We start from the raw sequence: 230,686 nt of genomic DNA on the forward strand, positions 1-230,686 counted from the left end.
CGGCATCTGGCACAACTGGGCCACGGGCGTCACCAGCAAACGATCACTGACCGCCTACGACCACTAACACCGACCTCACGGAATTAACCATCTAGGTGGCACTGCGCCCACCTCCGTCCCCCCGTCGTCGGCACAGTGGAGTGAATTCTTGTGGGACTGCCTCGACCGCCATCCGCTCGCCGCGATCGCCGCCTGGAACGTCTCGGAAACCTCTGCCACTGGCAGCCTTGAACCAACCTTCCTAGCTGGCGAACAGCATGGGTTCGACGAAGTCGTCCGGGTGCACCGCAAGATCGAGGTCGACGAGAAGTTCCACGTTGGTCTCGGCAGGCAGGTCCTCGCCAGGTACGCGGCCACAGACGATGATCGAAACGAGATCCTGCGCGCGATGCGGGGAATGCACAGCATCGCTTCGGAGATGTTCACCCCGAGCAAGAAAGCCCCGTCCTGACGGAATCTTTGTGCGACCGGTTCTGCGAGGTGAATCATGAGCTCAGCACCAGAATCGTCTACGCGAGAGTCCTCGAATCTCCGCCTCCGAGTAACAGCGGTTCACCAAGAGGCTGAGGGGGTCATATCCCTCCGGCTTTGCTCCGCGTCCGACCAATCGCTTCCCGAATGGCAACCAGGAGCGCACATCGACCTGGAGCTAAGCCCCGGGTTGGTTCGCCAGTACTCCTTGTGCGGCGACCCTGCCGTTGCCCGGGAGTGGCGGATCGCGGTGCTGCTCGAATCAGACGGGCGCGGGGGTTCCAAGCGCATACACGAATCCGTCTACCCCGGGGATGTACTCCGAGCGAATGGGCCCAGAAACAACTTCGCACTTGTCGACTCAGAGCGGTACCTGTTCATCGCAGGCGGAATCGGCATCACGCCGATCCTGGCGATGGTTCGCGAGGTCGCAGCCCGAACCAACGCCTGGACGTTGCTCTACGGCGGGCGAACCCGCCAATCGATGGCGTTTGTGGAGGAGCTCCGAGAGTACGGTGGCGGCGAACGGTACATCCGGCCCGAGGACCAGTTCGGGTTGCTCGATCTCGATCATTTCCTCGACGCTCTGGACCCTCGCACCACGGTCTACTGCTGCGGCCCGGGCCCGCTGCTCGACGCGGTGGCCCAGCGGTGCCCGAGCGAATCGCTGCATCTCGAGCGATTCACTGCCGGCCCCGCGGCCAGTAGTGGCGGATTCGAAGTACGGCTTGCCCGGTCGCTCGACCGCCTACATGTCCCGGACGGTACGAGTCTTCTGGAAGCGCTCGAAGACGCGGGTTACGAGATAACGAACTCATGCCGAGCCGGGATCTGCGGCACGTGTCTATTGACTGTGAGCAAAGGAATCCCGGACCACCACGATGATGTACTGACCGACGATGAATATGAATCCAACGCTATGATCCTGCCCTGCGTTTCCAGGTCAAAAACCGATGTCCTGGTGCTGGATCTCTGATCGTGGAGCACCGGTCGGATCGCTAGTTCGGAGACGCGCGGCCGGCGACGCGAGGTTGACTTCCTCGCCACGCTTCGGCCAGCAACATCGCGTACGAGCCGTGATCACGAGTGGAATCGCTTCCGCCGCATAATGATACAGTCGTATCATACGATACATGCGTATCAGAAAGGCGGCGGCGACCTCGTTGCAACGGCTGGGACTGTGGACTTCATGCGTGGCTCAGCTGGTCGTCGTGCTGGACATCTCCGTGGTGAACGTGGCGCTGCCATCGATCCAGGCCGACCTCGACCTCGGGCGCGTTTCGACATCGTGGGTGGCAATGGCGTACAGCCTCGGCTTCGCCGGAGTGCTGCTGGTGGGCGCCCGGCTCGCCGATGTCGTAGGCACCGCACGGCTGCTCGCCTGGAGCATCGGCGCGTTCACGCTGGCGAGCGCCGTCGGCGGGCTGGCACCCGAAGGCTGGGTACTGATCGCCGCACGTGCCGCACAGGGCATCTCCGCCGCGGCGGTCTCGCCCGCGACCTTCACCCTGCTCACCACCACCCACGCTGAGGGTCCACATCGGACACGAGCCATCGCCGTCTGGACCGCGGTAAGCCTGGCCGGCGGCGGGATCGGCAATATCGCCAGCGGATTACTCACCGACCTGATCTCCTGGCGGGCCACCCTACTGATCAACCTACCCATCGGGGTCGGCGTCGTCATCGCGGCGCTCGCGCTCCATCGACGGGCTGTCGACGAGCGCCGCCGCGTACGCATCGACCTGGTCGGCGCGATATTCGCCACCGGCGCGTTCGGCTGCGCCACCTACGCGCTGTCCACGATCGGCGAGCAGGCGACCGGCCAGCTTTCGGCGGTAACGGGTCTTGCCGCTGTCGCGCTGTTCGCCCTACTCGCCGTCCAACAACGGCGCAGCCCCCACAAGCTGGTACCCGGCCTCCTTGCACGGAGCCGACCGGTGGTTCTCGGCAACATCGCGATCGCGCTGACCGGAGCCTGCTTCCAAGTCGGCCTGTGGTACTTCCTCACCTACCGCATGCAGACGCAACTGGGATACTCGCCGATCCAGGCCGGCCTGGCCTTTCTGCCGCTCACCGCCAGCATGCTGGCGGTGAACCTCGTGGTCACACCTCGCCTGATGAAGCGATACGCGTGCAGCTCGCTTATCGCGCTCGGTGTCGTGATCGCGGTGCCCGGACTGCTCTTGTTGACCGTCCTCGGCCATGGTTCGTTCGCACTCGCGATCCTGGTGCCCAGTGTCGTGCTCGGAATCGGTGGTGGACTGCTGAACACACCGCTGGCCACGCTCGTCACCACCGGCGTCCGCGCCGAGCACGCTGGCGCGGCCTCCGGCCTGATGAACACCGCGAAGCAATTTGGTGGCGCGATCGGTCTCGCCGCCGCGACCACCGTCGCGGGCGCCGCGGGTACCGACCGCGCGGCCTTTGCCCTGATGGCGGTTGCACTGCTGGCGGTTATCGCCGTGACCACAGGAGTCCCCAAGTGCTCCGACGTCCGTAATCCGGTAGCCGGGGGCCGCTGAACCGCGTTCGTTAGGGATCTTGCGGTCGCGGCGGGGTTATCCGCCGCGCAGCGGGCGTCCGGGGAACGCGTCGGTGTCCAGTTCCCCCTCGCGTACCACGAAGGTGCCGTTCACGAGCAGGTGCCGCACTCCCTGCGCGGTCCTCGTCGGATCGGCGAAGGTGGCCCGGTCGGTGACGTTGTCTGGGTCGAGCACCACGATGTCGGCATCCGCGCCAATGCCCAAATGCCCCTTCCCGTTCATCGCGGTACAGACCCCATCCAGCACTCGCGCGGGCAGGTAGGAACACCGACGGAATGCCTCGAGCCACGTCCATACGCCGTGCTCGCGCACCATCAGCCGCAGCGACTTGGTGAACGTACCGGCGGTGCGCGGGTGGGTGCGCCCACCGGCCGGCAGGGGCCATTCGGTGCTTTCCGTGCTGCCGTCCGGTAGGTGGACCCACATCGCATCGCTGGCCACGATGCCGTCTTCGAAGGCCAGCGAGTGGCGCAGCAGTGCCCTGTCGTCCTCGGCGCGTTCGTCGAGATAGTGCACGATGCACGGCGCGCCGGGATCGTTCGCGCGCACCTCGGCCAATCGCGCCACGTCAGCGATCCGCTCACCAGTGTCCACAAGTACCAGATCCGAAGGAGCCATCCCCCAGGCTGGCAACCGTTCCGGAGAAAGGAAGAACGCGCCGATCGCGGTCGACCCAGCACCGTAAGGGTACGCCTCGACGGTAACGCGGGAACCCCCAACCCGCGACTCGTCCAAAGTGGAGAGAACGCGGTCGATGTGCCGCCGCGAGGTGCTGTTCACGTGGCAGTGGTGCATGGCCGCCCCGGTTTCCGCCGCGGCCATGGCGATCTCACTCGAGCCGTCCACCGGGGTGGTTGGGTCGGCCTCGACCAGCTCGCGCACATGGGTGAAGGTCGGCGCCCCCACTCGCGCGGCAAGCCTTGCCACGTCAAGGAATTCCGCCGGATCGGTGCGTGGCGCGTAACCAAGCAGGATGCCGATGCCGAGCCCACCGGCCCCGAGCTCGGTTTCCAGCGTGCCGAGCCATGCGGCGCGTTCCTTCGACGTCGAGGAGCGCTGCCATTCCGGTACGCCTAGCACGGCGAGCGTGTGCTCCGGTTCGGTACCGGTATGCGCCATGTATCGTGCGCTTGCCCAGGATGCGGCGTAACCATAGTGCAGCGGGCGCCCTGCCCGCGCGGCGTCGTCGTAGGCGGTATCCACCCGCAACGCGCCAGCCTCCAGTTCCAGCGTGGCGCACACGCCGTCCATAGCCTGCAACCGCTGCCCGGCGATCGAATCCACATGGCTGTGCAGGTCGATGAATCCCGGCCCGACAACGAGGCCGGTCACATCGAGCACCTGCGCGCCGTCCGGCGCCGACAGGTCAGCGCCGATCGCGGCCACCCTGCCATCGCTGACCAACAGATCCGCGGTACGTGTGCTCGCCGTGCCCGGATCGCACACCTGGCCACCGCGCAGTAGTACGTGCTCGCTCATCCCTGCCTCCGCAATTCCTCGACCGCCCGTGCGGCGGCGAATCCGATAAACCCATCCCGCTCCGGCGCCTGGGCGCGAGCGTCGATCGCCTCGGTGAACACCGCTACCGCGAACCGCTCGCCGTTCGCATACTCCACGACCCCAACCTCATTGCGGATCGTGGGCAGGGTGCCGGTCTTCCCGCTGATCCGTACCTCGTCGGTGTGGAAGCCGGACCGCAGCCGGTGTGGCCATACCTGCAGCCCGAGCCAGCGGCGCACATTCGCACAGGCGGCTGGCCCCGCCGCCTCGTCTCGCCAGATCATGCTGAGCAGCGCGGTCATGTCCAACGCCGTGCTGCGACAGGTCTGCTCCGGTCGCAGCGCGCGCAGGCTACGCAACTGTGTCGGAGAAAGCTCGGTGAGCGCGCGTTCGTCGTCCGCGTAATCGAAACCGAGGTCCGCGCCGATCGTGCCGAGCAGTTCGGCGCAGTCCTGTTCGATCGCGGTGTCCGCCAGGCCCAATCGATCACACAGCTCCCGGACGGCGCGTTTGCCGATCCTGGCGAACACCACGTCGGTGGCGACGTTGTCGCTGATCCCGATCATCAGCGTGGCCAGCGCGTCGAGCGAGAGCGTGGCCGGATGCTGGAAAGTGGCCAGCCCGTACGGTGAAGCGACCTTTGGCCCGGCGGGCACGGTGACCTGTTCGGCGAGGTCGCACCGGCCCCGCTCGGCCTGGTTGGCGAGCTCGACGGCAAGCGGCACCTTGAATACCGATGCGAGCACCACGGGCGTGGTCGCATCAATACCGAGGCTGGCGGTCCCGTCGATGGCGCGGGCATGCATCCACACACTGACACCGACTTCCTCGGCACGGGCGATGATCTCGTCAGTCATCAAGCTCCCTTCGCGCGGCTCAGCGGGTCGGATCCAGCCAGTCGAGTTCGGGGCCGATGCTTCCAGTAGCCATGCGCTCGGCAAGCAGCCGGCCGGTCAGCGGGCCGAGCGTGACCCCCCACATGCCGTGCCCGCCCGCGATATAGACGCCCTCGGTCGTAGAGGGGCCAACCAGCGGGATCCCGTCCGCGCTCAGCGGCCGGGCACCAACCCACTGATCCTCGATGCGCGACCAGTCGGCGCCGGCAAGCAGCGGCCGCAGTGCTCGCACGGTGGCCGCGATCCGGGCCGGGTCCAGCGGTGCGTCCGGGCGCTGGAACTCCATAACGCCCGCGACCCGCACGCGATCCCCACGCGGCGCGAGCGCCGCCCTGGCCGCGGGGAAATACAGCGGGGAGCGCAGCGGCTGGCGCAGTGGCACGGTGAAGCTGTACCCGCGTCCGCCGAACTGGGGCATGCGTACCCCGTGTGGGGTAGCCAGCTGGGGTAACCACGCGCCACTGGCGAGCACCACCGCGTCCGCTTCGCGGCCGCCGTCGGCACTGGACACCCGGATTCGTCCGGCGGTGCGCTGGATGCCCGAAACCGCCAGGTGCTCGGTGATCGTGCCGCCCCGCGCGCGCACGCTCGCGGCGAGCGCGCTCGCGTACGCGACCGGATCGATATACCGCTGCCCGCGCACGACCATCGCGAGCCGAATCTGCTCGGAGAGGTTGGGCTCGGCATGTCTTGCCTGGTCCCCGGTGAGGAGTTCCACGTCCACCTGCTGGCCACTGGCGACCACGCCGTCCAGTTCGTGCTGCAGACCGGTCGCCTCCGCCGCGCCTGTGAAGGCAGCGAGCAGGTCGGCGGCGCGCACCTCGGCGCGCACTCCGTCCGTTAGTTGCGCGTCGAACGACTCGAAGATCCGTTCATTGAGCATCCGGTAACCGGCCATGGCCTTGCTCCAGCGCGCTGTGGTGCAGTTTCTGCTCAGCCGCAGCAGGAACCGGGCTAGCTCCGGGTCCGCACGTGGCGGCAGCCGGACTGGAGAGTGCCGATCCATCACGGCGCGAATCCCGTAGCGCAGGATCGACGGTTCCGGAAGCGGGACCGTGAGGGCTGGCGCGAGAAAACCCGCGTTGCCCCAGGATGCCCCGGACCCGACCGCGGCCCTGTCCAGCACTTCGACGTCGATGCCGTACTCCTGTAGGGACCATGCGCAGGACAGGCCGACCATGCCCGCACCGACGACAACGACCTTGCGCGGCCCCATTCCCCAGCTCCCTTCGCCGGTACAGCGATGGGAACCAAGCTAAGGCGACCGGCGGGCACTGGCTTAGGTGTCCACGACCAATTCAGTGCTGGTCTTTTGTGCGATCCAACGAAGCGCGGCAGCCGGTCACGGAACGTACTCACCACTGCCGCGGCCCCGCTAACCTTAAAGAACACGAACACGGAGCGTCACTCATCGCAAGATCCCTAAAGAATGCGGTTTCTGGGACTGGTCCGCAACCACGAGGACGCTTGCGCGGCAAGGCCGCGACAAGCTGACCGGACCGAGAGCCGCGCAGACGGGTAACCTACGGGCGTATCGCGATCTTGACCGCGCCACGGCGCGGTGCAACGAAACGACCCCGAGCAGTGAGGATGTCTGGTGCACGAACCAACCACGTCGGTACGCCTGCACGTAGCGGACAGCGGTGACACGCTCACGATCACCCCGAAACAACTCGTCGTCGCCGGTTACACCGCGCGCGACGCGGACGCGGTCGCCGAGCACATCGCCGAACTCGCGGCGATCGGCGTCCCCGCCCCGGATACCGTCCCCACCTTCTACGATCTCGACCCAGCACTGATCACCACCGAATCGGCGCTCAGCGTGACTGGGCCATCGACCTCCGGAGAAGCGGAACCGGTAGTAATCCGCCATAACGGCCACTTCTATCTCGCGATCGGCTCCGACCACACCGATCGCGCACTCGAACGCGCGGATATCGCCAAAGCGAAGGCGGCCTGCCCGAAGCCACTCGGCGAGTCGGTCATTGACCTCGGCACCGATCTGTCCATTCCAGACTGGGATTCGGTGGAAATGGATTCCAGTGTGGACGGTCAGCCGTACCAGCGGGGTTCACTGTCCGCGCTGCGGCATCCCTCGGAAATAGTCGACCTGATGCCAGCCGCGCTTCGCGACGGCACCGGCGACCTTGTGCTGTTCTGCGGCACACTGCCGCTGATCGGCGGCGCATTCATCCACGGCAGCGCTTGGCAAGTGCGCCTCGGGCTGCCGGACGGCAGGACACTGCGGCACACCTACGAAACCAGCTGAGATCCACCGCACTGGTCAGAGATCCTCGTTGTCCGCGCCGGTCGCCAGATCCGACCAGAACGGGACGTACTCCCGCGCCGTACCGGTGTCACGCTGCCCACCGCCGAATTCCCGGTGCACGTAGTCGAGTAGGTGCGTGCCGTAGTAAATGACGTCGGTCTGGTACACGGAGAACACCGGAACACCCCGACGATCGGTGTTACCAGGCAGGTAGCGGTGCGAGAACACCGGCACCAGCTTGGGCACCTCGGCGAACCGCTCAGTGGCGATCCGGAGTGCCGCATCGAGACCCGCTGGCCGCGGCCCCCAGGACTCCGGCCAGAAACCGGCGTGCTCCACATCGAACAGTACGCCTTCGGCTGGCCAGGCCAACCGGCGACGAAGCTCCTCTTCCGGGTCCTCCCGCCAGTCAACCCAGCTGTCACCGAGCGGGAGGATCGCGGACAGCAACGCACGATGATCCGGCGCGAACCGGAAACCGAACCGCCCCTCGACCGAGTCCAACTCGTCTTCGCTCAGACCGGGGCTGATCCGCACCCCGCCCCGCTTCAGCGCGTCGACCGCACGATCAACCATCGTCTCGTCGTCTCGGTCCATCAGCCCAGCATGACTCAGCGAGGCAAGCTGTCTTAGCCGAGCCGCCACCCTCCCTCGGCCGCGGTGGCGGAGGCGAACTCCGCGAAGCTTCGCGGTGGGCGCCCGAGCGCACGCCAGACGCCGTCGGAGACGTACTCGTCGGTCCCAGCCCGAAGCGGCTCGAGGACATCCGCGAAGACTTCGGCTTCTGCTCGCGCCACGCCCTGCTGAACGAGTTCCGCCACATATTCGTCGACTGTGAGCGGGACGTACTCGATATCCCTGCCGGCCGCCGCGGAAATGGTGGCTACCGCCTCGTCCAGGGACACCGCCTTGGGGCCGGACAGCTCATAGACCGCGCCCGCATGCCGATCATCGGTCAGCGCGGCGACCACAACCTCGGCGATATCCTCGGCGTCGATGAAACTGGCCGCACCATCGCCGCCGGGCAGCCGCAACTGCCCGCTTGCGATGGCCTCGACAAAGAACCCCTCGCTGAAGTTCTGCGCGAACCACCCCGGCCTGCTAATCGTCCACTTCAGACCACTTTCCCGCACGGCTGCCTCGCTGTCCTGGATGGCCTCGAGCACACCGTCTTCGTCGCGCACATAGTCCGGGTTGTCGATACCCCGCCCCGAGGCCAGTACGAGCCGTCGCACACCATGATGTATCGCCCGCTCCACGAACGGACGAACCAGCTTCGTGCCGTCTATCTGTACAATGTAGACGGATTGCGTGCCTTCCAGAGCAGCGTCCCAGGTACCGCTGTCCGTCCAGTCGAAGACCTGCTCGCCATTGCGTGCCGCCGCGCGAACCGGCAAACCCGACGCCCGCAGTTGACGGACGACACGACGGCCAGACTTACCGGTAGCCCCGGTTACCAGAATCGGTTGTTCAGTCATAGCCACAGTCAATCCCGAAGAACCGAGACGATCCATGGCTGATGAGCTACATCTGATGTCTAATCGTCTACGATTGTCGTATGGATGCCGTTTCCGAGGTGCTGGCCGATGTGCGCGCACGTGGCGCCGTGTTCCGGCGCGCGATCATCCAGCCGCCATGGGCGCTACGGATGGCCAGCGGTGTCCCGTTGACGCTGGCCACCATGCTGCACGGCAGCGCCTGGATCCTGCCCGAACATCAGGAACCCGTGCGAATCCAGGTTGGCGATATCGCCATCGTCCGCGGCGACACGCCCTACGTAGTGGCCGACAGCCCCACAACCGCCCCCACGCAGGTTGTGACCAGCGCAGATTTCTGCACCACGAACGAGGACACCGGAGTCTGCGGCGAGCCAGCCGAGGAGCCGTCCGTGCTGGTCAGTGGTGCTTTCGAGAACTGGGGCGAGCTGAGCGAACGGCTGCTGCACACCCTGCCCGCCGTGCTGGTTGTACCGGCGGACGACCTTCCCGCCGCCTCCGTGCGGATGCTCGACGAGGAGGTCAGCCGTGCTCGACCCGGGCAGCAGCTGGTGCTCGATCGACTGCTGGACCTGCTGCTGGTGTCCGCGCTGCGCAGCTGGTTCGAGACCGCCAGCGCCGCGGTACCCGCCTGGTGCCAGGCGCTGGACGACCCGATCGCGGGTGCCGGGCTGCGCCTGCTGCATGACAACCCAACCCACCCATGGACGGTCGCGGAACTGGCGACCAAGGTCGGCGTCTCGCGTGCCGCCTTCGCCCGGCGGTTCACCGCGTTGATCGGCGAACCGCCAATGTCCTACCTCACTGGCTGGCGAGTCGCCCTGGCCGCTGATCTACTCAGGAAAACCGACCATACGGTGGACTCGATCGCCAGAAAAGTAGGCTACGCCAACGCATTCGCACTGAGCGTGGCCTTCAAACGACTCCGCGGCACCCGACCGAGCGAGTACCGCAACGCGAACCACGATTCCCCGAGCCTGTGACATTCACGCGCCTTGGCCGCCAGTAGACCACCGGCGCGCGCCGAGTGCGCTACGTTGCCGGCTATGGACACCCGGGACTCGACGGTAGCGGCGGCGCAACCCGCCGCGATCGACCAGAACGAACCCGACTGGACCAGCTGGCGGCGGCCAGGGCCAACCGGGGCACAGCAGCACCAGGACATCTGGATCGGCCTGTGCACCACGGCGGCAGCCGTCCTGGTGCTGATCCTGGTGAACAGCATCGGCGCGTTCGTCTTCGGGGAAGTGCCGTCCTTCCCGGAACAGCTGCTCTGGTGCGTCGCGGTCACGCTGCCGCTCACCGTACGTCGTCGGTTCCCGCTCGCCGTCCTGCTCATCATCGGTGCACTGTTCATCGCCGCACAGGCCAGGCAGACCGGCGACAACTTCGTGCCGTCCGTCGCGCTGTTCCTCGCCATCTACACCAGCGGCGCATGGGAACGGAACCGGACCGTCGCCCGCTGGTCCCGAGTCGGAGTGATCGCGGCGATGTTCGCCTGGCTCGGCATCGGCCTGCTGCGCTACATCGTCGCGCCACCCACCTTCGAGCGGGCCGCCGGTCCACTCGACCCCGTACTGGCAGCCGTGCTCTACGACATCGTGTTCAATCTGCTGTTCTTCCTTTCCGCCTATTTCTTCGGGAACATGGCGTGGACGTCTGCCCGCCGGCTGGCCGAGCTGGAACACCGGGCGAGCCAGCTGCGTGAGTCGCAGGAACAGAACGTGCGCGGCGCGATCGTCGCCGAACGCATCCGGATCGCCCGTGACCTACACGATGTCGTGGCGCATCACGTGTCGGTGATGGGCGTACAGGCCGGTGCCGCGCGCCGCGTGCTGGACAGCGACCGCGAACTCGCGCGGACCGCGCTGCGGACGGTCGAGCAGACCGCGCGCACCGCGATCAGCGAGCTCCGCGGCCTGCTGAGCGTGTTACGCGCCGAATCAACCAAAACGCCGGATGTCGACGAACCCGAGCAGTCCGAACACGGCTCGTCTCCCGGCCTTGACCAGCTGCCCGAACTGGTCGAGCGCACCCGGTCGGCCGGCCTCGAGGTCAGCTACGGCACGTACGGCGAGCAGCGCCCGATCTCCGAAGCAATGGCGCTCTCCGCGTACCGGATCGTCCAAGAAGCACTGACCAATGTGGTCAAACATGCGGGCGCGAGCCAGGCCGATGTACGGGTGCGGTTCCTCGCCAGCGCGCTCGAGGTCGAGGTCACTGACGACGGCCGGCGCGGAAAGACCGCCATGCGCGCGACGACCCGCGGTTTCGGCCTTGCCGGCATGCGCGAACGGGTCGCGGTACACGGTGGCGAGCTCGAAGCCGGCAACCGGGACGGCTCCGGGTACCGGGTCCGCGCCAGCCTGCCCATCCCCGCCACCGACAACCAGGAGTACGTCCAGTGACCGTCAACCCGGAAATGTCAGAACCACTTCGCGTGGTGCTCGTTGACGACCAGGAGCTGGTTCGCGCCGGCTTTCGGGTCATCCTCGGAGCGGAACCCGATATCGAGGTCGTCGGCGAGGCCAGCAACGGCGTCACCGCGATCAGCGAGGTCGCCAGGCTTCGGCCGGACGTCGTGCTGATGGACGTGCAGATGCCGGAAATGGACGGGCTGGCCGCGACAGGTCAGATCCTTGGCGATACCGATGCCGGATACCTGCCGAAGATCGTCATCCTCACCACCTTTGACGACGAGAACTACCTGTTCGAAGCGTTGCGCGCCGGCGCGAGCGGGTTCCTGCTGAAGAACTCGGCGCCAGAGGACCTCGTCGAATCGGTGCGCATCGTCGCGCGCGGCGATGCGCTGCTCTCACCCGAGGTCACCCGCAGGGTCATCACCCGATTCGCCGGCCTGGCGCCCGCCGACAACCAGCCGGCCGCGGACTACCGGCCGCCAGAGCTGACCGAGCGCGAGTACGAAGTACTGATACTGCTCGCGCGCGGATCAAGCAACGCGGAGATCGCCGCGCAGCTGTACCTCGGCGAGACGACGGTGAAGACACACGTTTCCAGGGTGCTGACCAAACTGGATCTACGGGACCGCACGCACGCGGTGGTCTTCGCCTACGAGAAGGGCATCGTCACCCCGGGCAGTGCCTAGTATCCATCGCGCGGAGGACCCCAAGATCGCTCGCTGGCCGGACGCCAGCCGGCCGGCGCGAAAGCTAGCGTTTACGCCATGCTGCAAGTGAAATCGGTCAGCCGCAGCTTCGGCGACCACCGTGTTCTGCAGGACATCTCCTTCGATGTCCGCCCTGGCCGGATGACCGGCTTCGTTGGCGCCAACGGTTCCGGCAAGACCACGACGATGCGGATCATTCTTGGGGTACTCGCCGCCCATGGCGGCGCCGTGACCTGGCGTGATACTCCGGTTACCCAGCCAGTCCGGCAACGGTTCGGCTATATGCCGGAAGAGCGGGGCCTGTACCCTAAGATGAAGATCGCCGAGCAGATCACCTGGTTCGCGCGGCTGCATGGGCTGGATCAGGCGACGGCACGCCGGAACACCGATCGGCTGCTCGCCCAGCTCGATCTGACCGAGCGGGCGAACGAAGCCCTGGAGAATCTCTCGCTCGGCAACCAGCAGCGCGTACAGATCGCCGCCGCGCTGGTCCACGAACCGGAGATGCTGATCTTGGATGAGCCGTTCTCCGGGCTCGATCCGATCGCCGTGGAGGTCGTACTCGCGGTACTCAGGGAGCACGCGGCGGCTGGCGTTCCAGTACTGTTCTCCAGCCACCAGCTCGAACTGGTCGAGCGGTTGTGCGACGACCTGGTGATCCTTTCCGGCGGCAACATCGCGGCCGCCGGTGGCCGCGATGAGCTACGCGGCCGGTTCGGCACCGAGCGATTTGAACTCGTGGTGGACACCGATGCCGGTTGGCTGCGCGACCAGCCTGACGTGCGGATCGTGGATATCGACGGACCGCGGGCGGTTTTCGAGCTGAGTTCCACCGCAGGGCCACAGGCTGATCAGGAAGTGCTGCGCGCCGCCATGCAGCGTGGCCAGGTCCGCACCTTCGCTCCCGTCATCCCCTCGCTCAGCGAGATCTTCAAGGAGGCCGTCTGATGACCACGACCGCGGCACCTGCGCGGCAGGCTCCGGAAACCGGCCAGCCGAAAGGCACCTCGTTCGCCAGCGCCACCTGGTTGGTCGCCGAGCGGGAGGTCAAATCCTTCCTGCGCACCAAGGGTTTCTGGATCGGCATCGGTGTCATCGTGGCCGCCCTGTTCGCGTTGTCCATTCTGCCCGGGCTGTTCGGGGGCGGGCAGACGTCCATCGCGGCGGTCGGCACCGACGCGAGCAGAACGTTGCAGGGATCCGATCTCGAGGTGCGCCAGGTCGCGGATCGCCAAGAGGCCGAACAGCTGGTCCGCGCGGAGCAGGTCGATGCGGCGGTGTTACCGGACCTGACCGGGCAGTCCGCTACCGGCGTACGCGTCCTCGCGCTGTCCAGTCCACCAACCGATGTCATCGCCGCGTTGAATACCGCGCCGCCTGTCGATCTACTTGAAACATCCGAAGTGGACGGGGCGCAGAGCACGATCGTCGTGATGGCGTTCAGTGTCGTGTTCATGATGTTCGCGATGGGTGGTATCGCGATCGCGCAGAGCACGGTAACCGAGAAGCAGACGCGAATCGTGGAGATCCTGGTTGCCACCATTCCGGTTCGCGCATTGCTGGCCGGCAAGATCCTGGGGCAGTTCCTGTTGACCCTGGGGCAACTCGTCATCGTCGCGGTAGCCGCGCCGATCGCACTACAGCTCGGTGGCCATACCGACCTGTTGCGCCTGATCGCTCCCGCACTCGGCTGGTTCATCCCGTTCCTGCTGGTCGCGTTCGTGTTGCTGGCCTCGCTCTGGGCCGTAGCCGGCTCGCTGGTCAGCCGGCAGGAAGACCTCGGGTCGAGCATGTCCCTGGTGATGATCCTGGTGCTGGGGCCGTACTTCGGCGTGACGTTCTTCTCGGAAAACGAGACCGTGCTGACCGTACTGTCCTATGTGCCGTTTTCCGCCGGTCTGGCGATGCCGGTGCGGATGTTCAACGAACAGGCTCAGGTCTGGGAAGCGCTGCTGTCGCTCGGCATACTCGCCGCCTCCGTCGTACTGGTTGCCGCGCTGGCCACCCGGCTGTACTCCGGGTCGCTGCTGCAAACCGGCGGCAAGGTGGCGCTCAGCAAAGCCTGGCGCCGCGCCGACTGATCTCCTGGTGCCCCACTCGCTGCGGGTTATGGGCGGGTGGGGCACCTTACGTCGCGATCAGCGGCAAACTCCTCCGGCGGACAAGGCGACCTGGTAACTTCTGTGACACGAAGATCACGTTCAGCGACGGTCTCGGTGCGCGGTACTTCCGGGGGAGGAACACGGTAGGTGAAAGCGGTAATTGGCGGTACGTTCGAACTGCCTCTTTGGGCACTTTCCGCCAGCATGCGCTGGGACAGCCTTGGTGAAAGCCATCCCGTCCTTGCCGGGCAGCCCGATTGGCAAGGCCCCGGGCAGACCACCGAGATCGATGCCAGAGCACGCGAAGTACTCGCCGCGGTCGGGCTGTACCAAGGCGATCGGCTGGATCCCCGGTTCCGCGACGCGCTGGTCGTACTGACCAGACCATCGGTGGAGTTTTCCTGCTGGGCAACCGATGCGCAGGGGCCCTACCGCATCCTGGTCGCCGCGATTGGCTCCGACGCCGTAGCACTGAGCAGGGCAGGCGATCTGGTCCGGCTGCAACCGGCACGGCCGGACGCGCTCGCCGAGGACCTTGTCGCGATGTTGCCGGACACCCAGCCGGCAAAGGCGCATGCGCTGAACGTGCCCAGATCGACCTTCGACAACCTGCTCAACCCGGCGCCGGGCGGAACTACGGGCCGAAGGGCTGACGAACATGCGGCCAAACAGTTGCGCGCGGCACTCGAACTACCCCGAACGCATACCGCCGAACTGCATGCCGCGACCCGTGATCGCTCGGGGGCCCGTAACCCCGCCGGCCGAGCAACCGTATTGGACACCGCCAAGGGCAGGTGGCTGATCCGGTCGAAGCAGAACGGCGCCAAGGGGGACGACTGGATCGTCGCCACACCAGCGACACCCCGCCTGTTGATCGACACCTTGTACGAGCTGCGCACCTCGGCCCGGTAACCGCAAGATCCTTAAAGAACGCGGTCACGGAGCGTCGTGTCGTGGCCTCACCGACCGGGGCGCTGGTCACCCACGCGAGCCGGGCCGTACACCGCCCGCGCATATGTTGTACTCGAACACATGAGCGAATTATCGAACCTTTCGGTAGGCACCACGCAACGACGGATCGCCGAACTGGCCGATGAATGGCGAGCAATCGCCAGGGCATGCCCCCGCTGGATGTTGGAAGACCGGCAAGGCGAGGTGGTGCTCATCGACTCCTGGTTCGGCGACCCACTGGTCACCCTGCACGGCCCACAGCGCGCGGCCCTCGGTCGCTACTTCCGTGCGCTGCACTGCGACGCGGGCAGCGCGCTCGCCGAAGTGCTCTGGCTGATCGGGCAGGGCGGCGGCGACCAGCGGGTGCGCCGACAAGCGCTGGAACTCTTCCGCGCGATGGGCCTGGCCGAACCCGCCCCACCCGCGAAGTAGCTTCGCGTATCACCGGACTGCCGCAACCGGAGTGTCGCGGCCAGCGCGCGCCCTCGGGACATACGCTGAGGCAACAATGGCCACCCGATACGAACAGCACGATGGCTCCCGGATTCGCCGTATGGCACGCAAGCTGCTGCCATCCGGCGGCCATCCGGCGCGCGCGGTGATGGCCGGCTTCGCCACCGCGATCGCGATCGGCACCGTGCTGCTGATGCTGCCCATCTCGTCGAATGACGGCACGGCGACGGATCTGGTGGGCGCACTGTTCACCGCGACCTCCGCGGTATGCCTTACTGGGCTCACTATTTATGACACCGGTGATCACTGGTCGGAATTCGGCCACGTCGTGATCGCTTGTCTGGTGCAGCTCGGCGGCCTCGGCATTATGACGGTTGCCTCGCTGCTCGGCCTGCTCGTCGCGCGGCGATTCGGACTGCGCATGCAGCTGAGCGCGCAGCGGGAAACCAAAGCGCTCCGCCTCGGCGAGCTACGTGCGGTAGTGGCCGGAGTCATCAAGTTCAGCCTGATCTTCGAGTTCATCATCGCCTGCATCCTTACCGGGCGGTTCTTCTTCGGCTACGAGCATTCACTCGGCAAAGCCCTGTATGAAGGCGTGTTCCACGCGATATCGGCGTTCAACAACGCGGGTTTCGCGCTGTATTCGGACAGCATGACGCGGTTCGTGGACGACCCGTGGATCGCGATACCGATCCCCGTCGCGGTGATCGTCGGCGGGCTCGGGTTCCCGGTGTGGTTCGAGATCGGACGCCGGCTACGCGGCCGGGTCCTGTGGTCGATGCACACCAAGATCACCGTGCTGACCAGCGCGGTGCTGCTGGTCTTCGCGTTCAGCTTCATCACGATCGCGGAATGGAGCAATGAGCAGACCATGGGTCCGCTCAGCGTGCCTGGCAAACTTCTCGCGGGCTTCTTCGCCGGCACGATGCCGCGCTCGGCAGGATTCAACAGCATCGAGATCGGCGAGATGCACTCATCCAGCCTGCTCCTGCAGGACGTGCTGATGTTCATCGGCGGCGGCAGCGCGAGCACCGCGGGCGGGATCAAGGTGACCACCTTCGCGCTACTCGCCTTCGTGATCTACGCCGAGCTCCGCGGCCGTTCCTCGGTGCACGTCTTCGGCCGCAAGCTCGCCGCGAGCGTGCAACGCCAGGCACTGACCATCGCGCTACTCACCGTGGGTCTTGTCATGATCACCACGCTGACTCTGCTGACCATGACCGATTTCGAGTTCGAGAAGGTCCTGTTCGAGGCCATCTCGGCAACCTGCACGGTGGGACTTTCCACCGGTATCACCCCGGATCTGCCGCCCGCGGCGCATGTCGTGATGTCGCTGCTGATGTTCGCCGGCCGGATCGGGCCGATCACCCTCGGCGCAGCGCTCGCATTACGTGATCGACCGCGCCGCTACGAGCTGCCCGAGGAGCGCGCGCTGCTCGGCTGAAGCCGGGCCTCAGGCCAGCGGCGGCAGTTCGGTCTGGTCCAGCCAACTGGTGAACAGCCCGGCCAGCGATTCGCCGGCAAGCCCCTCGGCGAGCGCGATGAAATCCGCGGTGCGTACCGTGGCGTGCCGGTACTTCGTGGCCCACGCGCGCAACAGTTCGAAGAACCGTTCATCGCCGAGCCGGCCACGTAGCGCGTGCAGGGTGAGCGCACCGCGCTTGTAGACCCGCTCATCGAACATTCTGTGCACCCCGGGATCCCCGATCCGGATATCCGCGGGGTCGCCGGCGAGCTTGCCGTGCCAGGACCGTGCATGCGCCTGCGCGGGCAAGCCGCCAGAATGCTCCGACCAGAGCCACTCGGCGTAGGTCGCGAACCCTTCGTTCAGCCAGATGTCCCGCCAGTCGCCCACCGTCAGACTGTTGCCGAACCACTGATGCGCGAGCTCGTGCGCGACGAGCCGTTCATGGGTACGCAGTCCGTCCACATGGTTGGCGCCGAAAACCGACATGCCTTGCGCCTCAACCGGATCGTCCAGATCGTCGTCGGTGACCACGATGGCGTACTCGGCAAACGGATACGGCCCGAAAAGCTCGATGAACGCGGACATGATCTCGGCCTGCCGGCCAAAATCGACCGCGAAGTTCTCCCGCAACCGAGGCGGGATCGCCGCGCGCTGGCGCACCGGATGCTCGGCGAGCACGCTTTCCGCATACAGTCCAATCTGGACGCTCATCAGGTAGCTCGCCGTTGGCTCCGGACGATCGAACGACCAGGTCGTGGTGCTCGCGGAACGCCTGCACTCGCCGGGATTTCCGGTGACCTGAACCGAGAACGGCGATGCGGTCGTCAGCGAAACCCGGTAGCTCGCCTTGTTCGACGGATGATCGTTGCACGGGAACCACGAGGGCGCGCCAATCGGCTGGCTGGCCACCAGCGCGCCCTCGGTCAGTTCCTCCCAGCCAAGCTCTCCCCACGGCCCGGGGACTGGTTGCGGATTGCCCGCGTAACTGACCTCGACCGTGAACCGCGCGCCGGGCGCGAGCGCGCGTGCCGGTCGAATACGCAGCTTCTGCTCGCTGTGCGTGTACTTCGCCAGCCGGCCGTCCACCTGCACCCGTTTAACCCGCAGTGGCCCAAAATCGAGGCTGAACCTGGACAGCGCCACCGTGGCCACCGCGGTGATCACCGCGGTTCCGGCAAGCCGGTTCGGCCCCACCCGGTAGTCCAGCGTCAGTTCGTAATGCTCGGCCAGATAGCCGCCGTTGCCGTGCGCGGGCAGATAGGAATCGGTCGAGTGATCGGCACCCGGGGCCGGCGCGCTCATTGGCCGCGTCCTGGCCGACGTTTCGTCCTCGACCAGGTCGCGATGGGATTGCCCAGCCAGCAGCTGTCCGCGGGCACCGCATCCCCCCTGGTGACCAGCGAGCCGGGACCCACCGTGGTGCGCGCGCCGATACTCGCCCCGGGAAGCACGATCCCGTGCGGCCCCAGCGTGGCACCCGCGTCAAGCTCGACCGTATCCATGCGCATCACCCGATCATGGAACAGATGGGTCTGCACCACGCAACCGCGGTTGACCACGGCACCATCGGCAAGGCGCACCAGATCCGACTCCGGCAGCCAGTAGGTCTCCAGCCATACGCCGCGGCCAATCCGCGCGCCCATGGTGCGCAGCCAAGCGGGTAGCAGCGGTGTCCCGCCAATCGCGCCCACCAACCAGGGTACGGCCAGCACCTCGACGAAGGTATCGGCCAACTCGGTACGCCAGATGAACGAGCACCACAGTGGCCGCGCACCGGAGCGGAACCGGCCAACCAGCAACCACTTCGCCACCGCGGTGAGCAGACCGGCACACACTCCGGCGCAGCTGAGCATCAGCGGCGAAAGCAGCACCGTTGCCCAGAAACCAACGGCATCGGCCATGCCGATCAGCACGCCGACCGCCAGCACCGCAAGGGCGGCCGCGCACATCACTGGAACCACCCGGCACAGCTCGACCACGCCGCGCGCGATCTTCAGCCGCCGTGGCGGCCGGAAGGTCAGCTCCTCATCGGCCTCGGTTGCCGCGCGGCGCAGTGGCATCGGTGGCATGCCCAGCCAGGAGGAGCCCTTCTTCGCCTTGTCCGGCGCGGCGGAGAGCACTCCGACCAAACCCCGTTTGGGCACCGACCGCCCTGGCGCGGTCATTCCGGAGTTGCCGAGGAATGCCTGTTTACCCACCCGAGCTGGCGCGATATGCAGCCAACCGCCGCCAAGCTCGTACGTCGCGACCATGGTGTCGTCGGCGAGGAACGCGCCGTCGGTCACCTTGGTCATCTTCGGCACGGCGAGCACCGTGGATGCCTCCACGTCCCGCCCGATCCGCGCCCCGAGCAGCCGCAGCCACACCGGGGTAAACGCGCTGGCATACAACGGGAACAGCCCAATCCTGGCCATATCCATCAGCCGCACGGTCGCCCACACCTGCCACGCGTGCCGGCTGTGCACGGGGTGATAGCCCTCGGCCATACCGATGCTCAACGCCCGCACCAGCAACAACACCAGCAGCGCGAAGGTCACCAGATAGACCACCGTGGCAAGCGGTACGGCAAGCAGCGCCGCGCCGGTCATCGTGACCACTCCGCCGCCGCTCGGCAGTCCGAGCAGCAACAGCACCAGCGCCGGAATACCCGCGATCGCCGGCAGCGCGCCGAGCAGCGTCGCGGATACGGCGTAGCCGACCAGCCAGGCGCGCGAACGACGCGGCCGGCTCTGCGGCCAGCCCGGCCCCGCCTTGCCAGCATCGCCGGCCACCCGCACCGCGGGAGCACCCGCCCAACGCTGTCCTGCCGGCACCGAACGGGTGACCACCGAACCCGCTACAACCTCGGCGCCCTTCCCGATACGCGCGCCGGGCAGCAGCGTCGCGCGGGCGCCGACGCGCGCCCCGGCGCCAATGCGCACCTTGCCGATATGCACCACGTTGCCGTCCACCCAGTGCCCGGCGAGATCGACCTCCGGTTCAACGGCCGCGCCCTTGCCGACCCGCAGCATGCCGGTAACCGGCGGTGGCGAATGCAGGTCCACGTCCTTGGCTACCTTGGCGCCAAGCGCTTTCGCGTAGTACGTCAGCCAGCAGGCGTTGCCGAGCGAACCCACCCCGCTGCGATCCGCGAGTTGCTCGGCTGCCCAGAGCCGGCGGTGCACTCGCCCGCCACGTGGGTAGCTGCCCGGCCGAATGCCGCGCAACAGCAGCCGCGCGCCGCCCGCCGCGATCCCGACCCGTCCCGGCGGGCTGCACAGCACCAGCCAGCTACCGGCGAGCAACCACCACGGGGTCGTCGGCGCCCAGGCGAAACCACCGATCCCGTGCAACAGGTTCGAAAGCGCGGCGGCGAACAGGGTGAGCCGCATGCCAGGCAGCAGCAACATGGGCAACAGGGCGAACAGCTGCCATACCCCGGTCGAGCGGGGCGTCGGGGCCACCTCATCACGGGCGGCCGGCGCGCATTCCAGCGAGTCGAGCAGCGCGGCCAGCGCACCGAGCCGAGGATGCTGGTAAACATCACTGACCGAAACCTGTGGATACCGCTCACGGATCCGCGAGATGAGTTGCGCGGCGGTGAGACTGCCGCCACCGTGCGCGAAGAAATCGGCCTTCGCGTCGGTCACCCGTACCCCGAGGGTTTCCGCCCAGCCGTTGGCCAGCCATGCCTCGGTCGCGGAGAGGTCGCCAACCGGCTCCTCGGTATCCACTGTCGACAGTGGCCAGGGCAGCGCGGCACGGTCCACTTTGCCCGATGTCTTGGTTGGCAGGTCGTCGACGATGGCGAGCAGCGGTACCAGCGCGGCCGGCAATCGTTCGCGCAGCAGCTCGGCCGCCGTTGTCTGGTCGAACTCCGCGCCATCCGCCGGGACCACGTAACCGACGAGAATCTGGTTTCCTGCCGCCGTTTCCCGCACCGCGGCCGCGCCGCCGGCGATATCCGGCAACGCCTGCAACGCGGCATCCACCTCGCCGAGCTCGATCCGCCGGCCGCCGAGTTTGATCTGCTCGTCCGCCCTGCCAACAAAGACGAGCCCTTCGGGGTCGGCCCGGACGACGTCTCCGCTGCGGTACGCCCTGGACCAGCCGAGCGAGGGCAGTGCCGCGAACTTCTCCGAGTCCTTGGCGGGATCCAGATACCTGGCCAGTCCAGCCCCGCCGATGACCAGCTCCCCGGTCCCGCCCATGGATACCGGTTCGCCCTGCTCGTCAACCACGGCAAGCTGCCAGCCGGCCAGCGGCAGGCCGATCCGTACCGGTTCGTCCCCGGTCAACCTTGCCGCGCAGGACACCACGGTTGCTTCGGTAGGTCCGTAGGTGTTCCACACCTCGCGGTCCTCGACGGCAAGCCGCTCACCAAGTTCCGGTGGGCAGGCCTCACCGCCGAAGATCAGCAGGCGAACGTCGTCCAGCGCGTCCACCGGCCACAGCGCGGCGAGTGTGGGCACCGTGGACACCACGCTGATCCGCTTGTCCAACAACCATGGACCGAGGTCCACGCCGGTGCGCACCAGCGAACGCGGCGCGGGCACCAGGCAGGCTCCGTTGCGCCAAGCGAGCCACATCTCCTCACAGGAGGCGTCGAAGGCGACCGAAAGGCCGGCGAGTACCCGGTCACCGGGCCCCAGTGGCTCGGCGGCAAGGAAGAGTTCTGCCTCCGCGTCCACGAACGCAGCGGCGGCGGCATGGCTGACCGCGACACCTTTGGGCTTTCCCGTCGACCCCGAGGTGAAGATGATCCAGGCGTCGTCCTCGGCGCTCGGCGTCCCCGGCTGGCCCTCGGGCGTGGCATAGCTCACCAGCCGGTAGCCGTCCCGGAAAACCGCGGCCACTTCGGCTTCGGCGAAAACCACACTGGCCCGTTCATCCGGGTCATCCGCGTCGACCGGCACATAGGCCGCGCCAGCGGACAAGGTGGCAAGGATCGCGATATACAGCTCGGCGGTGCCGGAGGACATCCGGATGCCAACCCGATCACCGCGACCGATACCAGCAGCGACCAGCTGGCTACGCAGTGCCGCGACCTCGTCGGCCAGCTTGCGATAGCTGAGCTCGCGGGTGCCGTCGTCGATCGCTGGGGCTCCCGGGTGCAACCGGGCCGTCTCGTTGAGTATGTGCACCAGGGTTCGCGTGCGGTCCGGCCGACCTTGCCTGGCTGGCTCGGTGCGATAGACGGCGGCGGCTTCGGCCGCCTGCCGGATCCGCGATGGACGATCCGCGGTCAGCGTCACTGGCGGCACCTCGTCGGCGTACTGGCCATATCCCACCTTCCGCGTTGTCCGATCGCCATCGGAGCCCGGCTGGCTTGTCCGCCAGGCTGGGACGGCACCCCGGAATGGTGTCCGGAATGGATCCGACCCAACGACAGCCGAACATCGTATCTCGATCGAATAACTCGGCGTTCCAGATAACCCCCACCCCTGTGTGTCGCGTCACAGCGAACGATCGATTTCGGCGCCCTTTCGTCCAACTCGCCCGATACGGTGGTGGCCATGCCGCTGTTCAGCTTCGAAGGAGCCAGCCCGAAGGTGCATCCGGACGCCTGGATCGCGCCCACGGCGACGTTGATCGGCAATGTCATCGTCGAGGCGCGCGCCTCTGTCTGGTACGGCGCGGTGCTACGCGCCGATTTCGGCCCGATCGTTCTACGCGAAGGGGCGAACGTGCAGGACAACAGCGTGATCCATGTCGGCGAGCAAGGCTGCGAGCTCGGCAAGGGCGCGACGGTTGGTCACTCCTGCGTGTTGCACGACTGTTCGGTTGGCACGAACGCGGTGATCGGCAATGGCGCGATCGTGCAGGACCGCGCCTCGGTCGGCAGCCGCACGCTGGTCGGGGCTGGTGCGTTGATACCGCCGAACGCGGTGGTCCCCGACGAGTCACTGGCGCTCGGCGCGCCCGCGAAGAAGTTCCAACCGCTGACCGAGTCCGCGCGCGCCTGGGTGGAACACAACGAGGCGATCTACACCCAACTGGCGGATCGACACCGTTCGGGCATCTCCCCGGTCACCGAATAAGCCAGCTACCCAATAACCCATCTACCTAGTAATCGAGTAGCGACGTAACCGGCTCCGATATGGGAAGGTCCGAGGATGCGCGGCAGATTCGGCGGGCCGGAAGCCCGGGTGCCCGACCGGCACACCAATCCGTGGAGCGCGTGGAGCCGGCTGGTCACCGCACCGCTGGTACTGGTCCCGATCTGGACCCGCCGCTGGCGGCACGCCATTCCGGTCGCCGCCTGGCTGGTGGCCAACCCGGTGATCTTCCCGCCGCCTGCCGATGATCGAGCCTGGTCCACCCGCGCCATGCTCGGGGAACGCGAGTGGATCGCCGAACGCCCTACCGATACCGCGCTGGCCATCAATCTCGCGGCCAGCGCGGCCGGGCTGGCCGGGGTGCTCGCGGCCCGCAAGCGCCGTGCGGCACCGACCGCGCTCGCCGTGGCCGCACAGCTCGGTTTGCAGCTCGGTTACTGGCGGCTGATGGCCCAGTACTACGCCCGCAATGAACGCGACCACGCACAGTTACCGCAAGATCCCTAAAGAACGCGGTTTGCGGGCTAACTGGCCATGGTCTCCGGTAGCCACAGCACGATGCCCGGCACCAGCGTGAACAGCACGACCAGCAGCAGAATCGCGATGACAAACGGCAGCACACCAAGGAAGATCTGCCCGGTCGGTCGGCCGATGGACCTCGCCACCACGAACACGTTGAGCCCAAGCGGTGGGCTGACCAACCCGATCTCGGCGAGTAGCACGATAACCACGCCGAACCAGATCGGATCGAAGCCAAGCTCCTCGATCACCGGCAGTACCACCGGCACGGTCAGCGCCAGGATCGCCATCTGGTCCATGAAGAAGCCAAGCACCAGGTAGATCAGCGCGATCACCGCGAAGATCGCCAGCGGCGCGATCGGCAGGCCGGCGATCCGCTCAACCAGATTCTGCGTCACCCGCGTCGCGGTGAGGAAGTAGCCGAACATATACGCGCTGACGATGATCATCAGGATCATCACGCTGGTGGAGATGGCCTCGCGGATCGCCGTCTTGATCTTCGGCAGATCCAGTCGACGTTGCACCAGGCCGATCAGCAGCGCGCCGACCGCGCCGAGCGCACTGGCCTCGGTCGGCGTGGCGAATCCAAAATAGATGGTCCCGGTCACGAGCAGGAACAGCAGCAGCACCGGCGTGGATGCCGGCAGGCTGGCGAACTTCTCCCGGAACGAGTACCGCTCGCCTGCCGGGGCAAGCTCTGGCTTACGCCAGATCAGCAGCAGCGTGGTCACGATGATCGCCAGCGTGACCAGGATCCCTGGCAGGAAGCCGGCAATCAGCACCTTGCCGACGCTCTGCTCGGCAAGTACCGCATAGAACACCAGGATGATGCTCGGCGGGATCATCGCGGCCAGCGTGCCGACCACCGCGACCAGCCCGCCGGCCAACCTGGGGTCGTAGCGTTGCTTGGTCATCTCCGGAATCGCGGTAGCCGCTAGTGTGCCAGCCGCTGCCGTACTGGAACCGGAGATCGCGGCAAACAGCGAACCCGCGGTCGTGGTGGCCACCCCGAGCCCACCGGGTGCCCGCCCCACCCAGGTTCGCGCGGTGCGAAACAACGCGTCCGCCACGCCGCTACGCAGAATGAACTGAGCCATCAGCAGGAAGAGCGGGATCGCGGTCAGCGAGTGCGAGGCGACCGCGGTGTACGGCGTCGTCTGGAAGACCCCGAGCAGTAGCGGCGCTCCGCCGTGCAGGTAGAGGCCGAGCGCGCCGGCGATACCGATCGCGAACCCGACCGGAACCCTGATCAGCAACAGGACGAACAGCAGCAGGAGCACTCCGGTAACCAGCATCAGTCCTGTGCCTCCCGCTCATCGACCCGCGCCGGCACGAAGATCGTGTGCACGATCCGCAGGATGAGTACGGCGGCCCCGAGCGGCACGAACACATGCGACGTCCACGTCGGCCAGGACAGCTCGGAGCCACCCGGTGGCGGAACATCGCCATCGCCGAAGGCGTCCGAGGTCACCAGCACGCCCGCGTAACAGATCACCGCGAAAAACACCGTGGACAGCACGTTTCCCACGATGTCCAGCACCCGGCGCACCGGTGCGGGGAAACGGCGAAACACCGCGTCGATCTGGATATGCCCGCCAACCCGGAAGGTGTAGGACAGTCCACAGAAGAACATTCCGATCATCAGGTACTCGGTGATAAACCCGAGCGACCAGGAAAGCGGCGCGCCAAATACATAGCGCAGCAACACTTCCACGACCATGAAGGCCGCCATCAACGCCAAAGCTAGTCCACTCAGGACTATTCCCGCGCGCTCGACCGAGCGAAGCGCACGGTCCGCGCGGGTGGCCACCGATCCCATCCGGTCCTACCTCTCCGCCCGCGCCAGCGCGGCCGCGTAATCCCGCAGGGCACGCTCCCCGGAGCGGCCGATCTCGGCCATATCCCGCGCCCACTGCTCCGGAACTTCTTCGATCGCGGCGGCCCAGGAACGCTGTTGTGCCCCGGAAACCTCGTGGAACCGCAACCCGCCCTCGGTCATCTCCGCCTTGGCCACCCGGTTGCGCTCGTCGATCGCCGAGCACAGATTGCGGGTGGTTTCCTGCCCGGCCCTGCCCAGCACGTCCCGGATCTCGGCGGGAAGCTGCCGCCAGATCCGTTCGCTGATCGAATAGGTCGCGGTCCAGCTGCCCAGCCCCGCACCGTCGGTAGCGCCCCGGGAAACCTCGTCGAGGCGGTATGGCTGCGCACTCATCAGGGCAAGCGCGGTGCCGTCCACGGTTCCCCTGGAGATCGCCTCGTACATATCCGTGGCCGGCATCGCCACCGGGGCCGCGCCGAGCGCCCGGACGGTCCGGTCGATCGCGCCGCCAGAGGAACGCAGTTGCAGGCCACGCATCTCCTCCGGAGTGCGAACCACCCGGTCACCGCTGAACACCTCGTAGCCAGGAATCACGCCCACCGCGAGCGGCCGCACCTGTTTCGGCGCGAAGTCCTCCGCGAACAGCACCCCGTCCTCGGCCATCATGCTGGCCACGGCAGGCGAGCTGGTACAGGACTGATCCGTCCACCCCGGCAGATCCGCCACCCCGGAAAGCGGGAGTTCGGCGGGAACATAAGCAGGGGCGACCATCGCGATATCGGCTACCCCGGAGCGAGTCAGCGAGAGCAGATCAGCGGCTTTGCCAAGCTGCTCAGCGGGGAAGTAGTCGAACTGGACTGCTCCGCCGCTGAGTTCCGTGGCGCGCGCCATGAAGAACTCGGCGCCGGCTTCGGCGAACGGATGCCCCGCGGGGAACGACTCGGCGAGTTTGAGGGTCACCACGCCGTCCGCGACATCCGGTGAAGGCGTGGCCGCGCACCCGGTCGCGAGCAACGCCGCGCTGACGGCCGCCGCACCGAGCATCTTCGCTCGCACTTCTCAGCCACCATTCATTGTTCGTATTTACGTACACGGTTCGTGTCCCGCGTCACGGTAGATCGACCACTCTGTATGGTCAAGGGTGTCTTGACCGTGCACCGGCCATTACCTAGCTTGTTCGTATTACGGAACAAGCTAGGAGCGTGCCGCGGTGAAACCCTTGGACGGTATCCGGGTGCTCGATCTGTCTCGGGTGCTCGCTGGTCCCTACTGCACGCAGTTCCTTGGCGAACTGGGCGCCGAGGTGATCAAAGTGGAACCGCCCGGCGAGGGAGACCAGACGCGTAGCTGGGGTCCGCCGTTCCTGGACGGCGGTGAGGCCGTCTATTTCATGGCGACCAACCGGAACAAGCGCGGCGTCGTCGTGGACCTGAAGACCGACCGCGGGCGCCAGATCATCGCCGAACTCGCCGAGCGCGCGGATGTGCTCGTGGAGAACTTCCGACCGGGCACGCTGGAGCGCTGGGGGCTGGACTACGCAACGCTCAGCACCCGCAACCCGCGACTGATCCACCTGGCCATCAGTGGTTTCGGGCAGACCGGCCGGTACCGCGACCGCGCCGGCTACGACCTGATCGCGCAGGGCATGGGTGGCGTGATGGCACTGACCGGCGAGCCGGACGGTCGACCGGTCAAGGTCGGCTTCCCCGTAGCCGATCTGAACGGCGGCACCTGGGGCATTATCGCGGTACTGATGGCGTTGCAGAGCAGGCATCGCACCGGCCGAGGCCAGTACCTTGACGTATCCCTACTCGAAGCGCAACTCTCCTGGCACATCTACGCGGCCGGCATGCATTTGCAAGGCGTCGCGGGAGATTCGCTACGCCGGTTCGGCTCGGCGCATCCGATGATCGCGCCGTACCAGGCATACCCGACCGCGGACGGTTGGCTGAATCTCGCGGTAGGCAGCCAGAAACTCTGGCACGCCTGCTGCGCGGCGACCGGTTTGGACATCGCCGATGACGAGCGCTTCCACGACAACCCCGCGCGGGTCGCGCACCGCGAGGAGCTGAACGCGTTACTCGAACCGGTGCTGCGCGGCAAAACCACCGCCCAGTGGCTCGAGGTGTTCGAACAAGCGGGAATCCCGGCCGGCCCGATCAACGAGATCGCCGATATCTACGCCGATGACTGGGTGACCGAACGTGAGCAGGTAGTGGAACTGCCGCATCCAGTCGCCGGCACCTACCGGGGAACCGGATTTCCCATCAAGGCAAGCGATACGCCGGCGGGTCCCAGTGCCGCGCCGCCGGTGCTCGGCCAGGACACCCGCGCGGTACTTGCCGAACTCGGATATCCGACCGCGGCCATCGACGAGTTACTCGCCGACCAGATCGTCGCGCAAGCACCAACCGAGCAGCCCTGAGGACTTCGGACAATGGACTTCGAACTTACTGACGACCAGCGCACGATCCAGCGCGCGGTAGCCGAACTCGCGGCGAACTACCATGACGATTACTGGTCCACATGCGACGCTGAGTGCCGGTTCCCTTGGGACTTCTACCAAACATTCGCCGATGCCGGCTGGCTCGGCATCGCGATCCCCGAGCGCTACGGCGGTGGCGGATTCGGCCTCACCGAAGCCGCCATCATGATGGAGGAAATCGCGGCATCCGGCGCGGCGATGAATGGCTGCAGTGCCATGCATCTGACCATCTTCGGCATCAACGTACTCGTCAAACACGGCAGCGAGCGGCTGCGCGAGGCGATCCTGCCCGGCGTGGTGGACGGCAGTCTGCATGTCTGCTTCGCGGTAACCGAGCCAGACGCGGGCACCGACACCACCCGGATCAGCACGTTCGCCAGGCGTGACGGTGATTCCTATGTGCTCAATGGGCGCAAGATCTGGATCACCAAAGCCGGTGACGCGCAGAAGATGGTGTTACTCGCGCGGACCACACCCCGCGATGAGGTCGACAAACCGACCGATGGCATGAGCGTGTTCTGTGTGGACATCGATCCGGATCACGTTGATATCAAACCGATTCCCAAGATGGGGCGCAACGCGGTCGCCTCGAACGAGGTCGTCTTCGACGATTTCCGAGTGCCCGCGCAAACCCGGATCGGCGAAGAGGGCCGAGGCTTTTCCTACCTGCTCGACGGGCTTAACCCGGAGCGGGTGCTACTCGCGCACGAAGCACTCGGCATCGGCAGGGCCGCGCTACGGCGGGCGACCGAGTACGCCAACCAGCGCGAGGTTTTCGGCCGCCCGATCGGGCAGAACCAGGGCCTCGCCTTCCCACTTGCCGAGGCACGCGCGCGGTTGGACGCGGCCAGGCTGATGGCGCGCAACGCGGCCTGGCGTTATGACCGCGAGCTTTCCTGTGGCGCGGAGGCCAATATGGCCAAGTTCCTCTGTGCTGACGCGGGTTTTCAGGCCGCCGATGCCGCCGTGCAGACACACGGCGGGATGGGCTACGCGCGGGAGTATCACGTGGAGCGGTACTTCCGGGAAGCGCGGCTGATGCGGCTGGCGCCGATCAGCCAGGAGATGGTGTTGAACTACCTCGCCCAGCACGTGCTCGGTCTCCCCCGCTCGTACTAGCACACCTGCGCCAGCACGCACGCTCCGTGGCCGCGTTCTTGAGGGTTAGCGCGGTCAGTGGAGCTGGTTGCTGATCTCGCCGACCGCTTCCCGAACGGTCGCCGCGATCGGGTCGAGTTTGCCGGTCATCCTGGTGATCGGCCCGGCTACCGCGATGCACCCCGCTGGCTGCTCGCCCGCGCTCACCAGGCTGGCGACCGCGAGGACATCCGGCACGGTCTCCCCCTGGTTGTACGCGACACCCTCGGCAGCCACCCTGCGCAGCTCCTCGCCGACCCGAGCGCGCTCGGCCGGTTCGGCGAAGTGCTCCCGCAGATAGGCCTCCTGCCGGCGCGTATCGGCGTGCGCGAGCAGGCATTTGCCGGAACTCGTCGGATACAGCGGGCGCCGCCGGCGCAGCGGCGCGGAATAGCGCACCAGCTGGGTGGATTCGATGGTGTCCAGGTACACCACGGAGTCACCAACCTGGATCGCGAGCATCACCGTCTCGTCGAACTCCGCGCGGATGCGTTCCAGCACCGGATGCGCGGCTTCCAGCAACCAGGGCCGCGGCGGCGCGAGCACCGCGCCCACCGCTGGGCCGAGTAGGTAGACGCCGTCCTGCTCACGCAGGTACCCGGTGGCGACCAGCCCCTTGACCAGACCGTGCACCGAGGTCTTCGGCGCGTCCAGTACGCCGGCGAGCACGCCGAGGCGCACCCCGTGCTGGTCTCCCGCGACGGTCTCCAGGATCGTCGTCACCCTGCTGACCGTGCGGTGTTCCTTCGCCTGACCACCACCCGTCGCGGCCACCGCCAGCCTCCTTCCCGCGCACCTGCAAGCAGGATAGAGCCCGGTGAGTTCAGATGCGCGCGGCGAGCAGCTGCGCCAGGTGCACGCTGTCCCGATCGGCAAGATCGTCCAGCTGGGTGCGGCAGGAGAACCCGTCCGCGAGCACCGTCGCCGACTCGTCCGCCTCGCGAACCGCGGGCAGCAACGCGGTTTCGGCCACCGCTACCGAGACGTCGTAGTGCCCCCGCTCGAACCCGAAGTTCCCGGCAAGCCCGCAGCAGCCACCCACCGCGTTGAGCTTCGCGCCGGCATCCCGCAGCAACCGCTGGTCGGTCTGCCAACCGAGCACCGCGTGATGGTGGCAGTGTGGCTGCGCGACGATCTCCAGATCACTCAGATCCGGCGCCTGCCAACCTTCCCTGCCGGCAAGTAGCTCGGCAAGCGTATACGTGCGCTCGGCGACCGCGTTCGCGCTCGCATCGGTTGGCCCGAGCAGCTCATGCGCGTCCTTGCGGAGCACCGCCGTGCAGGACGGCTCCAGGCCGACGATCGGCACCTCGGTGCCACCCTGCTCGACCAGGCTGTCCACGGACTTGCGCAGGATGCGCTTGGCCGCGTCCAACTGCCCGGTGGAAATCCAGGTGAGCCCGCAACACAGCCGCTTACGCGGGATACGCACCTGATACCCGGCGTGTTCCAGCACCCGCACCGCGGCCACGCCGACCTCCGGCGAGAAATGGTTGGTGAACGTGTCCACCCACAGCAGCACCGGATCGCCATCGGGCACCGCGGGCTGATGGTTGGCGAACCACTGCCGGAAAGTGCGCTGCGCGAAGGTGGGCAACGAACGGCGATCGTCCACCCCACCCATCCGCATCGCCAGCTTGGCGAGCGGTTTCGCGCCGAGCACCGCATTGGTCAGCTTGGGCGCGACCGAAGCCGCCCTGGCGAGCCTCGGCAGCCACCCAAGGCTGTAGTGGTTCATCGGCCGCGGCCGGTTGCGATACGTCTGGTACAGCGCTTCGGCCTTGTAGGTGGCCATATCCACCCCGGTCGGGCAGTCCGAGGAACAGCCCTTGCAGGAAAGGCACAGGTCGAGCGCCTCGTGCACTTCGCGGGAACGCCAGCCGTCCTTGACCAGCGAGCCGTTCACCATCTCCTGCAACACCCGCGACCGGCCCCTGGTGGAGTCCTTCTCGTTGCGCGTCGCGAGGTAGGAGGGGCACATCACGCCACCGGCCGCTGTGGTGTTCGCCCGGCATTTGCCGACCCCGGTACACCGGTGCACCGCCATGGACAGATCGCCACGATCGTCCGGGTAGTGAAAACCCAGCCCGGAGATCATCTTGGGCGCGGCGGCCACCCGGATATCCGCATCCGCCGGGCGCGGCCGCACGATGATGCCCGGATTCAACACGTCGTCCGGGTCGAAGATCTCCTTGAAGGAAGCGAAGGCGTTCATCGCCTCCGTCGAGTACATCAGCGGTAGCAGTTCCCCGCGCGCCCGGCCGTCTCCGTGCTCGCCGGACATCGAGCCGCCGTAGGAAGCGGCCAGCTCGCCAGCCTTGAGCAGGAACTCGCGGAACCGCTGCCGGCCGTCGGCCGAGCCGAGCTGGAAATCGATCCGGATGTGCACGCAGCCGTCGCCGAAGTGTCCATACGGCACACCGGTGTATCCGTAGGAACTGAGCAGTGCCTCGAACTCGCGCAGGTAGCCGCCCAACTTCTCCGGCGGTACCGCCGCGTCCTCCCAGCCCGCGTGCGCGGGTTCACCGGCGGGCGAGCGTGCGGACAGCCCAGCGCCGTCCTCCCTGATCCGCCACAGCACCGCGGCCCGCGCCGGATCGGTGACCACCGCGCTGTCCAGCGCGCCGGAGTCACGGACGACGGCCTCGGCGATGCTCGCCAGTTCCGCTTGATCGGTTCCGCCGAGCTCGACGAACAGCCAACCCTGGCCCTCCGGCAAGTCGGGTACCGCCGAGGGACCGCGCCGCGCGCGAACCACGTCGGTGATCCGCGCGTCCAGGCCCTCCACCGCGACCGGTGAATGCCGGAGCAGCGCCGGCACGTTATCCGCCGCGGCGGCCATATCCGGGTAACCGAGCACCACGAGGGTGGTCTTTTCCGGGGCACGAACCAACCGCACGGTGGCGCTGAGCAACACGACGCAGCCACCCTCGGTGCCAACCAAGGCCTTCGGCAGGTCGAACCCGTTCTCCGGCAGCAGATGCTCCAGCGAGTACCCGGATACCTGCCGGTCGAACCGGCCGAGTTCGGTGCGGATCATCGCCAGCGAGGAATCCACCAGCCCGCGTACCTTCGCCACGGTCGGCGAATCATCCGTGGACATACCGCGTTCGATGCGTAGCCGCTCGCCGGTACCGGTGAGTACGTCCAGCGCCACCACGTTGTCCGCGGTGCGTCCATAACCGAGTGCCCGGGAACCGCAGGCGTTGTTGCCGATCATCCCGCCGAGCGTGGCGCGATTGTGGGTGGACGGGTCCGGACCGAAGCGCAGCCCATGCGGCGCCGCGGCGCGCTGTAGCGAGGCCAGCACCACGCCCGGCTCTACCTGTGCGGTGTTCGTTTCCGGGTCGACGCCAAGCACGCGGTTCATATGTTGCGCGAAATCGAGTACGACACCGGGGCCGACCGCGTTGCCCGCGATCGAAGTCCCCGCGCCGCGCGCGGTCAGCGGTACGCCGAGTTCCCGGCAAACCCGCAGTGCGGCAGCGACATCGTCTTCCGACCGGGGGAAAACCACCGCTTGCGGCGGAACCCGGTACAGCGAAGCGTCGCCGGAGTACTCGGCACGCCGCCGGGTCGAGACGTCGACCTCCGGGATGCCCGCGTTCTCCAGTGCCTCCCGCAACTGTTCGATGGAAACGGAGCTAACGTTCGTTACCAATTACGCCTCGGATCTCGCTCGGCAGTGGCTCAGGCTTGGCGGGCGCCCACGACGCCCTGGCAGACCATACCTCCGCGAGTCGACCGACGTCGTGGCCTCCCAGCTTGCCCTGGATCACACGCCCCCGACCGCGATATCGGTCAAGATCGCGATTGACGCGTGATCATCGCTGGTACCACCGCCGAGCGAGTCCGAAACGACTAACTGGCTGAGGTGCGTATCACTGCTCCGTGAGTCTGCCGCTGACCCACTCGTGGAACTCGCCGATGTGGTGCTCGCTGGGCACGAACACCCCGCCGGAGGCGTAGCCACGCGAGTCCATCGCCAGCTGGCAACGTTCGCAGGCATCGAAGTCCTGCTGGTTGACCCGGTGGAACAACTCCACCGACTTCGTCAGGTCCACACCGGATTCGACGACCTCCGGCAGGTAGAGCCAGTCGCATTCGATCAGCGTGCGGTCCGGGGCCACCGGGAACATCCGGTGCAGGATCACATGATCCGGCACCAGGTTGATGAACACCTGCGGTCGCACGGTAATCGCGTAGTACCTGCGGTCCTGATCTTCCCGCACGCCGGGCAGCTTGGGCAGTCCAGCGCTGCCGTCCACGGTGAACCCACCGACGTCCTCGCCGAACTCGGCGCCGTGGCCGACGTAGTACTGCGCGGCGAAGCCGTCCTCGAACTCGGGCAGCACTTCGGTCAGCTCCGGATGGATCGTCGCGCAGTGGTAGCACTCCATGAAGTTCTCGATGATCTGCTTCCAGTTGGCCCGCACGTCGTAGTTGATGCGCCTGCCGAGTTCCAGCGTGTCGATCTGGTATGCCTCGATCGACTCCCCATCGCCGAGCCTGGCGATCACGTCCGCGATCACCGTGTCCTCGAAGGATGGCGGCTCATCGGCCAGGCATACCCACGCGTAACCAAGCCATTCCCGAAGCGCGACCTTGTGCAGACCGAACTCGCTACGGTCCACATCGGGCATTCCGTTCAGGTTGGGCGCGGCGACCAGCTTGCCGTCCAGTCCATAGGTCCACGCGTGATACGGGCACTGGAAGCTGCGCCGTACCTCGCCGGTTTCCTCCACGCACAACCGGGCACCTCGGTGCCGGCAGATGTTCAGGAAGGCGTTCAGCGAACCACGCCGATCCCGCGCGATGAGCACGCTTTCCCTGCCAACCTGCACGGTGCGGAACTGTCCTGGATTGGCCAGGTCGGCGCTGCGCACCGCGCAGAACCATTCCTGCTCAAAGATGCGCGACTGCTCGAGCGCGAAGATCGTCTGGTCGGTGTAGTACTGACCGGACAATGTAGCCATCAGACTCTCGGGCAGTTCCCGCCGCGCGGATTCATCGCTCGCGGGCAGTCCGGCCGTGGTCAAGTCGATGTCAGTCAACGAGGGCCACCTTCATACGAGTTCGGGTACGGATGAAACGGGTGGAATAGCTGAAGGCTCAGCGGCGAATTCTGGTCATCTCGGGGTCGAAGAGCGGTTCTTCGGCCACGGTCGCCGGGTAGCGCTTGGCGAAGTACTCGATCTCCACCTCGGTTCCCGGCTGGGCCACCTGCTCGGGCAGCCATGCGTAGGCGATCGGCCGGTCCAATGTGTAGCCGTAGGCGGCGCTGGTGACATAGCCGGAAACGATGCCGTCCACATAGACCGGCTCGTGCCCCATCATGACCTGCTCGCGCGGCGCGAGTAGCAAGGGAACCAGTTTGCGTCGCGGTTCCCGCTCAGCGCGTTCGACTAGCGCCTGCTTGCCGAGAAAGTCCTCTTTGTCCAGCCGAACCGCGAAGCCGACCCCCGCCTCGTACGGGTCGTGCTCGCTGGACATATCCGAACCCCATGCCCGGTAGCCCTTCTCCAGCCGCAGGCTGTTGAACGCGCTACGCCCGGCGGCGATCACCCCGAGCGGTGCGCCTGCTTCCCACAGCGCGTCCCACAGCCGCAGGCCGAGGTCGGCCGTGGTGTACAGCTCCCAGCCAAGCTCACCCACATAGGAGAGTCGCATCGCGGTCACCGGGATACCGGCGAGGTAGATGTCCTTGGCACGGAAGTAACCCATCGCCTTGTGCCCGAGGTCGGTTGTGGTCAGCGGCTGCACCAGATCCCGTGCCAGCGGCCCCCACACCCCGATGCAGCAGGTGCCCGCGGTGATATCGGTGACCTGTACCGAGCCATCCTTCGGCTGGTGTACGCGAATCCAGTCCAGGTCGAGATTGCTGTTCACGCCGATCTGGAACCGCTCGGGGCCGAGCCGCGCCACGGTGACATCGCTACGCACGCCGCCAGCCTCATCCAGCATCAGCGTGTAGCTCACCGCGCCGGGTTTGCGGTTGAGGTTGTTGGTGGTCAGCCACTGCAGGAAGTCCAGCGCGCCGGGACCGGTGACCTCGAGCCGCTTCAGCGCGGTCATATCGTAGAGCGCCACCTTCTCCCTGGTGACCGCCGCCTCGGCGGCGGCGATCGGTGACCAGTAGCGCGCCGACCAGGCGTCCCGCTCCGGCACGTCCACCGAATCGACCAGCCCGGCGTTGGCCTCGTACCAGTGCGGCCGCTCCCAGCCACTCGCCTCGAGGAAGTAGGCGCCCTGCTCCTGCTGACGCACGTAGAACGGACTGGTGCGCAGGCCGCGTGGCTCCTCCATCGGCTGCAGCGGGTGCACCACGTCGTAGACCTCCACGAAGTTCTGCACGCTGCGCCGCTGCACGTAGTTCGGCGCGAGTTGCACCTTCTCGAACCGGTGCGCGTCGCAGGAGTGCAGATCGACGCTCGGTACGCCGTCGATGAGGCTTTCCGCGACCACCTTGCCCACTCCGGCGGAGTGCGTCACCCAGACGGCCTCGGCCAACCAGAAGCCAGCGACATCCCGGGACTCACCGATCAGCGGCATCCCGTCCGGGGTAAAGGACATCACCCCGTTGAAGCCTTCCTCCACCTTGGTCTCGCCGAGCGCGGGAAGCAGTGCGCGTGCCTCGTCCCAGGAGGCCGCGAAGTCCTCCTCGGTGAACGCGAGCATGGACGGCATATTCGGCGATTCGTCGTACGAGGCGATCTCGTCGAGCGATACCGGCATTGGCCGGTGCGCGTAGCTGCCGATGCCGATCCGGTCCACATGCTCACGGAAGTACAGGTCCGCGTCCTGGTGCCGCAGGATCGGCCGGTGCGCCTCGCTCACCTCGTCATTGCGCCCGGCGAGTTCGGCCAACTGGGTGGTTTTCGCGTACTGGTGCGCCACGGGCAGCAGCGGCACGTCCATGCCGACCAGTGCGCCGATCCGCGGGCCCCAGAAGCCGGCCGCGGAGACCACGATGTCCGCGGGCACGCTGCCCTGATCGGTGCGCACGCCGCTCACTCGCCCGCCGGTGGTCTCGATGTCCAGAACCTTGTGCCGGGCAAGGAAGGTCGCGCCACGGGAGATGGCTCGCTCGCCCTGTGCCGCACAGGCGCGCAGCGCCTTGGCCAGCCCGTCGTCCGGTGTGTGCAGTCCGCCGAGCACTCGGTCGAGATCAAGACCGGGCCACAGCCGCGCGCATTCGGCCGGCTCGATCAGCCGGGACCGAACACCCCATGCGTTCGCCAGGCCGTGTTTACGGGCCAGGTCCCCCAGCCGCTCCGGCGTGGTCGCGAGTTCGAGCCCCCCTACCGGCCGGAAGCACCAGTTGCCCTCGTACTCGAGTTCGCGGAACTTGCCTACCGTGTAGCTGGCCAGATTGGTCATGGTCTTCGACGCGTTGGTCTGGAAGACCAGTCCTGGCGCGTGCGAGCTGGAACCACCGGTGGCGAACAGTGGGCCCTGTTCGAGCACCGTCACGTTGGTCCAGCCACGTTCGGTCAATTCGTCGGCAAGCGAGCATCCGACGATGCCCGCTCCAATGATGACCACGCGAGGGCCTGCGGTGGCTCCGCTGTTGTGTGGTGGGGTCACCATCGTCTACGTCCTCTCCAAGGCTCTGGTGGGCTGCAATGGGGTGGGGTGCACTGGCGAGCAAACCTCAGTGTTGTTGCGTATTACAGGACGTGTTGCTCTATAGGAAACACGGTGCGGGTGCGAGGCGATACCTGTCAAGAGGGAAATGCCGACGATCGACAGGGCGCCAATCGTTTCCGACAAAGCAGGCGTTACCTGCGCTAACTCGAGAAAATTCGGTCCAGGTAACCCCTTGACGCGAGGCCTGATCATCAGCAAAGTGTTGCGTATAGCGCGAACTGTTTAGTAATCCGCAACACCAACCCAGCCACTGGAGGTGACATGATCGCCGTCTGCCGTACCGACGAGATCGCTACCGGGGAATCGGTCAAGTTCGACGCTGATGTGCCCATCGCGGTGTTCAACGCCGACGGTGAGTTCTACGCGGTAGACGACACCTGCAGCCACCAGGACGCCTCGCTCTCGGACGGGTTCCTGGAAGGCTGCTATGTCGAGTGCCCGCTGCACGCCGCGCTGTTCGATCTGCGCACTGGTATGCCGAGCTGCCTGCCGGCAAAGCGTCCGATTCGGACGCACATGGTCAGCGTGGAAGACGGCTGGATCTACGTCAATGTCGCCGGCCAGTCCGAAGAGGTCGCGTAACCGAGCAAGTTGGGGTGCGGGACCGACCGCACCCACGAACGCCAGGCACCACCCCCGAATGGTTCCCCGCTCATAGCTCCGTGTGGAGGCGAAATGGACACCATCGCCGTCGTCGGCGCCTCGCTCGCCGGGTTCTCCACGGCCCAGCAGCTACGCGCTATCGGGTTCGACGGTCGACTCGTGCTGATCGGGAGCGAAGCTCAGCTCCCCTATGACCGGCCACCACTTTCCAAAGGCTTTCTCACCGGCGAGCTGACCGCCGATGACCTTCCACTTGCCGAGCAAACCGACTTCGACGAACTGGCGGCCGAATGGGAACTTGGTCGGACCGCCGTCGCGCTTCGCCCCGAACAGGCGGCCGTTGAGCTGGACGACGGCCGGACGATCGAAGCGGATGGGGTGGTCGTGGCGACCGGGGCGAGCCCCCGCTCGTTGCCGGGAACCGAAGGGATCGCCGGCATTCACCTGCTGCGCTCGCTTGCCGACGCCGAGCGCCTGCGCGCGGACCTGAGCACCGGCAGCCCGCGGGTAGCGATCATCGGGGCTGGGTTCATCGGTGCCGAGGTAGCCGCGTCCTGCCGCACGCTTGGCTTGGACACGACGCTGATCGACACCACCGAGCTGCCGCTGGCCGGCTTGCTCGGTGACGAGTTCGCCGGAGTATGCGCGCGGATGCACACCGAGCACGGCGTCCAGCTGCGCTATGGCGCGAAAGTCAGCGAGCTGCGTACCGACGGCTCGCGGGTGACCGGGGTGGCACTGTCCACAGGCGAGCTCATCGATGCCGATGTGGTGCTCGTGGGCATTGGCGTGGCGCCGAACATCGACTGGTTGGCCGGCAGCGGACTGGCGCTCGGGGACGGGGTGCTCTGCGATTCCGGCTGTGTGACGAGCAATCCCGCCGTGGTCGCGGTTGGCGATGTGGCGAACGTGTACCGCCCGGACCGCGGCACGCGGGCGCGCACCGAGCACTGGACGAGCGCGACGCAGCAGGCCGCGACGGCCGCGGGCAATCTGCTGCTCAGCAATACCACGCAGGAAGTCCAGTCGGTGCCCTACTTCTGGTCCGACCAGCACGGCGTGCGGATCCAGTTCGCCGGCACACCGCAACCGGCCGACGAGATCACCGTGGTGGACGGCGCGGTGGACGATCGCCGGTTCGTGGCGAACTACGTGCGAGACGGCCAGCTCGTCGCGGTACTCGCGCTGAACAACCCGCGCGCCTTCGCCCGCGCCCGGCGCGCCATCGGCCGCCCCGCCGTCGCGGCCTAGAGCCGCAATTATCCCCCTAGGAAATGCGATTCGCGGCGTCCGAGCGGGTGTCGCCGAGGTAGCCGAGCTGCGCGGACAACTCGTCCACGGCTTCCAGCATCGTGTCCACCACCTCGGGCACCCGCTTACGGGAGAACCGGTATGACGGCCCGGACGAGCTCATCGCGGCGATCACCGTGCCGTCCTCGGCCCGCACCGGTACCGCCGCGGCATTCAACCCGACTTCCAGTTCCTCGAAGCAGGCCGCGAAACCATGCGCCACGATCGTGTCCAGATCCTTGCGCAACCGCCCCGGCTCGATCACGGTACGCGGCGTGTACTTGGTGAGCGTGCCGGTCAGCAGCGATTCCTGGTCAGCTGGCTCGGCGTAGGCGAGCAACACTTTCCCGCTCGAGGTGGCGTGTAGCGGCGTACGCTGCCCCACCCAGTTGTGCGCGGTCACCGAGGCGGTACCGCGCACCTGGTTGATGTTGATCGCTACGTCGTCGTCGCGGATCGCCAGGTTCACGGTCTCCCCCAGCTGCCTCGCCAGCGCCTCACAGAACGGCCGGCCCAGCTGGGTGAGGTCCAACCGGTTGGTCGCCGCACCAGCGAGGCGGACCACCCCGAACCCGATCGCGTACTTGCCACGCTCGCTCAGCTGCTCCACCAGCCCACGCGTTTCCAGCACGCTGACCAGGCGCGATGCGGTCGACTTGTGTACCCCCAGCTCGGCCGCGATCTCGGTGATCCCCGCTTCGCCGTGCAGCGCGAGCAGTTCGAGGATCGTGACGGCACGATCCACCGACTGAACCAGGCTCGCGCGGCCTTCTTGCGGGTTCCCCATGGCGCAACCGTAACCGGTCGCGATGTACGTTCGAGCACAACCCGGTCAGGATCGGGCTCCTGACCGCACCCTCGGCCGGCTAGCTGAACACCACGGTTCGATCGTCGTCCAGGAAAACCCGCTGTTCACAGTGCCAGCGGACGGCGCGCGACAGGGCAAGACATTCGGCGTCCCTGCCGACCTTGGCCAGCTGTTCGGGTGAGTACGTGTGGTCGATCCGGATCAGCTCCTGTTCGATGATCGGCCCTTCGTCCAGTTGCGGGGTCACGTAGTGCGCGGTCGCCCCGACGAACTTCACTCCTCGGTCGTAGGCCTGGTGGTACGGCTTCGCTCCCTTGAAGCTCGGCAGGAACGAATGGTGAATGTTGATCGCCCGACCGCGTAGCCGCTCGCAGAGCTCGTCGGAAAGGATCTGCATGTACCTGGCGAGCACCACCAGCGAGATGTCGTGTTCGTCGACAAGTTCGAGCAACCGAGCTTCGGCAGCGGGTTTGCTGTCCTGGCGCACCGGTAGATGTTCGAACGGCACACCGTGGAACCGGGCAAGCTGACCGGCGTCCGGATGGTTGGACACCACCAGCGCGATATCCGCCGAGAGGGTGTCGGTCTGCCAGCGATAGAGCAGATCGTTCAAGCAGTGGCTGGCCTTGGATGCCATCACCAGCAGCCGCGGCCGATCACTTCCCGGCCGCAGGGTCCAGTCCATCCCGCACCGGTCGGCCACCGCGCCGAACCGTTCCGCCAGCTCATCGGTGGGCAGTTCGGGATGCGCGAGGAATTCCACGCGCATGCTGAACCTGCCCGTGCCACGGTCGCCGAACTGCCGGTTGTCCAGGATGTCGCAACCGTGGTCCACCAGGAACCTGCTGACCTCGTGGACCAGCCCGGCACGCTCCGGGCAGCTCAGCGCGAGGACCAAACGCTGCTCGCTCATCGCGACTTCCCCTCGGTTCGAATCGTCGCCGACAGCCAGTCGGCCAGATAGTCGGCGAACGAGCCACGCACCAGGATCCGGTAGCTCGGCCGGTCGTCCAGCTGCCACAGCACGACCTGCGCGCGGGCGAGCATCGTCTGCACGCAGTCGCCGCTACCGAACGCCCGTGGGTGCAGGTCCACGGCACAACCGCTTTCCAGCACCGCCCGCGCGCTCGCGCCAGCGAGGAGCAAGGTAGTCCGGTTGGCCGAGACATCCACCGCCGAACCGAGCGAACCGTCCAGCGCGGCGGCCAGTCGCTCGGTGAGTTCGGCGGCCAAGCCGTCCGGGGCGACGATCAACCATTCGTCCGGCCCCAGCCACAGAGCTGTCAATGAACCCAGAGCCGTCAACGAACCCAGCGCCGTCGACGAACCGTCCGCGACCCTGGCCACGGTGTTCGGCCGGCCGGGCAGCGTAAGACCAAGTTCCCGCTCGATCCGCGCGAGCGCCGGACTACCTGGATGTACCCGCAGGTTCACCTGGGTCAGGAACGGTTCCTCCCGCAGGCTCACCCTCGGCACCAGCTGGCCAAGCTCGGCGAACTCGGCTTCCCGGTGTGCCAGCGGGCTACGCCGCAGGGCGGCGGTTTCAGCGACCATCACGGCGGTTTCCCTCCTCGTCGTAGAACACCGGCTTGGTCACCCGCGCCGGTACCGTGCGCTCACCAAGCGGCGCGTGCACCACCTCACCGATCCGTGCCCTGCCAGACTCGATCAGCGCCAGCGCGAAGCCCCGATCCAGCACCGCGCTGCGGTAACTGGAGGTCACGTGGCCGAGCATCGGTACCGGCGGATTCAGTTGCACCGGGGGCTCCACCAGCGCGGCACCCTCCGGCAGTACCTCGTCCGGATCCAACGGCAGCAGTCCGACCAGCTGTTTGCGGTTGGTTCGCGCGGTATCCGGCCGGGCGAACGAGCGCTTGCCGATGAAGTCCTTGTGCTTGGCGATCGCCCAGCCCATACCGAGATCGTCCGGGGTCACCGTGCCGTCGGTGTCCTGCCCGACGATCGGGAAGCCCTTCTCCGCGCGCAGCACGTGCATCGTCTCGGTGCCGTACGGCGTGATGCCGTAGTCCGCACCCGCGGCATACACCTGCTCCCACAGCGCGAGACCGAACCAGCTGGCCACATTGACTTCGAAGGCGAGCTCACCGGAGAACGAGATCCGGCAGATCCGGGCGGGGATACCGCTGGCCAGGGTGGTCTCCCGATGCGCCATGAACGGGAACGCGGCCGCCGACACGTCCAGGTCCGGCGCGAGCCGCGCAATGACGTCCCGGGAGTCCGGCCCAACCACCGCAACGGTCGACCACTGTTCGGTGACCGAGGTGCAGTGCACGGCCAGATCCGGCCACTCGGTCTGCAGCCACTCTTCCAGCCAGTCGAGCACCGCGGCCGCGTTGCCGGTCGTGGTGGTCATCAGGTAGCGGTCCTCGGCAAGCCGCAGGCTCACGCCGTCGTCGAACACCATGCCGTCCGCCTTGCACTGCAAGCCGTACCGCGCGGAGCCGACCGCCAACTTGGCGAAACCGTTGGTATAGATCCGGTTCAGGAACTCCGGCGCATCAGGGCCAACGATCTCGATCTTGCCGAGAGTGGAGGCGTCCTGCATCGCCACCCCGGTGCGCGCCGCGCGGCATTCGCGCAGCACCGCCTGCTCCATGTCTTCGCCGTGCAGCGGGTAGTACCAGGGCCGCTTCCACTGCCCGACGTTCTCGAACAGCGCGCCGTGCTCGACGTGCCAGGAATGGATCGGAGTGGTCCGCACCGGATCGCTCAGCTCAGCGCGGTCCCTGCCGGCGAGCAGGCTGAAGGTCACCGGCGTGTAGGGCGGGCGGAACGTGGTGGTGCCAACATCGCCAATGGAGGCTTGCCCGAGCGCTTCGGCCAGCACGCCGATCGCGTTCACTCCGCTGGTCTTGCCCTGGTCGGCGCCGGTGCTGATGGTGGTGTAGCGCTTCACGTGCTCCACCGAGACCATCCCCGTGCCGACCGCGCGCCACACGTCGCGGACGGTGGCATCCCGTTGCAAGTCAACGAAATGCGTGGTCCAGTCGGCCGGATCGGCGGTTTCGCCTGGCACCAACCAGAGCTGGCGTGGCCGGCTTGGCCGCGGCGCGCCGCGTACCTCGGGGGCAGCGGGGGCGGCTACCCGGTAACCCGCCTCGGTGGCCGCCTTGGCTCCGGCGCACTGGCCCTGCGCCACGCAGCCGGCGAGGTCGAAGGTGCCACGCGCGGCACCGATCACCTGCCTGCTCGCGGTCACCGGTTCGGCAGGCACGAAGGCGGCCGCGCAGTCGTCCCAGCGCAGCTGACCGCCGGCCTGGCCATACAGATGCACCACGGGGCTCCAGCCACCGCCGACCGCGAGCAGGTCGCAGTCCAGCTCGCGCACCGCGCCGGTGATCGCGCCGTCCGCGTCGATCGGCGCCACCCGGACCCCGGTGATCCGCTGCGCACCATGGGTACCGACCACGGCTGAGCCGGTGATCACCTCGGCGCCGGCATCGCGCACCGAGTCCACGAGCACCTGCGGTGGTTCGGGCCGCGCGTCGACGAGCGCGCTGACCTCGCCGCCCGCCGCGAGCAGATCGAGCGCGGTGTCGTAGGCACTGTCCGATGAGGTGAACACGACCGCCCTGCGGCCGGGGAGTACCGCGAACCGGTTCAGGTACCGGCGAACGGCCCCGGCGAGCATGATGCCCGGCCGGTCGTTGTCCGCGAACACGATCGGGCGCTCGTGCGCCCCGGTCGCGATGATCACCTGCTTCGCCCTGACGTGCCACAACCGTTGTGCGATGCCAGACGCATCCGGGTTCCGCTGGGCGATCAGCAGGTAGTTGTGGTCGTAGTAGCCGACCACCGTGGACGAGGTGAGCACCCGGGTTTCCGGTGCCTCGAGCAGTTGCCGGCCTTGCTGCTTGATCCAGTCCGCCGCGGCCGCCCCGTCGATCTGCTCCGCGCGGGCATCGAGTAGCGCACCGCCGAGTTCCCTGCGCTCCTCGGCCACGAGCACCCTTGCGCCACTGCGGGCCGCCACCGCCGCGGCGGCGAGGCCGGCGGGGCCCGCGCCGATCACGACCACGTCGGCATGCACGTACTTCTTGTCGCACAAGGTATCCGCGCCGGGTACGCGTTCGCTGGCGTCGAGCCGGCCGATCCCGGAGAGGCTGTCCGCGACCAGTCCGTCGACCAGCTCGACGGTGGTCGCCGGCAACATCGTGGCCTGCTGCGGCGCGCGCAGCCGGACCAGCGCGTTCGGTTCCTCGGTGCCCGCGCTGACCACACCCCTCGGCCGGTCGGCGTAGATCGAGGGGCCGTAGCCGAGCACGCCGTTCGCGAGCAGCGCGGAGGCGAGCGTGTCCCCTGGGTGGCCGGTGTACTCCGTGCCGTCGAAGGTGAATCGCAGGATCCGAGTCCGGTCGATCCGGTCGCCCGAAGCGCCAGACAGTCGATTCGTGTTGATCATGAGGTCACCGGCTTCCGTGCTCCGATGGGGTAAGTCGCCTTGACGTCATTGGTCCCGGTATCCCGGACCGCGTTGAACCAGCGCCGGCAACCGGCCGAGTGCACCCAGCGCTCCGCGTACGGGCCGCGCGGGTTGTCTCGGATGAACACGTACTCCGCCCACTGCGCGTCGGTCAGCGCATGCGGATCTTCGGGGTAGGGCACATGGGCCTGGCCGCCGTAGCCGAACTCGGTCTCATCCCTGCCACCGCACCACGGGCATTCGATCAACAACATGACAAGCTCCCAGAAGACGTGCTCAGTGCGCGACCGCGGCCGCGCCGTGCTCATCGATCAGTGCACCGGTGACAAACCGGTCGAGGGCGTACGGCGCGTTGAGCGAGTGCGCGGCGCCGGTCGCCAGGGTGTGCGCGAAGGTCCAGCCGGCGGCCGGGGTGGCCTTGAACCCGCCGGTACCCCAACCACAGTTGACGAACAGGTTCTCGATGGGCGTCGGACTGATCACCGGGGAAGCATCCGGCGTGACGTCCACAATGCCCGCCCAGGTCCGCAACACCTGGGCACGGGCGAACATCGGGAACAGTTCGATGGCGGCGGCCATCTGGTGTTCGATCACCGGAATCGAGCCGCGCTGGGTGTACGAGTTGTACGCGTCCACGCCGGCGCCGAGGACCAGTTCGCCCTTATGCGCCTGACTCACGTAAACGTGCACATGGTTGGACATCACCACGGTGGGATGAATCGGTTCCAGTAGCTCGGAAACCAGGGCCTGCAAGGGATGGCTCTGAATCGGCAGGCGTAGCCCGAGCTGCTCGGTGAGCACGCTGGTACGCCCGGCGGCGGCAAGGCCGATCCTGCCGGCGTTGATGGTGCCCTTGCTGGTGTGGACGCCGGTGACCCGATCACCGTCCGGCGAGGTGACGAACCCGGTTACCTCGCAACCCTGGATCAGGTCGATGCCCATCGCGTCGCACTGCCTGGCAAGCGCCCAGGCCACGTGGTCATGTTTGGCGATCCCCGCGCGCGGCTGGAAGGTGGCGCCAAGTACCGGATAGCGCGTATCGCTCGAGGTGTTGATGATCGGGCAGATCTTCGCCACCTCGTCCGGGGTCAGCCATTCCGCGTCCACCCCGCCAAGCTGGTTGCTGAACACCCTGCGCCGGGAATCCCGCACGTCTTGCAGGGTGTGCGCCAAGTTCAGCACGCCGCGCTGGCTGAACAGGAAGTCGTAGTCCAGGTCATCCGGCCAGGTTTCCCAGAGCCGCAGCGCGTGCTCGTAAAGGGCGGCGCTTTCCTCGAGCAGGTAGTTGGACCTGATGATGGTCGTATTGCGGGCCATGTTGCCGCCGGCGAGCCAGCCCCGTTCCAGCACCGCGACATTGGTGATGCCGTGTTGCCTGGCCAGGTAGAACGCCGTAGCCAGGCCATGCCCACCGGCACCGACGATCACGATGTCGTAGCTGCTCTTCGGTTCCGGCGTACGCCACAGCCATTCGGGGTGTTCGGGCAGGGCACGCGGATCGTGAGACATTCCCGTCTCCTCGCCGTCGACTGGTTGGAGGCTGCTTGCTGGTTCGCCTGCCCAGATCGCTTCGGACCTGTCACAATCTGACCAGCGAACTGTTCGGTTACTAGAATACGACTGATATATCAGTTAGTACGTTAGGCTAAGCCCCGTGGCAGTAGACGTCAATCCCTTTGGGGAGAACCATCAACCTGGCACCACTCGGCCCGGCAACCAGTACCAGGCGACGCCGCAGGGCGTGCCGTCCCAGGCCGAGCACGCATACCTGGCCTTACGCGATTTGATCTTGAGCTTGCAGCTGGCGCCGGGCGCGCCGGTACAGGAAGAGCCGCTGACAAAGGAGTTGGGGTTGGGCCGCACGCCGTTCCGGGAGGCGATCAAGAGACTCGAGGCGGAATCGCTTGTCGCGATCTATCCGCGCAGAGGCACCTTCGTGACGGAGGTGAACATCACCGACCATGCGCTGATCGCCGATGTACGGCGGCGGCTGGAGGGACACGCGGCGCGCAGGGCCGCGGAACGGCTCACCGAGATCGAGCGGGACGAATTGCGTGCGCTGGCAACGGAGATCGGCACGATGCCGGCGGGGCAGACCGCGATCATGGGGTTGGACACGCGAATCCACCGGACGGTGTATCGCTGTACGCATAACCGGTATCTGGAGAGCACGCTGGGCCACTACTACAACCTGGCGCTGCGTATCTGGTGCCTGTTTTTCGACCAGCTCACCGATGTGGCCCAGCATGTCGCCGAGCACACCACGCTGCTGGAAGCGATCATCGATGGCGACGCGGAAGCGGCCGATTCGATGGCGGTCGAGCACGTGGATCACTTCGAACACGCGATCCGCCAAGTGATCTAACGCCGCGCGACCGCGTTCTTCAAGGTTAGCGAGCTTGTAGGCGGCGGGCGCGACCCCAGGTCTTGGGGTAGGCCCGCCGCCTTGTTGTGGAGCCCGTGTTGGGGCTCCCGCACTTCGGCTGCGGCCGAAGCGAAACTTCTCCGCCGAGACGCCGGGGCTATGCGCCCTGCAGTGGCGGCGGGAGGGTGTCGTTCCACGGGCGGATCGACTCGAGCAGCCGGCACACCGCGAGCACCAGATCATCCGAGTGCCGCGGACCGACGACCTGTAGCCCAACCGGAAGCCCGCTCTTGGTGAACCCGACCGGCACGCTCGCGGCCGGCTGCTGGGTCATGTTGAACGGGTAGCTGAACTGCGTCCAGGACGGCCAGTTCGGGTAGTCGCTGCCCGGCGGGACGTCGTGGCCAGCTTCGAACGGCTGGATCGGCATGGTCGGCGTGATCAGCACGTCGTAGCTGGTGTGGAACTGTCCCATGTGGATGCCCAGCTCGGCGCGGTTCCCGTTCGCGGTGAGGTAATCGCTCGCGGAGAACTTCTTGCCGTGCTCCCACACCACCTGCAAACCAGGATCCACCTCGCCGGCCAGCTCGGCAGGGAAGGTGTCCAGCCACTTCGCCGCGCCGGTGGACCACAACACGTCGAAGGACTCGGCTGGATCGCTGAAACCCGGATCGGTCTGCTCCACGTGCAACCCAGCGTCGTGCAGCGCCTCGACCGCTTCGCGGACCAGCGCGGCTACTTCCGGGTCGACGTTGACATAGCCGAGGTCCGGACTGAACGCGGCGATCAAACCACGCACATCCCGGCGAACCGCGTCCCGGTAGGAGGCCACCGGCGGCGGCAGCGCACTCGGGTCACGCGAATCCGGCAGGGCCAGCACGTCCATCATCAGCGCGATGTCGTCGATCGAGCGCGCCATCGGACCGGCGTGCCCGAGCGCGCCGAACGGGCTCGCCGGGTACATCGGGATCCGGCCGTGCGTCGGCTTGAACCCGGCGATCCCGGAAAACGATGCGGGAATCCGCACCGAACCACCGCCATCGGTGCCCACCGAAAGCTGTCCCATGCCGAGCGCGACGGCGGCCGAACTCCCACCGCTCGAACCGCCCGGGGTCAGTTCCGGGTTCCACGGGTTGCGGGTCACCCCACACAGTGGACTGTCGGTGACGCCCTTCCAGCCAAGCTCAGGGGTGGTCGTCTTACCGACGAACACCGAGCCGTGCTCGCGCAGCCGCGCGGTCACCGGGGCATCGACCTCCCATTTCTGGTCGGCGCTGATGCACTTGGAGCCGCGCACGGTCGGCCACCCCGCGGTCAGGAACATGTCCTTGATCGACGTGGGCACGCCGTCAAGCAAACCAAGCGGGTTGCCCTGCTGCCACCGTTCCTCGGACTCCTGCGCCTGCTTGGTGGCACTGTCCTCGTCTACCAGGCAGTAGGCGTTGTAGGTGCCGTCATGCTCGGCGATGCTGTCCAGCGCCGCCCTCGTCGCCTCCACCGGCGAGAGCTCCCCCGCGGCGTACGCGGCGATCAACTCGCTCGCGGTCAGCAGGTTCGGCGTTGTAGTGGAAGCCCCGGACACCCCGGAAGCCCCAGAAGACACGGGCATTCGTCCTCCTCAGCCGGCAGGCCGCGCGGCCGCACCGGTCGGTACATAACCAAGCTGCTTGTCCACCACGTTGCGCAGTGGACGTTCCTGCAGCCATAGCTGCACATTGTCTGCGAACAACTCAACCAAGGCATTACGCCAGCCTTTGACGTCGGCTGACATATGCGGGGATATCAGTACGTTCGGCAGCGACCATAGCGGACTGTCCGCCGGCAGCGGTTCGGTGTCGAACACGTCCAGCGCCGCACCCGCGATGGTCTTTGCCTGCAGCGCCGCAAGCAGGTCAGGGGTCACCACCAGATCACCCCTGCCGACGTTGATGAACCGAGCGGTGGGCTTCATCGCGGCGAATGAAGCCGCGTTGAACATGCCCTCGGTCGCCGGGGTCAATGGCGCTACGGCGACTACGTAATCAGCATCAGGCAAATGCGTGCGCAGCTCGTCCGACGGGTACACCGAACCGAAATCCGGATCATCATCGACGGCCCTGCGACCAATACCCGCCACTCGCATGCCAACGGCACGCAGCAGCTGCGCGATCGCCCTTCCGATCGGGCCAGTTCCGACCACAAGCGCGCGGGTCCCCGCGATCCGCTCGCTTTCCCGATGCCGCCAGATCCGCTGCTGCTGCAGTTCGAGACTGGTCGCGAAGTCCTTGGCGAAGGCAAGCACCACACCAAGCACGTACTCGGCGAGCGAGCTCTCGAACACCCCGCGCGAGTTGGTCAGGGGGATTTCGCTGTCAACCATCGCGGGGAACAGCACCGGATCCACGCCCGCACTGGCGATATGCACCCACCGCAACCGGTCCGCGGCATGCCAGGCTCGTTCCAGCGCGGAAGACTGAAAATCCCAGACGAACAAAGCATCCGCGCCAACGAGCGCTTCCGCGAGCTCGTCGCCGGAGGTATAACGGACGTGCGCGAGGCGCTCGATCTGCTCCATATCAGGCGGGCGGGTTTCCCCGCACAACACGGCAACTACCGGTGTGTCACCAGACGCCGAACCGTCGGCGGCAGCGCCGCCAGAACTTGGATTCGACCGGCCAAAACTTGGGTCAACCACGTTGACACGCTAAAAGTTCGTCGTATGATTGTCAACAATCCGAGGACCTCGGAGTCGCCCCTTGGCGCCCGCTTGGGGGTAACGGAATTCGATCCGGGGGTGAGCCTTGGATTTTGCGGCATTCGAGGGCCCGCTAGCCCAACGAGGCGTGGGCATTATCGCGCCGTTTGACCTCGCGCTCGAACGCGAGCTGTGGCGCTGGGTGCCGATGGAAGTCTCACTGCATCTTGCCCGCACGCCGTACGAACCCGTGCCGGTGAGCATGGATATGGCCGAACTGGTCAGCAACAACGCCCATGTTGCCGCCGCGACCCGCGACGTGCTGCCAGTGGAACCCGAAGTGGTTGCCTACCTGTGCACCTCGGGCAGTTTCGTGAACGGCGTCGCGGCCGAGGAGCAGCTGCGCAAGGTGATCTGCGAAGCCGGCGCGCCGGATGCGGTCACCACGTCCGGAGCGCTGGCCGAAGTACTCGAGCAGAAGAAGATCTCCCGGATCTCCGTGCTCACTCCCTACTACGCCGACCTCACCGCGAAGCTGCACGACTTCCTCGCCGAGCTGAACGTGGAGACGGTCTCCAGTGACCACCTCGGACTCGGCGGCGGTATCTGGAAGGTCAGCTACCGCACGATCGCCGAACACATCATGCGCGCCGATCGGCCGGATGCCGAGGCGATCTTCATCAGCTGTACCAATCTGCCGACCTACGACGTGATCGACCCGCTCGAGGAAGCCCTTGGCAAGCCCGTGTTCACCGCGAATCAGGTGACGATGTGGGCTTCGCTGAAACGCATGGGGCTGCCCGTCGTCGGCCCCGGCAAGTGGCTGACCGAGCTGGACTGACCTGGTCAACCGACCACTTGATCACTTAGGATTGTCAACAATCTAGCGAAACGCGGAGGGATTGATGACCACCATCGGGTTCATCTACCCGGACCACGCCGCGGAAGACGACTACCCACGCATGGAGCAAGTACTCGGCGGGGATGTTCGCCTTGCGGTGGAACACATTTATGGCACCGACCTGCACGCGATCGCCGAGCTGCTTGATCTGGGCAGCCCGGAAAAGCTCGCCGAGGGCTCCCGCAAACTCGGCCCGCACGAGCCCGCTTCGGTGGTGTGGGCATGCACCAGCGGCAGCTTCGTCTATGGCTGGCTCGGTGCCACACACCAGGTCGAGGGCGTCGCCGAGGCCTCCGGGGTACCGGCTTCGAGTACCTCGTTCGCCTTCGTGCACGCCGCGCGGGCACTCGGCTGCTCGCGGGTGTCGGTGGCCGCGAGCTACCCGGACGAGGTCGCCACGCTGTTCAAGCAGTTCCTCGCGGACGGCGGGATCGAGGTCGTGCGGTTCTCCAGCGCGGGGATCGATACGGCCGCCGAGGTTGGCCAGCTCAGCCCGGACGCGGTGGTGGAACTGGCTACCGCGAACGACCACCCGGATGCCGATGCGGTGCTCATCCCAGACACCGCGATGCGCACGATCGAACTGGTCGACCGGATGGAACAGGAGCTGGGTAAGCCGGTCCTCACCGCCAACCAGGTGACGGTCTGGGAAGGGCTGCGGATCGCCGGGATCCAGCGCTCGGTTTCGGGCTGCGGCGCGCTTTTCGCGCCGGCCAGGTGATCGATAGGGGGTAGCCGGATATGGCCCTGGCGGAAATTGAGCCGGTGGATCGCGAGTCCACGGCAGGAATCATCGCTCGACAGCTACGGCAAGCGATCATGCACGGCTCACTTCCGCCGGGAACCCAGCTGGGCGAGGCCGAGCTGGCCGCCCGATTCGAGGTGTCCCGGGGGCCGCTGCGCGAAGCGATGCAGCGGCTGCTGCAAGAAGGGCTGCTGCGCAGCGAACGGCATCGCGGCCTGTTCGTGATCGAGTTGGAGCCCGGTGATGTCTACGACATCTACGCGACGCGGGCGGCGATCGAGCGGGCGGCGGCGATCCGCATCATGCGGGATGATCCTGAACCGGCGGCCGCGTTGCTCGATGAGGCGATGGTAGCGATGGCGGAGGCAGCCGAGGCGGGCGATGCCGATGCGCTCTCGGCCGCCGATCTGGAGTTCCACAAGGTTTTCGTGGAAGCCTCCGGCAGCAGGCGACTGGCCAGGATGTCGCAGACGCTGCTCATCGAGACGCGGATGTGCCTTTCGGCGCTACAGCGGACCTATCAAGATGTCGGCCATCGAGTCGCCGAACACCAGCGCATCGTCGACGCACTGCGCGGTTGCGCGGAGGAGACGGTGCTGGCGTTGATCGAGGCACATATGGAAGACGCCGTGCAACGGCTCGCGCCAGGACTCAGCCTGCTCGCCGGCCGACCCAACTAGCGCCCATGAACCGCAATCTTTAGGGATCTTGCGGTGGAGCCGGGCCCCCGAGACCGCGTTCTTGTGGAATCTTGCGGTCTCGGGGGCGCTGGCTCGGGGGCTCTGGCTAGTTACCGCCTCAGGCCTGCAGGCCGATGGCGACGTACTTGGTCTCCAGGAACTCCTCGATACCGACCGTGCCGCCTTCGCGGCCAAGCCCGGACTGCTTCACGCCACCGAACGGCGCGGCCGGGTTGGACACCAGACCCTGGTTCAGTCCGATCATCCCGGTGTCCAGCCGCTCGCTGACCCGCAGCGCCCGGTTCAGGTCACTGGTGTAGATGTAGCTGACCAGGCCGTACTCGGTGTCGTTGGCGCTGGCGATCACCTCGTCCTCGGTGTCGAACGGGGTGATCGGGGCGACCGGGCCGAAGATCTCCTCACGCGCGATGCGCGAGTCCTGCGGCACGTCGGTGAGCACGGTCGCCTGGTAGAAGTTGCCCGGACCATCCACCGCGGAACCACCGGTGAGCACCGTGGCGCCGCGCTGCTTGGCGTCATCCACCAGCCCGGTCACCTTGGTCACCGCCGCCTCATCGATCAGCGGACCGACCACCACACCATCCTCGGTGCCCCGCCCCATCGGCAGCGCGGCCATCCGCTCGACCAACCGGCGGGAGAACTCGTCCACGATCCCGCGCTGCACGTAGATCCGGTTGGCCGCGGTGCAGGCCTCCCCGATGTTGCGCATCTTCGCGGTCATGCAGCCCTCGACCGCCGCGTCGAGATCCGCGTCGTCGAAGACCATGAACGGCGCGTTGCCGCCGAGCTCCATGGACGTGCGCATCACGTTGTCCGCGCACTGTTCGAGCAGTTTGCGACCGACTCCGGTGGACCCGGTGAAGGACAGCTTGCGAGCCCGCCCATCGCGGATCATCGGCTCCATCACTTCGCCGGTCTTGTTGGTGGTGATCACGTTCAGCACACCATCCGGGAGGCCGGCCTCGCTCAGAATGCCGGCCAGCGCCAGCATGGAAAGCGGGGTCTGCGAGGCGGGCTTCATCACCATCGTGCAGCCGGCGGCGATCGCCGGGCCGATCTTGCGCCCACCCATCGCCATCGGGAAGTTCCACGGGGTGATCAGGATCGAGGGCCCCACCGGCTGCTTCATAACCAGGAACCGGCCCGAGCCGTTCGGCGCGACTGCGTAGCCACCGTCGATCCGCACGGCCTCCTCGGCGAACCACCGGAAGAACTCGGCGGCGTACTGAATCTCACCAGTGGCCTCGGCCAGCGGCTTGCCCATCTCCATGGTCATCAGCAGGCCGAGCTCGTCCTTGCGATCAACCAACAGCTGGTAAGCCCTGCGCAGGATCTCACCTCGCTCGCGGGGCGCGACCTGCGCCCAGTCGTGCTGCGCCGCGACCGCGGCGTCCAGTGCTGCCTTGCCATCCGCCACGGAAGCGTCGGCGACCTCGCAGAGCACCTTCCCGGTGGCCGGGTCGTACACCGGCAGCGTTTTGCCTCCTTCGGCCTGCTGCCATTTACCCCCGATGAACAGCTCCTTGTTCACCGAGTCGACGACGGCTGTTTCGCGGTTCACCGGGGACACAGTGGACATTCATCTACTCCTCATCGAACCTGGACACGTAGCTACAGGTTTGCACTCTAGTCGGCGTCATGTTACGAATATTGTTGACAATCTACAAGAGGAGCGTTCCGGGTTATGTCCAAGCTGTCTCCCCTGCTCAAGCAGGCCACACCGGTTCTCGCCGACCACGGTGAAGGCGCATACCTTTACGACACCAGCGGCGGTCGACACCTCGATTTCACTGCCGGCATCGGGGTGACCAGCACCGGCCACTGCCACCCTAAGGTCGTGGCCGCGGCCCAGGAACAGGTTGGCAAGCTGGTACACGGCCAGTACACCACCGTGATGCACAAGCCCCTGCTCGACCTCACCGAGCGGCTCGGCGACGTATTGCCAAGCGCACTCGACTCGGTGTTCTTCGCGAACTCCGGCAGTGAAGCGATCGAATCCGCCCTGCGCCTGAGCAGGCACGCGACCGGTCGCCCCAACATCGTTGTCTTCCAGGGATCCTTCCACGGACGCACGGTCGCCGCAGCATCCCTGACCACCTCGGGTACCCGATTCAGCGCTGGGTTCTCCCCGCTGATGGGCGGCGTGCACATGTCCCCGTTCCCGTTCGCCTATCACTACGGCTGGAGCGAGGAAGAAGCCACCAAGTTCGCCCTGCGTGAGCTGGACTACCTGTTCGCCACCGCCTGCGCACCCGAGGACACCGCCGCGTTCTTCATCGAGCCGGTGCTCGGCGAAGGCGGCTACGTACCGGCGAACAGCGAGTTCCTTGCCGGGCTGCGCGAGCGCGCGGACAAGTACGGCATCCTGATCGTCGGCGACGAGGTCCAGACCGGGTTCGGCCGTACCGGCAAGTTCTGGGGCCACCAGCACTTCGGCGTCGAGCCGGACATCCTGGTCACCGCGAAGGGGCTGGCGAGCGGCTTCCCGCTGTCCGCGATGGCCGCCCCCGCCGAGCTGATGGCCAAGGCCTGGCCTGGTTCGCAGGGTGGCACCTACGGCGGTAACGCCGTCGCCTGCGCCGCCGCGCTGGCCACTATGGACGTGATCGAGGAAGAAAAGCTCGTCGACAACGCCGCGACGATGGGCCAGCGGCTCAAGGACGGGGTCAAGCAGATCGCCGCCGCGCCGAACTCGGGTATCGGCGATGTGCGCGGGCTCGGCCTGATGGTCGGCGCGGAGTTCACCACGGCCGATGGCCAGCCGGACACCGCGAAGGCCAAGGCGGCGCACCAGTTGGCCGCCGAGAAGGGCCTGCTGCTGCTGACCTGTGGCGCCTGGATGAACACGGTGCGGATGATCCCGCCGCTGGTGATCACGGCCGAGCAGATCGACGCTGGCCTCGAGATCTGGTCGGACGTCGTGACCACGGTGAACAAGGGCTGAGGGCAATGGCGCGCTACATCAAGATCAGCCTGGACAAGCGCGGGGTCTCCTGCCTTGCCCGGCTACTCGACGACGAGGCGCCGCGTACCTGCGCGGCGGTGTGGAACGCGTTGCCGCAGAGCGGTGCGGCGTATCACGCGAAGTACGCGCGGAACGAGATCTACGCGCTGGTGCCTCCGTTCGCTGATCCGGAGCCGGGCCAGGAAAACCTGACGGTGACCCCGATCCCCGGTGATGTCGTGTACTTCGCCTTCGAGGCGTACAAGATTGGCAACCCGGCGTACGGGTACAACGACGACAGCGCGGCGCATGGCGCGCAGGGCGCGACCGACCTCGCGTTGTTCTATGGGCGGAACAACCTGCTGATCAACGGCGACGCGGGCTGGGTCCCCGGAAACGTGTTCGCCACGATCGAGCAGGGCCTCGACGAGATCGCCGCCGCCGCCCAAGACATGTGGCTCCGCGGCGTCGAAGGAGAAACGCTCAGTTATGCGAGGCATGGCTGAGCGTTTCTCCTTCGCAACGAACACCGCCGCCCGTCAGGGCGACCTTGAGGGGCGGCGGTCGGGCGACGGGCGGGCGAAACTCTGAGCTACGCAAGGCACGAGCAGTAGTTCGACTCGCGACCGCGTTCCTTAAGAATATTGCGTTGTGCACGCTGGATACCACGATCAGCGTGCACAACGCGATTCAGCCTTCCGGCGCGCACGCCGCCCAGAAATCCTTGCCGAGCGGGGAAAGCTGAACACTGCCGCGGATCAACCGTGGCGCGCGGTTACCCAGTTCACGGGCCCGCTCCTCCGCGGCGCGCACCACCGGATCGGCGCGCAACACCTCGTACTCCGTCTCCAACGAATCCCGCGCTGGACCGCGTTCGGCCAAGCCGAGCTCGAGCAACCGGCCCAGGTACACGTGCGCGTCCTCGACAAGCGCCACACCCGCCGCCCTGCCCACGGTAGAGGCGTTGCGCAGCACCAGCTCCTTCTGCTGGCCGAAGGCAGCCCGGACGGCCACGTCGAGCACCGGGTACACCGTGCCATCGGAAAGCGCGGCGAGGATGCGGGCCTCATCCGGCACGAGCCGACGCAGCATTCCCTGGTACAAGTACTGCTTGCTCTCCGCCGCGTCGCTTTCCAGCGCGCGCCCAAGCAGTTCCGCCATACCCGCGCGCAAGCCGCCTGGCCGGCCATTGGCCGCCGGCCCACCGCGCGCGGCCAGCTCCCGGTTGATCGCGGCAACACCCCGAGCCAACTCGTCCATCGCCCCCTTGCCGAGGCGCCGCACCTGGCGCCGGACCCTGCGCAGCTCGCGGTCAACCAACCCGGCGCCGGGAAGTCGCTGGCCGAGCCCCCAGCCGGTACGCCCCACCCACCGAACGGCGCGTTGCGCGTTGTCCACCAGGTCACCCACCCGCAGCACCACTACACCGCGCGAGGTGTCCTCATCCGGTGTCACGCGCGCACCTCCGTTCGACGATCGGCCGCCCACCAGCATCGCACAACGACACATGCCGGTAGTTCGTAGTCGCCGGCGCGCGATGGCAATACTGTGGCGCATACACGAACCAGGCGGCGAGCAAAGGGGCGGCATGGCAAATCTGGACGGGTTCAGCGACACCCTCAGCGGGATCGTCGGCACTGGTCAGCTGCTGGTCGGCACGGACATCCCGGTCGAGTACGCCCGTGACGAGGCACTCGAGGTCCAGGCGCAGCAGCCCGGCTGGCTGGTCCGTCCGGACGACACCGAACAGGTGGCCGCGGTCATCAGGGCGGCGAACGAACACGGCGTGCCGGTCACCGCGCGCGGCTCGGGCAGCGGGCTCTCCGCTGGTGCTCGCCCGGAGCCTGGCGGCCTCGTACTCAGCTTCGAACGGATGAACGCGATCCTGGAGTTGGACACCGAGAACCACGTGGCCGTGGTGCAACCCGGCGTGACGCTCGGCGAGCTGGAGGAGCGCACGGCCGAGGTCGGCCTGGTGTACCCGGTCTATCCGGGTGAGCTCGGTGGCAGCCTCGGCGGGAACGTGAACACGAACGCGGGCGGGATGCGCGCGGTGCGTTACGGGGTGACCAGGCAGCACGTCCTTGGCCTCCAGGCGGTACTCGGCACTGGCGAGGTCATCCGCAGCGGCGGCAAACCGGTGAAGGTGTCCTCCGGCTATGACCTCACCCAGCTGATCATCGGCTCGGAGGGCACCCTGGCCGTGGTCACCGAGGCGACCGTGAAACTGCAACCCCGGCTGACCCGCAACGCGACGGTGCTCGCCCCGTTCGCGGATCTGGACCAGGTAATGCACGCGGTGCCACGGCTGCTCAGCAGCGGGGTCGCCCCGCACATCCTGGAGTACATCGACGCGCTGACCATGGGCGCGATCACCTACACGGCCGAACTCACCCTCGGGATACCGGACACCGTCCGCGATGCGGCACAGGCATACCTGGTCGTCGGACTGGAAAACCGCGAGGAAGACCGGCTACAGGGCGATATCGAGCTGGTCGGCGAGCTACTCGGAACGCTGGGCGCCATCGAGGTCTACGTCCCGGATGGCACCAACGCGCACAAGCTCATCGAGGCCAGGGAGAAGGCGTTCTGGTCGGCGAAGGCAGCCGGCGCGCACGACATCGTGGATATCGTGGTGCCGCGCGCGGCACTTCCCGAATTCCTCGCCAAGGCGCGCGAGTTGGCCGCGGCCGGTGGTTCCGGGGTGGTCGGCTGTGGCCACGCCGGCGACGGCAACGTGCATCTCGCCGTGTTCCAACAGGATCCGCGGCTCCGCTCGGCGCTGTTGCGCGATATGTTCGCCGTGGCGATGACGCTCGGCGGCGCGATTTCCGGCGAACACGGTCTCGGCACCACGAAAACACCATATTTTCTCGAGCTGGAGGATCCCACGAAGATCGCGTTGATGAGCCGGATCAAGCAGGCATTCGATCCGCGGAACATTCTCAACCCTTCGGTGATCCTCGGTTCGCCAGAATCGGATCCACGCTAAAAGCCCGGCAGAAAGGTCATGATGAACGGCGCACAAGCCATGCTTCGCACGCTGGTTGATTCCGGTGTGGACGTCTGCTTCGCGAACCCCGGCACTTCGGAGATGCACTTCGTCGCCGCGCTCGACTCGGTGCCTCGGATGCGCGGGGTGCTCGGCCTTTTCGAGGGCGTGGTGACGGGCGCGGCGGACGGTTACGGGCGGATGCTCGACCGGCCAGCCGCCACCCTGCTACACCTTGGTCCAGGTATGGCGAACGGCCTGGCGAACCTGCACAACGCGCGGAAGGCGCATACGCCGATGGTGAATGTGATCGGCGACCACGCCACCTACCACAAGGCGCTGGACGCGCCGCTCGAATCGGATATCGACGCGCTCACCGGCTGGTGCTCCGACTGGTCACACATCTCCACGCGCCCCGAGGAAATCGGCGCGGACACCGCGCGGGCGATCGCCGCCGCGCGGACCTCGCCTGGCCAGGTGACCTCACTGGTGCTGCCCGCGGACACGTCCTGGTCGGCGGGTGGCACGGCCGCCGAGCCGATCCCGGTGCCTGCCGCGCCGAAGGTGGCCGAGGATGCGGTCGCCGAGGTAGCCAAGGTGCTCGGTCTTGGCGAATCCACCGTGTTGCTGCTTGGCGGCAACGCCGTCCGTGAGCCGCAGTTGCGCGCGGCGAGCCGGATCGCGGCGGCGACCGGCGCACGGTTGTTCACCGAAACCTTCCCGGCGCGGATGGAACGCGGCGCGGGGCTACCAGCCGTGGAGAAGCTCGGTTACCTGTCCGAGCAGGTCACCTACCAGCTGACTGACGTACGGCATCTGGTGCTCATCGGTTCCCGGCCACCGGTGTCCTTCTTCGCCTATCCGGACAAGCCGAGCGAGCTGACCCCTGCCGACTGCACCGTGCACCAGCTCGCGGAGTTCACCGAGGACACGGTGGACGCGCTGGAACGGCTCGCGGACCGGGTCGCCCCGGACACCGCGCCGGTGTTGGCCGAAGCGAGCCGACCGGCGGTGCCGACCGGCGAGCTGACCGCGCAGACCGTCGCGGAGGCGATCGGAGCGCTGTTGCCAGAAGACGCGATCGTCTCGGATGAGGCGAACACCTCGGGTCTGCTGCTGCCGATGAGCACGGCGGGCGCGCCGAGGCACGACTGGTTGTCGCTGACTGGTGGCGCGATCGGCCAGGGTATGCCGCTGGCCACCGGAGCGGCGATCGCCTGCCCGGACCGGCCGGTGATCAGTCTGGAAGCCGATGGCAGCGCGATGTACACGATCTCGGCGCTGTGGACCCAGGCGCGGGAGCAGAGCAACGTGACGACCGTGGTGTTCAGCAACCGGTCCTACGCGATCCTGCGCATGGAGCTACAGCGGGTTGGTGCGGAAACCACCGGTACCGCCGCGGCCGAACTGCTGGATATCGGCCGGCCGGATCTGGATTTCGTGGCGCTCGCCGGCGGTATGGGCGTACCTGCCAGCAGGGCGACGACCGCGGAGGAGTTCTGCGGTCAGTTCAGCAAGGCGCTCGCCGAGCCGGGACCACACCTGATCGAGGCCGTGATCCCGTCGCTGCTCTAGCCCCAACCTCGCTAACCTTAAAGAACGCGATCACACGCAGTCACCGCAAGATCCCTAAACATTGCGGTTCGGTGGGTACCGGGGTGGCATCCGCTCCGCCACCGCGCTACCTTACTCGTGAGTAGCTAAGCGTGGCGCGGAAGGATCGCGGGATGACCGACAACGGTGGGCCAAACGGCAATCCGGTCAAACGAGATGCCATGGGCCTGGGCATGGCCGTGGTCAAACGGATGGCCGGCAGCAGCCTGTTGGACAAGGTCGGTTTGCGCAAACCGGTGGAACGCGCGCTTGTCGGCTCCACTAGGGCCGGTTTCCAGGCGGCGGGCGCGGCCAGCCGCGCGTTCACGAAGGTCAGCAAGCTGCGCGCGCCGGCAAGGCCGGCAACGCCGAACGCCTCGGCCACCTTCGATCTCACCCCCACGGAGGACGAGCAGCTGATCGCCTCGACCGTGCGGGAGTTCGCGTCCGAACAACTACGTCCGGCCGCTGCCCAAGCGAACGAGGACTGCGCGCCGCCGGATGGTCTGCTCGCCAAGACGGCCGAACTCGGCCTGCACACGGTTGCCGTGCCGGAGGAACTTGGCGGCCTTGCCACCGAACGCTCCGCGATCGCCGGCGTGCTGATCGCCGAGGAACTCGCGCGCGGCGATATGGGGCTCGCGCTTGCCTGTCTGGCGCCGTCCGCGGTCAGCACCGCGCTTTCCCTGTGGGGCGACGCGGATCAGCAGGCGACCTACCTGCCGGCGTTCCTCGGCGAGCGGCCGCCGGCCGCCGCGCTCGCGCTGCAGGAACCGCGTGCCCTGTTCGATCCGCGCCAGCCGCGCACCCGCGCGCGGCGCACCCCGGACGGCTACCGGCTGGATGGCACGAAATCGTTGGTGCCGCTTGCCGGCTCGGCGGAACTGTTCGTCGTCTCCGCCGAGCTGGAGGGCCGTGGCCCTGGGTTGTTCCTGATCGAGGCGAACACCCGTGGCGTGCGCACCGAGCCGGAGCCGGCGATGGGATTGCGGGCGGCGGCCACCGGGCAACTACACCTGGACGGCGTGCGGTTGGCTGGATCGTCGTTGCTCGGTATGGCGGCCGGAACGGAAGTACTGACCGAATGCGTCCGGCTGTCCAGGCTCGCCTGGTGCGCGCTCGCGGTCGGCACCGCACAGTCCGTATTGGACTATGTGGTGCCGTACGTCAACGAACGCGAGGCGTTCGGCGAGCCAGTGAGCCACCGGCAGGGCGTGGCCTTCCGGGTCGCCGATATCGGCACCGAGCTGGAAGGCATGCGGCTGGCCACCTATCGCGCGGCGAGCAGGGCACAGCAGGGACTGTCCTACGCGCGAGAGACCGCGCTCGCCCGAACGCTGTGCGCGGAGAAAGGCATGACGATCGGCAGCGATGGCGTGCAGTTGCTCGGCGGGCACGGTTTCACCAAAGAACACCCGGTGGAGCGGTGGTACCGCGACCTGCGCGCGATTGGCTTGATGGAAGGCGCTGTCCTCGTCTGACGCACCGTCGGCGGCATTACACCTGGAGCATGGGCGATGATTAATCTTGAAGTGCCGAAGAAGTTTGGCGCGTTGGTCAATCAGGCACGGCAGGCGGCGAACGAGATCTTTCGGCCGATCTCCCGCAAGTACGACAACGCGGAGCACAGCTATCCGAGCGAGCTGGACATGCTGGCCGCGCTGATCGACGGGTTGAACTCCTCCGGCGAAGGCGGAGCTGGCGCCGCGGGCGATCGCTCGAACGGCTCAGCGAAGGCAAAGAAGCCGACCGAGTCCACTGTAGATAATGGAAACCGGAATGGCGCGAACCTGGCCACCGTGCTCGGCACCATCGAGATGTGCTGGGGCGATGCCGCGCTGCTGCTTTCCATGCCACGCCAGGGCCTCGGCAACGCGGCAATCGCGGCCGTGGCCGACGATGAGCAGCAGGCCCGCTTTGGTCACAAATGGGCCGCGATGGCGATCACCGAGCCAGAATTCGGTTCGGACTCAGCCGCGGTGAGCACCACGGCGGCACTGGACGGCGACGAGTACGTACTCAACGGCGAGAAGATCTTCGTGACCGCTGGCGAGCGCGCCGAGGCGGTCGTCGTCTGGGCGAGCCTTGATCGGTCGAAGGGGCGCGCGGCGATCAAGTCCTTCGTCGTGGAGAAGGGTACGCCGGGCTTCGAAGTGGTGCGCCTCGAACACAAGCTGGGTATCCGTGCTTCGGACACCGCCGTACTTCGGTTCACGGATTGCCGGGTACCAAAGGAGAATCTGCTCGGCAGCCCGGAGGTGGACGTCAAGCGCGGGTTCGCTGGCGTGATGCAGACCTTCGACAACACCCGCCCGCTCGTCGCGGCGATGGCCGTTGGGCTGGCGCGGGCGGCCCTGGACGATATCGAGCGCATCCTCGCCGAGGCGGGTGTGCGGGTGGATTACGACAAGCCGGCACACGCCCAGCATGCGGCGGCGGCAAGCTACCTGCGCATGCTCGCGGACTGGGAGGCGGCGCGGCTGCTGACCATGAAAGCCGCGTGGATGGCGGACAACCGTACCCCCAATTCACTGGAAGCGTCGATGTCCAAGGCGAAGGCAGGGCGCTCGGTCACCGACATCACGCTCCAATGTGTCCAGTTGGCCGGATCACTTGGTTACACCGAGGCTTCGCTGCTAGAGAAGTGGGCAAGGGACGCCAAGATCATGGATATCTTCGAAGGAACCCAGCAGATCCAGCAGCTCATCGTGGCCCGCCGGCTGCTCGGCAAGAGCTCCACGGAGCTCAAATAGCCTTAGCTGCCAACGACCATACGCCGTACACTGACCTTGGTCCTCGCCCAAGGTGCGCTGGCTCCGGATGACCGCACCCGATTCTGGAGAGGGTGGCAGCCCGTTCAAGCCGGGCCGAGTCCGGGGAGGCGTCTCGGTATCACGCCAAGGCGTCTCCCAAGCCCGGGGAGCATTGACGACGTCGGGCGGCTGGACACTTCTCATGCCACCTTGATGACAACCTTGCCCGAAGTGTGACCTCTCTCGACGGTGGCAAGGGCGGCTGCGGCGTCGGAGAGCGGATGGTCCGCGGTGATCACGGGTGCGAGGACTCCGTCGAGGGACAGCCTGGCGGACCGTTCCAGGTTCTCGCGATCGAGGCGGCGCTCGACGAAACGTCCACCGAGATCGGGTACAGACATATCACCGACGGCGATGACGGTGCGGGGATCCCTGGCCAGCGGAGCGACCGTTCGCAGCGAAGTACCTCCGACCAGGTCGACGATCCCGTCGAAGCCGTCCGGAGCCAACTCATGTGCCGCGGCGACGACGTCCCCGGCGGTGTAGTCGATGAACCGCACTCCGACGGCCTCGGCGTACTCGCGCTTGGCGGTGCTCCCGGTGCCGATCACCCGCAGCTCGCGCCCGACGGCCAGCCGGGCGACGGCGAGGCCGACCCCGCCCCCGACCCCGTTGACCAGGACTGTGGCGCCGGCCGGGAGGCCGAGCTGGTCGAGCACGTCCACCGCGGTCGTCCCGGCCACCGGCAGCGTTGCCGCCACCGTCACGGACAGACCCGCCGGGATGCGCGCGGTGTTCGGCGCGGACAGCACCGTCGTCTCAGCGTAGGTGCCGCCACCGGTGAGGGCGAAGCCGAAGACCGCGTCACCCGCCTCGAGCCCGTCGACGTCCTCGCCCAGGGCGAGAACGGTTCCCGCTGCCTCCACGCCCAGCACACGAGGAAACGGACGGCCGCCGTCGAGCCCGGGGACCAGACCCGAGCGTAGGAGGTGGTCGAGGGGATTCACGCCGGCGACGTGGACCCGGATCAGCACCTCGCCGCGACCGGGGACGAGATCGGGACGATCGAAGAACTCTTGCACCTCGGGTCCGCCATATCTGCCGAAACCCCACGCCTGTCCCATTTTCTGCCGCCTCCCGTATGACCGGCCCGGTGATTCCGGGCGCTGTTGCCATCCTCACCGCTGACACCGATGTAAGGGGCGACCGGCTGAGGTGGAGGTCACAGCATCAGGCCGACTGTGCCACTGGTCCCGGGGTGGACAGCTCCGCCCGGTGCCGACTGTTGGCCCTGATCAGCATGTCGAGTGCATCCCGGGCCTCGATCAGGTGCGCGATGTCGGCATCGATCCTGTCCCGCTCGCGCATCATCGCCGTGAACGTCGCCTCGGCGACGCCCAGGTCACTGGGGGAGTCCACACACGGCAGCACGGTCACGATCACCCGGCTGGACATGCCAGCCTCGAACAACTGTCGGATGAGCGACACGCGCTCGACCGCGAAATCGGAATAGTGACGCTGCCCCGCCTCGGAGCGTGAGCTGGTCAGCAGGCCCTGCTCTTCGTAGTACCGCAGTGAGCGTGGACTTACACCCGTGCGCTTGGACAATTCGCCGATCCGCATCTCGGAGATAGTACGCCCGCGCGCTCAGCAATCGCAGCTCTCACTATTCCGCTCGACGTAGCTCGGATGGCCGCGGCTCGAGCGAGTGACGTGGATAACCCTGATCGAGTGCAGGCGTCGCTTGACGGCCACCAGTCGCCTGGACGAGGCTGAATGAGCAAGCGCTTAGTAACCTCGAGGAGGCACAGTGCTCGAAGCTTGCATCGTGGCTGCCGCCCGTTCGCCGATTGGCCGGGCCAGCAAGGGTTCACCGAAAGACGTTCGCCCGAAGGCGTTCGCCGCGCGGGTGATCCCGTCGGCCCGGGAACTGAACATTGCCCCAGAAGACAGCGTCAAGCTCAACGTCAACAGCGGCGCAGGCGCGCACGGAGAAGTCCGCGGCAGGCAGGCAGAGACAATGCGTGTGGGCGGCGGCCCTGGAATCGCGATGATTCTGGAGAGATTGTCATGACCAGGTTCACGGGTAAGACCGCGATCGTCACCGGCGCCAGCCGGGGAATCGGGCTGGCCATCGCCGAGCGGTTGGTGGCCGACGGCGCGAAAGTTGTCATCACCGCCCGCGAGCAGGAAGCGCTGGACGCCGCGGTCGAGAAGCTGGGTGGGCCGAAGCATGCGCTCGGAGTGGCCGGGCGCGCCGACGACGTCGACCATCAGGCCGAGACCGTCAAGCGGGCGATCGCGGAGTTCGGCGGCGCCGACCTGCTGGTCAACAACGCCGGAATTAACCCGGTGTACGGCCCGATGATCGAGCTGGATCTGGAAGCCGCGCGCAAGATCGTCGAGGTGAACTGCTTGGCGGCGTTGTCTTGGGCCCAGCAGGCGTATCGGGGATGGGTTTCCGAGCACGGCGGCGCGATCGTCAACGTCGCGTCGGTCGGCGGGATCCGACCCGCGCCGGGCATCGGCTTCTACGGCGCCAGCAAGGCAATGCTGATCCACCTCACCGAAGAGCTGGCCGTCGAGCTCGGCCCGGACATCCGGGTCAACGCGGTGGCGCCGGCATTGGTGAAGACGAAGTTCGCCACGAAGCTCTATGAGGGTCGGGAGGACGAGGTCGCCGCGGCCTACCCGCTCAAGAGACTCGGCGTCCCGTCTGACATCGGCAGCGTGGTGGCGTTCCTCCTCTCCGCGGATGCCGCCTGGATGACCGGGCAACTTCTGGTCGTCGATGGCGGCGTCACCCTCGCAGGCAGCGTCTGATGCCGGTGCGGCGAGTCGGCGAGGACATCGCGCACGCCGCCTCGTTCCTCGCCAGCGAGAGCGCGGGCTTCGTCTCCGGCCAGGTGCTCTGCGTCGCTGGGGGGCCGAAGGCGTGAGCAACCCACCTGGCATCGATCTGGATAGGCTCGGCCCGTGGCTGGCCACTGCCGTGCCGGGTGCCGGCGAGAGGCTGTCCGCCGAACTGATCGCAGGGGGCAGATCCAACCTCACCTACCTCGTCACCAACGGGACCGCGGAGTGGATCGTCCGTCGCCCGCCGCTGGGACACGTGCTGGCCACCGCGCACGACATGGTGCGCGAGCACCGGGTGATGTCGGCATTGCAAGACACGGCCGTTCCCGTACCGAGGATGTACGCGCTGTGCCAGGACGAATCCGTGCTGGACGCGCCGTTCTACGTGATGGAGCACGTCGCGGGGACGCCGTACCGATCGGCCGCCGAGTTGGCGAAGCTCGGTCAGCACCGGACTCGAACCATCTCGCGAGGCTTGGTCGACACACTGGCTACACTGCACGAGGTCGACCCGAACGTGGTGGGCCTGTCCGACTTCGGCCGACCGGACGGTTTCCTGGAGCGGCAGGTGCGTCGGTGGAGGAAGCAGCTGGACGCATCGCGAAGCCGGGACCTGCCCGCCGCGGACGAGTTGCACGCCTTGCTCGCCACGAGCGTGCCCCCGGAATCGGCGGTCGGCATCGTGCACGGTGACTTCCGGCTGGACAACCTTCTGGTGGACGACTCCGATACCACGACAGCGGTGCTCGATTGGGAGATGGCCACACTCGGTGACCCGCTGACCGACCTGGCGCTGATGGTCATCTACCACCGACTGGGCGATCTGCTGCGTACCGCTACCGTCTCCGACGTCGCGTCCGCGCCGGGCTTCCTGTCCGAGGATGAAATCATTGCCCGATACAGCGCGCGCAGCGACCGTGACCTGACGTGGTTCGGGTTCTATCTCGGGCTGGCGGCATTCAAGCTGGCCGCGATCCTCGAGGGGATCCACTACCGCCACCTGCACGGCCAGACCGTCGGCGCGGGTTTCGACCAGATCGGCGATGCCATCCACCCCCTGCTCGACGCCGGCCTCACCGCAGTGAAGGAGAACCGCTGATGGATTTCGCGTTCGACGCCAAGACCGAAGACCTCCGAGCCAGCCTCCTGGAGTTCATGGACAGCCACGTCTACCCGGCAGAACCGGTGTTCGCCGAACAACTGGGGCAGCTCGACGACCGGTGGGCGTGGGACTCGGCGCCGGTGCTCGCCGAACTGCGGGCCGAGGCGCGCCGCCGCGGCCTGTGGAACTTCTTCCTGCCCGGAGAACACGGCGGGGGCCTGACCAACCTGCAGTACGCGCCCCTGGCCGAGATCACCGGCCGCAGCGGCCATCTGGCCCCGGCCGCGTTGAACTGCTCGGCACCGGACACCGGGAATATGGAGGTTCTCGCGATGTTCGGCACTGAGGCGCAACGCAAGGAGTGGCTCGAGTCATTGCTTGCGGGCACGATTCGCTCGGCGTTCGCGATGACGGAGCCCGACGTGGCTTCCTCCGACGCCACCAACATCGCCACCCGCATCGAGCGCGACGGCGACGACTACGTCATCGACGGCCGCAAGTGGTGGATCACCGGGGCGATGAACCGCAACGCGAAGATCCTCATCGTCATGGGCAAGACCGACCCCACGGCTGAACGGCACCGCCAGCAGTCCATGATCCTGGTGCCACGCGACACTCCGGGCGTGGAGATCCAGCGCGGAATGGAGGTCTTCGGCTACGACGACCACCACCACGGCGGCCACGCAGAGCTGACCTTCACCAACGTCCGTGTTCCCGCCAGGAACCTCATCGGCGGCGAGGGCGACGGGTTCGCTATCGCCCAGGCCCGACTCGGACCGGGACGGATCCACCACTGCATGCGCTCCATCGGCGTGGCCGAACGCGCGATCGAGCTGATGTGCGCCCGCGCCAACGAGCGGGTCGCGTTCGGCAAACCGCTGGCCGAGCAGGGCGTCATCCGTGACTGGATCGCCGAGTCACGGGTCCGTGTCGAACAACTGCGACTGTTGGTGCTCAAGGCAGCGTGGCTGATGGACACAGTCGGCAACAAGCGAGCGCACACCGAGATCCAGGCGATCAAGATCGCCACCCCTGCGACCGTGCAGTGGATTCTGGACAAGGCCATCCAGACGCACGGCGCGGGCGGGCTATCCCAGGACCACCCGCTGGCCGGCGCCTACGCCAACATCCGGACGCTGCGGTTTGCCGACGGCCCGGACGAGGTGCACAAGAACGCGCTGGCGCGCGCCGAGCTCCGCCGGCAGAAGCAGGCCCGCTGATGACTGTCGGCGGGCTCGGCGTTCGCCGTTGCGGTCACCGACCGCCTGAGCCGCGACCCTGCTTGTCCGCGAACGCGGCGATCGCCCGAAGGTGATCCTGTGTCAGGCCACAAGCCTTGTGCCGTGGTACTTCCGCATCCATGGCATCGAACAGGGTGGAGCGCGGGGCTTCCGCGAGATTCCGTTTCATGTGCGCCAACGCCGTCCGTGGACCGTTGGCCAGCGAGGTGGCCACATCGCGCGTCTGCTCCGTCAGGCCGTCAGGTTCGGTGACCCAGTTGAGCAGGCCGAGTTCGAGGCTCGCGGAGGCGTCCAGCCGCGGACTGAGATACAGCAGTTCTCGCGCCTTCGCGGGCCCGACGAGATGGTGGAGGAACCAAGCGACGCCATAGTCGCCGGAGAGACCAACACTGGCGAATGCGGTCACGAGCAGGGCCCGTGGGGAGCCGATTCGTAGGTCAGCCGCCAGAGCCAATCCCAGTCCAGCCCCTGCGGCTGCCCCGGGGAGGGAAGCAATGACGGGTGTGTCCATCGCGTAGATCTTGCCTACGGTGGCTCGCTGCGAAGCGACCTGTTCCGCAACCTGGCTTGAGTCGACCTCGGAAGCGCCACTGCCTTCGCCGCCACGTTCGTTGAAGTCCAGAACATCCCCACCGGAGCAGAAGGCATTGCCGGAACCCGTCAACACGACGCACCCCACGTCATCCGAAGCGTCCATCAGATGAAGCAGGTCGCCCAACCTGACGAGCATTTCGGGCGACATCGCGTTGCGCCGCGCCGGCCGGTTCAAAGTGATCGTGCCAACGCCTCCGTCGATCGTCCCGAACGCGTCGTCGTTGGTGTCTCCGAGCAAGCGTGTCACTGGTGTTTTCCCCTTGTCTTGTCGTGCGGCGTCTTGTCGTGCGGTGTCTTGTCGTGCGACGTCGATGCCGATCGAACAACTTGATGCCGGATCGGGCCAGGGCAGTGGTGCGGGCGCGTCAGGCCAATGCTTCGTAGATGGCAGTGAGGTAGGAGTTGGCAGCCTCGGAGCCGATGACGCCCTCTGCCATCTGGTTCATGACATAGGAGATGGTCAGTCCACGGTCGGGGTGCATGACAATCATCGATCCACCCCAGCCGCCCCAGAAACAGGCCCTGTCGTCGTCGGAGATCGACGGCACGGTGGCCGGTTGGGGAAGACCGTAACCGATGCCCCACCGAAGCGGTACTCCCAGCACGAGGTCAACGCCATCAGCCTGCTCCTGGAAGATCAGCTCGATCGTCGTCGGGCTCAGCAGCTTGACGCCGTCAACCTCCCCGCCGAGCGACACGGCGGAGAGTATGCGGGCCAGTGCACGGGCGTTGCCGTGTCCATTGCCAGCTCCCAGATCGGCGCGCCTCCACGGCTCGGTGTTGGCGACCGTTGGGTCGGACACGGGGCCGTGGAAGGTCCTGAACATGGGCACGTTGGGCGGAAGCGTGCTGAGGTCGAACGCGCGGACCCGGGGCGGGATGATCTCGGCAATTCGATGATCATCGTCTGCGCGGGCGCCGATCTGGAAGTCAGCTCGCAGTGGTTCGGCGATCTCGGTCCGAACGAACTCCTTCAGGGACTTGCCCGATACCCGTCGCACGACCTCACCGACGAGGTGCCCCATGGAGTTGGCGTGGTATCCCGAGGCGGTTCCGGGCTCCCACCACGGCGCCTGGCTCGCGAGCAGCTGTGTCGACCGCTCCCAGTCGTACATGTCATCGACGGCAAACGGTGGTTCCCATCCGGAGACGCCGGACGTGTGGGACATGATGTGTCGCACTTCAATGGCATCTTTGCCGTTCGCGGCGAACTCTGGCCAGTACTTCGCGACCGGGGCGAACACGTCTAGCATTCCGCGGTCGACGAGCATCAGCGCGGCCAGGTTGGTGACTGTCTTGGTCGACGACCAGACATTGACGATAGTGTCCCGTGACCACGGGATGGTTCGTTGCGCGTCGCCGTGACCACCCCACAGGTCCGCAATCGTCTCGCCGTGCAGATCGACCGTGATAGAAGCTCCGAGTTCGCGGCCGGTCTCGATGTTGTCCCGCATCAATGTTCGAACCTTGTCGAACCGAGCATCGGCCGTGCCGTGAAGCAATTCTGGCATGTCTGGCCCCTTCGGACAGTGGGAAGTCACCTATGGACCGCCCGGCAACAGCGAACTCGATCTCGCGCGTGATCGATACGTGCACCTTGACACTGAATCCTGAACCGTGATTCTTTGCAACATATCACGTCTATGTTGCAGCAGATAAGGCGAAACCAGGATGAGCAGTGTGTTGGATCCGGTTCGGCGGCACAGCGTTGCCATGCCGGAGGCGTTGGCGGTTCGCGACGAACGGGGCGACTGGACCTACGGTGATCTCCTCGCCGGTGCGACCGCGTTTGGCGCGGGGCTTCACCGGCAAGGCGTGAAACCGGGCAGCCGTCTGGTTTTCATCGCCCCGTCGGTGCCCGAGTTCGTCGTTGCTTACCTCGGAATCCAGGCCGCGGGCTGCGTCGTGGTGCCGATGAACACGATGGCATCGCGCAGCGAGATCCGTTACGTGCTGGAGGACTCGACAGCCGCAGCCCTGATCGGCTGGCACGACGTGGGTCCGGCCGCCCGGCAAGCTGCCGATGAGGCCGGGGTGCCGTTCCAGGTGTTGAACTCCATGACTCCCGGCTCGGCGCAGGCTGGCGAGTTGACGTTCGAGATCCAGGAGCGGGCTCGCGACGACACGGCGGCCATTCTCTACACCTCGGGCACGACAGGACGCCCCAAGGGTGCCGAGCTGACGGTCGACGCCCTCCTGGAAGCAGGCGAGATCTCGGTCGAGGCGCGGCGCACTTCGCCCCATGATCGGTTCGCGACCGCACTCCCGCTGTTTCACATCTTCGGACAAGTCACGGTCATGATGGCGGCTCTTTCGGCCGGGGCCTCGATGTCCTTGCAGTCGCCGTTCGAGCCGGTGCGCATGCTCCAGATGATCTACCGTGACCGGGCGACCGTCGTGGCCGGCGTGCCAACCATGTGGAACGCGTTGCTACGAGCCGCGGACGGATTCGGACCGTCGGACTTCTCCTCGGTGTCGATCGCGATCTCGGGGGGCGCCTCGTTGCCCGCGGAGGTCGCCTCCGCATTCGAGGAGCGTTTCGGATGCCCTGTGCTCGAAGGTTATGGGTTGACCGAAACCACCTCGCTGGCGACCTTCGCTGACCTCGACCGGAGGCCGAAGAACGGTTGCGCGGGCGCGCCGGTGCCCCGCACGGAAGTGGAGATCCGTGCCGCAGACGGCACGGCACTGCCGCGGGACGAAGTCGGGGAAGTGTGGGTGCGTGGCCCGTCTGTCATGAAGGGCTACTGGCGTCGCCCGGACGCGACTGCCGAGGCGCTGCGGGACGGCTGGTTCCGGACCGGAGATCTCGCACGGAAGGACGCGGAAAGTGACGTCTGGATCGTCGACCGGCTAAAAGACCTGATCATCCGCGGCGGCTACAACGTCTATCCGGGTGAGGTCGAGGAGGTCCTCTACGGTCATCCGGATGTGGTCGAGGCCGCCGTCGTGGGCGTACCCGACGACTATTACGGCGAAGAGGTCGCGGCGGTGATCGTGCTGCGTGACGGCGCGAAGCTCGCCGGCGAGCAGATCACAGCGTGGGCGCGGGAAAGGATGTCCGCCTACAAAATCCCGCGGATCGTTCGGTTCGTGCCGGAACTTCCAAAGGGCGCGACCGGCAAGGTTCTGAAGCGCTCGATCGACCCCGTCAAACTGGGCTGATCTCATGGCTCAGTACTCCCGGCACGCCATCCCATCAGCGCTACAAGCAACCCACACCAATCGGCCGAAGCACGATCTAACCTCAGAAATTACACACTCCCGGGCTCGAGAAAGTGCTCATCGATCGGCGGTTCAGCAACCAGACTCACCCCCAAACCCACCGAGCCAGAGGAGAACGCCGGCCCGCCCGGAACCCATTAGGCTTGTCACGTGACCGAATGCAAGGCTCAAAGTGCCGGGACGGCACTCCGACCGGGGGCCGAGCGCGCAGTCAGGCTGGCTCGCAAGAAGCTCATGGCAGGCGAACGCCTCGACATCAACGCCATGGCGGCGGAGTTGGGCATCGATCGAACGACGCTCTTCCGCCGGGTCGGCAACAGGGATCAGCTGGTTATGAGTGCGATTCTCTCGATCACGGTACCGACGCTCACACGAATTATCGCCTCAGCGGAAGGCTCGGGTGTTACGAAGATCGCGTACGTTGTCGAGACATATGCACGCGCGTCAATCGAAGCGGAATGGTTCAGGCGTTGGATAGAGCGCGACCCGGAACGCGCACTTCGGTTACTGACGTCCAAGGCAAGCCCGCTGCAGCAGCACGTCGTGACTGTCTTCGAGGAGTTGTTGATCGATGAGCATGCCAAGGCACCGATAGGCACGCCGCTGCCGATACGTGACATGGCGTACCTACTCATCCGCATCCTCGAGTCTTTCGTCTATTCAGACCTAATTGCAGGCGACGAGCCGGACTGGACGAAAGTTGGCCCGGCTGTTTCGGCCTTGCTTCGCCCCGACCAGCCCGACGCACGAACCTGACTTGGCGACCCTCGACCGCGTTGCGGGCAGGATCACTCCGACGGCGCCGGGGGAAGTGAGTTGGTTTTGGAGCCTGCGGTTCCTCCCGCCTTGGCGCCCTCCTCATGCACGTCGTCGTCCAGCGGGCTCGGCTGTTCGTCGCGAAAATGAGCGAAAATCTTGCTCGGTTCCGGAGCCGTGGCCAGTGATACGACGACGTGAGCAACGTAGGAGGCCAACACACCGAGTGCGGCCACGTTCCATGGCGACAGCAATGGTGAGTCTTGGAACACCGTCTCGTTGAGGATGGCCACCACGCCGCCGACGAGAATGCCGGCCGACAGCGACGCAATGGCGCCCTTCGTGTTGGCGCGACGCCAACGCATCCCGAGGTAGACGACGGGTCCTAGCATCGCAGAGAGTGCCCCCCAAGCGACGGCCATGAGCGCCATGACGAACGGCGGAGGATTGAGAGCCAACGCTCCCGCGGCCACCATCAACACAACACAGGCGATGCGCGTATAGAGCATCTCTCGCCGGTCCGACATGCGGACGCCGATGCTCTGCTTGAGGATGTCGCGGACTATGGCTGCCCCACTGAGAAGCATGAACGAGTCGGTCGTGGACATCACCGCCGCCAGCACCGCCGCACACAGGATGCCCACAACGAAGGGACTGAACTGGTCAATGATCAAGGTGGGCAGGACCGAATCAGGATCATTGACTACCGGCACGGAACCTTCGTCCTCCAGTACCCGGTAGGACGTGCCGGCCCAGATGGCTGCTATGCCGAAGAGATAGAGGAAGCACGAGATGAACGGCAGCCAGCGAATGACCTCAAGATTGCGGATCGTGAAGAACTTGGTGTTGACGTGGGGTACGCCCGCGTAGGCGAGAAAACCGATAAAGAAAGCGTAGAGCAGAACGTTCTGCCATACGAACGCGCCGTCGCTATGCCAAGGCTCAAGGTATTCGGGACTGATGGCTCCGAGCTTCTCATGCAGCGCGCTCAGCCCCCCAACCTCGCGGATGCCCCAGACGGCGATCCACACTGCGAAACCAGCGAGCAAGATCATCTGGAACAGGTTGGTCCAGATTGCGGACCTGATTCCGCCGCCGAGCGAATAGAGGATCACGACAGCGCCCCCAAACGCGACCGAGGCGAGCTGGCTCCAACCGAACACTGTGGTGCCAACCCAAGCCATCGCCACGAACTGGACGACCATGTAGATGAACGACCCGAGAACGACACCAGTCGCGCTCAGCACCCGAACAGTGGTGCTGTCTCCATAGCGCAGCGCGAGCAAATCGGGAAGCGTGTACACCTCGTGCCGTCTCGCTGTCACCGTCATCGGCTTGGCGAGCAGTAAGTACGCCACGGTCAGGCCAAGGAAGGCGAACCCCATCGTCATGACGTACAACGCGTACCCGGTTCCATAACCCGATCCAACGTTGCCGAGCAGGCTCGCGCCGCTGACGATAGTTCCCACAACGCCGAACGAGACCAGCCACTTGCCGAACCCGTTCCCGGCGATCATGTAGTCGCGCATGGAATTCACTCGACGCGCTGCCAACAGACCGATCGCGACCGTGATCGAAAGATACAGAACGATGGCTATAGCGCCGCTTAGCCCGAAAGACATCGCGCGATTACCTCCGCCGTGTGGTTCGGTAGGGCTTCCCAAGGACCGCCCACTCGTCATCGGTGGAACGGAAGCGCAATCCGAATCCCACCGCCAGGACCACTGCCGCAACGAATCCGCCGAAGACGAACAAGCTGGTCAACACTGGAAGTCCGAACATCCGCCTCTTCCTCCAACGGTCCGATACGAACCCTGCGATTGCAACATCTATGCCTGATGTTGCAGACAATGTCGTGAACGGGACCACGTGTCAAGGGCGAGAAGTAGTCGGACCCGAGCATCGCTCAACGCTCGGTGGACCAATCGCACTCAGCGGCGCCCGCGTCGAGTGGGGTGACGCTCGAGGGCGCCAGGATGCACTCGGGATCTGGGCTGACCCTGGCCGTGAGGGCGCGAGGTTCTAGCTGCAAGTGTTGCAGGACTTGAAGAATCATGGAATGAAGGATGTGTTCTTCGTGATCCGCGACGGGTCATCGGCCCGCGCACTCGTTACCGCTTCCCTACGAGATTTCCAGGCACAGCAACGCGAAACCGAGCCATCAACTACGTGGATTGAGCAGAGCTAGTCACCACGGTCGGCTGGATCGCCGTGGTGGTCGTTCCCTGGGGGTTCGCTACCGGAACGGCGCATACTGTCGAGGGCGCGCGCGATGAATTCGGAGCCAAGCGAATTCGCGCTGGCCGCCTGGCCGGGTCGATGCCTGGGCAACGTATCGGACTGGTCCACCACCCGGTGCAACTCCGCCGCGGGATAATGCCATTCACCGCTACAGCCGTTCGGGCAAGGCCATTCAACTTCACGGAGGACCTGTCCGCTCTGATCCGGCTGCTGCCAAGCCATGGTCCCCGTACCGGCACAGAGCTGGCACGGTTCAGCGATTGGGTACCTGTCCAAGTCCACCGCACGTCCCGCAGGCGTTTCGATCTCGGTCCATCCCCGACCCATGGCAAGCCGGGCATTCCACCATATCGAAGCACAGCATCCCACTGTTGCTGGCGCCCCGTCCCACGGTCTTCTGGATTCGCACGTGCCAGAGCCTTTCTGATCGGCATGCGGTAGCCAACCCCCGAGTGATCAAACGTGTTTTATGAAACACTTTCAAGCCAAATCGGCACGTTCGCCCCGGCCACGTGCTAACCGGGCGCCCCGCACTCAGGGGTTGACCAAGCCAGACCCCGTCATCCGCGCCAAACCGGACTTATCCGCCCGGCAAGCTGGCTACCGGAAGGACGCGGCGTTCTCCCGCACCCAGTCCGCGAAGGTGCGCGGCGCGCGCCCGGTCACCCTGTGCACGGTTTCCTGAACGGTGTAGCCAGCCTCCGACGGATTGGTGCGCATCGCGAGGAAGTAGTCGATATCGCTGTCGGCGAATCCAGCCTGCCGCCACTGCGCCACGATCTCGTCCTGACTCAGTTCGACAAAGCGCAGCCGCCGGCCAAGAACCTCGGCAAGCGTGTCCACCTTCTCCCTGGCATTGAGCGATTCCGGCCCAGTCAGCCAGTACTCCTGACCGGCGTGCCCATCCGTAGTGAGCGCGACTGCCGCAACGGCGGCGATATCCGCTTCGTGCACCATCGCGCTCTTCGCCGCCGCAAAACCGTCCCGCACGACACCTTCGGTCCGAATGGACTCCGCCCACTCCAACGTGTTTGCCATGAACTCCACCGGCGCCAGCAGTGTCCATTCCAGATCGCTGGCCTCGAGCGCCCGTACCAGCGGCGTCTTTTCGATGTCACCCTGCAGTACGGTCACCTTGCGCGCACCGGCGTCCGCAACTCGCCGTACTACATCCGCACCGTTGGGCAGTGCGCTGTAGGTCGTCGCGTCGAAATCGATCAGATGTACGGCGTCGACCCCGGCGAGGGCGTCGACGAGACTGTCCGCGTCGGTGAGATCCCCGCCGACGACGGCCGCGCCGCTCGGCGGATTCGCGCCCGCGGGATTACGCGTCATGGCACGGACCACCTGCCCTTCCGCGACCAGCTGTGCGGTGAGCTGCCTGCCCACCGTTCCGGTGGCGCCGGTTACCAGAACTGCCACGATTGCCCTACTTTCGCGTCGCGTATCGCTTACCAGCGTCGACGCTAACCCGCTCTTAGGACACTTATCGTCCTAAGAGCGGCGCGGTTGCACTCCGTGGCCGCAAGATCCCTAAAGACCGCGGTCTAGCGGGCGTCGGCATCCTCGTCGACCAGCGACTCGGGCCGGTAGCGAGCCAGATAGGCGCGCCGCTGCCGTTCATCCTCTTCGGCGCGCTCTGCCTTGCGAACCGAAACGCGGGCATTCGCCGGAAACCCGTGTTTGGCAAGACGATGCGCACAGCTCTCTTCGACATAGGACAGTGAGTAGAAATAGCCAACGACCGCGGCGAGCACGACCATGCTGAGCCGCAACTCGATCGGCGCGGGCAGGAACAGCGGACCGACGAGCAACGGCGCGAGCAGCACGGTCGCCCGCGCCGCATGCCGCCACACCCAGCTTCGCGCGGTCAGGTCGTGGAACACCCAGCCCCGGTAGCGCTCGGACAGCGTTCCACCGAGCGCGTAGTACACCCAGCGCACCGGGTTCGGCCTGATCCGGTCCATCAGCGACTCCAAGGCTAATTCTTAGCTTGCTTAAAGTTAGCACACTAATTATTCACGTCAACACGGTTCTGGCTATCATCAGCACCAGCCGAAGTGAAGGATGAGCGATGGCAACGATCGATCTCGGCGATGATCCGCTGGACCTGGACCGGCAGGTGTGTTTCGCGCTGTCGGTGGCCTCGCGCAGCGTTATCGGGATGTACCGGCCGCTGCTCGAGCCGATGGGGCTGACGCATCCGCAGTATCTGGTGATGCTCGCGCTGTGGCAGTCAGCGCCGCGTACCGTGCACGAACTCAGCGGCGTGCTACGTGCCGAGCCAGCGACCCTTTCGCCGATGCTGAAACGGCTCGAATCGATCGGGTACGTGACGCGCACCCGAGGTGTCCCGGACGAGCGCACGCTGACCGTGGATCTCACCGATACGGGCCGAAAGCTGCGTGCCACCGCGGAGCAGATCCCGTACCGGGTGGTCGAGCTGCTTGGCATGGAGGTCAGCGAGCTGGAGCACCTACACCAGGTGCTCGGCAAGGTGATCGCCGCGACCGACACCGCACCCGAACGGGCCTGACGCTCCCCTGGTCAGGAGTCGTGACGGGCGTGGAACTGGTCGATATACGACCACGTGGTGTTGCGCGCCCCGCGTCCGGTGAGTACCCCGAGATGGCCGCCGGGCGCGACCTCGAAGCACACCTCCGGCGCGTGATCGAGCAGCTCGGTAACCCGCGCGACCGCACGCTTCGGCGCGATCCCGTCCGTTTCCCCCGCGATAACCAGTGTGGGTACCGAAACCTTGGACAGCGAGATCGTGCGGCCAGCCAGTTCCACGCTGCCGTTGGCGAGATCGTTCGCGCGGAAGAACCGGTGATACATCTGCCCGAAGGTGCGCCCGGGGTAGGCGAGCATATTGTCCATGAAATGGTCCACGGCCTCGATCTGCGCCAGGAACTCCCGATCATCGAGGTTCTTCAGGATCGCGAGCGGCTTGGTGATCTCCTTATCCAGCCCAGTCGCCCAGAACACCCTGCTCACGATCGAGGCGGGTGCGCTGCCAAGTAGCCGGTACACCGGGGTAAGCACCCAGCCGCCGGTCAACTCAACCAGCGGCCGAACCGGCGCGACAAGGGGAATCGCGGTGAAATCCACCGGCGCCGCGACCGACACGATCGACGCGATCGGCAGGTCCTGCTGATCGGCCGCGGTCAGCAGCGCGAAAATCCCACCGAGACACCAGGAAACCAGCCGCACCGGCGCCCCGCCCGCATCCTCGCTGGCTCGCCGGATCGCCCTGGGCAGCACCTCCTCGACCCAGTGCTCCACACCAATGCCACGGTCCGAGAAGGACACTTCGCCGTAGTCGACCAGGTACACGCAATGCCCCGCATCGACGAAGTACTCGGCCATACTGCAACCGCGCCGCAGGTCGAAGCACAGCGCCGGCGCCGCCAGTGGCGGCACAAGCAGCACGGGAGACCCGTCGGCCGCCCCGTCCGGCTGCTGCATGCGGTACAGGTTGCGGTGTGGGCCTCGGTCGATCAGCACCCTCGGTACGGGCCGCAGATCCGCGAGACCGTCACCGAACGTCTTGGCGAGCACGTTGGCCGCCACGGTGGGCAGCCGCGTGGGGGTCAACCACATGCGAACAGACTAGCGCGGCTGGCTAGCGATACTTGGCGCGCAACTCTCGCTTGAGCACCTTGCCCGCACCGGACATGGGCAGGGCGGCAACCACCTCGACGCTGCGCGGCGCCTTGTAGCCAGCCACATGCTGTTTGGCGAACTCGCGCAGCTCCTCGGCGGTCACCGTCGCGCCCTCGGCCGGCACGACAACCGCGTGTACCCGCTCGCCCCACTGCTCATCCGGCACCCCGATGACCGCGCAGGCGGCGATGGCCGGATGCTTGGCGAGCACGTTCTCCACTTCGGCGGAGTACACGTTCTCCCCGCCCGTGATGATCATGTCCTTGATCCGGTCGACCACGTAGATGTAGCCGCGCTCGTCCATATAGCCGCCGTCGCCGGTGTGCATCCAGCCACCGCGCAGTGCCTGCGCGGTCTCCGCCGGCTTTTCCCAGTAGCCGAGCATCACATGCTCGCCGCTGATCACGATCTCCCCCACGGTGCCTCGGGGCACCTCGTTGTCATCCGGGTCGACGACGCGCACCTCGGCGTGCGGCGCGGCTCTACCTGCTGCCCGCCGTAGGCTCGGATCCCGGTGATCATCGGGCGAGAGCAACGTGGCGATCGGCGAGACCTCGGTCATCCCGTACGCCTGGCCGAAATCCGCGTTCGGGAACGTCCGCATCGCCCTGCCGAGCACCGCCTCGGAGATGACCGAAGCGCCGTAGCCGATGAATTCGACGCTGGACAAGTCGCGCTGGGCCGTCGCGGGATCGTCCACAAGCAACTGAATCATCGTGGGCACGAGCAACACATCGGTCACCTGGTGCCGCTCGACCGCGTCCAACAGCACCTTCGGGTCGAAGGCGGGAATCACGACATGCGTGCCACCGGCCAGCGAGCCGGACACCCAACACGCGAAGTCCGCGAGGTGAAACATCGGCGCGGTGTGCAGCAGGCGCGGCCGGCGACCGGTCATGAAGTAGCCGGTCGCCGAGGCACCCATCGCGGAGGTGAGCAGGTTGCGGTGGCTGAGCATCACGCCTTTCGGCTCACCGGTCGTACCGCCGGTGTAGAACACGCCCGCGAGGTCATCGCTCGTGCGCCGCGCGTCCGCGACCGGCTCGGCGTGAGCGAGCAGTACCTCGTAGTTGAGCATCCCTTCCGGAGTCGGCCCGTCACCGCAGTGGATCACCGTCTCCAGTTCCGGGTACTGCGCCCGGATCGCCGGGACCGAGCCCGCGAACATATCGTCCACGAGCAGCACGGTGGTGCGCGAATCGCGCAGCGAGTACGCGATCTCCGCGGGGCTCCACCGGATGTTCACCGGGTTGAGCACCCCACCGGCCCAGGGCACCGCGTAGTAGTACTCGATGTAGCGATCCGAGTTGAGCGAGTACATGGCCACCCGGTCGCCAGTGGCCACGCCTAGCGTCCGCAACGCACTGGCGAACCTGGCAACGCGATCAGCGACTTCCCGGAACGTGCGGGTGCGATCCTGGTAGACAACCGCTGGGTCATCCGGAAACTGCTGCACCGAGCGGTGTAGCAGCTGGGTCAGGTGCATCGGCGATCACCTCATTCTGTTGGCTCCCGTTCCCCGGAAACGCCAGCGGCCACGCGCGACTCGTAATCGGCCCGCGCGGTGGAATTCACCGCGGACAGCAGCAGCTGATCCGCGCCCATCGTGCGCATGATCCATTCCGCGGCCTTACGTGGCAGCACGCTGGAGACCTTCTGCACCATGCCTGCCGACTGCGGTACGAACACCTCGAAACGCGGGAATCGCAGGGCCGTGGCGATCGCTTTGGCCACGTCCTCCGGCAGTACCGAGGAAACCCCGCGGGCCTCATTGAGGCCGGCGGCCAGCTCGGTACGCACCACCGCGGGCAGGACCACGGAAACGTCCACGCCCGAATCCCTGAGCTCGAAGTACATCGCCTCGGATAGGCCGACCACGCCGTGTTTGGTGGCGCAGTAGGTGGCGCCACCGGGAAAACCCGCCTTACCCGCGGCGGATGCCACGTTGACGATATGTCCGGTGCCCCGTGGTCGCATCCGGCGGGCGGCTTCCCGCGTGCCGTGGATGACCGCGTGCAGGTTGATCTCCAGCTGCCGGGTGGTCATCGCGTCGTCCTCGCGCTCGAGCTCGGCAAGCGGCATGATCCCGGCGTTATTGATCAAGATGTCGATCGGACCGAGCCGGCGTTCCACCTCGTCCAGGAACGCGGTGAACCCGGCGCGTTCGGTGACATCCAGGCGCAGCCCGATCGCTTCCGGCGAGACGTCCTTGGCCGCCGCCTGCGCATCGCCCTCGTCCAGATCGCCGATGGCGACCTTGGCGCCCAGCCGACCGAGCACCCCCGCGGTACACGCGCCGATACCCCGCGCCCCACCGGTAACCACGACAACCTTGCCTTGCAGTGAACGCGGTTGCTTCGCCACGTAATCGTCCTCCCTCATCGGCAGCTCGCCGCCGTCACGGCAGCACTGCCGGCGCACGGGCCAGCGGATCAGGAAACAATCATGTTGGACTGTTTGTACCGTGAAGCGACCCTCGTCACAAGTCTTGGCGCGACGCTATTGCGCTCGGCCGTCGAGTCCGCTTGCATAATGCATCTTGTGGAGCCAAGCGGTGGCCGAGTAGTTGATCTACGTATTAAGCTAATGTGCACTCTTGGTGATCAATTGGTCTTGCTCCGCGACGATGACTGAGATAAGGAGGATCCGTGTCCGAGGAACGACAGCCAGCGAGTAACGAGGCTGCGCCGGACCAACCAAGCATCGCGCGGATCTATGACTACCTGCTCGGCGGTGGCCGCAACTATCCGGTTGACCGGCAACTCGCTGACTACATCGTGCAGCTGGTTCCGGACGCTCCCGAAGCGGCAAGAGCCAACCGGGATCTGCTGCACCGGATGGTGCGCTTCCTGCTCGCCCGCGGGGTCCGCCAGTTTCTCGATATCGGCTCCGGGGTGCCGGCCGAGGGCAACGTGCACGAGATCGCGCAACGCGCCGCGCCTGGATCGCGGGTGGTCTACGCGGACGTCGACGAAATCGTCGTCTCGGAGAGCATTCGTATGCTCGAGGACAATGAACGCGCGGGCGTGGTCCACGGCGATCTGTGCGAGCCGGAGTCAATCCTGCACGCCACGGTGGCCAGGGATCTGCTGAACTTCGACGAGCCGATGGCCATCCTGTGCAACGCGGTGCTGCATTTCGTGCCGGATCAGCGCGCGCCGTATGACGCCATCCGCCAGTTCCTGAACGCCGTGCCGTCCGGCAGTTATCTGGCCATCTCGCATGCGAGTGGCGCGGCCGATCCGGCGCTGCTGAACTACGCGTCCACGGTGTTCACCCGAAGCGATGTGCCGATCGTGCTACGCGATCGCGCGGAGATCACCGAGTTCTTCCGGGGGACGGAGTTGTTGGAGCCAGGCGTGGTGTACTCGCCGCAGTGGCATCCGGACACCGCGGGCGAGGTGGACGATCGCCCGGACCGCGCGTTCAGCTACGCGGGCGTCGGCCGCAAACCCTAAACCGCAAGATTCCTAAAGAACGCGGTTACGGAGTGTGCCGTCAGGCGCCGACGCCGAGCTCTCGGGAGATGAGCATGCGCTGCACCTCGCTGGTCCCCTCGCCCACCTCGAGAATCTTCGCGTCCCGGTAGAACCGCCCGACCGGGAACTCGTTCATGAACCCGTAGCCGCCGAAGATCTGGGTGGCCTCCCGCGAGTTGTCCATCGCGGCGTTCGAGGCAACCAGCTTGGCGATGGCCGCCTCTTTCTTGAACGGCTCACCGCGCAGCATCTTCGCGGCTGCTTGGTAGTAGGCCAGCCGCGCGGTATGCGTGCGCGCCTCCATATCCGCGATCTTGAACTGGATGGCCTGGTAGCTGCCGATCTTGTTGCCAAAGGTTTCCCGCTCACCGACGTAGCGCAGGCATTCGTCGATACAGCCCTGGGCCAGACCGACGCTGACCGCCGCGATCGCCACCCTTCCCTCGTCCAAAATAGACAGGAACTGGGCGTATCCCCTGCCCCGCTCGCCGAGCAGGTTCTCCGCGGGGACCCGGCAGTCGGCGAACGCCAGCTCCCTGGTGTCCGAGGCGTTCCAGCCGACCTTGGAGTACTTCGGTGCCACGGTGAATCCCGGCGTGCCGGCTGGCACGATGATCGCGGAGATCTCCTTGTGGCCGTTGGGCTTCTCCCCGGTCACCGCGGTGACCGTGACCAGCTCGGTGATCTCCGTGCCGGAGTTGGTGATGAACGCCTTGCTGCCGTTGATCACCCACTCGCCGTCCACGATCTTCGCGGTGGTGCGGGTCGCGCCCGCGTCCGAACCGCCACCCGGCTCGGTCAGCCCGAAGGCACCAAGTCCCGCACCGGAACACAACCGGGGCAGCCAGCGCTGCCGCTGTTCCTCGTTGCCGAACCGGTACAGCGGCATAGCACCGAGCGAAACCCCGGCCTCCAGGGTGATCGCGACCGAGGAGTCCACTCTGGCCAGTTCCTCGAGGGCAAGGCACAGGGCGAAGTAGTCCCCGCCCATCCCGCCAACCGACTCGGGGAACGGGAGACCGAACAAGCCCATCTGGCCCATCTTGGCCACCAGCTGGTACGGAAACTCCGCGCGCTCGTAGAACTCCCCGATCACCGGCGCCACTTCGGACCGCGCGAAATCCTCCACGGTCTTGCGCAGCGCTTCGTACTCCTCGTCCAACCGGAAATCAATCATCGCCACCCTCTTCCTGCGCGATCACCACGAGCGTTTCGCCAAGCCCCACCGGCGAACCGGCTCGTACCGGCAACTCGGTGACCACTCCATCCACCGGTGCCGTAATCGTGTGCTCCATCTTCATCGCTTCCACGACGAGTAGCGCCGCGCCCGCCCGCACTGTCGCGCCAACCGACGTGTTCACCAGCAGCACGGTCCCTGGCATCGGGCTGGTCACCGGGCCGCCACCGGCCTCGGCGGTTTCTCCCGCCACCGCGTCCAACCGCTTGGTCTCGTGCAGCGCCCAGGAACGCCCCTGCGCGGCGAGCCACAGCACATCGTCCTGCCGCGCGCTGGAGTACCAGGTGATCCGCCCGGCGAATCCCACGGTGAGGACGTTGTCGGCGCGCCGCACCCAGGCGGCCACCGGTTCGCCAGCGCCGACGGCGACCTCGGCGGCATCCGCGGTACCGCGTACCCGAACCTCGGTGGGTTCCGCCCCGGCAACGCCGATCAGCCAGCTGGACCAGGCTGGTTCGCCCAGCCGCCAGCCGCTCGGGATATCCCAGGGATCACGGTATCCGCCAACGGGTTCCCGCGCGTCGAGCAGTTCGAGCACGGCGGCCGCGAGCACCTCGTCGGGCACCGGCTCGACCCCGGTGAGCTCGCCGATTCGGCGCTCCACCAGTCCGGTGTCCATCTGTCCCGATTGGACATCGGGGTCCGCGAGTAGCGAACGCAGGAAGGGGATATTCGTCGTGACACCGAGCAATACGGTTTCGCCGAGCGCGGTCCGCAGCTCGCGCAGCGCATGCTCCCTTGTGGAGCCGTGTGCCACGTACTTGGCCAGCATCGGATCGTAATCACTACCCACCCGCTGGCCAACCGCGATACCCGAGTCGACGCGCACCCGGTGCGCTGGCTCCGCAAGCGCGAGGATTTCCCCGCCGGTGGGGAGAAAGCCCCGGTCCGGATCCTCGGCGTACACGCGCACCTCGACGGCGTGTCCACGTGCCGGGGTGTAGTCCACGGCCAGCTTCTCCCCCGCGGCGACCCGCACCTGCTGCTCGACAAGGTCGATACCGGTCACCAGTTCGGTCACCGGATGCTCCACCTGCAACCGGGTGTTCATCTCCATGAAGAAGAACTCGTCCGGCGCCCCACTGGCACTTGCCGCGGCTCCGGAGACGATGAACTCGACGGTGCCGGCCCCCGAGTAACCGACGGCGGCGGCGGCATCCACGGCCGCCTGTCCCATCCGCTGCCGCAGTCGCTCGTCGAGCAGCGGCGATGGCGCTTCCTCGACGATCTTCTGGTGCCTGCGCTGCAAACTGCATTCCCGCTCACCGAGATGCACCACGTTGCCGTGCGTATCGGCGAGCACCTGGATCTCGATATGCCGTGGGGTATCCACGAACCGCTCGATCAGCAAGGTGTCGTCGCCGAAGGCACCGCGGGCCTCCCGGCGCGCGGAGGCCGCCGCCTCGGCGAACTCGGCCGGATCGCGCACCAGGCGCATCCCCTTACCGCCCCCGCCAGCGGATGGTTTGAGCAGCACCGGATAACCGATCTCGGTGGCCGCGGCGAGCAGTTGGTCGTCGTCCAATCCCGGCTCGGCGCGGCCGGGTACCACCGGCACCCCGGCTGCCTGCACGGTCTGCTTGGCGCGGATCTTGTCGCCCATCGCCTCGATCGCCGGCACCGGCGGCCCGATGAACACCAGGCCGGCCCGCGCGCAGGCATCGGCAAGCGCCACGTTCTCCGCGAGGAACCCGTATCCAGGGTGGATCGCCTGCGCGCCGGTGGCCAGCGCGGCCTCGATCACGCGCTCGACATGCAGGTAGCTCTCACTCGCCGCGGCCGGACCGAGCCGGATCGCGAGGTCGGCCTCCGTCACGTGCCGCGCGCCGGCATCCGCGTCGCTGTATACCGCGACGGACTGAATTCCCATGCGGCGCAAGGTTTTCGTGATGCGCACCGCAATCTCGCCACGGTTGGCGATCAGTACCGTGTGGAACATCGCGATCACATCCGGAAGACGCCGTAGCTGGCGTCGGTCAGCGCGGCGTTGGCGGCCGCGGACAGTGCCAGCCCAACGACCATTCTGGTGTCCTTCGGATCGATCACCCCGTCGTCCCACAGCCTCGCCGTCGAGTAGTACGGGTTCCCCTGCGCCTCGTACTGCTCCCGGACGGGTTCCTTGAACGCCTCTTCCTCCGATGTGGACCATTCGGTACCGCGACCCTCGAGCTGGTCCCGCCGCACCGTGGCAAGGACCGAAGCGGCTTGCTCGCCGCCCATCACGGAGATTCGCGCGTTCGGCCACATCCACAGGAAGCGCGGCGAGTAGGCCCTGCCGCACATCGAGTAGTTGCCCGCGCCGAACGATCCGCCGATGATCACGGTGAGCTTGGGTACCCGCGCGCAGGCGACCGCGTTCACCATCTTGGCGCCATGCTTGGCGATCCCACCTGCCTCGTACTCCCTGCCCACCATGAATCCGGTGATGTTCTGCAGGAACAGCAGCGGGATGGACCGCTGATCGCAAAGTTCGATGAAATGCGCGCCCTTGAGCGCGGACTCGGCGAACAGCACGCCGTTGTTCGCGATGATGCCGACCGGATGGCCGTGGATCCGCGCGAAGCCGGTGACCAGCGTCGTGCCGTACTCGGCCTTGAACTCAGCGAACCTGCTGCCGTCGGTGATCCGCGCGATCACCTCGCGCACGTCGTACGGCGTGCGGCTGTCGGTGGGCACGACGCCGTACAGCTCGTCCGGGTCCACGGTGGGCGCTTCGGTTTCGCTGACCTGCCATGGCCGGGGCGAGCGCGGGCCGAGGGTGGACACGATGGTGCGCATGATCCGCAGCGCGTGCGCGTCATCGTTGGCCAGATGGTCGGTGACACCCGACTGTCGAGAGTGGACGGCGCCGCCACCAAGATCCGCGGCGCTGACCACTTCCCCGGTCGCGGCCTTCACCAGTGGCGGCCCGCCGAGGAAAATCGTCCCCTGGTCGCGCACGATCACGGCCTCATCGCTCATCGCCGGCACATAGGCACCGCCGGCGGTGCAGGAGCCGAGAACCGCGGAAAGCTGGGGAATTCCGCGTGCGGACATGGTGGCCTGGTTGTAGAAGATCCGCCCGAAGTGCTCGCGGTCCGGGAACACCTCGTCCTGCTTCGGGAGGAAGGCGCCGCCGGAGTCGACGAGATAGATGCACGGCAAGTTGTTGTGTAGGGCGACCTCCTGAGCGCGGAGGTGTTTCTTCACGGTCATCGGGTAGTACGTGCCGCCCTTGACCGTGGCGTCATTGGCCACGATCACGCATTCCCGCCCGCTGACTCGCCCGATCCCGGTGATGATCCCGGCGGCCGGCGCCTCATTGTCGTACATCCCGGTGGCCGCGAGCGGGGCAAGCTCGAGGAACGGCGATCCGGGGTCGAGCAGCGTGTCCACCCGGTCCCGGGGCAGCAGTTTGCCGCGTTCGGTATGCCGCTGCCGGGCCCGCTCCGGGCCGCCGAGGCTGGCCTGGTGCATCCGGGCACGCAGCTCGCCGACCAGCTTCTCGTGCTCTACCACCCGCTGTCCGAATGCTTCGGACGTCCGATCCGCACCACTGGTCAGGATGGGCGCGTCCATCCAGCCTCCTCGCTAACACCGACGTTAGGGATCGTTAACCCAACGCCTATGTTAGCGAGCGCTAACCTAAACGGCAACGGACGGCATTCTTGAGGGATCTTGCGGGAGGGAGTTAGCCGGTGACCGCGGCGAGCGCTTCGTAGTAACCGTTCTGGCCTGCGACATTCGGGTGATAGGACTCGTCCGCCGGCAGCTTGACGCTGTGCAGCCACCAGTCGTCGGAGCAGATCCCGTGCCCGTCGAAGGCGGTCCGCACATCCACGAAGGTCACACCGGCTGCTTCGGCACGCTGCGCGGTGACCTCGACAAGGGTGTCCGCGGCTCCGTTGATCGCCTCGCGCTTCACCTCGCTCAGCCCGGCGTTGCAGGAGCCATCCAGCTCGTAGAAGCGCGGATAGCCGACCGCATACACCGTGGCGTTCGGTGCCCGTTCGGCGATCGCCGCGTACACACTGTCCAGTTTGGCCGGCAGCTCGGTGTTCACGAAGTCTTCGGCCTCGGCCAGCCGATCCAGGCAGCCCTGGTCCGAACTGGTGTTGCAGGTGATCATCACATCGGTGAACCCCGCGTCGTTGCCGCCCATGGTGACCGTGACGGTCGTGGTGTCCGCCGTCAGCGCGTCGAGCTGACCCTCGAGCACCTGGTCCGTGCGGGCGCCAAGACAGGCCTGGAAGTCGAAGGACGCGGCCTCGTTCGCCGCCGCCCACAGCTCGGGATAGGCGTTCGCACTGCGCTTGCAGTCGCCACTGTCGCCGTAGTCGCCGGCGCCTACGCCGGAGGCATAGGAATCGCCGAGGGCTACGTAGTTCTCCGCGGCTGGCGCGGCAACGGCGGGGGCCGCGAGCACGCTCACCCCGAGCGCCGCGGCGGCGGCGCAGATCAACGTCCGAACCATTCGCATGGCGGTCTCCGAATCCCCTCGGCTATCCGGTTGTCGAAAATTAGTCATACCGGAGAATCACCGGCCACACCACCACCATGCGAAGGATTCACCAAGTCGCCTTCGTACGGTTAATGAGCGCTAACCGTTGGGCTTAGGATGTCCCGATGCCACCCGCAGCCCAGTCGCCCCAGCCCGGCGCGCTTCGCGATCAGGAGAAGCCGACCCGCAGGGAGCAGATCCTCACCGCCGCCGCCGAACTGTTTGCCCAACGCGGTTTCCACGGCGTGGGCATCGATGACATCGGCGCGGCCGTCGGCATCTCGGGTCCGGCGCTGTACCGGCATTTTCGCAGCAAGGACGCGATGCTCGGAGAAATGCTGACCGGGATCAGCGAGCGGCTGCTGGACGGCGGGCGCGGCAGGGCCAGCGCCGCGAACTCACCCGAGGAACTGCTCGGCGAACTCGTCCGCTTCCAGGTGGATTTCGCGCTGGACAATCCGGCGCTGATCACCGTGCAGGAACGTAGCCTGGACAACCTCGCCGACGCGGACCGCAAGCAGGTGCGCAGCATGCAGCGGCAGTACGTCGAGGTGTGGGTCGGCGCGATCCGCGACGCGGTATCGGGCGTGTCCGAGTCCACCGCGCGCTCGGCCGCACATGCGGTTTTCGGCTTGATCAACTCCACCCCGCACAACCGATTCGATGATCGTGATCAAATGGCCTCGTTGCTGAACCGGATCGCGCTCGGCGCGTTGCGGGCAACAGCCGAATGACGGGGTGCGGTTGCGCGCCGCACTCGTTACGTTCAACACGGCGCACGGGACTGGTGTTCGGCGCGCCGGATTGGGGAAAGATAGCTCAGGTGGCCGACAGCCAGGAACCAGACAACAGCGAGCTCATCGCGAAAGCCAGCCTCGCGCTGGCCGCGATGCGTGCTGGCGCGGACAACGACGCCCTCGACAGGTTGATCACGCCGCATTCGGCATCACCCGGCCTTGCCGAGGCGCGCGAGATCATGCTGCTGCTGTTTGGCGAATGCAGTGGCATGGTCAGCGCATTGGGTTCTGGCGGCACCACGCCGGTCAAAATGCAGGTGTACGACGACGATGGGCAGGAAGTGCCGATCGATCAGGCCGACCCGCCGGTGCGCACCGCGGTGCGCACCCTGCTTGCCCAGGTGCACGGGGACGCGGAATCCGCGCGCGATCAGATCGAGATCGCGTTGACCAGTGCCGAGGCCGAGGAGGTCGCGAGCCTGATGTTGCAGGCGCTGCGCTGGACGATGCGGCTCGGCCTGGAATGCCTCGAGCGGGATCTGCCGGTGTCCCCGTGGATCAGCGAATCCCTCACCGACGCGCCCGACTGACCACGCCACCGACCGCAAGATCCCTAAAGATTGCGGTCACGGGGCGCCTGCGACCACGACAGACTCGCTAACCTTAAAGAACGCGGTGACGGAGCGTTAGTCGGCGGGTTGGCTGATCGCGATACGGGTGCCCTCGGAATCCTCGAACAGCGCCCACCAACCCCACGGCTGCTTACTGAGCGGCGTCGGGAAACTCACCCCATTGGCGGCAAGCTCCTGACAGGTTCGCTCCGGGTCATCGGCGTACATGAAAAAGTTCGCCGTAGGCAGCTCGGTGGGCACCTGGTCACGGGTATCGGGCTGGCCAGGCGCGCGCTTGCTCAGCACGATCGTCATCCGCTCATCGGGTGAACGCACTTCCAGCCAGCGGTTGCCCTCGCCGTAGGACGCGTCGGTCGCGACGGAGAAACCCACCTTCTCCGTCCAGAACGCGAGCGCCCGGTCCTGGTCATCCACGGTCAGTACGACCATATGCACACCACGAATCATGCGGCCGACGCTAGCACCGCCAACCACGGTTAGCCCGCTAAACGCGGTCCGCGACGGGTCGATGTGGGTGAAAGTTTCAGTTGCGGATTTGCGCCGCCTTACTGTGCGTGTAGGGATAGGCACGGGGAGGTGGCCTGTGGTCAGTTCAGCGCAAGGCAGATCAGCGCAACCGCCGTTTCGGCGCCGGCAACTGGGGCGCACGCTGCGCCGGCTGCGCGAGCGGGTGGGTATGACGCAGCACGAGGCGGCCACGAGGCTGGAGTTCTCGCTGTCCAAGGTGAGCCGGATCGAATCCGGACAGCGGCCCGGGCTGCACGAGTTCCGCGCGATGCTGGACATCTACGGGCTGCCGAGCGGCGACTGGGAGCCGTACCTCGACGAGTACCGGCGGGCCAAGGAGAACGGCTGGTGGCGGGCGTACGGGCTGAGCGATCAGGGCTACGTGAGCATGGAGGACGAGGCATCCAGGGTGCGCGAGTTCCAGAACGGCTTCATCCCTGGACTGCTACAAACCGAGGCCTACGCCGAGGCAATCTTCGCCGCTTCCGGCATGCTGCGATCGCGCCACACGATCGAAAACCAGATCGCGGTTCGGATGCGCCGGCAGGACCGGCTCACCACCCAACCCGCGCTGCGGCTGGACACGATCATCGACGAGACCGTGCTGCGTCAGCGGGTTCCGCCGCAGGTCATGCGCGCGCAGCTGGCGCTGATCGTGGAGCGATCCAACCTGCCGAACGTCAGGGTGCGGGTGCTGCCCAGGGATATCGAACCGCATGACGGCCAGTACGGCGCGTTCATCCTGCTGGATTTCCCGGAACCGGCGGATCCGGAGATCGCCTATGTGGAACACGCCTTCGGTTCGGTGCATATCGAGGAGGCGGAAGACGTGCGGGCCGCTAGACTGAGGTTCGACCAGCTGGCCGAGCGGGCGCTCGGCGAAACCGATTCGCTGCGCCTGCTCGATCGGCTGGCCAGCAGAACCTGACAGAGCGGGAAGGGGCCACCAGCCATGTCCACTATGGACCTCGCCGGGCTCCGGTGGCGGAAGAGCAGCTACAGCAACGGCGGCAACAACGGTGCCTGCGTCGAAGTGGCCTTCGGCACGGCACACTGGCGGAAGAGCAGCTACAGCAACGGCGGTAGCAATGGCGCCTGCGTCGAAGTCGCGCTCACCGGTCCGGCCACGGCGGTACGCGATTCGAAGCACGCCACCGGCCCCGTGCTCGTCTTTGGCGCGCACACCTGGCGAAACTTCCTGGCCAGCGTCTGAGCCATGATCGATGTGCGCAGCGTGGTGGACCGCGTCGGGACCACGCTGTTGCACGCGAGCTACGTCCCGGACAAGCCACGCGGCGTCAGCGATGTGGTGATCGCCGAGCCAGACGGCCGCACCCAGATCGGCAGCGGTGACCTGGTGCTCGCGGTGGCCGCGAACACCGCCGCCGATGCCGTCCGACTCACCGAACAGTGCGGCGCGCAGGAAGCCGCCGCGCTACTGTGCAAACCGCCGCTGGCCAAACGCGTCGGGGTGCAGCGGGCGGCACGCCAGGCCGGTACCGCGCTGATCGAGGTGCGCGCCGGCACCTCGTGGACTCAGCTGGTGCTGCTGCTGCGCGGCGTGCTGGACGACGCGAGCGACGAGGTGCACGCGCCGGAGGGCGAGCCTGGCTCGGCCGATCTGTTCCGGATGGCCGACGCGGTGGCTGCCGTGGTGGACGCGCCGGTGACCATCGAGGACGCGAACTCCCGGGTGCTGGCCTACTCCGCCCGGCAGGACCGCACCGACCCCGCGCGAGTATCCACCGTGATGGGCCGGCGGATCCCGAACGACGTGATGGCGAAATTCCGTTCCCGTGGCGTGTTCCGGGATCTGTCCAAGGGCAAGCAGACGATCTACGTGCCCGAGCAGCCGGACGGCACGCTGCCCAGGCTGATCGTGCCGATCCGGCTCGGCGGCGAACTACTCGGCTCGATGTGGGCCGTGGTGCCCGGCCCGGTCGCCGAGGAGCGCGCAGCCGCGTTCGCCGATGCCGGACCAGTGGTCGCGCTCCAACTGCTGCGCAGGCGCGCGCGGGCGGGCGCGCGGCAGGCGCGGGTTGCCGAGCTACTGCGCGGGCTGTTGCAGGGCACCGGCAGCAGCAAACTGGCCGCCGCCGAGATGGATCTGGTCGCCGGGCCATACCGGGTGGTGGCCATCGACGCGGTCAACGCCGAAGCGCCGGATGCCGAAGGGGTGCGGCTGGCGCTGGCCGAACGCATCGCGCGCGGCGTCGGCGCGCCGCTGGTGACCGAAGTGGACGGACTGCTGTACGCGATCGTGCCAGTGGATTCCTGGTCCCGGTTTCGCGAAGGGCTAGCCACCGAACGTAACCACGGCAGCCTGGTGGCCGGTGCGGGTGAACCCGTCGGGCTCGCCGAGCTGCCGCGCTCGCGCGGGCAGGCCGACGAGACGCTGGGGCTACTGCATGCCGGTCTCGTCGCTGGCCCGGTGGCCGATCACGGGCAGGCCTGGCAGGTGCTCACGCTGCATCGGCTCGCGGTGAACGTGGGAAGCGGGCTCACCGAACTCGGCCCGCTCGAGTCGCTGCGCGCGCACGATTCGGCGAACGGCACAAACTATGTGGACACGCTCTACGAATGGTTGCGCCACCCAGGTGACCCGCGCGCGGCCGGCGAAGCACTGTGCATTCATCCGAATACGCTGCGCTATCGAATGCGCAAGGTTCTCGCGATCACCGAGATCGATCTAGATGACCCGGATACCAGACTGGCGCTGCTCGCCCAGCTGATCGCGCTGCGCTGGAACTAACTCCGTCACGCGAATGGGTAAGGCCCTGCCGGTGAGCGAGCTGCGTTGTGCTTGCAGCACAACAGCCTGCCGAAGCACTCGTTTTGATGGAACGATGACAGCGGGTGTGTGCTATCCCATTCTTGGGGTTAATCGCACCCGCGCGCCGCGGTGTACTCCGCGTGCCCCCACCGGAAGGCAGCATCATGAAGATCGCCGTTCCTGCCGAAGTCAAGCAGCACGAATACCGGGTCGCGCTGACGCCGGCCGGGGCACATGAACTCACCGCGCGGGGTCACGACGTTTTCGTCCAGGCGGGCGCGGGGCTGGGCTCGGCGATCCCCGATGAGGAATACCTCGCGGCCGGCGCGAAGATGCTCGCCACCGCCGAGGACGTCTGGGCCGAAGGCGAGATGGTGCTCAAGGTCAAGGAGCCGATCGCCGCGGAGTACCCGAATCTGCGTGCCGATCAGGTGCTGTTCACCTATCTGCACCTGGCGGCCGACGAGGCGCTGACCCGCCGGCTGCTGGACGCGGGCACCACCGCGGTGGCCTACGAGACCGTGCAGCTGCCGGACGGCAAGCTTCCGCTGCTCGCACCGATGTCCGAGGTCGCGGGGCGGTTGGCGCCGCAGGTTGGGGCGTTCGCGTTGCTGCGGCCCTCGGGTGGCCGGGGGTTGTTGCCCGCTGGTGTGCCGGGGGTTTCGCCAGCGCGTGTGGTGGTGATCGGCGGGGGTGTCGCCGGGGTGAACGCGGCGCGTATCGCGCTCGGGCTGGGCTCGGACGTGGTGGTGCTGGACACCAACATCGAGCGGCTGCGCCAGATCGACTCGGAGTTCGGTGGGCGGGTTCGGACGCTCGCGTCGAACAAGCTCAACCTCGAGCAGGCGGTGCTTGACGCGGACATGGTGATCGGCGCGGTGCTGGTGGCAGGGGCGCGGGCGCCGAAGCTGGTCAGCAACGAGCTGGTGGAGCGGATGAAGCCGGGCAGCGTGCTGGTGGATATCTCCATCGACCAGGGCGGCTGCTTCGCCGATTCGCGGCCGACCACGCACGATGAGCCGACCTACCGGGTGCACGACTCGGTGTTCTACTGCGTGGCGAACATGCCCGGCGCGGTGCCGAGCACTTCGACGTACGCGCTGACCAACGTGACACTGCCGTACGCCGTCGCGCTGGCGGACGCGGGCTGGCAGGCCGCGCTACGCGCGGACCAGCCGCTCTCGCTCGGGCTGAACACGCACGCGGGCGCGCTGACCAACGAGCCGGTGGCGCAGGCGCACGGACTCCCGCACACCGAGCTGTCCAGCGTCCTCGGCTGACCGCTCCCCGACCCGCGTTTCTGAGGAATCTTGCGGTGACTGCGCGTGATCGCGTTCTTTAAGGTTAGCGGGTTTAGAGGAGCTTTTCCGGGGTGATCGGCAGCTCGCGCACCCGTTTGCCGGTGGCGTGGAAGACCGCGTTCGCGATCGCCGGCGCGATCCCGATCGAACAGATCTCGCCGAGCCCCTTCGCGCCAACCGGATGCGCCTCCGGCTCGTGCTCGCCAACGAACAGTGCGCGCACATCGCCGATATCCGCGTGCACCGGCACGTGGTAATCGGTGAGCGCGGGCGTGATCAGCCGACCGGAAACGGGATCCGGCACCAGCTGCTCCATCAGCGCACCACCCATCGCGAAGATCATCCCGCCGCGCGCCTGGTTCGTCGCCGTCTTCTCGTTGAGCACCCGTCCACAGTCGAACACCCCGACATGCCTGGCCACCCGCACCCTGGACAGCTGCCGATCGATCCGCACTTCGACGAAATGCGCGCCGAACGTCGCCCGCTCGACCGCGCTCTCCTCCTCTGGCTGATACTCACCTACCCGGCGCAGCGCGCCAATGCCGTGCCGGTCAAGCAAATCCACATAGGTCTCCCCGCGGCTCGGATCCGCCCGTAGGAGCAACCGTCCATCCCGCACGTCCACCGCATCCTCTTCGGCACCGTGCAACGGCGATTGCGTGTCCCGGATCGCCAGCCGGATCGCCGCCACGCGCACCCGCCGCGCGCCGAGGTGCACCGCGCTGCCCGTGCTCCCCGACGTCATCGAGCCAAAGGTCGGCGCGCCCTGCGGAAGGTCGGTGTCACCGGCCTTAATGGACACCCGATCCGGCGACACCCCCAGTCCGGATGCGGCGACCTGCACCATGGTGGTCAATGTGCCACCGCCGATTTCCTGCGTACCGGTACGGACTTCGGCGGTGCCGTCCGAGGAGATCTCCACCCGCGCGGCCGCCGGCGCGGAATGTTCGGCCCTGATCCCGGAAGCCATGCCATAGCCAACAAGGTCGTTTCCGTCCCGCAGCGTTCCCGGCTCGGCCTCGCCCCACGACCACCCGAACTCCGCCGCGCCGACCTCATAACACCGCAGCAATCGCTTGCCACTGAAGGGTTTCCCGCTCTGCGGATGCCGCTCGGCGTAGTTCTTGCGGCGCAACTCGAGTGGGTCCATACCGAGCTCGTAGGCCAACTCATCCATCGCGCATTCCACCGCGAACTGGCCGGGCGTGTCTCCCGGCGTCCGCATCGCGCCCGACGTACCGATGTTGACCTTGGCCACCTGCGCCCGCGCCGCGAGGTTCGGTACCGCGTACAGCGCCGGGGTGGACTGAATCGCCGGTTCGTTCCGGTCATCGGTTGGCGAGGTCGCGTTAACGGTGTCATGGGTGATCGCGGTGAGTGTGCCGTCGCGCCGCGCGCCGAGCCTTACCCGCTGGATCATCGCCGGCATATGCCCGGTGCCGGTGAACACCTCCTTTCGGTTGAGGGTCAACCGCACCGGCCGGCGCACCACGCGCGCGGCCAAGGCAGCCAACAAGGTATGTCCCCAGGTATACGACTTGTTCCCGAATCCGCCACCGATCAGCGAGGAGATCAACCGGACACTCTCGACTGGCAAGCCGAACGCGGTGGCCACCGCTTCCCGGTGCGCGAACACGCCCTGGCTCGAATCGTGCAGCGTGAGCTGGTCGCCATCCCAGGAAGCCAGCGTGGAGGAGGGTTCCATCGGCGCATGCGAGATGGTCGCGGTGCGATATTCCCGGTCCACCCGTACCGGCGCGGACCGCAAGGCCGCGACCGCATCGCCCCTGCGGTGCTCGGTCGGAAACCGATCCGGGTAAGGGCCGGTCGGTGGATAGGCATCCGCTCTCGCCGCGTCCAAATTGGGCACCGGCTGGCCCAGCTGGTAATCAACGAGCACCAGGCTCGCCGCGTATTCGGCCTGGTGCAAGGTATCCGCGATGACCAGCGCCAGGCATTGGTTGCCGAAGTGGATGCGGTCGTCGGAAAGCGGCAACCGGCTCTCCGCGTAGTACGGGATCGCTGGCTGTCCCCGCCACCTCGGCACGTTCTGGTGCGTGAGTACGGCCAGTACGCCGGTAGCCCGCTCAGCCTCGCGCGTATCGATACGCCGCACCCGGCCAGCCGAGATCTGACTGGGCACCTGCACCGCGTGCGCGGCCCCCTGAGCCGGCACGTCGGCCGTGTACACCGCACGACCGGTGACCTTCGCCAACGCCTCCACCCGGTTGATGTTCGCGCCAATGGGTTCCACCCAGCTCCGCGTCATCGCTACTCCAGCTCACTCAAGGCACGCCGAACGACCCTGCGCACCAGTTCGACCTTGTACTCGTTGTCTTTTCGCGGCGTAGCACCACGAACCGCCGCCGCGCTGGCCGCCGCGATCGAGTCCTCGTCCAGCCGGTTGCCGACCAGCGCGCGTTCGGCATGCTCGGCACGCCACGGTTTGGGCGCCACGCCGCCGAGTGCGATCCGCGCGCCGAGCACCACGGTGCCGGCACGTTCGATCACCACGGCCGCGGAAGCCAGCGCGAAGGCGAACGAGGCGCGATCCCGGAACTTCACGTAGTTCGAGACCCGGCCACGCCCGGCGGCGGGCAGCTCGATGCCGGTCACCAACTCGCCGTCGCGTAACGCACTGACCCGATGCGGCGTATCGCCGGGTAGCGGATGAAACTCCCGAATCGGGATCCGCCGCGCGCCAGCAGGTCCGTGCACGAGCACCTCGGCCTCGAGCGCGCTGAGCGCGACCGCGAGATCGGAGGGGTGCACGGCGTTGCAGGTATCGGATACGCCGAAGATGGCCTGCTTCGCGCTGTCGCCCCGCAGCGCGGCGCAGCCGGTGCCCGGGTCCCGCCGGTTGCATGCGAACTCCGGCAGCCGGTAGTAGGCACATCGGGTCTGCTGCAGGATATTGCCGCCGAACGTGGCCATATTCCGGATCTGTGGGGAAGCTCCGGCCCGCAACGCGGCGACCACCAGGGGGTACTCGGCGGCGAGTCGTCGGTCGTCGACCGCGTTCGGGCACAATGCGCCGATCCGCACCCCGCCGTCGGGCTGCCATTCGATCTCGGTCAGCCCAAGGTCGCGGAGGTCGAGCACCCTGGAAGGTTGCTGGATGCCGTCGCGCATCAAGGTGACCAGATCAGTGCCGCCGGCAATCACCCGCGCGCCCTCGTCCTCGGCAAGGATGCGAACGGCCTCGGCGAGATCACCCGGGCGGTCCAGTTGGAATGTCCGCATCGGTCAGCCCTCCCCGCGCGCGTCGCGGATTGCCGCGGTGATGTTCGGATAGGCGGCACAGCGGCAGAGGTTGCCGCTCATCAACTCGGGAATCTCGGCGTCCGGCACATCCGGTCGCTCGTTCAGCAGGCCAACCGCGGAGACGATCTGCCCAGAGGTGCAGAACCCGCACTGGAAACCGTCGCGCTCGATGAAAGCCTGCTGCACCGGATGCAGCCGGTTGCCCTCGGCCAGCCCTTCGATCGTGGTGATCTCGCGCTGCTCATAGCGCGCGGCGAGGGTCAGGCAGGCCAGCGTTCTGTCCCCGTCCACCAGGATGGTGCAGGCACCACACGCTCCCTGGTTACAGCCCTTCTTGGTGCCGGTAAGCCCGATGCGCTCGCGGAGCACGTCCAGCAGGCTCGCCCTGGTGTCCACATCCGTGGTGCGGGCCTGCCCGTTCACGGTGAGGGTGATCTTTCGGGTGTCCGGCGGCGGCGCGGCCGCGGCGGCGAGCTCGGTCGACTGACTGGCTACGGCCGTGCCACTACCGCCGAGCATCGTGGCGCCGGCCAGCCCTGCACCCGCGGAAAGCCCGCCGACCAGGAACGTCCGCCGGCTCGCCCCGATCTGCTCGCGCTGTTCCGAGACCGGTTGCCTTCCCTCGAACTTCCTTCTTGAACGCACTCGTCCACCTCACTGCTCACTGTTGAAGGACAGAGTTCTGTCAAACATCAGTGTTCAGAGTCAAGGTAAAATTCTGGTATGACCCTGGCCCCCGATGACCGCGTTGGCTTTCACGTCAAACGGGTCGAGCAGGAACTGATCGCGCTGAAGACGCTGGTGCTGAAGCCGAGCGGACTGACGGTTCCGCAGTACTCGGCGCTGGTCATGATTTCCCTGAACCCGGGGGCCACGGCAGCGGCGCTGGCCAGGTTCAACATGGTGACTCCGCAGACAATGGCCACGATCCTGACGAATCTCGCGGACAAGGGGCTGGTGGAGCGCAAGCCGGATCCGTACCACCTGAACTCGATTTCGGTGGAGCTGACCGACTACGGAAAGCAGATCCTCGCGACCGCGGACCAGGCGGCGGTATCTGTTGAGCGCACCCTCGGGGCGGCCTTCACCGACGAGGAACGTGAAACGCTGATCAGCCTGCTCGCGCGCTGCTCGGACACCCTGCACGCGCAGGCGGCGGAACACGACGGCGGCAACGCGGCGATGCGGCCCTATCGCGGATCCAATTGACGTTCCGCGACAAACCGCAAGATCCCTAAGAAATGCGGTAACGGACTGCGGCTGCCGCGCCCCTCACCAACGTCATCTCTTCAGACTGCGGTCACATGAGTAGCAGAATAGGGGCAGCCCGCTCAACCAGCCTGGGGGTCACCGGGAGCGGGCCGCCGCCATTAAGCGTAAGCAATACAGCGCCGTTTCGCCTCCCCCAGCGCCGATTTTTCCCGGAATGTTGTCCACGCAACATCTGAAGACTCGGTGAAGTCCTGTCTGACCACAGTTGACAAGCGCCTGTCCGGGAACCGACCGAACCGACAGGAAGCGGCGAAATCGGCCGGTCAGGGTGGCTCACCAGGACCGGCGATGCTTACCCCTATACACGCGGGCTACCTCTGATGAGGAAAGATGACGCCTTCCAGACAGCAGAGTACGTCCGGAGGGACCGTGCACGACAGCAGCGGCCGCATCACGGTGCAGAACCTGTCCAAGACCTTTGGACAGATCCCCGCGGTGCAGAACCTGAGCTTTACCGTGGAGCCGGGCAGCGTCACCGGCTTCCTCGGGCCAAACGGCGCCGGTAAGACGACCACCCTGCGCATGCTTCTCGGCCTGGTACAGCCGACGGCGGGTGGGACGACGATCAACGGCCGGCCGTTCAACCAGCTGACCAATCCGGGACGAGTGGTCGGCGCCGTCCTCGAGGCGCAGAGTTTCCATCCGAAGCGGACCGCGCGTAATCACCTGCGCGTCTACACCGCCGCGATGGGCCTGCCGGACCGGCGTGCCGACGAGGTCCTTGGGCTGGTCGGCCTCGCCGAAGCCGCGCACCGGGCCGCCGGCGGCTTCTCCATGGGTATGAAACAGCGCTTGGCGCTGGCGACGGCGCTGCTCGGCGACCCCCAGGTACTGGTACTCGACGAGCCGACCAACGGGCTCGACCCGGAAGGTATCGCCTGGCTGCGTACCTTCCTCCGGTCGTTCGCCAGCGGCGGGCGCACGGTGCTGATCTCCAGCCACCTGCTCGCCGAGGTCGAGCAGACCATCGACCAAGTGGTGATCATCAGCCGCGGCCAGACGATGTACTACGGGCAGCTGGATGACCTGCGCAAGTCCCAGCAGACCCGGATCATCGTGCAACCCGCCGATGCCGGAGCACTGGTCACCGCCCTTCAGGAAGGCGGCATCACCGGTATCGAACCGACCCCGGACGGCAAGGTCGCGGTCACCGGTTCCTCCGTGCAGCAGATCGGGGATATCGCCGCCAAGGCGAGCATCGCGCTCTACGGCGTGCAGGAAGAGAAGGCCGACCTCGAGCAGCTGTTCTTCCGGTTGACCAGTGGCCAGTACGTCGGTCAGCTACCCGGTGTTCCCGGGCAGCAGCCGGCTACGCCGGGCCAGCAACCGGGCATGCCGCCGCAGGCACCCGGCATGCCCCCACAGGCAATGCCGCCGCAGGGAATGCCCCCACAGGGGATGCCGCCGCAGGCACCTGGCACACCGCCGCAGGGCTATCCACCGCAGCAGCAGCCGCCGGCCGGTCCGCCGCAGCCCTACCAGCAGGGCCCCCCACCACCCGGATATCAACAGGGGCCACCGCCACCGGGGTACGACCAGCAACAACCCGGGCACGGTCAGCACGGCGGATGGGGAGGCCAGGCCTGATGGGCAACTTGATCAAAGCGGAGTTCCGCAAGGTGCTCACCACCAAGCTGTGGTGGGGCCTACTCATTCCAACGTTCGTGCTTTCCTTCGCGTGGTCGCTCGGTGTCGGCGCGCTGATCGACGACGTGTCCTCGAACGTCGCCGACGAGCCGATCCTGCGGCAGGTCGGACTGAACACCAGCGAGCTGCCCTGGGCGATCTTCGCGCTCACCCGGTCGATCAACATCGCGATGATCTTCCCGATGATCTTCGGCGCGCTCGGCCTGGCAACCGAGCTACACCGGAAGACCATCACCACCAGTTTCCTGACCGCATCCAGCCGGTCCGCGCTGCTGACGGCAAAGGCGATCACCTACGCGCTCTGGGGCGCGATCTTCGGCCTGGTCATCACGCTGAGCGCGAGCCTCGGCACGGTGCTGGCGGCGGACAGCAGCATCCTGCCCGGCTTCGGTGACTGGCTGCTGATCGTGCTGGCCGGCCTCATCGCCGCGGTCCTCTGGACACTGCTTGGCCTCGGCGTGGGCGCCTTGATCGGCGCGCCGGTCGGCACCCTGGTACTACTGCTGATCTACGCGCTGATCATCGGCCCGATCGCCGAACTCGTGATCACGGGTATCTCCGAGGGCGGTATCTGGGCTGGCCTGATGCCCAACGGCGCGGGTAACGGATTGACCGGGTCAACCGCGGGTCAGGTCATCGTGGATACGGTGCGCACCGCGATCGAGAACGCGAACGTGATGGTCAACGAAAGCGCCGTCGACGCATTGGAGGTCGCGCTGCGGATCGCGGCCGGCGCTCCGGGCGCGATGGTCTGGTGGGCGAGCGGGCTGGTCTTCCTCGCCTGGTCGTTGGCGCTGTTCGGCGCCGGCATGCTGCGCAACCAGAAGCGCGACATCACCTGACATACCGCGTTCTTCAGTGATCTTGCGGTAAGTCCAGGGCTCGGAAGGTTGTCGGGCGGTACGCATAACCTGGGTGGGTGCCCGAATCCACCACGCTGCTGCCCGACAACCCCACCACGCACCAACCAGCAGCCGAGGCGACCGAGCGGTCGGGCTGGATTCGGCGACTGGCCAGGGCCTGCTGGCAACACCCGAAACTGGTGTTCGCCGCCTTCGGTGGCTCGGTCATCGCGGTCGGCCTGCAGGCGCTCAGCCCGCTGCTCGTCAAGTTCGCGGTCGATGACGCGGTAGCTGGCCACACGCACCGGCTCGCGCTGCTGGTCGCCGGGCTGATCGCGATGGAGCTGATCAGCTTCGGCACCGCCTTCCTCCGCCGCTACACCGCGGGCAAGCTCGCCCTCGGCGTGCAACACGACCTGCGCCAGCGGGTGTTCGGCGCGGTGCAGCGACTGGACGGCGGCAACCAGGACGCGCTGCGCACCGGCCAGGTGGTCTCCCGATCGATTTCCGATCTCCAGCTCGTCCAATCACTGCTGGCGATGATCCCGCTTTCCGCGGGCAATATCGTGTTCGCCGCGATCGCCTTCATCGCCATGCTCTGGCTTTCGCCACTGCTGACCCTGGTCGTCCTGATCACCGTGCCGGCCGTGGCGGTGATCGCGGCGCGGGTTCGCCGCACCCTGTTCCCCGCGACCTGGTCTGCCCAGCAGCGCGCCGCGGATCTCGCCCAGCACGTCGAGGAAACCGTCACCGGCGTGCGGGTGGTCAAAGGCTTCGGCCAGGAAGCGCGCGAGGTCGGCACCCTGGAAAGCGCCGCGCGCCGGCTGTTCGCCGAACGGATGCGGGCCGCCTCGCTGAGCGCTTCCCCTACCGCGCTGCTCGCCGCGATACCCGCGGCCGGACAGGTCGGCGTGCTCGCCTTCGGTGGTTTCCTCGCGCTGCACGGCCAGATCAGCATCGGCACCTTCCTGGCCTTCGCCACCTACCTTGCCGGGCTGATCGGCCCCGCCAGGATGCTCGCCGGCCTGCTGATCAGCGGCCAGCTCACCCGCGCAGGGGTGGAGCGGGTGTACGAGCTGATCGACTCCCAGCCGGAGGTGACCGACCGGCCGGACGCCCGCGAACTTCCCGATGGCCCCTTGGACGTCCGGCTGGATGGGGTTCGCTTCGGCTATACCCGCAGCGAACCGGTGCTCGACGGGGTGTCGCTGCACGTCCGGACCGGCGAGACGGTCGCCCTCGTCGGTGGATCGGGCTCGGGTAAATCCACCGTGTCCCTGCTGCTGCCCCGGTTCTACGACGTCCACGCCGGCGCGCTGCAGGTCGGCGGGATCGATGTGCGCGAGTTGCGCAAACAATCGCTGCGTCAAGCGGTGGGCGTGGTCTTCGAGGAAGCCTTCCTGTTCTCCAATACGGTGCGGGAGAACATCGCCTACGGCAAACCAGACGCCACCGAGACGGAGATCATCGCGGCGGCCACGGCCGCCGAGGCGCACGAGTTCATCAGCGCGCTGCCGGACGGCTACGACACGGTCGTCGGCGAGCGGGGCCTCACCCTTTCCGGCGGCCAGCGCCAGCGGGTGGCACTGGCCCGCGCCCTGCTGACTGATCCACGGATCCTGGTGCTGGACGACGCGACCTCAGCGGTGGACACCGCCACCGAGGCGGCGATCCACGACACGCTGCGCGCGGTCACCGCGCGGCGCACCACCCTGCTGATCGCGCATCGCCGGTCCAGTCTCATGCTCGCCGACCGGATCGCGGTGCTGGATGCCGGCCAGCTGATCGACGTCGGCACACACGAGGAGCTCACCGCGCGCTGTGGGCCCTACCGCGAACTGCTCGACGGTGAACTGGATACGGCCGAACCAGCCGAGCCGCGGAACGAACCAGCACGCGAGCGCGAGCTGTGGCCGGCCCCGGAAACACCACAGGCGACTACCCGCACCGCCACACCCCAGTCGGGCGGGCACGGCAGTGCCTCGCCGGCCGGCGGGATGCCGGCAACCCCGGAACTGCTCGCCAGGGTCGAAGCGCTACCGGCGGCCACCGAACAGCCACGGCTGCCTGGCGTCGATCCGACCGCGCCGGATCCCGGTTTCCGATTCCGTCGGCTGCTGCATCCGGTTCGCTGGATGCTGCCCTTACTCGGGCTGATCATCGCGGCGGAGACGGTGATGAGTATGGGGCTACCCGCGCTCATCCAGCGCGGTATCGACGACGGCGTGCTTGCCGAGCAAACCGGGCCACTGTGGACGGTCGCGCTGGTAGGCGCGGTGCTGGTGCTGCTCGGTGGGGTCGCCTCCGGGCTGAACGTGGTGTTCGCCGCGCGGATCGGCGAACGGCTGCTCTACCTGCTGCGCGTGCGCAGCTACGCGCATCTGCAACGGCTCGGGCTCGACTACTACGAGCGGGAGATGGCCGGCCGGATCATGACCCGGATGACCACCGATGTGGACGCGCTGTCGTCTTTCTTGCAGACCGGGCTGGTCAACGCGGTATTCAGCTTGCTGACCATCGCCGGTATCACGGTCGCGCTGGTGGTCACCGACGCCGAGCTCGCGGCCTACGCGCTGGCCGTGCTGCCAGTGCTCATCGTGGCGACGCTGATCTTCCGCAGACTGTCCTCGCGTGCCTATACCGAGGCCCGCGAACGGGTCAGCGCGGTGAACGCGGATATGCAGGAGAACGTCTCCGGGCTGCGGGTTTCCCAGGCCTACACCTCGGAAGGGCGCGCTGCGCGGGAGTTCGAGCGGCGCAGCGATGCCTATCGGCGCTCCCGAATCCGCGCGCAGCGCTATATCGCCACCTACTTCCCGTTCGTCTCGTTGCTTTCCGGGCTGAGTCGTGTCGTGGTGTTGCTGATCGGCGCGCGCCAGGTAGCAACCGGCGAGCTCAGCCCTGGCGTGCTGCTCGCCTTCCTGCTCTACCTGGGCATGTTCTTCTCGCCGGTGCAGCAGCTGTCCACGGTCTTCGACGGCTATCAGCAGGCAAGGGTCGGGCTACGCCGGATCGGTGAGTTGCTGCGCACGCCGAGTTCGGTGCCGGAACCGGCCGAGGCGGTCCAGCCGCCAACCCGGTTGCGCGGCGAGGTCGAGTTGCGTGCGCTGAGTTTCCAGTACCCGGACACCGAGCAGCCGGCCGTCACCGATGTCTCGCTGCACGTGCCGGCCGGCGAAACCGTCGCGCTGGTCGGCGCGACCGGCGCGGGCAAGTCCACGGTGATCAAACTGCTCGCGCGGTTCTACGACGCCTCGGCCGGCAAGGTCCTGATCGACGGCGTGGACGTGCGCGCCTACGACCTCGGTGCGTTGCACCGGCGGCTGGGCATCGTGCCGCAGGAGGCGCATCTGTTCAGTGGGGAGCTCGCGGACAACGTCCGCTACGGCCGGCCGGAGGCCAGTGACGCGGAGGTCGAACACGCGGTGCGGGCGGTTGGCGCCTTGCCAATGGTGCGGGCCCTGCCGCGCGGCTTCCGGCAGCAGGTCGGCGAGCGCGGGCAGAGCCTTTCCGCCGGCCAGCGCCAGCTGATCGCATTGGCAAGGGCGGAGCTGGTCGACCCCGCGGTGTTGCTGCTCGACGAGGCGACCGCCGCGCTGGATCCGGCCACCGAAGCGACCGTGCTCGCCGCGAGTGAACACCTCAGCCAGCGGCGTACCACGTTCGTGGTAGCCCATCGGCTGGCCACCGCGGCGCGCGCGGACCGGATCGTGGTGCTGCACGACGGGCGGATCGTAGAACAAGGTACGCATACCGAACTACTCCATGTGGGTGGTTACTACGCGCGGTTGTGGCAACACGGGGCGGCAGAAGAACCCGCCAACGCATCCTGAACCGCGCCCGGCGACCGCAAGATCCCTAAAGATCGCGGTCTCACGGGATGCGGCCGTACCGCAAGATGCCTAAAGAACGCGGTCACTGGGCGTGGGCCGCCCGACCCCTCGTTGTCGTTTTCTGTCCAGAACACGACTCGAGAGTGCTGGCGAAATCGATTCAGTGATCGATCAACCCGATGAGCTTGCCCACCGGAACCGAGTTGTCTCACACAGGCGGAAGCGGGAAAGCTAGCCTGGTATCGAGTCTGTTCCAGTCAAGATCGAGATAGATAGAGGCGAGTGCCCGCCGTGTCCAGCAGCCCTGCGTCACAATTCGGCCCCAACGAATGGCTCGTCGAGGAGATGTACGAGAAGTTCCTCGCGGATCCGTCATCGGTGGATTCCGCTTGGCACGAGTTCTTCGCTGACTATCAGCCGACGCAGCAGACCGACGATTCCCGCAACGGCCAGCGTGCCGCGCAGCGCTCGAGCGCGCCGGCCGCCGGGGCAGCGGCTGGGCAGGCAAGTGCCGCGCCGAAGCCGGAGACGGCCAAACCCGCTGCCGCTCAGCCGGCCGCACCGGCGGCACGGCCCAAGCCGGCAAGTACGCCGGCGCCGAGCCAGCAGACCGCGGGCAGTGCCCCCGCTAGCGCTCCCGCGAAGAGTGCTCCAGCGAAAGCACCGGCACCGGCTGCGGGCGCGGCCAAGCCGGCCGCGGCACCGAAGTCCGGCGCCGCTGACAAGTCCGGTGCCGATGAGCCAACCGGTCCGGAGCAGAAGCCACTGCGCGGCGCCGCGGCGGCGATCGCGAAGAACATGGATGCTTCGCTGACCGTGCCCACCGCGACCAGCGTGCGCGCGGTACCCGCGAAGTTGATGGCCGACAACCGGATCGTCATCAACAACCACCTCAAGCGCACTCGCGGCGGCAAGGTCTCGTTCACCCATCTGATCGGCTACGCGCTGGTGCGCGCGCTGCGCGATTTCCCGAATATGAACCGGCATTACCAGCTGGTCGACGGGAAGCCGAACGCGGTGACGCCGGAGCACGTGAATCTGGGCATCGCGATCGACCAGAAGGGCAAGGACGGGTCCCGCTCGCTGGTCGTGGCCGCCATCAAGAAGTGCGAGAACATGACGTTCCTGCAGTTCTGGCAGGCCTATGAGGACATCATCCGCAAGGCCCGTGGCGGCTCGCTGACCATGGAGGACTTCACCGGAACCACCATCTCGCTGACCAACCCCGGCGGTATCGGCACCAACCACTCGGTGCCGCGCCTGCAGCAGGCGCAGGGCGCCATCATCGGGGTCGGTGCGATGGAGTACCCGGCACATTTCCAGGGCACCAGTGAGAAGGCGCTGGTCGAAATGGGCGTCAGCAAGATCATGACGCTGACGTCCACCTATGACCACCGGATCATTCAGGGCGCGGAATCCGGCGAGTTCCTCAAGCGCATCCACGGTTTGCTGCTCGGTGAGGACCGGTTCTACGACGACATCTTCACCTCGCTCCGGCTGCCGTACGAGCCGGTGCGCTGGGTTACCGATATCCCGGAAGGCGCGCTGGACAAGACCGCGCGGGTTATCGAGCTGATCGAGGCCTACCGGATGCGCGGCCACCTGATGGCCGATACCGATCCGCTGAACTACCGGCAGCGCCGGCATGAGGATCTGGACGTGCTCTCGCACGGGCTGACCCTGTGGGACCTGGACCGCGACTTCGCGGTTGGCGGGTTCGCCGGCCAGGAGCAGATGAAGCTGCGCGATGTACTCGGCGTGCTGCGCGATTCGTACTGCCGCACGGTGGGTACCGAGTACACGCATATTCTCGATCCGGAGGAACGGCGCTGGCTGCAGGATCGGGTCGAGGTGCCGCACGCGAAGCCGGACCCCTCGGTGCAGAAGTACATTCTGTCCAAGCTGAACGCGGCCGAGGCGTTCGAAACCTTCCTGCAGACCAAGTACGTCGGGCAGAAGCGTTTCTCGCTCGAAGGTGGCGAGACGGTGATCGCGCTGCTGGACGCGGTGCTGGACAAGGCTGCCGAGCACGAGCTGGACGAGGTCGTGATCGGGATGCCGCACCGTGGACGGCTGAACGTGCTCGCGAACATCGTGGGCAAGCCGATCTCGCAGATCTTCCAGGAGTTCGAGGGCAACCTGGACCCTGGCCAGGCGCACGGTTCTGGCGACGTCAAGTACCACCTCGGTGCCGAGGGCAAGTACTTCCGGATGTTCGGCGACGGCGAGACGAAGGTGACGCTGACCGCGAATCCTTCGCATCTGGAGGCCGTGGACCCGGTGCTGGAAGGCATCGTGCGCGCCAAGCAGGACATGCTGGACAAGGGCCAGGAAGGCTTCACCGTGCTGCCCGTGCTGCTGCACGGGGACGCGGCCTTCGCCGGCCAGGGCGTGGTCGCCGAAACGCTGAACTTGGCGCTGCTGCGGGGTTACCGGACCGGCGGCACGGTGCACGTGATCATCAACAACCAGGTCGGCTTCACCACCGCGCCGGAACATTCGCGTTCCTCGCAGTACGCCACCGATGTGGCGAAGATGATCCAGGCTCCGGTGTTCCACGTGAACGCGGACGACCCGGAGGCCTGCCACTGGGTCGCGCAGCTGGCGATGGAGTACCGGCAGACGTTCAACAAGGACGTCGTGATCGACATGATCTGCTACCGCAGGCGCGGGCACAACGAGGGCGATGATCCCTCGATGACACAGCCGGCGATGTACGACATCATCGACGCCAAGCGCAGTGTGCGGAAGACCTACACCGAGGCCCTGATCGGCCGTGGGGACATCTCCGTGGAAGAGGCGGAGAAGGCGCTGCGGGACTTCTCCAGCCAGCTGGAGCACGTGTTCAACGAGGTGCGCGAGCTGGAGAAGCATCCGCCGCGGATCAGCCCCTCGGTGGAGCAGGAGCAGCAGGTGCCGGCCAAGGTGCCGACGGCGATCAGCCAGCAGACGATCGAGCTCATCGCGGACGCGCATGTGAACGTCCCCGAGGGCTTCACCATCCACCCCAGGGTCAAGCCGGTCGTCGATCGGCGCGCCAAGATGGCCCGCGAGGGCAACATCGACTGGGCTTTCGGTGAGCTGCTCGCGTTCGGTTCCCTCGCGCTGGACGGCAAGCTGGTCCGGTTGGCAGGGCAGGACTCTCGGCGCGGCACGTTCACCCAGCGGCATTCGGTGCTGATCGACCGCAAGACCAGCACCGAGTACACCCCGCTGCAGAGCCTCGCGCCCGACCAGGGCCGGTTTCTCGCCTACGACTCGGCGCTGTCCGAGTACGCGGCGCTTGGCTTCGAGTACGGCTACTCGTTCGCCAACCCGGACGCGCTGGTGATGTGGGAGGCACAGTTCGGTGACTTCGTGAACGGCGCGCAGTCGGTGATCGACGAGTACATCTCGTCCTCGGAGGCCAAGTGGGGTCAGCGCTCGGATGTGGTGCTGCTGCTGCCGCACGGGCATGAGGGTCAGGGTCCGGACCACACCTCGGGCCGGATCGAGCGCTTCCTGCAGCTGTGCGCGGAGGGGTCGATGACGGTGTCCGTGCCGTCCACTCCGGCGAACTACTTCCACCTGCTGCGGCAGCACTCGCTGGACGGGGTGCACCGGCCGCTGATCGTGTTCACCCCGAAGGTGTTGCTGCGCAGCAAGGCCGCGGTGAGTCAGCTCGAGGACTTCACCAGTGGGGCGTTCCGTTCGGTGATCGACGACCCGACGCGGCCGGACCCGGCCGCAGTGCGCAAGCTGCTGTTCGTCAGCGGCAAGCTGTACTACGAGCTGGCCGCCGAGCAGGAGAAGCGCGGGGTCACCGATACGGCGATCGTGCGCGTGGAGAAGCTTTACCCGATGCCGGTGAACCGGCTGAACGAGATCTTCCAGCGCTACCCGAATGCCAAGGACATTCGCTGGGTGCAGGAGGAGCCGGCGAACCAGGGTTCATGGCCATTCTACGGCTTGCACCTGCCGGAGAAGTTCGGTGACCGGGTCGCTGGGCTGCGGAGGGTGTCGCGCCGTCCGATGGCCGCGCCTTCGGCTGGTTCGCCAAAGGTGCACGAGGTGGAGCAGCGCGAGATCCTGGACAAGGCTTTCGGCGACGACTGAGCACGAGACACGCCGCCCGCGGGAATCATCCCCGCGGGCGGTGGTATGTCGGATGAGGGAGTGAACCGGTGTACTTCACCGATCGGGGTATCGAGGAGCTGGAGCAGCGGCGCGGCGAGGAAGAGGTCACGCTCGCCTGGCTGGCGGACCGGCTGCGCGCGTTCGTGGACGACAACCCCGAGTTCGAGACCGCGGTGGAGCGCCTGGCCACCTACCTCGCCCGGGACGACGAGGACGACGACTAACCCGAACCGCAAGATCCCCAAGGATTGCGGTTACCCGCGCTGGCCGGCGCGCCAGACCGCGTAGGTCAGCGGCACTCCTGGTCGGTACGCGAGGTGGGTGACCGAGGGCGCGTCCAACACCTGCACATCCGCGCGCGCCCCCGGGCGTAGCACTCCTACGGCGCCGTCACCGGTTTCCCGCCGCAGGGCGCGCGCCCCGCCCCAGGTCGCCGCCCGAACCGCTTCGGTGATGCTCATCCGCATCTGCAGCACGGCCGTGGCGACGCAGAACGCCATCGACGAGGTGTACGAGGATCCGGGGTTGCAGTTGGAGGCCAGCGCCACGGTCGCGCCGGCGTCCAGCAATGCCCGTGCGTCGGGCAGTGGTTGCCGGGTGGACAGATCGCAGGCGGGCAGCAGCGTCGCGACGGTGTCCGAACCGGCCAGCGCGTCCACATCGGAGCTTTCCAGGTAGGTGCAATGGTCCACGCTGGCCGCACCGAGCTCCACCGCAAGGGCCACTCCCGGCCCTGGCCCGAGCTGGTTGCCGTGGACCCGCAAGCCCAGTCCTCGCTCGGCTGCCGCGGTCAACACCGCACGGGACTGTTCGGCGTCGAAGGCACCCGACTCGCAGAACACGTCACACCACCGCACGTGCGGCGCCACCGCATCAAGCATCTCGCCACGCACGAGGTCCACATAGGAATCGCTGGACTCGCCTGGCGGGACCAGGTGCGCGCCAAGGAAGGTCACCTCATCGGCCTGGCTCGCCGCGATGCGCGCCGACCGCAACTCATCGGTCACGGTCAGCCCGTAGCCGGTTTTCGTCTCCACGAACGTGGTGCCCTGGGCCACGGCTTCGGCGATATGCCGCCGCAACCCTTCGGCCAGCTGCTCATCGCTTGCTTCCCGAGTCGCCTTGACGGTGACCGCGATCCCACCGGCGGAGTACGCCTCGCCAGCCATCCGCGCCTCGAATTCGGCGGTGCGATCGCCGGCGAAAACCAGGTGGGTGTGGCTGTCCACCCAGCCAGGCAGCACCGCCCGCCCGGCCAGATCGACCCGCTCATCGGCAGCCGGCGCATCCTTGGCCCTACCGACCCAGGCGATCCGATCGCCTTCGAGCACCAGCGCCGCGTCACTGAGCCGACCGTAGTGCGGATCATTCGTGGTCAGCTCCGCAATCCCGGTAAGCAACGTCGTCACGGCCACAGCTCTCCAATCGATTCCGCGAGCAGAACACCAACATCGCCAAGTTCTTCATGGGCTCCATCGCGCACCACCCGCCGGCCGGCGACCACCACATCGCGAACGTCCGCGGCGCTGGCGGTGAAGAACACCCCATCCGGCTCACCGCCGGCGGTGCGTACCGAATCCGGCGCGATGGTAACCAGATCCGCCGCGTAACCCACGGCCAGTTGGCCTGCCTCAGGCCAACCGAGCGAGGCGTGGTTGGTCGCCGCTGCTCGCAACTCGAGCACGCTGAACTGCCCCCTGGACTGGCTGCCCAACCGTTCGTCGAGCTCCAACGCCCGCGCCTCCTCGAACGGGTCGATCACCGCGTGACTGTCGCTACCGAGGGAAAGCGGGGCCCCCGCGTCGTGCACCCGCCGTGCTGGTCCGATCCCATCACCGAGATCGCGCTCGGTGGTCGGGCACATGCAGACGCAGGTACCCGAACCACCGAGCATCGATATGTCCATATCGGACAGATGAGTGGCGTGTACGGCCGAGGTGCGCGGCCCGAGCGCTCCCTCCTCGTCGAGCAGTTCGGTCGGGCTGCGCCCGTAGTGCCGCTGGCAGGCCTCGTTTTCCGCGGGCTGCTCGGAAAGGTGCACATGTAGGGGCGCGGCCGCGTTGCTCGCCCAGCCGGCGACCTCGGGCAGTTGCTGCCGGGGCACCGCGCGTACCGAGTGGATCGCGGCACCCAGCCGCACATGCGCGCCCGCCGGGCGGTAGGTGTCCAGCCGCTCAGCCCAGCCTTGCGCGTCCCCATCCGAGAAGCGCCGCTGTAGTTCGTTCACCGGTTCCCCGATGCCACCGGCGAGGTAGCAGGTATCCAGCAGGGTGATCCGGATACCGGCGTCGTCGGCGGCGGCGACCAGCGCGGCCGACATGGCGTTCGGCTCGGCGTAGCGCCGCCCGCCCCGATCGTGGTGCAGGTAGTGGAACTCGCCGACGGTCGTCATGCCGGCGAGCACCATCTCGGCGTACACGCCCCGCGCGAGCCGGTAATAGCTGTCCGGATCGAGGCGTTCGGCGAGCGCGTACATCCGCTCCCGCCAGGTCCAGAACGTACCGCGCTCGGCATGCGTACGACCGCGCAGCGCGCGGTGGAAGGCATGCGAGTGGCTGTTCGCCATCCCCGGCACGGTCAGCCCGGCAAGCGCGATATCCGCGCCAGCACGTTCGGTTCCGGGTTGTACCGACGTGATCCGCCCGTCACTGACCTCGATCCGCACCCCCTCGGCGACCCCGGACGGCAGCCAGGCACGAGCACACCAGTACGCGGTAGCCGTCAACGCTACCCGCCTGCCTGCTCGCGCAGTACCGTGGCTAACGCGCGTGCCCCTGCCGTGCAGTCGTCCCGTTCGGCGAACTCCTCCGGGGCGTGGCTGATCCCCGTTGGGTTGCGCACGAAGAGCATTCCGGTCGGGATCCGGGCGGCCAGGATTCCCGCATCGTGGCCGGCGCCGGTCGGCAGTACCGGTACGTCCCCGAGCGTTCGCACCAGCTCGTCCCGTACCCCGGTATCGAAGTATACGGTGTCCGAATAGGACTCCTCGGAGACGTTCAGCGTGCACCCCTCGCTGGTCGCCGCGTCCGCGGCGGCGGCCTCGATCTCCGCCAGCATCGCCCTGGTGTCCTCGGCGGTACTCGCCCGCGCGTCCAGCCATACGTCGGCCGAGGAGGCGATCACGTTGGTACCACCAGGGTTCGGCACGATCCGCCCGACCGTGGCGCGTGCCCCCGGAACGGCCCGTGCCGCCTCGCGCGCGGCGAGCACGAAGCGCGCCGCCGGCAGCATCGGGTCCTTGCGGTCCTCGAGCAGCGTGGCGCCCGCGTGGTTTCCCTCGCCGGTGAACCGGAACCGCCATCGACCGTGCGCCAGGATCGAGCTGGCCACACCCACCGCGGCGGATTGGTCGATCAGCCCTCGGCCCTGCTCGACGTGCAGCTCGATGAAACAGCCAAGGTTGCCGAGCAGCCGCTCATCAGCGCCGAGCGCGGCGGGGTCCAAGCCGGCGTAGGCGGCAGCTTCGGCAAGGGATACGCCGTCCGGGTCACGCAACCGGCGCGCGTGATCCGCGTCGATACTGCCGGTGAGCAGTCGGGAGCCGAGGCAGGGTACGCCGAACCGGCCGCCCTCCTCCTCGGCGAAGACCACCAGCGCCAGCGGGCGGTTCGGGGTGAAACCGCTTGCACGCAGTTCATCCACGGCCGCGAGGGCACTGGCGACGCCGAGCGGGCCGTCGAACGCGCCGCCGCCGGGAACCGAGTCCAGATGGCTGCCGGTCACCAGCGCGTTCGGCCCCGGCTCGCCCCACCATGCCCAGAGGTTTCCATTGTGGTCACCGGAAACGGTCAGTCCACGTTCGGTCGCGGCCGCCGTGAACCACTCGCGAAGCTCCAGTTCAACAGGCTGGAAGACGTGCCGTGAGTATCCGCCCCTACCGTGATCGGTGCCGATATCGCCAATCTGGTCCAGCAGCTCGCTCGGGGTACTCATGCCTTCTCCTTGACACCCATCATCGGGATCCGCACATCTCGCTCGGCCGCGACCTGCTCGGCTCGCTCATAGCCAGCGTCCACATGGCGCAGCACGCCCATGGCAGGGTCGTTGGTGAGCACCCGTTCGATCTTCTGCCCGGCCAACGGGGTGCCGTCCGCGACGGTTACCTGTCCGGCGTGGATGGACCGGCCCATCCCGACGCCGCCGCCGTGATGGATGGACACCCAGCTCGCCCCGGACGCGGTGTTCACCAGCGCGTTGAGCAGTGGCCAGTCCGCGATCGCGTCCGAACCGTCGGCCATGCCCTCGGTTTCCCGGTACGGCGAGGCGACCGAACCACAGTCGAGGTGGTCCCTGCCGATCACCACCGGCGCGGAGAGCTCACCGCTGGCCACCATCTCATTGAACCGCAGCCCGGCGAGATGCCGCTCGCCGTAGCCCAGCCAGCAGATCCGGGCCGGCAAGCCCTGGAAGGCGACCCGCTCACCGGCGAGCTTGATCCAGCGCGCCAGCGATTCGTTCTCCGGGAACAGCTCGAGGATGGCCCGATCCGTCGCGGCGATATCGGCCGGGTCACCGGAAAGCGCCGCCCACCGGAACGGACCCTTGCCCTCGCAGAACAGCGGGCGGATATAGGCGGGCACGAAACCGGGAAAGTCGAAGGCCCGCTCGCAGCCGCCGAGTTTCGCCTCGCCGCGCAGCGAGTTGCCGTAGTCGAACACCTCGGCGCCGGCGTCCAGGAAGCCGATCATCGCGTCCACGTGTTCGGCCATCGAATCCCTGGACCGATCGGTGAACTCGTCCGGCTTCTTTTCCGCGTAGTCGTGCCAGTCGTCCATCTCGATGCCCTTGGGCAGGTAAGCGAGTGGATCATGCGCCGAGGTCTGGTCGGTCACCACATCCACCTCGACGCCGCGCCGGAGCAGCTCGGGCAGGATCTCGGCCGCGTTCCCGATCACCGCGACGGAAAGCGCCCTGCGGGCCCGCTTCGCGTCGATGACCCGCCGGATGGCGTCGTCCAGATCATCCGCGAGCTCATCCAGGTAGCGCGTCTCCAGGCGTCGCTTCGCGCGGTGCGGATCGCATTCCACGACCAGCGCGACGCCGTCGTTCATGGTGACCGCAAGCGGTTGCGCGCCACCCATGCCACCGAGCCCCGCGGTGACGGTGAGGGTGCCGGCCAGGCTGCCACCGAACCGCTGCTTCGCCAACTCGGCGAAGGTCTCGTAGGTGCCCTGCAGGATGCCCTGGGTGCCGATGTAGATCCAGGATCCCGCCGTCATCTGGCCGTACATGGTCAGACCGAGCGCGTCCAGGCGGCGAAACTCGGGCCAGTTCGCCCAGTCTGGCACCAGGTTCGAGTTGGCCAGCAACACCCTGGGCGCCCATTCGTGGGTCCGCAGCACACCTACTGGGCGTCCAGATTGGACAAGCAGGGTTTCGTCGCCGCCAAGGGTGCTCAGTTCGCGACCGATCGCGTGAAAGCTGGGCCAGTCCCTGGCGGCCTTTCCGGTGCCCCCGTAGACGACAAGGTCCTCCGGCCGCTCGGCCACCTCGGGGTCCAGGTTATTGTGCAGCATCCGCAACGGCGCCTCGGTTGCCCAGCTGCGCGCGGTGAGTTGCGTGCCGCGGGCTGCGCGGATCGGTTTGGTCATACGACTCTCCGTTGTCGATTGGTTCCAGAGATCAGGAAAGTGTGTAGCTGGCACGCAGCGCGCCGTCGCGGATCAGTGCGCGGGCAGCCGCGATCTCCGGCGCGAGATGCCGGTCCGGCCCAGGGCCACCCACCTGCGCGCGCAGCGCTGCCACGGCGGCACCGGTTGCCGGCGCGGGCTTCAGCGGGGCGCGCAGGTCGAGCGCGCGAGCAGCGGTCAGCAATTCGATGGCAAGCACCGTGCTGAGCCCGTCGACGGCTTTGCGGAGTTTGCGGGCCGCCGCCCAGCCCATCGACACGTGATCCTCCTGCATCGCCGAGGTGGGGATCGAATCGGTGGAGGCGGGCACGGCGAGCCGCTTCAACTCGGCGACCACTGCCGCCTGCGTGTAGTGCGCGATCATGTAGCCGGAGTCCACTCCGGCGTCCGCGGCGAGAAACGGCGGCAGACCCTGCGACCGGGCGGTGTCCAGCATCCGGTCCGTGCGGCGTTCGGCCATACTCGCCACATCGGCGACCGGAATGGCCAGGAAGTCCAGCACATAGCCGAGTGGCGCGCCGTGGAAGTTCCCATTGGACTCCACGCGCCCGTCGTCGAGCACCACCGGATTGTCGATAATGGACTCTAGCTCGATGGTAGCGACGCTCGCCGCGTGGGCCACGGTGTCCCGCGCCGCGCCGTGCACCTGCGGAGCGCAGCGCAGCGAGTACGCGTCCTGCACGCGGTTGCAGTCCGGCCCGCGGTGACTTGCCACGATCGGCGAGTCCACAAGGAACTTCCGCATCCGTTCGGCTGCGATCACCTGGCCGGGATGTGGGCGCAGCTGCTGCAACTCGGCCGCGAACACTCGATCGGTCGCGAGCAGCGCTTCCACGCTCATCGCGGCGGTCAGGTCGACGAGATCGAGCAATTCGCGGAGGTCGTCCAGCGCGAGCAACAGCATGCCGAGCATCCCGTCGGTGCCGTTGATCAGCGCGAGACCTTCCTTTTCGGACAGGAGCAGGGGTTCGATACCGGCCGCGCGCAACGCATCCGCGGCGGGTACCAGCGCTCCGTTCGCGTCGTGCACCTCGCCTTCGCCGGTCATCGCCAGTGCCACGGCGGAAAGCGGGGCAAGGTCGCCCGAACACCCGAGCGAGCCGTACTCCGCGACGACCGGCGTGATACCCGCGTTGAGCATGCCGGCCAACGTGTCCGCACAGCTCTCCCGAACGCCGGTGCGCCCGCTGGACATGGTGCGTAGCCGCAACAACATCTGCGCGCGCACCACCTCGCGTTCCACCGGTTCACCCGCACCGGCGGCATGCGACCTGATCAACGCGTGTTGTAGCTCGGTGCGCCGGTCAGCGGGGATGTGCCGGGTAGCAAGCGCGCCGAACCCGGTCGAGACGCCATAGGTTGGACTATCCGCACTGGCCAGCTTGTCCACTTGCGTCCGTGCGGCACGAATCGCCATGCGCGCCGCGGTGCTGAGCTCCACTGCCGCGCCGCCCCTGGCCACCGCGGCGATGTCGCCGTTGGCGAGTGGATCAACACCCACCACGATTGGATCTGCCATGTCCCCATCTCAGCGCCTCCGGCGGGATTGCACGAGCCCGGGTAGGGTTCTAGTGTCTGGTATTCCAGACAGCGGAGGCAAGCGATGGGTGTGAGCAGTGATGTACCCGCGCTGCGGCGGGGGCTCGCGGTGCTCCGGTTGCTCGCGAGTCATGCCGGCCCGATGACCGCGGGGGCGGTGGCGCGCGAGCTGGAGTTGCCGAGATCGAGCACCTATCACCTGCTCGCCGAGCTGGCGAGTGCTGGATTCGTCACCCATCTGCCCGAGGAACGCCGGTACGGGCTCGGTGTGGCGGCGTTCGAGCTCGGTTCGGCGTATCTGCGGCACGATCCACTCGAACGGTTGGCCGGCCCGCTGCTGCGCCCGCTTGCCGAGCAGCTGGACTGCACGGTGCACCTTGGTGCGCTACACGGCGCGGATGCGCTGTATCTGCTCAGGGAGCAGCCGGCTCGCCCGCAGAGTCTGGTCACCGATGTCGGCGTGCGGCTGCCGGCGCAGCTGCCGGCCTGCGGGCTCGCGATACTCGCGTATCTCCCGCCGGCGCAGGTGCGTGCGCTGCTGCCGGGCAGGGCCAGCTTCGTATCGCGCACCGGGCGTGGTCCGGCGCATCTGCCCGCGCTGCGGCGCGCGCTGTCCGCCGTGCGTAGGCGCGGCTGGGCGGTCGAGGATGGGCAGGTGACCGCGGGGTATGCCTCGGTGGCTGCGCCCGCGTTCGACCACGCTGGCCGGCCGACGGCGGCGATCAGCGCCACCTTCCGGCACGAATGCGAGCCGGAATGCGGCGCGGACTGGCCAGCGCTGGCGGCCACGGTGCGTACCGCTGCCGCCGAACTCACCGCCCGCATCGGCGGCCTGCGCCCCGCCGATAGCGCGGCTACCAGCTCGCCTCCTGGGTAGCCACGGTCGGGCCCCGGAACCGCGTTCTTGAGGAATCTTGCGGTCGAGGGTGCCGGCTGCTAGCCGTCGCCGCCGCCTCCTCCGCCACCGGAACCGCCGCCACCGCCATCGCCTCCGCCGCCACTGCTACCGCTACCGCCGCCCATATCCGCGTTCGCGTCGCCATGGACGCCGAACGAGCCACCGGAACCGCCGGCATGGCTCGTCGTGCTGGCGAACCTGTGGGTTACGCCGAGCCGCTGGAACACCCTGACCAGTGCGACGGCACGATCGCTGGCCGCACCGCCGGTGCTGGCTCGCCGAACCGTGCGGGTCAGCTCAGCCGGTCCGAACAACGCGACGAACAGGCCGATCCATGGAGCTTCGACAAGCGGGACCGTACGGGTACTCGCGCGCCATTGTTCGAGCAGCGCGTCCGCGGCAAGCGTTCGCGGGCCGAGCACTCGACCGCTCCACACGTAACCGCCGTAGCCGACGAGTAACGCACCTAGGCAGCTGAACAGTGGACCACCCAGGTCCGCGAACGGCTCGACGACCAGCAGCGCGAGGGCAGCGACCAGGGCGGTGAACAGCACGATGCCGGCGATACCGAAGTAGCGGTACGCACGGAAGAAGCCGAGCACGCCGCAGAGCATGACCAATGGCACGGCAAACAGTTCGACAGCGGCGAATCCGTTGCCCAACGCGCGGGTAGCGCCCAGTCCCAGTTGGACGGCGGTGGCGAACAGGCCGAAGAAGCAGACCACCACGCCGAGCACGAAGGCGATACCACGGTGCGCCCACATCAACGCGTTCCGCAGGCCACGCACCGTGAACAGCTGGTCCGGCTCGAGCAGCAGACCTTCGGCCCGCAACCGGCTCAGCGCCTCATCCACCCATGGGTGCTGGGCGACGTGCCAGTACAGCTGGCTCACCCGTGTCGTGCCCGCGCGGCGCAGTGTGCGCAGCGTGGCAACCTCGAGCGGATGCGCCGGCTCCTCGCCCGCCCGGAGCGGCTCGACTTCCGCCGGGCCGCGCAACCGGCCGCCTGGGGTGAATCGCAGATAATCGTGCAGGTACAGGTTCGCGAACAGGGCTTCGCCGACCCGGCGTTTGCCGCCGGAGAGCAGGGCAAGCTCGTACTGGTCAAGTTGCCGTGCTGGTGGGGGTGGCGCCGTGCTTGCCTGTTTGGCGCGAATCCGGCGATATCGATAACCCGTTGCCAGGTAACCGACCACCAGCAGCAGGAACCCTAACGCGATGTACGGGTACGCATCCATTGGCGCGAACATGGGTCACTCCCGCGGGCAGCCGGTGGGTCCACTGGAACCAGATAAGACGGCCCCCGCAAGCCCACTGGTTCCACGCCGTCACCGCGAATCAACAGACAGCATCCAGCTCACCTACCGACGCCCAGCGAAACACCGGGCTGTCCCGAAACCCGGAATAGTCCACCGCCATTCCGCTTGCCGGTAGCACCGACCACAGTTGATACCGCGTCGAGGTGAGATGCTCTAGCCATTGCGGCGTCCACTCGGAGATATACCGGTCGTAGACACGCCGCACCCGCACGCCGTCCCGGTCTTCCAGCCGAGCCGGCCCCGTCGCACGGAACTGGCGGATGTCGTTGGGCGCGTTGAAAATCGCCGCGAGTACCGCGACGTCAGCACCACGCCGTGCGGCATCAAGGAACGGCTCCGGCCTCCCCTCGCCCCTTGGCGAGTTAAACCACAGCCGACTGTCGGCATGGCAGAACCACACCACGGCGAGTGCCGGCCGACCGGTGGCGGTCACTGTCGCGATACTCGCCACTAGTCCGGGCTCGTCGAGCATGCCGCGTACGTCAAAATCGGGCTGATTCATCGCCAGATCATCAAACCTCGATCACGGTCGAGATCAACCCAAACCACAAGATCCCTAGAGATTGCGGTTACCGGGTGTACTCAGCCAGAGACGACGACCTCGGGTGAGCCTTCGGGCAGCTCGCCGGACTCCTCGGCGATCCGCATGGCCTCTTCGATCAGGGTCTCCACGATCTGGTGCTCCGGCACGGTCTTGATCACTTCGCCCTTGACGAAGATCTGCCCCTTGCCGTTCCCGGAAGCCACCCCAAGGTCGGCCTCGCGGGCTTCGCCCGGCCCGTTCACCACGCAGCCCATCACGGCCACCCGCAACGGGACCTCCATGCCTTCCAGCCCGGCGGTCACCTCGTCGGCGAGTTTGTACACGTCCACCTGAGCACGACCACAGGACGGGCAGGAGACGATCTCCAGTTTGCGCGGCCGCAGGTTCAGTGACTGCAGGATCTGCTCACCGACCTTGACCTCTTCCACCGGCGGCGCGGAAAGCGATACCCGGATGGTGTCCCCGATCCCCTGGCGCAGCAGCGCGCCGAAGGCGACCGCGGACTTGATGGTGCCCTGAAAAGCCGGGCCGGCCTCGGTCACACCCAGGTGCAACGGGTAGTCGCACTGCTCGGCCAGGATCTCGTAGGCACGCACCATGACGACCGGGTCGTTGTGCTTCACCGAGATCTTCAGATCGTGGAAGTCGTGCTCGGCGAACAGTGAAGCCTCCCACAGCGCCGACTCCGCAAGCGCTTCCGGCGTGGCTTTGCCGTGCTTTTCCATCAGCCGCTTGTCGAGTGATCCGGCGTTCACGCCAATCCGGATCGGCGTGCCATGGTCCTTCGCCGCCTGCGCGATCTCCTTGACCTGGTCGTCGAACTTACGGATATTGCCCGGGTTGACCCGCACCGCCGCGCAACCGGCCTCGATCGCCGCGAACACGTACTTCGGCTGGAAGTGAATATCCGCGATCACCGGAATCTTCGACTTCGCCGCGATCGCCGGCAACGCCTCGGCGTCGTCGGCCGAAGGGCAAGCGACGCGCACGATATCGCAGCCGGACGCGGTCAGCTCCGCGATCTGTTGCAGCGTGGCGTTCACATCCGCGGTCACGGTCGTCGTCATCGACTGCACCGACACCGGGTGCTGGCTGCCCACACCGACGGGACCGACACTCAGCTGACGGGTCGGCCGCCGTTCCGCCAACACCGGAGGAGGGCTGGCGGGCATGCCGAGCATGACGTCTGTCATTTGCAGGAAGCCCCATTTCTCTACCGGCAGGGTTCTGGTTGATTCCTTTTCCAGTGTGCCCCTACCTGGATGACCCATGCAGCCACAGGTGAGCTGAACCAACTACTCAAGGCGGATGGGATTCACGATATCCGCGGTTACGGTGAGTAGCATAATCGATCCGCCGATGGCGATCAGCACCAACGTGACCCCGGTCAACTTGGTGTAGTCGGCGGGCCCGCGCGGACCGAGTCCGCGCAGCCTGCGTATCCAGTCGCGCACCCGTTCATACCAGAGCACCGCGATATGCCCGCCGTCCATCGGCAGCAGCGGCAGCAGGTTGAACACGCCAATGAAGAAGTTGAACATCACCAGCAGCAGCAGGAAGACCTCCCACAGCCCCTGCTCGACCGCATCGCCGCCGATGATGCTGGCGCCCACGACGCTGACCGGAGTGTCCGGCGCTCGCTCGCCGCCGAAGATCGCCTCGACGACCTTCGGGATCCGCTCGGGGAAACGCTTCAGCCCCTCGTAGACATTCACGAACATGGTGCCGGTGAATTCGGTCGCACCGCCGATTCCGGCGATCGGTCCGTACTCGAACATGCTCTGCTGGGTAGCACCGAGCGCCCCAGCCATCACGACCTCGTTGTCCTGGTTACCCGGCACGGCGTCCGGCGCCGGCCGCTGCACCGGAACCACGTTCACGGTGAGCGTCAGCTCCCGGTCGCCTCGTTCCACCACGACCGGGGTGTTTCCGCGCTTGTCCGCCAGCTCCTCACGCACCTGGGTCCAGGTGTTGATCTCCGTGCCGTCGATGGCGACGATCACATCACCTGGCCGCATCCCCGCATCGCGGGCCGGGGCCGGGTCGTTCGGGCCACAGGGCAGCTGTTCGAGCGATACCCGGTCCGAGGAAACCGCGCACTTGTCCGCGCTGCGCACCACGGGCTCATTGCCAATATTCGGCAGCCCCATGGTGACTGCCATCAGGTAGAGCACCAGGAAGCCGAATATGAAGTGCACGAACGCGCCAGCGGCCATCACCACGGTGCGCTTCCAGACCTTGTACCGCCACATCGCACGCGGCGACTCGTCCGGCGTCACCTCGTCCAGCGTGGTCATTCCGGCGATCTCGCAGAAACCGCCGATCGGCAACGCCTTGATGCCGTACTCGGTCTCTCCCCTGCGGAACGACCAGATCCGCGGACCGAATCCGACGTAGTACCGGCGCACCTTCATGCCGAACCACTTGGCGGTGAGCAGATGTCCGGCTTCGTGCAGCGCGAGGGACACCCCGATGCCGAGCGCGAACAGCAAGCAGCCCAGGATGAAGGCCAGCATTCGTCGTCAGTTCCTTTCCCACCTGTCCAGCAGGTCCCGCGCATGCGTTCGCGCCCACGTTTCGGCGGCGAGCACTTCGTCGACGCTGCTCGGGCTAGCCCCCCAGCCGCCAGCGTCATCGAGGACCTGAGAAACAGTGTCCACGATCGACGTGAAGGCCGTGTTCCCTGCCAGGAATTCGGCCACCGCCTCCTCGTTCGCGGCGTTGTAGATCGCGGGCAGGCAACCCCCGGCGGTCACCGCCTGCCTGGCCAGTCGCACCGCGGGAAACGCCTCGTCATCCAGCGGTTCGAAGGTCCAGGAGGTTGGCGAGCCGAAGGTGCACGGGCTCGCCGCCGCCGGCGTGCGTTCTGGCCAGCTCAGCGCGAGCGCGATGGGCAACCGCATATCCGGCGGGCTTGCCTGGGCGATGGTCGAGCCGTCGGTGAAGGTGACCATCGAATGCACGATGGACTGCGGATGCACCACCACGTCGATCCGCTCGGCCGGTACCTGAAAGAGCAGCTGCGCCTCGATCAGTTCCAGCCCCTTGTTCATCAACGTGGCGGAGTTCACGGTGACCAGCGGGCCCATGTTCCACGTTGGATGGTTCAGCGCATCGGCCACCGTGACATCGCCGAGTTCGTCCCTGCACCGACCGCGAAACGGTCCACCCGATGCGGTGAGCACCAGCCGGTCCACTTCGCCGGGCGCCCCGCCGCGCAAACACTGCGCGAGGGCGGAGTGCTCGGAATCGACCGGAACCAGCTGGCCGGGCGCGGCCGCATCGAGCACCAGCGATCCGCCCGCCACCAGGGATTCCTTGTTCGCCAGCGCGAGCGTCGCACCGGTAGCCAGTGCCCGCAGGGTCGGCGCCAACCCCTGCGAACCGGGCAGCGCGTTGAGCACCACATCGGCTGGCGCCGCCTCGATCAGTTCGGTGACCGAATCCGGCCCGGCCAGGATGCGCGGGAGCCGGAACTCGCCCTGCGCGTAGCCCCTGCGCTGGGCCTCCGCGTAGAGCGCGAGCTGCAGATCCTCGACGGCCGTACCTCGGGTCACCGCGACCACCCGTACGTCGAACTCCATTGCCTGGGCGGCAAGGGCCGCCGGGTCCGTGCCCCCCGCCGCGATCCCGGTCACGGTGAAACGATCCCGGTTGGCCCGGATCACGTCGAGGGCTTGGCCGCCAATCGAACCGGTGGAGCCGAGTACCAGGACCGAACGGATTGAATTCGCGCTCATCGCGCTCCATTGTCGCGTACTCGGCGTGGGCGTGGAGCCGCGCGTCACACGGATACCGCGGCGGCGATGGCTGCCGGGTATGCGACGATAGCGGCGAACGAGATCGTTGCATACCCGGCTGCTGGAGGAACCGTGGCGGACACCAAGTCGGACCAGGCTGTCAAGGACGTGGACACCCACGACGAGCCGTCCGTCGAGTGGGGCTGGCACGGCCACTTCCCGAAGGCGACGCTGGTCGCCGGCACCATCTGCACAGCGATCATGCTGCTGTTGCTGATCGGCAACCACGAGAGCAACACCGAGAACATCTGGTTGATCAGCCTCGCGGTCGGGATGGCCGGTGGGCTCGTCTTCCTGCAGCGCCGTCGCCGCACCCCCTGGCGCCGCTAACCGCGCGTAACCGCGTTCTGACCGCAATCTTTAGAGTTCTTGCGGTGACTGGGTGTGACCGCGTTCTTTAACGTTAGCGAGGCTGTCGTGGTCGCAGGCGCCCCGAGATCGCAATCTTTAGGGATCTTGCGGTCACCCGGACGCGGTCTCGTGGCTCAGGCTTCGGCGGCTAGCTGGCCGCAGGCGGCGGCGATCTCCTGACCCCGAGTGTCCCGCACGGTGCAGGCCACCCCGCCCGCATTCACCCTGCGCACGAACTCCCGCTCGACCGATTTCGGCGAAGCATCCCACTTCGACCCCGGCGTCGGATTCAGTGCATTGAACCTCTACAGGTCGTCTCGTCCGCATAATCCAACGCAGATTGCGACAACTAGGAGGTCACGAGATCACTTTGTTGAACGATGGCACGATCTACTTCACTGGTTGAAACGTTGACGTCATGGTCCTCGAAGTCGGCAACGAGCTTCAGGCGGCCACCCAATGCGAGAACATAGCGATTCAAGGTGTCTACTTCCATCTGCCCAACATCGCCGCTCTCAAGCTGGCTGACTCGCGGCTGACTGATACCCATCCGGTGGGCGACCTCGCCTTGCGAGAGGCGCATATCCTGACGGAGCCGCGCCAGCCGGAAGCCGAGCACGAACGCCTGAGTCCGAGTGCGTGCCTCGGCCCGAGCGGTGTCGAGGTCACGTCCGCTGGCCTCGTCGCGACGAGCCTTGTCAGCCTTAACGTCCTTCCACGAGCGGGTCATCACTCAGTCCTCCTCTCGTCGCGTTCGATGTCTGCCAAGTGCTGGCTATAACGCTGATCCGCCAGCGGGATGTTCCGCTGGTACCAACCCTTCCAATCTCCAGATTTATCGCCCGCCGCCAACAGGATCGCTTGCCGCCTTGGATCAAAACGCAAACAAGATCCTCACCTCGGTTTCCCCCGCCGAAGGGGGACGAAGCTCTTTCATGTTGTGGTGAGCTGCCCCCTTGATTCGGTCCACGAGAGGCCGCCCCAGTGTGGGACCAGTTGCCGCAAGCATGTCGATGGCCACCTCGACCAAGTCAGCAGTCTCAGGGTCCTCTTCCATAAGCTGATCGAACCAAGCGTCCACGCTCTCGTGTAGTTCTACAATCCACTCGCCCACGCTGCAATAATAACTTTAACCTTATGCCGCACCGTGCGCCAGGAGACGCAGTGTGACGTTGGCTGCCATACCCGTGTGACGCCCCCTTTGGGGCTTCGAGATCAGGCTTCGGCGGCTAGCTGGCCGCAGGCGGCGGCGATCTCCTGGCCCCGAGTGTCCCGCACGGTGCAGGCCACTCCGCCCGCATTCACCCTGCGCACGAACTCCCGCTCGACCGATTTCGGCGAAGCATCCCACTTCGACCCCGGCGTCGGATTCAACGGAATCACGTTCACGTGGACCAGCTGGCCCAGGTGCGCCCGCAACCGCTCGGCAAGCAGATCCGCCCGCCACGGCTGATCATTCATGTCCCTGATCAGCGCGTACTCGATCGACACCCGCCGACCACTCACATCCGCGTAGTACCGGGCGGCCCGCAGCACCTCGTCCACCGACCACCGGTTGTTCACCGGGACCAAGGTGTCCCGCAGCTCATCGTCCGGGGTGTGCAGCGACACCGCCAACCGCACCTGCATACCCTCATCAGCCAGCCGCCGAATCGCCGGCGCCAAACCCACCGTGGACACCGTCACCGACCGCTGCGAGATCCCCAGCCCTGCCGGCGCCGGCTCGGTGATCCGCCGCACCGCGGCCACCACCCGACGGTAGTTCGCCAACGGTTCACCCATGCCCATGAACACGATGTTGGACAGCCGTCCAGCCGAACCGAGTTCACCATCGCGCATCGCGGCCGCGGCCGCCCTGATCTGGTCCACGATCTCCGCGGTCGACAGGTTCCGCTCCAACCCACCCTGACCGGTCGCGCAGAACGGGCAGGCCATCCCGCAGCCAGCCTGGCTGGACACGCACAGCGTCACCCGGTCCGGGTAGCGCATCAGCACGCTCTCCAGCAGGGTGCCGTCGTGCGCGCGCCACAGCGTCTTGCGGGTCGTGCCGTCATCACAGGCCACATGGCGCACCACGGAAAGCAGCGGCGGCAACAGCTCGCTGGCCAACCGTTCGCGGGCGCTGGCCGGAATGTCCGTCATCGCCGTGGGGTCCACGGTCAGCCGGGAGAAGTAGTGATGGGAGAGCTGGTTCGCCCGAAACGCGTGTTCACCCAGCTCAACAACGGCTTCCCGGCGCTCCGCGACGGAAAGGTCCGCGAGGTGCCGAGGGGGCAGCCCGCGTTTAGGTGCATCGAAAACCAGCGGAAGTGAAGTCATGACGGATACCAGTGTCCCACGCGTACGGCACCGCCTGACCGCGGCCGGATCAGCCCAGCATGTCCTGCCAGACCGTGGTGAACTCCGGAAACGTCTTGCCCACGGTGCCCGGATCGGTCACCACTACCCCCGGCACCCGCAGCCCGACCACCGCCGCGGCCATGACCAGCCGGTGATCGTCATAGGTATGGAAGGTGCCGCCATGCATCGGCGCGGGTTCGATCACCAGGCCGTCCTCGGTGTCCCTCACCCCGGCGCCGAGTTTGGACAGCTCGGTGGCCAGTGCGGCGAGCCGATCGGTCTCGTGGCCGCGTAGATGGGCCACTCCGGTGATCACCGACGGTCCTTCGGCGAAGCAAAGCATGGCCGCGATCACCGGGGTCAGCTCGCCCACGTCGTGCAGGTTCAGCCGCGCGCCGCGCAACCGGCCGTCGCTGGTCACGACCAGCCCCTCGGCGCCGAGCTCGTTGGCCACACCCAGCTCGCTGAGCACGCCGCGAATCCGCGCCCCAGGCTGGGTGCTGGTCGCCGGCCAGCCGGAAAGGCACAACCGGCCGCCGGATACCGCCACCGCGGCGAGAAACGGCGCGGCCGCGGAAAGATCCGGCTCCACGATGTATTCCGGGCAGGTCAGCTCGCCCTGCTCAACCCGGTACTCGCCGGGCGCGACATGCACGGTCGCGCCGAACTCGCGCAGCATCGCCACGGTCATCGCGATATGCGGCTCGCTCGGCGGAGTTCCACCAACCAGTCGGACGGTGATGCCGCCCGCGCAGGCAGGGCCGGCAAGCAACAGCGCGGAAAGGAACTGGCTGGACGCCGAGGCATCCACCTCGACCGCGCCACCGGGTAGCCCGCCCTGCCCATGCACCGTGCACGGCAGGTGGCCGCTGCCGGCATCGGTAACCGGTACACCAAGCGAACGCATCGCGGCCAGCAGCGGCGCGATCGGCCGGCGGCGGATCGCCGCATCGCCGTCGTAGTGCACATCGCCGGCGCAGCGCGCGGCAAGCAGCGGCGTGAACCTGGCAACCGTGCCGGCGTTGCCCACATCGATCGTCCGCTCGCCGGTCGGTAGCGGGCCAGGGGTAAGCAGCACGTCCCCGCCGCGGCGACGCACCACGTCGACGCCGAACGCGCCCAGCGCGTCCAGCATCAGCCCGGTATCCCTGGATATCAGCGGTTCGCGGACCAGCGTGGGCGAAGGGCTCAACGCGGCGAGTACATACGCGCGGTTGGTGATGGATTTCGAACCGGGTACGCGCACCCTCGCGTCAATCGGCTCCTCCGTTGCCGGTGCCTGCCAGTTCCGCGAAAGCTCGGTGTCCATACCGCTCATCATTCCCGTTTCCCCAAAGTGCGCATCCCCGGACCCCTACCCTCCACTGTGGATCAAGATCTGCCGGGCAGCAGACTGGTGGGCTTGCGCCGCATGTGGACCCGGTACCCGACGTCGAACTCGAGCCCGTCTAGTTCATGAAACGCCCGCGTGGCAACGGTTTTGGAGAACTCGATACCGAGAACGGCGCGCAGCCCGGCCACGTCGGCGAACCGCCAGCGCGCGACCACCCGGCGGCAGCTGAAGCCAGCTCCGGCGAAGAACTGGTCGATCTCCGCCGGGTCGTAGGACGGCAGATCCGCGCGCAACCAGCGACCATAGGGCTCGTGGCTGCCGTCCAGGTCGACGATGACGAGCGCGCCGCCCGGCCGAAGGACGCGCTCGGCCTCGGCGATCCCCGGTTCGCAGCCGGGCCCGAAAAAATAGGCGGTACGCGCGTGCACCAGGTCGGCGGAGGAGTCCGGCAGCGGCAGGCGCTGCGCGGATCCGGCGAGCACGGCAACCCCGGGTAAGCCGGCGATTCGCTCCCGCGCGCGCCGCAGCAGTGGTTCGTGCGGTTCCACGCCCATCACCGAGTTGGCGGTGCTGGCGAACCGGGGCAGGTGATAACCATCGCCGCAGCCCACGTCAACCACGTCCAGCGCGCCCCAGTCGCACTCCTGCCGCACCGCGTCCCAGATCGCGCCGTGCACATCCTGTGCCTCGTTCTCCAGCTCGTACACCTCTGGCCAATGCCAGATGTTCGGGCTGGGCAGCACGTCCTTCTTGCGCACCCCGCCGGCGCGCAGCCTGCCTAGCGCCCCTGGCATCCAGTGTCCGACCACGGTGCGTAGCAAACCACGCGGTGGCCAAGGGCCAACCGAGGGGCAGGGCCATGTCCGTTTTGAATCGAACCGGATTCGTAACTGTCAGGTTGGAACTCGAGACTAGGGTCAACGTGTCGTACTCGACAACGCACGACGAAGCCTACTGTGGGGAGGATGGCATGACCGAGTACGCGAGCGACCCCATCGAGGCCCTCGTCGCCCCTTCTGGCTTGGCAAGTGGCGCGCCCTGCTGGGTGGATCTGGCGACCACGAACCTGGCCGCGAGCAAGGAGTTCTACGGCGAGATCCTCCGATGGCGGTTTCATGATGACCTCACCGTGCCGGCAAACCCGTACACGATCGCCACGGTGGACGGCTGGGCCGTCGCCGGCCTTTACCAGCCGCCGCCGGATCAGCCGGCGCCCCCGTCCTGGACGCTGTACCTGGCGGTACGTAACGCCACCGCCTCGGTTGGCTGGGTGGAACGGCTCGGCGGCGAAGTACTTCAGGGGCCGGTGGAGATCCGCGAACAGGAGCATCTGCTGATGGTGGCCGATCCTGGCGGCGCGATCATCGGGCTGTGGGAGCAGCCAGCTGGCTGGGAGTTCGGCACCGGTATTCGCGGGGCGTTTTCCTGGGCTGAGCTGAACACCTGGCATGGCGCCGAGGCGGACCAGTTCTTCGCTGGACTGTTCGGCTATACCCCGGAGCAGATTGGCGACGGGGAGAGATACGACTACACCAGCTGGTGGCATGGCGACCAGCAGATTCTCGGCAGGCAGCAGATGACGGCCGAGTTCGGCGAACACGTCGTGCCGCACTGGATGGTCTACTTCAACGCCAACCCGGAGCTGGGCGTTGACGGGACCGCGGCCAGGGCGACCGCGCTCGGCGGACGAGTGGCGATCCAGCCGTTCAACTCGGCCTTCGGCCGGGTCGCGGCGATCTCGGATCCTGCTGGGGTGACCTTCACGATCATCGACAGCACGCGGCGGATCGAAGTGGAGCCGCCACGTGCCGAGGTCGATGATCCCTACGCGGACTAGTGTCCCGGTCTAGTTACCGGGTGGCTCGGGCCCGTTCGCGCCTGGACCGTTCGGGTTCGAGCTGCCACCGGCACCGCACCAGAGCCATTTGCCGCCCTCTTGCTTGAACATCAGGAAGCTCTCGGTCTGCGAATCACCGGTTTGTTCGAGCGTATAGGGCACCTCCCGCATACCGGGTTCGGATGCTTCCCGTGATTCCCCGAACTCGGCCGCGCTCAGGGCCGCACCCATCTGCTTGATCACCCGCTCCATCCGTTCCGGCGGCGCGCCCTCCTGCTTTGCCTGGGCACAGCTGATCTCCAGAACGGCGTCGACGTCGTTGGTCTGCAGTACCTCGACGAAGGTGCGCGCCGCCGCCTCCGGGCTGCTCAGGTCCTGCTGGCTACTGCTGTCCCCGCCCGTGAGCACGCCGCCGCCCTCGTCGTCGTCCCCACCCGTGGTCAGCACGATCACCAGCACCACGATGAGGACCACCAGCAGCGCCGCGCTACCCAACAACCAGGGCAGCAAGGTCCGCTTCTGCTTCGGCGGAGGTGGTGGAGGCGGCGGATAACCGCCCTGCGGACCGTACGGCCCACCCGGCGGCGGCCCTTGCGGCGGACCTGGTGGGCCCTGCCAAGCCGGAACACTCATGCGCCTTCTCCAATCCCCAAAACCGACGACGGCAATATAGTGACAGATTGCCTAGTAAGTGTCACATCTTGGGTCAAGGAGAGAGCCAGTGATCGCAAGATCCCCAAGAAACGCGGTTACCGCTGGTTATGCCGGCGACTCGGGCAATCTGATCACCTGCGCGGCATAGGTGAGCCCCGCGCCGAATCCGACCAGCAAGGCGAGCCCACGCGGCCGTGGTTCACGGTCCCGCAGCATGCTGCGCAACGCGAGCGGGATGGAAGCCGCGGAGGTGTTACCCGAATCGGTGATGTCCCGCGCGACCGCGGCATCCGGTACCCGCAGCTTCGCGACCAGTGCGTCCACGATGCGCAGGTTCGCCTGGTGCGGCACGATCGCGGCAAGCTCGCTCGGCTCGATGCCGGCTTGCTGGCAAGCGCGTTCGGCCACGGCGTGCACTTCACCAGTGGCCCAGCGGAACACGGCCGGGCCGTTCATCACCATGGCGCCCGTCTCCGCCGGCGCATGGATCAGCTCGGCCTGCGCGCCATCACTGCCCCATACGACCGGGCCGATACCCGGATCGGGCGTTTCGGCGACGACGGCGGCTCCGGCACCGTCGCCGAAGATGATCGAGGTACCCAGGTCGGCGGGATCAACCCAGGCGGTCATCTTCTCCGCGCCGATGACGAGCACCTTGTCCGCCGAGCCGGCGCGGACCGTATCGGCCGCGACCGCGAGGGCGTAGCAAAAGCCAGCACAGGCCGCGTTCAGTTCGAAGGCCGCCGCGGTGCTCGCGCCAAGTAGCTCGGCGACCTGCGCCGCGGTTGCCCGCAGCGGATCACTGATACTGCAACTGGCCACGATCACCAGGTCGATCTCGGCCGCGGGCGTACCCGAATTCTTCAAGGCATCCTCGGCCGCGGCAAGCGCCATATCCTGCACGGTCTCTCCGGGGCCCGCCACACGCCGCTGCTCGATCCCGGTGCGCTCCCGTATCCACTGCTCGGATTTGCCGAACCGCTCCGCCAGCCGCGCGCTGGTTAACGTATCGGGCGGCTGGTATCCACCGAGTCCGATGATCTCGGCGCCGCGGCGAGCCACGTCAACCTGCTTAGCATGGGTGGCCAAGGGCCCAGGTGCTGTCACGGAATGTTTGTACGTCCTACTATTTGGTAGCTGGATCGGCTTGTGTTCCAAGACACAGTAAACGGGCTTTTAGGGCACGAGTAGGCCGAGCAGGAACCACGACGCGACCGCGGATGGCAGCAGCGAATCCATCCGGTCCATCAGTCCGCCGTGCCCGGGCAACAGGTTACCCATGTCCTTGATCCCGAGGTCCCGCTTGATCAACGACTCGACGAGATCACCAAGCGTGGCCGTGAGCACCACGGCCACGCCGAACAGCACACCCTGCCACCAGGCGCCCTCCAGCAGCAATACGACCGACAACCAGCCGCCAACGACGCCGAAAACGAGCGAGCCCGCGAAACCCTCCCAGGTCTTCTTCGGGCTGATCGTGGGCGCCATCCGGTGCTTGCCGAACAACACCCCGGCGATATAGCCGCCGGTATCCGAAACGACCACGCCGATCATGAAGCAGAACACCCGGCCAGCGCCGTCCTCGGCCAGTGCCAGCATCGCCGCGAAGGCAGCGAACAACGGAACATAGGCGGCCGTGAACACCGAGCCGCCGACATCCCGCAGATAGCCATCCGCGCCACGCCGCAGCCGCCACAGCAAACAGGCGAGCACGGTGAGTACGAAGGCGAGCACCATCCCCTGCTCGCCGTACGGCCAGGTCAGCCAGACCATGGCCTGACCACCCAGCAAAACCGGGGGCAAGGCGATGCGCACGCCGCCCCTGCGGAACGCGCCACCGAGTTCGATGGTGGACACGGCGACGGCGACCGCCACGATGCCCACGAACCCGCGCGGCTCGGTGAGCAGAACCACGATGATGATGGCCCCGAGCAGCAGGCCAACGCCGATCGCGGCGGGCAGGTCGCGTCCGGCACGCGATCGTTTCGCGGCCGGCGGCTCGGTCTCGTCCCCGGATCGCGCCTTCGTGGTATCGGGCTGATCGCTGTCCGAGGGCGACGCGTCGTCCTGGCCCGCGGGTTCGGCGCTCACCGCCATATCCTCATCCGGTGGCACGGAGTGACGGGTCGGACCGGTGAACACGGCACCCCCAGTACCTCAGACCTCAAGCAGCTCGGTTTCCTTGTGCTTCACCAGCTCATCGACCTGGCCCACATACCGGTCGGTGACCTGCTGAAGCTCCCGTTCCGCGCGCGCGCCGTCGTCCTCGCCGGCCTCGCCGTCCTTGACAATGCGGTCCAGCTCTTCCTTGGCCTTGCGCCGGATGTTCCGGATCGAGATCTTGGCGTCCTCGCCTTTGCTCTTGGCCATCTTGACCATTTCCTTGCGGCGTTCCTCGGTCAACTGCGGGATCACGATACGGATGATCGTGCCGTCGTTAGTCGGGTTCACGCCCAGGTCGGAGTCGCGAATGGCCTTCTCGATCGCGCCGAGCTGGCTGGCGTCGTAGGGCTTGACCACCGCCATCCGAGCTTCCGGAATGTTGACGCTGGCCAGCTGGTTCAACGGGGTCGGCGCGCCGTAGTACTCGACGTGGATGCGCGAGAACATCGCCGGGGTTGCCCTGCCGGTGCGTACCGCGCCGAGCTCCTCCTTGGCGACCGATACCGCCTTTTCCATCTTTTCCTCGGCGTCGAGGAGCGTTTCGTCGATCACAGCGTCTCCTTGGTGTGCCCGATAGTGCTGCCCGGCTATCCCAGCAGGTCTACCCGGAGTGGCTACTGTCGGGGGTACTGACCAGAGTTCCGATCTTCTCACCACGCACGGCTCTGGCGATGTTCCCCTCGGTCAGCAGGTTGAACACGATGATCGGCATGTTGTTGTCCTTGCACAGGCTGAACGCCGTGGAGTCGGCTACCTGCAGGCCCTTTTCCAGCACGGCCTGGTGCGTGATGTTGGTGAACATACTCGCCGAGGGATCGCTCTTCGGGTCGGCGGTGAACACGCCATCCACGGCCTTGGCCATCAGTACGACCTCACAGCCGATCTCCAGAGCGCGCTGCGCGGCCGTCGTATCGGTGGAGAAGTAGGGCATACCCGCACCGCCACCGAAGATCACCACGCGCCCCTTCTCCAGGTGGCGCATGGCTCGGCGGGGAATATAGGGCTCGGCCACCTGCCCCATGGTGATCGCGGTCTGTACCCGCGTTTCGATCCCTTCCTGGTGCTCAAGGAAGTCCTGCAGCGCCAGGCAGTTCATCACCGTGCCAAGCATGCCCATGTAGTCCGCGCGGGTGCGCTCCATCCCGTGCTGCTGCAGCTCGGCGCCCCGGAAGAAGTTCCCACCGCCGATCACGATGGCTACCTGGGTGCCGGCCCGCACTACCTCGGCAAGCTGCCTGGCGATCGCCTTGACCACATCCGGATCGACGCCGACGGCGCCACCGCCGAACATCTCACCGCCCAGTTTGAGCAGTACTCGGCGGTATCCACCGGTTGCGCGATGCTCACTCGTCATTACCGCCTCCGCATGGTCATTCCAGGGCGGTAGCGCGCTACCGCCGGTACCACGGCACGTGCGCACCGCATCGCCGACGTATCCCGTCAACCGGTACCGGACCCGCCGCGCTGGTGCATCACCCCGAGCAGTGGAAAACCACCGATAGGAGCGACATCACCGCGCGGCGGCCGGTCCACGGCCGGCCGATCAGGCCTGGCCAACCTCGAAACGCGCGAACCGGGATACCGCTACCCCGGCCTCGTCCAGCACCACCTGCACGGTCTTCTTCGAGTCATGCACGGAGGGCTGTTCGAGCAGCACTACGTCCTTGAAGAAGCCGTTCACCCGGCCCTCGATGATCTTCGGCAGCGCCTGCTCCGGCTTGCCTTCCTCGCGGGCGGTCTCCTCGGCTATCCGGCGCTCCTGCGCGACCGTCTCCTCCGGAACGTCCGCGCGGTTCACGAAGCGCGGCTTGAGAGCGGCGATCTGCAGCGCGGCGCCATGCGCCGCCTCCGCGTCCGCACCGCTGTACTCAACGAGCACGCCGACGCTCGGCGGCAGGTCGGCAGCCCGCCGGTGCAGGTAGGTGGCCACGGTGCCGTCGAAGACGGCGACCCTGCGCAGCTCCAGCTTCTCCCCGATCTTGGCGGAGAGCTCCTGCACGGCTTCGCCGACGGTCTTACCGTCCAGCGACGCCTCCTTGAGCACCTCGACGTCGGCCGGCTTGGTTTCCGCCGCGACCGCGACGATCCGGTCGGCGAGCGCCTGGAACTCCTCGTTCTTGGCGACGAAGTCCGTCTCGCAGTTCAGCTCGACGAGTGCGCCGTCGCCACCGGCGACGAGTCCCTCGGCGGTGGCCCGCTCGGCACGCTTGCCGACGTCCTTGGCCCCCTTGATCCGGAGGAATTCAACGGCCTGGTCGAAATCGCCGTCGTGCTCCTCGAGCGCCTTCTTGCAATCCATCATGCCGGCGCCAGTGAATTCGCGAAGCCGTTTGACGTCGGCCGCGGTGAAATTCGCCATCGTGCGTTTATTCCGTTTCGTGTTTCGTCTACGCGCGAGCGTGTCTAATCAGGACTAGGCCGAGCCCTCGGCGGCGGCGTCCGCGCCACCCTCCGGGGCGTTCGCGCTGACCAGCAGCTCCTTCTCCCACTCGGCGAGCGGCTCGTCGGCTGCCAAGCCAGCGTCCGGCTTGTCGGCGCCCTCGACCGCGGCACCGTTACGACCGGAGCGGGCGAGCAGGCCGGCGGCAGCCGCCTCGGCGACCACCTTGGTCAGCAGCGCGGCCGAGCGGATCGCGTCGTCGTTACCCGGAATCGGGTAGTCGACCTCATCCGGATCGCAGTTGGTGTCCAAGATCGCCACGATCGGGATACCCAGCTTGCGGGCCTCGCCAACGGCGATGTGCTCCTTCTTGGTGTCCACGATCCACACGGCGCTCGGCACCTTGGCCATGTCGCGAATACCGCCGAGGGTCTTCTCCAGCTTGTCCTTCTCGCGGGTGAGCGTCAGGATCTCGCGCTTGGTCAGGCCCTGGAATCCACCGGTCTGCTCCATCGACTCCAGCTCCTTGAGGCGCTGCAGCCGCTTGTGCACGGTCTGGAAGTTGGTCAGCATGCCGCCCAGCCAACGCTGGTTGACGTACGGCATACCCACACGCAGCGCCTCCTGGGAGATCGCCTCCTGCGCCTGCTTCTTGGTGCCGACGAGCAGGATCGTGCCGCCGTGCGCCACGGTCTCCTTGATGAACTCGAAGGCACGGTCGATGTAGGACAGCGTCTGCTGCAGGTCAATGATGTAGATGCCATTGCGCTCGGTGAAGATGTAGCGCTTCATCTTCGGGTTCCAGCGGCGGGTCTGGTGCCCGAAGTGCACGCCGGAATCGAGCAGCTGCTTCATGGTGACGACGGCCATGGCCGGATTCGCACCTCTTCGTCTCTGGCACGCCAGCGAAGGTGCCGGCGTGCGGTCCGGTTCATCAGGTTGGCCGGGTGGCCAACCATCCTGGTGCCGTGCCGGCATCCGAACCCAACGAGCTGGTCGTGGCCAGGAATCCGCACCACGATCCCACTGCCGCTGGGACCGCCGAACGCCGTGCTCTCCTACGGGAAGTCCCCGGGGCGAGAGCCGCACATGCACGCGAAGTCAACCCGCGCACGCGGGCCGCGGGAAAAGTGTACTCCGAAGGGGGTTGACCTGACCAAACCGGATAGGTTTCGCGCCCAACCCAGTTGTGGCCGCCCAAGTTGTGGCCGCCCAGTTGTCCCCAACCGGCCAAACGGTCCACAGCCACGAATTCCCAGCTGGCCACGCCCCCCAGCCCCGAGGACCGTGGCAAGCATGCCGAACCACCTCCGCGCCACGGCCCTGCTCATCCTCTGCGGCCTGCTGTTCCTTCCGGTACTCGCCGGCGCCGCACCCGCCGACCAGCGCTACCGCGCCCCGCCCAGCGAACCCGGCGGTACCGCGGACCTCGCCGACCGACCGAGCGTGGCGATCGGCTTCGACTGGCCGCTCGCCCCGCCGCACCCGGTGTTACGGGCCTTTGATCCGCCGGAAACCCCGTTCGGGCCGGGCCATCGCGGTGTGGACCTGGGCGGGCGGCCCGGCGAGCCGGTGCGTGCGGCGGGGGCCGGCACGGTCGTCTACGCGGGGCCGCTCGCGGGACGCGGGGTGGTGTCCGTGCTGCACAGCGAGGGCCTGCGCACCACGTATGAACCCGTGCATGCCGCGGTGCGGGCCGGGCAGCGTGTATCGACGGGCGCGCGGCTGGGCGAGTTGGCCACCGGGCACGCGGGGTGTCCAGCGGTGGCATGCCTGCACTGGGGAGCGCGGCGAGCTGGCGAGTACCTGAACCCGCTGTGGTTGGTCCGGCCGGCCGGCCAGCTGCGGCTGCTGCCGTGGACTGATGCCGCCTCCGACGCGGCACCCATCCCGCGGAGTCCGGTTGCCTAACGCGCGGGTTCGTCGGCCTGTTCGAACAGCTTGGCGCGCAGCCGCAATACCGCCCTGGTGTGCAGTTGGCACACCCGCGACTCGGTTACCCCGAGCACCTTGCCGATCTCGGCGAGCGTCAGATTCTCGAAGTAGTAGAGGCTGACGACCAGCTGGTCGCGTTCGGCGAGCTGGGTGATCGCGTCCGCGAGCTGGCGCCGGTTGTCCTCGTCCACCAGTACCGCGACGGGATCTTCCGCATCGTCATCGCGCAGGGTGTCGGCAAGCGAACCGGTGCCCTTGCCCGAGGAAACGAGCTCTTCGAGGGCAACCACACTGGTCAGCTGGAGCTGGGCATAGATTCCGCGCAGGTCTTCGAGACCGATCTCCAGCTCGGAGGCCAACTCGCCATCGGTCGGGGTGCGCTGCAACCGGGCACCGAGGCGTTCCAGCGCTCGCTCCACTTCGCGAGCGCGACCACGGACCGATCGCGGTACCCAGTCCTGAGACCGCAGGTCGTCCAGGATCGCGCCCCGGATGCGCTGCATCGCGTAGGTCTCGAACCGCAGGCCGCGCTCGGGGTCGAACTTCTCGATCGCGTCGACCAGTCCGAAGATGCCGGACTGCACGAGGTCGGCGACGTCCACGTGGGCGGGTAACCCGGTACCAACCCGGCCGGCCACGTACTTGACCAGTGGGGCGTAGTGCAGCACGAGACGGTCCCGGATACCGGGCTCCGGTGAACGCGCGAAATGCTCCCACAGGGCGACGATGCCCGCCTCGACGTCATCGGCCGTGCGTCGATCCCCGGGCAGCACCCCACCCGGCCCGAGCAGCGCGGGGGCGCTCACCGCGCGGCCCTCATCCCCAGCGGTCGCCGGGTCGCCAGCGGCCCCGCCAGCAGCGGAGCCTGCCTCGCCCGGATGACCGTTTGCCGTTCTCGCACGATCGTGGGACGCGCGATCGTGCGAGGTATGACGCGAACCATCCGCGGATCTCTGATCCGCTTCCGCGATCCGCGTGCGCACACCACCCTGGCGAGCATCAGGATCGTGGGTGTGTTCGGTCATGGATCGCTTTCAGCCGCTCGACAGTGACATGAGTGTAGAGCTGCGTGGTCGCGAGCGTAGCGTGGCCAAGCAACTCCTGAACGGTACGAAGGTCGGCCCCGCCCTCGAGAAGGTGGGTGGCCGCCGAATGACGTAAACCATGCGGCCCGATGTCCGGTGTGCCCGGTAGCGCCCCAACCGACTCGTGCACGGTCCGCCGCACCGTCCGAGGATCGATCCGCCCCCCGCGCGCCCCCAGGAACACCGCCGGCGGCGAACTTGCCTTGACCAACGCCGGGCGACCGGCCGTCAGCCATTCATCGAGCGCCCGCTCAGCGGGCGCACCGAAGGGGACGAATCGCTCCTTGCCGCCCTTACCGAACACCCGGAGCAGGCGGCGCGGCACGTCGATATTGGGCATGTCCAGACCACACAACTCGCCGACCCGCACCCCGCTCGCGTAGAGCAGCTCGACAATCGCGTGGTCCCGCAGGGCCAGTGGATCCCGTTGCTCAGCACCCGATGCCGTGCCAGCAAGCACGTCGGTGGCCTGTTCGGCGCGCAGCACCCCGGGCAGGGTTCGGTGCGCCCGGGGCGCGACCAGCCGCGCACCAGGGTCGCCTTCGAGCAGCCCGGCCCGATGTGCCCAGGCGGAGAACGTCCGGACCGAGGCCGACCGCCTGGCCAAGGTCGTCCGGCTGATCCCAGCGGAGCGCTGGGTGGCCAGCCACCCGCGCAGAGTCGCCACGTCCAGCTCGGCAAAGGCCACGGCACTGGCGTCCGCTGGGCTAGCTTCCCCTGGGCTGGCGTCCCCTGGGCTAGCTTCCCCTGGGCCGACTGCCCCTGGGCTGGCTTCCGCGTCCTCGGCAGGTATCCCGTGCAGATGGCCAAGCAGCGAGACAACATCGGCGAGATAAGCCCGAACGGTGTGCTCGGACAGTCCGCGCTCCAATCGCAGATGACGCTCGTAGGAGTCCAGCGCGGCGGCACTGTCCGCGGGCAGCGCCGATCGCAGTCGACGTAGGTCAGGCCGCGTCGTACGCCTGCCGCGCGAGGTGCCCATACGTGCGACGCTGCGGCACGATCGGCAAGCGGTCAAGCATCGCCACGCGTCTTACCGAGCGGGGACGCCATCGTTATCGCACCGATTTCCTAACCGCCGGTAGGTCGACGCCGCCCGGCTGAAGCGGCTCCCGCTGCACGGCCAACCTCCGGCGATGTTCGGTTGGGCTCCTGCCGTAGTGCTGGCGAAACGCGTTGCTGAGCGCGAAGGCGCTGCCGTAGCCAATCCGCTCGGCGATTGTTTCCAGGGTCAACGCTCGGTCGGCCAGCAGATCACGCGCCAAGGTCAGCCGCCATCGGGTGAGGTAGCTGATCGGCGGTTCCCCGATCTGCTCGCGAAACCGAGCGGCAAGGGTGGCCCGCGAGACACTGGCCAGCCGCGCCAGCCCGGCCACCGACCACGCCCGTTCCGGGTGCTCATGGATCGCCGCCAGCGCGGTAGCCACCGCCGGGTCGTCTCCACCGGCAAGCCAGCCAGGCAACGCTGACCGATGGGTGGTGATCCAGCCGCGGATCGCCGCAATCAGCAGGACGTCCACCAGCCGATCCAGCACCGCGCCCTGACCGAGCGCATCGGAACCGACTTCGCGGCCGAGCAGGTCCACCAACGTTGGATCGACCTGGCCCGCCGGCAGATGCGTGACCGTGGGCAACACGTCGGAGACGAGCCGCCCCACCTCACCCACGTCGGCATAGCTCGCGATCAGCACCGAATCCGGCCCGGCCGGATCGTTGCCCCACAGGCGTAGCCCGTGCGTCATCGTCTGATGCAGCTCAACACCCTCGGGGCTGGTGCAACGCTGGTCAGGACCAATCACGGCGATCGGCTCGCTGCCCTGGAGGTCGCCGACCAGGTAGGGATCGGGTCCGCGCACCAGGACGACATCGCCGGGACGGATAGTCCACTCATCAGCGCCGTGCCGGAGCACGGACTGCCCGGAGGTGACCATGGCCAGCGTGAGCGCCGCACGATCGCGTACCGCGACGGCCCACGGCGCGCGCATCACGACCCGCACCGTGAACACGTCGTGCGCACGCGGGTGATCGAGCACACGCGCTAACGGATCCACCTGGCAAATGTATCGGCCCGCGGAGAAAACGACGGTGAGCGGTCAGTCGGCCTACACCCGGTGACCACATTCTTGAAGTATCTGGCGGCCACTGCCGACTTATAGACGATGGCGTATGCAATTCGGAGTACAGCATATTCACTGTCTATCGACGTTGCGCTGAACTGTGCTCATGACAGCAAATTCGATCCTGCTCACCGGCGGCACTGGACGGACAGGTCGTCGGATCGCCGACCGGCTACGCGCCGAAGGACACTCGGTCCGGATCGCCGGACGCACCACCTCCCCTCGTTTCGACTGGAACGAATCCACTACCTGGGCTCCGCACCTGGCTGGCGCGACCGCCGTCTACCTGTGTTTCTCCCCCGACCTCGCCCTACCGGGCGCGGACCGCATCGTGGCCGAGTTCAGCGCGGCCGCCGCCGCTGCCGGCGTGTCCCGGCTTGTCCTCCTTTCTGGTCGTGGCGAAGACGGCGCCAAACGCTGCGAGGACATCGCGTTGGCGGAGGAATTCGACACGACCGTGCTTCGCTGCGCGTGGTTCGCGCAGAACTTCAGCGAACATTTCCTGGCCGAAGCGGTCGTGCGCGGGCACATCGAGCTGCCCGTCACTTCGGTTGCCGAGCCGTTCGTGGACCTTGACGACGTAGCGGATATCGCGGCCCGCGCGCTCACCACTGACCGATATGCCGATGAAGTGCTCGAACTGACCGGCCCGAGGGCATTGACCTTTGCTGAAGCCACCGCCGTGCTTGGCGGCGCCCTCGGCCGAAACGTCACCTTCGAAACGGTGTCCACCGAGCGATTTGTCGACGGACTCGTCCACAACGGAATGCATCGCGCCGAGGCCGAGGCCATCGACTGGCTGTTTGCCGAGGTCCTGGACGGACGTAACCAGGCAACGACCGATGCGGTCCAGCGCGTACTCGGCAGGCCGGCCAGAAGTTTCGAAGACTTCGCCAAGCGCAGCGCCCACGCGGGAATCTGGAACACCCTTCGGAGAACACCATGACCGCGCTGGAACTTGGCGCGATGCTCACGACCGGAGTGATGGCCGGTGTCTACGCCGCCTTCTCGATCATGATCATGCCCGCGCTTCGCCCAAGCCAACCATCCACAGAGCCTGCCGCCGCTGATCACGTAGCCATGGCCATTTCCACGATGCGATCGATCAACCGGACGGCCGAACGCACACCGTTTCGCGTGTTGTTCTTCGGCACGACATTGCTCGCCCTCGCGGTGGCACTGCACGAAGTCCTCCTTTCCGCTGAATCGCCGAACCCGCTGCGCCTTGCCGGGGCAGCGTTGTCGCTGAGCGCCTTTGTCATTACCGCGGTCTTCCATGTGCCACGAAACAACAGAATCGATGCGCTAGCCGCCGAGCAGAGCAGCGCAGCGGACTGGGCACGGCTGGCCACGCAGTGGACCTACGGCAATCACGTCCGGGCCATCGGCTCAGCCCTCGGCGCGCTGGCATTCGGCCTGAGCGGATACCCGGGCCTCGGCTGACTCCTGGCGAACACGGGTACGCACCCACCCCTGCCCCAGGCGACTGGCGAAACCACCTCCTTCGAGTTCAGTCAGCAGGACACGCGCCCGATCCAGCGGGATACCCGCGGAAACCGCGATCTCTCCAGCGGATTGCCCCTGGTCGACACGCAGTGCCTCATGCACCCGCAACGTCTGCGGACCGAGGTCATCAGTTGGCCGGCGTGGACCGTCCACAGTGGTCATCGCTGAGCCGATCGGACCGACCGCCTCGACGATCTCCGCCACCCCACTGACCAACAACGCGTCCCTGGCGCGGATCAGCTGATTGCATCCGGCCGAACTCGCCGAACTCACCGGCCCGGGTACCGCCATCACGACCTTGCCGAGCGCGCCCGCGGTGCTCGCGGTATTACGCGCGCCGCTGCGGGCACCCGCCTCGATGACGACCGTGCCACTGGCCAGCGCCGCAATGAGCCGGTTGCGCACCAGGAAGCGGTGCCGGGCCGGCTGGGTCCCAGGTGGGTACTCACTCACCACCGCGCCCTGTTCCGCGACCTGATCGAGCAGCCGCACGTGCCCGGCGGGATAGTGGACATCCGGCCCGCAACCGAGCACCGCGATGGTCGGACCGCCCGCTGCCAGGCTGCCCCGGTGTGCCGCGCCATCGATCCCATAGGCCGCTCCGGAAAGCACCGTGAAACCACGCCCGGTGAGTCCATAGGCGAACTCGGCCGCATGGTGGTCGCCGTACCCGCTGGACGCACGGGCTCCGACGAGCGCGACGGCTCGTTCGGTACAGGCGTCGAGGTCGATCCTGCCGCGCACCCACAGCCCGAGCGGCTGGCCAGCCCAGCGAACCCCGGCCCGCGCGGCGACATCCAGCGCGAGCAGCGGCCAAGCTGGCCAGCCATCGTCTTCGGGAATCACCAGCTCGGCGCCAACGGCGGCCGCCTCCTCAAGATCGCGCTCGGCGCGGTCCAGTTGCGCGCGTGCCTCGGTTTCCGCCCGTACCCGCCCTGGAGCCTGCCCGGAGCGAACCAGTTCCGCCGCTGCCACCGGCCCGTGCGCGGTGACCAATTGGGCCAGCTCCCGCGCTGGCGGCTCGGCGACTCGCAGCAGATACGCCCTGGCCAGCCGCGCTTGTTCCACGCTCATGCCGCCCGCCGATCCCGGAAACCCAGTGCGGACTCGATATGCGCCGCATCCGGTGTTTCCGCACCGTCCAAATCGCACAGTGTCCAGGCGATGCGCAAGCACCGATCGGCGCCGCGAGCGGTGACCGCGCCGGCATCCAGTCCTCGTTCGAGCAAGTTCAGTGCCCGCCGGGGTATCCGATACTCCCGCCGCAACGCCGGGCCCGGCACGTCGGCATTGCTTCGCCAGCCGTGGGCCGCCCATCGCAGGATGGCGCGTTCCCGCGCCTGCCGCACCCTGGCCCGTACCGTCGCGGTGTCATCGACCTCGCCCTGATCGGCATACGCCCATGCGGAACTCGGCCGCATCCGTACCCGCAGATCGACCCGATCTAGCAACGGGCCGGAAAGCTTGCCCAGGTACCGCCGTCGCGCGCTGGGCGGACAGGTGCAGTCGTTGTCCCGTGCCGGTGCACACGGGCACGGGTTTGCCGCCAGTACCAACTGGAATCGCGCGGGATAGTGCACCGTCGCATCGCGGCGGGACAGCCGCACCTCGCCCTCCTCGAGCGCGGTCCGCAACGAGTCGAGGCGATGCGGACCCCAATCCGGTGCCTCATCCACGAACAGCACCCCGCGATGCGCCTTGCTCACCGCGCCGGGACGCGCCACACCGGAACCACCGCCGATCAACGCCGGCACCGAAGTGGAGTGGTGCGGCGCGATGAACGGCGGGCTGACCACCAGTGGTGATTCGGTAGACAGCGCTCCGGCGAGTGAATGGATCGCGGTGACTTCCAGCGCATCGTCCATGCTCAGCGGTGGCAGCAGGCCGCATAATCGTTGCGCCAGCATGGTTTTGCCCGTTCCCGGCGGGCCGGTGAACAGTAGGTGGTGCCCACCGGCGGCGGCCACTTCGAGCGCCCAGCGTGCCTCGGGCTGGCCGAGCACGTCGACGAGATCCAAACCGGCCGGCTGATCCGTACCCGACGCGCGTTCCGGTGCTGATCGCAGCTCACCCTCGCCACGCAACCAATCCAGCACCTCGCGCAAGGTCCGTGCGCCAAGCACCTCAATCTCGGCGACCAAACCCGCTTCCTCCAGTGTTTCTACCGGCACGACCGCTCGACGCATGCCAGCCTTGCGGGCGCCAAGCAGTCCGGGCAGCACGCCGCGAACCGGCCGCAACCGGCCGTCCAGGGACAGCTCGCCGAGCAACACGGTTTCGCGGAGTGCCGCGGCCGGCACCGCATCAGCCGCCGCGAGTACCGCGCTGGCCAAGGCAAGGTCGTAGCCCGAACCGCCCTTGGGCAACGCAGCCGGCGACAGGGCAAGCGTGACCTTGGTGGTTGGCCACTGCGCATCCGAGTTGCGGACCGCCGCCCGTACCCTGTCCCGTGCCTCATGCAAGGCGGCATCCGGTAGACCAACAAGCTGCACCCCTGGCAGGCCATGACCGATATCGGCCTCGATCTCGACCACGACGCCATCCACCCCGAACAGGGCTACCGACCACGCCCGCGCGATGGCCATCTCAGAACACGTCCTCGTGGTGCGTGATCCTCGGCGGCTCACCGGCCGAAAGCAGGATCTCGATGACGTCGAACCGGACGCCATTCCAGCTAGCCCGCTGGTTTGCCAGCCACAGACTGGTCAACCGGCGGATTCGCCGCGCCTTTGCCGCCGTGACCGCCTCGCCTGGACGGCCGAACGCGGCGCCGGTCCGGGTCTTGACCTCGCAGACGACCAACCGATCCGCCACGCCGGCCACAAGGTCGAGCTCGCCGTCCGAACATCGCCAGTTCCTGGCCAGCACGGTGAGTCCGCGAGCACGTAAATGCCGCGCGGCGAGCAGTTCACCCCGCTCACCAAGGATGTTGTTGTAGCCGGACTGGCCGTTGCCGGTGAGTACCACGCCGCCCCCTCGTCGTTGCTGACGAGATCGACCATGCCGGGGTTCGACGAAGCGCGCGAGCACGTCTTCGCCAACTGTGGACAACCTTGGCGGATGTGGACAACTCTCCGGCAACCAGTGCCACTTCGGCGCCAATCCACATTGGACAAAGTGGCTCCGCGAAATCCGCCTTCACCGGACACAGGTTCACGGCACGTCCTGGTAGCGCGCGACGAGTGCTGCGGCGCGCTCGCGCAGCGCCGTACGCAACGAACTCGGGGCGAGGACTTCCACCTCCGTGCCGAGCCGCCACAGCGCCCATTCGGCGTGCCACAAATCCTGAAACGTCACGTCCAACCGCAGCCAATCACCCGTCTCGGCTTCCACCGCCCGAACGGCAACGGCGGTACTCAGCAGATCCTCCCGCCGTTCCGGGGTCACCCGAAGCACCACGGTGAGGTGGTCGTCGGACAGGAATCGCGCGCAGCGTTCCCGCCACGCCCGATCCAGATCCACGCGCGGTGAACGCTGCGCCGGTTCGGCTAGTGCCTCCGCCGCCAGCACCCGCGAAAGCCGGTAGGTGCGGTCCGCGCCAGACCGCGTGGCCAGCAGATAACCTCGCTCGCGGACGGTGACCAGACCGATCGGATCAACCGTGCGCCACCGCGGCGCCTGCTTCGTAGCCGCGTAGTGAATGCGCAGCTTGTTCCCGGCAAGCACCGCGCGCCGGATCTCGGCCAGGGCCGCGTCGGGTACCTCCTCGACGACCCGCCGGCGGGCAAGCAGATCGGTCTCCGGCTCGACGAGCAGTCGCCGTGCGGCGTCGCTCGCGACGCCCCGATGGCTTTCCGGTAGCGCGTCGACCACCTTGCGGATGGCCGAAGCGAGCGCGGAACCCAGGCCGAAAACCTGCCCCGAACCGGCGGTCAGCAAGGCAAGGGCCTCGTCGTGATTCAACCCGGTGAGCTCGGTGCGGAACCCGGGAAGCAGCGCGAACCCGCCGTGCCGACCGCGTTCGGCGTAGACCGGCACCCCTGCCGCGGACAGTGCCTCGATATCCCGCAGCACGGTACGGGTGGACACTTCCAGCTCCGTGGCCAGCGCGTCGGCGGTCAACCGACCACGTTGACGCAGCAGCAGCACTAGCGAAACCAGCCGGTCAGCGCGCACCGGAAAACCCTATCGGATATACGACAAGAGGTGTCGTGATTTGTCCCGAAGCTTTGACCAGCACGAACAACAACAGGAGCGAACATGGCAATGCGGCGAACGGCGGTCAATCCGGTGAGCTGGTCGGTGGAAATGGGGTTCAACCAGGGCGAGCTCGTCTCCGGGCATACCCGAACCCTGTACTGCTCCGGCCAGACCGCGATGAGCGAGGACGGCAAGCCCGAGCATGCGGGCGATATGGCCGCCCAGGTAGCACTGAGCCTGGACAACCTCGTCGCGGTGCTCGTCGAGGCGAAGATGTCGCTGGCCAACCTCGTCCGGTTGAACGTCTACACCACGGACGTCGATCTGCTGTTCGCGCACTACGGCGTGCTGGCATCGCGGTTGGCCGCAGCGGGAGCGGCACCCGCCACCACTATGCTCGGCGTGACTCGGCTGGCGATCCCCGGCCAGCTGGTCGAACTCGAGGGAACCGCCGTCGAGTGACCCGACCAGACCGGCAGTGCTGATGGACGACATGGAAGCCAGGCTGCGCCAGATTGGGCAGCACCACTTCCGCGCGCGGTTCCGGTTACGTGGCCGGGACCGCGCGGTGGTTGACCTGCGCGGGATCGCCACCGTCCGCAGGCACGCCGCGGACCTGATCGAGCGCAGGCTGGCACCGGCCGAACCACGCAACGACGGCCGGCAGACGCCGTATCGGGGACATCCGGTATTCGTCGCGCAGCATGCCACCGCTACGTGTTGTCGCACCTGCTTGAGCCGCTGGCACGGGATCCCCGCCGGAAGGGCACTAGACGAAACCGAAAAAACCTACGTCGTGGACGCGATCTGCCGCTGGATCGGCTGGCAGTACGCGCCGCACCAGCCGCCACCGTGACCGGCAAGCCCTACTCGGGTAACCGCAGGTCGGGCTTTTCCAGTTCCTCGACGTTCACATCCTTGAACGTGATAACCCGGACGTTCTTCACGAAACGCGTAGGGCGGTACATGTCCCACACCCAGGCATCGGACATCCGCACCTCGAAGTACACCTCGCCCTCGGCGTCCTTCACCTGCACATCCACCGCGTTCGCCAGATAGAACCGCCGCTCGGTTTCCACGACGTAGGTGAACTGGCTGACGATGTCGCGGTACTCCCGATAGAGCTGCAACTCCATCTCGGTCTCGTACTTCTCGAGGTCCTCACCGCTCATCGTGCCCGTAATCCTCCTCGTCCCCATAGAACCCAGCCGGGTCCAGTGCATCAGCTGCCCGTTGCGTACCGGGCATATCCATTCTGACCCACATCGGGTTGGAGACCACCCGACGACACCAGCTCGACGGGTTCCGCCGCATCTTCGCGCTCACTGAGCCGGCGGACCGCGGCGACACTGCGCGCCACCCGATGCGGTGGGCGCAAGCCATGCTCGGCGGCCGCCGAAGCCACATTCGCGTAGGACCAGCGGTGCACCTCGCTTGGCCCCTGCTGGCGCAGCGCCTCGGAATGCTCGGCGGTGCTGTACCCCTTGTGCACGGCGAAGCCGTACCCGCCGTAGCTGCCGTCCAGCTCGGACATGATCCGGTCCCTGGTGACCTTGGCCAGCACCGAAGCGGCCGCCACGCAGGCAACCGCCCGGTCGCCCTTGCGGACCGGCACGCTCGGCGCGGTCAGTCCTGGGATGCCGAAACCGTCGGTGAGCACGTACCCCGGATGCGACGCCAGCCTGGCTACCGCCCGACGCATACCCTCCACGTTCGCGGCGTGCACACCAAGCGCGTCGACCTCAGCGGCGGGCACCACGACCACGGCGTAGTCCGGCGCGCGCCGGACAAGCAGCTCGTACAGTCGCTCGCGGCTTGTCGGAGTGAGCAACTTCGAGTCGGTCAGCTCCGCGAATCGCGCACTGTCCGTAGTCCGCAGTACACAGGAAGCCACGACAAGTGGACCGGCACAGGCGCCGCGCCCCGCTTCGTCCACCCCTGCCACCGGACCAAGTCCGCGCCGATCAAGGGCCGACTGAAAAGCCCAGGTGCCGGTGTCCCGACGAACCACCGCGCGTGCGGGGCGCACCTGCGCAGAAGAGAAATTGCCCGCTACGGCCCGCTGCGTCGCCACACCCGCACGATACCCGCATAGGTTCGCCGGCCCGCCCACAGCGCCGGCCATGCGCCAGCTACGCCGATCGCCGCGGGCAAACCCTGCTGCCAAGCGGGCGCGTTGAACGTACCGGGGGCCGCCGCCGGCATCGCGGCTTCCTGCGGATCGTGGTCGCTCACGCCCTGCCAACGGGATGGCGGCAGCACGATGACGCGCGCCTTGCCAATAACGTTGTCCAGCGGAACCGCGCCGCGGGCTCCACCGCCACCCTGATATCGCGAATCGCTCGAGTTGTTCCGGTTATCGCCCATCATCCACACGGAATCATCGGGCACCCGGACCGGATCGAACTCGGCCTGTTCATTACCCGAACCGGGCTCCCAATAGATATACGGCTCGTCCAGTGGTTGACCGTCGACAAGTACCCGATTGTTGTCATCGCAGCACTCCACGGTTTGCCCGCCAACAGCGATAACGCGTTTCACGAAGTCCTTCTCGTCTGGAGGCGCGAGGCCAACGACGGAGCCGATCTGCCGGAAGAAGCCAGCGATCGGATTGCTCGAATCATTGCTTGGCGCGTCGTTCTCGGTCCATGGCTGTGGTCCTTTGAAAACCACCACGTCGCCGGGACTGGGATCGGTGAACAGGTAGGTAACTTTGTCGACAAGTACCCGGTCACCGGTACATCCAGGGCAGCCATGCAGCGTCTGCTCCATCGAGCCGGACGGAATCATGTAGGGGCGCCCAATGAACTGTTGAATCAAAAAAGCGAGCACTAATGCGACGCCGATCAGAATCGGCAGCTCTTTCCAGAACGACCGCTGCTTCTTCTTCGGCTTACTCGCCGGAGCCTGCTCGGCTGACTCGTCCCCGCCCTCGCTGGACGATTGATTCACGTGGTCGACCACGTCGCCAGGCTACGACAACGGGTAATGCACACCACAGGGGGCCGGGAGCCGGCCCGGAATATCCGTTACGACCGGCGACCTTGCCCCAACCGAGTGATACCGGCGTAGGCTTTACGTCCAACCCACAGTGTCGGCCAGGCACCGATGACACCGATCATCGCGGGCAAGCCTTGCTGCCAAGCGGGCGCGCTGTACGAGCTTGGCGCGGCCGCCGGCATCGCTACTTCCTGCGGATCGTGATCACTCACGCCCTGCCAACGCGATGGCGGCAGCACGATGACCCGTGCTTTGCCAATAATGTTGTCCACCGGAACGGCGCCGCGGGCTCCACCGCCACCCTGATATCGCGAATCGCTCGAATCGTTCCGGTTATCGCCCATCATCCACACGGAATCATTGGGCACTCGAACCGGATCGAACTCGGCCTGCTGGGTCCCCCTGCCCTCTTCCCAATGGATATAGGGCTCGTCCAGTGGTTGACCGTCGACAAGTACCCGATTGTTGTCATCGCAGCACTCCACGGTTTGCCCACCAACCGCGACGATGCGTTTCACGAAGTCCTTCTCATCCGGCGGCGCCAAACCAACGACGGAGCCGATCTGCCGGAAGAAGCCAGCGATCGGATTGCTCGAATCATTGCTCGGCGCGTCGTTCTCCGTCCACGCCGGCGGACCCTTGAAAACCACCACATCGCCGGGGCCGGGATCGGTGAACAAATAGGTGACCTGGTCCACCAACACCCGGTCACCAGTACACCCTGGGCAGCCGTGCAGCGTCTGCTCCATCGAGCCAGATGGAATCATGTAGACGCGCGCGACGAACTGCTGAATCAGAAATGTCAGTCCAAGCGCGACGACAATCAGAATCGGCAGCTCTTTCCAGAAGGATCGCTGCTTCTTCGATTTGCGCTGCGAGGACTCGGCAGACTCCGTATCGCCGGATTCCTCGGGCTGCTGCGAGGTCGGCTCTCGACCAGCAGTCGAATTCTCGCCCAGCCCATGATCGTGGCCGCCGGAAGCCCGATCGGGATCGTCCTCGGAGGATGGGAAGTTCACGCGGTCGACCACCAGGTCAGGCTACGGCAATGCGCACCGAAAGCTTCAGGAAGCCGGGGTCTCGCGCTTTTCCTTGATCTTCGCGGCCTTACCACGCAGCTCACGCAGGTAGTACAGCTTGGCGCGACGCACGTCACCACGCTTGTCGACCTCGAGCTTCGAGATGTTCGGCGAGTGCACCGGGAAGGTGCGCTCCACGCCGACGCCGAAGGAAACCTTGCGCACCGTGAAGGTCTCGCGGATCCCGTCACCCTGGCGACGAATCACGACGCCCTGGAACACCTGGACACGCTCGCGGGTGCCCTCGATGACGCGGACGTGCACCTTCAGCGTGTCGCCCGGACGAAAGTTCGGGATGTCGGAACGCAGTGACTTCGCGTCCAGAGCGTCCAGGGTGTTCATCGGGTCCGTCCTCGTCCTCAAGTCGATGGCTTTCGGGTGTGCCAAGCGGGCGCGGCTCGGCGCATCACTGGTCTTGCGTTGGGGTGTGTGGCGCGCTGTCGAGTGCTGCCCGCTGACGGCAACCCGTCCAGTATGCCAGAGGGGTACGGGAGGTTAATCGGGCCCCTCGGCGCGCAGCCGGTCGAGGACCGCGCGATCGTGCTTGTCCAGCGTATCCGTGGGTAGCGCGGCAAGCAGATCGGGCCGGCGCCGGTAAGTCCGCTCCAGTGCACGGTCCCGCCGCCAGCGGTCCACCGCGGCGTGGTTACCGGAGCGCAGTACGTCCGGCACCGGGAGCTCCCGCCACACCTCGGGGCGGGTATAGCTCGGCCCCTCGAGTAGCCCATCGGAGAAGGAGTCCTGCTCGGCCGAGACCGGATTGCCCAGCACCCCGGGCAGCAGCCGGGCCACCGCCTCGACCATGGTCAGCACCGCCACCTCGCCGCCGACCAGTACGTAGTCGCCGATGGACACCTCGTCCACCCGCATCCGCCGTTCGGCGTCGGCGATGACCCGCTGGTCAATGCCCTCGTAGCGACCACAGGCGAACACCAGGGAGCGCTCAGCCGCGAACTCGTGCGCCATCCGCTGGGTGAACGGCCTGCCGGCGGGGGTCGGCACGATCAGGCGAGCATCCGAGGGACAGACCGCATCCAGCGCCTCACCCCATACCTGCGGTTTCATCACCATGCCAGGGCCGCCGCCATACGGGCTGTCGTCCACCGCGCGGTGCACGTCGTAGGTCCAGTCCCGCAGGTCATGTACGGCGATGTCGAGCAGCCCGCGCTCGATGGCCTTGCCGAGCAGCGCGGTACGCAGCGGCGCGAGGTACTCGGGAAAAATGGTGACGACGTCGATCCGCACCGGCCAAGCTTAACGAGCCCCTGCCGCACGAGCTGGGGCCCCGACTCAGCCGGGCAGCACTCAGTCGGGCAGCACTCAGTCGGGCAGCGCCGCGAGGTGCCCGGCGAGCTGTCCGAGTTCGGTCGAGCCGGTCAGCGTCCCCGGCAGCATTGGCACCCGGACGGTCGCCGGCGCCGCGGCCGTGCTGGCGAGTTCGGCGAACACCTCGTCCTGTTGCGCGCGCCGACTGCCGAGCAGCCCAGGATCGTCGGCAGGCAACACCCGGTTCACGATCAGTTCGCCGAGCACCAGCCCCGAATCCCGCAAGCTGGTCAGCGTGCGCAGCGTCTCAGCAAGCGGCAACCGCTCGGGTACCAGCACCAGATGCACGACGGCAGCCTCGCGGAACACCTTTGCCAGCTCGGTGAGCCGGGCCCGACGCGCGCGCAGCCGATCGAGCAGCGGGTCGGGCTCCTCGCGCGCACTGCCAAACAGTCCGGCCACCCGCTCGTCCGCGGCTCGCGTTCGGGCGCGCTGACTGGCCAGGCCCTCGATCCACGGAGTGAGCAAGGTGGGCAGGCTGAGCAACCGGGTCATATGCCCGGTCGGCGCACTGTCCACGATGAGCCGGTCCCAGTGCTCGCCAACCTGCTCGACGAAGTCGTTCAGCCGATCAAGTAGCGCCGATTCCACCGTCCCTGGGCTCTCGGTCGCCCTGTTCAGGTGTGTGCGCACAGCCGGCAAGATCTCCGGCGGGACGGCGTCCTGGGCATCGGCGATGATCTCCGCGACCCTGGCACTCGCCTGTTGCTCACCGCTGATCTCGGCGGCCCACAGCCGATCAGCGAGCTGACGGGGTTGCCCGTCGAGTGGCGTGTCGAATACATCGCCAAGCGAATGCGCCGGGTCGGTGGACACCACCAGCGTGCGCTGCCCGGCATTGGCCATGCGCAGGCCGAACGCGGCCGCCAGGGTCGTCTTGCCCACACCGCCCTTGCCACCGAAGAAGCGCACCGAGGTCAACAGCACACCTCGGGATCACCAAACCCGCGTTGCCCCATTCGCTGATGCCATTCGTGCAGGTCGGCGACCAGGTAGGGGATGAGCTCAAGGGTTTCGTAGGCCACCGGGTTGTCCACGCCGAGCGATTCCAACATGACAAGCGCGCGCAGGGTGTCCTGCTGCCGGCGAGCCTCCCGCCGTGCGCCCTGCCGCCAGCGGGCCACGAAAAGCTGATCGTGCCCGCGTTCCAGCCGGCGCCACGCCGCGCGTAGCCGGGCAGGCAGGCCGCCCTTGGTCACCGGACCGTGGACTCATCCTGCTCGGCCGCACCTTGCCATGCCTTGCGCAAGGCGATCGCCGCCTCGACGATCAGCCAGATCGCCAGCACCAGGATGATCAGGTCAAGCGGGAAGAGCACCCATTCCTGCTGGTTGAGGAACTCCTGCAGGTTCACGATCAGCGCCCATACGGTCATCACGACCAGGAACACGAGCGGGATGAGTACCGCGGTCGGGTTGCGCCGCTGTTTGGTCACCCATACCGCGATCACCGCGAGCGCAAGCCCCGCGGTGAGCTGGTTGGTGGTGCCGAACAGCTGCCACAGCACGCCGAAGGTGAATCCGTCCTTGCCGCCGCCGGGGATCAGCGCCATCGCAAGCGGGACAAGCACGGCGACCAGCGAACCGAACGTGGCACTGCGGGAGAGCTTGCGCGCCCCGGCGACCTCGGCGATCTCCTGCACGATGTAGCGCTGCAGGCGCACCCCGGTGTCCATAGTGGTCGCCGCGAAGCTGATCACCACGATCGCGGCGAAGACCGTGGCAAGCGAGGCGGAGACGCCGAGGTTGCTCGCGAAGTTGGCCACACCGGCGACGAAGTTGCCGGTGGCACCGTCCGAAGCGGACGCGAAGTCGGCGTAGACCGCGTTCCAGTCCGCAGTTGTCGCGACCACGCCCGCGGTGCACGCCAGGATGGAGCCGAGCGCGAGCGAACCCTCGCCGACCGCGCCGAAATAGCCCACGTAGCGGGCGTCGGTCTCCTTGTCGAGCTGTTTTGACGTGGTGCCCGAGGAGACCAAGCTGTGGAATCCGGATATCGCGCCGCAGGCGATGGTCACGAATAGCAAGGGGAACCAGCTCGGTGAACCCTCCGGGGTGTCGTTGATCGCCGGCGCGACGATCTTGTCCATACCCACGGTCACGCCGAGCACGATCACGCCGAGCGCGATGAACAGCTGATGCGAGTTGATGTAGTCGCGCGGCTGGAGCAGCACCCACACCGGAATCCGAGAAGCGACGAAGGTGTAGGCGAACAGCAGGATGACCCAGATGTTGCGGTCAGTGAAAAACCCGTCTTCGGCGGCGAAGCCGAGGGTGATCGGCCACAGCTGACCGAGCAGGATCGAGCAGTACAGCAGCACCACACCGATCAACGTCGGCACCAGCGCGGCGCTGCGCGTGCGGTACACGTACTGCCCGATGCCGATGGCCAGCGGAATCTGCAGCAGCATGGGCAGTACTGCCTCGGGGTTGGCCACGAAGAGGTTCGCGATCACCACCGCGAACACGGCATTCACCAGTGTCAACAGGAAGAAGATGATCAGCAGGAAGAGCGCACGGGCCCGCTTGTTGATCACCTCGTTGGCCAGGGTGCCGATGCTGCGCGCCTTGTGTCGCACGGATACCACCAGCGCACCGAAATCGTGTACGCCCGCGGCGAAGATGGTCCCGGCGACTACCCAGAGCAGCGCTGGTCCCCAACCCCAGAACACCGCGATCGCGGGCCCGACGATGGGCGCCGCGCCGGCGATGGAGGTGAAGTGGTGGCCGAAGAGCACATGCTTGTTCGTCGGCACGAAGTCGACCCCGTCGGACATGGTGTGTGCCGGAGTGGCGGCCGAGGCGTCTAGCGCGTAGACCTTGCGCGCGAGGTAATTCGAGTAGTAGCGGTAGCCGAGGTAAAACAGGACACCGACAACAAGTGCCAGGACTATTGCGGGCATGGCTAGCTCTCCCCGAGCATCATTGGCCGAACCTGAAATGGCCTCGTATACAGCGGCGCAGAGTAACAGTACAAATCAGATGAAGAGAAGAGTATGACCGAAAGCGAACTGGCACGAAGCTGGCGCGGCGCGGTGACCGGCGAGTTGTGCTGGTTGGACGCGGACGGTCGGCCGGCCGCGCTGAGCGTGATCCCATTGTCCGATGCCGGGCAGCCGTGTGTCGCCCTGCCGTACGCGCAGGAAGCGCGCATCGCGGGGCTGCGCGAGGCTGGTGAAGTGGCGTTCGTGGTGAGCGATTCCCGGTCGCTGCGTGCTGATCAGCCGGCGTTGGTTGGCTTCGGCGGGGTCACGGTCGTCGATGATGTCGAGGGCGAGCGATTCAGTGATGGCCTGCTCGAAGTGGAGCTGCGCAAGTATCCGCCGTCCAGGGCGCTGGCGGACAGTCCGCTGTTGCGTCGCGAACACTGGTGGTGGTTGCCTCGGGTCCTGGTCCGGCTGCGCGGGGCCACCCGGGTGGACGAGTTGGCGGCGCGGACCAATCCGGCGCGGCATGCCGTGCTGGTCCGGGGTGGTGCTGCCGGGCTCACGGTGGACACCGTGGATATCGCGGAGTGGGCGGAGCCGAGGATCCGGTTAACCGCGCTGGCCGGTGGCGAGTTGGACGCGCGAGATGAGCCGGGTTTGTTGTTCGGGTACGACTACTCGATGCCGGACTTGGAGCGGTGGGAATCCTGGACGGCGCGTGGTTGGGCGCACGGTGCGGAGTTCGCGGTGGACGGCCTGACCGGCAGCCCGGAGGTGAACCTCGGCCCGCTGCGGCTGCGCGAGCGGATGCGGCGCCAGCGCGATCTGGCCAAGTCCTGCCAGCGCGCCCTCGGAGACCGCGTTCTTTAAGGATCTTGCGGTGACTGCGCGTGATCGCGTTCTTTAAGGTTAGCGAGGTTATCGGGGAGCGGGGACGGCGAAGGTGGCGAGGATGCCGGCGAGCAGGCGGTAGTAGCCGGCCAGCACGCTCAGCTCGACCAGCTCCGCCTCGCTGAACTCCGCCCTGGCTCGCCGGTAGCACGCCGCGTCGACCTCACCCGGCAGCGCCTTGGCCACCTCGATCGCCACGGCCTCCCGGCTATCGCAGGTCTCCGGCGTGCCGCCGGCGGCGAGGGCTTCCAGTTCCGCCTCGGTCACCCCGACCGTGCGCGCCACCCTGCTGTGCGCGTACCACTCATAAACACTGTCCGCCCCGACCGTGAGGATCACCAGCTCGCGCAACCGTGCCGGCAGCGTGCCGGAGAAGCGCAGTTGCTCGCCGACCTCCTGCACCGCAAGGCCCAGCTCCGGGGTGTAGAGCAGCGCGTTGAACGGCCCGAGCAGGCGACCGTCCGCTGTGCTCGCTTGGAACGGTTGTCCCGCGCGCTTACCGCCGACTATCCGCTCCTGCAGCACGCGTTGTGCCTCGGCGAGTTCCGCCGGCGCCAACAAGGGCAGCCTGCCGTGCTCAGACAAGGGTCCGACCTCCATCCACATACAACACGTGTCCAGTAACAAACGATGCCTGATCCGAAGCCAAGAACAGGATCGGGCCCACCACATCGGACACCGAGCCGAGCTTGCCGGCGGGAACCAGCCCGGTGAGTTCGTCCCGCACTCCGGGTTTGGCCAGATGTTCCTCGGTCAACGGGGTCTCGGTGTAGCCCGGCGCCACCGCGTTCACGGTGACCCCGCTGCTCGCCCACTCCCGCGCCATCACCCGCACGATCTGGTTCAGCCCACCCTTGCTCGCCGCGTACGGCCCGTGTGCGGGATGCGCGAGCAGGCCGGCAACCGAGGACAGGTGCACCTGCCGGCCGTATCCCTGCGCGCACATGAGCTTGCCGGCCGCCTTGCCCAACCAGAACACCGTGGACAGGTTCAGGTTCAGGATCGACTGCCACTCCTCGTCGCTGGTCTCCAGCACCGGCTTGCGAATGTTCTGACCAACCGAGTGCACCAGCACATCGAGCCCGCCAAGCTTGGTAGCGGCCGAATCCACCAGCTCCCGACACCCGTCCGATGTGGACATGTCGGCGGCGACCGTACGCACCCCCGGCAACTCGCGCGCCTGGATATCCGCGGCGATAACGCTCGCTCCGGCATCGGCGAAAGCCGTGGCGCAGGCCCCGCCGAGGCCACCAGCCCCGGCAACCAGTACCCGCTTACCGGTCAAGCCGAGCCATTCACTCATCGTTCCTCCAGTTCGATGTCCAGCAACAGGTGACCGTAGGTCTTGCCGTGCGCGTCGAGCTCGGTCGAACTCGACACACCGCCGCCGCGTACCCCTGCGCAGCTGAACAGCAGCGCACCGAGCAGCGGGAGTTCATGCCGGCGTACCGGACCGGTGAGCACCGGAGCCAACCGCGCGGCGACCACGCTCGCGGGTAGCGCGCGCGCCAGTAGCGGATAGTCCACCGGATTCCTTGCCAGTACGGCGACGGTGACCAGCGCGCCCTTGTCCCCGGTACGCACCACGGCGAGTTCCCGCAGCGACCTCATCCGGGCTCACCGACCATCCGCACCGCGCCGGCAACCTCAGCACGTGGGAGGAACACCGGGTCCAGTTCGAGTACTGGGCGTACCGAGCGGCGCGCGCCACCACCGCCAGCCGGCCCATTGGTATACAGCGTCTCCACCTCCCAGCCGATCAACGCCGCGTCCGATTCGGACGCCGTCCTGGCCGCGACCCGCAGGCGCACCTCGGGCGGTTCGGCGGCGGGATCGTCGGCGCAGCCGATCAGATCGACCCTCGGTTCGTGCAACACCAGCCCGTGCACGCCGTCCAGCCGAGCGAGCACCACCTCGCCGGCCAGCCGCGCACGGGCGCGCGCGCCCGGCCCGCGATAACTGATCTCGCCCTCGCCAAGGAATCCCGCCCGGCGGCCGATCAGCGCCTTGAGCTCCCTCGGGGCCGCCGCGCCGCGCGCACCGCGCAGCCGCACCACATCCGGCGCGATCTCCTCGACGCGCACGCCGGTCAGATCCACCGTCACGTCCGGCGTCAGGTACCGCGCCGGATCGTCCACTTCGTACAACAGCTGCGCGGTGACGGTCAGCCGATCCAACCGGCCGCCCGTGTCGGGCAGCTTGGTCAGCTCCGCCGAACCGTCCGCGCGTACCACGGCGAGCGGGAAGCCGAGTCGGGCCAGCTCCGGTACCGGATCGCTGACCGGATCGGCGAAGTAGCCGCCAGTCAGCTGGCCGGCACATTCCAGCAGGTGCCCGACGACGGTGCCGGCGGCAAGCAAGTCCCAGTCGTCGGCGGCCCAGCCGAACTCGTAGCGCATCGGCGCGAGGAACAACGCGGCATCGGCCACCCGCCCAGTGATCACCACGTCCGCGCCGGCGCGCAGCGCGGCTACCACCGGATCCGCGCCCAGGTACGCGTTCGCCGAAACCGCGTCCTCGGCGGAAACCAGGTGCAGCACGTCATCCCCGGTTACGCAGGCAACCCGCAGCTCCGGGTTACCGAGTTCGGCGGCGATCGCGGCGACTCGTTCGGCCGCGGCATCCGGGTTGGCCGCGCCCATATTGGTGATCACCCGGGTTTTCCCGGCGCACCAGGGCAGGACCGCGCGCATCCGTGCTTCGAGCAACGGGTCGAAACCCGCATCCGGGTCGGCCTGGCGCGCCAGCTGCGCGCTCGCCGTGGTCCGCTCGCCGAGGCATTCGAACACCAGGTAGTCGAGCTCACCCCGGCGGGCCAGGTCCACCGCGGGGTCGATCCGGTCCCCGCTGTATCCGGCCCCGGAACCGATGCGCACGGCTCGTTCGCTCAGCCCGCCCACAGTGGCACCACTCCCGTCGCCACGGCCACCGCGAGGATCACCAGGTTCACGCCCCAGGCCCACGGCAGCATATGCCTGATGTGCTTGCCAATATCCACTTTGGCCAGACCGACGAGCAGGAAGAAGGACGCGGTCATCGGGGTGAGCGGGAAGCCGACTGTTTCCTCACCGGTCAACGATGCCTGTGCGATCAGCGTTGGATCGATGCCGAACTGCTCGCCGACCGAGGTCAGGATCGGCAATACGCCGTAGTAGTACGGGTCCGGCCCGAACAGGAAGGAAAGCGGCACGCCAAGCGCGCCGATGATCAGCGGCAACAGGGGCGCGGCCGAGTCCGGCATGATGCTCGCCAGGCTGCGTGCCATCGCCTCGGTCATCCCGGTCTCTTCCATGATCCCGAGGAAGGCACCGGCCGCGGCCAGCGTGCTCGCCATCAGGATCGCGCCGCGCGCATGCGCGTCCACGCGCGCCTGTTGTGCCCGCATGCCCGGGTAGTTGATCACCAGCGCGAGTACCACGGAGATCATGAAGACGACCTGTGGCGGCAGCACTCCGGAGATCAGCACGCCAACGGTGAGCACGGTCAGCGCCACGTTCACCCAGAACAGCCGAGGTCGGCGTAGTTCGGGGTCTTCCTCGGGCAGTTCCGGGCTGATGGTCGCGCCCAGCTCGGCACCCACCCCCAGCCGGTTACGTTCCCGCCGCCCGAGCAGGTAGGCGATCCCGAGCACCGCGAGCACCCCGGCCGCCTGGGCCGGGATCAGCGGCACCCACAGCTCGTTGGCGTCGACGCCAACCACGGTCGCCGCGCGCGCGGTGGGCCCGCCCCACGGGAGCATGTTCATCACCCCGGCGCCGAGCCCGGTGACGGTGGCCAGCACCAGCCGGCTCATCCCCATCGCCTCGTAGAGCGGCAGCAGCGCCGGAATGGTGATCAGGAAGGTGGTGGCGCCGGCGCCGTCCAGATGCGCGCACATCGCGAGCAGCGCGGTGGCGAGCACGATCGTCACCGGTTGGTGACCGGCGAAGCGCAGCACCCGCCGCACGATCGGGTCGAAAAGTCCCGCGTCCCGCATCACGCCGAAGTACAGGATGGCGAACACGAACATGATCAGCACGCCGGCGATGTCACCGATGCCGGTGGTGACGAACTCGCCGATATCGGCCAGCCCGAACCCACCAACCAGCGCGGCCAGCACGGGGATCGCGATCAGCGCGACGATGGCGGCTACCCGGCTGGTGAGCAGGAGTAAGAGGATTACGGCGACGGTGCCGAAACCCAGCGCGGTCAACACGGCTGTCCTCCAGAAGGTTGATCTGCGCCACTTGTAGCGCGCAGGATGACGCGGCGGCAAAAGAGGATTCTCACGACGCGAGAACCCGCCTGCTCGGCACCCGGAGGACCGATGACCGTTGGTAGTTCGTTCGAGCGCGGGCTGGCCGTGCTCGCGGCGATACGCGAGGACGGCCCGCTGCGTGCCGACCAGCTGGCCGAACGGCTGGAGATCCCGCTGAGCACGGTGTACCGCTACCTGAAATCGTTGCGCTCGGCCGGTTTCGTCGAGGAGGAACAGGGGCGGTACTGGAGCGCGGCCGGCACCGGCGCGGACGCGGAGCTGGTGCGCCGCGCCCGCCCGCTGCTGGAGCGGCTGGGCGCGGCTACCGGGGAAACCGCGCTGCTGACGGTGCGCTCAGGGCTCCGGGCGGTATGCCTTGACCAGGCGTTCGCGCCGGCGGCGCAGGGGAACGTGTTTCCCTTGCACCAGCCGTTGCCGATTTACGCGGGCGCTTCGAAGCGGCTGCTACTCGCCTACTCGCCGCAGCGGCTGCGGGATCGAGTACTGGGCGCCCGGCTGGAACGATTCACGCCGGCGAGCCCGGATGTGCCGAGGTTGCGCGAACTGTTGGTGCACTCCCGCAAACGAGGTGTCGCGGTATCGCACGGTGAGTTCATCCCCGGTTCGCTGGCGGTCGCGGTGCCGGTGTTGCGCGCCGGGAAACTGGTGGGCGCGCTGACCGTATCCGGTCGCTCCACCCGCTGCGATCGGGCGTGGGCCGGCGCTGCCCTGCACGAACTGCGCCGCGCGAGCGCCGAGCTGGAATGGGGCCTGTAGCCGCTCGGTAACCGCGTTCACCGGGATCGCGTTCTTTAGGGATCTTGCGGTTCGTCCGCGTCGGCGGCGACCAGGCGTAGGTGTGCCGCGTCGGCCAGCGTGGCGATCCGGCTGAGCCCTTCCCGATCCAGGTTCAACACGAACTCCTCGGCCTTCCCGAAGAACAGTGTGGCCCTGTCGTTGAGCACGTCCACCTCGTATCTGGTGACCGGGTACGAGGCCATTTCCACCCAGGATTCGATGCTGAGCCCGCTCTGCCGGTAAAGGGACATGAGCGCTTCCTCCCCTGCACCGATGGCGTCGCATCGATGCGTTTGCGTGTGTGGTGATGACCTAGTAAGTGTGGCAAGTGAACACGCAGCGCACATGTTTATGCGCATACGGAATTATTTCGAGCGGAGGGACGCATCGTGACCGGAACACCTGGGGGTAAGCCGACGGTCCGTTCGCGGCAGGTCTCGGCGGAGCTCAAACGGTTGCGCCAGGGCGCGGGGCTGACGACCGGCGAGGCCGGCCGGCGGCTGGGCATCTCGCAGAGCAAGGTCAGCAGGGTGGAAAACGGCCAGCTCGGGCTGCAACTCGAGGAAGTGGCCGCGATGCTGGGGCTCTATCACGTCCCGCTGGAACGCAGGGAGGACATTCTCGAACTGGTACGCAATGCGGCCGCCCCGGGCTGGGTGCGGGTACATCGCAGCGGGCTGCCGGATCAGTGGCAGGCGCTGATCGAACTGGAATCGAGCACCACCGCGCTACGCACTTACCAACCACTGTGGATTCCCGGCCTGTTGCAGACCGCCGACTATGCCCGGGCGATTATCGAGGGCACCATCGAACGACCACTCACTCCGTCTCAAATAGACAATCGAGTGTCCGCCCGGCTTGGCCGACAGGGCGTACTCAGCCGAACCGTGCCACCCGCGTTGCACGTCTTGCTCTACGAACCCGCCCTGCGGGTGCCGATTGGCATTCCCGGCGTGCTGGCCGCGCAGCTGCGGCACCTGCACGAGGTGGCGCAGCGGCCACGGGTGACGGTGCAGGTGGTGCCGGTATCGGCGGGGCCGCATCCCGGCTTGGAGGGCCCGTTCATGATCATGGAGTTCGACAGCCAGCCGACCCTGGTGTATCTGGAGAACCGAGCACAGAGCATCTTCCTGGAGGAAGCTCCGCATATCGACAGCTATAAGCTGGCATGGGAACGGATCCTGGCCAGGGCCCTGCCAGCGAAGCGCTCGGCCCAGCTGATCGCCGAGCTGGCCCGATACTCCGAGGAGCAGACGTGATCAACGCGGATTTCTCCGCAGCACAATGGCGTAAGAGCAGCTACAGCGGCAGTTCCGGCGACTGCGTCGAGGTGGCTTTCGCGCCGGCCACCTGGCGCACCAGCAGCTACAGCGGCAGTAGCGGGAACTGCGTCGAGGTCGCGGTCGCCGACAGCGCGGTGGGCGTCCGCGACTCCAAGAACCCCACGGCGGGCACACTCATCTTCCCCGCAACCAGCTGGGCCGAGTTCCTGCACGCCCGCCACTAACCGACCGGGTGGGCCGCCGGCCACCCCGGCGCCCACCCCAACCGCAATCCTTAAGCATCTTGCGGTGACACCCCGTAACCGCAATCTTTAAGGTTAGCGCGGTCAGCGGGCGCGTTGCGGTCGCCAGTGCGCCACCCCAACCGCAACCTTTAAGGATCTTGCGGTTGAGGACGTGGTCGAACTCGGCGCTGCGCGCCTTGACCAGCGCGGACGCCGCGGGATCGGTGACAGCACGTAACCGCAATCTTTAAGGTTAGCGCGGTTATCGGGCGCGTTGCGGTCGCCAGTGCGCCGCCCCAACCGCAACCTTTAAGGATCTTGCGGTTCTGCCGCACCCTCGGAGACCGCAATCCTTAAGCATCTTGCGGTGACAGCGCGTGACCGCGTTCTTTAAGGTTAGCGCGGTCAGAGGGGGTCGAGCAGACCCTCGGGCGGAGTGAGCACCACACGACCGGCCTGGATATCGATCTCCGGCACGATCTCCTGCACGAACGGGATCAGCGCCTGGCTGCCATCCGGGCGATCCACCGCCAACAGCTCGCTACCCGGCACATGCACCACCTCGGCCACCGTGCCAACCGAACTGCCGTCCGCGAGCACGACATGCAACCCCTCGAGCTCATGGTCGTAGAACTCATCGGGGTCGTCGGTAGGCGGCAAGGCGTCGGTATCCGCCACCAGCAGGCAACCGCGCAGGGCTTCGGCGGCTTCCCTGGTCACTACCTGCTCGAACCGAACAAGCAGCCGTCCCGAATGCGGGCGAACGGACTCGACCACGAGTTCTCGACGTTCGCCACCGCGCATCCGGGCGTTCACCACCGCGCCGTCGGCGAACCGCTCTTCCGGAGAATCCGTGCGCACCTCGACGGTCAGCTCACCCGTCACTCCGTGCGCCTTGGCGATCCGCCCGACTACAACGTCCATCGACGACGACAGCGCGGCGGTCAGTGATCGGTGTCGACGACGTCCACCCGGACGCCGCGACCACCGATGCCGGTCATCACGGTACGCAGCGCGGTGGCCGTGCGGCCGCTGCGCCCGATGACCTTGCCCAGATCGTCTGGGTTGACGTGCACTTCGAGCGTCCGGCCACGGCGGGTGGTCAACAGCTCAACCCGAACGTCGTCCGGGTTGTCCACGATGCCGCGCACCAGGTGCTCGAGCGAGTCGGCGAGGAAGCTCACGCCTCAGCCTTTTCGGCCGACTGGTCGCCTTCCGCAGGCTTCTCGTCGTCAGCCTTCTTGGCCTCGGCCTTCTTGTCTTCGGCCTTCTCGCCGGCGTCCTTCTTCGGCGCCTTCTTCTTCGGCGTGGTGGCGTCGGCAACCGGCTCCTCGCCAGCGGCGGCGACGGCGGCCTCGAACAGCGCCTTCTTGTCCGGCTTCGGCTCGGCGACCTTCAGCGTGCCCTCGGCACCCGGCAGGCCCTTGAACTTCTGCCAGTCACCGGTGATCTTCAGGATGTTCTCGACCGGCTCGGTCGGCTGCGCGCCGACACCCAGCCAGTACTGCGCCCGCTCGGAGTCGACCTCGATGAGGCTCGGCTCCTCCTTCGGGTGGTACTTGCCGATCGTCTCGATCGCCCTGCCATCCCGACGGGTGCGGGCGTCGGCCACGATGATCCGGTAGTACGGCGCACGAATCTTGCCAAGGCGCTGCAGCTTGATCTTGACAGCCACGGGTTGTGGTGCTCCTCAAATCTCTCGTCGCTAGAGGCGGACACGCCGCAACCGAGTGGGGGCGGCCATGCGTATCCAGAAGTTCGGTTGGCCTCCGCGGCACGGTGAGAGGGTCCGTCCGCAGCGGGCAGCTAGCTATTCTGCCAGATCCTCGCGGAACGGGGACCGCCTACCCCGACCACTCAGATGGGCATCACGCCGAGCGCGGTGAGCAAGATCGCCAGCGCGGGCAGAAAGTTGTTCATCTGATGCGCCACGATACTGCCGAGCAGCCGCCCGGTGTAGAGCCGTACCAGCCCGATCGGTACCGCCATCACCAGCAGCAACGTCGTGCGCAGCGGTTCGAAATGGCTCACCGCGAACACCGCCGTGGTGAGCAGAAAGGTGATCAACCGCCCCATCCCGATGCGCTCGAGCGCGCCCCAGAGCATGCCGCGGTAGATGATCTCCTCGCAGATCGGGCCGACCAGCCAGAGGTAGACGAACATCACAATGGCCGCGCTGACGCCCATGGCCCGGTCGTCCACCAGCGCGCTGATCGCCGAGCGGCCATCCTGCGGACCGACCACCTCGGTCCAGACGAACGCGCCGATGATGGTGACCACGAGGCCGAGCAGGCCGAATTTCAGGCCAATGCGCACATCATCCCAGCGCCAGGACAGCCGCAGATCGATCAGCGGCCCGTTCCCGCGCAGCCGGGTGATCAGCAAGGCGGTACCCGCCGCGATCATCGGCGGCAGGATGGTGCCCACCAGCACCACGTACATCGGTAGCGGCGTGCCGGGCGCCACCCGGTCGCTGAGCAATACGCTGATGAACGCGGCCGAGGCGAGCAACACCACCTCGACCAGGATGAACGCCCCGAGGCCCCAGCGATGACTGGGCGGAGTACTTACCGCGGGATCGGTACCGGCTGAGCCGTCGCCTGGGCCCCTGGAACCATCTGGGCCACTGGAACCATCTGGGCCACTGGAACCATCTGGGCCGCTGGAACCATCTGGGCCGCTGGGACCATCTGGGCCGCTGGGGCTTGCCTCGCCCCGCGCGGGCTCATCGCTCACCGGGGTCCTCCCACCTGGCTCGTCCGGGCACGAATGACCCACGCTAGTCGCTTCCTTGGCTATCCGGCCGCTACTTGGAGAAGTGCCAGCGCGGGCACCAGGTTGTTGGCGGCGTGCGCGACGATACTCGCACTTGTCCGGCCGGTGATCATGCGCGCCGCGCCGATCGCCAGGCCCTGGACGATCAGCGCCGGGGTACGGGCCGGCTCTTCGTGCAGGAAAGCGAACACCAGCGCGGTCAGCCCGAGGATCGCGTACCTGGGTACCCGGTAGTGCTCGAGCGCGTTCCACAACCCGCCGCGCAGCAATAGCTCCTCGGTCAGTGGCGCCCCGATCACGGTGAACAACGCGATCGCCACGAGCCAGGCCGCCTCGTCCCCAGCGAGCCGGCTGAGTTCGGCCAACGGGTCGCGGACCTCGTCCTGGCCCCGCGCCGCGAGCAAGATCAGATTGACCAGGTACGCGGCGAGCAACGCGAACCCACCGCAGGCCAATCCGACCACCAGTTCACGTTTGCCTGGCAGGATCCCGAAGTCCACCCGCAGACCCGCGCCCCAGCGCCAGGAGCCAAGCATCGGGACGATACCGAGCAGCAGGTTCGGCAGGAAGGCAAGCAGTACCACGGGGCCAAGATCCGGCGTGCTCGTCGCGGAGACCAACCCGCTGTCCCCGGAAAGCAGCGCACCGAGCACGAGCGCCACCAGGTAGAACCCGCCGACCGCGGCAAAAAAGGTCAGAAAACCCCAGTGCATCCCGGCCACCACGAAGGGGCCCCAGCCGGGGTCGCGGCGGGCCGGATCCGGTTCGCCGGATTCGCCTTCGCCGCGGTCAGCCGACAACGGCTCCCCGCAACACGATCCGCTTCGGCGCGCGGAGCACCCCCAGATCTGCCCTCGGATCGGTCTCGTACGCGAGCACATCCGCGGCCGCGCCCTCGCGCAGCCCGGTGAACCCGAGCCAGTCCCTGGCCAGCCAGGACGCCGCGCCGAGCGCGTCAACCGCGGGCATGCCGACCGCGTGCAGGGCCTCGACCTCATCGGCCAGCCGGCCGTGCGCGATGCCGCCACCGGCATCGGTGCCCGCGTAGACCGGGATACCCGCCTCGATCGCGGCGCCGACGGTTTCCCGCACGCCCGCATAGAGCTCGCGCATATGCTTCGCGTAATCCGGGTACTTGCTCGCGGCGTCCGCGAACCCGGGGAAGTTTTCGATGTTGATCAGTGTGGGCACCAGCGCGGTGCCCCTGCGCGCCATTTCCTGGATGGTGTCCGCCCGCAGCCCGGTGCCGTGCTCGATGCAGTCGATACCCGCGCCGATCAGCCCCGGCAACGCGTCCTCACCGAAGACGTGCGCGGTCACCCGCGCGCCGTGCCGGTGCGCCACCTCGATCGCCTCGGCGAGCACGTCATCCGACCAGAGCGGCGCGAGGTCACCGACGCCTCGGTCGATCCAGTCGCCGACCAGTTTCACCCAGCCGTCGCCGGCTTCGGCCTGTTCGCGGACCGCATCGGGCAGCAGCGCGGGATCGTCCAGCTCCTTGCCGATCGCCGGCAGGTAGCGCTTGGGGCGAGCAAGATGCCGGCCGGCCCGCACGATTCGAGGCAGGTCGGCGCGCTCCTGCAGCGGCCGGTTGTCGATCGGCACCCCGCAGTCGCGGATCAGCAGGGTACCCGCGTCCCGGTCGGTCTCCGCGTCCGTGATCGCCTCGTCGAGCGGGAGCGGGCCGTGCGCCCCCAGCCCGATATGGCAATGCGCGTCGACCAACCCTGGCAACAGGTAGCCGCCGTCGACGATGGTGCGCGCACCAGGCACCGGCTCGGTACGGATCCGCCCGTTGACGATCCACAGTTCGCGCGGTTCGTCCTCGGGCAGTACGACGCCGCGCAGGTGCAGGGCGGTCATTTGTTCTTCGGCAGGTTCAGCTTCGAGGGGTCGAAGCCGGGCGGCAACTCGTTGAGCCCGCCGCCACCGAGACCACCCATACCGCCCATGCCTGGCGGCAGCTGGCCCGGCATTCCGCCAGGCATGCCTCCTGGCATGCCGCCGCGTACCTTCGGCGGGGTCGGGCCCCGGTTCTTGCCCTTCTTGCCCTTCTTGCCCTTACGGTTCTTCTTACCGCCACCGCCGCCGAAGCCGAACTGGCCGGCCATCTGCTGCATCATCTTGCGGGCTTCGTAGAACCGGTTGACCAGGTCGTTGATCTCCCTGATCTGCACACCGGAACCGCGCGCGATGCGCTTGCGCCGGGAGGCATCGATGATCTTCGGATTCGCCCGCTCGGCCGGTGTCATACCGCGAATGATCGCCTGCAGCCGGTCAAGGTGCTTGTCGTCGACGTTGGCGAGCTGGTCCTTCATCTGGCCGGCGCCGGGCAGCATGCCGAGCAGATTGCCGATCGGACCCATCTTGCGCACCGCGAGCATCTGCTCGAGGAAGTCCTCGAGGGTGAGCTCGCCGGTGCCGATCTTCGCCGCCGCGGCCTCGGCCTGCTCCTGGTCGAAGGCCTGTTCGGCCTGCTCGATCAAGCTGAGCATATCGCCCATACCGAGGATGCGACTGGCCATCCGGTCCGGGTGGAAGGCGTCGAAGTCCTCGAGTTTCTCGCCGTTCGAGGCGAACAGGATCGGCTGGCCGGTCACCTGCCGCACGGAGAGCGCCGCACCACCGCGGGCGTCACCGTCAAGCTTGGTGAGCACCACGCCGGTGAACCCCACGCCGTCCCGGAAGGCCTCCGCGGTGTTCACCGCGTCCTGACCGATCATCGCGTCCACGACGAACAGCACCTCGTCGGGCTGTACGGCGTCCCGGATGTTCGCGGCCTGGCGCATCAACTCCTCGTCGACACCCAGCCGGCCGGCGGTGTCCACGATGACGATGTCGTGCTGCGCGTGATTGGCTTCCTCGATCGCCTGCTTGGCGACGGCGACCGGGTCGCCCGTGACGGTCTCGTCGTCCGAGGTCACGCCGGGGTGCGGGGCGAAAACCGGGACCTCGGCGCGTTCGCCGACCACCTGTAGCTGGGTCACCGCGTTCGGCCGCTGCAAGTCGCAGGCCACCAGCAGCGGGGTGTGCTGCTGCCCGCGCAGGAACCTGGCCAGCTTGCCGGCGAGCGTCGTCTTACCAGCACCCTGCAGACCGGCGAGCATGATCACCGTTGGTGGGTTCTTCGCCAGGTTCAGCCGGCGGGTCTCGCCACCGAGGATGCCGACCAGCTCCTCGTTGACGATCTTGATCACCTGCTGCGCCGGGTTCAGCGCCTGGTGTACCTCGGCGCCCTTGGCGCGCTGCTTGATTTGCGCGATGAACTCTTTGACCACCGGTAGCGCCACATCGGCTTCCAGCAGCGCGATGCGGATCTCGCGCGCGGTCGCGTCGATATCGGCGTCGGACAGTCGCCCCTTGCCCCGCAGGTTCTGCAGGGTGGCGGTAAGTCGATCGGAAAGCGTGTCGAACACGAGTGCGGCACTCCAGCCAGTCTGCTAACTAATCCGGGCATACTCGCTCTAGCACACGAGTTATCCCGTACGCGAGGGTAGCCGTCCTGGCAGGCCCGCGTCGCACCAGCACCCGCAACCCGAGAGCCGGTAGCACAACGACGCGCACCCGAAGAGACTTGTGACTTTCCGTGACCGCGTTCTTTAAGGTTAGCGCGGTTATGAAATGCGTCGGTGGCGACGGCCTCCCCTGCCGTCGCCACCGGCGACCCCCAGTTCGCGCTCGATGCCACCACGCCACATGGCACCGCCCCCGGCGATGAGCCTTGTCTGAAGTTCGTTGGTGGTTGCGGTGGCCCGCCCCCTCTACGGGCCACCACAACCGCCGTGCACCACGAGACTTCGGCGAGACCTGCCCCCATCGATCACCCGGCCGGTGATCCCTTTGCTGCCTTGCCTTCGCCCCGCGGCGATGAATCAACTATGTCCGACCGGAAGGGGGCCGCAGTAGCGTGAAGACACTCGAATTGCCTGAGTAGTTCTACTCAGTCGGCGCTGCGTAGTACCGCGGATTCGATCCGCGCCCGCCACCCCGGCGCGTGCACCGCGAGACCTTCGCTGGCCAGGCCAAACGAGTCGATCGCGATGCCACCCATGGTCGTCGCGCGGGCCCAGCGGACCCGCACGCCACAGGCATCCAACGCCTCCGCCACCCGATGCAACAGCCCAAGGCGATCCTGAGCGCGCAGCTCGAACAGTACCGACTCCGGACCGGTCTCGCTGTCAAACCAGCGAAGTCGTGCCGGCGGATTTTCGCCAACCGCGCGGGCGTACTCCCGCTCCTTGACCGCGAGCCGCTCGGCGAGCGGTAGCGATCCGTCCACCGCCCTGCCGAACTGCTCCCGCAGCAGGCTCACCTGGGGCAATGAGCCAAAGCGAGGCGAGACGGTGAAAACTCCGACAAAAACCTCAGTTGGCCCGCGAAAGGTGACCTGCTCGGCGGCATGCACTTCGAGCGAGTGCAGGGCCAGTACCCCGGTCGCCAGCGCGAGCAGCCCGGTTCGGTGGCTGGCCAGCATCGTCACCGTGGCCACCCGACCGTCCACCGCCACGGCAACCTCCGGCTGGCCACTGCTGGCCACCCGCTCGGCCAACTCGCGTGCCGAACCGTCCAGCCGTCCCGCCCGCGGTACCGGTTCCCCTGCCATCGCCAGCCGCAGCACCCTGGTCAGCTCCGCAAGCAGGACGGCGTGCCAGTCCTTCCACATCGCCGGCGCCGTGGCCCTGGCGTCGGCCTCGGCGAGCGCGTGCAGAATCTCCAGCCGCACCGGATCACCCTCCAGCGCGGTCACCACCCGGTGCACGGTGACCGGATCATGCGGGTCCCGCCTGGTCGCGATCCGTGGCAGCAGCAGATGGTGCTGCACTACCTGGGACAGCGTATGCACATCGGCGCTCGGCAAACCGAGCCGGTTTCCGATATGGACGGACAGCTCCGCGCCGACGCCCGCGTGCTCGCGATCGCGTCCTTTGCCGATATCGTGCAGCAGCGCGGCAAGCAGCAGCAGGTCCGGCCGGGCGACCCTGGTGGTCAATCGGGTCGCGAACACGCAGGTATGCACCAGATGCCGGTCGACCGTCCAGGTATGCACGCTCTCCGCGGGGGAAAGGTCGCGGATCGCGCCCCATTCCGGAAACAGCCGTGCCCACAGTCCAGTGCGATCGAGTGCTTCGACCACGTCGACCAGACCCTCGCCCGCGCCGAGTAGCGCGATGAGTTCCGCGCGCGCTTCGGCCGACCATGGCCCGCGCAGTTCGGGCGCCGAATCAGCAAGCCTGGCCAGGGTTCCGGCCGCGATCGGATGGTGACCCTTCGCCGCGGCCGACGCGACCCGCAGCAACAGCGCGGGGTCCCTACCCGGCTTGGTGTCCCTGGCGAGTACCACCTCGCTGCCATGCAACACCACGCCCTCGGCAAGCGGGCGGCGCACGATTCCCTTACGCAACAGCCCAAACCGGGTGCGCTTGGTTTCCGCGCCGCTGGCCCGCAATGCCACGTCCACCGCGTAGGCGACCGCGCGTCCCGCGCCGGACAGCGCTCTGGCGAGCGCGAACCGGTCCGCATATCCGAGAACCGGGGCGATCTCCTCGGCGTACTGGGCGGGCAGCAGGTCGGTCGGGCGGGCGACGCGGCGGCGCAGTTCGGTACGCGTGTCGAGCAACAGCTTGCGTGCCGCGACCAGTTCGGCGCCTGGCCGGTCGACGAGCTGGGCGGCGGCAAGCGCGTCCAGGATCTGCAGGTCCCGGAGGCCGCCACGGCCGTGCTTGAGATCGGGTTCCACGGTGCTCGCGACCTCGCCACAGCGAGCCCACCGTTGCCGCGCCTGTGCCAGTATCTCGTCGATGCGCTGCCGCGCGGTGGCACGCCAGTTGCCACGCACCGCCGCGCGTAACTCAGTGGCCAGCTCGGCGTCCCCGGCAAGGCAGCGCGCGTCCAGCAAGGCGGTCGCGGTGCGCAGATCAGTCGCGACGACCCGCACGGTTTCCTCGACCGTACGGACCGAATGATCCAGACTGATCCCGGCGTCCCACAACGGATACCACAGCTGCTCGGCGAGCCGTTCGAGCTCCGCGGGACGCGCCACGCGTGGCCGGTAGACAACGGCCAGGTCCAGATCGGAGTGCGGCACCAACTCGCCCCTGCCGAGCGCGCCGCCAGCGAGCAGCGCGATGCCGCCCGTGCGCGGGATACCGGACTCGTGCGCACGGGAGGCCAACCAGAAATCGTGCAGATCGGTGAGCGCGCTCCGCAACTCGGCTGGCGATCTCCGGTTACCGTTGCGCGGTCCGTCCGGTGTGGACGCGAGCAGCTGGTCTCGCGCCCACACCAGATCTACCGCCGCGGATCCGGTCACAACGCGTCGGTGCCGCGTTCTCCGGTACGTACCCGAACCACCGTGTCGACCGGCGTCACCCAGACTTTCCCGTCACCGATCTTGCCGGTGCGGGCGGCCTGCACGATCACCTCGACCACCTTGTCCACATTGCCCGGCTCGGTGTCATCGACGAGCGCTTCGATCCGGAGTTTCGGCACGAAGTCAACGGCGTACTCGGCGCCGCGGTATACCTCGGTATGGCCCTTCTGCCTGCCGAAACCCTGTACCTCGCTGACCGTCATGCCGAGAATGCCAAGCTGTTCCAGCGCGGCCTTGACATCGTCCAGGGTGAATGGCTTGACGATCGCCGTCACCAGCTTCATTGTTTCGCCCCTTCCTTGCCAGATCCGACGGCGTCCGTGCTCGCCGCGGTCCTACCCAACGTTTCCGCGGACTGGCGCAGCGCGGAACCGCCGCCACGCACCCCGGAGAACTCGTAGGCGCTCTCCGCGTGCTGCGATTCGTCCACACCGGAGGTTTCGTCTTCGGCCGAGACCCGGAAGCCCATGGTCTTCTGCAGCACGAAACCGATGACCAGTGCCATCACGAAGGAGTAGGCAAGTACCGCGAGGGCACCCACCAGCTGCAGGCCGACCAGTGAGAACTCGCCACCGTAGAACACCCCGTTCGGGATCTCACTGTCCACACTGGAGGTCGCGAAGAAACCGAGCAACGCGGTACCGATCAGCCCGCCGACCATATGAATGCCAACCACATCCAGCGAGTCGTCGTAGCCGAGCTTGTACTTCAGCCCGACGGCGAGCGCGCAGATCAGGCCGGCGACGAAGCCAATGATCAACGCGCCCCAGGTGTCCACAAAGGCGGCCGCGGGAGTAATCGCGACGAGCCCGGCGACGATACCGGAAGCGGCACCGAGGCTGGTGGCATGCCCATCCCGCAGGCGCTCGAGCAGCAGCCAGCCCATGATCGCCGCGCAGGTCGCGGTCAGCGTGTTGACCAGGGCGATCCCTGCCGCGCCGTCCGCGGCATAGGCCGAACCCCCGTTGAACCCGAACCAGCCGAACCACAGCAGGCCAGCGCCGATCATCACCAGCGGCAGGTTGTGCGGTTTCATCGATTCCCGTGGCCACCCCCTGCGCTTGCCGAGCACGATGGCCAGTGCCAGCGCGGCCGCTCCGGAGTTGATATGCACTGCGGTGCCGCCGGCGAAGTCGAGCGTGCCAAGCTCGCCGATCCAGCCGCCGTCACCCCAAACCCAGTGCGCGACCGGGAAGTAGACCACGGTCACCCAGATCGCGGCGAACACCATCCAGGTACCGAACCGGGCGCGGTCGGCGATGGCACCAGCGATCAGCGCAACCGTAATGATCGCGAAAACTCCCTGGAACGCCACGTCTACCGTGCCGCCGGTCGGATCGAGCTCCGGGTTCATCAACCCGGAAAGTCCGATGAACTCCGCTGGGTTGCCGAGCAGCCCCGCGATACTGCCGCCGTAGGCAACCGAGTAACCGAAGATCACCCACAGCACGCCAACCAGGCCAATCGCCCCGAAGCACATCATCATCATGTTGAGGACGCTCTTCGAGCGGACCATGCCGCCGTAGAACAACGCGAGCCCTGGGGTCATCAGCAGCACCAGCGCGGTACTGGTGAGCAGCCAGGCGGTATTGCCTTCCACACTTGCCTCCTCGGCCGTTACGTCCGCTTTGCGACAGCGTTGTGGAAGGCTGTTTCCCCGAGACTCATTCGAGGTTTCAGTACTGTGAACGGATTGGCTGGTTACGTTAAGAGGGAGTTTCGGCGTTGGGATGGGATCAGCGGTGACCGTGGGCGAAATGTATGCATCGCTTGCCCGGCGGATGCCGTATCACGCGGGCGCGCTGAGCGAGCCCGATGCCGTCGAGGTCCCGGCGACCATGCTCGCCGATCCCGCCGCGCTGCCGGCGCAGCTCGATGCCTGCGCGCGGCTGTACGGCTCGGCGAAACCGCAGGTACTCGGCACCGTGTGGTGGTATTCGGCCAGCTCGGTGCTGGTCGCGCCGGCGGTCGAAGGGCTGGCGGCGACCGGAGTCGCGTTCGATCCAGCACTTGCGGCGATCCGCTTGGTGCAGCGCGCGGACGGCCGGCTGATCGGCGCCCGATCCTCGGCGGTGCTCGCGGAAGATCCGGACGGCGAGCGACTCGGTGAACGGTTGGGCGGGGCCCTTGCCAGTGCGATCGAGGCGATCGCCGCCGGCAGTGGGGCGGCGCCGGCCGCGCTATGGGCGATCGCCACCGACTCGATCGCGAACCGGTTGCTGTGGGCCGGCAACGCGCTTGGTGACGTCCCTAGGGTGACCGCGCTGGCCAGCTGGGTTACCGAAGCTATCGAGCGATACTCGGGGCACCGGTTGCCCGAGCCGCGCTATGTGGAGGTTGCCGGGCAAACCTTCATCCGCCGGGCATCCTGCTGTTTGATCTATCAGGCCACCGCGGGCGACAAATGTGTCAGCTGTCCTCGACAGCGCCCACAGGACAGGCAACACCGACTAGTTGCCGCCGCGCGGCGGTTCTGATCGGGCGTACTCCGTTAGGCGTTGTCCCAGTACCACTCACCAGCGCCGTAGTCGGGGTACTCGACCCTGCTGTCCACATGGACGAAACCCGAGTAGGTGATGATGCCGGAGAATCCGGTGGTCTTCGCGTAGTCGGTCACCTTACCGGGGCTGGCGCCCGAGACGACGATGTCTGCCGCTATTCCGTAGGTGTGCTGACTGTTCGACGCTCCGCCTACCGAGTCGTTATGCGACTTGCTGCGGAAACCGGAGTTCACCGTGATCGGTTGGTCACCGGCCTTCTTGCGGATCGCTTCCAGCTTGTACATCAGCCGGCGGACGTTTTCCTTTACCTCGGATTCGCCGACGTTTCCACCGGAGAAACCAGCGCCGTCCTTTGAATGAAATTCCGAGAAGTTGAAGTTCTTGGTTCCGTCCGAATCTTCCAGCGCGTCCAGCTCGCTCTGGGTTTCCGCGTCGACCTCGCCGGTCGTTTGCAGGCCGTAGGCATCCTGGAACCGGGTTACGGCCGCTTCGGTCGCCGCGTCGAACTCGCCGTTGACCTCGACGTACTCCTCGGCCGCCGAGTCGGCCGCCCAGCCGGCGACCCGGATCTGCACCTCGGTCACGTCCTGCCCGGTATCACCTCGCTCGAGGAGCGCCGGGTCCTCCGCGCTCTTTGCGAACGCCGCCCCAGAGGTCAGCCCGAAGGCCAGGGTCGCCGATATCAGTATTCCGATTGTTCTACCGCCAGCCGAGCGCATACTGGATTCCTTCCTGCGTATGTTCGAGCGTGGCGACAGCTTGCCAAAAACTTCCCGAAAGGAACAGACGGCACGTTACCGATTTACTTTTCGGTTAGCGCGCGCAATGATCACCAGCAACCCGCAAGATCCTTAAAGAATGCGGTTACGGAGTGTCAGCTGACGGCGGCGCGGAAAGCTGCTCGACGAGCTTGATCAGCGCGCTGTGATCGAGCTCGCCGTGGCCCTGCGCCACCAGCGCGCCCATCAACTGCGCGACCACCGCGCCAAGTGGGGTTGCCGTACCGGCGTCCCGCGCGGCCGAGGTGAGGATCCCGAGATCCTTGTGGTGCAGCTCCGCGCGAAAGCCCGGCGTGAACGTCCTGCCGGTCATGCCGGCGCCCTTGACCTCGAGCACCTTGCTGCCGGCCAGCCCGCCGCCGAGCACCCGCACGGCGGAATCGGTGTCCACCCCGTGCGCCTCAAGGAACACCACAGCCTCCGCGACCAGCTGGATGTTCCCGGCCACGATCAGCTGGTTGGCCGCCTTGACGGTCTGACCCGAGCCAGCGGGGCCGACGTGCACGACGGTTGTGCCCATCGCGTCGAGCACCGGCCGGGCGGCGGCGAAATCCGCATCCGCGCCACCGACCATGATGGACAACTTGCCGTCGATCGCGCCCTGCTCCCCACCGGAAACGGGCGCGTCCAACGCGCGAACTCCGCGAGCCGCGCTGGATTCGGCGACTTCGCGGGCCACGTCGGGTCGGATCGTGCTGCAGTCGACGAGCAGCGCGCCCGCCGCGGTGTGCGCGAGCACCCCATCGTCGGCAAACATGACGTCCCGGACGTCCGGCGAGTCCGGCAGCATGGTGACCACTACATCGGCGCCGGCAACCGCCTCGGCGATCGAGTCGGCACCCCGCCCGCCGGCCGCGACGAAAGCGTCCACCTTCGCGCGGCTGCGGTTGTAGCCCACCACGTCGAACCCGGCGCGCAGCAGATTGACCGCCATTGGGGCGCCCATAATGCCGAGCCCGAGAAACGCGACCGTCCGCATCCGTTCGTCCTCCTCATCAGCGCTAACCTTAAAGAACGCGGTTACGGAACGTCAGCTGAGCAGCGCGTCCACGAACGCGGTCGGCTCGAACGGCGCGAGATCGTCCGGACCCTCGCCGAGGCCGACCAGCTTGACCGGCACGCCAAGCTCGCGCTGTACCTGGAACACGATGCCACCCTTGGCCGTGCCATCCAGTTTGGTCAGCACGATCCCAGTGACGTCCACGACCTCCGCGAACACCCGTGCCTGAGCCAGCCCGTTCTGCCCGGTCGTCGCGTCCAGCACCAGCAGCACCTCGTCCACCTTGGCGCGCTTTTCCACGACCCGCTTGACCTTGCCCAGCTCGTCCATCAGGCCGGTCTTGGTGTGCAGCCTGCCGGCGGTGTCCACGAGCACCGCGTCGGTCCCGGCCTCCGCGCCGCTCTTGACCGCGTCGAAGGCGACCGACGCGGGATCCGCGCCTTCCTTACCGCGCACGACGCGCGCGCCGACCCGATCCGCCCAGGTTTGCAACTGGTCCGCGGCGGCCGCGCGGAAGGTGTCCGCGGCGCCGAGCAACACCTGCCGACCATCGGCGACGAGCACCCTGGCGAGCTTGCCGGTCGTGGTGGTCTTGCCGGTGCCGTTCACACCGGCGACCAGCACCACGGCCGGCTGCTTCGCGCCGTCGACCTCATGCGGCAGCGCCCGCACCGCGCGGTCCATCTTCGGGTGCAGCGCATCCACCAACACCTCGCGCAGCGCGGCACGCGCGCCATCGGCGGTGCGTACCCCCTTCGCGACCAGCGCGGCGCGCAGGTTCTCGACGATCTCCGACGCATTGGCCGCGCCGAGATCTGCGACGAGCAGGGTGTCCTCGATATCGGTCCAGGAGTCCTCGTCAAGATCACCCGCACCGAGTAGCCCGAGCACGCTCTGCCCGAATGCCGACCGCGATTTGGCCAGCCGGCCGCGCAACCGGGCCAACCGGCCTTCGGTCGGCTCGATGTCCTCGACCGCGGCGGGTTCGGCCGGCTCAGCGGGCGCCTCGACTGGCTCAGCCGCTTCGGTTTCCGGAGCTTCAGGCACGGGAGCTTCAGCCGCGGGGGCTTCGGCGGCCGGTTCTGCCCGCTCCGGCAGATCCACGTCGACGATGTCCCTGCGCGGCGCGTCACGGGGCACCGCGGCGTCATCACCAACGGCGGGCTGCCCGTCGACCTCGGTCCGCTCGGCGACGGGGTGCTCGGGCTCGTCCACCTCGGGCTGCCCACCCGTGGCAAGCGAGATCCCACCGCCCGCCTGATAACCGCCGCCCTTCGGCGTTTCCGGCGACTCCTCGTCCCGTGCGGTCAAGCTGATCCGGCGCCGGCGGGCCAAGGTCAGCCCGACCACGAGCGCGACCGCCAACAGCAGGACGATCACGACGCCAATCGTGATTAAGACGCTCTCAGACACGAGCGCCATCCTCGCATGCGCGGGCGGCAGGTTAAGCGGACACCACGCGGCACCCGAGAGTCAGAGATCAACTCGCAAGTGATCGGTTTGGTTAAGAAATCACACATGCGGTTGCACCCACTAGCCGAGTGGACTAGACCACGGGTGTGACGAAGGCCCCCGTACGCTCGCTTCGGGTGATCGGGTTGCTGTCCGGGACCTCGATCGACGGTATCGATGTGGCCGCGGCGGAACTCGATCTGACCGAAGACACCATCCAGCTAACCCCGCTCGGGTACACCGAACGCCCGTATCCCGCCGAGCTGCGCGCGGCGCTACATGCCGCCCTGCCCCCGGGTGACTGCACGGCCGAACGGCTGTGCCAGTTGGACACCGAAGTCGGGATGGCCTTCGCCGAGGCGGCCAACCAGGGCATCGCGGAACTGGCCGACGGTCGCGCGGATCTCGTCGCTTCCCTCGGGCAGACGCTGCACCACTGGGTGGAAGATGGTCGCTGCCGAGGCACCCTGCAAATCGGCCAGCCGGCCTGGATCGCCGAAGCAACCGGCCTTCCCGTGGTCAGCGACCTACGGGCACGCGATGTCGCCGCGGGCGGACACGGCGCGCCACTGGCCAGCACGCTGGACGCCCTCTGGCTGCGGGAACTCGCCGAGCGGGCCGCGGCGCCGGCCGCCGCGCTGAATATCGGTGGAATCGCGAACATCACCGTGGTCGCGCCCGGCAAGGAACCGCTCGCCTACGACACCGGGCCGGGCAACGCGCTGCTGGACGCCGCCGCGTACCTGGTCACCGATGGCGCCCAGCGCCAGGACACCGGCGGCGAACTGGCCATGCGCGGAAGTACCCGGCAGGATCTGCTCGATTGGCTGCTCGCCGATCCCTACTATGCCGCGCCCGCGCCGAAATCGACCGGCAAGGAGTACTTTCACGCCGAGTACCTGCGGCGCGCGCTGGCCGCGGTACCACCGGTTTCCGATGCCGACCTACTGCGCACCCTGGTCGAACTCACCGCGCGCACGATCGCGGCCGAATGCCAGCGACACGGCGTACGTTCGGTGCTTTCCTCCGGCGGCGGAATGCACAACCCTGCTCTTACCAAGGCGCTGACCGAGTCGTTGGGGGCGATCGAACTGCGCGGTAGTGACGAGCTCGGACTGCCAACCGAGGCGAAGGAGGCCTACCTCACCTCCCTGCTCGGCTGGCTCACCTGGTGTGGTGTGCCGGCCAGCCTGCCGAGCGCGACCGGCGCGCGAGCCGCGCGACTACTCGGCAGCATCACCCCGGGCCGCGTCGCGCTCGCGCCGCCACCCGCCCCGGAACACGAACCACGTCTGCTGCGTGTCTCGCCCGAGCACGCGGCGCAACCCAGCAACGGCCGCTGAGGAGGAGCCCGTGCGCACCCTGGACATCGTCGTCATCGTGCTCTATCTGCTTGCGATGCCGGCCATCGGCATTATGTTGAGCGGCAAGCAACGCAGTTCAAAGGACTACTTCGTCGGCAACCGGCAGATGTCGTGGTGGGTGGTCACGCTTTCGGTGGTCGCCACGGAAACCTCCACGCTCACCGTGATCAGCGTGCCGACCATCGCCTATCTTGGCAATGTCACCTATCTCCAGCTGGCCATCGGTTACCTGATTGGCCGTGTACTGGTGGCTTTCGTGCTGCTGCCGAAGTACTACGCCGGCGGGTTGGTCAGCGCCTACGGCTTCCTCGGTAGCCGGTTCGGCGGCGGGATGCAGGGCACGGCTTCGGTGACCTTCCTGTTCACCAGGTTGCTCGCGGACGGGCTGCGACTGTTCGCGACCGCGATTCCGGTGAAGGTGTTGCTGAACGCGGTGGGCATCGATGCCGCGTACTGGCAGATCGTGGTGGGTATCGCGATCTTCTCGGTGATCTACACGTATGTGGGTGGGATCAAGGCGGTTATCTGGGTGGATGCGATCCAGATGGCGCTCTATGTCGCGGGCGCGATCATCGCAGTGATCTTCCTTGCCACCCAGCTGCCGGACGGTTGGTTCTCCGCCGCGGCCGGCGACGGCAAGTTCCAGATGTTCGAGTTCTCCAGCGATCTGCTCACCGACCAGTACGCCTTCATCACCGCGGTGGTCGGCGGCGCGGTGTTCTCGATGGCCTCGCACGGCGCCGATCAGTTGATGGTGCAGCGACTGCTTGCCTGCAAGAACGTCCGGGACAGCCAGAAAGCGGTGATCGCCAGTGGGGTCGTCGTCTTCATCCAGTTCGCGCTGTTCCTGCTCGTTGGCAGCATGCTCGCGTCGTTCTACAACAACGCTGACCCGGAGTCGCTTGGGCTCGGGCAGGGCGACGAGATCTTCTCGCACTTCATCGTGAACGAGCTGCCGCCGGGTGTTTCCGGGCTGCTGATCGCGGGCATTCTCGCGGCGGCGATGAGCACGATCTCGTCCTCGCTGAACTCGCTGTCCACGTCGACCGTGAGCGATCTGTACAAGCGGTTCACCAAGCGGGAGCTACCGGATGCGACCGTGCTCAAACAGGCGAAGGTGTGGACGCTGATCTGGGCCGGCGTGTTCGTGGTGTTCGCATCCTTCTTCGCGGAGACCACGGCGACCGACGACCCGGTGGTCGAGCTCGCGCTGAGCATCGCCAGCTACACCTACGGCGCGCTGCTCGGCGCGTTCTTCCTGGGACTGCTGGTTCGCAGGGCAAACCAGACGGACGCGATCATCGCGTTCCTGAGCACCATCGCGGTGACGGCGTACTTCGTGTTCGGGGTGACGTTCCTGCCAGAGGGCGCCGAGGAGCCGCTCGGCCTGGCCTTCCCGTGGTACACGCCGCTCGGCGTGATCGTCACACTGGTCGTCGGCGGGCTGCTGTCGCTGCGCCATCCGGCCCAGCCCAAGGAGGCGCCGGCGGAGGAGACCGTGCACAGCTCCTAGCGCTCCCCCTGCCCCGCGCCCCCAACCGCGATCTTTAGGGATCTTGCGGTTGGGGGCGCGGCGTTTCGCGCAGGCCGATGCCGTTCGTCCACAGGCGGGTGAGCGTGCGGATCGCGGTCTCCCGGTCGTGCTTCTCGCCAAAGGTCAGCCAGACTCGCGTCGCATGCCCCACCATCGCGGCCAGCGCATGCCCGGCGTGCTCCGCGTCCAGTTCCGGGTCGACGATCCCGGCTTCCTGCCAGCGCCGCAGGCTGGCCGCGATCCGCTCGGCGAAACCATGGTGCGCGGCCAGTCGAAGCGGCATCAACTCCGGTTGTTCCGCTACCGCCTCGTCCACCCGCAGTACCAGCTGCACGTATCGCTCATAGCCCGCGATATAGCGCCGGATCGCCTGCTCGATCCGCTCGGGAATCCCCGGCCGAACCGACTCGCCGCCTTCCGAATGCAGCGAGCTCGAACCAAGCGACTGGAGCTCGGCGACAACCTGCCGGGTCACCTCCGTAAACACGTCCTGTTTGGACGAAAAGTAGGTGTAGAAAGTACCGACCGAAGTACCCGCGAGTTCGGCGATATCGTTGATCCGCGCCGGATGGTAGCCGTCCCGCTCGATGCACGTCCGGGCCGCGACGAGCAACGCCTGCCGGGTTCGACGCGCCTTACCGGAAAGCCGTTGGCCCGCGGCTTCGCCGGCCTCGGGCGGTTCCGCACCCATGATTTCCCGGTAGGCCCGCTCCTTGGACCCGAAGCGGGCATAGAACCTGGACAGCGATACACCGGCCGCGTTGGCGATACCCGTGACATGCGCATCGGCATAACCGCTCGCGGTGAACAGTTCACGGGCCGCACGCGCGAGCGCATCCTCGCTCGATCGCGCGGCCTCGGCCGGCGTACTCGTCATCGCAGCGGATCACCCCAAGTCACGTCGTCCCGTAACCGCGCCTTCAGTATCTTGCCAGCGGCATTGCGTGGCAGCGGAGTCCCGGACACTGTGAGATATTGCGGCACCTTGAATTCGGCCAGTCGGGCCGCCACATGCGCAACGATCGCGGCCGTGTCCAGCTCGCCCTCGGCGGCGACCAGGACAGCCCCAACCTTCTCGCCCATCACCTCGTCCGGAACACCGAGCACCGCGGCCTCGGCGACGCCGGGGGCGTCCGCGAGCGCGCTCTCCACCTCAACGCTGGAGACGTTCTCGCCGCCCCTGTTGATCAGATCTTTCGCCCTGTCGACGATCGCGACCCTGCCCGCGTCATCCACCCGCACGATATCGCCCGTGCGCAGCCAACCGTCCACAAAGGTATCGGCGTTGTCCCGGTTCCAGTAGCCACGCGTGACATTCGGACCGCGCGCGAGCAGTTCCCCGTGATTCGCATCGTCGATCGGGTCAATCGCCAGATCCACCACGGGCGTGGCGTAACCGACCGAATCCGCATGCTCGGCAACCTCCTCGTTCGGCAGCACGGTGAGCAGCGATGCCGACTCGGTGAGACCGAAACCGTTGCACAGCTTGGCTTCGGGAAACGCCGCGCGCAGCTTGTGCACCAGCGAGGGCGCGATCGGCGCGCCGCCGTAACCCACCCAGCCCACCGTGGACACGTCGGCGGCGGCGAAGGCCGGGTCGTTGATCAGTAGCGCGTACACGGCGGGAACCGTCACCAGGAAGGAAATCCGCTCTTCGGCAAGGCTGCGCAACAACAGGCCACGGTCCAGCGCCGGCATGACGACCGCCGTGCCGCCAATATGCGCGGCCAGCAGAAGCTGCGAGTTGCAGCCGGTGACGTGGAAAAGCGGGACCGATATCAGCGTGCGCAGGCGAGCACCGGAATCAGCGGGAATGCCCGCACATCGAATCATGCTCTCGGCATTACTCAGGAACGCCGCATGCGTGGTCGGCACACCCTTCGGCCTGCCGACCGTGCCCGATGTGTAGAACAACCCCGCGATGTCGTCACCGCGTGGATCGAGCGAATCGAAGGGCTCGCCATCCGGCAGCGGGGTGCCCTCATCCAGATCGACCGACACACCCGCATCGTCAAGCACGAACGCCACTTCGCTCGCGGTGAACCGGGTGTTGACCGCGACCGGTACCCCACCAGCGAACAAGACACCCCAGAACGCCAGTACCCAGTTCACCCCGGCTGGATAGCGCAGCGCTACCCGCTCGCCTGGCGACAGCCCACCAGCTCGCAGGCCGCCCGCGATGCGGCGGGCCCGGTCCGCGAGTTCCCGGTAGGTCAGCCGTTGCCCACCGAGTTCCACGACCGCCTCGACGTCTGCCGAATCGGTGGCGCGTTGGCGTAGTAGCGCCGGCAGCGAGGTGGGCAGCCCGGCGTAGTACGCGATACCGCGCTCATCACGGTGTACGCCCGTGGTGTCGAACGGGTTGCTGGCGCGGGGTATCGCAACGATGCTGTTCGTCGGCATGGCGCTCAGCTCCCCGTTGCGCTGAAGTAGCGCCGCGGGTTGTCCACCAGCATGGTGTCCAGCTGTGGTTCGGTGACGCCCGCGGCGCGTAGCGCCGGCAACACATCGTCGTGGATATGCGTGAAGTGCCAGTTCGGCGCGACCGCTTCGCGGACACCCGGCGGGAACCAGTCGATATGACACGAAGCGTCCTGCGCGAGCACCATCCGGTCAGCGAAGCCTTCCTTGGCCAGCCTGGCGACGGTTGCCACCCGCTGATCGCCAGGCAACAGGATGTCCAAACCGAACCGATCCATGCCCACATAGGACCCGTTGTCGATCAACCTGTGCAGGTAGTCCAGATCCGCGGAGTCTCCACTGTGGCCAATTACCAGGTTCCCCAGGTCAACGCCTTCACGCTGGAACACCTCCTGCGCGGTCAATCCAGTCTGATGAGCCGGGCTGGTGTGCACAGTGATCGGTACGCCAGTGCGGTGATGCGCCTGCGCCACGGCCTTCATCACCCGCTCGACGCCGGGGGTGAGCTCGCTTTCGATCGCGCATTTGAGGAAGGCGGCTTTGATCCCGGTACCGGCGATACCTTCGGTGATGTCCTGGACGAACATGTCGACGAGCTGGTCATCGCCACCGAGCAGCGTGCCCGGACCGTGGAAGTGAAACGCGAACGGGACATCGTTGTAGGTGTACAGGCCGGTTGCCGGGATGATGTTGAGCTCGACCTGCTCGTTGATCCTGGCGATCCGCTCGATATCGCGCCCGAGGCCAAGTACCGTCGGGTCGACGATGGTGCGCACCCCTCGGTCGCGCACCTCGGTCAACCGTGCGATCGCGGCGGCTACCTGCTGTTCCTCGTCCCAGCGCGCCGGATAGTTCCGGCGCAGCTCCTCATCGAGGACGAATACGTGCTCGTGCATCAGCACCGTGCCCAGCTCACCCACCGATACCGGGCCACGCACCGTTTCCACTTGAGTCATCTCGAACTCCCACGTTTGCCGACACTGCCAAACAGAGATCCGCCACACGGCAGAATCAGAACTGTAACTGAGTTCGAGTTCAGTTTCAACGGCAACTAGTGCAGGCGGCAGCGACACGGCCACGATCCGTGACCGCGTTCCGAAGGTTAGCGAGTATGTCGTGGTCGCCGGTGCCCCGGAATCGCAATCTTTAGGGATCTTGCGGGTTTAGGCGGGGTTTCAGGCTGGGGCGGGCTCGGGGTCCGGCTCGGCGACCTGTTCGATCTCCTGGTCCTGCGAACGCATCCGTTGCGAGATGACCTTGCTGATCCCGTCGCCCTGCATGCTCACGCCGTACAGCGCGTCCGCGATCTCCATGGTCGGCTTCTGGTGCGTGATGATGATCAGCTGCGAGGTACCCCGCAGCTGCTCGAGCAAGCCGATCAGGCGGCGCATATTGGTGTCATCCAGCGCGGCCTCGACCTCGTCAAGCACGTAGAACGGCGAAGGCCGGGCACGGAAGATCGCCACCAGCATGGCCACCGCGACCAGGGACTTCTCGCCACCAGAGAGCAGCGAAAGCCGCTTCACCTTCTTGCCAGGCGGCCGGGCCTCCACATCCACCCCAGTGGTCAGCAGGTCCTCCGGCTCGGTCAGCACCAGCCGCCCCTCGCCGCCGGGGAACAGCGCGCTGAACACGACCTCGAACTCGCGCGCGACATCCTCGTAGGCCGTGCTGAACACCTCGAGGATCTTGTCGTCCACCTCTTTGACCACGGTGAGCAGATCGCGCCGGGTCGCCTTGAGGTCCTCGAGCTGAGTGGAGAGGAACTTGTACCGCTCCTCGAGCGCGGCGAACTCCTCGAGTGCCAACGGGTTGACCTTGCCGAGCTGCGCCAGATCCCGCTCGGCACGCTTCGCCCTACGCTCCTGCGCCGCTCGGTCGAACCGCAACGGCTGCGGGCGGGTCACTTCCTCGCCGCGCTCCTTCGCCGCCTCGTACTCGGTCATCTCCAGCTCGGTCGGCGGGATCTCCACATCCGGCCCGTACTCCGCGAGCAGGTCATCCGGCGCCATGCCGAACTCGTCGACGACCTTGGCTTCCAGCTGCTCGATCCGCAACCGCTGCTCGGCGCGCTGCACCTCGTCGCGATGTACCGCGTCGGTCAGCTTTTCCAACTCGCCGCCGAGCTCGCGCACCTTGTTGCGTACCTGGGTCAGCGCCCCCTCGCGCTGTTCCTGTTCGGCCTTGGCGGCATCCCGCTCGGCAACCGCCGAACGCAACGAGACCTCGATCCGCTCCAGCGCGGTTTCGCCACCGTTGACCACGGCCGAAGCCACCGCCGCGCCACGCGCCCGAGCGATCCGCGCCTGCTCGGCCCGCTCCCGCGCCTGCCGCTCGGCCTGCGCGGTACGCCGCAGCTGGTCGGCCTTACCCGCGATCGCGCGGGCTCGCTCCTCAGCGGTGCGCAGCGCCAGCCGGCCGTCCATCTCCTGCTGGCGCACGTCGGTCAGCTCGGCGGAAAGCTCATCGCGGATCGAGGTGTCCGGATCCTCGACCTCGGACTCCTCGCTGGCCACGGACAGCCGCTCCTCCAGCTCGGCCAGCCGGTCAAGCGACTCGGCTCGCGTCGCCTCCAACTTCGTACGCTGCTCGTGCAGCCGCTGCACTTCCGCGCTCGCCGAGCGGGCCGCTTGCTCCAATGAGGACAGTCGTTCGGTGGAGCGCGCCTTACGGACCTTTGCCTCGCCGAGCGCGTCTTTCGCCTGCTGCACGTCGTTCGCCCTTGCCGCCGATTCGGCACGGGCGCCTTCCAGCTCGGCGGCAGTCCGCTCCAGGGTGTACTTCGCGGTATCGAGTCGCTGCCTGGCTTCGTCCACGGCGGCCTGTACCTCGATCACGCTTTCACTGCGCCCCGAACCACCGACGACCCAGTCGGTGCCGAAAACCTCGCCATCCGAGGTGACCGCGCGCACCTCGGGCAACTCGGTGACCAGTTGCCGCGCGGCGGCCAGGTCGGCGACCACCGCGACCCGGTCAAGGGCACGATCCACGGCTGGCCGCAACGCTTCCGGCGCGCGCACCAGTTCGCGTGCCCAGCGCGCACCCGCCGGCAAGCCCGGCCAGCTACCTGGATGTACGGTCGGTACGGCATCGCCGAGCAGCAGCCCGGCACGGCCAGAATCCGCGTCCCGCAACAGTTCGAGCGCGGTTACCGCATCCGCGCCACTGGCCACGGCAACCGCGTCGGCCACCGGCCCGAGTGCGGCGGCCAGCGCGACCTCGGCCCCCGCGTCCACGGTCAGCACGGCGGCCACCGAGCCGAGTAAGCCGGGCAGTCGCTCAGCCTCGGCAAGCAGCGCGCCCGCGCCGTCCTTGCGGTTCAGTCCCATGGAAAGCGCGTCCACCCGCGCCTGCTCCGAGGCGATATCGCGTTCGGTGGCACGCTCGGCCGCCACCAGTTCGGTGACCCTGGCCTCGGCGGTTTTCGCGGCCGTGGTTGCCTGCTCGAGCCAGTCGCGCAGCTCCTGATCGCCCGAGTCCTCGGCACCGGTCTCATCGCGCGCGTCGGCGAGGTCACCATTGGCCTGTTCGGCCCGCTCGGTGGATTCGGCCAGCGCCTCGCTCAACCGCTCGATCTCCTCGGCGGCGGCGCTCGTCTTGCTACGCAACGCCTCGACCTGGCCGCTCAGCTTGGCGACGCCCTCCCTGCGGTCCGCGATCGCCCGCACCGCGGCCATATGTTCCTGCTCGGCCGATTTCAGCCGCTGTTCCAGCTCCGCGCGGTGATTGAGCACCTCGCTGAGCGTGCCGCGGGCCTGCTCGACCGCCTCGTCGAGCTCCGCCTCCTGCTCGGCGACCTCTTCCGCCTCGGCAAGCAGCTCATCGGGATCGCGCTCCCCGGTGGTGGTCTCGACTTCCGCGGAAAGATGCCGCTGGCGTTCCACGGCCAGCCGCACGGTGCCGCGTAGCCGCTCGGCAAGCGCGGAGAGCCGGTACCAGGTGTCCTGCGCGGTGTTCAGCCGAGGCGCGTCCGCGGCAAGCTGTGCCTCGAGTTCGTTCTGCATCGCCTGCGCCTGTTGCAGTGCCTGCTCGACCTCGGCGCGGCGGGCCCGCGCGGCCGATTCGTCGGCCTCTTCCTTGGCCAGATCCCTGCGCCTCGTCTGCAGGTCGTCGGCGAGCAGCCGAAGCCGCGCATCCCGTAGTTCGGACTGCACGACCTGTGCTTTACGGGCGATTTCCGCCTGTTTGCCAAGCGGCTTGAGCTGGCGGCGCAGTTCCCCGGTGAGGTCGGTGAGCCTGGCCAGGTTGGCCTGCATCGCATCCAGCTTCCGCAGCGCCTTTTCCTTGCGCTTGCGGTGTTTCAGCACACCGGCGGCTTCTTCGATGAAGGCCCTGCGACCCTCCGGCTTGGACTCCAGGATCTGACTGAGCTGTCCCTGCCCAACGATCACATGCATTTCCCGACCGATACCCGAATCGGAAAGCAACTCCTGGACATCCATCAGCCGGCAGCCGTTGCCGTTGATCTCGTACTCGCTGGCGCCGTCCCGGAACATCCGGCGGGTGATGGAGACCTCGGTGTAGTCGATCGGCAGCGCGCCGTCCGAGTTGTCGATGGTCAGCGCGACCTCGGCACGGCCGAGCGGGGCACGCCCCGCGGTGCCGGCGAAGATGACGTCTTCCATCTTGCCGCCGCGCAGGTCCTTGGCACCCTGGGTGCCCATCACCCAACGCAGCGCGTCCAGCACATTGGACTTTCCGGACCCGTTCGGACCGACCACACAGGTAATACCCGGCTCGAAACGGAGCGTGGTGGCCGAAGCGAAGGACTTGAATCCCTTCAGCGTCAGGCTCTTCAAGTGCACGAGGCTGAGTCCTCCTGGGCCGATCGGTGCTGCGCAATCGGCGACGGCTACAAGTGCCCTGCGCGGGCTTGATCCGAGCAAGCCTACCCGCGGGTTCACACCGCACGCGCGCGACAGGCCGGATGACGTGCAACAGACCACACGCACCCAGGTGGGACAGGGCCCCGCGCCGCCGCACTACCGCTCGACGAAGCCGGTGAGCCCACCGCGAGCAGGTAGCCAGCGATCGACGACCAGGTCCACTCGCCCGGGTGAGTCGCCCGAGCGCAGCGCTGCCAACAGTTGTTCGCACCGTGCCCGCGCGCCTTCCGCGATCACCTCGACCCGGCCATCCGGCAGGTTTCGAGCGCTACCGACCAGGCCGAGTTCCAACCCTCGGGACCGCGTCCACCAGCGAAAACCGACACCCTGTACCTGCCCGTGCACCCACGCCTGCAATCGAGCGTGCTCCTGCGGATCACTCACGCGCCCATGGTGCCCTACCACCAACCGAGGCACCCGGGAGAACAAGCTTCTAACAGTGTGTAACCAAGTTGTGGTAGCCCTTTACCGAAGGCCAGCCAGAAGTGGTAACTTTGCCGGCCGTGTCCGGGTGTCATCATCCCCGAATCCCCGACCCAGATGGCATTGCTCTACGCACCGGGCGCTGAACAAGGAGACGGCATGTCCGACCCCAGCGATTCGACCGCCACCGGTTCCTCCGCGCCGCCGACCAACTCGCCACGCAGCGGCATCGCCATGCTCGCGGCGAGCGGCCTGGTCATCGCCACCGCGTTCGCCTCGATCGCGACGCTGGCGAACGGCACCGATTCGCAAGCCCAACCGCCCGGCCCGAACCGTCCAGGTGGCACCGAATACACCGTAACGACGGAAGACCCGGACGCCCGGAACGTCACCGCGCGGGATGGCCGCGGCGGCCCCGGCGCCGCGCCGGAAACGGTGGTGCTCACTGGCCCGGACGGCAAGCAGACGACCACGACGGTCCCGCCTCGCGAACAACAGGACGCGGCGGACAGAACGGGCAATGGGGGCGGTGCGGCGGATCCCGCACGGCCGGGCGGCCCCGGCACCGAGCCAGGCGGTCCGCAGAACCCGCCGCCCGGTACGCCGCCGCCGGACGGCGACCCGACATCCGAGCCACCGCCGTCCTCGAGCGAACCGCCACCGTCCTCGAGTGAACCGCCGCCCTCGTCCAGCCAACCGCCCCCGTCGTCCACATCGGACGTACCGCCGTCCTCGGACACGTCGTCATCCAGCGTGACGCCGCGCTGACTCAGGACACGAGCTCAGACCTCGAAGCGATAGCCCATACCCGGTTCGGTGATGAAGTGCACCGGCCGGGAGGGCTCGCACTCCAGCTTCCGGCGCAACTGTGCCATGTAGACCCTGAGGTAGTGGTATTCCCCGTCATAGGCGGGACCCCACACGTCGTGCAGTAACTGCTTCTGCGCGACCAGCCGTCCCTGGTTGCGCACCAGCACTTCCAGCATCGCCCATTCGGTTTTCGTCAGGTGCACCTCAACCCCGTCGCGTTGCACCTTTTTCGCCGCCAGGTCGATGCTGAAGGCATCCGTGGTGATCACCGGATCAGCGGGCGTGGAACTCACCGTCGCCGAACGCCGCACCGCCGCGCGTAGCCTGGCGAGCAGTTCATCCATCCCGAACGGCTTGGTGACATAGTCGTCCGCGCCCGCGTCCAGCGCGACCACCTTGTCCGCCGAATCACCCCGCGCGGACAGCACGATGATCGGAATGCTGCTCCACCCGCGCAACCCGGCGATCACTTCGCTGCCATCGATATCCGGCAGGCCGAGATCGAGCACCACTACGTCCGGTTTGGTCTCCGCGGCCGCACGCAGCGCACTGGCCCCGTCATGTGCGCTCACCACGTGGTATCCGCGCGCGGAGAGATTGATCCGCAAGGCGCGGACGATATGTGGCTCGTCATCCACCACGAGCACCGTGGTCGTCACGCTCGCTCCCTTGTCACCGATTTCTCCTCTGCTGGTAAGGAAATCACGATCGTCAGGCCGCCCCCCGGGGTGTCCTCGGCACGAATCGTGCCGCCCATCGCCTCGGTGAAGCCCTTCGCCACGGACAGCCCGAGTCCGACTCCGGCTGTCGCGTTGCGGTCGCCGAGCCGCTGAAACGGGGCGAAGGCGGAATCCGCCGCATCCTTGGGCAGTCCCTTACCGTGGTCGGCCACCCGCAGCTCGACGTGGTGCGCGTACTCACTCGCCCGCACCGACACCGGATCAACCCCCATACCGCTGCCGTGTCGCAACGCGTTGTCCACCACGTTGGCGATTACCCGCTCGAGCAGGCCAGGATCGGCGAGTACCGCGGGCAACCGATCGTCCACATCGACCACCACTGCCCGCGCACCATCCACACTAGACAAAGCACGGGAGACGACATCGTCGAAACCAACCGCGCGCAGCTGGGTACGCACCGTTCCGGTAGCCAGCCTCGACGAATCGAGCAGGTTGTCCACCAGCCCGGAGAGATGGTCAGCCGACTCCTCGACCGTCGCGAGTAGATCGTCGGTGTCCTGCGCGGAGAGCGAGAGTTCGGTGTCGCGCAGGCTGCCAACCGCGGCCTTGATCGAGGTAAGCGGGGTACGCAGATCGTGCCCAACCGCGGAAAGCAGGGCGGTACGCAGTTCGGTCGCCTCGGCCTGCCGTTTGGCTTCCGCTGCCTCGGCCGCCATCCGCTGCTGGCGCAGGGCTAGCAACGCTTGACCGGCGGCCGCCTCGAGCACCCTCCGGTCTTCGGCGGGCAACGGTCGCCCGGACAGCGCCAGCCGCACCTCGGCGGTCACCGGAACGTCCACATCGGCGTCGTCCGGATTCGTACACGGCGCCGTCCCCGCGGCCGCCACCTGACGCCAGTGGCCGTCCCACCGTTCCAGCAAGCTGACCGCGTCCAGCGCGAAGTTCTCCCGTACCTGCTCGAGCAGGCGGTCAACCGGCTGCTCGTAGGTGAGCACGGTCCGCGCGTAGGAAGCGAGCAACGCCGCCTCAGTCCTGGCGTTCGCGGCTTGCCGCGCGCGATGCGACGCACGATCCACCACCAGCGCGACGGTGACCGCGGCGATGAGCATCGCGACGACGGTCACGACGTCCTGCCGGGAGTCGATCCCAACGTCCTGGTACGGCGAGGTAAAGAAGTAGGTCAGGGCGAACACGCTGCACGCCGCGGCGAACAGCGCCGGCCACAGCCCGCCGATCAACACCACGACAATGACGCTGAGGAAGTAACCGACCACGTCAGTGGACAGGATGAGGTCCGCCGTAGCGCCGGCGTAGGTCGTCGCCGCCGGCAGCAGTACCGCGAGCAACCAGGCGAGCAGGGTCCGCGTCCGCGCCAGCCCCCTACTGACCAGCAACTGCCGTAGCCGGCTGCCGGATTCCGCATGGGTGACCATATGCACGTCGATCGGGCCGGAACGCTGTACCACGCTCGCGCCGATGCCCTCGTCGAAGAGGCGGGCGAACCGGGAGCGGCGCGAGGTGCCGAGTACCAGCTGGGTCGCGTTCGCGCCGCGGGCGAAGTCCAGCAGCGCGGTCGGTACGTCCTCGCCGACGACGGTGTGAAAGCTGGCCCCGACATCGTCCGCGAGCTTGCGCAGCTTCAACCCCGTCTGCGGGCGCACGCCAGCGAGTCCATCGCCGCGCAGCACGTGCAGCACAAGCAGTTCGCCGCCGGCCCGGGTAGCGATCCGGCTCCCCCTGCGGATCAGGGTTTCACTTTCCGGGCCGCCGGTGATGGCCACGACCACCCGCTCGCGTGCCTCCCAGGTATCGGTGATGTGTTTTTCCTGGCGGTAGCGCTGTAGCGCCACATCCACCTGATCGGCGACCCAGAGCAGGGCGAGTTCGCGGAGCGCGGTGAGGTTGCCGGCCCGAAAGTAGTTGCTGAGCGCGGCGTCGATCTTGCTCGCCGGGTAGACGTTGCCGTGCGCCAGCCGCCTGCGCAGCGCTTCCGGCGTGATGTCCACCAGCTCGACCTGTTCGGCGTTGCGGACGACCTCGTCGGGCACGGTCTCCCGTTGCCTGATCCCGGTGATCCGCTCGACCACGTCGTTCAGGCTCTCCAGATGCTGAACGTTCACAGTGGACAGCACGGTGATCCCGGCTTCGAGTAGTTCCTCGATGTCCTGCCAGCGCTTCACGTTCCGGGAACCCGGCACATTGGTATGCGCGAGCTCGTCCACGACGACGACCTCCGGCGCGCGGGCGAGTACCGCGTCGGTATCCAGCTCGGCGAATTCCTGTCCCCGGTAGCTCAGCCGCGCTACCGGCACGGCCGCCAGCCCGTCCAGCATCGCCGCGGTCTTGACCCGGCCATAGGTTTCCACCAGACCGACCACCACATCGGTGCCCCGGTCGGCCCGCCGGCGCGCCTCGCCGAGCATCGCGTAGGTCTTGCCCACGCCCGGCGCCGCGCCGAGGTAGATACGCAACTGCCCTCGGCGCGGCTTACCTTCCTCAGCCACCTGCCCCACGTTGTCCATGGTGCTCCCTACTCACCAGCCTCGCGCACGCTCGACGGTCGTACTACCGCGAGACTAGCTCGCCCCGGCGGGTGCGAGCCGCCGCACATCCAGGTTGAGCTCAAGGACGTGCACCACCGGTTCGCCGAGCATGCCGAGCGCGCGGCCGCTGGTGTGCTCGGCGACCAGCTGGCCCACCTGTGCCGCTGGCAACCCGGTTGCCCGCGCGACCCTGGGCACCTGCAACGCCGCGTAGGCCGGGCTGATGTGTGGGTCGAGCCCGGAGGCGGATGCGGTCACCGCGTCCGCGGGTACCCGTGCCGCCGGGACGGATTCCCGCTCGGCGATCGCGGCACGGCGCGCGCGGACGTCGGTGAGCAGTTCCGGGTTACTCGTGCCGGCGTTCGAACCGCCGGAAACCCGTGGGTCGGCCGGCCCGAGCGGTCCGTCCGCGCTGGCCGACGGCCGGGTGTGAAACCACGGGTCGCGCTTGGGGTCCTTGGCCACCGGGTCGATGCCGATCAGTGCCGAGCCGACCGGGCGGCCATCCCGTTCGATCACCGAGCCCTCCGCCTTGTCCTGTAATCCCGGCAGTCTGGCCACGGCCCAGACGCCGAGCGGGTAGACCAGCCCGGTCAGTACGGTCAGCACGAGCAGTACCCGCACCGCCGTAGCGCACTGGGCGAGCACGCCACGCAACATCACCACTCACCCCAATCCATGAACGAACCGGACAACAAGGTCGATCAGCCAGATACCCACGAACGGCGTCACGATGCCGCCGAGCCCGTACAGCAGCAGGTTCCGGCGCAACAGTTTGGCCGCCCCGACCGGGCGGTACCGCACGCCGCGCAAGGCGAGCGGGATCAGCGCGACGATCACCAGCGCGTTGAACACCACGGCGGAGAGGATCGCCGAGTCCGGCGAGGCCAACCGCATGATGTTCAACCCGTCCAGCTGTGGATAGATCGCCACGAACATGGCCGGCAGGATCGCGAAGTACTTGGCCAGGTCGTTCGCGATGCTGAAGGTGGTCAACGCGCCCCTGGTGATCAGCAGTTGTTTGCCGATCCGGACGATCTCGATCAGTTTGGTCGGATCAGAGTCGAGATCGACCATGTTTCCGGCTTCCTTTGCCGCCATGGTGCCGGTGTTCATCGCGACGCCAACATCGGCTTGTGCCAGTGCGGGCGCGTCATTGGTGCCGTCGCCGGTCATCGCGACGAGCCGGCCGCCTTCCTGCTCCGCGCGGATCAGCCGCAGCTTGTCCTCCGGGGTTGCCTCGGCCAGGTAGTCGTCGACACCGGCCTGTTCGGCGATAACCGAGGCGGTAACCCGGTTGTCGCCGGTGATCATCACGGTACGGATGCCCATCTCACGCAATTCCGCGAAGCGTTCCCGCATCCCCGGTTTGACCACATCGGATAGTTGGACGACGCCGAGAACTCGCGCGGTGCCAGCACGCAGCTCCGCGCAAACCAGTGGAGTCGCGCCTTGGGCGCTGACCTGGTCGACGATCTCGGCCACCGCACTGGGAAACTCGCCTCCGTGGCTGGTGACCCAGTCGCGTAAGGCGCTGCTGGCCCCCTTGCGAATCCGCCGGTCGGCCAGGTCCAGCCCACTCATCCTGGTCCGCGCGCTGAACTCGACGAACTCCCCGTGCTCGACGTTGCCAGGCTGGTTCGCGAGCCCGTACTCGTCCGCGCACAGCGCGACGATGCTGCGCCCTTCCGGAGTGTCATCGGCGAGGCTCGCCAACCGTGCCGCCTCGGCAAGCTCGTCCACTGTGGCCGAACCGCATGGCCACAGCCGCGTCGCCTGCCGGTTGCCGAAGGTGATGGTGCCGGTCTTGTCCAGTAGCAGCGTGCTGACATCACCAGCGGCTTCCACCGCTCGCCCGGAACTGGCCAGTACGTTGCGCTGCACCAGCCGGTCCATGCCGGCGATGCCGATCGCCGAGAGCAGGGCGCCGATCGTGGTCGGGATCAGGCAGACCAGCAGCGCGATCAACACCACCACGGAAAGGGTGCCGCCGGAGAAGGCCGCCATCGGCTGTAGGGCGACCACCGCGAGCAGGAAGATGATCGTCAGCGTGGAAAGCAGGATGCTCAGCGCCGTCTCGTTCGGGGTCTTCTGCCGCGCGGAACCTTCTACCAGCGCGATCATCCGGTCCACAAACGACTCCCCTGGCCGGCTGTGCACGCGCACCACGATCCGGTCGGAAAGCACGGTGGTGCCGCCGGTCACCGCGCATCGGTCGCCACCCGATTCCCTGATCACCGGGGCGGATTCGCCGGTGATCGCCGACTCGTCAACCGTTGCGATCCCTTCGACCACATCACCGTCGGCCGGGATCACCGCACCAGCCTCGACGATCACCAGGTCGCCGACGGCAAGCTCGGCGGCCCCGACCGGTTCGGGATGCGCACCGTCCGACGGGATCCGGCGGGCCACGGTCTCCGTTTTCGTCCGCCGCAAGGTTTCCGCCTGCGCCTTACCGCGCCCTTCGGCGACCGCTTCGGCCAGGTTGGCGAACAGCACGGTGAACCAGAGCCAGCCCGCCACCAGGATCGCGAACACCGTCGGCTCGAGCACCGCGAGCGCGGTGACCAGTACAGAGCCAAGCCAGACCACGAAGAGGACGGGATTGGCCAGCTGGTGCCGCGGATTCAGCTTGCGTAGCGCCAGTGGCACGGCGGCAAGCAGTTGCCGGGGATGAAACGCGCCGGCCGCGATTCGCCCGGTTGGCGCCGGCTTCCGGAGATCGGCCGGCGCTGCGGGCTCGGGTGCGCGCCGGATAGTGCGGGTCATGCCAGTGCCTCCGCGATTGGACCAAGGGAAAGAGCGGGTAGGAAGGTCAGCGCCGCGACCAGCACCACCGTGCCGGTCAGCAGGCTGGCAAACAGCGGGCCAGTGACGGGGAGAGTGCCCGCGGTTTCCGGCACGCGGCGTTGCGCCGCAAGCGAGCCGGCAAGGCACAGTACGGCGATGATCGGGATAAACCGGCCGAGCAGCATGGCCATCCCCAGGCTCGCCTGGAACCAGTCGCTGGTTACCGTCAGCCCGGCGAACGCGCTCCCGTTGTTGTTGCCGGCCGAGGTGTAGGCGTAGAGCACTTCGGCAAGCCCATGTGGACCGTTGTTCGTCAACGCGTCTCTGGTACCGGGAACCAGCATGGCGATTCCGGTACCAAGCAACACCACGGTGGGCATGGCGAGCACGGCGAAGGTGGCGCAGGTGACTTCGCGTTTGCCCAACTTCTTGCCGAGATATTCCGGTGTGCGGCCAACCATGAGGCCAGCGAGGAACATCGCGATGATCGCCAGGATCAGCAGGCCGTACAGGCCAGAACCAACCCCGCCTGGTGCGACCTCGCCGAGCAACATGCCGAGCAGCGCACCGCCGCCACCGAGCCCGCTGAAGCTGTCGTGCATGGCGTTCACCGCGCCGGTCGAGGTGCCGGTGGTACTCGCCGCCCACAGCGCGGATGCGGGGATGCCGAATCTGACTTCCTTGCCTTCCATATTGGCGCCAGCCAGCGCGCTCGCCGCGCCGCCGGTATGGGTTTCGGCCCACCAGGTGATCGCCAGGAGGCCGGCCCAGAGTGTGGCCATCACGGACAGCAGTACGTAGCCGTGTTTCTTGCTGCCCAGCAGTAAACCCGCGGTGCGGGTCAGCGAAACCGGGATAGCGAGTAGCAGGAAGGTCTCGATCAGGTTCGTCCATCCGTTCGGGTTCTCGAACGGATGCGCGGAGTTGGCATTGAAGATGCCTCCGCCGTTGGTACCCAGCTCCTTGATCACCTCCTGGCTGGCCGCTGGCGCCAACGCAATCGAGCTCGTCGAACCATCCACATTGGTCACATCGACGCCGGCGGCGAGGCTCTGCACCACGCCGAGGCTGACCAGCAGGACCGCGAATACGGCCGAGATGGGCAGTAGTACGCGCAGCACGCCTCGGGTGAGGTCCACCCAGAAATTGCCGAGCCGGTCTGCGCTCGCCCTGGTGAACCCGCGCAGCAGCACGATCGCCACCGCTATGCCCACGGCGGCGGAGGCGAAGTTCTGCACGGTGAGGCCGGCAAGTTGCACGGTGTGGCCGAGCGCCTGCTCGCCCGAATAGGACTGCCAGTTCGTGTTCGTCACGAAGCTGACCGCGGTGTTGAACGCCATCGCCGGCGGGACCGCACCCCGATCGAAATCCAGCGGTAGCACGGCTTGCAGTCGTTGCAGCGCGTAGAGGAACACGATCGAGACGGCCGAGAACCCGAGCACGCCCACGGCGTAGCCGGTCCAGCGCTGCTCCGCGTCGGGGTCCAAGCGGAACAACCGGTACAGGCCGCGCTCGAGTCGAGTGTGCTTCGGGCTCGAGTACACCTTGGCCAGGTATCCGCCAAATGGCCGGTAGATCAGGGCCAGCGCGAGCACGAGCACGCCGACCTGTGCGAACCCCGCCATCAGAACCGGTCCGGGCGCAGTAGTACGGCGAACAGGTAGCCAAGTACCAGCAGGGCGAGCACGCCGGCGACGATATTTGCCGGCAGTCCGGTAGCGATCCCGTTCATAGCCGCCGCAATGCTCGGATAGTCAGGGCCAGTACGAGAAAACCCGCGATCAACAAGACAACAAAGGCCAGATCGGCCATCGCTCGCCACTCCAACTTCGAAGTGCGGGAGCCGCCCCTACGGCGGCTCGACTGCACATGAGCATGAAAGTGGATCAGTCGATCGGGTGGATGCTTGATATGTCCTTGACGCCGTCGATCGTGGTCTTGATGCGCGCCTGACACCGCTGTGTTCCCGGCAACACCCCGTGTTCGCGTTCTTTAGGGATCTTGCGGTTGGGCCTCGATGAGTTCCTGGGTGTTCCAGCTGAGCTCACCGGAGTTGAGCGCGGCGATCGTGCGAGCAAGCCAGTTCAGCTCGGCCTCCTTGATCGCGATGGCGTAGTCATTCTCGATCAGGAATACCCTGGACAGGCTGGTCGATGCGGCTGCCGTGGCTTCGCGCAAGTCGGCTAGCTCGGAGGCGAGCCGGGAGTGCCTTTCGGTCAACAACTCGGCCGCGGCTTCGGGCGTGGTAACGGCGAGAAAGGCCAGTGCCGCAGGGAACAGTGGGTACTCGTCCGCCGGTTGCGCCAGCCTGCGGTGCAGGCTGCCCATCAACTCCGCGCGCCCGTCCTTGGTCAACGTGTAGATCGTGCGCTGCGGATATCGGCCAGATTGAGTGCTGCCCGAGGATGCGACGAGTCCATCGCGCTCCAGCCGCTCGACGGTCTGCTGGATGCTCTGCCGACTCTTGACGTTCACCAGCTTGTCCTGGCCGCGCTCCTTGATCAGCTTCTGCATCCGGTACGGATGCATCGGCGACTCGAAGAGCAGGGCGAGGACGACCAGCGTCAACGAGGACCGGGACGAAGCTGCGGCACGAGCGGACATGATCTCATTTTACACACTAGTCATTTTATGACTAGTATTCTTACAACTAGCCTTCCTCAAGGAGTTGGGAGACCATGCCTGACCGCTCGTTCTCACCCGCCACACCACGGCGTTCGACATTCACCTGGGCGGCGAGCGCGCTGATCCTCGGCACGCTGCTCTACATCCTGCCGTCGGCGCTGCACGGCAACCCGCCAATCGAGTCCGCGCCCGACGCCCTGCGATACGTCGCGGATCGCCCGTCCTGGCGACTCGCACACCTGGCGAACATCGCCGCCGTCCTGATCTGGGCCGGCTCATTCGCCGCCCTCGCGCCCCTGCTCGCCCCCGCGGCCACAGGGTTGCGGAGGACCATGACCGTGGTGTTCACCGCGGCCGCAGCGGTATTCGCGGTCTACTTCAGCATCCACGCCTTTGGCCTCAGCGCCGCCGCCGAGCAGTACTTCGCCGACGGCGCCAACCAGGCGGCCATCCTCGAACGGGCCGAGACCATCTTGATCCTGCTTGGCAGCACGGCCTTCACGGCACAAGCGATGCTCGGCGCCTCGATCGCACTCGCCGCCGGCCTCATCACGCGAGCACCCGGACTCCCGTCCTGGCTGGGCTGGGCCGGCCTGGTTGCCGGGGTCGGCTGGCTGTTCGGCGCACTGATCGTGAACTTTGCCGTGATCGTGCCGTTCACCGCGCTCACCTGGCTTTGGAGCATCACGCTCGGGGCGATCGTGTGGTCGCGAAGCGCTTCACTCAGAGATTTCGCGAGCAGCCATACGAACGTATGGTAACCTGCCATACGTTCGTATGGTCAGGAGGGGTGGAATGTTTCGGGTACTGGAAATAATCGGAGTACTGGCTCCGATCGTGGGAATCGTCGTGCTGCTGATCTACCGGCGACGCGCGATGACGGGCGTCGTATGGGGAATCGCTGGTGCGCTCATGGCGGCGATCGCATCCCTCGTCGGGTTCGCCGGTCCGCGCCTATCCCTCTTTAGCGGTGGCACCAGCTCGGGTGAGCAGCTGCTGCGCAACATGGAGAGCTGGGCCATGATCCGACTTGGCCTGCTCGTCATCAGCGTCGGGCTGCTGGTGGTTGGCGCGTTGTCCGGCCGGCGTGGCGAGCCAGCCCCGACCGGCTGGCTGGCCCTCGGGATCCCGCTCGCGATAGTTGGGTCCGCGCTCGCGTTCGTACACTTCGACTTCGGCCCAGACAGCGAGGGCGCTACTGAGATCGTCGGAATCCTGGTCGAGATCGCCGAATTCGCGCTGCTCGGCCTGGGCGTTCTCGTGCTGTGCGTCGCCGTGGTCAGTGGCCGTGGTCAGCAGGACGGCCGCACGGAGCCGGGGACGGCACTGGTCAACACGGCCATGCGTGCCAAGCGACTCTACGATCAGTACCATGCCCGCGACCGCCGCTGACGCCCTGACGGATCACGTCATCGCCGTGATCTCGGAATCGGGCTTGGACGGACTGAGTATTCGCACGGTGGCCAACCGAGCAGATGTGTCCATTGGCGCGGTGCAGTATCACTTTCCCACCAAGGCGGCGCTGCTGCGCGCCGCGATGCGGACCGTCGCGCAGCGATCCGCCGAGCGCTTCCGGCAGGCGGAATCGGTCAGCGACGAACCGGGCAAGCTCGGCGCCTTGCTGAGCCTGCTCGTCCCCGCTGGTCCCGACGACGACACCGCCCGCGTCTGGGTGGCCTTTTCCGCCCGTGCGCTCACCGACCCGGAAATCGGTGCGGTGTACCGCGATATTTGGGAGCGGTTGCGCTCCGCGCTGGTCACCCTGATCGGGGCCACCGCAGGGCTCGCCGAGGATGCCGAGCGCCGGGCCAGCCAGGTGCTCGCGCTTGCCGACGGCCTCACCGTGAACGTACTAGCCGGCACGATCTCCGCGCCCGAAGGACGGCGCATCATCACCGACTCCGTGTTCAGTGACCTCGTATGACCGCGTTCTGAAGAGAAAACGTTGGTGAGGGGCGCGGTAAGCGGGTTACACCTGACCGCAATCTTTAGGGATCTTGCGGTGGCTGGGCGCGGCCAAAGCGCGCTCGGCACGGTTTTCCCAGGATCACGCCGGCCAGCGACGGCCCCACAAGCTTCAAGGTTAGCGGGGCCGGCGCTGGCACCGTGGGCAGGAGTACGAGGAGCGGTTCATGAAGGACTCGCGCCGGATCGGGCTGCCGCATCGCGGGCACGGCTCATCGGCCCTGCCATACACCGAAAGCGAGCGAGAGAAGTAGCCCGATTCACCGTTCACGTTGACATACAACGCGTCGAAGGATGTACCGCCGGCGGCAAGCGCCTCGGCAAGTACCTCGCCAACCGCGGTGAACAGCCGCGTGCAGTGCGCGGCGGTCAGCTTCTCGGTCGCCCTGCCGCCGTGCAGTTTCGCCCGCCAGAGCGCCTCATCCGCATAGATATTGCCGATCCCGGAGACCAGGCTCTGGTCCAGCAGTGCGCGTTTCACCTCGGTATGCCGATTACGCAGCGCCCTGCCGACCAGCCTGGCGTCGAACGCGGGATCCACCGGATCCCTGGCGATATGCGCGATCGGCAGGGGAAGTGAGGTTCCGTCCACTAGCACCGAGTCGGCGAACGCGAGGCCGCCGAAGGTGCGCTGGTCCACGAACCGCAACTGGGCGCCGCCGTCGGTGAACCCGAACCGGACGCGCAGATGTTTCTCGTCGGCGACCTCGGCCGGCTGCACCAGCAGCTGCCCGCTCATTCCCAGATGGACGATCAGTGCCGCGCCATCACCATCGACCACATCGGATTCGGCATCAGAGAGCTCGAGCCAGAGGTACTTTCCCCTGCGCCGCGCGGCGAGCACGGTCCGCCCGATCAGCCGCGCGGCAAGATCGGCCGGCCCGGGAACATGCCGGCGCACGGCTCGCGGGTGCAACACCTCAACCGAGCTGATCGTGCGGCCAACCGTGTGCTGCTCCACACCGCGCCGTACGACTTCGACCTCGGGGAGCTCAGGCATTAGTCATCTGGGGCATCAGTCATCTGGGCATCAGTCAGCTGGGGCATTAGTCACCGAGCTTGTCGGAAAGGATCCGCCATGCGGTCTCGGCCGCACGCTGTTCCGCTTCCTTCTTCGTGGTGCCCTCGCCCTGCCCATACGGCTTCCCACCGATGAGCACCGTGGCGGTGAACTCCTTGCGGTGATCCGGCCCCTGATCGTCGACCTGGTACTCGGGGACGCCTAGCCCTTCCGATGCGGTCAACTCCTGCAGGCTGGTCTTCCAGTCCAGCCCGGCACCCCGCCGTGGCGCCTCGGCGAGCAGCGTGGCGAACAACCGGTGCACGAGATCCCGCGCGGTATCGATGCCGTGCTGCAGATACACCGCACCGATCACGGCCTCCAGCCCATCGGCCAGGATGCTCGGCTTGTTCCGCCCGCCGGTCAGTTCCTCGCCCTTACCGAGCAGCAGATGCGCGCCAAGTCCGCCATCCGCGCCCAGCCCTCGGGATACGCCAGCAAGCGCATGCATATTGACGACGCTGGCCCGCAGCTTGGCGAGCTGGCCCTCCGGCAGATCCGGGTGCTCCCGGTACAGGTGATCGGTAATCACCAGACCGAGTACCGCGTCGCCAAGGAACTCGAGCCGCTCGTTCGGCTGCAACCCCCCGTTTTCGTAGGCGTACGACCGATGCGTCAAGGCAAGCGTCAGCAGCTCGGGATCCAAACTGACCCCGAGCGCCGCAATCAGCGACTCGCCGTTAACCGGTCCGTCCGCCGCGTCTCTACCCCCCATGTAACGGGTATTCCTTGTTCGTCAGTCAGTTGCTCGCCGCAACGACCTGCCGACCGCTGTACTGACCACAGCTGGGGCAAGTGACGTGCGGCGGCTTCGGCTGGCGGCAGGCCCGGTTCGAGCACGGCTGCAGCTGCGGGACCGCGGCCTTCCACTGCGAACGACGGGAGCGCGTGTTCGAACGTGACTTCTTGAACTTCGGGACGGCCACGACTTCTCCTTAGTCACTACGCGTGGCTACGCCGGCCATTGGACCGGCGCAGGTCTCCTAACTTCGGGCAGCTCAACTGGCCATTTGGTTGGCCGGCAAAGTTGACATCAGCCCATCTCAGCTAGCTGAGCATCACTCTTGACTATCGCGGCCCTGACCGAACCGCTCGACCAACGCGGCCCAGCGAGGATCTATCGTCTCATGCCCGTGACCGGGCTCGAGTTCGGCCCACTTAACACCACACTGCGCGCACAGTCCAGCACAGTCCGGAGTGCACAGCGGTACCTGTGGCAAGCCAAGCACGATCGCATCGCGGATCACCGGCTCAAGATCGAGCAGATCATCGACCAGCCTGCTGACCTCGTCCTCGTCAGTGGTCTCCTCGGTGGTGCTGTCCGGGTAAGCGAACAGCTCGGTGATCTCGACTCGCACGTTCTCGGTGAGCGGATCGAGGCAACGGCCGCACTGGCCATCCGCGACGACGCTCGCCGTGCCGGAGGCCAGCACTCCTTCGACCACCGATTCGAGCAGGATGTCCACGTCGACCTCGGCCTCGGCCGGCACGGTGATCACTCCTGGGACACCGAGCGCCGTGGTGACCGGCATCGAGCGGCGTAGGTGCTTGCTAATCCCCGGCCGGCGCCCGAGCTCACGGGTGTCCAGCACCCAGGGACTGTTCGCCGAGGGGCGCGCCGGTTGGTCATGGTTGTCCGGCCGATTGTCAGGCATTGGTGAGTACTCGTGTATTCGACGACGGGATGGTCAACTGCGCCGGGCGACGCACGACCACCGAGGGTACGCCGACTGCTCGGTGAGGAAAAATCGCCGAGTCGGGGCCCACTCGCCGCTGGCCGTCAGCCCTGGCCGCGTCAGCTCTGGTAGTCGTAAGGGAACATGCTGCTGCTCGGCAACCCGTTCACGGTTCCACGCAGGTTGGTCCGCCCGTTGCCTACCGTGCGCAGGGTCTGCGTGAGCAGATCCTCGAACTCGGCCAGCTTGTCGTCGACGTAGGAATCACATTCATCGCGCTGGCGGGAGGCCTCGACATGCGCGGCGTCCACGATCCTGGTCGCCTCGGCGTTGGCCGCGTGCACCACCTCGGTCTGGGACACCAGCCGCGCCTGCTCCATCCGGCCGTCTTCGACCGATCGGGTGTAGGAGTCCTGGCCGGCGGCGGTCATCCGCTCGGCTTCCGAATGCGCCCTGCCGACCATCTCGTCGTACTCGGCGCGGCCACGTGCCCTGAGCTGGTCGGCCTCGGCCTGCGCATCGGAGACCAGCTGTTCGGCACGCGCGCGAGCCTCGGAAACCAGGCGTTCGGCCTCGGTGCTCGCGTCCTGTACCGCACGCTCGGCCTCGGCGTTCGCCTTACTCGTGGACTGCTCGGCCTCGTGTCGGGCATTGCCCAGGATCTCGTCGCGCTTGTCCAGCACGTCCTGCGCGTCATCGACCTCGTTCGGCAGGGCATCGCGGATATCGTCAAGCAACTCGAGTACGTCCCCGCGTGGCACTACGCAGCTTGCCGTCATCGGCAGGCCACGAGCTTCCTCGGTGATCGTGACGAGTTCATCGAGTGCCTCGAACACGCGGTACACGTCAACTCCTTGCGCGCAGCCCGTACAAATCCCCCCAAGATTCTGCCGCGCCACGTGCGCGAACCAGCGGATGCGGTATCCGCTCGGCGTGTCCGCGTACAGGCGTTGTGCAACCCCGCTTCCCGCGAGAAACGGGGTTGCGACACGCCAGCTAGGAGTTGATGTTCACCAGGACAAAACTCGCGTAGTGATCCTCGGTGTAGAAGTACTCGCCATCCGAGCCGGTGACGATGCGCCGGGCACCGCGATCCGGACTACCCGGCGTATCGACCGTGTACTCGTGGTAATAACCCTGGTCGCAGTCCGGCAGTAGGCCCTCGCGGTTCTGGAAGACGGTGCCGTCCTCCGGGTACGGGAACGGGCCGTCGCTCTTGATCAGCTCAACGGTATCCGTGGCTTCCTGGGGCAGGCTGGAGAGCGTGACTTCCTCGAAGCCACTGGTGTCCCCACATTCGACCGCCTGGCTGACCACGGATGGGCTCGGCTGCTCGGCGGTACCGACACCCACGAAACCGAAGGCGCCGAGAACGGCGATGAGCAGCGCTAACGCGATTCGCCCCATGCGCGATGTGATGTTACTCATTTTCGTACCGTAACTCTTGTTAGTGAGTAACGGCAGTCCTCGGAGTGAATCCGGGATGACCGGAAGCGCCCGCCTCAGGTTTCGGCCAGCCGCTTGACCAACTGGTCGTTCACGTTCGCCGGCACCAGATGCGCGACATCGCCGCCGTAGGTCGCCACTTCCTTGACCAGCGAGCTGGACAGGTAGCTGTAGAGCGGGTTCGGCGACATGAACAGGGTTTCCACCCCGGAAAGCTGCTGGTTCATCTGCGCCATCTGCAGCTCGTAGTCGAAGTCGCTCACCGCGCGCAGCCCCTTCACGATCGCGGCGATCCCCTGGTCCCTGCAGTAATCGACGAGCAGGCCATGCCAGGAGTCCATCCGCACGTTCGGCAGATCCGCGGTGGCCTGCTTGAGCAGGTCGATGCGTTCCTCGACACTGAACAGGCTGCGCTTGTTCTTGTTGATCATGACCGCGACCACCAGCTCGTCAAACAGCTTGGAGGCCCGTCTGATGACATCCAGATGGCCGTTGGTAACCGGGTCATAGGAACCTGGATAAACCGCGCGCCGCATGGATCGGGACGTTATCAGCGATTTCGCCCACACCGGCGTAGCCGTGGCGGTCATCACCCGGGTGTGCTCACGTCAGTCGTGCCTGGCCCAATGCAGGGTGGTTTCGCCGTAGCGCTTACTCCGCCAGCCGGACAACGGTGCTGGCCATGGGATCTCCTCGTCCTGGCTGGCCCGCTCAACAACGACCACCGAGCCAGGCTCGGTCCAGCCCGCACTCACCAGTTCGGTAAGCACCGTGGCCACCTCACGCACCGGCTCCGCGTAGGGCGGATCAAGCAGCACGACGTCGAACGGCTCCTCCGGCGACGAGGCAAGCAGCGTGCGGACGGGGACGGGGCACAATCGCACGCCAGGCAAGCCGACGCTGGCGATATTGCGGCGAACTACCTCGCCGGCCCGCCGATCGGCCTCCACGCACCAGACGACCTCGGCTCCCCTGGAAAGCGCTTCGAGACCGAGCGCACCCGAACCGGCGTAGAGGTCAAGCACCCGCGCGCCGGGCAGTTCCACCGCCGATTCCAGGGCGCTGAACAGCGCTTCACGTACCCGGTCCGCGGTCGGTCGGGTACCCCGCGGCGGCACCGCGAGCCTGCGGCCGCCGGCACTGCCCGCCACGATCCTGGTCACGCCCGCATTCCCTCCCGATCCCGCCGCCGTCTCGGCGAACGCCGTGCGCCGGCCGCTCACCGGGACTTCGCACGTTCCCGGTATCTTTCTAGTTTCGCCTCGCAACGCGTAAGACCGCTTCGCGAACCCCACTGGAGCCCATACGTGTCACAGGACACCCCGCACCCCTCGGCGCGGGACGCCGAGATCGCCATCGAACAGCGGCAAGTCAGCCGCGTATACGAGCGTCTCGACCAACTGCGCGGCCAAGCCGAAGCAATGCGGGACCGAGGCTACGAGATGGGCCACGGCGCCACGAACGAGGCCGTGTTCGAGCAGGCGAGCATGCTCTTCGAGCGGGACATGATGGTGTTCCACGCCAACCAGCTACTGCAGGCACTCGACTCGGAGTACGAGGGTCTGGTGTTCGGCAGGCTGGACGACATCCAGCGGGAAACCACCTACGTCGGCAGGCTCGGGGTACGTGATGCCGAGTTCAACAACCTGGTCACCGACTGGCGCGCCCCCGCGGCCGCCCCGTTCTACCAGGCCCGCCCCGAGGAACCGATGGATGTGGTGCGGCGCAGGGTGATCCGGTGTACCGCGGCCAAGGTGCAGGACGTGGACGACGATGTGTTGATCCCGTCATCCGTACCGGACGATATGCGGGTCGTTGGCGAGGGCGCGCTGATGGCCGCGCTCGGCAAGGCCCGCGGCGAGAAGATGCGGGATATCGTCGCGACGATCCAGCGCGAGCAGGACGAGGCGATCCGCGCGCCGTGGCGGGGCGTCACGGAGATCACCGGGGGCCCTGGCACCGGCAAGACCGCCGTGGCGCTGCACCGAGCGGCCTACCTGCTCTACCGCAATCGCAGGCAGCTCGGCGGCGCCGGAGTGCTGGTGATCGGGCCTTCGCCGGTGTTCACCGACTACATCTCCCGGGTACTCCCCTCGATGGGGGAGACCAATGTGGAGCTGCGCTCACTCGGCGAGGTACTGGATGGCAGTAGCAGCACCCGGCACGATCCGGCTTCGCTCGCCGCGCTGAAGGGATCGCTGCGGATGCGCAGGGTACTCAAACGCGCGCTGCGTGCCGCGCCGCCGGACGCGCCAACCGAGATGCGCATCGTCTACGCGGGGGAAGTCCTCAAGCTCGATGCGACCGAGCTGGCCAAGGTTCGTAAACGGATCCACAGCAAGATCACGCAGCCGAACCGGTCCCGAGTACGGGCGGCCGAGATCCTGCTCGAGGCGCTGTGGGACAAGGCGGAGTCGTATGTGGACGACAGGTTCGCGCCGAAACGCGAGCAGCTGATCACCGATCTCGGCGAGCGGATCGACTTCCACCGGTTCCTGGTGACCTGGTGGCAGATCCTCACGCCGGAGCAGGTGCTCACCTGGTTGTCCGACCGTAAGAACCTGGCCTCGGCCGCCGGCAAGGCGTTCACCGGAGCGGAGATCAACGCGCTCGCGGATTCCTTCCGGCAGGCCTTCGACGAACCAGGCAGGGGACCTTCGGTCGCCGATATCGCACTGCTCGACGAACTGCGGGTGCTGCTTGGCCCGCCACCGAAACGAAGACGCCGTGGCCAGCAGAGTCCGCTGAACGCGCCGGAGGAACCGGCTGCCGGTGGCCGACCAGCGAACTACGACGAGTACTCGCATATCGTGGTGGACGAGGCGCAGGACCTCTCGCCGATGCAGTGGCGGATGGTCGGCAGGCGCGGCAGGTACGCGAGCTGGACGGTCGTCGGCGACCCGGTACAGAGCTCCTGGCCGGACGAAACCGAGGCGGCCCAGGCCAGGGAGTCGGCATTCGGTGCGAGCACCAAACGCCGGCGGTTCGCGCTGCGGACGAACTACCGGAACTCCGCGGAGATCTTCGCGTTCGCCGCCAGGGTGGTACGGGATATCGCCACGCCCGACGAACTACCGAACGCGGTCCGCAGCACCGAGGTCGAGCCGCGCTGCGAACTCGTCCGGCCGGCGGAGTTCGCCGCGCGCACCGTCGAGGCCGCGCGCGAACATCTCGCCGAAGTGGACGGCACGGTTGGCGTGATCACCGCGATGGATCGGGTACCGGACGCCGAGAAGTGGGTAGCCGCGATCTCTGACGACCGGTTGCGGGTCGTCGGCAGCCTCGAAGCGAAGGGCCTGGAGTACGACGCGGTCGTGGTCGTCGAACCGACCGAGCTGATCACCGAAACCACGACCGGCCCTCGTGCGCTGTATGTCGCGCTGACCAGGGCGACCCAGCGGCTGACCGTCATCTGCTCGGAACAGACCTGGCTGAAGGCCTAGCCTCCTGCCGGTGTCCCGCGAGGACTACTCCGCACGGGACACCGGAAACTAGTCAGGAAACCACGACGAGTAGGTCGCCGCCCTCCACCTGCTGCACGGTATTGATCGCGAGCCGCTGGACGGTGCCGCCCACCTGCGCGGTGATCGCCGCTTCCATCTTCATCGCCTCGATCGTGGCTACCGTCGCGCCCGCGGAAACCGTCTCGCCCTCGCTGACCGCGAGCGTGACCACGCCCGCGAACGGCGCGGCCACGTGGCCCTGCTTGGTGCGGTCCGCCTTCTCCGCGACCGGCAGATCCGAGGCAACCGAATGATCGCGCACATGCATCGGACGCAGCTGGCCATTCAACGTCGACATCACCAGCCGCATCCCGCGCTCGTCGGCCTCGCCGATCGCCTCCAGCTCGATCAGCAGCCGGACACCGGGCTCGAGGTCGACGGCGTACTCCTCACCCGGGCGCAGCCCGTAGAAGAAGTCCTTGCTCGCCAGCACACTGGTGTCGCCGTAGGCTTCCCGGTGCGCCTCGTACTCCCTTGTCGGCCCGGGGAAGAGCAGCCGGTTGAGCGTGCGGCGGCGCTCGTCGCGCAGCCCTACTTCGTCCTCTTCGGACAGCTGTTGGATGGGTTTCGGCTCCGAGCGTCCTTGCAAAGCCTTGCTGCGGAACGGCTCCGGCCAGCCACCCGGCGGATCACCCAGCTCGCCGCGCAGGAAGCCGATCACCGAGTCAGGGATATCGAACTTGCCGGGATCCGCTTCGAAGTCCGCCGGCGTGACGCCCGCACCGACCAGATGCAATGCGAGGTCGCCAACCACCTTCGAGGACGGCGTCACCTTCACCAGCCTGCCGAGCATCCGGTCCGCGGCGGCGTACATCGCCTCGATGTCCTCGAACCGGTCACCAAGTCCGAGCGCGACTGCCTGGGTGCGCAGATTGGACAGCTGGCCGCCGGGGATCTCGTGGTGATACACCCGACCGGTCGGCGCGGCGAGCCCCGATTCGAACGGCGCGTACACCTTGCGCACCATCTCCCAGTACGGCTCGAGATCACCGACCGCGCCGAGGTCCAGCCCGGTCGGGCGCGGGCCGTGGTCGGTCGCCGCGACGATCGCGGAAAGCGAAGGCTGCGAGGTGGTGCCGGCCATCGATGCGACCGCGCCGTCCACCGCGTCCACCCCGGCCTGCGCGGCCGCGAGGTAGGTGGCCAGCTGCCCGCCAGCCGTGTCATGCGTGTGCAGGTGTACCGGGAGGTCGAATTCCTTACGCAAGGCGGAAACCAGCGTTGCCGCCGCGGGCGCCCTGAGCAGGCCGGCCATATCCTTGATGGCAAGCACATGCGCGCCGGCGTTCACGATCTGCTCGGCCAGCTTCAGGTAGTAGTCCAGTGTGTACAGCTTCTCGGCCGGATCGGACAGATCGGCGGTGTAGCACAGTGCGACCTCGGCGACCGCGCTGCCGGTTTCCCTTACCGCCGCGATCGCGGGGCGCATCTGCTCGATGTCGTTCAGCGCGTCGAAGATCCGGAAGATGTCGATCCCGGTGGCGGTCGCCTCCTCGACGAAAGCCTGCGTCACCTTCTCCGGGTAGGGCGTGTAGCCAACGGTATTGCGACCACGAAGCAGCATCTGCAAACACAGGTTCGGCATCGCGGAACGAAGGGCGGCCAGCCGCTCCCACGGGTCCTCGAGCAGGAACCGGAGCGCCACATCGTAGGTCGCGCCACCCCAGCACTCCACGGAAAGCAACCCGGGAAGGGTGTGCGCCACCTGCGGCGCGACCGCGGCGAGATCCTTCGTCCGCACCCTGGTCGCGAGCAGTGACTGGTGCGCGTCGCGGAAGGTCGTATCGGTGACCCCGAGCGTGTCACTTGCCCGCAGCCAGGCGGCGAATCCCTCCGGGCCGAGTTCGGTGAGTTTCTGTTTGGAACCGGCCGGCGGCTGGGCATCGGGTTCGATCGCCCGTAGTTTGCTTGCCGGATTGGCCAACCGTGGCCGCTCGCCGTGCGGCCGGTTCACCGTGATGTCCGCGAGGTAGGTGAGCAACCGGGTACCGCGATCCGCGGAATGGCGCGCGGTAAGCAGATGCGGCCGCTCTTCGATGAACGCCGTGGTGATCTCGCCGGCGCGAAAGCTCGGATCGTCCAGCACGGCCTGCAGGAACGGGATGTTCGTGGCCACGCCACGAATCCGGAACTCCGCGACGGCACGGCGTGCCCTGGCGACCGCGGTGCCGAAATCCCGCCCCCGGCAGCTCAGTTTGACCAGCATCGAGTCGAAATGCGCGCTGATCTCGGTACCCGCGAAAGCGGTGCCGCCGTCCAGTCGGATACCCGAACCGCCCGGCGAGCGATACGCGCTGATCATGCCGGTGTCCGGGCGGAACCCGTTCGCCGGATCCTCGGTGGTGATACGGCACTGCAAGGCGGCGCCGCGCAGGTAGATCTTGTCCTGGGTCAGCCCGAGCTGGTCAAGCGATTCCCCTGAAGCGATCCGCAGCTGCGACTGCACCAGGTCCACATCGGTCACCTCCTCGGTAACCGTGTGCTCCACCTGGATTCGCGGGTTCATCTCGATGAACACGTGCTGACCACGGCGGTCCAGCAGGAACTCGACGGTGCCGGCGTTGCGGTAGCCGATCTTGCGCGCGAAGGCCACCGCGTCCGCGCAGATCCGCTCGCGTAGCTCCGGATCGAGATTGGGTGCTGGCGCGATCTCCACGACCTTCTGGTGCCGCCGCTGCACCGAACAGTCCCGCTCGTACAGGTGGATCACATTGCCGTTGCCGTCGGCGAGGATCTGCACCTCGATATGCCGAGGATCAACCACCGCCTGCTCGAGGAACACGGTGGGATCGCCGAACGCGGACTCGGCTTCGCGCATCGCGGCCTCGATCGACTCGCGCAGCGCGCTCCGCTCGGTTACCCGGCGCATCCCCCTGCCACCGCCACCGGCCACCGCCTTCACGAACACCGGGAACCCGATGTCCTCCGCGGCGGCAAGCAGTTCCTCCACATCAGACGATGGACTGGAGGAGCGCAGCACCGGGATACCGGCGTCCCGCGCGGCCGCGACCGCTCGCGCCTTGTTTCCGGTCAGCTCGAGGATCTCGGTACGCGGGCCGACGAACGTGATCCCCGCTTGCTCACAGGCGCGCGCCAGCTCCGGGTTCTCCGAAAGGAAGCCGTAACCGGGATAGACCGCGTCCGCGCCTGCCCTGCGCGCCGCGGCGACGATCTCGTCCACCGAGAGATACGCGCGGACCGGATGGCCGGCTTCGCCGATCTCGTACGCCTCATCGGCTTTGAGCCGATGCAACGAGTTGCGGTCCTCGTGTGGAAAGACGGCCACCGTACCCGCGCCAAGCTCGTAGCCGGCGCGGAAGGCGCGAATGGCAATCTCGCCACGGTTAGCGACGAGCACCTTGCGGAACATGCCCAGTTCCCTCCTATCGGGTCACGGCAATGCGGCGGCGGCCGCCAATCTCAGCCGGACAGACGTACTGCCAATGCCCCTGAACGACGTGACGCGGAGCGGGATCCTCCCACTCCGCGCCGAATAGTGCAGGTTGCCAGCACGTTACCGCGTGCCTCCCGCGTATCGGGAGCATCATCTCAGGTTGCGGACACCCGGTACCCGCTGACCTGCACGAACCCGGCGAATATCGGGTGTGACGAAGTAGACACCAGCGCCGAGCTAGACCTTTTCCAAAAAGTCGGCGCGCTCATCGTCGGCGAGGTGGGCGGCGAGTCCGGCCAACCCAGGGTGCGCGGCCAACCCTGGATCGTCACGCACAATCCGCTGCGCTTCCGTGCGAGCACGATGAATCACGTCCTCGTCGCGCAGCAACGACAGCATCTTCAGCCCGGAGCGCCGGCCGGACTGGGAAGCCCCAAGAATGTCGCCTTCCCTGCGTAGCTCGAGGTCGAGCTGGGCCAGCTCGAATCCGTCCACAGTAGAAGCCACCGCGTCCAGCCGCTCCCTGGTGCTCGTACCGTCCAGCGTCTCGGTCACCAGTAGACAGAGCCCGGGCGCGTTACCCCTGCCGACCCGACCACGCAGCTGATGCAGCTGGCTGACGCCGAACCGGTCCGCGTCCATGATCACCATCGCGGTCGCGTTCGGCACGTTCACGCCGACCTCCACCACCGTGGTCGCGACCAGAACATCGAGATCGCCCGCGGCGAAGGCACGCATCACGGCATCCTTCTCCTCGGTGGGCAGCCGGCCGTGCAGCACGCCGATCCGCAGGCCGGCAAGCGGCCCCTCGGCAAGCATTGGTCCGACCTCGGCCACCGCGAGCGGCGGGCGGCCCTTTGATTCCTCCTGATCAATCGCCTCCGGCACGCCCTCGGCGTCGGCGGCGTCCTCATCCACCCCGATTCGCGGGCAGACCACATAGGCCTGATGTCCGGCGTCTACCTCTTCGCGTACCCGCTGCCAGGCCCGGTCCAACCAGGCCGGCTTCTCGCTCGCCGGAACCACGCTCGTGGAGATCGGCGAGCGGCCCGCCGGCAGCTGCCGCAACGCGGAGGTCTCCAGATCGCCGTACACCGTCATGGCGACCGTGCGCGGGATCGGCGTCGCGGTCATCACCAGCACATGCGGGCTACCGCCGTCGGCGGCTCTGGTGCGCAGCGCATCCCGCTGTTCCACGCCAAACCGGTGCTGCTCGTCAACCACGGCCATACCCAGATCGGCGAAGGACACCTTGTCCTGGATCAGCGCATGGGTCCCCACCACGATCCCGGCCGCGCCGCTGGCCACGTCCAGCATCGCCTGCTTGCGCTTTGCCGCGCTCAGCGAGCCGGTCAGCAGCGCGACCCTGGTCGCCTGCTCCGCGCCGCCGAGCTCGCCGGCCATCGCCAAGTCGCCAAGCAGTTCGGCAAGCGAACGAGCATGCTGGGCGGCAAGCACCTCGGTCGGCGCCAACATCGCCGCCTGCCGCCCCGAATCCACGACCTGAAGCATGGCGCGCAGGGCGACCATGGTCTTCCCGCTGCCGACCTCGCCCTGCAACAGCCGGTTCATCGGATGCGAACCGGCTAGCTCGGTCGCGATCGTCTCGCCCACCTCGCGTTGCCCCTCGGTCAGCTCGAACGGCAAGCGCTGGTCGAAGGCGTGCAGCAGGCCATCCGGTTTGGCAGGACAGTTCGGCGCGGGCGCGGTCTGGGTGTTCTGTTTACGGCTGGCAAGCACCAGCTGCACGGCGAGCGCTTCGTCCCATTTCAACCTTTCCCTGGCGTGCTCCACCTGCGCCCAGTCCGCCGGCTGGTGAATCTCGTGCAGTGCCTGGGAAAACTCCGGCAGCCCGAGCCGTGTGCGCAGCTCCTCGGGCAGCGGGTCGGTGGCGCCATCCCAGACGGGCAGTACCTGCTTCACGCAGTTCCATACCGACCAGGACTGCACGTCCTTGCTCGCCGGGTAGACCGGGATCAGCGCGTTGGCGAAATCCTCCGCGCTGTTCGCGCCCGCCTCGTCGTCTTCGAGCAGCATGAACTCCGGGTGCGCCAGTTGCAGCCGGTTCTGGTAGTAGCCGACCTTGCCGGCGAACAGCGCCTGCTTGCCCACGGTGAGCTGGGTCAGCCCCTTGACGAACTTGAAGAACACGCAGCTCAGCGTGCGCTCGCCGTCGGTGATCTGCAGTTCGGTCAGCTTGCCCCGCCTGCGCACCATGTCGCGCTGCTTCACCTCGCGCACCTCGGCAAGCACCGTGACATGCTCGCCGATCTCCAAACCCGCGATCTTGGTGAGCTCGCCCCGCTGGGCGTAGCGGCGCGGGTAATGCCGTAGCAGATCGCCAACCGTGGACACGTTCAGCGAGCTCTCCAGCAGCCGCGCGGACTTCGCGCCGACCAGTGGTTCCAGCTTGTCGTCCAGTCCAGCCATCTCGCTCCCTCACCGCCACCAGTGCGATGCCATTATCTCCGGCCACGCCGACATCTCGTGGCCGATGCCGTGGGCGGCTATTCCACGCCGAGTAGTAGTACCGCCTCCGCGCCCGCTCCCCGGTAACAGGCCAGGTCCACCTCGGGGTGCTGATCCCGGAGATAGGCGGAAAGCTCCTCGACCACGGCGGGTTCGGCGGTGGCGCCGAGCAGCACGGTCACCAGTTCCCCGCCGGTGGCCAACATCCGCTCCACCACGGCACAGGCGGCCGCGGGCACCGCCGCTGCCCGCGCCCGCTCGCCGTCGACCAGCACAACCTCACCGTCCACCAGGCCGAGTACGTCGCCTGGTGCGCACCTGCCGACCCAGGTCAGCGCCTCCGCCTCGGCGATCCGCAGTTCGCCATACCTGGTTGCCGCCGCCGCTTCGGCCATCGCGACCACGTCAGCACTGATCCGTCTACTCGCGTCGTGCACGGCCATGGCGGCGAGCGCCTGGGCTGGCGCGGCGCAGGGCACCACGACCACGTCCTGGCCGCGCGCTTCGGCCTGCTGTGCCGCACCGGTGGCCATCGCGCTGAGCTCGGCATCCGCCGCGAGCACCACCACATGCGCCGCGTTGGTAGCCCTGATCGCGTGGTAGGCGGGAGTCGGATCGGTCTGTTCGGGTTCCACGAGCAACGCCTCGGCGCCCTCCTCCGTGACCAGTTCGGCCAGCTGCTCGCTGCGCAGCAGCACAAGCACCGCGCGGTCCCTGGTGAACGTGGGGGTACCCGCTTGCACCAGCAGTGGCGTGACCTCGATCCGGCGTGGCTTGCCCGCTTCGATCCCCGCCTCGATCGCGGCGCCGATGTCATCGCAGTGCACGTGGACCGCATGCGTTCCCGCGCCATCACCGGCGAGCGTGACGCAGTTGCCGATCCGGGTCAGCGCCGTGCGCAGGGTGTCCAGCGCGGTGCTTGCCGGCTCGTCGAGCAGGTACATCACCTCGTACTGGTAGTCCCGTGGCACGGCCATGCGCTGTGCGGGCTCGGCGACCTTCGGGCTGCCAAGCTCGGGACGCGGTGGCGCCGGCTCCCCGGATACCACCGCGTGCAGCGCGTCGAGCACCGCGAGCAGTCCCCTGCCACCGGCGTCCACCACCCCGGCGTCGGCGAGCACCGCGAGCTGCCCTGGCGTACGCGCGAGCGCTTCGGCCGCTGCCGCCGCGGCCGTGCCGGTGACGCCGACCAACTCCTGCTCAGCACGGACCGCGTCGGCGGCCGCGCGCAGCACCGAAAGGATCGTGCCGGCCACCGGTTCGGCCACCGCGGCGGTGGCCAGCCGCGCGGCCCGATCCAGTGCCGCGGCCAGCCGAGGGCCGTCCACGGTCGATTCGGTACCGAGCTCCTCAGCGCAACCCCGGAGCAATTGGGACAGCAGCACACCCGAGTTGCCCCTGGCGCCGCTCACCGCGCCACTGGCGAGTTCGGCGAAGGCATGACCGGCCCCATCGGGCGCCACGGGCACTCGCTCGGCGGCACACCGCATGGTGTGGGCGAGGTTCGAACCGGTGTCCGCGTCCGCGACCGGGTACACATTGATCGTGTCGATCGCCGCCCGCAGCTCCTCGAGCAGCTCGACGCAGGCGCGCGCCCATTCGCCGACCGCCCGCGCGTCCAACAGCCGCAACACCACGTTCCGTGCGCCCTTCAAGCCGGAGCAGCATCTTCTTGCCCAGGATTTCCTGCTGGGGATTCGCGCCTGGGTTACCGTGTCCGCCGAGCGTAGCGACCCGGTTTCGACGGCGCTGAAGGCACCGGTTACGCTATTTCGAGTTCGCCGGCAGCTGCCGGCTGTCTGTAAACCCGTGAAGGAGTGTTCGACGTGGCTGCCGTTTGCGACGTCTGCGGCAAGGGGCCGGGCTTCGGCAAGTCGGTCTCGCACTCGCACCGGAAAACCAACCGTCGGTGGAACCCGAACATCCAGACTGTGCACGCGAAGATCGGTCTTTCGCAGCGCAAGCGGATGAACGTGTGCACCTCGTGCATCAAGGGCGGCAAAGTCGTCCGCGGCTGATCCCGCATGACCTACCGAAACGGCCTGGCCATCGCGCCGGGCCGTTTTTGTTTGCCCAAATACCCGCGCTGACCCTCAAGAACGCGGTCACTGGCTAATCAGCTTGCGGTGACCGGGGGTGTTAAGGGAGCTTCCAGTCGATCGGTTCCGCACCCTGCTTGACCAGCAGCTCGTTCGCCCTGCTGAACGGCCGGGAACCGAAGAACCCGTTATGCGCGGACAGCGGGCTGGGATGCGGGGACTCGACACACGGCACATTGCCGAGCAGCGGTTTGAGGTTACGGGCGTTGCGGCCCCAGAGAATGGCCACCAACGGCGCATCGCGAGCGGCAAGCGCCTTGATCGCCTGTTCGGTAACCTCTTCCCAGCCCTTGCCCTGGTGCGAGTTCGGCTTATGCGGCCGGACGGTCAGCGCCCTGTTCAACAGCAGCACACCATTGTCCGTCCAGGCCGACAGGTCCCCGTTCGACGGCGCCGGATGCCCAAGATCCGTGCCGTACTCGGCGTAGATGTTGATCAAGCTCTTCGGCAACGGCGATACGTCGGCGGCCACCGAGAAACACAACCCGATCGCGTGACCAGGCGTCGGATACGGATCCTGCCCCACGATCAACACGCGCACCTGGTCGAACGGCTGATTGAACGCGCGGAGCACATGCTCACCGGCCGGCAGATAACTGCGCCCCTCGGCGATCTCGGCGCGCAGGAACTCGCCCATCGCCGCGATCCGATCGGCCACCGGCTCCAAGGCCCGCGCCCAGCCAGCTTCAACAACCTCATGCAAGGGACGTGCTGCCACGGGGCGGCAGTCTAGCGCCCGCCGGCCCCCGGCCGAGCCGGCCCGTCAGTCAAGCCGACGCAGCTCGGCGCGGAAATGCGCGGCGTTGCGCACATAGTTGTCCACCACCCGCTGCACCGCCTCCGGACCGAACGAGGTGTTGTCCCGGCATTTCGCCGGCACCCCGAGCGCGAGCTGACCGGCGGGCACGTAGCCGCGATAGGAAACAACGGCGCCCGCGCCAACCATCGCGCCATCCTCGATGACGGACCCGTTCAACACGACCGAGCCGGAGGCGATCAGGCAACCGCTACCGATCCGCGCGCCCTCGACGTGCACGCTGTGTCCGATCGCGCTTCCCGCGCCGAGGATCGTCGGCGTCTCCCGCGTGCAGTGCAGCACGCTGCCGTCCTGCACGTTGCTGCGTTCGCCGATCTCGATGTACCCGCGATCGCCGCGCAGTACCGCCTGCGGCCACACCGAGGCGTGCGCGCCGAGCCGAACATCGCCGATCACCGTCGCGTCCGGGTGCACGTAGGCCTCTGGGTGGATTTGCGGTTGCAGGTCACCAAGCGCGTAGATCGCCATCAACAGCCTCCTCGATCGGGGTTCGCCGAGGCATTCTCGCGCAAGCGATCTTGACTGGCTGCCGTGCCCGCCGGAGTCAGCGCCAGTGTTCCCAGCCACCGGGACCGGCGTAGGCCTCACCATCGACGGTTACCCCAGCGCCCCTTCCGACCGAACCGATCAGCGTCCAGTCCTCCGGAACAGCGCTCGGTTCCGGGAAAGTCGCGGCAAGGCAGTGATCCTCGCCGCCGGTCAGGATCCAGCGCATCGGGTCCGCGCCGAGGGCCGAGCCGACTTCGGCAAGTCGCTGCGGTATCACCACGCGCGCGGTCTGCACGTCGATCGACACCCCCGAAGCCGAGGCCAGATGCCCGAGATCGGCGAGCAGTCCATCCGAGACGTCGATCATCGAGGTGGCGCCCTGCTCCGCGGCCCGCGGACCAGCGCCGTACGGCGGCTCCGGCCAGCGCTGCGCGTTGACCACGGCCACAGGGGACCGGAAACCGCGCCCGAGCACCGCGAGCCCAGCGGCCGCCCAGCCGAGCCGTCCGCACACGGCGAGGACATCGCCCGGCCGGGCCCCGGTTCGGGTGACCGGCGCATGACCGCCGAGATCACCGAGCGCGGTCACCGTGATCACCAGCTGGCCCGCCGTCACGACATCCCCACCGGCCAGGCCGGCACCGACCAGCTGCGCTTCGCGCCACAGCCCGGCGGTGAGTTCGCGCAACACCGCCACTCTGGTGGTTGCCGGGCAACCAATACCGAGCAACAGCGCGGTCGGCCGCGCGCCCATCGCGGCCAGATCGGCGAGGTTCACCGCGGCGGCCTTGCGCCCCACCTGTTCCGGAGTGGACCAGTCGAAGCGGAAGTGCACGCTCTCCACGAGCACATCGGTGCTCGCGACCACCCTGCCGTCAGCGGCCGTGAGCAGGGCAGCGTCATCCCCCGGACCGAGCAACACCCCCGCGCCCTGGCCACGGCCCTTGGTGAGCTCGTCGATCAGTGCGAACTCGCTGAGCTCAGCGACCGTCCTCGGGTCCGCTTCGTCGTCCGTGGGCGCCGGCTTACTCGGCACTTGATCCCCTCCCTTACCCGGTCGCGACACCGCCATAACTGACTCTACGTGGGGTAGGTTGGCAACTACGGTCGACAAACGGACATCAGCACGATTTGCTAACCGCAATCAGTACCGTCTTTACGGGCAGTCCGGACGAAAGGGCACGACGTGGTCCACGCATACATCCTGATTCAGACCGAAGTCGGTCAGGCGGCCGCGGTGGCCGCGGAGATCGCCGGGATACCCGGGGTCACCACCGCCGAGGACGTCACCGGTCCGTACGACGTGATCGTGCGCGCCGAAGCCGATAACGTCGACCAGCTCGGTCAGCTCGTGGTAGCCAGGGTGCAGAACGTCACCGGTATCACCCGAACGCTCACCTGCCCGGTAGTCAACCTCTAGACCCGCGAACCGCAATATCTTTAAGGAATGCGGTAGGGGCGCCGGCCACCGATTCGGACACGCCTAGTCTGACACCGTGGCCGAAGAAAATGGCGGACTGCCCCGTCCGGTGATCATCGTCGCGGTCGCCCTCTGCGGCCTGCTCGCTGCCGGCGTAGCCACGCTCGGCCTGCTGTTCGGCTCGGACGAGCCGACCGAACCAGCCGAGCAGAACGGCTCCACCGAACCGCTGGCCATCCCGTCCGTGCCGACCCCGGACGCGGAAACCCCGGAATGCGAGGCCCTACTCGATGAGCTGCCAAGGCAACTGACCTCGTCCGGCGAGCAACTGCGCAGCCTGCGCATCGCCGAGCCGCAGCCGCCGGCGACCAGAGCGTGGGGTTCGACTGACCACGAACCGCTGATCGCCCGCTGCGGTGTCCAGCGGCCAGGCGAGCTCACCCGCACCTCTCCGCTACGCGAAGTGTCCGGGGTGCAGTGGCTCGTCGCCGAGCAGCCCGGATCAGCCACCTGGTACGCGGTGGACCGCAAGGTCTACATCGCACTCAGCACGCCAAGCGATTCCGGCACCGGTCCACTGCAGACGGTCTCCGAACAGATCGACAACACCCTCGAGCGGGTGGACATCAGCTTCGACTGAGGCCGGTACGCCGTCAGCGCAGCCCGGTACCCCGTGCCAGCGCGGTATCGATCAGCACCGAGAGCAGTTCCGGGTACTCGATACCGGTGGCTTGCCACATCTTCGGATACATCGAGATATGCGTGAAGCCGGGCATCGTGTTGACCTCGTTGACGATCAGCTCGCCATCCGCGCCGACGAAGAAATCCACCCTCGCCAAGCCCTGGCAGTCCAACGCGCGGAACGACCGCACGGCCATCTCGCGCAGCTGTGCACTGACGTCGTCATCCAGTTTGGCAGGGACGTCGAACTCACACATCTCGTCCGAGTCCAGGTACTTGGCGTCGAAGTCGTACCAATCGGACTCCCCTGCTACCACCCGGATTTCCGCGGCTACCGAAGCCTCCACCCTGCCGTCCGGGAACTCGAGCACCCCGCATTCGATCTCCCTGCCGGCTACGCCAGCCTCGATGATCACCTTGGGGTCGGTCCGCCTTGCCAGCTCGATCGCCGCGTCCAGCTCGGCCCAGTCGGTCACCTTGCTGATCCCGATCGAGGATCCGGCGCGGGCAGGTTTGACGAAGACCGGCAGGCCGAGCCGGTCCCGCTCAGCCTGAGCCAGTGTCGGCATATCCCTGCGCAGTACCGCGTAGGGGCCGACCGCGAGCCCTTCGGCGGCAAGCAGTTTCTTGGCGTACTCCTTGTCCATCGCCACCGCGCTGGAAAGCACACCGGGCCCCGCGTACGGGATCTCGGCGAGCTCGAGTAGCCCCTGGATGGTGCCGTCCTCGCCATAAGCACCGTGTAGTACGGGAAAGACGACGTCCACTTCGGACAAGACTTCGCTTTCCTTGCCCCGCTCGAGGGAGACGAGGTCGTTGCTCGTCGGATCTCCCGCGAGCACCAGACTCCGACCATCGGTCACCGAAGGCATCCGCCGCCCGGAAACCTCGAGCGCCTTCGGGTCGTCCTTGCCAAGCACCCAGCCGCCCTGCGGGGTGATGCCGACCGGTACGACCTCGAACCGATCCCTGTCCAGATGCGCGAGCACGCTGCCAGCCGATACACAGGACACCGCGTGCTCGGTGCTTCGGCCGCCGAATACCACGGCAACCCGAATCTTCCGTGCGCTCATAGCGCAGGACCCTACCCGCAGGGCGCCGAGCCTTCGCTGAGGATGCCGACCAGCTCCGGCAACGCGGCCCGCAACGTCTCCCGCGAGCAATTGGAATAGCCGAGCGCGACCCCGTACTCGCTGGGCTCGGCCGCGTAGTGCCGGCGCAGCCCGTCCAGCCAGATGCCCTGCTCCGCCGCGGCATCGAGCACCGCGCGTTCGGCCCCTGGAGAGGGCAGCGGCACCACGATATGCGCGCCCGCGTCATCGCCGCGCACCGTAAGACCCTTCGCGGTGAGGTAGTCCACCACCATCGCCCTGCGCGCCGCCAGTTCCCTGCGCAGCCGGCGCAGATGCCGAGCGAGGTCCCCGTTGCGGGCGAGCTCGACGAGCACGCGCTGCCCTGCCGCCGCGGGGTTGATCCCGGTCTGTTCCCGGTAGGCGAGCAGCTGCGCGGCCACCGGCTGCGGCGCGACCATCCAGCCGACGCCGAGCGTGGGCGTCAGGATCTTGCTCGTCGTTCCCAGGTGTACGACGACATCCGGGGCGAGCGCGGCCAGCAGCGGCAGCGGGGCAACGTCGTAGCGCAACTCGCCGTCGTAGTCGTCCTCGATCACCAGCAGGCCCTCTGCTCGGGCCCGCTCGACGAGCGCGACGCGGCGCGCGGCGACCATCCGCCCGCCAAGTGGGTACTGATGCGCCGGCGAGCAGTAGACCGCCCGCACTCCCGCCGGCACCGCTTCCGGAATGAGCCCGCCGGAGTCCACCGGCACGGGCACCACCCGGAGCCCGCAGGACCGGAAGGCCTGCACGGCTCGCTGGTAACCGGGCTCCTCGACGGCGATGGTGGCATCCGCGCCGAACACACCGGCCGCCGCCAGCTCACCCGCGGCCGAGCTGGTCCCCGAGGTAGCGAGCACCGAGCCGGCCTCGGCGACCAGTCCACGGTGGCGCAGCAGGTGTTCGGCAACGGTGGTGCGGAACTCGGCAAGACCGCTGCGTTGCGGTCGCAACAGCGGATCGACATCGGATGCGGTCCGCCAGGCGCGGCGCCATGCCGCCCGGTCAAGGCCGTCCGCCCATGGCGTACCTGGCACCAGGTCCAGCCGCATGCCCTCCGGTCGGCTCGGGTATCTGGGCTGCTCGGCGCTGGCCGCGGCAGCCGGAACCGTCGTTACGTAGGTCCCCGAGCCGTGCTGGCCGGCTATCCAACCTTCGGCATGCAACTGCTCATACGCCGCGGCAGCCACCGTGCGGCTCACCTCGAGTCGGGCGGCGAGCGCCCTTGTCGACGGCAGCCGGTCGCCGACCCGCAGCTGGCCGGAGACCGCCGCGGACCGCAGGGCATCCGCGAGCTGCGCGGCAAGCGGCGTCGAGGATTCCCTCCGCAGCTGCATGGGCAGGGCTGTGACGCTGTCCCGAGACAAAGTGGCCATCCCAAAATCGTCGTGCAGTGGCACTTAAATGATGCCACTTCGACGGCGACGATCACGGTATGACGCTATCTCCCACCTCTCGAAGCACCATCCAGCGAGCCAAGAAGCGGGCCGTCACCGATCGAGCCGCGCTGCACGCGGTACTGGATGCCGGACTGGTCTGCCATCTCGGTTTCCTGCGGGAGAACGCGCCGGTCGTACTGCCAACCGGCTACGGCCGCGATGGGGACACGCTCTTCCTGCATGGCTCCTCGGGCGCGTTCAGCCTGCGAACCGCGGGGCAACGCGAAGAGATCTGCGTCACAGTTACCTTGCTGGACGGGCTTGTCTACGCCCGTGCGGTATTCCACTACTCGGTCAACTACCGGTCCGCGGTGATTCACGGGGTCCCCGAGGTAGTCAACGAGCGCGACGACAAACTGCACGCCCTGCGGGTCGTCAGCGAGCATCTGGCCCCCGGCAGCTGGGACTACTCGCGGGAACCCACCAAACAGGAGCTCGCGAAGACGACGGTGCTCGCGCTCGATCTGACCGAAGCCGCGGTCAAGATCCGCAACGGCCCGCCGGTCGACGACGACGAGGACGTCGAAGCCGGCGATCGGTGGGCTGGCGTGCTGCCGCTGCACGCGCAATGGGGCGATCCACGGCCCTGCACCCTGCTTCCGGACGGCGTCGCGATTCCGGAACACGTGCTTGGCCGGGCTAGCCAGCCCTACGCGCCCGTACCGGAGGCATGAAACTCGCTGTCGTTCTAGTTGTCCCAGTAACCGAGTTGCGCGGACAGTTCCTTGGCCGCGACCGACATCGCGCCGATCACCTCGCGCACTCGTTTACGGGAGAACCGGTACGAGGGTCCGGACGCGCTCAACGCGGCGATCACCGCGCCATCTTGATCATGTACCGCCACGGCCGCGGCGTTGAGCCCGAGCTCCAGCTCCTCGTAGCTGGTCGCGTAGGCATCCCGGACAATCGCGTCGAACATGGCGCGTAGCTCGGTCGCCTCGGTGATGGTGCGCGTGGTGTACCGCTCGAGCGGTTCGGCGAGTAATTCGTCCTGATCCTCAGGCGGCGCGTGGGCCAGCAGCACCTTGCCGCTGGACGTGGCGTGCAGGGGGGTTCGCTGGCCGACCCAGTTGTGCGTGGTCACCGACGCCGTGCCGCGGCTCTGGCTGATATTGATGGCGACGTCGTAGTCTCGAATGGCGATGTTCACGGTTTCGCCGAGTTCGGCCGCTAGCGATTCACAGAACGGCCTGCCCAACCTGGGCAGGTCCATTCGCTCGGTGGCCGCGCCGGCCAGACGTACGATGCCGAAGCCGATCGCGTACTTGCCGCGCTCACCCAGCTGTTCCACCAGGCCGCGTGCTTCGAGCACGCTGACTAACCGCGACGCGGTCGACTTGTGCACACCGAGCTCACCAGCGATTTCGGTGATCCCGGTTTCGCCATTGCGAGCAAGCAGCTCCAGGATGGTCACCGCTCGGTCGACGGACTGCACCAGCGCGCCGGCGCTCCTACCACGCGCATCCGCTTCGTTAGTCACCCCTGAACCGTATCCGTTCCGAACACGAATATCGGCACCAACCATTAGCCTCTTGACGTTCTTGCGATCAACAAGCCACATTTGTTGCACATCGCTAGGCGTGTTTCCCATTGCGCAACGGAGGTACTGTTGACGTCCCGGCTTGTGGGCCCAATGCTTGCGTCGGCCAGCCGATGAAAACGGTCACCATCGTCGGCGGCTCCTTGGCTGGCTGGCGATCCGCGCAGGAGCTGCGCGAGCAGGGTTTCGACGGGCGTCTGGTGCTCGTCGGGAACGAACGGCACGGGCCGTATGACCGGCCGCAGCTGTCCAAGGAATTCCTCACCGGGCAATGGGATGTCGACGAGCTCGCGCTGAGCAGTCAGACCGAGGACAAGGAACTGGACGTCGACTGGCGGCTTGGCAAGCACGCCGTACGGCTGGACACCCGCAACGGTTCGGTCGTCCTCGAGGACGGCGAGTCGATCCGCACCGATGGCGTGGTGATCGCGACCGGGGCAAGCAGGATGACGATTCCTGGCGCGGCCGAGATCCCCGGCAGTCATCTGCTTTACCAGCTCGAGGATGCGCTCGGGGTACGCGATGAGGTCGGCTCGGGCAGCAGGGTGGTCGTCGTTGGCGGCGGGCTTGTTGGCGGCGAGGTCGCGGCCGCCTGCCAGGCACTCAAGGCACGGACGACCCTGGTGGACACCCGGCATATGCCGCTGGTGCCGACCTTCGGCATCGAGATCGCCCCACTGTGTTTCGACCTGCATGAGGACCATGGGGTGCGTACCCGTTGCGGTACCCCGGCAAGACGAGTGCTCGGCGATGAGCGAGTCACCGGGGTTGAGCTCGCCGACGGTCGGGTGCTCGCCGCGGACACCGTGGTGGTCGCGGTCGGAGTGACGCCAACGACCGGTTGGCTACGCGGTTCTGGCGTGAAACTCCGCGACGGAGTACTGACCGATGCCGGCATGGTCACCCGATTGCCCAATGTGGTCGCGGTGGGCGACGTCGCGCGGTACCACTGCGTGTACCGGGGCCAGCGAGTGCGCTTCGACAACTGGACGAACGCGATGAACCAACCGCCGACCGCGGTGCGTAACCTGCTCGCCGGCCATACGGTGGAGCATTACACGAACGTGCCGCAGCTGTGGTCCCAGCAGTACGGCTCGACGATGCAGTTCGCCGGCTTCGTGCGCCCCAAGGACAAGGTCGCGATCGTCGAGGGCAGCCCGAGCGCGCATCGGTTCGTCGCGACCTACCACCGGCAGAACCGGTTGATCGGGGTGTTCGCGATGAATATGCCGAAGCGCTTCGCCGCATACCGCAAACGCCTACCGGCCGCGCTGCGCGCCCAGACATTGCCGAACGTGCCGGCGCAAACCAGGGGCCGCAGCGGAGCCGTCGCACGCGGCCCACGAAGGTGACTCGCGAGTAACCACGGGCCGCTCATCCGCTTGGCGCACAGTGGAATACGCCGAAAGTGATCGGTGGTGTTGCTCGCCCCGGACCGTCCAATATGCACATAAGGGGACCGGGCCCGCTTCGCCGGCCGTTTACTGTCCGTTCACTCGTGAAAACGTTCAAATTCGCCCGGCGAGTGACTTGACGCACCCGGCCACCTAGGCGCACTGTTGCGTTATACGCAGTTAGTTGTCGTAGACGCAACAGGGCGGCGGCTATGGACTCTCGAGCGCAAATCCTCATCATCGGTGCTGGCATCGTCGGATGCAGCACCGCGTACCACCTCGCCAAGCGGGGCGTCAGCGACGTGCTCGTCGTCGAACAGGGCCCGCTGTTCGCCACCGGCGGGTCCAGCTCACACGCGCCCGGCCTGGTCTTCCAGACCAGCCCGGCGCAGACGCTCACCCAACTGGCCAGCTATACGGTGCGCCGGTTCGCCGAGGAAACCCTGGACGGCAAGCCCTGCTTCCACCAGGTCGGCGGGATCGAGGTCGCGACCACCCAGCAACGCTGGGATGAACTGGCCAGGCGCCGGGGGCTGGCCAGCTCCTGGGGCGTCGAAGCCGAGCTGCTCGACCCCGAACGGGTACACGAGGCCATTCCACAGGTAGCGAAGGAGCGGATCTACGGCGGGCTCTACGTGCCGACCGACGGGATCGCCAAACCAGTGCGCGCGGCAGAGGCAATGGCCCGCGAGGCACGGCGACACGGGGTGCGGTTCCTCGCCAACACCGAGGTCACCGGCTTCGACGTAGCCGGTGACCTGGTGCGCACGGTGCACACCAGTCGCGGTTCGGTTTCCGTGGATACGGTGCTGTGCTGCGCGGGAATCTGGGGACCGCGGATCGGCGGGCTGGCCGGGGTGAGTGTGCCGGTGCTGCCACTTGCCCACCAGTACGCGGTGACCACGCCGGTCACCGGGCTGACCAACCCGGGGACCGAGGTCCGCCAGCCGCTGCTGCGGCATCAGGACAGCGCGATGTACTTCCGGCAGATCTACGACCGCATTGGCATCGGCTCGTATCAGCACCGCGCCATTCCGGTGAGCCAGCAGGAAATCGCGCCGACAGCCGCGGCCGGTGATGGCACCGAGGCACCGTCCGAGGGCGGCGGCTGGAAGGGGATGTCCTCGGTCCATCCGTTCACCCCGGAAGACTTCGCGACGCCGTGGACTCAGGCCTGCGAACTGCTTCCCGAGTTGCGCCGGGCCGAGATCTCCGAGGGTATGAACGGCCTGTTCCTGTTCACTTCGGACGGGATGCCGGTACTCGGCCCGAGCAGGGAGCTGGACAACTTCTGGCTCGGCGAAGCGGTATGGATCACGCATGCCGGCGGTGTCGGGCTGACGCTGGCCGAGTGGATGACCGGCGAGGCTCCGAGTGTGGACCTGCGGGCCGCGGATGTTCGGCGTTTCGAGAGCTTCGCGCACAGCCCGTCCTATGTGCACCAGCGGGCAACGCAGAACTTCCGCGAGGTCTACGACATCATCCATCCGCAGCAGCCCTCGGCGCGCGCCCGCCCGCTGCGCACCAGCCCGTTCTACCTCCGGCAGCAGGAGTTGGGTGCGTTCTTCCTCGAAGCCAACGGTTGGGAGCGCCCGCACTGGTTCGAGGCGAACGCCGAACTGGTGACCGGCAGGGAGATCACCGAACCGGGGCCGTGGGCAAGCAGGTACTTCTCCCCGATCATCGCCGCCGAGCATCAGCGCACTCGCGAACGCGGCGCGCTGTTCGATATGACCTCGCTGGCCAGAGCCGAGGTCACCGGCAGGGGCGCGCTCGCGCTACTGCAGGCGCTGACCACCAGCAACCTGGATCGCGCACCTGGTTACGTGACCTACACTCTGATGCTGGACCCGAGCGGTGGCATCCGCGCGGACATCACCGTGGCAAGACTTGGCAGGGACACTTTCCAGGTTGGACTCAACGGCCAGCGGGATATCGCCTGGTTGCGCGCGCACGCGGACGAGACCACCCAGGTAAGGGATATCACCGGCGGCACCTGCTGTATCGGGTTGTGGGGGCCACACGCGCGGGACGTACTGGCGCCGCTGGCCAGTGTGGATATCTCCGCGGAGGCCTTCCGGTTCTTCCGGGTCAAGCAGTTCTACGTGGCCGAGGTGCCGGTTACCGCGATGCGGCTCTCCTATGTGGGCGAACTCGGCTGGGAGCTCTACACCTCGGCGGAGTATGGCCTGCGACTGTGGGATCTGCTCCGCACCGCCGGGGCCGAGCACGGCGTCATCGCCGCCGGCCGCGGTGCCTTCAACGGGCTGCGGTTGGAAAAGGGTTACCGCGCATGGGGCGCGGATATGTGGAGTTCACACGACCCCGACGAAGCGGGGCTCGGTTTTGCCGTCAAGCCGGACAAGGGCACGTTCATCGGCAGGGACGCACTGCTGCGCCGTAGAGAACATCCCGTCCGGCAACGGTTGCGCTGCCTGCGCATCGAGGACGGCACGGTGTTGATGGGTTCGGAGCCGGTCTGCTCGACAGCCGAACCCGGGGGCACGGTCGGCTTCACCACGAGCGCCGGCTATGGCCACAGCGTCGGAGCAAGCCTCGCCTACGCCTGGCTGCCCACCGACCTGTCCGAAGAAGGCACCCGAGTTGACGTTGCCTACTTCGACCGGCGACACCCGGCAACGGTGGTCGCCGACCCCGTACTGGACCCCGAGATGAAACGGATGCGCTGCTGACCGCCGTCGGGCGTGCATCCGCATCCCGCCCGACGAAACCAAACCCCGAAGATCGCCACCCGTCCTCCACAGGCACGGGCTAGTCAGCTACACCCCAAACCCGTTAGGAGCCACATCATGGCTGTCAACCCAAACCCGGGAGTGTTGCAGTACCCAAGGATCCGCAAGTCCCCCTTCTACTACGCGTCCCGCCGGCACGGCGTCGGGCTGTACAGCGTGTACAACCACACGTATCACGCGCGGCACTACGGAGATCCAGTCGGTGAGTACTGGCATCTGCTGGAAGGCGTCACCCTCTGGGACGTCGGAGTGGAACGCCAGGTGGAGATCACCGGCCCGGATGCCTTCGAGTTCACCAACATGCTGGTGCCACGTGACCTGAACAAGTGCAAGGTCGGTCAGTGTAAGTACGTGTTCGTCACCGCCGAAGACGGTGGGATCATCAACGACCCGGTGCTGCTTCGGCTCGGCGAGAACCACTTCTGGCTTTCCCTCGCGGACAGCGATGTGCTGCTGTGGGCCAAGGGGCTCGCGTACAACCTCGGGATGGATGTGCAGATCCGCGAGCCAGACGTGGGCCCGGTCCAGATCCAGGGCCCGAAATCGCGCGAGGTCATGGTCGACCTGTTCGGCGAGTCCATTCTCGACATCCCGTACTACTACACCGTTGATCGCCAGCTGGACGGGATGGACGTGGTGATCTCCCGCACCGGATTCACCGCGGAACTCGGCTACGAGATCTACCTACACAACGCGAGCAAGGACGGCGTGCGGCTGTGGGACACGATCTGGGAAGCCGGTGAACCGCACGATATGCGGGTGATCGGGCCCTGCCATATCCGCCGCATCGAGGCGGGCATCCTGTCCTGGGGCAACGACATCACCTACGACACCAACCCGTTCGAGGTCGGCTACGGCTTCGAGGCGACCTGGATGGTTGACCTCGAGCAGGAGGCAGACTTCGTCGGCAAGGCCGCCCTGCAGCGGATCAAGAACACCGGGATCACACGCAAGCTCGTCGGTGTCGAGATCGGTGGGCCGAACGTGGGTACCTTCAACGACGGCTCGATGATCGACTTCTACCCGGTGCACGACCCGCACGGGCTGCGCATCGGCGAGGTCACCTCGGCGTGTTACTCGCCACGGCTGGAGCGCAACATCGGCTACGCGATGGTGCCGATCGCCTACGAGGCTTACGGCACCGAGCTGGTGGTGGAAACCCAGCACGGCAGGCAGGACGCGGTTGTGGTGGAAAAGCCCTTCATCGATCCGAAGAAGGAAACCCCGAAGCGCCTCGAGCGCGTGCTGAGCGCGTAGTGGTGGCGGTGACGTGCCGATGAACACGCAAACCAAGCAGCTGCAGCAGTACCTGGCCACCGCTCGGTTCGAGGTGCTACCGCTGCGTGGCGTATTGGACAAGGTCGCGGACCTGCCACCCGGCACCACGGTCACGGTCACCTCGTCGCCGGCCAAGGGCATCGAAGCGACCCTGGCTACCGCGGCGGCGTTGCGGGAGCGCGGCTTTGCCGCGGTGCCTCATGTGGCCGCCCGGCTGGTCGCGGACCGTCGGCACCTCACCGATCTGCTCGATCGGATGGCCGAGACCGGACTGTCCGAGATGTTCGTGGTCGCCGGCGACTCCCCCGAGCCAGCGGGGGAGTTCGCCGACTCACTCGCGCTGCTGCGCGGGTTGGCCGAGCTCGGCCGAAAACCGGACCGGGTCGGGATCACCGGCTACCCCGAGCGGCACGCACTGATCTCGGACGGCGCCACGATCGCCGCGATGAGCGCGAAGGCGCCTTACGCGGACTACATCGCCTCGCAGATCTGCTTCGATCCGCACACCATCGCCAACTGGGTGAAGTCGGTGCGCGCACGCGGCGTGCGACTACCCATCCACCTCGGTATCCCCGGCGTGGTGGATGCCACGAAGCTACTACGGATATCAATGAAGATCGGGCTTGGCGATTCCATGCGGTTCCTCCGGAAACAGCACGGCGTGGTCGGCAAGCTGCTCACCAGGTTCACCCCGGAGGACCTCTGCTATCAGCTTGCGCCCTACCTGGTCGACTCGGAGTACGGGATCGCCGGCTGGCACTTCTTCACGTTCAACGAGGTCCGCAAAACGGACCAGTTCCGCACCGAACTGGCTACCCGCCTGCATGAGGTGCCGGCATGACGCCACGCTACGGGGAGGAGACACAGCCATGAGCATGCCGTCCGATCTGGACATCTCCAGATCCACGACGCTCAAACCGCTCGAGGAGATCGCTGGTCAACTCGGTATCGGCCCGCACCTGCTCGAACCGTACGGGCGCAATGTCGCGAAGATCTCGCTGAGCGCGCTCGACGAGCACGCGGACGCGGCACCCGCGCGCTATGTCGTGGTTTCGGCCATCACGCCGACCCCACTCGGCGAAGGCAAGACCACCACGACGGTCGGTCTCGGGCAGGCACTACGGCACCTCGGCAAGCGGTCCGTGGTCGCCATCCGGCAGCCATCCATGGGGCCGACCTTCGGCATCAAGGGTGGCGCCGCGGGCGGCGGGTACAGCCAGGTGGTGCCAATGGAGGCACTGAACCTACACCTGACCGGGGACATGCACGCGGTGACCGCGGCGCACAACCTGCTCGCCGCCATGGTGGATAACCACCTGCACAAGGGCAACACGCTCGGGCTCGATCCACATCGGATCACCTGGCGGCGGGTACTCGACGTGAACGACAGGGAGCTGCGCAATATCGTCAGCGGGCTCGGTGCTAAGGCGGACGGTTCACCCCGGCAGGCCGGGTTCGACATCACCGCGGCCAGCGAGGTGATGGCGGTGCTCGCGCTGTCCACCTCGCTGCACGATATGCGCGCCCGGCTCGGCCGCATCGTGGTCGGCTACACCAAGAGTGGCACGCCGGTCACCGCCGAGGAACTACACGCGGCCGGCGCGATGACGGTGATCCTGCGCGAGGCGATCAAGCCGAATCTGATGCAGACCGCGGAGAACACACCGGTTCTGGTGCACGCCGGCCCGTTCGGCAATATCGCGCACGGCAACTCGTCGATCGTCGCCGATCAGATCGGCAGTAAATGCGCCGACTATCTGGTCACCGAGGCCGGGTTCGGCGCGGATATGGGCGCCGAACGGTTCTTCAACATCAAATGCCGCAACTCGGGGATGGCACCGGACGCCGCGGTGCTCGTCGGCACGGTCCGCGCGCTGAAGGCACACTCCGGCCGCTACCGCGTGGTCGCGGGCAAACCGCTACCACCCGAGCTGCTCGAGGAAAACCCGGACGATGTGCTCGCCGGCGCACCGAACCTGCGCAAGCAGATCGAGAACATCAAGGTGCACGGGGTCACGCCGGTGGTGGCGATCAACGCGTTTCCCACCGACTACCCGAGCGAGCACGCGGCAATCCGGCAGGTTGCCGAGGAAGCCGGTGCGCGCGTGGCGGTGAGCAATCACTTCACCGAGGGCGGCAAGGGCGCGCTCGATCTGGCCGAAGCGGTGGTGGCCGCGGCTGAGGAAACCAACCAGTTCCACTATCTGTACCCGGACACCGCCGATCTGCGCAGCAAGATCGAAACGATCGCCACCAAGGTCTACGGCGCGGACGGGGTCTCCTTCCAACCGGCCGCGGCCAAGGCGATCGCGGATTACGAGGCGAACGGATTCGGCAGGCTGCCGGTATGTATCGCCAAAACACATCTGTCGCTGAGTTCGGATCCCGCACTCACCGGCGCCCCGACCGGCTGGACGTTGCCGGTGCGGGAAGTACGTGCTTCGGTCGGCGCGGGCTTCGTGTACCCGATCTGCGGGGATATGCGGACCATGCCTGGCCTCGGCTCGGCACCAGCAGCCGAGCGCATCGACATCGACGAACACGGTCAGGTGGTGGGGTTAAGTTGAGCACAATGGATCGCACGGTTCGCGAGTACCTCGCGGAGGTCGCCGCGCCCGCGCCTTCCGCGACGGGCGGGAGCGTGTGCGCGATAACCGTGGCGGCCGCTGCCGGACTGGTCGGGATGACCGCGGGTATCTCCCGGCAGCTCGATGACGCCCCGGCGATCGAGGAAAGCGCGCGGGAACTCAGGGAACGCGCGGTGCACCTGGCTGGTGCCGATTCGGCCTCCTACCGCGCGGTGTGCACCGTGCAGCGGTTGGCGCAGGATTCGCCGGCATGCAGCCAGGCGGTGCGGGACGCGCTGATCGCGGCCGCGCAACCGCCGTTGAAGATCGCGAAGCTGGCCGCCGAGGTGGCCTCGCTCGCCGCGCTGCTTTCCGCGCACGGCAACCAGGTCGCCAGGGGTGATGCCATCACCGCGGCCAGCCTGGCCGCGGCGTCCGCGCGCAGCGCCGCGACGCTGGTGCGGATCAACCTCACCTCAGCGGGGTTGGACACCGGCGGCGCGGTCGAGGCGGAGGCCGCCGCGAGCTCGGCGAAGCGCTCGGCCCAGCTCGCCCAGGACGCGCTGGCCAACGGTCATTCGGTGAGCTGACCGCAAGATCCCTAAGAGCTCGTATCATAATGACTCTCCGTCGTGAGCGGGGATCAGATTGGATGAGATGCAAGGCGGAGGAGGAGCTCATAGCAGCGCTATGGGCGACGACGACAACGCCGCAGATCGCCAATCTGGCCACGCGCAATAGGTACGCGTCGTTGTGATATGGGCTCTAAAGACCGCGGTCGGGAAGGAAGCGGGCTGGGCGTTCTGGGCGGTAGACGTGAATGCTGACCGCCGGATCGGGCCCGTGGTTACTCACCTGGTGCAGGTAGTCCAGCCCGAACACGCGGGACTGGCCGACGCCGAGCTCGATGCTTTCCGTGCTGCCGCCGCCAGCGGCGGCACGGAACACCCGCTCCGTCAACACACCGGAAACCACGGTGAACGCGCCGGTCGCGCCGCCGTGCTCGTGTAAGTCGGTGTGCTGGCCGGGTAGCCAGGACAACAGCCAGGCTTCGTGGGTCGCGGTGCGCTCGATTAGCGCCGAGTAGCGCCGTTCCGGGTCGTAGCGGAGCAGATGTGCCCAGCGCTGCCGGTCGGCGGCGAGCTCGAGCGCGGTCCGGACTGGGTGGCGCAGCGCGGTATCGGCGGCCGGCAGCGCGACGGTATTGGGTGGTACAGCGAACAACGGATTTCCTTCGAAAGGCAGGTGGGGTCAGCCCGAACGGGCAAGGACGAAACACTCACCTACACATACAGAGCGCGCTGGCGACCCGGCGCAGGTCAATATGACCGCGCCTGGGGCTCATCGCACGCTTCATCACGCCGAGTAGCGTGCCGGTCCCGACCACTACCGTCAAATTGTTCTCACATCGTGGACGCCAGTGCCTTGCGCAGATCCTCGACGAGATCGGCGGGATCCTCACAGCCAGCCGACAACCGGACGAAACCTTCCCCAACCGGGTCGCCCCAGCGCGCCCGCCGGTCCAATGTGCTGTGCAGACCACCGAAGCTGGTCGCATCCGTGAACAGCTCGCTGGTAGCCAGTACCTTGGCCACGGCCGGAGCGGACGGCAGCTCGAAGCTGAGCACGCCACCGAAGCGCCGCATCTGCTTGGCGGCGAGCGGATATGCCGGATCCTCCGGCGCGCCCGGCCAGCGCAGCCCGCACACCGAGGGATGCTCGCGGAGTACCGCGTACAGCGCGGCCGCGTTCTCGGCCTGCTGGCGCAGCCGCATATCCAGGGTGCCAAGGCCGCGATGGGCAAGCCAGGCCTCGAACGCGCCGGGGATCGCCCCACCGCTGGTGCGCCGCTCCCGCAGCAGCCCGGCCAGCTCCACGTCGCGTGTGGACACATGCCCGAGGATCAGGTCACTGTGTCCGGCGACCGCCTTGGTATCACTGGTCACCACCAGATCGGCGTCGAGCCGCAGCGGCCGCTGGCCAAGCGGGCTCGCGGTGGTGTTGTCCACGGCCAGCAACGCGCCCTCGGCGTGCGCCAGCTCACTCAGCGCCGCGATATCGCAGACGTCGAGCCCGGGGTTCGACGGGGTTTCCAGCAGTACCAGTCGAGCCCCGCGTATCGCCGACGCCCAGGAGCCCGCGGTGGGCACCTCGCGGACATCGAGGTCCAGACCGGCCAACTCGGTACGCACGTACCCACGCACCAGGTAATACCCGTCCTCGGGCAGCACCAAGACATCGCCATGGCCGAGCACCGCGCGCAACATGGTGCTGATAGCGGCCATGCCGGAGGAGAACAGCACGCAATGGCCGCCATCAAGCTCACCAAGCGCGGATTCCAACGCGCGCCACGTCGGATTGTCCGGCCGGCCGTAGTAATAATCGTGCTCCCGCGTCCCATCGAGCCGGTAAGGCGCGGCAAAGGTCGGCCCGGCCAGCAACGGCGCGCCCACCTCGGTGGTTTCGCCCGCGTGCACGCAGCGCGTGCCGTCTCGCCAGGACTGTTCGTGCCAAGTCACCACCCCACACTATCGGCCGGTCCCTGCTCGGTTGGCGAGGTTGTTCAACAGCAGCGCGAGGATCAGCAACGCCGCACCAACAATCCCGCCGACGGTCAGCCGCTCCCCAAGCAGCACGACCGCGAGTACTGCGGCGGTGAGCGGTTCGAGTAGCACGGCCAGCGCGGAAGCAATCGGTGTGGCGCCCCGCGAACCGGTGAAGTAGGCGCCGTAGGCGATGGCGGTGGGCACCGCGGCCAGAAATCCCGCGATCCCCAGCACCGGCCAGGTCATCGGGATCGCCATCCCTACCGGCAGGGCTATGGGCAACAGCAACAGGCCGCCGGTCAGCAAGCCGGCGGTGGTCACCGTGCTCGCCGGTAACCCGGGCACTGGCTGCCGGGTCAGCAAGATCATACTGGCGAAGCCAGCCCCGGAACACAGCGTGAGTACCACGCCAAGACCGGTTTGCGGCGAAGTCGGGTCGGTACCACCGGCTCCGCACAGCAGCACCAACCCGGTGAGCGCGACACCGACGGCAAGCCGCACCCTGCTGGTCGGCCATGCGCGATCGGCTATCGCCGAGGCGAATGCGACGAGAACCGGCACGCTGCCAATCGTGAGCAGCGTAGCCAGACTCACCGAAAGCGCGGCGACGGCGAGATAGTAGGCGACCTGAAAGACCGCGAGCAGCGCGCCGACGGCGAGCACTCGCAGCACGGCCGCCACATTCCAGCAATATCGAAAACCGCCGAGCACGGCACACCCGATCGTCGCCAGCCCGCCGCCGAGCAGCAGTCGATAAGCGGCGACCGCGAGCGGATCAAGCGCCGCGCGATCACTGAGCATGGCACCGGCAAGGCCGCCAGTGCCCCAGAGCACGCCCGCGGTCACCAGTAACACGGTGGACCGCGAGGTGGAAACGGATTCAGCCAAGGGAAGCACTCCACTGTCGCGAATAGACATGACTCACGCGAAGCGGGGTGCCGGGAACAACCGGCGTGAAACGTGCGAGAACTACGGCGCGTCGCTAGTGACGACCGCGCCGCCTGTCAGATACCGCCATGCGCACCCCGCTCAGCGGCGGGGCGGCGGGCAATGCGGATAACGTCGGTGCACGGGCGGAACACTAGCGGGCGCGCGCGGCGCCCACCAGCGCTTTCCGAAAGCCGCGCTAACCTTAAAGAACGCGGTCACACGCAGTCACCGCAAGATCCCCACGGATTGCGATCACCGGCGGCACGCGGGGTGTGCCGCGGC

Annotated in this window: 210 protein-coding genes and 2 pseudogenes; 79 read left to right on the forward strand and 133 right to left on the reverse strand. The window is 67.1% G+C overall.

The features are described from left to right. Window positions 1–148 precede the first annotated feature (148 nt). From EV191_RS15210 to EV191_RS15220, 3 genes are all read left to right on the forward strand, one after another. Window positions 149–451, forward strand: a complete 303-nt coding sequence (locus EV191_RS15210) for a hypothetical protein (RefSeq protein WP_207894540.1) — start codon at window positions 149–151, stop codon at window positions 449–451. Window positions 452–721: 270 nt separating this feature from the next. Further along, window positions 722–1,447, forward strand: coding sequence for a PDR/VanB family oxidoreductase (locus tag EV191_RS15215; RefSeq protein WP_243658975.1), 726 nt, complete (start codon window positions 722–724; stop codon window positions 1,445–1,447). 157 nt (window positions 1,448–1,604) lie between these two features. Continuing rightward, complete coding sequence (locus EV191_RS15220; RefSeq protein WP_132877726.1) at window positions 1,605–2,993, forward strand: MFS transporter; 1,389 nt, start codon at window positions 1,605–1,607, stop codon at window positions 2,991–2,993. A gap of 36 nt (window positions 2,994–3,029) precedes the next feature. On the opposite strand, the gene EV191_RS15225 is transcribed toward EV191_RS15220, so the two are convergent. The 3 genes from EV191_RS15225 to EV191_RS15235 are packed head-to-tail and all read right to left on the reverse strand — an operon-like array spanning window position 3,030 to window position 6,626. Then, window positions 3,030–4,493, reverse strand: coding sequence for an amidohydrolase family protein (locus EV191_RS15225; RefSeq protein ID WP_132877727.1), 1,464 nt, complete (start codon window positions 4,491–4,493; stop codon window positions 3,030–3,032). Next, window positions 4,490–5,371: a serine hydrolase gene (locus EV191_RS15230; RefSeq protein ID WP_132877728.1), complete on the reverse strand. Its 882-nt coding sequence runs from the start codon at window positions 5,369–5,371 to the stop codon at window positions 4,490–4,492. Before EV191_RS15230 ends, EV191_RS15225 begins: the two co-directional genes overlap by 4 nt. Window positions 5,372–5,390: 19 nt before the next feature. Next, the gene (locus tag EV191_RS15235; protein ID WP_132877729.1) at window positions 5,391–6,626 is read right to left on the reverse strand and encodes an NAD(P)/FAD-dependent oxidoreductase; all 1,236 of its coding nucleotides are present in this window, start codon (window positions 6,624–6,626) and stop codon (window positions 5,391–5,393) included. Window positions 6,627–7,007: 381 nt separating this feature from the next. On the opposite strand from EV191_RS15235, the gene EV191_RS15240 reads away from it, so the two are divergent. Next, window positions 7,008–7,679, forward strand: a complete 672-nt coding sequence (locus EV191_RS15240) for a DUF2848 family protein (RefSeq protein ID WP_132877730.1) — start codon at window positions 7,008–7,010, stop codon at window positions 7,677–7,679. 15 nt (window positions 7,680–7,694) lie between these two features. Here EV191_RS15240 and EV191_RS15245 read toward each other — a convergent pair whose 3' ends face one another. Both EV191_RS15245 and EV191_RS15250 read right to left on the reverse strand, forming a co-directional pair. Further along, the gene (locus EV191_RS15245; RefSeq protein WP_132877731.1) at window positions 7,695–8,276 is read right to left on the reverse strand and encodes a hypothetical protein; all 582 of its coding nucleotides are present in this window, start codon (window positions 8,274–8,276) and stop codon (window positions 7,695–7,697) included. Window positions 8,277–8,308: 32 nt separating this feature from the next. Then, the gene (locus tag EV191_RS15250) at window positions 8,309–9,157 is read right to left on the reverse strand and encodes an NAD(P)H-binding protein (protein ID WP_132877732.1); all 849 of its coding nucleotides are present in this window, start codon (window positions 9,155–9,157) and stop codon (window positions 8,309–8,311) included. Window positions 9,158–9,237: 80 nt separating this feature from the next. Between EV191_RS15250 and EV191_RS15255 the strand changes: the two genes are divergently transcribed. The 8 genes from EV191_RS15255 to EV191_RS15290 all read left to right on the forward strand — a co-directional run bounded on the left by EV191_RS15255 (window position 9,238) and on the right by EV191_RS15290 (window position 17,252). Continuing rightward, window positions 9,238–10,158, forward strand: coding sequence for an AraC family transcriptional regulator (locus EV191_RS15255; RefSeq protein WP_132877733.1), 921 nt, complete (start codon window positions 9,238–9,240; stop codon window positions 10,156–10,158). A gap of 63 nt (window positions 10,159–10,221) precedes the next feature. After that, complete coding sequence (locus EV191_RS15260) at window positions 10,222–11,583, forward strand: sensor histidine kinase (RefSeq protein ID WP_132877734.1); 1,362 nt, start codon at window positions 10,222–10,224, stop codon at window positions 11,581–11,583. Between the two features lie 14 nt (window positions 11,584–11,597). Continuing rightward, window positions 11,598–12,281, forward strand: a complete 684-nt coding sequence (locus EV191_RS15265; RefSeq protein WP_132877941.1) for a response regulator — start codon at window positions 11,598–11,600, stop codon at window positions 12,279–12,281. Window positions 12,282–12,359: 78 nt separating this feature from the next. Further along, window positions 12,360–13,250, forward strand: coding sequence for an ABC transporter ATP-binding protein (locus EV191_RS15270; protein ID WP_132877735.1), 891 nt, complete (start codon window positions 12,360–12,362; stop codon window positions 13,248–13,250). Next, window positions 13,250–14,383, forward strand: a complete 1,134-nt coding sequence (locus tag EV191_RS15275; protein ID WP_132877736.1) for an ABC transporter permease — start codon at window positions 13,250–13,252, stop codon at window positions 14,381–14,383. Before EV191_RS15270 ends, EV191_RS15275 begins: the two co-directional genes overlap by 1 nt. 225 nt (window positions 14,384–14,608) lie before the next feature. After that, a complete protein-coding gene (locus EV191_RS15280) occupies window positions 14,609–15,316 on the forward strand; it encodes an ESX secretion-associated protein EspG (RefSeq protein ID WP_132877737.1) in 708 nt (235 codons plus the stop codon). Between the two features lie 120 nt (window positions 15,317–15,436). Then, the gene (locus EV191_RS15285; RefSeq protein WP_132877738.1) at window positions 15,437–15,787 is read left to right on the forward strand and encodes a hypothetical protein; all 351 of its coding nucleotides are present in this window, start codon (window positions 15,437–15,439) and stop codon (window positions 15,785–15,787) included. Between the two features lie 121 nt (window positions 15,788–15,908). Further along, entirely contained in the window at window positions 15,909–17,252 is a 1,344-nt protein-coding gene (locus EV191_RS15290) for a TrkH family potassium uptake protein (protein WP_243658976.1), read from the forward strand. A gap of 9 nt (window positions 17,253–17,261) precedes the next feature. Here EV191_RS15290 and EV191_RS15295 read toward each other — a convergent pair whose 3' ends face one another. After that, window positions 17,262–18,578 carry a M1 family metallopeptidase gene (locus EV191_RS15295; RefSeq protein ID WP_132877739.1) on the reverse strand — a complete coding sequence of 439 codons (1,317 nt, stop codon included), beginning with the start codon at window positions 18,576–18,578 and terminating at the stop codon, window positions 17,262–17,264. After that, on the reverse strand, window positions 18,575–22,510 hold the full coding sequence (locus EV191_RS15300; protein ID WP_132877740.1) for a Pls/PosA family non-ribosomal peptide synthetase: 3,936 nt from the start codon (window positions 22,508–22,510) through the stop codon (window positions 18,575–18,577). Before EV191_RS15300 ends, EV191_RS15295 begins: the two co-directional genes overlap by 4 nt. Window positions 22,511–22,771: 261 nt before the next feature. On the opposite strand from EV191_RS15300, the gene EV191_RS15305 reads away from it, so the two are divergent. Further along, complete coding sequence (locus EV191_RS15305) at window positions 22,772–23,296, forward strand: gamma carbonic anhydrase family protein (protein ID WP_132877741.1); 525 nt, start codon at window positions 22,772–22,774, stop codon at window positions 23,294–23,296. 75 nt (window positions 23,297–23,371) lie between these two features. Next, on the forward strand, window positions 23,372–23,821 hold the full coding sequence (locus EV191_RS15310; RefSeq protein WP_132877742.1) for a DUF6653 family protein: 450 nt from the start codon (window positions 23,372–23,374) through the stop codon (window positions 23,819–23,821). A 17-nt stretch (window positions 23,822–23,838) separates the two neighbouring features. On the opposite strand, the gene EV191_RS15315 is transcribed toward EV191_RS15310, so the two are convergent. The 3 genes from EV191_RS15315 to EV191_RS15325 are packed head-to-tail and all read right to left on the reverse strand — an operon-like array spanning window position 23,839 to window position 26,708. Next, a complete protein-coding gene (locus EV191_RS15315; protein WP_132877743.1) occupies window positions 23,839–25,128 on the reverse strand; it encodes a TRAP transporter large permease in 1,290 nt (429 codons plus the stop codon). Beyond that, window positions 25,128–25,652, reverse strand: coding sequence for a TRAP transporter small permease (locus EV191_RS15320; protein WP_132877744.1), 525 nt, complete (start codon window positions 25,650–25,652; stop codon window positions 25,128–25,130). The genes EV191_RS15315 and EV191_RS15320 overlap by 1 nt, the downstream gene beginning before the upstream one ends. Before the next feature lie 6 nt (window positions 25,653–25,658). Then, window positions 25,659–26,708, reverse strand: coding sequence for a TRAP transporter substrate-binding protein (locus tag EV191_RS15325; protein ID WP_132877745.1), 1,050 nt, complete (start codon window positions 26,706–26,708; stop codon window positions 25,659–25,661). Window positions 26,709–26,862: 154 nt separating this feature from the next. On the opposite strand from EV191_RS15325, the gene EV191_RS15330 reads away from it, so the two are divergent. Further along, the gene (locus EV191_RS15330) at window positions 26,863–28,077 is read left to right on the forward strand and encodes a CaiB/BaiF CoA transferase family protein (protein WP_132877746.1); all 1,215 of its coding nucleotides are present in this window, start codon (window positions 26,863–26,865) and stop codon (window positions 28,075–28,077) included. A 12-nt stretch (window positions 28,078–28,089) separates the two neighbouring features. Beyond that, the gene (locus tag EV191_RS15335) at window positions 28,090–29,256 is read left to right on the forward strand and encodes an acyl-CoA dehydrogenase family protein (RefSeq protein WP_132877747.1); all 1,167 of its coding nucleotides are present in this window, start codon (window positions 28,090–28,092) and stop codon (window positions 29,254–29,256) included. Between the two features lie 54 nt (window positions 29,257–29,310). Here the strand turns inward: EV191_RS15335 and EV191_RS15340 are convergent, their stop codons facing one another. The 4 genes from EV191_RS15340 to EV191_RS15355 form a co-directional block, all read right to left on the reverse strand. Continuing rightward, window positions 29,311–30,048: an IclR family transcriptional regulator gene (locus EV191_RS15340; protein ID WP_132877748.1), complete on the reverse strand. Its 738-nt coding sequence runs from the start codon at window positions 30,046–30,048 to the stop codon at window positions 29,311–29,313. 49 nt (window positions 30,049–30,097) lie between these two features. Further along, on the reverse strand, window positions 30,098–32,908 hold the full coding sequence (locus EV191_RS15345) for an FAD-binding and (Fe-S)-binding domain-containing protein (protein WP_132877943.1): 2,811 nt from the start codon (window positions 32,906–32,908) through the stop codon (window positions 30,098–30,100). A 247-nt stretch (window positions 32,909–33,155) separates the two neighbouring features. Next, entirely contained in the window at window positions 33,156–34,250 is a 1,095-nt protein-coding gene (locus EV191_RS15350; RefSeq protein ID WP_132877944.1) for an aromatic ring-hydroxylating oxygenase subunit alpha, read from the reverse strand. Between the two features lie 136 nt (window positions 34,251–34,386). Further along, window positions 34,387–36,864 carry a GcvT family protein gene (locus tag EV191_RS15355; protein ID WP_132877749.1) on the reverse strand — a complete coding sequence of 826 codons (2,478 nt, stop codon included), beginning with the start codon at window positions 36,862–36,864 and terminating at the stop codon, window positions 34,387–34,389. Window positions 36,865–37,185: 321 nt separating this feature from the next. Here EV191_RS15355 and EV191_RS15360 point away from each other — a divergent pair, with 321 nt between their 5' ends. Both EV191_RS15360 and EV191_RS15365 read left to right on the forward strand, forming a co-directional pair. Further along, window positions 37,186–37,506, forward strand: coding sequence for a bifunctional 3-phenylpropionate/cinnamic acid dioxygenase ferredoxin subunit (locus EV191_RS15360; protein WP_132877750.1), 321 nt, complete (start codon window positions 37,186–37,188; stop codon window positions 37,504–37,506). Window positions 37,507–37,599: 93 nt separating this feature from the next. Then, complete coding sequence (locus tag EV191_RS15365; RefSeq protein WP_132877751.1) at window positions 37,600–38,778, forward strand: NAD(P)/FAD-dependent oxidoreductase; 1,179 nt, start codon at window positions 37,600–37,602, stop codon at window positions 38,776–38,778. A gap of 16 nt (window positions 38,779–38,794) precedes the next feature. Here EV191_RS15365 and EV191_RS15370 read toward each other — a convergent pair whose 3' ends face one another. The 6 genes from EV191_RS15370 to EV191_RS15395 form a co-directional block, all read right to left on the reverse strand. Continuing rightward, window positions 38,795–39,604, reverse strand: a complete 810-nt coding sequence (locus tag EV191_RS15370) for an IclR family transcriptional regulator (RefSeq protein ID WP_132877752.1) — start codon at window positions 39,602–39,604, stop codon at window positions 38,795–38,797. Between the two features lie 79 nt (window positions 39,605–39,683). Further along, window positions 39,684–40,538, reverse strand: coding sequence for a formyltetrahydrofolate deformylase (purU, locus tag EV191_RS15375; protein WP_132877753.1), 855 nt, complete (start codon window positions 40,536–40,538; stop codon window positions 39,684–39,686). Further along, entirely contained in the window at window positions 40,535–41,179 is a 645-nt protein-coding gene (locus EV191_RS15380) for a sarcosine oxidase subunit gamma (RefSeq protein WP_132877754.1), read from the reverse strand. Before EV191_RS15380 ends, purU begins: the two co-directional genes overlap by 4 nt. Further along, window positions 41,169–44,048, reverse strand: coding sequence for a 2Fe-2S iron-sulfur cluster-binding protein (locus EV191_RS15385; protein ID WP_132877755.1), 2,880 nt, complete (start codon window positions 44,046–44,048; stop codon window positions 41,169–41,171). Before EV191_RS15385 ends, EV191_RS15380 begins: the two co-directional genes overlap by 11 nt. Next, window positions 44,045–44,323, reverse strand: a complete 279-nt coding sequence (locus EV191_RS15390; protein WP_132877756.1) for a sarcosine oxidase subunit delta — start codon at window positions 44,321–44,323, stop codon at window positions 44,045–44,047. Before EV191_RS15390 ends, EV191_RS15385 begins: the two co-directional genes overlap by 4 nt. Window positions 44,324–44,345: 22 nt before the next feature. Continuing rightward, window positions 44,346–45,578: a sarcosine oxidase subunit beta family protein gene (locus EV191_RS15395; RefSeq protein ID WP_132877757.1), complete on the reverse strand. Its 1,233-nt coding sequence runs from the start codon at window positions 45,576–45,578 to the stop codon at window positions 44,346–44,348. Between the two features lie 145 nt (window positions 45,579–45,723). On the opposite strand from EV191_RS15395, the gene EV191_RS15400 reads away from it, so the two are divergent. Next, window positions 45,724–46,434, forward strand: a complete 711-nt coding sequence (locus EV191_RS15400; protein WP_341539615.1) for a GntR family transcriptional regulator — start codon at window positions 45,724–45,726, stop codon at window positions 46,432–46,434. Window positions 46,435–46,591: 157 nt separating this feature from the next. Here EV191_RS15400 and EV191_RS15405 read toward each other — a convergent pair whose 3' ends face one another. After that, the gene (locus tag EV191_RS15405; RefSeq protein WP_132877758.1) at window positions 46,592–48,043 is read right to left on the reverse strand and encodes an amidase; all 1,452 of its coding nucleotides are present in this window, start codon (window positions 48,041–48,043) and stop codon (window positions 46,592–46,594) included. 9 nt (window positions 48,044–48,052) lie between these two features. Continuing rightward, on the reverse strand, window positions 48,053–48,988 hold the full coding sequence (locus EV191_RS15410) for a D-2-hydroxyacid dehydrogenase (RefSeq protein ID WP_132877946.1): 936 nt from the start codon (window positions 48,986–48,988) through the stop codon (window positions 48,053–48,055). A gap of 226 nt (window positions 48,989–49,214) precedes the next feature. Here EV191_RS15410 and EV191_RS15415 point away from each other — a divergent pair, with 226 nt between their 5' ends. From EV191_RS15415 to EV191_RS15425, 3 genes are all read left to right on the forward strand, one after another. Then, window positions 49,215–49,949: a maleate cis-trans isomerase family protein gene (locus EV191_RS15415; protein ID WP_132877759.1), complete on the forward strand. Its 735-nt coding sequence runs from the start codon at window positions 49,215–49,217 to the stop codon at window positions 49,947–49,949. Window positions 49,950–50,013: 64 nt separating this feature from the next. Further along, a complete protein-coding gene (locus EV191_RS15420; RefSeq protein ID WP_132877760.1) occupies window positions 50,014–50,730 on the forward strand; it encodes a maleate cis-trans isomerase family protein in 717 nt (238 codons plus the stop codon). A gap of 20 nt (window positions 50,731–50,750) precedes the next feature. Continuing rightward, on the forward strand, window positions 50,751–51,434 hold the full coding sequence (locus EV191_RS15425; protein ID WP_132877761.1) for a GntR family transcriptional regulator: 684 nt from the start codon (window positions 50,751–50,753) through the stop codon (window positions 51,432–51,434). Between the two features lie 118 nt (window positions 51,435–51,552). Here EV191_RS15425 and EV191_RS15430 read toward each other — a convergent pair whose 3' ends face one another. After that, window positions 51,553–53,034, reverse strand: a complete 1,482-nt coding sequence (locus EV191_RS15430; RefSeq protein ID WP_132877762.1) for an NAD-dependent succinate-semialdehyde dehydrogenase — start codon at window positions 53,032–53,034, stop codon at window positions 51,553–51,555. A 105-nt stretch (window positions 53,035–53,139) separates the two neighbouring features. On the opposite strand from EV191_RS15430, the gene EV191_RS15435 reads away from it, so the two are divergent. After that, entirely contained in the window at window positions 53,140–54,399 is a 1,260-nt protein-coding gene (locus EV191_RS15435) for an aspartate aminotransferase family protein (RefSeq protein ID WP_132877763.1), read from the forward strand. Between the two features lie 5 nt (window positions 54,400–54,404). Next, the gene (locus tag EV191_RS15440; protein ID WP_132877764.1) at window positions 54,405–54,905 is read left to right on the forward strand and encodes a DUF3830 family protein; all 501 of its coding nucleotides are present in this window, start codon (window positions 54,405–54,407) and stop codon (window positions 54,903–54,905) included. Between the two features lie 184 nt (window positions 54,906–55,089). Here EV191_RS15440 and EV191_RS15445 read toward each other — a convergent pair whose 3' ends face one another. Beyond that, window positions 55,090–55,854, reverse strand: a complete 765-nt coding sequence (locus EV191_RS15445; protein WP_243658977.1) for an Abi-alpha family protein — start codon at window positions 55,852–55,854, stop codon at window positions 55,090–55,092. A gap of 133 nt (window positions 55,855–55,987) precedes the next feature. On the opposite strand from EV191_RS15445, the gene EV191_RS15450 reads away from it, so the two are divergent. The 4 genes from EV191_RS15450 to EV191_RS15465 all read left to right on the forward strand — a co-directional run bounded on the left by EV191_RS15450 (window position 55,988) and on the right by EV191_RS15465 (window position 61,737). Then, window positions 55,988–57,391, forward strand: a complete 1,404-nt coding sequence (locus tag EV191_RS15450) for an FAD-binding oxidoreductase (protein ID WP_132877765.1) — start codon at window positions 55,988–55,990, stop codon at window positions 57,389–57,391. 21 nt (window positions 57,392–57,412) lie between these two features. Continuing rightward, complete coding sequence (locus EV191_RS15455; RefSeq protein WP_132877766.1) at window positions 57,413–58,966, forward strand: acetolactate synthase large subunit; 1,554 nt, start codon at window positions 57,413–57,415, stop codon at window positions 58,964–58,966. A 200-nt stretch (window positions 58,967–59,166) separates the two neighbouring features. Next, on the forward strand, window positions 59,167–60,465 hold the full coding sequence (locus EV191_RS15460) for an acyl-CoA dehydrogenase family protein (RefSeq protein ID WP_132877948.1): 1,299 nt from the start codon (window positions 59,167–59,169) through the stop codon (window positions 60,463–60,465). 36 nt (window positions 60,466–60,501) lie between these two features. Continuing rightward, a complete protein-coding gene (locus EV191_RS15465; RefSeq protein ID WP_132877767.1) occupies window positions 60,502–61,737 on the forward strand; it encodes an acyl-CoA dehydrogenase family protein in 1,236 nt (411 codons plus the stop codon). A gap of 200 nt (window positions 61,738–61,937) precedes the next feature. Here the strand turns inward: EV191_RS15465 and EV191_RS15470 are convergent, their stop codons facing one another. Both EV191_RS15470 and EV191_RS15475 read right to left on the reverse strand, forming a co-directional pair. Further along, window positions 61,938–62,861: an NADP-dependent oxidoreductase gene (locus EV191_RS15470; RefSeq protein ID WP_132877768.1), complete on the reverse strand. Its 924-nt coding sequence runs from the start codon at window positions 62,859–62,861 to the stop codon at window positions 61,938–61,940. 106 nt (window positions 62,862–62,967) lie between these two features. Further along, entirely contained in the window at window positions 62,968–63,360 is a 393-nt protein-coding gene (locus EV191_RS15475; RefSeq protein ID WP_132877769.1) for a MerR family transcriptional regulator, read from the reverse strand. 187 nt (window positions 63,361–63,547) lie between these two features. Between EV191_RS15475 and EV191_RS15480 the strand changes: the two genes are divergently transcribed. The 5 genes and pseudogenes from EV191_RS15480 (at window position 63,548) to EV191_RS15500 (ending at window position 66,915) form a co-directional block, all read left to right on the forward strand. Continuing rightward, on the forward strand, window positions 63,548–63,811 hold the full coding sequence (locus tag EV191_RS15480) for a hypothetical protein (protein ID WP_207894541.1): 264 nt from the start codon (window positions 63,548–63,550) through the stop codon (window positions 63,809–63,811). Continuing rightward, a complete protein-coding gene (locus EV191_RS15485) occupies window positions 63,808–64,560 on the forward strand; it encodes an SDR family oxidoreductase (RefSeq protein ID WP_132877770.1) in 753 nt (250 codons plus the stop codon). The genes EV191_RS15480 and EV191_RS15485 overlap by 4 nt, the downstream gene beginning before the upstream one ends. Further along, window positions 64,560–64,676, forward strand: a pseudogene (locus EV191_RS30360) (beta-ketoacyl-ACP reductase); the annotation flags it as partial. The gene EV191_RS15485 and the pseudogene EV191_RS30360, both read left to right, overlap by 1 nt. Further along, complete coding sequence (locus EV191_RS15495) at window positions 64,673–65,692, forward strand: phosphotransferase family protein (RefSeq protein WP_132877771.1); 1,020 nt, start codon at window positions 64,673–64,675, stop codon at window positions 65,690–65,692. The pseudogene EV191_RS30360 and the gene EV191_RS15495, both read left to right, overlap by 4 nt. Beyond that, window positions 65,692–66,915: an acyl-CoA dehydrogenase family protein gene (locus EV191_RS15500; RefSeq protein WP_132877772.1), complete on the forward strand. Its 1,224-nt coding sequence runs from the start codon at window positions 65,692–65,694 to the stop codon at window positions 66,913–66,915. The genes EV191_RS15495 and EV191_RS15500 overlap by 1 nt, the downstream gene beginning before the upstream one ends. 34 nt (window positions 66,916–66,949) lie before the next feature. On the opposite strand, the gene EV191_RS15505 is transcribed toward EV191_RS15500, so the two are convergent. Next, on the reverse strand, window positions 66,950–67,777 hold the full coding sequence (locus EV191_RS15505; protein WP_132877773.1) for an enoyl-CoA hydratase-related protein: 828 nt from the start codon (window positions 67,775–67,777) through the stop codon (window positions 66,950–66,952). A gap of 118 nt (window positions 67,778–67,895) precedes the next feature. Then, complete coding sequence (locus tag EV191_RS15510; protein WP_132877774.1) at window positions 67,896–69,041, reverse strand: serine hydrolase domain-containing protein; 1,146 nt, start codon at window positions 69,039–69,041, stop codon at window positions 67,896–67,898. A gap of 160 nt (window positions 69,042–69,201) precedes the next feature. Here EV191_RS15510 and EV191_RS15515 point away from each other — a divergent pair, with 160 nt between their 5' ends. After that, on the forward strand, window positions 69,202–70,695 hold the full coding sequence (locus tag EV191_RS15515; protein ID WP_132877775.1) for a long-chain-fatty-acid--CoA ligase: 1,494 nt from the start codon (window positions 69,202–69,204) through the stop codon (window positions 70,693–70,695). Between the two features lie 210 nt (window positions 70,696–70,905). Further along, a complete protein-coding gene (locus EV191_RS15520) occupies window positions 70,906–71,511 on the forward strand; it encodes a QsdR family transcriptional regulator (RefSeq protein ID WP_132877776.1) in 606 nt (201 codons plus the stop codon). Window positions 71,512–71,543: 32 nt separating this feature from the next. Here EV191_RS15520 and EV191_RS15525 read toward each other — a convergent pair whose 3' ends face one another. From EV191_RS15525 to EV191_RS15540, 3 genes are all read right to left on the reverse strand, one after another. After that, window positions 71,544–73,133 carry a sodium:solute symporter family transporter gene (locus tag EV191_RS15525; RefSeq protein WP_165912967.1) on the reverse strand — a complete coding sequence of 530 codons (1,590 nt, stop codon included), beginning with the start codon at window positions 73,131–73,133 and terminating at the stop codon, window positions 71,544–71,546. A gap of 1,219 nt (window positions 73,134–74,352) precedes the next feature. After that, window positions 74,353–75,174 carry an NAD(P)H-binding protein gene (locus EV191_RS15535; RefSeq protein WP_132877778.1) on the reverse strand — a complete coding sequence of 274 codons (822 nt, stop codon included), beginning with the start codon at window positions 75,172–75,174 and terminating at the stop codon, window positions 74,353–74,355. Window positions 75,175–75,299: 125 nt separating this feature from the next. After that, on the reverse strand, window positions 75,300–75,719 hold the full coding sequence (locus EV191_RS15540) for a DUF5313 family protein (protein WP_207894542.1): 420 nt from the start codon (window positions 75,717–75,719) through the stop codon (window positions 75,300–75,302). A gap of 107 nt (window positions 75,720–75,826) precedes the next feature. Between EV191_RS15540 and EV191_RS15545 the strand changes: the two genes are divergently transcribed. After that, window positions 75,827–76,288 (forward strand): MarR family winged helix-turn-helix transcriptional regulator, encoded by a 462-nt coding sequence (locus EV191_RS15545; protein WP_132877779.1) that lies wholly within the window; start codon window positions 75,827–75,829, stop codon window positions 76,286–76,288. 11 nt (window positions 76,289–76,299) lie between these two features. On the opposite strand, the gene EV191_RS15550 is transcribed toward EV191_RS15545, so the two are convergent. Genes EV191_RS15550 through EV191_RS15560 form a run of 3 tightly spaced genes read right to left on the reverse strand, consistent with a single transcriptional unit; the run spans window position 76,300 to window position 79,782 of the window. Next, window positions 76,300–77,355 carry an alpha/beta fold hydrolase gene (locus EV191_RS15550; protein ID WP_132877780.1) on the reverse strand — a complete coding sequence of 352 codons (1,056 nt, stop codon included), beginning with the start codon at window positions 77,353–77,355 and terminating at the stop codon, window positions 76,300–76,302. 22 nt (window positions 77,356–77,377) lie between these two features. Further along, window positions 77,378–78,904 (reverse strand): acyl-CoA synthetase, encoded by a 1,527-nt coding sequence (locus EV191_RS15555; protein ID WP_132877781.1) that lies wholly within the window; start codon window positions 78,902–78,904, stop codon window positions 77,378–77,380. An 11-nt stretch (window positions 78,905–78,915) separates the two neighbouring features. After that, window positions 78,916–79,782, reverse strand: a complete 867-nt coding sequence (locus EV191_RS15560; protein ID WP_132877782.1) for an SDR family oxidoreductase — start codon at window positions 79,780–79,782, stop codon at window positions 78,916–78,918. Between the two features lie 284 nt (window positions 79,783–80,066). Between EV191_RS15560 and EV191_RS15565 the strand changes: the two genes are divergently transcribed. Further along, window positions 80,067–80,876, forward strand: coding sequence for an SAM-dependent methyltransferase (locus EV191_RS15565; protein WP_132877783.1), 810 nt, complete (start codon window positions 80,067–80,069; stop codon window positions 80,874–80,876). Window positions 80,877–80,916: 40 nt separating this feature from the next. On the opposite strand, the gene EV191_RS15570 is transcribed toward EV191_RS15565, so the two are convergent. From EV191_RS15570 to EV191_RS15585, 4 genes are all read right to left on the reverse strand, one after another. Next, window positions 80,917–82,074, reverse strand: a complete 1,158-nt coding sequence (locus EV191_RS15570; protein WP_132877950.1) for an acyl-CoA dehydrogenase family protein — start codon at window positions 82,072–82,074, stop codon at window positions 80,917–80,919. Then, window positions 82,067–84,073 carry an ATP-binding protein gene (locus EV191_RS15575; protein ID WP_207894543.1) on the reverse strand — a complete coding sequence of 669 codons (2,007 nt, stop codon included), beginning with the start codon at window positions 84,071–84,073 and terminating at the stop codon, window positions 82,067–82,069. The genes EV191_RS15570 and EV191_RS15575 overlap by 8 nt, the downstream gene beginning before the upstream one ends. 5 nt (window positions 84,074–84,078) lie before the next feature. Further along, window positions 84,079–85,692 carry a carboxyl transferase domain-containing protein gene (locus EV191_RS15580; protein ID WP_132877785.1) on the reverse strand — a complete coding sequence of 538 codons (1,614 nt, stop codon included), beginning with the start codon at window positions 85,690–85,692 and terminating at the stop codon, window positions 84,079–84,081. Window positions 85,693–85,804: 112 nt separating this feature from the next. Then, entirely contained in the window at window positions 85,805–86,593 is a 789-nt protein-coding gene (locus tag EV191_RS15585) for an SGNH/GDSL hydrolase family protein (RefSeq protein ID WP_132877786.1), read from the reverse strand. Window positions 86,594–86,739: 146 nt separating this feature from the next. Here EV191_RS15585 and EV191_RS15590 point away from each other — a divergent pair, with 146 nt between their 5' ends. Beyond that, window positions 86,740–87,348 carry an SACE_7040 family transcriptional regulator gene (locus tag EV191_RS15590; RefSeq protein WP_132877787.1) on the forward strand — a complete coding sequence of 203 codons (609 nt, stop codon included), beginning with the start codon at window positions 86,740–86,742 and terminating at the stop codon, window positions 87,346–87,348. 155 nt (window positions 87,349–87,503) lie between these two features. Continuing rightward, a complete protein-coding gene (locus EV191_RS15595) occupies window positions 87,504–87,941 on the forward strand; it encodes a hypothetical protein (RefSeq protein WP_243658997.1) in 438 nt (145 codons plus the stop codon). 96 nt (window positions 87,942–88,037) lie between these two features. On the opposite strand, the gene EV191_RS15600 is transcribed toward EV191_RS15595, so the two are convergent. Further along, complete coding sequence (locus EV191_RS15600; protein WP_132877789.1) at window positions 88,038–88,430, reverse strand: VOC family protein; 393 nt, start codon at window positions 88,428–88,430, stop codon at window positions 88,038–88,040. A gap of 136 nt (window positions 88,431–88,566) precedes the next feature. Here EV191_RS15600 and EV191_RS15605 point away from each other — a divergent pair, with 136 nt between their 5' ends. The 4 genes from EV191_RS15605 (at window position 88,567) to ald (ending at window position 92,543) form a co-directional block, all read left to right on the forward strand. Beyond that, the gene (locus EV191_RS15605) at window positions 88,567–89,418 is read left to right on the forward strand and encodes a helix-turn-helix domain-containing protein (protein ID WP_243658978.1); all 852 of its coding nucleotides are present in this window, start codon (window positions 88,567–88,569) and stop codon (window positions 89,416–89,418) included. A gap of 24 nt (window positions 89,419–89,442) precedes the next feature. After that, window positions 89,443–89,703 (forward strand): DUF397 domain-containing protein, encoded by a 261-nt coding sequence (locus EV191_RS15610; protein ID WP_132877791.1) that lies wholly within the window; start codon window positions 89,443–89,445, stop codon window positions 89,701–89,703. A gap of 3 nt (window positions 89,704–89,706) precedes the next feature. After that, window positions 89,707–91,242 carry a PucR family transcriptional regulator gene (locus tag EV191_RS15615; RefSeq protein ID WP_132877792.1) on the forward strand — a complete coding sequence of 512 codons (1,536 nt, stop codon included), beginning with the start codon at window positions 89,707–89,709 and terminating at the stop codon, window positions 91,240–91,242. Between the two features lie 185 nt (window positions 91,243–91,427). After that, window positions 91,428–92,543, forward strand: a complete 1,116-nt coding sequence (gene ald / locus EV191_RS15620; RefSeq protein ID WP_132877951.1) for an alanine dehydrogenase — start codon at window positions 91,428–91,430, stop codon at window positions 92,541–92,543. A 73-nt stretch (window positions 92,544–92,616) separates the two neighbouring features. Here the strand turns inward: ald and EV191_RS15625 are convergent, their stop codons facing one another. From EV191_RS15625 to EV191_RS15635, 3 genes are read right to left on the reverse strand one after another with little or no spacing between them, the layout of a single operon-like run. Next, window positions 92,617–94,833, reverse strand: a complete 2,217-nt coding sequence (locus EV191_RS15625) for a xanthine dehydrogenase family protein molybdopterin-binding subunit (protein WP_132877793.1) — start codon at window positions 94,831–94,833, stop codon at window positions 92,617–92,619. A 2-nt stretch (window positions 94,834–94,835) separates the two neighbouring features. Further along, the gene (locus tag EV191_RS15630) at window positions 94,836–95,807 is read right to left on the reverse strand and encodes an FAD binding domain-containing protein (protein WP_132877794.1); all 972 of its coding nucleotides are present in this window, start codon (window positions 95,805–95,807) and stop codon (window positions 94,836–94,838) included. Window positions 95,808–95,810: 3 nt separating this feature from the next. Continuing rightward, window positions 95,811–96,473, reverse strand: coding sequence for a (2Fe-2S)-binding protein (locus EV191_RS15635; RefSeq protein ID WP_341539616.1), 663 nt, complete (start codon window positions 96,471–96,473; stop codon window positions 95,811–95,813). A 78-nt stretch (window positions 96,474–96,551) separates the two neighbouring features. On the opposite strand from EV191_RS15635, the gene EV191_RS15640 reads away from it, so the two are divergent. The 6 genes from EV191_RS15640 to EV191_RS30105 all read left to right on the forward strand — a co-directional run bounded on the left by EV191_RS15640 (window position 96,552) and on the right by EV191_RS30105 (window position 107,762). After that, window positions 96,552–97,037, forward strand: a complete 486-nt coding sequence (locus tag EV191_RS15640; RefSeq protein ID WP_132877795.1) for a MarR family winged helix-turn-helix transcriptional regulator — start codon at window positions 96,552–96,554, stop codon at window positions 97,035–97,037. 432 nt (window positions 97,038–97,469) lie between these two features. Continuing rightward, window positions 97,470–98,687, forward strand: a complete 1,218-nt coding sequence (locus EV191_RS15645; protein ID WP_132877796.1) for an ABC transporter ATP-binding protein — start codon at window positions 97,470–97,472, stop codon at window positions 98,685–98,687. Continuing rightward, window positions 98,687–99,589 carry an ABC-2 transporter permease gene (locus EV191_RS15650; protein WP_165912969.1) on the forward strand — a complete coding sequence of 301 codons (903 nt, stop codon included), beginning with the start codon at window positions 98,687–98,689 and terminating at the stop codon, window positions 99,587–99,589. The genes EV191_RS15645 and EV191_RS15650 overlap by 1 nt, the downstream gene beginning before the upstream one ends. A gap of 77 nt (window positions 99,590–99,666) precedes the next feature. Continuing rightward, entirely contained in the window at window positions 99,667–103,422 is a 3,756-nt protein-coding gene (locus EV191_RS15655; RefSeq protein ID WP_424565469.1) for an ABC transporter ATP-binding protein, read from the forward strand. 345 nt (window positions 103,423–103,767) lie between these two features. After that, window positions 103,768–107,517 carry a multifunctional oxoglutarate decarboxylase/oxoglutarate dehydrogenase thiamine pyrophosphate-binding subunit/dihydrolipoyllysine-residue succinyltransferase subunit gene (locus tag EV191_RS15660; protein WP_243658999.1) on the forward strand — a complete coding sequence of 1,250 codons (3,750 nt, stop codon included), beginning with the start codon at window positions 103,768–103,770 and terminating at the stop codon, window positions 107,515–107,517. Between the two features lie 68 nt (window positions 107,518–107,585). Then, window positions 107,586–107,762: a DUF6104 family protein gene (locus EV191_RS30105; RefSeq protein WP_165912970.1), complete on the forward strand. Its 177-nt coding sequence runs from the start codon at window positions 107,586–107,588 to the stop codon at window positions 107,760–107,762. Between the two features lie 30 nt (window positions 107,763–107,792). Here EV191_RS30105 and hutI read toward each other — a convergent pair whose 3' ends face one another. From hutI to hutH, 5 genes are read right to left on the reverse strand one after another with little or no spacing between them, the layout of a single operon-like run. Continuing rightward, window positions 107,793–108,947, reverse strand: a complete 1,155-nt coding sequence (hutI, locus tag EV191_RS15665; RefSeq protein WP_132877799.1) for an imidazolonepropionase — start codon at window positions 108,945–108,947, stop codon at window positions 107,793–107,795. Continuing rightward, complete coding sequence (locus EV191_RS15670; RefSeq protein WP_132877800.1) at window positions 108,944–110,263, reverse strand: formimidoylglutamate deiminase; 1,320 nt, start codon at window positions 110,261–110,263, stop codon at window positions 108,944–108,946. The genes hutI and EV191_RS15670 overlap by 4 nt, the downstream gene beginning before the upstream one ends. A gap of 2 nt (window positions 110,264–110,265) precedes the next feature. Next, window positions 110,266–111,471, reverse strand: a complete 1,206-nt coding sequence (locus tag EV191_RS15675; protein WP_132877801.1) for an allantoate amidohydrolase — start codon at window positions 111,469–111,471, stop codon at window positions 110,266–110,268. Beyond that, on the reverse strand, window positions 111,468–113,129 hold the full coding sequence (gene hutU / locus EV191_RS15680) for a urocanate hydratase (RefSeq protein ID WP_132877802.1): 1,662 nt from the start codon (window positions 113,127–113,129) through the stop codon (window positions 111,468–111,470). Before hutU ends, EV191_RS15675 begins: the two co-directional genes overlap by 4 nt. Window positions 113,130–113,160: 31 nt before the next feature. Beyond that, complete coding sequence (gene hutH / locus EV191_RS15685; protein ID WP_132877803.1) at window positions 113,161–114,687, reverse strand: histidine ammonia-lyase; 1,527 nt, start codon at window positions 114,685–114,687, stop codon at window positions 113,161–113,163. 84 nt (window positions 114,688–114,771) lie between these two features. On the opposite strand from hutH, the gene EV191_RS15690 reads away from it, so the two are divergent. Beyond that, a complete protein-coding gene (locus EV191_RS15690) occupies window positions 114,772–115,584 on the forward strand; it encodes an IclR family transcriptional regulator (protein ID WP_132877804.1) in 813 nt (270 codons plus the stop codon). A gap of 59 nt (window positions 115,585–115,643) precedes the next feature. Here EV191_RS15690 and EV191_RS30365 read toward each other — a convergent pair whose 3' ends face one another. The 5 genes from EV191_RS30365 to dxr all read right to left on the reverse strand — a co-directional run bounded on the left by EV191_RS30365 (window position 115,644) and on the right by dxr (window position 121,208). Further along, a complete protein-coding gene (locus EV191_RS30365; RefSeq protein ID WP_132877805.1) occupies window positions 115,644–116,855 on the reverse strand; it encodes a TIGR04222 domain-containing membrane protein in 1,212 nt (403 codons plus the stop codon). 88 nt (window positions 116,856–116,943) lie between these two features. After that, window positions 116,944–117,426: a pyridoxamine 5'-phosphate oxidase family protein gene (locus EV191_RS15700; RefSeq protein ID WP_132877806.1), complete on the reverse strand. Its 483-nt coding sequence runs from the start codon at window positions 117,424–117,426 to the stop codon at window positions 116,944–116,946. Between the two features lie 80 nt (window positions 117,427–117,506). Further along, on the reverse strand, window positions 117,507–118,661 hold the full coding sequence (gene ispG, locus EV191_RS15705; RefSeq protein WP_132877954.1) for a flavodoxin-dependent (E)-4-hydroxy-3-methylbut-2-enyl-diphosphate synthase: 1,155 nt from the start codon (window positions 118,659–118,661) through the stop codon (window positions 117,507–117,509). Between the two features lie 102 nt (window positions 118,662–118,763). Beyond that, on the reverse strand, window positions 118,764–119,984 hold the full coding sequence (locus EV191_RS15710) for a M50 family metallopeptidase (RefSeq protein WP_132877807.1): 1,221 nt from the start codon (window positions 119,982–119,984) through the stop codon (window positions 118,764–118,766). 6 nt (window positions 119,985–119,990) lie between these two features. Further along, window positions 119,991–121,208: a 1-deoxy-D-xylulose-5-phosphate reductoisomerase gene (gene dxr / locus EV191_RS15715; RefSeq protein WP_132877808.1), complete on the reverse strand. Its 1,218-nt coding sequence runs from the start codon at window positions 121,206–121,208 to the stop codon at window positions 119,991–119,993. A 132-nt stretch (window positions 121,209–121,340) separates the two neighbouring features. On the opposite strand from dxr, the gene EV191_RS15720 reads away from it, so the two are divergent. After that, window positions 121,341–121,598 (forward strand): DUF2631 domain-containing protein, encoded by a 258-nt coding sequence (locus tag EV191_RS15720; RefSeq protein ID WP_243658979.1) that lies wholly within the window; start codon window positions 121,341–121,343, stop codon window positions 121,596–121,598. 155 nt (window positions 121,599–121,753) lie between these two features. Here the strand turns inward: EV191_RS15720 and EV191_RS15725 are convergent. The 7 genes and pseudogenes from EV191_RS15725 to EV191_RS15750 form a co-directional block, all read right to left on the reverse strand. Further along, window positions 121,754–121,912 (reverse strand): annotated as a pseudogene (locus EV191_RS15725) (dual-specificity RNA methyltransferase RlmN); the annotation flags it as partial. 56 nt (window positions 121,913–121,968) lie between these two features. Beyond that, a complete protein-coding gene (locus EV191_RS15730; protein ID WP_132877955.1) occupies window positions 121,969–122,349 on the reverse strand; it encodes an XRE family transcriptional regulator in 381 nt (126 codons plus the stop codon). After that, entirely contained in the window at window positions 122,349–122,504 is a 156-nt protein-coding gene (locus tag EV191_RS30575; protein ID WP_341539617.1) for a type II toxin-antitoxin system RelE/ParE family toxin, read from the reverse strand. The genes EV191_RS15730 and EV191_RS30575 overlap by 1 nt, the downstream gene beginning before the upstream one ends. Then, on the reverse strand, window positions 122,494–122,676 hold the full coding sequence (locus EV191_RS30580) for a type II toxin-antitoxin system RelE/ParE family toxin (protein ID WP_243659001.1): 183 nt from the start codon (window positions 122,674–122,676) through the stop codon (window positions 122,494–122,496). Before EV191_RS30580 ends, EV191_RS30575 begins: the two co-directional genes overlap by 11 nt. A 158-nt stretch (window positions 122,677–122,834) precedes the next feature. After that, complete coding sequence (rlmN, locus tag EV191_RS15740) at window positions 122,835–123,938, reverse strand: dual-specificity RNA methyltransferase RlmN (RefSeq protein WP_132877810.1); 1,104 nt, start codon at window positions 123,936–123,938, stop codon at window positions 122,835–122,837. A 49-nt stretch (window positions 123,939–123,987) separates the two neighbouring features. Next, window positions 123,988–125,268 (reverse strand): 3-phosphoshikimate 1-carboxyvinyltransferase, encoded by a 1,281-nt coding sequence (gene aroA, locus EV191_RS15745; RefSeq protein ID WP_132877811.1) that lies wholly within the window; start codon window positions 125,266–125,268, stop codon window positions 123,988–123,990. A gap of 62 nt (window positions 125,269–125,330) precedes the next feature. Continuing rightward, entirely contained in the window at window positions 125,331–126,086 is a 756-nt protein-coding gene (locus EV191_RS15750; protein ID WP_207894544.1) for a class I SAM-dependent methyltransferase, read from the reverse strand. A 176-nt stretch (window positions 126,087–126,262) separates the two neighbouring features. Here EV191_RS15750 and EV191_RS15755 point away from each other — a divergent pair, with 176 nt between their 5' ends. Continuing rightward, window positions 126,263–127,129 (forward strand): VOC family protein, encoded by an 867-nt coding sequence (locus tag EV191_RS15755; protein ID WP_132877812.1) that lies wholly within the window; start codon window positions 126,263–126,265, stop codon window positions 127,127–127,129. Between the two features lie 9 nt (window positions 127,130–127,138). On the opposite strand, the gene EV191_RS15760 is transcribed toward EV191_RS15755, so the two are convergent. The 7 genes from EV191_RS15760 to rpsB form a co-directional block, all read right to left on the reverse strand. Then, window positions 127,139–127,762, reverse strand: coding sequence for a hypothetical protein (locus EV191_RS15760; protein WP_132877813.1), 624 nt, complete (start codon window positions 127,760–127,762; stop codon window positions 127,139–127,141). 126 nt (window positions 127,763–127,888) lie between these two features. Then, complete coding sequence (locus EV191_RS15765; protein WP_132877814.1) at window positions 127,889–128,845, reverse strand: beta-ketoacyl-ACP synthase III; 957 nt, start codon at window positions 128,843–128,845, stop codon at window positions 127,889–127,891. 114 nt (window positions 128,846–128,959) lie between these two features. Continuing rightward, window positions 128,960–129,880 carry a phosphatidate cytidylyltransferase gene (locus EV191_RS15770; protein ID WP_132877957.1) on the reverse strand — a complete coding sequence of 307 codons (921 nt, stop codon included), beginning with the start codon at window positions 129,878–129,880 and terminating at the stop codon, window positions 128,960–128,962. 60 nt (window positions 129,881–129,940) lie between these two features. Continuing rightward, window positions 129,941–130,498, reverse strand: coding sequence for a ribosome recycling factor (frr, locus tag EV191_RS15775; RefSeq protein ID WP_132877815.1), 558 nt, complete (start codon window positions 130,496–130,498; stop codon window positions 129,941–129,943). A 49-nt stretch (window positions 130,499–130,547) separates the two neighbouring features. Continuing rightward, window positions 130,548–131,300, reverse strand: coding sequence for a UMP kinase (gene pyrH, locus EV191_RS15780; protein ID WP_132877816.1), 753 nt, complete (start codon window positions 131,298–131,300; stop codon window positions 130,548–130,550). A gap of 189 nt (window positions 131,301–131,489) precedes the next feature. Next, entirely contained in the window at window positions 131,490–132,305 is an 816-nt protein-coding gene (gene tsf, locus EV191_RS15785) for a translation elongation factor Ts (protein WP_132877817.1), read from the reverse strand. 54 nt (window positions 132,306–132,359) lie between these two features. Next, window positions 132,360–133,196, reverse strand: coding sequence for a 30S ribosomal protein S2 (gene rpsB / locus EV191_RS15790; RefSeq protein WP_132877818.1), 837 nt, complete (start codon window positions 133,194–133,196; stop codon window positions 132,360–132,362). A 426-nt stretch (window positions 133,197–133,622) separates the two neighbouring features. Here rpsB and EV191_RS15795 point away from each other — a divergent pair, with 426 nt between their 5' ends. Then, complete coding sequence (locus EV191_RS15795) at window positions 133,623–134,237, forward strand: M23 family metallopeptidase (protein WP_132877819.1); 615 nt, start codon at window positions 133,623–133,625, stop codon at window positions 134,235–134,237. Here the strand turns inward: EV191_RS15795 and EV191_RS15800 are convergent. The 3 genes from EV191_RS15800 to EV191_RS15810 form a co-directional block, all read right to left on the reverse strand. After that, window positions 134,234–135,286, reverse strand: a complete 1,053-nt coding sequence (locus tag EV191_RS15800) for a FliA/WhiG family RNA polymerase sigma factor (protein ID WP_424565470.1) — start codon at window positions 135,284–135,286, stop codon at window positions 134,234–134,236. The two genes, EV191_RS15795 and EV191_RS15800, sit on opposite strands and share 4 nt — an antisense overlap. After that, window positions 135,261–136,328, reverse strand: a complete 1,068-nt coding sequence (locus tag EV191_RS15805) for a tyrosine recombinase XerC (protein ID WP_132877821.1) — start codon at window positions 136,326–136,328, stop codon at window positions 135,261–135,263. Before EV191_RS15805 ends, EV191_RS15800 begins: the two co-directional genes overlap by 26 nt. Window positions 136,329–136,401: 73 nt before the next feature. Then, window positions 136,402–137,397: an AraC family transcriptional regulator gene (locus EV191_RS15810; protein WP_132877822.1), complete on the reverse strand. Its 996-nt coding sequence runs from the start codon at window positions 137,395–137,397 to the stop codon at window positions 136,402–136,404. A 172-nt stretch (window positions 137,398–137,569) separates the two neighbouring features. Between EV191_RS15810 and EV191_RS15815 the strand changes: the two genes are divergently transcribed. Next, window positions 137,570–138,409, forward strand: a complete 840-nt coding sequence (locus EV191_RS15815) for an SDR family oxidoreductase (protein WP_132877823.1) — start codon at window positions 137,570–137,572, stop codon at window positions 138,407–138,409. Next, window positions 138,406–138,906, forward strand: coding sequence for an anthrone oxygenase family protein (locus EV191_RS15820; protein WP_132877824.1), 501 nt, complete (start codon window positions 138,406–138,408; stop codon window positions 138,904–138,906). Before EV191_RS15815 ends, EV191_RS15820 begins: the two co-directional genes overlap by 4 nt. Here the strand turns inward: EV191_RS15820 and dprA are convergent. From dprA to EV191_RS15840, 4 genes are all read right to left on the reverse strand, one after another. Further along, on the reverse strand, window positions 138,853–140,043 hold the full coding sequence (gene dprA, locus EV191_RS15825; RefSeq protein ID WP_132877825.1) for a DNA-processing protein DprA: 1,191 nt from the start codon (window positions 140,041–140,043) through the stop codon (window positions 138,853–138,855). The genes EV191_RS15820 and dprA overlap by 54 nt on opposite strands. Then, complete coding sequence (locus tag EV191_RS15830; protein ID WP_132877826.1) at window positions 140,040–141,554, reverse strand: YifB family Mg chelatase-like AAA ATPase; 1,515 nt, start codon at window positions 141,552–141,554, stop codon at window positions 140,040–140,042. Before EV191_RS15830 ends, dprA begins: the two co-directional genes overlap by 4 nt. A 1-nt stretch (window position 141,555) precedes the next feature. Further along, window positions 141,556–142,020: a YraN family protein gene (locus tag EV191_RS15835; RefSeq protein WP_341539618.1), complete on the reverse strand. Its 465-nt coding sequence runs from the start codon at window positions 142,018–142,020 to the stop codon at window positions 141,556–141,558. A 102-nt stretch (window positions 142,021–142,122) separates the two neighbouring features. Next, window positions 142,123–143,085, reverse strand: a complete 963-nt coding sequence (locus EV191_RS15840; RefSeq protein WP_132877827.1) for a helix-turn-helix transcriptional regulator — start codon at window positions 143,083–143,085, stop codon at window positions 142,123–142,125. 90 nt (window positions 143,086–143,175) lie between these two features. Between EV191_RS15840 and EV191_RS15845 the strand changes: the two genes are divergently transcribed. Both EV191_RS15845 and EV191_RS15850 read left to right on the forward strand, forming a co-directional pair. Then, window positions 143,176–143,571, forward strand: a complete 396-nt coding sequence (locus tag EV191_RS15845; protein WP_132877959.1) for a RidA family protein — start codon at window positions 143,176–143,178, stop codon at window positions 143,569–143,571. 22 nt (window positions 143,572–143,593) lie between these two features. Then, window positions 143,594–143,965, forward strand: a complete 372-nt coding sequence (locus tag EV191_RS15850) for a DUF4186 domain-containing protein (protein WP_132877828.1) — start codon at window positions 143,594–143,596, stop codon at window positions 143,963–143,965. A 10-nt stretch (window positions 143,966–143,975) separates the two neighbouring features. On the opposite strand, the gene EV191_RS15855 is transcribed toward EV191_RS15850, so the two are convergent. The 9 genes from EV191_RS15855 to EV191_RS15895 form a co-directional block, all read right to left on the reverse strand. Continuing rightward, window positions 143,976–144,281: a DUF2469 domain-containing protein gene (locus EV191_RS15855; protein WP_132877829.1), complete on the reverse strand. Its 306-nt coding sequence runs from the start codon at window positions 144,279–144,281 to the stop codon at window positions 143,976–143,978. Between the two features lie 50 nt (window positions 144,282–144,331). After that, window positions 144,332–145,120, reverse strand: a complete 789-nt coding sequence (locus EV191_RS15860; RefSeq protein WP_424565472.1) for a ribonuclease HII — start codon at window positions 145,118–145,120, stop codon at window positions 144,332–144,334. 41 nt (window positions 145,121–145,161) lie between these two features. Further along, entirely contained in the window at window positions 145,162–146,073 is a 912-nt protein-coding gene (gene lepB / locus EV191_RS15865) for a signal peptidase I (RefSeq protein ID WP_132877831.1), read from the reverse strand. Between the two features lie 65 nt (window positions 146,074–146,138). Beyond that, window positions 146,139–147,140: a signal peptidase I gene (gene lepB, locus EV191_RS15870; RefSeq protein ID WP_132877832.1), complete on the reverse strand. Its 1,002-nt coding sequence runs from the start codon at window positions 147,138–147,140 to the stop codon at window positions 146,139–146,141. 33 nt (window positions 147,141–147,173) lie between these two features. Next, entirely contained in the window at window positions 147,174–147,530 is a 357-nt protein-coding gene (rplS, locus tag EV191_RS15875) for a 50S ribosomal protein L19 (protein WP_132877833.1), read from the reverse strand. A 153-nt stretch (window positions 147,531–147,683) separates the two neighbouring features. Then, a complete protein-coding gene (trmD, locus tag EV191_RS15880; RefSeq protein WP_132877834.1) occupies window positions 147,684–148,433 on the reverse strand; it encodes a tRNA (guanosine(37)-N1)-methyltransferase TrmD in 750 nt (249 codons plus the stop codon). Between the two features lie 75 nt (window positions 148,434–148,508). Next, window positions 148,509–149,426 carry an ArsA family ATPase gene (locus tag EV191_RS15885; RefSeq protein WP_243659005.1) on the reverse strand — a complete coding sequence of 306 codons (918 nt, stop codon included), beginning with the start codon at window positions 149,424–149,426 and terminating at the stop codon, window positions 148,509–148,511. Between the two features lie 5 nt (window positions 149,427–149,431). Beyond that, entirely contained in the window at window positions 149,432–149,713 is a 282-nt protein-coding gene (locus EV191_RS15890; protein WP_243658980.1) for a cory-CC-star protein, read from the reverse strand. Then, window positions 149,710–151,416, reverse strand: a complete 1,707-nt coding sequence (locus EV191_RS15895; protein WP_132877836.1) for a carbon starvation CstA family protein — start codon at window positions 151,414–151,416, stop codon at window positions 149,710–149,712. Before EV191_RS15895 ends, EV191_RS15890 begins: the two co-directional genes overlap by 4 nt. A gap of 93 nt (window positions 151,417–151,509) precedes the next feature. Between EV191_RS15895 and EV191_RS15900 the strand changes: the two genes are divergently transcribed. Continuing rightward, window positions 151,510–152,310, forward strand: a complete 801-nt coding sequence (locus EV191_RS15900; protein WP_132877837.1) for a hypothetical protein — start codon at window positions 151,510–151,512, stop codon at window positions 152,308–152,310. Between the two features lie 48 nt (window positions 152,311–152,358). Here the strand turns inward: EV191_RS15900 and EV191_RS15905 are convergent, their stop codons facing one another. Genes EV191_RS15905 through EV191_RS15925 form a run of 5 tightly spaced genes read right to left on the reverse strand, consistent with a single transcriptional unit; the run spans window position 152,359 to window position 156,586 of the window. Continuing rightward, complete coding sequence (locus tag EV191_RS15905) at window positions 152,359–152,916, reverse strand: carboxymuconolactone decarboxylase family protein (RefSeq protein WP_165912971.1); 558 nt, start codon at window positions 152,914–152,916, stop codon at window positions 152,359–152,361. After that, on the reverse strand, window positions 152,909–153,634 hold the full coding sequence (locus EV191_RS15910; protein WP_207894545.1) for an SDR family NAD(P)-dependent oxidoreductase: 726 nt from the start codon (window positions 153,632–153,634) through the stop codon (window positions 152,909–152,911). The genes EV191_RS15905 and EV191_RS15910 overlap by 8 nt, the downstream gene beginning before the upstream one ends. Further along, complete coding sequence (locus EV191_RS15915) at window positions 153,631–153,942, reverse strand: AtuA-related protein (protein WP_132877839.1); 312 nt, start codon at window positions 153,940–153,942, stop codon at window positions 153,631–153,633. Before EV191_RS15915 ends, EV191_RS15910 begins: the two co-directional genes overlap by 4 nt. Continuing rightward, the gene (locus EV191_RS15920; RefSeq protein WP_341539619.1) at window positions 153,939–155,231 is read right to left on the reverse strand and encodes an acyclic terpene utilization AtuA family protein; all 1,293 of its coding nucleotides are present in this window, start codon (window positions 155,229–155,231) and stop codon (window positions 153,939–153,941) included. Before EV191_RS15920 ends, EV191_RS15915 begins: the two co-directional genes overlap by 4 nt. Continuing rightward, window positions 155,219–156,586: a CitMHS family transporter gene (locus EV191_RS15925; RefSeq protein ID WP_132877840.1), complete on the reverse strand. Its 1,368-nt coding sequence runs from the start codon at window positions 156,584–156,586 to the stop codon at window positions 155,219–155,221. Before EV191_RS15925 ends, EV191_RS15920 begins: the two co-directional genes overlap by 13 nt. Window positions 156,587–156,637: 51 nt before the next feature. Here EV191_RS15925 and EV191_RS15930 point away from each other — a divergent pair, with 51 nt between their 5' ends. After that, window positions 156,638–157,345: an IclR family transcriptional regulator gene (locus tag EV191_RS15930; RefSeq protein ID WP_165912972.1), complete on the forward strand. Its 708-nt coding sequence runs from the start codon at window positions 156,638–156,640 to the stop codon at window positions 157,343–157,345. Window positions 157,346–157,380: 35 nt separating this feature from the next. Here the strand turns inward: EV191_RS15930 and EV191_RS15935 are convergent, their stop codons facing one another. Then, window positions 157,381–157,617, reverse strand: coding sequence for a hypothetical protein (locus EV191_RS15935; RefSeq protein WP_132877842.1), 237 nt, complete (start codon window positions 157,615–157,617; stop codon window positions 157,381–157,383). Between the two features lie 138 nt (window positions 157,618–157,755). Between EV191_RS15935 and EV191_RS15940 the strand changes: the two genes are divergently transcribed. Together EV191_RS15940 and EV191_RS15945 are read left to right on the forward strand one after the other, a co-directional pair. Continuing rightward, complete coding sequence (locus EV191_RS15940; RefSeq protein WP_132877843.1) at window positions 157,756–158,625, forward strand: helix-turn-helix domain-containing protein; 870 nt, start codon at window positions 157,756–157,758, stop codon at window positions 158,623–158,625. Continuing rightward, window positions 158,622–158,873: a DUF397 domain-containing protein gene (locus EV191_RS15945; RefSeq protein WP_243658982.1), complete on the forward strand. Its 252-nt coding sequence runs from the start codon at window positions 158,622–158,624 to the stop codon at window positions 158,871–158,873. The genes EV191_RS15940 and EV191_RS15945 overlap by 4 nt, the downstream gene beginning before the upstream one ends. 405 nt (window positions 158,874–159,278) lie before the next feature. Here the strand turns inward: EV191_RS15945 and rimM are convergent, their stop codons facing one another. From rimM to EV191_RS15995, 10 genes are all read right to left on the reverse strand, one after another. Further along, complete coding sequence (rimM, locus tag EV191_RS15950; protein ID WP_132877845.1) at window positions 159,279–159,797, reverse strand: ribosome maturation factor RimM; 519 nt, start codon at window positions 159,795–159,797, stop codon at window positions 159,279–159,281. Between the two features lie 20 nt (window positions 159,798–159,817). Next, entirely contained in the window at window positions 159,818–160,057 is a 240-nt protein-coding gene (locus EV191_RS15955) for an RNA-binding protein (protein ID WP_132877846.1), read from the reverse strand. Further along, window positions 160,054–160,548 carry a 30S ribosomal protein S16 gene (gene rpsP / locus EV191_RS15960; RefSeq protein WP_132877847.1) on the reverse strand — a complete coding sequence of 165 codons (495 nt, stop codon included), beginning with the start codon at window positions 160,546–160,548 and terminating at the stop codon, window positions 160,054–160,056. Before rpsP ends, EV191_RS15955 begins: the two co-directional genes overlap by 4 nt. Before the next feature lie 182 nt (window positions 160,549–160,730). Beyond that, window positions 160,731–161,609, reverse strand: a complete 879-nt coding sequence (locus tag EV191_RS15965) for a CPBP family intramembrane glutamic endopeptidase (RefSeq protein WP_132877848.1) — start codon at window positions 161,607–161,609, stop codon at window positions 160,731–160,733. Between the two features lie 59 nt (window positions 161,610–161,668). Further along, window positions 161,669–162,448, reverse strand: coding sequence for a CPBP family intramembrane glutamic endopeptidase (locus tag EV191_RS15970; protein ID WP_243658983.1), 780 nt, complete (start codon window positions 162,446–162,448; stop codon window positions 161,669–161,671). Next, entirely contained in the window at window positions 162,438–163,511 is a 1,074-nt protein-coding gene (locus EV191_RS15975; RefSeq protein ID WP_207894546.1) for an amidohydrolase family protein, read from the reverse strand. The genes EV191_RS15970 and EV191_RS15975 overlap by 11 nt, the downstream gene beginning before the upstream one ends. After that, on the reverse strand, window positions 163,508–165,064 hold the full coding sequence (gene ffh / locus EV191_RS15980) for a signal recognition particle protein (RefSeq protein WP_132877849.1): 1,557 nt from the start codon (window positions 165,062–165,064) through the stop codon (window positions 163,508–163,510). Before ffh ends, EV191_RS15975 begins: the two co-directional genes overlap by 4 nt. A gap of 524 nt (window positions 165,065–165,588) precedes the next feature. Then, complete coding sequence (locus EV191_RS15985; protein WP_279388437.1) at window positions 165,589–167,958, reverse strand: [protein-PII] uridylyltransferase; 2,370 nt, start codon at window positions 167,956–167,958, stop codon at window positions 165,589–165,591. Further along, window positions 167,955–168,302, reverse strand: a complete 348-nt coding sequence (locus EV191_RS15990; RefSeq protein WP_132877850.1) for a P-II family nitrogen regulator — start codon at window positions 168,300–168,302, stop codon at window positions 167,955–167,957. Before EV191_RS15990 ends, EV191_RS15985 begins: the two co-directional genes overlap by 4 nt. Continuing rightward, window positions 168,299–169,618, reverse strand: coding sequence for an ammonium transporter (locus EV191_RS15995; RefSeq protein WP_132877851.1), 1,320 nt, complete (start codon window positions 169,616–169,618; stop codon window positions 168,299–168,301). Before EV191_RS15995 ends, EV191_RS15990 begins: the two co-directional genes overlap by 4 nt. A 181-nt stretch (window positions 169,619–169,799) precedes the next feature. Here EV191_RS15995 and EV191_RS16000 point away from each other — a divergent pair, with 181 nt between their 5' ends. After that, complete coding sequence (locus tag EV191_RS16000) at window positions 169,800–170,495, forward strand: (2Fe-2S)-binding protein (RefSeq protein WP_132877966.1); 696 nt, start codon at window positions 169,800–169,802, stop codon at window positions 170,493–170,495. Window positions 170,496–170,509: 14 nt separating this feature from the next. On the opposite strand, the gene EV191_RS16005 is transcribed toward EV191_RS16000, so the two are convergent. From EV191_RS16005 to ftsY, 3 genes are all read right to left on the reverse strand, one after another. Beyond that, window positions 170,510–171,238 carry a D-Ala-D-Ala carboxypeptidase family metallohydrolase gene (locus EV191_RS16005; RefSeq protein ID WP_132877852.1) on the reverse strand — a complete coding sequence of 243 codons (729 nt, stop codon included), beginning with the start codon at window positions 171,236–171,238 and terminating at the stop codon, window positions 170,510–170,512. Window positions 171,239–171,383: 145 nt separating this feature from the next. After that, the gene (locus EV191_RS16010; RefSeq protein ID WP_132877853.1) at window positions 171,384–172,277 is read right to left on the reverse strand and encodes a 2-hydroxy-3-oxopropionate reductase; all 894 of its coding nucleotides are present in this window, start codon (window positions 172,275–172,277) and stop codon (window positions 171,384–171,386) included. A 51-nt stretch (window positions 172,278–172,328) separates the two neighbouring features. Beyond that, window positions 172,329–173,720 (reverse strand): signal recognition particle-docking protein FtsY, encoded by a 1,392-nt coding sequence (ftsY, locus tag EV191_RS16015; RefSeq protein ID WP_207894547.1) that lies wholly within the window; start codon window positions 173,718–173,720, stop codon window positions 172,329–172,331. 137 nt (window positions 173,721–173,857) lie between these two features. On the opposite strand from ftsY, the gene EV191_RS16020 reads away from it, so the two are divergent. Together EV191_RS16020 and EV191_RS16025 are read left to right on the forward strand one after the other, a co-directional pair. Further along, window positions 173,858–175,093: an anhydro-N-acetylmuramic acid kinase gene (locus EV191_RS16020; protein ID WP_243658984.1), complete on the forward strand. Its 1,236-nt coding sequence runs from the start codon at window positions 173,858–173,860 to the stop codon at window positions 175,091–175,093. A 10-nt stretch (window positions 175,094–175,103) separates the two neighbouring features. Beyond that, the gene (locus tag EV191_RS16025; protein ID WP_132877855.1) at window positions 175,104–176,627 is read left to right on the forward strand and encodes a sodium:solute symporter; all 1,524 of its coding nucleotides are present in this window, start codon (window positions 175,104–175,106) and stop codon (window positions 176,625–176,627) included. Window positions 176,628–176,661: 34 nt separating this feature from the next. Here the strand turns inward: EV191_RS16025 and EV191_RS16030 are convergent, their stop codons facing one another. The 5 genes from EV191_RS16030 to EV191_RS16050 form a co-directional block, all read right to left on the reverse strand. After that, the gene (locus tag EV191_RS16030; protein ID WP_132877856.1) at window positions 176,662–177,525 is read right to left on the reverse strand and encodes a TetR/AcrR family transcriptional regulator; all 864 of its coding nucleotides are present in this window, start codon (window positions 177,523–177,525) and stop codon (window positions 176,662–176,664) included. Further along, window positions 177,522–179,051, reverse strand: coding sequence for a class I adenylate-forming enzyme family protein (locus EV191_RS16035; RefSeq protein WP_207894548.1), 1,530 nt, complete (start codon window positions 179,049–179,051; stop codon window positions 177,522–177,524). Before EV191_RS16035 ends, EV191_RS16030 begins: the two co-directional genes overlap by 4 nt. Window positions 179,052–179,056: 5 nt before the next feature. Then, a complete protein-coding gene (locus tag EV191_RS16040) occupies window positions 179,057–180,025 on the reverse strand; it encodes a phosphotriesterase family protein (RefSeq protein ID WP_132877857.1) in 969 nt (322 codons plus the stop codon). 219 nt (window positions 180,026–180,244) lie between these two features. Next, on the reverse strand, window positions 180,245–183,874 hold the full coding sequence (smc, locus tag EV191_RS16045; protein ID WP_132877858.1) for a chromosome segregation protein SMC: 3,630 nt from the start codon (window positions 183,872–183,874) through the stop codon (window positions 180,245–180,247). A gap of 177 nt (window positions 183,875–184,051) precedes the next feature. Continuing rightward, entirely contained in the window at window positions 184,052–184,339 is a 288-nt protein-coding gene (locus EV191_RS16050; RefSeq protein WP_132877859.1) for an acylphosphatase, read from the reverse strand. Window positions 184,340–184,537: 198 nt separating this feature from the next. Between EV191_RS16050 and EV191_RS16055 the strand changes: the two genes are divergently transcribed. Further along, window positions 184,538–185,146, forward strand: a complete 609-nt coding sequence (locus EV191_RS16055; RefSeq protein ID WP_132877860.1) for a hypothetical protein — start codon at window positions 184,538–184,540, stop codon at window positions 185,144–185,146. 14 nt (window positions 185,147–185,160) lie between these two features. On the opposite strand, the gene EV191_RS16060 is transcribed toward EV191_RS16055, so the two are convergent. The 7 genes from EV191_RS16060 to EV191_RS16090 form a co-directional block, all read right to left on the reverse strand. Next, window positions 185,161–185,868 carry a response regulator gene (locus tag EV191_RS16060; RefSeq protein ID WP_424565473.1) on the reverse strand — a complete coding sequence of 236 codons (708 nt, stop codon included), beginning with the start codon at window positions 185,866–185,868 and terminating at the stop codon, window positions 185,161–185,163. After that, entirely contained in the window at window positions 185,844–188,390 is a 2,547-nt protein-coding gene (locus EV191_RS16065; RefSeq protein WP_132877862.1) for an ATP-binding protein, read from the reverse strand. Before EV191_RS16065 ends, EV191_RS16060 begins: the two co-directional genes overlap by 25 nt. A gap of 54 nt (window positions 188,391–188,444) precedes the next feature. After that, window positions 188,445–189,071 carry a potassium-transporting ATPase subunit KdpC gene (kdpC, locus tag EV191_RS16070; RefSeq protein WP_132877969.1) on the reverse strand — a complete coding sequence of 209 codons (627 nt, stop codon included), beginning with the start codon at window positions 189,069–189,071 and terminating at the stop codon, window positions 188,445–188,447. Window positions 189,072–189,077: 6 nt separating this feature from the next. Continuing rightward, complete coding sequence (kdpB, locus tag EV191_RS16075; RefSeq protein WP_132877863.1) at window positions 189,078–191,180, reverse strand: potassium-transporting ATPase subunit KdpB; 2,103 nt, start codon at window positions 191,178–191,180, stop codon at window positions 189,078–189,080. Beyond that, window positions 191,177–192,826, reverse strand: a complete 1,650-nt coding sequence (gene kdpA / locus EV191_RS16080) for a potassium-transporting ATPase subunit KdpA (RefSeq protein ID WP_132877864.1) — start codon at window positions 192,824–192,826, stop codon at window positions 191,177–191,179. Before kdpA ends, kdpB begins: the two co-directional genes overlap by 4 nt. Then, the gene (gene kdpF, locus EV191_RS16085; protein WP_132877865.1) at window positions 192,826–192,933 is read right to left on the reverse strand and encodes a K(+)-transporting ATPase subunit F; all 108 of its coding nucleotides are present in this window, start codon (window positions 192,931–192,933) and stop codon (window positions 192,826–192,828) included. The genes kdpA and kdpF overlap by 1 nt, the downstream gene beginning before the upstream one ends. 260 nt (window positions 192,934–193,193) lie before the next feature. Further along, on the reverse strand, window positions 193,194–193,805 hold the full coding sequence (locus EV191_RS16090; protein ID WP_132877866.1) for a PadR family transcriptional regulator: 612 nt from the start codon (window positions 193,803–193,805) through the stop codon (window positions 193,194–193,196). Between the two features lie 74 nt (window positions 193,806–193,879). Here EV191_RS16090 and EV191_RS16095 point away from each other — a divergent pair, with 74 nt between their 5' ends. The 3 genes from EV191_RS16095 to EV191_RS16105 are packed head-to-tail and all read left to right on the forward strand — an operon-like array spanning window position 193,880 to window position 195,750. Next, complete coding sequence (locus EV191_RS16095) at window positions 193,880–194,587, forward strand: DUF4386 family protein (RefSeq protein ID WP_132877867.1); 708 nt, start codon at window positions 193,880–193,882, stop codon at window positions 194,585–194,587. Window positions 194,588–194,621: 34 nt separating this feature from the next. Beyond that, window positions 194,622–195,218, forward strand: coding sequence for a hypothetical protein (locus EV191_RS16100; RefSeq protein WP_132877868.1), 597 nt, complete (start codon window positions 194,622–194,624; stop codon window positions 195,216–195,218). Further along, window positions 195,199–195,750, forward strand: coding sequence for a TetR/AcrR family transcriptional regulator (locus EV191_RS16105; RefSeq protein ID WP_132877869.1), 552 nt, complete (start codon window positions 195,199–195,201; stop codon window positions 195,748–195,750). The genes EV191_RS16100 and EV191_RS16105 overlap by 20 nt, the downstream gene beginning before the upstream one ends. Window positions 195,751–195,909: 159 nt before the next feature. Here EV191_RS16105 and mutM read toward each other — a convergent pair whose 3' ends face one another. The 8 genes from mutM to rsmD form a co-directional block, all read right to left on the reverse strand. After that, window positions 195,910–196,791, reverse strand: a complete 882-nt coding sequence (mutM, locus tag EV191_RS16110) for a bifunctional DNA-formamidopyrimidine glycosylase/DNA-(apurinic or apyrimidinic site) lyase (RefSeq protein ID WP_132877870.1) — start codon at window positions 196,789–196,791, stop codon at window positions 195,910–195,912. A 46-nt stretch (window positions 196,792–196,837) separates the two neighbouring features. Next, complete coding sequence (rnc, locus tag EV191_RS16115) at window positions 196,838–197,566, reverse strand: ribonuclease III (protein WP_132877871.1); 729 nt, start codon at window positions 197,564–197,566, stop codon at window positions 196,838–196,840. A 25-nt stretch (window positions 197,567–197,591) separates the two neighbouring features. Continuing rightward, on the reverse strand, window positions 197,592–197,777 hold the full coding sequence (gene rpmF, locus EV191_RS16120) for a 50S ribosomal protein L32 (RefSeq protein WP_132877872.1): 186 nt from the start codon (window positions 197,775–197,777) through the stop codon (window positions 197,592–197,594). Between the two features lie 132 nt (window positions 197,778–197,909). Continuing rightward, a complete protein-coding gene (locus tag EV191_RS16125) occupies window positions 197,910–198,506 on the reverse strand; it encodes a YceD family protein (RefSeq protein ID WP_132877873.1) in 597 nt (198 codons plus the stop codon). A gap of 140 nt (window positions 198,507–198,646) precedes the next feature. Continuing rightward, window positions 198,647–199,372, reverse strand: coding sequence for a DivIVA domain-containing protein (locus EV191_RS16130; protein WP_132877874.1), 726 nt, complete (start codon window positions 199,370–199,372; stop codon window positions 198,647–198,649). Between the two features lie 151 nt (window positions 199,373–199,523). Continuing rightward, window positions 199,524–199,955 (reverse strand): guanyl-specific ribonuclease, encoded by a 432-nt coding sequence (locus EV191_RS16135; protein WP_132877875.1) that lies wholly within the window; start codon window positions 199,953–199,955, stop codon window positions 199,524–199,526. 74 nt (window positions 199,956–200,029) lie between these two features. Next, entirely contained in the window at window positions 200,030–200,509 is a 480-nt protein-coding gene (gene coaD, locus EV191_RS16140) for a pantetheine-phosphate adenylyltransferase (RefSeq protein ID WP_132877876.1), read from the reverse strand. Window positions 200,510–200,581: 72 nt separating this feature from the next. Continuing rightward, on the reverse strand, window positions 200,582–201,136 hold the full coding sequence (gene rsmD / locus EV191_RS16145; protein WP_132877877.1) for a 16S rRNA (guanine(966)-N(2))-methyltransferase RsmD: 555 nt from the start codon (window positions 201,134–201,136) through the stop codon (window positions 200,582–200,584). A 144-nt stretch (window positions 201,137–201,280) separates the two neighbouring features. Here rsmD and EV191_RS16150 point away from each other — a divergent pair, with 144 nt between their 5' ends. Then, window positions 201,281–203,416, forward strand: coding sequence for a HelD family protein (locus EV191_RS16150; RefSeq protein ID WP_243658985.1), 2,136 nt, complete (start codon window positions 201,281–201,283; stop codon window positions 203,414–203,416). 52 nt (window positions 203,417–203,468) lie between these two features. Here the strand turns inward: EV191_RS16150 and EV191_RS16155 are convergent, their stop codons facing one another. The 3 genes from EV191_RS16155 to EV191_RS16165 all read right to left on the reverse strand — a co-directional run bounded on the left by EV191_RS16155 (window position 203,469) and on the right by EV191_RS16165 (window position 210,994). Then, window positions 203,469–206,846 carry a pyruvate carboxylase gene (locus EV191_RS16155; RefSeq protein WP_132877878.1) on the reverse strand — a complete coding sequence of 1,126 codons (3,378 nt, stop codon included), beginning with the start codon at window positions 206,844–206,846 and terminating at the stop codon, window positions 203,469–203,471. Between the two features lie 261 nt (window positions 206,847–207,107). Continuing rightward, window positions 207,108–209,300 carry an ATP-dependent DNA helicase RecG gene (gene recG, locus EV191_RS16160; RefSeq protein ID WP_132877879.1) on the reverse strand — a complete coding sequence of 731 codons (2,193 nt, stop codon included), beginning with the start codon at window positions 209,298–209,300 and terminating at the stop codon, window positions 207,108–207,110. Window positions 209,301–209,377: 77 nt separating this feature from the next. Next, entirely contained in the window at window positions 209,378–210,994 is a 1,617-nt protein-coding gene (locus tag EV191_RS16165) for a DAK2 domain-containing protein (RefSeq protein WP_341539620.1), read from the reverse strand. A 171-nt stretch (window positions 210,995–211,165) separates the two neighbouring features. Here EV191_RS16165 and rpmB point away from each other — a divergent pair, with 171 nt between their 5' ends. After that, on the forward strand, window positions 211,166–211,357 hold the full coding sequence (gene rpmB / locus EV191_RS16170) for a 50S ribosomal protein L28 (protein WP_132877880.1): 192 nt from the start codon (window positions 211,166–211,168) through the stop codon (window positions 211,355–211,357). Window positions 211,358–211,478: 121 nt separating this feature from the next. Here rpmB and EV191_RS16175 read toward each other — a convergent pair whose 3' ends face one another. The 3 genes from EV191_RS16175 to EV191_RS16185 form a co-directional block, all read right to left on the reverse strand. After that, entirely contained in the window at window positions 211,479–212,156 is a 678-nt protein-coding gene (locus tag EV191_RS16175) for a uracil-DNA glycosylase (RefSeq protein WP_132877881.1), read from the reverse strand. 45 nt (window positions 212,157–212,201) lie between these two features. Next, window positions 212,202–212,723 carry a gamma carbonic anhydrase family protein gene (locus EV191_RS16180; RefSeq protein WP_132877882.1) on the reverse strand — a complete coding sequence of 174 codons (522 nt, stop codon included), beginning with the start codon at window positions 212,721–212,723 and terminating at the stop codon, window positions 212,202–212,204. A 76-nt stretch (window positions 212,724–212,799) separates the two neighbouring features. After that, window positions 212,800–213,780, reverse strand: a complete 981-nt coding sequence (locus EV191_RS16185) for a thiamine-phosphate kinase (RefSeq protein ID WP_243658986.1) — start codon at window positions 213,778–213,780, stop codon at window positions 212,800–212,802. A gap of 150 nt (window positions 213,781–213,930) precedes the next feature. On the opposite strand from EV191_RS16185, the gene EV191_RS16190 reads away from it, so the two are divergent. Further along, complete coding sequence (locus tag EV191_RS16190) at window positions 213,931–214,164, forward strand: Lrp/AsnC ligand binding domain-containing protein (protein WP_132877884.1); 234 nt, start codon at window positions 213,931–213,933, stop codon at window positions 214,162–214,164. A gap of 76 nt (window positions 214,165–214,240) precedes the next feature. Beyond that, complete coding sequence (locus EV191_RS16195; protein ID WP_132877885.1) at window positions 214,241–214,804, forward strand: DUF3515 domain-containing protein; 564 nt, start codon at window positions 214,241–214,243, stop codon at window positions 214,802–214,804. A gap of 13 nt (window positions 214,805–214,817) precedes the next feature. Here EV191_RS16195 and EV191_RS16200 read toward each other — a convergent pair whose 3' ends face one another. Both EV191_RS16200 and pdxR read right to left on the reverse strand, forming a co-directional pair. Then, the gene (locus EV191_RS16200) at window positions 214,818–215,918 is read right to left on the reverse strand and encodes a D-alanine--D-alanine ligase family protein (RefSeq protein WP_132877886.1); all 1,101 of its coding nucleotides are present in this window, start codon (window positions 215,916–215,918) and stop codon (window positions 214,818–214,820) included. An 11-nt stretch (window positions 215,919–215,929) separates the two neighbouring features. After that, window positions 215,930–217,333 carry a MocR-like pyridoxine biosynthesis transcription factor PdxR gene (gene pdxR / locus EV191_RS16205; RefSeq protein WP_132877887.1) on the reverse strand — a complete coding sequence of 468 codons (1,404 nt, stop codon included), beginning with the start codon at window positions 217,331–217,333 and terminating at the stop codon, window positions 215,930–215,932. A 59-nt stretch (window positions 217,334–217,392) separates the two neighbouring features. Between pdxR and EV191_RS16210 the strand changes: the two genes are divergently transcribed. Then, window positions 217,393–218,070: a pyridoxamine 5'-phosphate oxidase family protein gene (locus EV191_RS16210; RefSeq protein WP_132877888.1), complete on the forward strand. Its 678-nt coding sequence runs from the start codon at window positions 217,393–217,395 to the stop codon at window positions 218,068–218,070. A 14-nt stretch (window positions 218,071–218,084) separates the two neighbouring features. Here the strand turns inward: EV191_RS16210 and EV191_RS16215 are convergent, their stop codons facing one another. Further along, window positions 218,085–218,831, reverse strand: coding sequence for an IclR family transcriptional regulator (locus tag EV191_RS16215; protein ID WP_132877972.1), 747 nt, complete (start codon window positions 218,829–218,831; stop codon window positions 218,085–218,087). 218 nt (window positions 218,832–219,049) lie between these two features. Here EV191_RS16215 and EV191_RS16220 point away from each other — a divergent pair, with 218 nt between their 5' ends. From EV191_RS16220 to EV191_RS16245, 6 genes are all read left to right on the forward strand, one after another. Next, a complete protein-coding gene (locus EV191_RS16220; RefSeq protein WP_132877889.1) occupies window positions 219,050–220,288 on the forward strand; it encodes an NAD(P)/FAD-dependent oxidoreductase in 1,239 nt (412 codons plus the stop codon). A 254-nt stretch (window positions 220,289–220,542) separates the two neighbouring features. Next, window positions 220,543–223,023: a GcvT family protein gene (locus tag EV191_RS16225; RefSeq protein WP_132877890.1), complete on the forward strand. Its 2,481-nt coding sequence runs from the start codon at window positions 220,543–220,545 to the stop codon at window positions 223,021–223,023. A gap of 117 nt (window positions 223,024–223,140) precedes the next feature. Beyond that, on the forward strand, window positions 223,141–224,340 hold the full coding sequence (locus tag EV191_RS16230) for a glycine cleavage T C-terminal barrel domain-containing protein (protein WP_132877891.1): 1,200 nt from the start codon (window positions 223,141–223,143) through the stop codon (window positions 224,338–224,340). A gap of 19 nt (window positions 224,341–224,359) precedes the next feature. Next, window positions 224,360–225,202 carry a methylenetetrahydrofolate reductase gene (locus EV191_RS16235; protein WP_243658987.1) on the forward strand — a complete coding sequence of 281 codons (843 nt, stop codon included), beginning with the start codon at window positions 224,360–224,362 and terminating at the stop codon, window positions 225,200–225,202. A 28-nt stretch (window positions 225,203–225,230) separates the two neighbouring features. Next, window positions 225,231–226,928 (forward strand): formate--tetrahydrofolate ligase, encoded by a 1,698-nt coding sequence (locus EV191_RS16240; RefSeq protein ID WP_132877893.1) that lies wholly within the window; start codon window positions 225,231–225,233, stop codon window positions 226,926–226,928. Between the two features lie 5 nt (window positions 226,929–226,933). Further along, entirely contained in the window at window positions 226,934–227,518 is a 585-nt protein-coding gene (locus EV191_RS16245) for a cyclodeaminase/cyclohydrolase family protein (RefSeq protein ID WP_132877894.1), read from the forward strand. A 175-nt stretch (window positions 227,519–227,693) separates the two neighbouring features. Here the strand turns inward: EV191_RS16245 and EV191_RS16250 are convergent, their stop codons facing one another. The 3 genes from EV191_RS16250 to EV191_RS16260 form a co-directional block, all read right to left on the reverse strand. Next, the gene (locus tag EV191_RS16250) at window positions 227,694–228,152 is read right to left on the reverse strand and encodes a cysteine dioxygenase (protein ID WP_132877895.1); all 459 of its coding nucleotides are present in this window, start codon (window positions 228,150–228,152) and stop codon (window positions 227,694–227,696) included. A 179-nt stretch (window positions 228,153–228,331) separates the two neighbouring features. Then, window positions 228,332–229,447 carry a cystathionine gamma-lyase gene (locus EV191_RS16255; RefSeq protein WP_132877896.1) on the reverse strand — a complete coding sequence of 372 codons (1,116 nt, stop codon included), beginning with the start codon at window positions 229,445–229,447 and terminating at the stop codon, window positions 228,332–228,334. 9 nt (window positions 229,448–229,456) lie between these two features. After that, window positions 229,457–230,362 (reverse strand): DMT family transporter, encoded by a 906-nt coding sequence (locus EV191_RS16260; RefSeq protein WP_243658988.1) that lies wholly within the window; start codon window positions 230,360–230,362, stop codon window positions 229,457–229,459. Between the last annotated feature and the right edge of the window lie 324 nt (window positions 230,363–230,686).

Source organism: Tamaricihabitans halophyticus, assembly GCF_004340875.1.
GTDB classification, from domain to species: domain Bacteria; phylum Actinomycetota; class Actinomycetes; order Mycobacteriales; family Pseudonocardiaceae; genus Tamaricihabitans; species Tamaricihabitans halophyticus.

Coding starts and splice junctions, on each gene's coding strand:
- EV191_RS15220 (WP_132877726.1), top strand. CDS start 1,605: ATGCGTATCAGAAAGGCGGCGGCGACCTCGTTGCAACGGCTGGGACTG.
- EV191_RS15225 (WP_132877727.1), bottom strand. CDS start 4,493: ATGAGCGAGCACGTACTACTGCGCGGTGGCCAGGTGTGCGATCCGGGC.
- EV191_RS15230 (WP_132877728.1), bottom strand. CDS start 5,371: ATGACTGACGAGATCATCGCCCGTGCCGAGGAAGTCGGTGTCAGTGTG.
- EV191_RS15235 (WP_132877729.1), bottom strand. CDS start 6,626: ATGGGGCCGCGCAAGGTCGTTGTCGTCGGTGCGGGCATGGTCGGCCTG.
- EV191_RS15245 (WP_132877731.1), bottom strand. CDS start 8,276: ATGGACCGAGACGACGAGACGATGGTTGATCGTGCGGTCGACGCGCTG.
- EV191_RS15250 (WP_132877732.1), bottom strand. CDS start 9,157: ATGACTGAACAACCGATTCTGGTAACCGGGGCTACCGGTAAGTCTGGC.
- EV191_RS15255 (WP_132877733.1), top strand. CDS start 9,238: ATGGATGCCGTTTCCGAGGTGCTGGCCGATGTGCGCGCACGTGGCGCC.
- EV191_RS15260 (WP_132877734.1), top strand. CDS start 10,222: ATGGACACCCGGGACTCGACGGTAGCGGCGGCGCAACCCGCCGCGATC.
- EV191_RS15265 (WP_132877941.1), top strand. CDS start 11,598: ATGTCAGAACCACTTCGCGTGGTGCTCGTTGACGACCAGGAGCTGGTT.
- EV191_RS15270 (WP_132877735.1), top strand. CDS start 12,360: ATGCTGCAAGTGAAATCGGTCAGCCGCAGCTTCGGCGACCACCGTGTT.
- EV191_RS15275 (WP_132877736.1), top strand. CDS start 13,250: ATGACCACGACCGCGGCACCTGCGCGGCAGGCTCCGGAAACCGGCCAG.
- EV191_RS15280 (WP_132877737.1), top strand. CDS start 14,609: ATGCGCTGGGACAGCCTTGGTGAAAGCCATCCCGTCCTTGCCGGGCAG.
- EV191_RS15285 (WP_132877738.1), top strand. CDS start 15,437: ATGAGCGAATTATCGAACCTTTCGGTAGGCACCACGCAACGACGGATC.
- EV191_RS15290 (WP_243658976.1), top strand. CDS start 15,909: ATGGCACGCAAGCTGCTGCCATCCGGCGGCCATCCGGCGCGCGCGGTG.
- EV191_RS15295 (WP_132877739.1), bottom strand. CDS start 18,578: ATGAGCGCGCCGGCCCCGGGTGCCGATCACTCGACCGATTCCTATCTG.
- EV191_RS15305 (WP_132877741.1), top strand. CDS start 22,772: ATGCCGCTGTTCAGCTTCGAAGGAGCCAGCCCGAAGGTGCATCCGGAC.
- EV191_RS15310 (WP_132877742.1), top strand. CDS start 23,372: ATGCGCGGCAGATTCGGCGGGCCGGAAGCCCGGGTGCCCGACCGGCAC.
- EV191_RS15315 (WP_132877743.1), bottom strand. CDS start 25,128: ATGCTGGTTACCGGAGTGCTCCTGCTGCTGTTCGTCCTGTTGCTGATC.
- EV191_RS15320 (WP_132877744.1), bottom strand. CDS start 25,652: ATGGGATCGGTGGCCACCCGCGCGGACCGTGCGCTTCGCTCGGTCGAG.
- EV191_RS15335 (WP_132877747.1), top strand. CDS start 28,090: ATGGACTTCGAACTTACTGACGACCAGCGCACGATCCAGCGCGCGGTA.
- EV191_RS15350 (WP_132877944.1), bottom strand. CDS start 34,250: ATGGCTACATTGTCCGGTCAGTACTACACCGACCAGACGATCTTCGCG.
- EV191_RS15355 (WP_132877749.1), bottom strand. CDS start 36,864: ATGGTGACCCCACCACACAACAGCGGAGCCACCGCAGGCCCTCGCGTG.
- EV191_RS15360 (WP_132877750.1), top strand. CDS start 37,186: ATGATCGCCGTCTGCCGTACCGACGAGATCGCTACCGGGGAATCGGTC.
- EV191_RS15365 (WP_132877751.1), top strand. CDS start 37,600: ATGGACACCATCGCCGTCGTCGGCGCCTCGCTCGCCGGGTTCTCCACG.
- EV191_RS15370 (WP_132877752.1), bottom strand. CDS start 39,604: ATGGGGAACCCGCAAGAAGGCCGCGCGAGCCTGGTTCAGTCGGTGGAT.
- purU (WP_132877753.1), bottom strand. CDS start 40,538: ATGAGCGAGCAGCGTTTGGTCCTCGCGCTGAGCTGCCCGGAGCGTGCC.
- EV191_RS15380 (WP_132877754.1), bottom strand. CDS start 41,179: ATGGTCGCTGAAACCGCCGCCCTGCGGCGTAGCCCGCTGGCACACCGG.
- EV191_RS15385 (WP_132877755.1), bottom strand. CDS start 44,048: ATGATCAACACGAATCGACTGTCTGGCGCTTCGGGCGACCGGATCGAC.
- EV191_RS15390 (WP_132877756.1), bottom strand. CDS start 44,323: ATGTTGTTGATCGAATGCCCGTGGTGCGGTGGCAGGGATGAGACCGAG.
- EV191_RS15395 (WP_132877757.1), bottom strand. CDS start 45,578: ATGTCTCACGATCCGCGTGCCCTGCCCGAACACCCCGAATGGCTGTGG.
- EV191_RS15405 (WP_132877758.1), bottom strand. CDS start 48,043: ATGCCCGTGTCTTCTGGGGCTTCCGGGGTGTCCGGGGCTTCCACTACA.
- EV191_RS15410 (WP_132877946.1), bottom strand. CDS start 48,988: ATGGAGCAGATCGAGCGCCTCGCGCACGTCCGTTATACCTCCGGCGAC.
- EV191_RS15420 (WP_132877760.1), top strand. CDS start 50,014: ATGACCACCATCGGGTTCATCTACCCGGACCACGCCGCGGAAGACGAC.
- EV191_RS15425 (WP_132877761.1), top strand. CDS start 50,751: ATGGCCCTGGCGGAAATTGAGCCGGTGGATCGCGAGTCCACGGCAGGA.
- EV191_RS15430 (WP_132877762.1), bottom strand. CDS start 53,034: ATGTCCACTGTGTCCCCGGTGAACCGCGAAACAGCCGTCGTCGACTCG.
- EV191_RS15435 (WP_132877763.1), top strand. CDS start 53,140: ATGTCCAAGCTGTCTCCCCTGCTCAAGCAGGCCACACCGGTTCTCGCC.
- EV191_RS15440 (WP_132877764.1), top strand. CDS start 54,405: ATGGCGCGCTACATCAAGATCAGCCTGGACAAGCGCGGGGTCTCCTGC.
- EV191_RS15450 (WP_132877765.1), top strand. CDS start 55,988: ATGGCAAATCTGGACGGGTTCAGCGACACCCTCAGCGGGATCGTCGGC.
- EV191_RS15455 (WP_132877766.1), top strand. CDS start 57,413: ATGAACGGCGCACAAGCCATGCTTCGCACGCTGGTTGATTCCGGTGTG.
- EV191_RS15460 (WP_132877948.1), top strand. CDS start 59,167: ATGGGCCTGGGCATGGCCGTGGTCAAACGGATGGCCGGCAGCAGCCTG.
- EV191_RS15465 (WP_132877767.1), top strand. CDS start 60,502: ATGATTAATCTTGAAGTGCCGAAGAAGTTTGGCGCGTTGGTCAATCAG.
- EV191_RS15470 (WP_132877768.1), bottom strand. CDS start 62,861: ATGGGACAGGCGTGGGGTTTCGGCAGATATGGCGGACCCGAGGTGCAA.
- EV191_RS15475 (WP_132877769.1), bottom strand. CDS start 63,360: ATGCGGATCGGCGAATTGTCCAAGCGCACGGGTGTAAGTCCACGCTCA.
- EV191_RS15485 (WP_132877770.1), top strand. CDS start 63,808: ATGACCAGGTTCACGGGTAAGACCGCGATCGTCACCGGCGCCAGCCGG.
- EV191_RS15500 (WP_132877772.1), top strand. CDS start 65,692: ATGGATTTCGCGTTCGACGCCAAGACCGAAGACCTCCGAGCCAGCCTC.
- EV191_RS15510 (WP_132877774.1), bottom strand. CDS start 69,041: ATGCCAGAATTGCTTCACGGCACGGCCGATGCTCGGTTCGACAAGGTT.
- EV191_RS15515 (WP_132877775.1), top strand. CDS start 69,202: ATGAGCAGTGTGTTGGATCCGGTTCGGCGGCACAGCGTTGCCATGCCG.
- EV191_RS15525 (WP_165912967.1), bottom strand. CDS start 73,133: ATGTCTTTCGGGCTAAGCGGCGCTATAGCCATCGTTCTGTATCTTTCG.
- EV191_RS15540 (WP_207894542.1), bottom strand. CDS start 75,719: ATGGACCGGATCAGGCCGAACCCGGTGCGCTGGGTGTACTACGCGCTC.
- EV191_RS15545 (WP_132877779.1), top strand. CDS start 75,827: ATGGCAACGATCGATCTCGGCGATGATCCGCTGGACCTGGACCGGCAG.
- EV191_RS15550 (WP_132877780.1), bottom strand. CDS start 77,355: ATGTGGTTGACCCCCACGCGGCTGCCCACCGTGGCGGCCAACGTGCTC.
- EV191_RS15555 (WP_132877781.1), bottom strand. CDS start 78,904: ATGCACCTGACCCAGCTGCTACACCGCTCGGTGCAGCAGTTTCCGGAT.
- EV191_RS15570 (WP_132877950.1), bottom strand. CDS start 82,074: ATGATTGATTTCCGGTTGGACGAGGAGTACGAAGCGCTGCGCAAGACC.
- EV191_RS15575 (WP_207894543.1), bottom strand. CDS start 84,073: ATGTTCCACACGGTACTGATCGCCAACCGTGGCGAGATTGCGGTGCGC.
- EV191_RS15580 (WP_132877785.1), bottom strand. CDS start 85,692: ATGGACGCGCCCATCCTGACCAGTGGTGCGGATCGGACGTCCGAAGCA.
- EV191_RS15585 (WP_132877786.1), bottom strand. CDS start 86,593: ATGCGAATGGTTCGGACGTTGATCTGCGCCGCCGCCGCGGCGCTCGGG.
- EV191_RS15590 (WP_132877787.1), top strand. CDS start 86,740: ATGCCACCCGCAGCCCAGTCGCCCCAGCCCGGCGCGCTTCGCGATCAG.
- EV191_RS15595 (WP_243658997.1), top strand. CDS start 87,504: ATGCGTGCTGGCGCGGACAACGACGCCCTCGACAGGTTGATCACGCCG.
- EV191_RS15600 (WP_132877789.1), bottom strand. CDS start 88,430: ATGATTCGTGGTGTGCATATGGTCGTACTGACCGTGGATGACCAGGAC.
- EV191_RS15610 (WP_132877791.1), top strand. CDS start 89,443: ATGTCCACTATGGACCTCGCCGGGCTCCGGTGGCGGAAGAGCAGCTAC.
- EV191_RS15615 (WP_132877792.1), top strand. CDS start 89,707: ATGATCGATGTGCGCAGCGTGGTGGACCGCGTCGGGACCACGCTGTTG.
- ald (WP_132877951.1), top strand. CDS start 91,428: ATGAAGATCGCCGTTCCTGCCGAAGTCAAGCAGCACGAATACCGGGTC.
- EV191_RS15625 (WP_132877793.1), bottom strand. CDS start 94,833: ATGACGCGGAGCTGGGTGGAACCCATTGGCGCGAACATCAACCGGGTG.
- EV191_RS15630 (WP_132877794.1), bottom strand. CDS start 95,807: ATGCGGACATTCCAACTGGACCGCCCGGGTGATCTCGCCGAGGCCGTT.
- EV191_RS15640 (WP_132877795.1), top strand. CDS start 96,552: ATGACCCTGGCCCCCGATGACCGCGTTGGCTTTCACGTCAAACGGGTC.
- EV191_RS15650 (WP_165912969.1), top strand. CDS start 98,687: ATGGGCAACTTGATCAAAGCGGAGTTCCGCAAGGTGCTCACCACCAAG.
- EV191_RS15660 (WP_243658999.1), top strand. CDS start 103,768: ATGTACGAGAAGTTCCTCGCGGATCCGTCATCGGTGGATTCCGCTTGG.
- EV191_RS15675 (WP_132877801.1), bottom strand. CDS start 111,471: ATGAGTACCCCGAGCGAGCTGCTGGACCAGATTGGCGATATCGGCACC.
- hutU (WP_132877802.1), bottom strand. CDS start 113,129: ATGACCAAACCGATCCGCGCAGCCCGCGGCACGCAACTCACCGCGCGC.
- hutH (WP_132877803.1), bottom strand. CDS start 114,687: ATGGCAGATCCAATCGTGGTGGGTGTTGATCCACTCGCCAACGGCGAC.
- EV191_RS15690 (WP_132877804.1), top strand. CDS start 114,772: ATGGGTGTGAGCAGTGATGTACCCGCGCTGCGGCGGGGGCTCGCGGTG.
- EV191_RS30365 (WP_132877805.1), bottom strand. CDS start 116,855: ATGTTCGCGCCAATGGATGCGTACCCGTACATCGCGTTAGGGTTCCTG.
- EV191_RS15700 (WP_132877806.1), bottom strand. CDS start 117,426: ATGAATCAGCCCGATTTTGACGTACGCGGCATGCTCGACGAGCCCGGA.
- ispG (WP_132877954.1), bottom strand. CDS start 118,661: ATGACAGACGTCATGCTCGGCATGCCCGCCAGCCCTCCTCCGGTGTTG.
- EV191_RS15710 (WP_132877807.1), bottom strand. CDS start 119,984: ATGCTGGCCTTCATCCTGGGCTGCTTGCTGTTCGCGCTCGGCATCGGG.
- dxr (WP_132877808.1), bottom strand. CDS start 121,208: ATGAGCGCGAATTCAATCCGTTCGGTCCTGGTACTCGGCTCCACCGGT.
- EV191_RS15730 (WP_132877955.1), bottom strand. CDS start 122,349: ATGACCCGCTCGTGGAAGGACGTTAAGGCTGACAAGGCTCGTCGCGAC.
- EV191_RS30580 (WP_243659001.1), bottom strand. CDS start 122,676: ATGGAAGAGGACCCTGAGACTGCTGACTTGGTCGAGGTGGCCATCGAC.
- rlmN (WP_132877810.1), bottom strand. CDS start 123,938: ATGACTTCACTTCCGCTGGTTTTCGATGCACCTAAACGCGGGCTGCCC.
- aroA (WP_132877811.1), bottom strand. CDS start 125,268: ATGGACACCGAGCTTTCGCGGAACTGGCAGGCACCGGCAACGGAGGAG.
- EV191_RS15750 (WP_207894544.1), bottom strand. CDS start 126,086: ATGCCAGGGGCGCTAGGCAGGCTGCGCGCCGGCGGGGTGCGCAAGAAG.
- EV191_RS15755 (WP_132877812.1), top strand. CDS start 126,263: ATGACCGAGTACGCGAGCGACCCCATCGAGGCCCTCGTCGCCCCTTCT.
- EV191_RS15760 (WP_132877813.1), bottom strand. CDS start 127,762: ATGAGTGTTCCGGCTTGGCAGGGCCCACCAGGTCCGCCGCAAGGGCCG.
- EV191_RS15770 (WP_132877957.1), bottom strand. CDS start 129,880: ATGGCGGTGAGCGCCGAACCCGCGGGCCAGGACGACGCGTCGCCCTCG.
- pyrH (WP_132877816.1), bottom strand. CDS start 131,300: ATGACGAGTGAGCATCGCGCAACCGGTGGATACCGCCGAGTACTGCTC.
- tsf (WP_132877817.1), bottom strand. CDS start 132,305: ATGGCGAATTTCACCGCGGCCGACGTCAAACGGCTTCGCGAATTCACT.
- rpsB (WP_132877818.1), bottom strand. CDS start 133,196: ATGGCCGTCGTCACCATGAAGCAGCTGCTCGATTCCGGCGTGCACTTC.
- EV191_RS15795 (WP_132877819.1), top strand. CDS start 133,623: ATGCCGAACCACCTCCGCGCCACGGCCCTGCTCATCCTCTGCGGCCTG.
- EV191_RS15800 (WP_424565470.1), bottom strand. CDS start 135,286: ATGACCGAACACACCCACGATCCTGATGCTCGCCAGGGTGGTGTGCGC.
- EV191_RS15805 (WP_132877821.1), bottom strand. CDS start 136,328: ATGGGCACCTCGCGCGGCAGGCGTACGACGCGGCCTGACCTACGTCGA.
- EV191_RS15815 (WP_132877823.1), top strand. CDS start 137,570: ATGACAGCAAATTCGATCCTGCTCACCGGCGGCACTGGACGGACAGGT.
- EV191_RS15820 (WP_132877824.1), top strand. CDS start 138,406: ATGACCGCGCTGGAACTTGGCGCGATGCTCACGACCGGAGTGATGGCC.
- dprA (WP_132877825.1), bottom strand. CDS start 140,043: ATGAGCGTGGAACAAGCGCGGCTGGCCAGGGCGTATCTGCTGCGAGTC.
- EV191_RS15830 (WP_132877826.1), bottom strand. CDS start 141,554: ATGGCCATCGCGCGGGCGTGGTCGGTAGCCCTGTTCGGGGTGGATGGC.
- EV191_RS15845 (WP_132877959.1), top strand. CDS start 143,176: ATGCGGCGAACGGCGGTCAATCCGGTGAGCTGGTCGGTGGAAATGGGG.
- EV191_RS15850 (WP_132877828.1), top strand. CDS start 143,594: ATGGACGACATGGAAGCCAGGCTGCGCCAGATTGGGCAGCACCACTTC.
- EV191_RS15855 (WP_132877829.1), bottom strand. CDS start 144,281: ATGAGCGGTGAGGACCTCGAGAAGTACGAGACCGAGATGGAGTTGCAG.
- rplS (WP_132877833.1), bottom strand. CDS start 147,530: ATGAACACCCTGGACGCTCTGGACGCGAAGTCACTGCGTTCCGACATC.
- EV191_RS15895 (WP_132877836.1), bottom strand. CDS start 151,416: ATGCCCGCAATAGTCCTGGCACTTGTTGTCGGTGTCCTGTTTTACCTC.
- EV191_RS15900 (WP_132877837.1), top strand. CDS start 151,510: ATGACCGAAAGCGAACTGGCACGAAGCTGGCGCGGCGCGGTGACCGGC.
- EV191_RS15910 (WP_207894545.1), bottom strand. CDS start 153,634: ATGAGTGAATGGCTCGGCTTGACCGGTAAGCGGGTACTGGTTGCCGGG.
- EV191_RS15915 (WP_132877839.1), bottom strand. CDS start 153,942: ATGAGGTCGCTGCGGGAACTCGCCGTGGTGCGTACCGGGGACAAGGGC.
- EV191_RS15930 (WP_165912972.1), top strand. CDS start 156,638: ATGACCGTTGGTAGTTCGTTCGAGCGCGGGCTGGCCGTGCTCGCGGCG.
- EV191_RS15935 (WP_132877842.1), bottom strand. CDS start 157,617: ATGTCCCTTTACCGGCAGAGCGGGCTCAGCATCGAATCCTGGGTGGAA.
- rimM (WP_132877845.1), bottom strand. CDS start 159,797: ATGGACGTTGTAGTCGGGCGGATCGCCAAGGCGCACGGAGTGACGGGT.
- EV191_RS15975 (WP_207894546.1), bottom strand. CDS start 163,511: ATGACCGCCCTGCACCTGCGCGGCGTCGTACTGCCCGAGGACGAACCG.
- EV191_RS15990 (WP_132877850.1), bottom strand. CDS start 168,302: ATGAAGCTGGTGACGGCGATCGTCAAGCCATTCACCCTGGACGATGTC.
- EV191_RS16000 (WP_132877966.1), top strand. CDS start 169,800: ATGCCGTATCACGCGGGCGCGCTGAGCGAGCCCGATGCCGTCGAGGTC.
- EV191_RS16005 (WP_132877852.1), bottom strand. CDS start 171,238: ATGCGCTCGGCTGGCGGTAGAACAATCGGAATACTGATATCGGCGACC.
- EV191_RS16010 (WP_132877853.1), bottom strand. CDS start 172,277: ATGCGGACGGTCGCGTTTCTCGGGCTCGGCATTATGGGCGCCCCAATG.
- ftsY (WP_207894547.1), bottom strand. CDS start 173,720: ATGGCGCTCGTGTCTGAGAGCGTCTTAATCACGATTGGCGTCGTGATC.
- EV191_RS16030 (WP_132877856.1), bottom strand. CDS start 177,525: ATGACGAGTACGCCGGCCGAGGCCGCGCGATCGAGCGAGGATGCGCTC.
- EV191_RS16035 (WP_207894548.1), bottom strand. CDS start 179,051: ATGCCGACGAACAGCATCGTTGCGATACCCCGCGCCAGCAACCCGTTC.
- EV191_RS16040 (WP_132877857.1), bottom strand. CDS start 180,025: ATGACTCAAGTGGAAACGGTGCGTGGCCCGGTATCGGTGGGTGAGCTG.
- EV191_RS16055 (WP_132877860.1), top strand. CDS start 184,538: ATGTCCGACCCCAGCGATTCGACCGCCACCGGTTCCTCCGCGCCGCCG.
- EV191_RS16065 (WP_132877862.1), bottom strand. CDS start 188,390: ATGGACAACGTGGGGCAGGTGGCTGAGGAAGGTAAGCCGCGCCGAGGG.
- kdpC (WP_132877969.1), bottom strand. CDS start 189,071: ATGTTGCGTGGCGTGCTCGCCCAGTGCGCTACGGCGGTGCGGGTACTG.
- kdpB (WP_132877863.1), bottom strand. CDS start 191,180: ATGACCCGCACTATCCGGCGCGCACCCGAGCCCGCAGCGCCGGCCGAT.
- kdpA (WP_132877864.1), bottom strand. CDS start 192,826: ATGGCGGGGTTCGCACAGGTCGGCGTGCTCGTGCTCGCGCTGGCCCTG.
- kdpF (WP_132877865.1), bottom strand. CDS start 192,933: ATGAACGGGATCGCTACCGGACTGCCGGCAAATATCGTCGCCGGCGTG.
- EV191_RS16090 (WP_132877866.1), bottom strand. CDS start 193,805: ATGTCCGCTCGTGCCGCAGCTTCGTCCCGGTCCTCGTTGACGCTGGTC.
- EV191_RS16095 (WP_132877867.1), top strand. CDS start 193,880: ATGCCTGACCGCTCGTTCTCACCCGCCACACCACGGCGTTCGACATTC.
- EV191_RS16100 (WP_132877868.1), top strand. CDS start 194,622: ATGTTTCGGGTACTGGAAATAATCGGAGTACTGGCTCCGATCGTGGGA.
- EV191_RS16105 (WP_132877869.1), top strand. CDS start 195,199: ATGCCCGCGACCGCCGCTGACGCCCTGACGGATCACGTCATCGCCGTG.
- mutM (WP_132877870.1), bottom strand. CDS start 196,791: ATGCCTGAGCTCCCCGAGGTCGAAGTCGTACGGCGCGGTGTGGAGCAG.
- rnc (WP_132877871.1), bottom strand. CDS start 197,566: ATGGGGGGTAGAGACGCGGCGGACGGACCGGTTAACGGCGAGTCGCTG.
- EV191_RS16125 (WP_132877873.1), bottom strand. CDS start 198,506: ATGCCTGACAATCGGCCGGACAACCATGACCAACCGGCGCGCCCCTCG.
- EV191_RS16135 (WP_132877875.1), bottom strand. CDS start 199,955: ATGAGTAACATCACATCGCGCATGGGGCGAATCGCGTTAGCGCTGCTC.
- coaD (WP_132877876.1), bottom strand. CDS start 200,509: ATGCGGCGCGCGGTTTATCCAGGTTCCTATGACCCGGTTACCAACGGC.
- EV191_RS16155 (WP_132877878.1), bottom strand. CDS start 206,846: ATGTTCCGCAAGGTGCTCGTCGCTAACCGTGGCGAGATTGCCATTCGC.
- recG (WP_132877879.1), bottom strand. CDS start 209,300: ATGGCTGGACTGGACGACAAGCTGGAACCACTGGTCGGCGCGAAGTCC.
- EV191_RS16180 (WP_132877882.1), bottom strand. CDS start 212,723: ATGGCGATCTACGCGCTTGGTGACCTGCAACCGCAAATCCACCCAGAG.
- EV191_RS16200 (WP_132877886.1), bottom strand. CDS start 215,918: ATGAGCGCACGGAAGATTCGGGTTGCCGTGGTATTCGGCGGCCGAAGC.
- pdxR (WP_132877887.1), bottom strand. CDS start 217,333: ATGGCCACTTTGTCTCGGGACAGCGTCACAGCCCTGCCCATGCAGCTG.
- EV191_RS16210 (WP_132877888.1), top strand. CDS start 217,393: ATGACGCTATCTCCCACCTCTCGAAGCACCATCCAGCGAGCCAAGAAG.
- EV191_RS16220 (WP_132877889.1), top strand. CDS start 219,050: ATGAAAACGGTCACCATCGTCGGCGGCTCCTTGGCTGGCTGGCGATCC.
- EV191_RS16225 (WP_132877890.1), top strand. CDS start 220,543: ATGGACTCTCGAGCGCAAATCCTCATCATCGGTGCTGGCATCGTCGGA.
- EV191_RS16230 (WP_132877891.1), top strand. CDS start 223,141: ATGGCTGTCAACCCAAACCCGGGAGTGTTGCAGTACCCAAGGATCCGC.
- EV191_RS16235 (WP_243658987.1), top strand. CDS start 224,360: ATGAACACGCAAACCAAGCAGCTGCAGCAGTACCTGGCCACCGCTCGG.
- EV191_RS16240 (WP_132877893.1), top strand. CDS start 225,231: ATGAGCATGCCGTCCGATCTGGACATCTCCAGATCCACGACGCTCAAA.
- EV191_RS16245 (WP_132877894.1), top strand. CDS start 226,934: ATGGATCGCACGGTTCGCGAGTACCTCGCGGAGGTCGCCGCGCCCGCG.